The sequence below is a fragment of the Photorhabdus hainanensis genome, from assembly GCF_018448965.1.
GTDB lineage: Bacteria > Pseudomonadota > Gammaproteobacteria > Enterobacterales > Enterobacteriaceae > Photorhabdus > Photorhabdus akhurstii.
This window is the reverse complement of sequence record NZ_RCWD01000001.1, coordinates 1-230,686: the sequence shown is the minus strand read 5'-3', so window position 1 is coordinate 230,686 and position 230,686 is coordinate 1. Positions and strand designations below refer to the sequence as shown.

At 42.0% G+C, this 230,686-nt stretch carries 188 protein-coding genes, 5 tRNA genes, 10 pseudogenes and 3 CRISPR repeat arrays (1 of these 206 cut by a window edge); of the genes and pseudogenes, 92 read left to right on the top strand and 111 right to left on the bottom strand.

Going from position 1 to position 230,686, the window contains the following annotated elements:
* The 17 genes from EAE92_RS01000 to speD all read right to left on the bottom strand — a co-directional run.
* On the bottom strand, positions 1–402 hold the 5' portion of the coding sequence (locus EAE92_RS01000; RefSeq protein ID WP_214066719.1) for a helix-turn-helix domain-containing protein. 15 nt of this gene lie to the left of the window's left edge; only the first 402 of its 417 coding nucleotides appear in the window; it begins with the start codon at positions 400–402; its stop codon lies beyond the left edge, outside the window.
* Positions 399–710, bottom strand: coding sequence for a type II toxin-antitoxin system HigB family toxin (locus EAE92_RS00995; protein WP_214066805.1), 312 nt, complete (start codon positions 708–710; stop codon positions 399–401). Before EAE92_RS00995 ends, EAE92_RS01000 begins: the two co-directional genes overlap by 4 nt.
* A gap of 277 nt (positions 711–987) precedes the next feature.
* Positions 988–2,109 carry a hypothetical protein gene (locus EAE92_RS00990; protein WP_214066718.1) on the bottom strand — a complete coding sequence of 374 codons (1,122 nt, stop codon included), beginning with the start codon at positions 2,107–2,109 and terminating at the stop codon, positions 988–990.
* A gap of 68 nt (positions 2,110–2,177) precedes the next feature.
* Complete coding sequence (locus tag EAE92_RS00985; RefSeq protein WP_214066717.1) at positions 2,178–2,375, bottom strand: hypothetical protein; 198 nt, start codon at positions 2,373–2,375, stop codon at positions 2,178–2,180.
* A gap of 745 nt (positions 2,376–3,120) precedes the next feature.
* Entirely contained in the window at positions 3,121–4,626 is a 1,506-nt protein-coding gene (locus EAE92_RS00980; RefSeq protein WP_214066716.1) for a hypothetical protein, read from the bottom strand.
* A 65-nt stretch (positions 4,627–4,691) separates the two neighbouring features.
* On the bottom strand, positions 4,692–6,152 hold the full coding sequence (locus EAE92_RS00975) for a WD40 repeat domain-containing protein (RefSeq protein WP_214066804.1): 1,461 nt from the start codon (positions 6,150–6,152) through the stop codon (positions 4,692–4,694).
* A 57-nt stretch (positions 6,153–6,209) separates the two neighbouring features.
* Positions 6,210–7,715 (bottom strand): hypothetical protein, encoded by a 1,506-nt coding sequence (locus EAE92_RS00970; RefSeq protein WP_214066803.1) that lies wholly within the window; start codon positions 7,713–7,715, stop codon positions 6,210–6,212.
* On the bottom strand, positions 7,705–8,184 hold the full coding sequence (locus EAE92_RS00965) for a hypothetical protein (RefSeq protein ID WP_246544930.1): 480 nt from the start codon (positions 8,182–8,184) through the stop codon (positions 7,705–7,707). The genes EAE92_RS00970 and EAE92_RS00965 overlap by 11 nt, the downstream gene beginning before the upstream one ends.
* A gap of 18 nt (positions 8,185–8,202) precedes the next feature.
* The gene (locus tag EAE92_RS00960) at positions 8,203–9,774 is read right to left on the bottom strand and encodes a WD40 repeat domain-containing protein (RefSeq protein WP_214066715.1); all 1,572 of its coding nucleotides are present in this window, start codon (positions 9,772–9,774) and stop codon (positions 8,203–8,205) included.
* Between the two features lie 179 nt (positions 9,775–9,953).
* The gene (locus EAE92_RS00955) at positions 9,954–10,397 is read right to left on the bottom strand and encodes a hypothetical protein (protein WP_214066714.1); all 444 of its coding nucleotides are present in this window, start codon (positions 10,395–10,397) and stop codon (positions 9,954–9,956) included.
* Between the two features lie 816 nt (positions 10,398–11,213).
* Positions 11,214–11,633, bottom strand: a complete 420-nt coding sequence (locus EAE92_RS00950; protein WP_011146161.1) for a hypothetical protein — start codon at positions 11,631–11,633, stop codon at positions 11,214–11,216.
* A 668-nt stretch (positions 11,634–12,301) separates the two neighbouring features.
* On the bottom strand, positions 12,302–12,445 hold the full coding sequence (locus EAE92_RS00945) for a hypothetical protein (protein WP_214066713.1): 144 nt from the start codon (positions 12,443–12,445) through the stop codon (positions 12,302–12,304).
* Between the two features lie 48 nt (positions 12,446–12,493).
* Positions 12,494–13,549 carry a DNA polymerase IV gene (gene dinB, locus EAE92_RS00940; protein WP_214066712.1) on the bottom strand — a complete coding sequence of 352 codons (1,056 nt, stop codon included), beginning with the start codon at positions 13,547–13,549 and terminating at the stop codon, positions 12,494–12,496.
* A 269-nt stretch (positions 13,550–13,818) separates the two neighbouring features.
* A complete protein-coding gene (gene speC / locus EAE92_RS00935; RefSeq protein ID WP_214066802.1) occupies positions 13,819–16,002 on the bottom strand; it encodes an ornithine decarboxylase in 2,184 nt (727 codons plus the stop codon).
* Complete coding sequence (locus EAE92_RS00930) at positions 15,995–17,212, bottom strand: MFS transporter (protein ID WP_214066711.1); 1,218 nt, start codon at positions 17,210–17,212, stop codon at positions 15,995–15,997. Before EAE92_RS00930 ends, speC begins: the two co-directional genes overlap by 8 nt.
* Positions 17,213–17,221: 9 nt before the next feature.
* Entirely contained in the window at positions 17,222–18,634 is a 1,413-nt protein-coding gene (locus EAE92_RS00925) for a coproporphyrinogen-III oxidase family protein (protein ID WP_214066710.1), read from the bottom strand.
* 7 nt (positions 18,635–18,641) lie between these two features.
* Positions 18,642–19,019, bottom strand: a complete 378-nt coding sequence (gene speD / locus EAE92_RS00920) for an adenosylmethionine decarboxylase (RefSeq protein ID WP_214066709.1) — start codon at positions 19,017–19,019, stop codon at positions 18,642–18,644.
* A 1,116-nt stretch (positions 19,020–20,135) separates the two neighbouring features.
* Between speD and EAE92_RS24380 the strand changes: the two genes are divergently transcribed.
* Positions 20,136–20,312 carry a type II toxin-antitoxin system HicB family antitoxin gene (locus EAE92_RS24380; protein WP_339959339.1) on the top strand — a complete coding sequence of 59 codons (177 nt, stop codon included), beginning with the start codon at positions 20,136–20,138 and terminating at the stop codon, positions 20,310–20,312.
* A 264-nt stretch (positions 20,313–20,576) separates the two neighbouring features.
* Here EAE92_RS24380 and flhA read toward each other — a convergent pair whose 3' ends face one another.
* The gene (gene flhA, locus EAE92_RS00910) at positions 20,577–22,658 is read right to left on the bottom strand and encodes a flagellar biosynthesis protein FlhA (RefSeq protein WP_214066708.1); all 2,082 of its coding nucleotides are present in this window, start codon (positions 22,656–22,658) and stop codon (positions 20,577–20,579) included.
* Positions 22,651–23,802 carry a flagellar biosynthesis protein FlhB gene (flhB, locus tag EAE92_RS00905; protein WP_214066707.1) on the bottom strand — a complete coding sequence of 384 codons (1,152 nt, stop codon included), beginning with the start codon at positions 23,800–23,802 and terminating at the stop codon, positions 22,651–22,653. The genes flhA and flhB overlap by 8 nt, the downstream gene beginning before the upstream one ends.
* A 64-nt stretch (positions 23,803–23,866) precedes the next feature.
* Here flhB and EAE92_RS00900 point away from each other — a divergent pair, with 64 nt between their 5' ends.
* The 5 genes from EAE92_RS00900 to EAE92_RS00880 all read left to right on the top strand — a co-directional run bounded on the left by EAE92_RS00900 (position 23,867) and on the right by EAE92_RS00880 (position 27,441).
* Positions 23,867–24,037, top strand: coding sequence for a hypothetical protein (locus EAE92_RS00900; RefSeq protein ID WP_214066706.1), 171 nt, complete (start codon positions 23,867–23,869; stop codon positions 24,035–24,037).
* 131 nt (positions 24,038–24,168) lie between these two features.
* Positions 24,169–25,836 (top strand): S-type pyocin domain-containing protein, encoded by a 1,668-nt coding sequence (locus EAE92_RS00895; RefSeq protein ID WP_214066705.1) that lies wholly within the window; start codon positions 24,169–24,171, stop codon positions 25,834–25,836.
* On the top strand, positions 25,836–26,303 hold the full coding sequence (locus tag EAE92_RS00890) for a DUF6392 family protein (protein WP_214066704.1): 468 nt from the start codon (positions 25,836–25,838) through the stop codon (positions 26,301–26,303). Before EAE92_RS00895 ends, EAE92_RS00890 begins: the two co-directional genes overlap by 1 nt.
* A 108-nt stretch (positions 26,304–26,411) precedes the next feature.
* The gene (locus EAE92_RS00885; RefSeq protein ID WP_214066703.1) at positions 26,412–26,879 is read left to right on the top strand and encodes a DUF6392 family protein; all 468 of its coding nucleotides are present in this window, start codon (positions 26,412–26,414) and stop codon (positions 26,877–26,879) included.
* Between the two features lie 103 nt (positions 26,880–26,982).
* Positions 26,983–27,441: a DUF6392 family protein gene (locus EAE92_RS00880; RefSeq protein WP_036807369.1), complete on the top strand. Its 459-nt coding sequence runs from the start codon at positions 26,983–26,985 to the stop codon at positions 27,439–27,441.
* Between the two features lie 266 nt (positions 27,442–27,707).
* On the opposite strand, the gene EAE92_RS00875 is transcribed toward EAE92_RS00880, so the two are convergent.
* Both EAE92_RS00875 and EAE92_RS00870 read right to left on the bottom strand, forming a co-directional pair.
* Positions 27,708–27,959 carry a DUF2442 domain-containing protein gene (locus EAE92_RS00875; protein ID WP_214066702.1) on the bottom strand — a complete coding sequence of 84 codons (252 nt, stop codon included), beginning with the start codon at positions 27,957–27,959 and terminating at the stop codon, positions 27,708–27,710.
* Positions 27,960–27,964: 5 nt separating this feature from the next.
* Positions 27,965–28,132: pseudogene (locus EAE92_RS00870) on the bottom strand (DUF4160 domain-containing protein); the annotation flags it as partial.
* An 86-nt stretch (positions 28,133–28,218) separates the two neighbouring features.
* On the opposite strand from EAE92_RS00870, the pseudogene EAE92_RS24375 reads away from it, so the two are divergent.
* A pseudogene (locus EAE92_RS24375) lies at positions 28,219–28,390 on the top strand (IS982 family transposase); the annotation flags it as partial.
* Between the two features lie 389 nt (positions 28,391–28,779).
* Here EAE92_RS24375 and EAE92_RS00865 read toward each other — a convergent pair.
* From EAE92_RS00865 to EAE92_RS00850, 4 genes are all read right to left on the bottom strand, one after another.
* On the bottom strand, positions 28,780–29,202 hold the full coding sequence (locus tag EAE92_RS00865) for a cupin domain-containing protein (RefSeq protein ID WP_040152390.1): 423 nt from the start codon (positions 29,200–29,202) through the stop codon (positions 28,780–28,782).
* 680 nt (positions 29,203–29,882) lie between these two features.
* Positions 29,883–31,733, bottom strand: a complete 1,851-nt coding sequence (locus tag EAE92_RS00860; RefSeq protein WP_214066701.1) for a type I polyketide synthase — start codon at positions 31,731–31,733, stop codon at positions 29,883–29,885.
* Entirely contained in the window at positions 31,726–33,288 is a 1,563-nt protein-coding gene (locus tag EAE92_RS00855) for a biotin/lipoyl-containing protein (RefSeq protein ID WP_214066700.1), read from the bottom strand. The genes EAE92_RS00860 and EAE92_RS00855 overlap by 8 nt, the downstream gene beginning before the upstream one ends.
* A 9-nt stretch (positions 33,289–33,297) precedes the next feature.
* Positions 33,298–35,295, bottom strand: a complete 1,998-nt coding sequence (locus tag EAE92_RS00850; protein ID WP_214066699.1) for a dehydrogenase E1 component subunit alpha/beta — start codon at positions 35,293–35,295, stop codon at positions 33,298–33,300.
* A gap of 1,461 nt (positions 35,296–36,756) precedes the next feature.
* Between EAE92_RS00850 and EAE92_RS00845 the strand changes: the two genes are divergently transcribed.
* Both EAE92_RS00845 and EAE92_RS00840 read left to right on the top strand, forming a co-directional pair.
* Positions 36,757–38,163 (top strand): carbohydrate porin, encoded by a 1,407-nt coding sequence (locus EAE92_RS00845; RefSeq protein ID WP_214066698.1) that lies wholly within the window; start codon positions 36,757–36,759, stop codon positions 38,161–38,163.
* A gap of 92 nt (positions 38,164–38,255) precedes the next feature.
* Positions 38,256–38,555 (top strand): helix-turn-helix domain-containing protein, encoded by a 300-nt coding sequence (locus tag EAE92_RS00840; protein WP_214066697.1) that lies wholly within the window; start codon positions 38,256–38,258, stop codon positions 38,553–38,555.
* Here the strand turns inward: EAE92_RS00840 and EAE92_RS25345 are convergent.
* Positions 38,552–38,841: pseudogene (locus tag EAE92_RS25345) on the bottom strand (hypothetical protein); the annotation flags it as partial. The gene EAE92_RS00840 and the pseudogene EAE92_RS25345 overlap by 4 nt on opposite strands.
* A 1,234-nt stretch (positions 38,842–40,075) precedes the next feature.
* Between EAE92_RS25345 and EAE92_RS00835 the strand changes: the two are divergent.
* From EAE92_RS00835 to EAE92_RS00815, 5 genes are all read left to right on the top strand, one after another.
* On the top strand, positions 40,076–40,894 hold the full coding sequence (locus EAE92_RS00835) for a 2OG-Fe dioxygenase family protein (protein ID WP_214066696.1): 819 nt from the start codon (positions 40,076–40,078) through the stop codon (positions 40,892–40,894).
* Between the two features lie 93 nt (positions 40,895–40,987).
* Positions 40,988–53,449, top strand: coding sequence for a hybrid non-ribosomal peptide synthetase/type I polyketide synthase (locus EAE92_RS00830; RefSeq protein ID WP_339959336.1), 12,462 nt, complete (start codon positions 40,988–40,990; stop codon positions 53,447–53,449).
* Positions 53,446–54,711, top strand: a complete 1,266-nt coding sequence (locus EAE92_RS00825) for an MFS transporter (protein ID WP_214066695.1) — start codon at positions 53,446–53,448, stop codon at positions 54,709–54,711. The genes EAE92_RS00830 and EAE92_RS00825 overlap by 4 nt, the downstream gene beginning before the upstream one ends.
* 28 nt (positions 54,712–54,739) lie before the next feature.
* Entirely contained in the window at positions 54,740–57,940 is a 3,201-nt protein-coding gene (locus EAE92_RS00820) for a non-ribosomal peptide synthetase (protein WP_214066694.1), read from the top strand.
* Positions 57,941–57,980: 40 nt separating this feature from the next.
* The gene (locus tag EAE92_RS00815) at positions 57,981–58,343 is read left to right on the top strand and encodes a nuclear transport factor 2 family protein (protein WP_246544928.1); all 363 of its coding nucleotides are present in this window, start codon (positions 57,981–57,983) and stop codon (positions 58,341–58,343) included.
* Between the two features lie 134 nt (positions 58,344–58,477).
* Here the strand turns inward: EAE92_RS00815 and EAE92_RS00810 are convergent, their stop codons facing one another.
* From EAE92_RS00810 to cspE, 17 genes are all read right to left on the bottom strand, one after another.
* Positions 58,478–58,645, bottom strand: coding sequence for a hypothetical protein (locus EAE92_RS00810; protein ID WP_214066693.1), 168 nt, complete (start codon positions 58,643–58,645; stop codon positions 58,478–58,480).
* A gap of 55 nt (positions 58,646–58,700) precedes the next feature.
* Entirely contained in the window at positions 58,701–59,486 is a 786-nt protein-coding gene (locus EAE92_RS00805) for a class I SAM-dependent methyltransferase (protein ID WP_214066692.1), read from the bottom strand.
* A 475-nt stretch (positions 59,487–59,961) separates the two neighbouring features.
* A complete protein-coding gene (gene cheZ, locus EAE92_RS00800) occupies positions 59,962–60,612 on the bottom strand; it encodes a protein phosphatase CheZ (protein WP_036775773.1) in 651 nt (216 codons plus the stop codon).
* Positions 60,613–60,621: 9 nt separating this feature from the next.
* A complete protein-coding gene (gene cheY / locus EAE92_RS00795; protein WP_065390654.1) occupies positions 60,622–61,011 on the bottom strand; it encodes a chemotaxis response regulator CheY in 390 nt (129 codons plus the stop codon).
* A 193-nt stretch (positions 61,012–61,204) separates the two neighbouring features.
* On the bottom strand, positions 61,205–62,257 hold the full coding sequence (locus tag EAE92_RS00790) for a protein-glutamate methylesterase/protein-glutamine glutaminase (RefSeq protein WP_214066691.1): 1,053 nt from the start codon (positions 62,255–62,257) through the stop codon (positions 61,205–61,207).
* On the bottom strand, positions 62,250–63,140 hold the full coding sequence (gene cheR, locus EAE92_RS00785; RefSeq protein WP_214066690.1) for a protein-glutamate O-methyltransferase CheR: 891 nt from the start codon (positions 63,138–63,140) through the stop codon (positions 62,250–62,252). Before cheR ends, EAE92_RS00790 begins: the two co-directional genes overlap by 8 nt.
* A 6-nt stretch (positions 63,141–63,146) precedes the next feature.
* Complete coding sequence (locus EAE92_RS00780) at positions 63,147–64,781, bottom strand: methyl-accepting chemotaxis protein (protein WP_214066689.1); 1,635 nt, start codon at positions 64,779–64,781, stop codon at positions 63,147–63,149.
* Between the two features lie 53 nt (positions 64,782–64,834).
* The gene (locus EAE92_RS00775; RefSeq protein ID WP_214066688.1) at positions 64,835–66,529 is read right to left on the bottom strand and encodes a methyl-accepting chemotaxis protein; all 1,695 of its coding nucleotides are present in this window, start codon (positions 66,527–66,529) and stop codon (positions 64,835–64,837) included.
* 290 nt (positions 66,530–66,819) lie between these two features.
* Positions 66,820–67,317: a chemotaxis protein CheW gene (cheW, locus tag EAE92_RS00770; protein WP_015834820.1), complete on the bottom strand. Its 498-nt coding sequence runs from the start codon at positions 67,315–67,317 to the stop codon at positions 66,820–66,822.
* A 59-nt stretch (positions 67,318–67,376) separates the two neighbouring features.
* On the bottom strand, positions 67,377–69,419 hold the full coding sequence (gene cheA, locus EAE92_RS00765) for a chemotaxis protein CheA (protein ID WP_214066687.1): 2,043 nt from the start codon (positions 69,417–69,419) through the stop codon (positions 67,377–67,379).
* Between the two features lie 15 nt (positions 69,420–69,434).
* Positions 69,435–70,418 (bottom strand): flagellar motor protein MotB, encoded by a 984-nt coding sequence (motB, locus tag EAE92_RS00760; protein WP_214066686.1) that lies wholly within the window; start codon positions 70,416–70,418, stop codon positions 69,435–69,437.
* Positions 70,415–71,302 (bottom strand): flagellar motor stator protein MotA, encoded by an 888-nt coding sequence (gene motA, locus EAE92_RS00755; RefSeq protein ID WP_214066685.1) that lies wholly within the window; start codon positions 71,300–71,302, stop codon positions 70,415–70,417. Before motA ends, motB begins: the two co-directional genes overlap by 4 nt.
* A 136-nt stretch (positions 71,303–71,438) precedes the next feature.
* The gene (gene flhC, locus EAE92_RS00750) at positions 71,439–72,020 is read right to left on the bottom strand and encodes a flagellar transcriptional regulator FlhC (RefSeq protein WP_112877895.1); all 582 of its coding nucleotides are present in this window, start codon (positions 72,018–72,020) and stop codon (positions 71,439–71,441) included.
* Positions 72,021–72,023: 3 nt separating this feature from the next.
* Entirely contained in the window at positions 72,024–72,374 is a 351-nt protein-coding gene (gene flhD, locus EAE92_RS00745; protein ID WP_036775787.1) for a flagellar transcriptional regulator FlhD, read from the bottom strand.
* A gap of 3,192 nt (positions 72,375–75,566) precedes the next feature.
* On the bottom strand, positions 75,567–75,701 hold the full coding sequence (locus EAE92_RS24930) for a hypothetical protein (protein WP_281422740.1): 135 nt from the start codon (positions 75,699–75,701) through the stop codon (positions 75,567–75,569).
* 244 nt (positions 75,702–75,945) lie between these two features.
* Positions 75,946–76,644: an MgtC family protein gene (locus EAE92_RS00740; RefSeq protein ID WP_214066684.1), complete on the bottom strand. Its 699-nt coding sequence runs from the start codon at positions 76,642–76,644 to the stop codon at positions 75,946–75,948.
* Positions 76,645–77,096: 452 nt separating this feature from the next.
* Positions 77,097–77,309 carry a transcription antiterminator/RNA stability regulator CspE gene (cspE, locus tag EAE92_RS00735; RefSeq protein WP_010847246.1) on the bottom strand — a complete coding sequence of 71 codons (213 nt, stop codon included), beginning with the start codon at positions 77,307–77,309 and terminating at the stop codon, positions 77,097–77,099.
* A gap of 483 nt (positions 77,310–77,792) precedes the next feature.
* Between cspE and EAE92_RS00730 the strand changes: the two genes are divergently transcribed.
* Together EAE92_RS00730 and EAE92_RS00725 are read left to right on the top strand one after the other, a co-directional pair.
* Entirely contained in the window at positions 77,793–78,296 is a 504-nt protein-coding gene (locus tag EAE92_RS00730; RefSeq protein WP_214066683.1) for a YlaC family protein, read from the top strand.
* Between the two features lie 143 nt (positions 78,297–78,439).
* A tRNA-Asn gene (locus EAE92_RS00725) sits at positions 78,440–78,515 on the top strand.
* A 138-nt stretch (positions 78,516–78,653) separates the two neighbouring features.
* Here the strand turns inward: EAE92_RS00725 and EAE92_RS00720 are convergent.
* Positions 78,654–79,730, bottom strand: a complete 1,077-nt coding sequence (locus tag EAE92_RS00720; protein ID WP_214066682.1) for a hypothetical protein — start codon at positions 79,728–79,730, stop codon at positions 78,654–78,656.
* A 696-nt stretch (positions 79,731–80,426) separates the two neighbouring features.
* On the opposite strand from EAE92_RS00720, the gene EAE92_RS00715 reads away from it, so the two are divergent.
* From EAE92_RS00715 to EAE92_RS00690, 6 genes are all read left to right on the top strand, one after another.
* Positions 80,427–80,502: transfer RNA gene (locus tag EAE92_RS00715), tRNA-Asn, on the top strand.
* A gap of 243 nt (positions 80,503–80,745) precedes the next feature.
* Positions 80,746–80,821: transfer RNA gene (locus EAE92_RS00710), tRNA-Asn, on the top strand.
* 259 nt (positions 80,822–81,080) lie between these two features.
* A tRNA-Asn gene (locus EAE92_RS00705) sits at positions 81,081–81,156 on the top strand.
* 219 nt (positions 81,157–81,375) lie between these two features.
* Positions 81,376–82,428: a dihydroorotase gene (gene pyrC / locus EAE92_RS00700; RefSeq protein ID WP_214066681.1), complete on the top strand. Its 1,053-nt coding sequence runs from the start codon at positions 81,376–81,378 to the stop codon at positions 82,426–82,428.
* Between the two features lie 200 nt (positions 82,429–82,628).
* On the top strand, positions 82,629–82,883 hold the full coding sequence (bssS, locus tag EAE92_RS00695; RefSeq protein ID WP_036775794.1) for a biofilm formation regulator BssS: 255 nt from the start codon (positions 82,629–82,631) through the stop codon (positions 82,881–82,883).
* A gap of 203 nt (positions 82,884–83,086) precedes the next feature.
* Positions 83,087–83,689 carry a response regulator transcription factor gene (locus EAE92_RS00690; protein ID WP_036775796.1) on the top strand — a complete coding sequence of 201 codons (603 nt, stop codon included), beginning with the start codon at positions 83,087–83,089 and terminating at the stop codon, positions 83,687–83,689.
* 62 nt (positions 83,690–83,751) lie between these two features.
* Here the strand turns inward: EAE92_RS00690 and trhO are convergent, their stop codons facing one another.
* Positions 83,752–84,810, bottom strand: coding sequence for an oxygen-dependent tRNA uridine(34) hydroxylase TrhO (gene trhO / locus EAE92_RS00685; protein ID WP_214066680.1), 1,059 nt, complete (start codon positions 84,808–84,810; stop codon positions 83,752–83,754).
* Between the two features lie 250 nt (positions 84,811–85,060).
* Positions 85,061–85,300: a DinI family protein gene (locus EAE92_RS00680; RefSeq protein ID WP_214066799.1), complete on the bottom strand. Its 240-nt coding sequence runs from the start codon at positions 85,298–85,300 to the stop codon at positions 85,061–85,063.
* 283 nt (positions 85,301–85,583) lie between these two features.
* Between EAE92_RS00680 and EAE92_RS00675 the strand changes: the two genes are divergently transcribed.
* Entirely contained in the window at positions 85,584–86,525 is a 942-nt protein-coding gene (locus EAE92_RS00675) for a Kdo(2)-lipid IV(A) acyltransferase (protein ID WP_214066679.1), read from the top strand.
* 730 nt (positions 86,526–87,255) lie between these two features.
* Positions 87,256–88,794: a peptide MFS transporter gene (locus EAE92_RS00670; protein WP_036807289.1), complete on the top strand. Its 1,539-nt coding sequence runs from the start codon at positions 87,256–87,258 to the stop codon at positions 88,792–88,794.
* Between the two features lie 82 nt (positions 88,795–88,876).
* Here EAE92_RS00670 and EAE92_RS00665 read toward each other — a convergent pair whose 3' ends face one another.
* From EAE92_RS00665 to EAE92_RS00640, 6 genes are all read right to left on the bottom strand, one after another.
* Positions 88,877–89,203 carry a HigA family addiction module antitoxin gene (locus EAE92_RS00665; RefSeq protein ID WP_200868754.1) on the bottom strand — a complete coding sequence of 109 codons (327 nt, stop codon included), beginning with the start codon at positions 89,201–89,203 and terminating at the stop codon, positions 88,877–88,879.
* Positions 89,204–89,217: 14 nt separating this feature from the next.
* On the bottom strand, positions 89,218–89,505 hold the full coding sequence (locus EAE92_RS00660) for a type II toxin-antitoxin system RelE/ParE family toxin (RefSeq protein ID WP_040152350.1): 288 nt from the start codon (positions 89,503–89,505) through the stop codon (positions 89,218–89,220).
* 67 nt (positions 89,506–89,572) lie between these two features.
* On the bottom strand, positions 89,573–90,280 hold the full coding sequence (locus EAE92_RS00655; protein ID WP_214066678.1) for a helix-turn-helix domain-containing protein: 708 nt from the start codon (positions 90,278–90,280) through the stop codon (positions 89,573–89,575).
* Between the two features lie 56 nt (positions 90,281–90,336).
* Entirely contained in the window at positions 90,337–90,672 is a 336-nt protein-coding gene (locus tag EAE92_RS00650) for a tRNA-binding protein (RefSeq protein WP_040152347.1), read from the bottom strand.
* A 144-nt stretch (positions 90,673–90,816) separates the two neighbouring features.
* Entirely contained in the window at positions 90,817–91,173 is a 357-nt protein-coding gene (locus EAE92_RS00645) for a hypothetical protein (protein WP_036807279.1), read from the bottom strand.
* A gap of 336 nt (positions 91,174–91,509) precedes the next feature.
* Positions 91,510–92,343 carry a MurR/RpiR family transcriptional regulator gene (locus tag EAE92_RS00640; protein ID WP_036775810.1) on the bottom strand — a complete coding sequence of 278 codons (834 nt, stop codon included), beginning with the start codon at positions 92,341–92,343 and terminating at the stop codon, positions 91,510–91,512.
* 303 nt (positions 92,344–92,646) lie between these two features.
* Between EAE92_RS00640 and EAE92_RS00635 the strand changes: the two genes are divergently transcribed.
* The 8 genes from EAE92_RS00635 to iolB all read left to right on the top strand — a co-directional run bounded on the left by EAE92_RS00635 (position 92,647) and on the right by iolB (position 104,621).
* Positions 92,647–94,158 carry a CoA-acylating methylmalonate-semialdehyde dehydrogenase gene (locus tag EAE92_RS00635; protein WP_214066677.1) on the top strand — a complete coding sequence of 504 codons (1,512 nt, stop codon included), beginning with the start codon at positions 92,647–92,649 and terminating at the stop codon, positions 94,156–94,158.
* Between the two features lie 16 nt (positions 94,159–94,174).
* A complete protein-coding gene (iolD, locus tag EAE92_RS00630) occupies positions 94,175–96,109 on the top strand; it encodes a 3D-(3,5/4)-trihydroxycyclohexane-1,2-dione acylhydrolase (decyclizing) (RefSeq protein ID WP_246544926.1) in 1,935 nt (644 codons plus the stop codon).
* A 363-nt stretch (positions 96,110–96,472) separates the two neighbouring features.
* Positions 96,473–97,459 carry an inositol 2-dehydrogenase gene (gene iolG, locus EAE92_RS00625; RefSeq protein ID WP_214066675.1) on the top strand — a complete coding sequence of 329 codons (987 nt, stop codon included), beginning with the start codon at positions 96,473–96,475 and terminating at the stop codon, positions 97,457–97,459.
* A 125-nt stretch (positions 97,460–97,584) separates the two neighbouring features.
* On the top strand, positions 97,585–99,294 hold the full coding sequence (locus EAE92_RS00620) for a solute:sodium symporter family transporter (RefSeq protein ID WP_214066674.1): 1,710 nt from the start codon (positions 97,585–97,587) through the stop codon (positions 99,292–99,294).
* Between the two features lie 404 nt (positions 99,295–99,698).
* The gene (locus EAE92_RS00615; protein WP_214066673.1) at positions 99,699–100,832 is read left to right on the top strand and encodes a Gfo/Idh/MocA family protein; all 1,134 of its coding nucleotides are present in this window, start codon (positions 99,699–99,701) and stop codon (positions 100,830–100,832) included.
* 75 nt (positions 100,833–100,907) lie between these two features.
* The gene (locus EAE92_RS00610) at positions 100,908–102,812 is read left to right on the top strand and encodes a bifunctional 5-dehydro-2-deoxygluconokinase/5-dehydro-2-deoxyphosphogluconate aldolase (protein WP_214066672.1); all 1,905 of its coding nucleotides are present in this window, start codon (positions 100,908–100,910) and stop codon (positions 102,810–102,812) included.
* 43 nt (positions 102,813–102,855) lie between these two features.
* Positions 102,856–103,746: a myo-inosose-2 dehydratase gene (gene iolE / locus EAE92_RS00605; protein ID WP_214066671.1), complete on the top strand. Its 891-nt coding sequence runs from the start codon at positions 102,856–102,858 to the stop codon at positions 103,744–103,746.
* Between the two features lie 47 nt (positions 103,747–103,793).
* Complete coding sequence (gene iolB / locus EAE92_RS00600; protein WP_214066670.1) at positions 103,794–104,621, top strand: 5-deoxy-glucuronate isomerase; 828 nt, start codon at positions 103,794–103,796, stop codon at positions 104,619–104,621.
* Between the two features lie 40 nt (positions 104,622–104,661).
* Positions 104,662–105,289: direct repeats of the CRISPR family, unit length 28 nt; unit sequence TTTCTAAGCTGCCTGTGCGGCAGTGAAC.
* Between the two features lie 129 nt (positions 105,290–105,418).
* Here the strand turns inward: iolB and cas6f are convergent.
* From cas6f to EAE92_RS00495, 20 genes and pseudogenes are all read right to left on the bottom strand, one after another.
* Positions 105,419–105,973 (bottom strand): type I-F CRISPR-associated endoribonuclease Cas6/Csy4, encoded by a 555-nt coding sequence (cas6f, locus tag EAE92_RS00595; RefSeq protein WP_214066669.1) that lies wholly within the window; start codon positions 105,971–105,973, stop codon positions 105,419–105,421.
* A gap of 9 nt (positions 105,974–105,982) precedes the next feature.
* Positions 105,983–106,999, bottom strand: coding sequence for a type I-F CRISPR-associated protein Csy3 (gene csy3 / locus EAE92_RS00590; RefSeq protein ID WP_214066668.1), 1,017 nt, complete (start codon positions 106,997–106,999; stop codon positions 105,983–105,985).
* Positions 107,000–107,022: 23 nt separating this feature from the next.
* Positions 107,023–107,991: a type I-F CRISPR-associated protein Csy2 gene (gene csy2, locus EAE92_RS00585; protein WP_214066667.1), complete on the bottom strand. Its 969-nt coding sequence runs from the start codon at positions 107,989–107,991 to the stop codon at positions 107,023–107,025.
* Positions 107,988–109,337 (bottom strand): type I-F CRISPR-associated protein Csy1, encoded by a 1,350-nt coding sequence (csy1, locus tag EAE92_RS00580; RefSeq protein ID WP_214066666.1) that lies wholly within the window; start codon positions 109,335–109,337, stop codon positions 107,988–107,990. Before csy1 ends, csy2 begins: the two co-directional genes overlap by 4 nt.
* Before the next feature lie 881 nt (positions 109,338–110,218).
* A complete protein-coding gene (gene cas3f / locus EAE92_RS00575; RefSeq protein ID WP_214066665.1) occupies positions 110,219–113,500 on the bottom strand; it encodes a type I-F CRISPR-associated helicase Cas3f in 3,282 nt (1,093 codons plus the stop codon).
* A complete protein-coding gene (gene cas1f / locus EAE92_RS00570) occupies positions 113,497–114,477 on the bottom strand; it encodes a type I-F CRISPR-associated endonuclease Cas1f (RefSeq protein ID WP_214066664.1) in 981 nt (326 codons plus the stop codon). The genes cas3f and cas1f overlap by 4 nt, the downstream gene beginning before the upstream one ends.
* 209 nt (positions 114,478–114,686) lie before the next feature.
* A CRISPR array of direct repeats spans positions 114,687–115,973; the repeat unit is 28 nt; unit sequence TTTCTAAGCTGCCTGTACGGCAGTGCAC.
* A gap of 101 nt (positions 115,974–116,074) precedes the next feature.
* Positions 116,075–117,256 (bottom strand): transposase, encoded by a 1,182-nt coding sequence (locus EAE92_RS00565; RefSeq protein ID WP_214066663.1) that lies wholly within the window; start codon positions 117,254–117,256, stop codon positions 116,075–116,077.
* A 19-nt stretch (positions 117,257–117,275) separates the two neighbouring features.
* Positions 117,276–117,677: a transposase gene (locus EAE92_RS00560; RefSeq protein WP_214066662.1), complete on the bottom strand. Its 402-nt coding sequence runs from the start codon at positions 117,675–117,677 to the stop codon at positions 117,276–117,278.
* 90 nt (positions 117,678–117,767) lie between these two features.
* Positions 117,768–118,112, bottom strand: coding sequence for an RNA-guided endonuclease InsQ/TnpB family protein (locus EAE92_RS00555; protein WP_214066661.1), 345 nt, complete (start codon positions 118,110–118,112; stop codon positions 117,768–117,770).
* A 38-nt stretch (positions 118,113–118,150) separates the two neighbouring features.
* Positions 118,151–118,423 (bottom strand): annotated as a pseudogene (locus EAE92_RS00550) (helix-turn-helix domain-containing protein); the annotation flags it as partial.
* Between the two features lie 771 nt (positions 118,424–119,194).
* On the bottom strand, positions 119,195–119,626 hold the full coding sequence (locus EAE92_RS00545) for a hypothetical protein (protein ID WP_214066660.1): 432 nt from the start codon (positions 119,624–119,626) through the stop codon (positions 119,195–119,197).
* A gap of 1,379 nt (positions 119,627–121,005) precedes the next feature.
* Positions 121,006–121,902 carry a phage tail protein gene (locus EAE92_RS00540; protein ID WP_214066659.1) on the bottom strand — a complete coding sequence of 299 codons (897 nt, stop codon included), beginning with the start codon at positions 121,900–121,902 and terminating at the stop codon, positions 121,006–121,008.
* Between the two features lie 304 nt (positions 121,903–122,206).
* The gene (locus EAE92_RS00535) at positions 122,207–122,443 is read right to left on the bottom strand and encodes a tail fiber assembly protein (RefSeq protein ID WP_415186272.1); all 237 of its coding nucleotides are present in this window, start codon (positions 122,441–122,443) and stop codon (positions 122,207–122,209) included.
* Positions 122,444–122,661: 218 nt separating this feature from the next.
* Positions 122,662–123,147 (bottom strand): annotated as a pseudogene (locus EAE92_RS00530) (tail fiber assembly protein).
* Positions 123,148–123,418: 271 nt separating this feature from the next.
* Positions 123,419–124,112: pseudogene (locus EAE92_RS00520) on the bottom strand (transposase family protein); the annotation flags it as partial.
* The gene (locus tag EAE92_RS00515) at positions 124,096–124,569 is read right to left on the bottom strand and encodes a recombinase family protein (RefSeq protein WP_214066658.1); all 474 of its coding nucleotides are present in this window, start codon (positions 124,567–124,569) and stop codon (positions 124,096–124,098) included. The gene EAE92_RS00515 and the pseudogene EAE92_RS00520, both read right to left, overlap by 17 nt.
* 338 nt (positions 124,570–124,907) lie before the next feature.
* Positions 124,908–125,969 (bottom strand): DUF6528 family protein, encoded by a 1,062-nt coding sequence (locus tag EAE92_RS00510; RefSeq protein WP_214066657.1) that lies wholly within the window; start codon positions 125,967–125,969, stop codon positions 124,908–124,910.
* 60 nt (positions 125,970–126,029) lie between these two features.
* The gene (locus EAE92_RS00505) at positions 126,030–126,248 is read right to left on the bottom strand and encodes a glycoside hydrolase family protein (protein WP_214066656.1); all 219 of its coding nucleotides are present in this window, start codon (positions 126,246–126,248) and stop codon (positions 126,030–126,032) included.
* A gap of 44 nt (positions 126,249–126,292) precedes the next feature.
* Complete coding sequence (locus EAE92_RS00500; RefSeq protein ID WP_214066655.1) at positions 126,293–126,496, bottom strand: phage holin family protein; 204 nt, start codon at positions 126,494–126,496, stop codon at positions 126,293–126,295.
* A 227-nt stretch (positions 126,497–126,723) separates the two neighbouring features.
* Entirely contained in the window at positions 126,724–127,107 is a 384-nt protein-coding gene (locus EAE92_RS00495; protein ID WP_214066654.1) for a hypothetical protein, read from the bottom strand.
* A 132-nt stretch (positions 127,108–127,239) separates the two neighbouring features.
* Between EAE92_RS00495 and EAE92_RS00490 the strand changes: the two are divergent.
* From EAE92_RS00490 to EAE92_RS00480, 3 genes and pseudogenes are all read left to right on the top strand, one after another.
* Positions 127,240–127,365: pseudogene (locus tag EAE92_RS00490) on the top strand (RNA-guided endonuclease TnpB family protein); the annotation flags it as partial.
* A 326-nt stretch (positions 127,366–127,691) separates the two neighbouring features.
* Positions 127,692–127,952 carry a type II toxin-antitoxin system RelE family toxin gene (locus tag EAE92_RS00485; protein ID WP_036807218.1) on the top strand — a complete coding sequence of 87 codons (261 nt, stop codon included), beginning with the start codon at positions 127,692–127,694 and terminating at the stop codon, positions 127,950–127,952.
* Between the two features lie 68 nt (positions 127,953–128,020).
* Positions 128,021–128,380 (top strand): helix-turn-helix domain-containing protein, encoded by a 360-nt coding sequence (locus tag EAE92_RS00480; RefSeq protein WP_046396441.1) that lies wholly within the window; start codon positions 128,021–128,023, stop codon positions 128,378–128,380.
* A gap of 220 nt (positions 128,381–128,600) precedes the next feature.
* On the opposite strand, the gene EAE92_RS00475 is transcribed toward EAE92_RS00480, so the two are convergent.
* The 6 genes and pseudogenes from EAE92_RS00475 to EAE92_RS00450 all read right to left on the bottom strand — a co-directional run bounded on the left by EAE92_RS00475 (position 128,601) and on the right by EAE92_RS00450 (position 133,073).
* Complete coding sequence (locus EAE92_RS00475; protein ID WP_214066653.1) at positions 128,601–129,365, bottom strand: antitermination protein Q; 765 nt, start codon at positions 129,363–129,365, stop codon at positions 128,601–128,603.
* Complete coding sequence (locus EAE92_RS00470) at positions 129,365–130,339, bottom strand: DUF7146 domain-containing protein (RefSeq protein ID WP_214066652.1); 975 nt, start codon at positions 130,337–130,339, stop codon at positions 129,365–129,367. The genes EAE92_RS00475 and EAE92_RS00470 overlap by 1 nt, the downstream gene beginning before the upstream one ends.
* A pseudogene (locus EAE92_RS00465) lies at positions 130,339–131,484 on the bottom strand (DEAD/DEAH box helicase); the annotation flags it as partial. The pseudogene EAE92_RS00465 and the gene EAE92_RS00470, both read right to left, overlap by 1 nt.
* A gap of 14 nt (positions 131,485–131,498) precedes the next feature.
* The gene (locus EAE92_RS00460) at positions 131,499–132,332 is read right to left on the bottom strand and encodes a hypothetical protein (RefSeq protein ID WP_046396445.1); all 834 of its coding nucleotides are present in this window, start codon (positions 132,330–132,332) and stop codon (positions 131,499–131,501) included.
* Positions 132,333–132,528: 196 nt separating this feature from the next.
* Positions 132,529–132,768 carry a hypothetical protein gene (locus tag EAE92_RS00455; protein ID WP_246544922.1) on the bottom strand — a complete coding sequence of 80 codons (240 nt, stop codon included), beginning with the start codon at positions 132,766–132,768 and terminating at the stop codon, positions 132,529–132,531.
* A 77-nt stretch (positions 132,769–132,845) separates the two neighbouring features.
* The gene (locus tag EAE92_RS00450) at positions 132,846–133,073 is read right to left on the bottom strand and encodes a helix-turn-helix domain-containing protein (protein ID WP_036807203.1); all 228 of its coding nucleotides are present in this window, start codon (positions 133,071–133,073) and stop codon (positions 132,846–132,848) included.
* A gap of 126 nt (positions 133,074–133,199) precedes the next feature.
* On the opposite strand from EAE92_RS00450, the gene EAE92_RS00445 reads away from it, so the two are divergent.
* The 18 genes from EAE92_RS00445 to EAE92_RS00360 all read left to right on the top strand — a co-directional run bounded on the left by EAE92_RS00445 (position 133,200) and on the right by EAE92_RS00360 (position 140,144).
* A complete protein-coding gene (locus EAE92_RS00445; RefSeq protein ID WP_214066650.1) occupies positions 133,200–133,802 on the top strand; it encodes a helix-turn-helix domain-containing protein in 603 nt (200 codons plus the stop codon).
* Between the two features lie 399 nt (positions 133,803–134,201).
* Positions 134,202–134,405 carry a hypothetical protein gene (locus tag EAE92_RS00440; protein ID WP_036807197.1) on the top strand — a complete coding sequence of 68 codons (204 nt, stop codon included), beginning with the start codon at positions 134,202–134,204 and terminating at the stop codon, positions 134,403–134,405.
* Positions 134,406–134,487: 82 nt separating this feature from the next.
* Entirely contained in the window at positions 134,488–134,679 is a 192-nt protein-coding gene (locus EAE92_RS00435) for a hypothetical protein (RefSeq protein ID WP_214066649.1), read from the top strand.
* Positions 134,672–134,992 (top strand): hypothetical protein, encoded by a 321-nt coding sequence (locus EAE92_RS00430; protein ID WP_214066648.1) that lies wholly within the window; start codon positions 134,672–134,674, stop codon positions 134,990–134,992. Before EAE92_RS00435 ends, EAE92_RS00430 begins: the two co-directional genes overlap by 8 nt.
* Positions 134,985–135,395, top strand: coding sequence for a hypothetical protein (locus EAE92_RS00425; protein WP_214066647.1), 411 nt, complete (start codon positions 134,985–134,987; stop codon positions 135,393–135,395). The genes EAE92_RS00430 and EAE92_RS00425 overlap by 8 nt, the downstream gene beginning before the upstream one ends.
* Before the next feature lie 178 nt (positions 135,396–135,573).
* On the top strand, positions 135,574–135,831 hold the full coding sequence (locus EAE92_RS00420) for a hypothetical protein (RefSeq protein ID WP_214066646.1): 258 nt from the start codon (positions 135,574–135,576) through the stop codon (positions 135,829–135,831).
* A gap of 15 nt (positions 135,832–135,846) precedes the next feature.
* The gene (locus tag EAE92_RS00415; RefSeq protein ID WP_214066645.1) at positions 135,847–136,038 is read left to right on the top strand and encodes a hypothetical protein; all 192 of its coding nucleotides are present in this window, start codon (positions 135,847–135,849) and stop codon (positions 136,036–136,038) included.
* 19 nt (positions 136,039–136,057) lie between these two features.
* Positions 136,058–136,468 carry a hypothetical protein gene (locus EAE92_RS00410; protein WP_214066644.1) on the top strand — a complete coding sequence of 137 codons (411 nt, stop codon included), beginning with the start codon at positions 136,058–136,060 and terminating at the stop codon, positions 136,466–136,468.
* Positions 136,469–136,559: 91 nt separating this feature from the next.
* Positions 136,560–136,925 carry a hypothetical protein gene (locus EAE92_RS00405; RefSeq protein ID WP_214066643.1) on the top strand — a complete coding sequence of 122 codons (366 nt, stop codon included), beginning with the start codon at positions 136,560–136,562 and terminating at the stop codon, positions 136,923–136,925.
* A 13-nt stretch (positions 136,926–136,938) separates the two neighbouring features.
* On the top strand, positions 136,939–137,184 hold the full coding sequence (locus EAE92_RS00400) for an ANR family transcriptional regulator (RefSeq protein ID WP_036807182.1): 246 nt from the start codon (positions 136,939–136,941) through the stop codon (positions 137,182–137,184).
* Between the two features lie 39 nt (positions 137,185–137,223).
* Entirely contained in the window at positions 137,224–137,457 is a 234-nt protein-coding gene (locus tag EAE92_RS00395) for a hypothetical protein (protein WP_214066642.1), read from the top strand.
* Positions 137,454–138,206, top strand: coding sequence for an ORF6N domain-containing protein (locus tag EAE92_RS00390; RefSeq protein WP_214066641.1), 753 nt, complete (start codon positions 137,454–137,456; stop codon positions 138,204–138,206). Before EAE92_RS00395 ends, EAE92_RS00390 begins: the two co-directional genes overlap by 4 nt.
* On the top strand, positions 138,206–138,847 hold the full coding sequence (locus EAE92_RS00385; RefSeq protein ID WP_214066640.1) for a hypothetical protein: 642 nt from the start codon (positions 138,206–138,208) through the stop codon (positions 138,845–138,847). Before EAE92_RS00390 ends, EAE92_RS00385 begins: the two co-directional genes overlap by 1 nt.
* A gap of 67 nt (positions 138,848–138,914) precedes the next feature.
* A complete protein-coding gene (locus EAE92_RS00380; protein WP_036807767.1) occupies positions 138,915–139,136 on the top strand; it encodes a hypothetical protein in 222 nt (73 codons plus the stop codon).
* On the top strand, positions 139,133–139,444 hold the full coding sequence (locus EAE92_RS00375; protein WP_214066639.1) for a hypothetical protein: 312 nt from the start codon (positions 139,133–139,135) through the stop codon (positions 139,442–139,444). Before EAE92_RS00380 ends, EAE92_RS00375 begins: the two co-directional genes overlap by 4 nt.
* On the top strand, positions 139,434–139,616 hold the full coding sequence (locus EAE92_RS00370; protein WP_036807169.1) for a hypothetical protein: 183 nt from the start codon (positions 139,434–139,436) through the stop codon (positions 139,614–139,616). Before EAE92_RS00375 ends, EAE92_RS00370 begins: the two co-directional genes overlap by 11 nt.
* A complete protein-coding gene (locus EAE92_RS00365) occupies positions 139,613–139,948 on the top strand; it encodes a hypothetical protein (protein ID WP_036807166.1) in 336 nt (111 codons plus the stop codon). Before EAE92_RS00370 ends, EAE92_RS00365 begins: the two co-directional genes overlap by 4 nt.
* A complete protein-coding gene (locus EAE92_RS00360; protein WP_036807163.1) occupies positions 139,938–140,144 on the top strand; it encodes a helix-turn-helix transcriptional regulator in 207 nt (68 codons plus the stop codon). Before EAE92_RS00365 ends, EAE92_RS00360 begins: the two co-directional genes overlap by 11 nt.
* On the opposite strand, the gene EAE92_RS00355 is transcribed toward EAE92_RS00360, so the two are convergent.
* Both EAE92_RS00355 and EAE92_RS00350 read right to left on the bottom strand, forming a co-directional pair.
* Positions 140,145–141,356, bottom strand: a complete 1,212-nt coding sequence (locus EAE92_RS00355; protein WP_214066638.1) for a tyrosine-type recombinase/integrase — start codon at positions 141,354–141,356, stop codon at positions 140,145–140,147. It lies immediately after the preceding gene.
* 173 nt (positions 141,357–141,529) lie between these two features.
* Positions 141,530–141,617, bottom strand: a tRNA-Ser gene (locus tag EAE92_RS00350).
* Positions 141,618–141,801: 184 nt separating this feature from the next.
* Between EAE92_RS00350 and tusE the strand changes: the two genes are divergently transcribed.
* Positions 141,802–142,131 (top strand): sulfurtransferase TusE, encoded by a 330-nt coding sequence (tusE, locus tag EAE92_RS00345; RefSeq protein ID WP_214066637.1) that lies wholly within the window; start codon positions 141,802–141,804, stop codon positions 142,129–142,131.
* 13 nt (positions 142,132–142,144) lie between these two features.
* Here tusE and yccX read toward each other — a convergent pair whose 3' ends face one another.
* On the bottom strand, positions 142,145–142,423 hold the full coding sequence (gene yccX / locus EAE92_RS00340) for an acylphosphatase (protein WP_036807158.1): 279 nt from the start codon (positions 142,421–142,423) through the stop codon (positions 142,145–142,147).
* Positions 142,424–142,643: 220 nt separating this feature from the next.
* On the opposite strand from yccX, the gene hspQ reads away from it, so the two are divergent.
* On the top strand, positions 142,644–142,964 hold the full coding sequence (gene hspQ / locus EAE92_RS00335) for a heat shock protein HspQ (protein WP_036807155.1): 321 nt from the start codon (positions 142,644–142,646) through the stop codon (positions 142,962–142,964).
* A gap of 39 nt (positions 142,965–143,003) precedes the next feature.
* Positions 143,004–143,571: direct repeats of the CRISPR family, unit length 28 nt; unit sequence TTTCTAAGCTGCCTGTACGGCAGTGCAC.
* 421 nt (positions 143,572–143,992) lie between these two features.
* Here the strand turns inward: hspQ and EAE92_RS00330 are convergent.
* A complete protein-coding gene (locus EAE92_RS00330) occupies positions 143,993–144,406 on the bottom strand; it encodes a CoA-binding protein (protein WP_214066636.1) in 414 nt (137 codons plus the stop codon).
* A gap of 121 nt (positions 144,407–144,527) precedes the next feature.
* Here EAE92_RS00330 and mgsA point away from each other — a divergent pair, with 121 nt between their 5' ends.
* Positions 144,528–144,986 carry a methylglyoxal synthase gene (gene mgsA / locus EAE92_RS00325; RefSeq protein WP_214066635.1) on the top strand — a complete coding sequence of 153 codons (459 nt, stop codon included), beginning with the start codon at positions 144,528–144,530 and terminating at the stop codon, positions 144,984–144,986.
* Between the two features lie 123 nt (positions 144,987–145,109).
* On the opposite strand, the gene helD is transcribed toward mgsA, so the two are convergent.
* Positions 145,110–147,164 carry a DNA helicase IV gene (gene helD / locus EAE92_RS00320; protein ID WP_214066634.1) on the bottom strand — a complete coding sequence of 685 codons (2,055 nt, stop codon included), beginning with the start codon at positions 147,162–147,164 and terminating at the stop codon, positions 145,110–145,112.
* Between the two features lie 118 nt (positions 147,165–147,282).
* On the opposite strand from helD, the gene yccS reads away from it, so the two are divergent.
* Positions 147,283–149,409 (top strand): YccS family putative transporter, encoded by a 2,127-nt coding sequence (gene yccS / locus EAE92_RS00315; RefSeq protein ID WP_214066633.1) that lies wholly within the window; start codon positions 147,283–147,285, stop codon positions 149,407–149,409.
* Between the two features lie 74 nt (positions 149,410–149,483).
* On the opposite strand, the gene EAE92_RS00310 is transcribed toward yccS, so the two are convergent.
* Positions 149,484–150,086, bottom strand: coding sequence for a TfoX/Sxy family DNA transformation protein (locus EAE92_RS00310; protein WP_036778848.1), 603 nt, complete (start codon positions 150,084–150,086; stop codon positions 149,484–149,486).
* Positions 150,087–150,333: 247 nt separating this feature from the next.
* On the opposite strand from EAE92_RS00310, the gene sulA reads away from it, so the two are divergent.
* Positions 150,334–150,897, top strand: coding sequence for an SOS-induced cell division inhibitor SulA (gene sulA / locus EAE92_RS00305; RefSeq protein WP_214066632.1), 564 nt, complete (start codon positions 150,334–150,336; stop codon positions 150,895–150,897).
* A 562-nt stretch (positions 150,898–151,459) separates the two neighbouring features.
* On the top strand, positions 151,460–152,560 hold the full coding sequence (ompA, locus tag EAE92_RS00300) for a porin OmpA (protein WP_036778853.1): 1,101 nt from the start codon (positions 151,460–151,462) through the stop codon (positions 152,558–152,560).
* Positions 152,561–152,687: 127 nt separating this feature from the next.
* Here ompA and matP read toward each other — a convergent pair whose 3' ends face one another.
* A complete protein-coding gene (gene matP, locus EAE92_RS00295) occupies positions 152,688–153,143 on the bottom strand; it encodes a macrodomain Ter protein MatP (protein WP_036807148.1) in 456 nt (151 codons plus the stop codon).
* A gap of 206 nt (positions 153,144–153,349) precedes the next feature.
* Between matP and EAE92_RS00290 the strand changes: the two genes are divergently transcribed.
* Positions 153,350–155,080 carry an AAA family ATPase gene (locus EAE92_RS00290; protein ID WP_214066631.1) on the top strand — a complete coding sequence of 577 codons (1,731 nt, stop codon included), beginning with the start codon at positions 153,350–153,352 and terminating at the stop codon, positions 155,078–155,080.
* An 84-nt stretch (positions 155,081–155,164) separates the two neighbouring features.
* On the top strand, positions 155,165–155,683 hold the full coding sequence (fabA, locus tag EAE92_RS00285; RefSeq protein ID WP_046396455.1) for a bifunctional 3-hydroxydecanoyl-ACP dehydratase/trans-2-decenoyl-ACP isomerase: 519 nt from the start codon (positions 155,165–155,167) through the stop codon (positions 155,681–155,683).
* A gap of 1,117 nt (positions 155,684–156,800) precedes the next feature.
* Here the strand turns inward: fabA and rmf are convergent.
* The 6 genes from rmf to rlmKL form a co-directional block, all read right to left on the bottom strand.
* On the bottom strand, positions 156,801–156,968 hold the full coding sequence (gene rmf / locus EAE92_RS00280) for a ribosome modulation factor (RefSeq protein WP_071647033.1): 168 nt from the start codon (positions 156,966–156,968) through the stop codon (positions 156,801–156,803).
* 243 nt (positions 156,969–157,211) lie between these two features.
* Positions 157,212–157,784, bottom strand: coding sequence for a membrane integrity-associated transporter subunit PqiC (gene pqiC, locus EAE92_RS00275; RefSeq protein ID WP_214066630.1), 573 nt, complete (start codon positions 157,782–157,784; stop codon positions 157,212–157,214).
* On the bottom strand, positions 157,781–159,430 hold the full coding sequence (gene pqiB / locus EAE92_RS00270) for an intermembrane transport protein PqiB (RefSeq protein ID WP_214066629.1): 1,650 nt from the start codon (positions 159,428–159,430) through the stop codon (positions 157,781–157,783). Before pqiB ends, pqiC begins: the two co-directional genes overlap by 4 nt.
* A 20-nt stretch (positions 159,431–159,450) precedes the next feature.
* Positions 159,451–160,698 carry a membrane integrity-associated transporter subunit PqiA gene (gene pqiA, locus EAE92_RS00265; RefSeq protein ID WP_214066628.1) on the bottom strand — a complete coding sequence of 416 codons (1,248 nt, stop codon included), beginning with the start codon at positions 160,696–160,698 and terminating at the stop codon, positions 159,451–159,453.
* A gap of 85 nt (positions 160,699–160,783) precedes the next feature.
* Positions 160,784–162,697, bottom strand: coding sequence for an ABC transporter ATP-binding protein (locus EAE92_RS00260; RefSeq protein WP_214066627.1), 1,914 nt, complete (start codon positions 162,695–162,697; stop codon positions 160,784–160,786).
* Positions 162,698–162,702: 5 nt separating this feature from the next.
* Positions 162,703–164,820 (bottom strand): bifunctional 23S rRNA (guanine(2069)-N(7))-methyltransferase RlmK/23S rRNA (guanine(2445)-N(2))-methyltransferase RlmL, encoded by a 2,118-nt coding sequence (gene rlmKL, locus EAE92_RS00255; RefSeq protein WP_214066626.1) that lies wholly within the window; start codon positions 164,818–164,820, stop codon positions 162,703–162,705.
* A gap of 100 nt (positions 164,821–164,920) precedes the next feature.
* Here rlmKL and EAE92_RS00250 point away from each other — a divergent pair, with 100 nt between their 5' ends.
* From EAE92_RS00250 to EAE92_RS00240, 3 genes are all read left to right on the top strand, one after another.
* Complete coding sequence (locus tag EAE92_RS00250) at positions 164,921–166,036, top strand: YcbX family protein (protein ID WP_214066625.1); 1,116 nt, start codon at positions 164,921–164,923, stop codon at positions 166,034–166,036.
* A 345-nt stretch (positions 166,037–166,381) separates the two neighbouring features.
* Positions 166,382–167,665: a glycosyltransferase gene (locus EAE92_RS00245; protein WP_214066624.1), complete on the top strand. Its 1,284-nt coding sequence runs from the start codon at positions 166,382–166,384 to the stop codon at positions 167,663–167,665.
* A gap of 241 nt (positions 167,666–167,906) precedes the next feature.
* Positions 167,907–169,202 (top strand): nucleotide disphospho-sugar-binding domain-containing protein, encoded by a 1,296-nt coding sequence (locus tag EAE92_RS00240; RefSeq protein ID WP_214066623.1) that lies wholly within the window; start codon positions 167,907–167,909, stop codon positions 169,200–169,202.
* Positions 169,203–169,609: 407 nt separating this feature from the next.
* On the opposite strand, the gene EAE92_RS00235 is transcribed toward EAE92_RS00240, so the two are convergent.
* From EAE92_RS00235 to pepN, 4 genes are all read right to left on the bottom strand, one after another.
* The gene (locus EAE92_RS00235) at positions 169,610–170,155 is read right to left on the bottom strand and encodes a cell division protein ZapC (protein ID WP_214066622.1); all 546 of its coding nucleotides are present in this window, start codon (positions 170,153–170,155) and stop codon (positions 169,610–169,612) included.
* 191 nt (positions 170,156–170,346) lie between these two features.
* The gene (gene pyrD, locus EAE92_RS00230; RefSeq protein WP_214066621.1) at positions 170,347–171,357 is read right to left on the bottom strand and encodes a quinone-dependent dihydroorotate dehydrogenase; all 1,011 of its coding nucleotides are present in this window, start codon (positions 171,355–171,357) and stop codon (positions 170,347–170,349) included.
* A 368-nt stretch (positions 171,358–171,725) separates the two neighbouring features.
* Entirely contained in the window at positions 171,726–171,980 is a 255-nt protein-coding gene (locus EAE92_RS00225) for a CCDC90 family protein (protein WP_246544920.1), read from the bottom strand.
* 223 nt (positions 171,981–172,203) lie between these two features.
* The gene (gene pepN, locus EAE92_RS00220) at positions 172,204–174,816 is read right to left on the bottom strand and encodes an aminopeptidase N (RefSeq protein ID WP_214066620.1); all 2,613 of its coding nucleotides are present in this window, start codon (positions 174,814–174,816) and stop codon (positions 172,204–172,206) included.
* Between the two features lie 346 nt (positions 174,817–175,162).
* On the opposite strand from pepN, the gene pncB reads away from it, so the two are divergent.
* From pncB to EAE92_RS00195, 5 genes are all read left to right on the top strand, one after another.
* Positions 175,163–176,377 carry a nicotinate phosphoribosyltransferase gene (gene pncB, locus EAE92_RS00215; RefSeq protein WP_214066619.1) on the top strand — a complete coding sequence of 405 codons (1,215 nt, stop codon included), beginning with the start codon at positions 175,163–175,165 and terminating at the stop codon, positions 176,375–176,377.
* A gap of 208 nt (positions 176,378–176,585) precedes the next feature.
* Complete coding sequence (gene asnS, locus EAE92_RS00210; protein ID WP_214066618.1) at positions 176,586–177,986, top strand: asparagine--tRNA ligase; 1,401 nt, start codon at positions 176,586–176,588, stop codon at positions 177,984–177,986.
* Between the two features lie 336 nt (positions 177,987–178,322).
* The gene (locus tag EAE92_RS00205; protein ID WP_214066617.1) at positions 178,323–179,471 is read left to right on the top strand and encodes a porin; all 1,149 of its coding nucleotides are present in this window, start codon (positions 178,323–178,325) and stop codon (positions 179,469–179,471) included.
* Between the two features lie 505 nt (positions 179,472–179,976).
* Positions 179,977–181,125: a porin OmpC gene (ompC, locus tag EAE92_RS00200; RefSeq protein WP_281422739.1), complete on the top strand. Its 1,149-nt coding sequence runs from the start codon at positions 179,977–179,979 to the stop codon at positions 181,123–181,125.
* 221 nt (positions 181,126–181,346) lie between these two features.
* A complete protein-coding gene (locus tag EAE92_RS00195; RefSeq protein WP_214066616.1) occupies positions 181,347–182,537 on the top strand; it encodes an amino acid aminotransferase in 1,191 nt (396 codons plus the stop codon).
* A 133-nt stretch (positions 182,538–182,670) separates the two neighbouring features.
* Here EAE92_RS00195 and EAE92_RS00190 read toward each other — a convergent pair whose 3' ends face one another.
* From EAE92_RS00190 to EAE92_RS00175, 4 genes are all read right to left on the bottom strand, one after another.
* Positions 182,671–183,318 (bottom strand): MBL fold metallo-hydrolase, encoded by a 648-nt coding sequence (locus tag EAE92_RS00190; RefSeq protein WP_214066615.1) that lies wholly within the window; start codon positions 183,316–183,318, stop codon positions 182,671–182,673.
* Positions 183,319–183,363: 45 nt separating this feature from the next.
* Entirely contained in the window at positions 183,364–183,912 is a 549-nt protein-coding gene (gene mepK / locus EAE92_RS00185) for a peptidoglycan L,D-endopeptidase MepK (RefSeq protein WP_214066614.1), read from the bottom strand.
* Positions 183,913–184,004: 92 nt separating this feature from the next.
* Positions 184,005–185,747, bottom strand: coding sequence for a L,D-transpeptidase (gene ldtD, locus EAE92_RS00180; protein ID WP_214066613.1), 1,743 nt, complete (start codon positions 185,745–185,747; stop codon positions 184,005–184,007).
* Positions 185,748–186,066: 319 nt separating this feature from the next.
* Complete coding sequence (locus tag EAE92_RS00175; protein WP_214066612.1) at positions 186,067–186,741, bottom strand: TetR/AcrR family transcriptional regulator; 675 nt, start codon at positions 186,739–186,741, stop codon at positions 186,067–186,069.
* A gap of 161 nt (positions 186,742–186,902) precedes the next feature.
* On the opposite strand from EAE92_RS00175, the gene EAE92_RS00170 reads away from it, so the two are divergent.
* A complete protein-coding gene (locus EAE92_RS00170; RefSeq protein ID WP_214066611.1) occupies positions 186,903–188,216 on the top strand; it encodes an FAD-dependent oxidoreductase in 1,314 nt (437 codons plus the stop codon).
* Between the two features lie 681 nt (positions 188,217–188,897).
* Here the strand turns inward: EAE92_RS00170 and EAE92_RS00165 are convergent.
* The 11 genes from EAE92_RS00165 to EAE92_RS00115 all read right to left on the bottom strand — a co-directional run bounded on the left by EAE92_RS00165 (position 188,898) and on the right by EAE92_RS00115 (position 200,460).
* Positions 188,898–190,013 carry an ATPase, T2SS/T4P/T4SS family gene (locus tag EAE92_RS00165; RefSeq protein ID WP_214066610.1) on the bottom strand — a complete coding sequence of 372 codons (1,116 nt, stop codon included), beginning with the start codon at positions 190,011–190,013 and terminating at the stop codon, positions 188,898–188,900.
* A gap of 13 nt (positions 190,014–190,026) precedes the next feature.
* On the bottom strand, positions 190,027–191,124 hold the full coding sequence (locus EAE92_RS00160; protein WP_214066609.1) for a type II secretion system F family protein: 1,098 nt from the start codon (positions 191,122–191,124) through the stop codon (positions 190,027–190,029).
* A 6-nt stretch (positions 191,125–191,130) separates the two neighbouring features.
* Positions 191,131–192,687, bottom strand: coding sequence for a GspE/PulE family protein (locus EAE92_RS00155; RefSeq protein WP_110087479.1), 1,557 nt, complete (start codon positions 192,685–192,687; stop codon positions 191,131–191,133).
* 22 nt (positions 192,688–192,709) lie between these two features.
* Entirely contained in the window at positions 192,710–193,252 is a 543-nt protein-coding gene (gene pilP / locus EAE92_RS00150; protein ID WP_214066608.1) for a type IV pilus biogenesis protein PilP, read from the bottom strand.
* Positions 193,239–194,507: a type 4b pilus protein PilO2 gene (pilO2, locus tag EAE92_RS00145; protein WP_246544918.1), complete on the bottom strand. Its 1,269-nt coding sequence runs from the start codon at positions 194,505–194,507 to the stop codon at positions 193,239–193,241. The genes pilP and pilO2 overlap by 14 nt, the downstream gene beginning before the upstream one ends.
* A 51-nt stretch (positions 194,508–194,558) precedes the next feature.
* Positions 194,559–196,169, bottom strand: a complete 1,611-nt coding sequence (gene pilN / locus EAE92_RS00140; RefSeq protein ID WP_040152836.1) for a PilN family type IVB pilus formation outer membrane protein — start codon at positions 196,167–196,169, stop codon at positions 194,559–194,561.
* Positions 196,170–196,173: 4 nt separating this feature from the next.
* Positions 196,174–196,515 (bottom strand): toxin co-regulated pilus biosynthesis Q family protein, encoded by a 342-nt coding sequence (locus tag EAE92_RS00135; protein WP_036807081.1) that lies wholly within the window; start codon positions 196,513–196,515, stop codon positions 196,174–196,176.
* 119 nt (positions 196,516–196,634) lie between these two features.
* On the bottom strand, positions 196,635–197,159 hold the full coding sequence (locus tag EAE92_RS00130; RefSeq protein ID WP_105395977.1) for a hypothetical protein: 525 nt from the start codon (positions 197,157–197,159) through the stop codon (positions 196,635–196,637).
* A 67-nt stretch (positions 197,160–197,226) separates the two neighbouring features.
* Positions 197,227–198,813, bottom strand: a complete 1,587-nt coding sequence (locus tag EAE92_RS00125; protein ID WP_214066606.1) for a prepilin-type N-terminal cleavage/methylation domain-containing protein — start codon at positions 198,811–198,813, stop codon at positions 197,227–197,229.
* 108 nt (positions 198,814–198,921) lie between these two features.
* The gene (locus EAE92_RS00120; protein WP_214066605.1) at positions 198,922–199,719 is read right to left on the bottom strand and encodes a prepilin peptidase; all 798 of its coding nucleotides are present in this window, start codon (positions 199,717–199,719) and stop codon (positions 198,922–198,924) included.
* Positions 199,720–199,893: 174 nt separating this feature from the next.
* The gene (locus tag EAE92_RS00115) at positions 199,894–200,460 is read right to left on the bottom strand and encodes a type 4 pilus major pilin (protein ID WP_214066604.1); all 567 of its coding nucleotides are present in this window, start codon (positions 200,458–200,460) and stop codon (positions 199,894–199,896) included.
* Positions 200,461–201,239: 779 nt separating this feature from the next.
* Here EAE92_RS00115 and EAE92_RS25340 point away from each other — a divergent pair.
* The 4 genes and pseudogenes from EAE92_RS25340 to EAE92_RS00095 form a co-directional block, all read left to right on the top strand.
* Positions 201,240–201,659: pseudogene (locus EAE92_RS25340) on the top strand (IS30 family transposase); the annotation flags it as partial.
* Between the two features lie 343 nt (positions 201,660–202,002).
* On the top strand, positions 202,003–202,644 hold the full coding sequence (locus tag EAE92_RS00105; protein ID WP_246544916.1) for a tail fiber protein: 642 nt from the start codon (positions 202,003–202,005) through the stop codon (positions 202,642–202,644).
* Between the two features lie 377 nt (positions 202,645–203,021).
* Entirely contained in the window at positions 203,022–204,032 is a 1,011-nt protein-coding gene (locus EAE92_RS00100) for an Rpn family recombination-promoting nuclease/putative transposase (protein ID WP_214066602.1), read from the top strand.
* A 418-nt stretch (positions 204,033–204,450) separates the two neighbouring features.
* Entirely contained in the window at positions 204,451–204,843 is a 393-nt protein-coding gene (locus tag EAE92_RS00095; protein WP_113024982.1) for a hypothetical protein, read from the top strand.
* Positions 204,844–204,910: 67 nt separating this feature from the next.
* Here EAE92_RS00095 and EAE92_RS24925 read toward each other — a convergent pair.
* Positions 204,911–205,138 (bottom strand): annotated as a pseudogene (locus EAE92_RS24925) (colicin Z C-terminal domain-related protein); the annotation flags it as partial.
* 1,005 nt (positions 205,139–206,143) lie between these two features.
* Here EAE92_RS24925 and EAE92_RS00090 point away from each other — a divergent pair.
* The 18 genes from EAE92_RS00090 (at position 206,144) to EAE92_RS00005 (ending at position 230,225) form a co-directional block, all read left to right on the top strand.
* The gene (locus EAE92_RS00090) at positions 206,144–206,593 is read left to right on the top strand and encodes a phage tail protein (protein WP_110090354.1); all 450 of its coding nucleotides are present in this window, start codon (positions 206,144–206,146) and stop codon (positions 206,591–206,593) included.
* A gap of 53 nt (positions 206,594–206,646) precedes the next feature.
* Positions 206,647–207,726, top strand: coding sequence for a phage tail sheath family protein (locus EAE92_RS00085; protein ID WP_214066601.1), 1,080 nt, complete (start codon positions 206,647–206,649; stop codon positions 207,724–207,726).
* Between the two features lie 11 nt (positions 207,727–207,737).
* Positions 207,738–209,135 (top strand): phage tail sheath family protein, encoded by a 1,398-nt coding sequence (locus EAE92_RS00080; RefSeq protein WP_214066600.1) that lies wholly within the window; start codon positions 207,738–207,740, stop codon positions 209,133–209,135.
* 48 nt (positions 209,136–209,183) lie between these two features.
* A complete protein-coding gene (locus tag EAE92_RS00075; protein WP_214066599.1) occupies positions 209,184–210,389 on the top strand; it encodes a phage tail sheath family protein in 1,206 nt (401 codons plus the stop codon).
* Positions 210,390–210,402: 13 nt separating this feature from the next.
* A complete protein-coding gene (locus EAE92_RS00070; RefSeq protein WP_214066598.1) occupies positions 210,403–210,861 on the top strand; it encodes a phage tail protein in 459 nt (152 codons plus the stop codon).
* On the top strand, positions 210,858–211,037 hold the full coding sequence (locus EAE92_RS00065; protein WP_214066597.1) for a DUF5908 family protein: 180 nt from the start codon (positions 210,858–210,860) through the stop codon (positions 211,035–211,037). The genes EAE92_RS00070 and EAE92_RS00065 overlap by 4 nt, the downstream gene beginning before the upstream one ends.
* On the top strand, positions 211,024–211,707 hold the full coding sequence (locus EAE92_RS00060) for a CIS tube protein (protein WP_214066596.1): 684 nt from the start codon (positions 211,024–211,026) through the stop codon (positions 211,705–211,707). The genes EAE92_RS00065 and EAE92_RS00060 overlap by 14 nt, the downstream gene beginning before the upstream one ends.
* On the top strand, positions 211,704–213,305 hold the full coding sequence (locus EAE92_RS00055; RefSeq protein WP_214066595.1) for a phage baseplate assembly protein V: 1,602 nt from the start codon (positions 211,704–211,706) through the stop codon (positions 213,303–213,305). Before EAE92_RS00060 ends, EAE92_RS00055 begins: the two co-directional genes overlap by 4 nt.
* A 12-nt stretch (positions 213,306–213,317) precedes the next feature.
* Positions 213,318–213,854 (top strand): GPW/gp25 family protein, encoded by a 537-nt coding sequence (locus EAE92_RS00050; RefSeq protein WP_214066594.1) that lies wholly within the window; start codon positions 213,318–213,320, stop codon positions 213,852–213,854.
* Positions 213,851–214,267, top strand: coding sequence for a hypothetical protein (locus EAE92_RS00045; protein ID WP_214066593.1), 417 nt, complete (start codon positions 213,851–213,853; stop codon positions 214,265–214,267). The genes EAE92_RS00050 and EAE92_RS00045 overlap by 4 nt, the downstream gene beginning before the upstream one ends.
* A gap of 42 nt (positions 214,268–214,309) precedes the next feature.
* Positions 214,310–216,136, top strand: a complete 1,827-nt coding sequence (locus EAE92_RS00040) for a hypothetical protein (RefSeq protein ID WP_214066592.1) — start codon at positions 214,310–214,312, stop codon at positions 216,134–216,136.
* Positions 216,133–219,093, top strand: a complete 2,961-nt coding sequence (locus tag EAE92_RS00035) for a hypothetical protein (RefSeq protein ID WP_214066591.1) — start codon at positions 216,133–216,135, stop codon at positions 219,091–219,093. The genes EAE92_RS00040 and EAE92_RS00035 overlap by 4 nt, the downstream gene beginning before the upstream one ends.
* A gap of 145 nt (positions 219,094–219,238) precedes the next feature.
* Positions 219,239–220,486: a tail fiber protein gene (locus tag EAE92_RS00030; protein ID WP_214066590.1), complete on the top strand. Its 1,248-nt coding sequence runs from the start codon at positions 219,239–219,241 to the stop codon at positions 220,484–220,486.
* A 63-nt stretch (positions 220,487–220,549) separates the two neighbouring features.
* Positions 220,550–222,112 (top strand): contractile injection system tape measure protein, encoded by a 1,563-nt coding sequence (locus tag EAE92_RS00025; protein ID WP_214066589.1) that lies wholly within the window; start codon positions 220,550–220,552, stop codon positions 222,110–222,112.
* Between the two features lie 9 nt (positions 222,113–222,121).
* Positions 222,122–224,188, top strand: a complete 2,067-nt coding sequence (locus EAE92_RS00020; RefSeq protein ID WP_214066588.1) for an ATP-binding protein — start codon at positions 222,122–222,124, stop codon at positions 224,186–224,188.
* A gap of 24 nt (positions 224,189–224,212) precedes the next feature.
* Positions 224,213–225,115, top strand: coding sequence for a Pvc16 family protein (locus EAE92_RS00015; protein ID WP_214066587.1), 903 nt, complete (start codon positions 224,213–224,215; stop codon positions 225,113–225,115).
* Positions 225,116–225,178: 63 nt separating this feature from the next.
* Positions 225,179–226,135, top strand: coding sequence for a hypothetical protein (locus tag EAE92_RS00010; RefSeq protein WP_214066586.1), 957 nt, complete (start codon positions 225,179–225,181; stop codon positions 226,133–226,135).
* Between the two features lie 133 nt (positions 226,136–226,268).
* Positions 226,269–230,225, top strand: coding sequence for a putative adhesin (locus EAE92_RS00005; RefSeq protein ID WP_214066585.1), 3,957 nt, complete (start codon positions 226,269–226,271; stop codon positions 230,223–230,225).
* Positions 230,226–230,686 lie beyond the last annotated feature (461 nt).

Below are 230,686 nucleotides of genomic sequence, written 5' to 3'. Positions count from 1 at the left end.
GCTAACCGGTACACCAAAACGAACTGAGAGTTTACGCATAGCTTCAAGCGTTAACGAACGTTCACCTTTCAAAATACGGCTAACAAGAGAACGCTTCCCTATTTCGTTCTCAAAATCAGTTTGATTCAGACCGTACTGATCCATCAATGTACGTAGAATTGCTACACCGCTTTGTGTGCTAGCAATACGTTCATTGAACTCTGTAAACTCTGGCGCACTATTTTCGTAGGTGTCAATTTTAGCCATAAGCATATCAACCAGCGGACTATCTGGATTGTGCTCGATCAGATATTCTACCAGCTGCATAGCCTCATCATAATCTTTGCGGAAAGTGCTACCCCCTAAGAGAGGGACAATGCTTACCAAACTATTTGCGGCCTGAATTGCTTCGTTGATCATCATTCTTTATTCCTCCGGTAATAATCCATCAATTTGTCATATTCTGCATGGGTTGATATGTACTTGATAAAAATTTTCCCACGCTCAAAATCTGCAAAAAACATCACTCTTAAATTATTGCCGCCAACATCAACGACCCACCATTTTTCCCGATATTCCATCCGATCCAGACTAGGGAATACGCACTTCATTTCATCTGGAGAACTGAACTTTAAGCGCCGCAACGACTTATATAGATCATCAAGTGCAACGGAACTATTTGGGTAGCGGCGTGTAGCTAAATCAAACGGCTCCCTTGAAATAACATGCATTTCCATACCCTATCGTTTCCAATATGGAAACAGTATACCGCAGGTTTATTATGTTGACAATATGGAAACAAATTATGTTTCCGAAAAATATTTTCTTTAGGCCGAACAGCCTAACACATTAAAAAAAGCTTCCGGCACGAGCCAAATGCCAGACTTAAAACTCGCTTTCAATGAGTCAACGATATTGATTTCTTTATCAGTCACATATTTCCTCAAAAGCCGTATTAGACAGTCACCGTCATCTGTCTTCTGTTCTCTGTCTTCTGTCTTCTGTCTTCTATTTGACATTCTCAAAGATATAGACCGCACCCGCGCCAGACACAGAACCAACTTTGGTTAAACTCGCGCCAACTGCCAAATTCGTTCCCGCCTTATTCAAACTGATAGCCTTACCAAAATCATTTAAATTGTCTAAATTACCTGAAGGGTCCAAAATCTCGATAGGTTTTTCCATATTCCACTTACCATTCAGATAGGTATACACATATACCCGGGAAGCCGCCCCCACTACCAAACTGTTTCCCGCATCATTCAGTTTGATGGCATTGCCAAAATACGCTACGCCACTTGCAGGAGCCGAAAACTTAATGGGATTTTGCCTATCCCAGATCCCATTGGTACGCGTATACAGATAAACCTTCCCCTTGGTGGGTAAATAATAATCCGCCCCCACCGCCAGACGATCTCCCGCTGCATTCAGGCTAAAAACCCAGTTAAGAAGGGGTACGCCATCTTTAGTGGCAAGCTTAATGGGATTTTCTATATCCCAGATCCCATTCGTGCGTGTATACAGATAAACCGTATTTATTGAAGGATAAGAAGGATAAGAAACATCGGCGCCATGCACCGCCAGACAGTTTCCCGAAGTACTCAGGCAGACAGTCGGACTAACCCCTTCCGCCCCCGGAGGAACCAACTTAATGGGGTTTTCTCTATCCCAGATCCCATTCGTACGTGTATACATATAAAACGAATAGCGATCGCCCCCCACCACCAGACAGTCTCCTGCTCCGCTCAAGCTGACATTCACAACAAAATATTCTTCTGTACTTTCGATCGTAAACACCACGGGATTTTTTGTATCCCAGATGCCATTCGTGCGCGTATACACACAAGCTTCCGCGTTTTGAGAACCAATTTTGTATCCCAACGCCAGGCAATCTCCCGCCGCATTCAAACTGATATCCCATGAAGAACTACGATATCTATTTCCATCAGCCTCAAACACAACAGGAGTACTTGTATTCCACCCACTCTTCCCGCCTGTATACACACAGACTTTATCACCCACCCCAACCGCTAAACAGTCTCCCGCTGCGCTCATGCTAACAGAGGCGCCAAAGCGCTCATTCGCTTTAGGGGAAGGAGAAACAATACGTGTTATTTTTTTACCAGTCATAATATGTCCTCAAAAGCCGTATTAGGCAGTCACCGTCATCTGTTCTCTCTTTCACCATCATCTTTTCCTCATTTAGCTAGTCGTAAAGATAAACTTTCCCTTCTCCACTCTTCCAGCCCAGCTAAACGCCGATCCTCCGCCGCTATTTGTGCCAATTGAGTATAATTTTCACTTTTCGGCAGGGAATATAATTTAAACCAAGATTTAACCTCCTCTTTATTCAACAGATTATTCTCTCTGGATGTAGATATCTTATTATGAGCCATTGATTACCTCCAATGCAGAATGACAGATAAGTTAACGTTGCCACATACCGTTCTATTCTTTTATTTTCGGGATAAACAATATCCTGGCTTTATCCCTCTCTCTTAAAGTTAATTAGATTAAAATCAACCCATTAAAAAAATCACCAAAAAAGCACAAAATAATCAACAATATAACAAAACATCATTATTTAAATATAATCTTTTTATTATCATTCAGTAAATGTATTTCATTTTAATTTTCAAAGAAAACTTAGCACATATTCAAACAATATCAAAATCATAATTACCCATGTTAAATAACTCGCAATCGCAAATAAAACCAATATAAAGACAAGAATAATGGTTAATAAATAAATTTAAAACTCCTCATAAATACAATTACCACCAAATTGAAAATAATATAAAATCACCCGAGATGATAACATCATATCCTTTTACAATATGTCCCTGTTATGTTTATTAGTTTTTCTCAGATGTTATCATGTGCTTATTTTCCATCTTTGAAGGTAAAAAAACAAAATAATTGTTAGATACCCATATTCTATTATGTGCCACCAATAACTCTACAAAAACTGAATAAGAGAACAATTGAATTAATTAATCATGATGCTAACACACTTTTTTAGCGAAAAACGCCGTAAACCTTCATCTAATGCGAACGGGGATAATAAGGCGAAAAATCCGAAGGATTTTAAAGAGCAATCCGACATCTCCGAATTAATATCCAGTTTAGTGATTATAGTTATCATTTGACATTCTCAAAAACATAAACTGCACCGGCCTGGGGTTGAGAATCAACACTTTCTGACGTTGCCCCAACAACCAAACTCGTCCCCGTCTTATTTAGGCCGACAGGTCCACCAAAACCATTTAAATTGTCTGAATTGCCTGAAGGGTTCAAAATCTCCATAGGTGTTTCCATATTCCACTTATCATTCAGACAGGTATATACATACACCCGGGAATTCGCCCCCACTACTAGACGATCTCCCGCATCATTCAGTTCGAGAGAGCGTCCAAAATCTATTACGTCACTTGCAGGAACCGAAAACTTAATAGGATTTTCGCTATCCCAGATCCCATTTGTGCGTGTATACAGATAAACCGCCCTAACAATATCCGTGGATTTATAAAAACCCACCATCACTGCCAGACGATCTCCCTCTGCATTCAGGCTAAAAACCTTGCTGAAAACAGATGATTGACCTTCAAGGTGACTGAACTTAATGGGGTTTTCTCTATCCCAGATCCCATTCGTACGTGTATATATATAAATCGTGCTTATTGTAAAATCATCGTAACCATGCACCGCCAGACAGTTTCCTGCGGCACTCAGGACGACAGCCTTGCCAAACTCATAAGAACTCAAAGGGACCGGAAACTTAATGGGATTTTCTCTATCCCAGATCCCGTTCGTGCGTGTAAACATATGGAACGTAGAATGTAACGCAGATTTGAATTCGCACCCAGTCACCAGACAATCTCCCGCTGCGCTCAAGCTGACACCCAGGCCAAAGAATTCAATGCGGCTCGGAGCCGGAAACCAAACGGGCTTTCTTACATTCCAGACGCCATTTGCACGCATATGTACACCAACCCTCTGTCTGAACCTATTTGCCAACGCTAGGCAATCTCCCGCCGCATTCAGACTGACATCCCATGAAGATCTATGATATTCATCTTCAAAAGCCTCAAACACAATCGGCTTACTTATATTCCACTCACCACTCTTCCGGCGCGTATACACACAGACTTGATTATTCATCCCAACCGCTAAGCAGTCTCCCGCTGCGTTCAGGCTAACAGAAGTGCCAAAACGCTCATCTTCTTTAGGGAAGGAAGAAACAATGCGCGTTATCATGGTGCGTTTCAAACCCAACACCTGCGTGATCTCCATTCGCTCACGCCGCGATAAACTGAAAAAATCCGCAAATTGAACCTGCCGATCGGCATCCAATTTCAGATACCCTCCCCCATCAAAAGAGAGTCCCCCTTCTGGTTTCAGCGATAGGGCCAAAGCGCCTTGATTAAGGTTCAACCCTCCAGAATGGTGAATGTTGAGGGTCAGTTTTCCTTTGTCATCTCGTTTCAGTCCTGCGGTTGGGCCATCACCCTGAACGCCATCAATGATTTCATATGCTTTATATGCTTCATCAATCAAATGGGAAAAGGTTTCCGGCATGAGCCGCATACCAGACTTAAAACTCGCTTTCAAAGAATCAACAGTACTAATTTCTTTATCAGCCATCATATTTCCTCAAAAGCCACATCAGACAGTTCTCTGTTTTCTGTTCTCTGTCCTCTGTCTTCTGTCCTCTATTTGACATTTTCAAAGATATAGACTGCACCGGCTCCGGACTTAGAATCGACACTTTCTGACGTTGCCCCAACAACCAAACTCGTCCCCGCCTTATTCAGGCCGACAGGCCCACCAAAAAGATTTAAATTGTCTGAAGGGTTCAGAATCTCCATAGGTGTTTCCATATTCCACTTATTATTCAGACAGGTATACACATACACCCTGGCAGCCGCCCCCACCGCCAGACGATCCCCCGCATCATTCAGTTCGAGAGAGCGTCCAAAATCTGTTACGTCACTTGCAGGAGCCGAAAACTTAATAGGATTTTCGTTATCCCAAATCCCATTTGTGCGCGTATACAGATAAACCTTTCCATTAATAATGGGGGAATTCTCATCCGCCCCCACCGCCAAACGATCTCCCTCTGCATTCAGGCTAAAAACCGTGCCAAAACGGGATGAGCTATCTTTAGGCGCCTTGAGCTGAATGGGGTTTTCTCTATCCCAGATCCCATTCATGCGGGTATACACATAAATCGTGCCTCTTTCTCCAAACACCGCCAGACAGTTTCCCGCGGCACTCAGGCGGGCAACCCTGCCAAACTCAGAAGAATCCGAAAGGTTTGGAAACTTAATGGGATTTTTTGTATCCCAGATCCCGTTCGTACGTGTAAACAAATGGATCGTAGAGAGGTATCCGTTCGCAACCACCGCCATCAGACAGTCTCCTGCCGCGCTCAAGCTGACATTCTCACCAAGGTATTGACCAGCACCCGGAAACCAAATGGGATTTCTCGCATCCCAGACGCCATTCGTACGCATATATATACAAGCCATCCTGCTGCTTCCCAACGCCAGGCAATCTCCCATCGCATCCAGACTGACATTCAATGAATCGCTCACTACACTACCACCATGTTCAAACACAGTAGGCGTGCTTATATTCCATTCACCGCTCTTCCGGCGCATATACACATAGGCTTTATTCTGCATCCCAACCGCTAAGCAATCTCCCACCGCGTTCAAGCTAACAGAGCTACCAAAGGACTCCCACTTTTTGGGGAAGGGAGAAACAATTCGCGTTATCATAGTACGTTTCAAACCCAACACCTGCGTGATCTCCATCCGCTCACGCCGCGATAAACTGAAAAAATCCGCAAACTGAACCTGCTGATCGGCATCCAATTTCAGATACCCTCCTCCATCAAAAGAGAGTCCACCTTCTGGCTTCAAGGATAGCGCCAAAGCCCCTTGTTCAGGATTTAACCCGCCAGAATAATAAGTGTTGAGGGCCAGTTTTCCTTGACCATCCCGTTTCAGCCCCGCGGTCAGACCATCATCCTGAGCGCCATCAATGATTTCATATACCTTATATGCCTCATCAATCAAATGGGAAAATGCTTGAGGCATCAGCCGAACACCAGACTTAAAACTCGCTTTCAATGAGTCAACAGTACTAATTTCTTTATCAGTCATAATATGTCCTCAAAAGCCGTATTAGACAGTCACCGTCACCTATCTTCTGTCCTCTGTCTTCTATTTGACATTCTCAAAGATATAAACTGCACCGGCTTCAGGCGCAGAATCAACCTTGTTTGAAACTGCACCAACCGCCAAACTCGTTCCTAACTTATTCAAACTGACAGCCTTACCAAAACCATTTAAATTGTCTGAATTGCCTGAGGGGTCCGAAATCTCGATAGGTGTTTCCATATTCCACTTATCATTCAGACAGGTATACACATACACTCTGGAAGCCGCCCCCACTGCCAGACGGTTTCCCGCATCATTCAATTTGATAGCTCTGCCAAAATACGTTACATCACTTGCAGGAGCCGAAAACTTAATGGGATTTTCTGTATCCCAGGTCCCATTCGTGCGCGTATACAGATAAACCTTCCCATTCATAATGGGTAAATCATCATCCGCCCCCACCGCCAGACGATCTCCCTCTGCATTCAGGCTAAGAACCTTGCCAAAACCGGATGAACTATCTTCAGGGGGCTTGAACTTAATGGGACGTTCATCCCAAGTCCCATTCGTGCGGGTATACACATAAACCGTGTTTCTTTCAGGTTTATAAGAATCATCGACACTATGCACCGCCAGACAATTTCCCGAGGCACTCAGACAAATCGTGACCATCTCGTTACCAGAATTAAAAAAACCAAGCTTAATGGGATTTTTTGTATCCCAGATCCCATTCGTGCGGGTATACACATCGAACGTATAGGTGTTCCCCCCCACCGCCAGACAGTCTCCTGCGGCGCTCAAGCTGACATACACACCACCAAAGAATTTATGTTGATCTTCCATCGGAAACACAATAGGACTTTTTGTACCCCAGACGCCATTCGTGCGCGTATACACACAAACCTGCATTCGGTTAGTATTAGTGAAGTATCCCACTGCCAGATTATCTCCCTTCGCATCCAGACTAACATTCCATGCAGCACTACGATACTTACCTCCATCAGCCTCAAACACAATGGGCGTGCTTGTATTCCAATCCCCCCACTTCCGGTACATATACAAATAGAGCACTTTCCCCATCCCAACCACTAAGCAATCTCCCGCCGCGTTCAGGCTAACAGAAGTGCCAAAGTGTTCATTCTCTTTAGGGGAAGGAGAAACAATACGCGTCATCATGGTGCCACGTTTCAAATCCAACAACTGCGCGATCTCCATCCGCTCTCGCCGCGATAAACTGAAAAAATCCGCAAACTGAACCTGCCGATCGGCATCCAATTTTAGACGCCTCCCTCCATCAAAAGAGAATCCACCTTCTGGCTTCAGTGATAGGGCCAAAGCCCCTCGTTCAAGGTTCAACCCGCCAGAATAGTCAGTGTCGAGGGCCAGTTTTCCTTTGTCATCTCGTTTCAGCCCTGCGGTCGGACCATCCCGCTTATCACCATCAATGATTTCATATGCCTTATATGCCTCATCAATCAAATGAGAAAATGCTTCAGGCATGGGCGGAACACCGGACTTAAAACTCGCTTTCAATGAGTCAACAGTGCTAATTTCTTTATCAGTCATAATATGTCCTCAAAAGCCGTATTAGACAGTCACCGTCATCTATTCTCTGTCTTCTGTTCTCTGTCATCTGTTTTCTACCTCCTGTGCCCGCATTCAATAACAACTTGGCAATTTGTTTCTGCGTCTCCTCAGGAAGCAATTTAAAAGCTTGGGCCGAAACCGCTACAGTCCCATCCACCGACAGCACTCCGGATTTATCTAACATCAATCCCCCATCAAGCTGTAGCTTTAACGCAAGCCCTTTCGGTTCCAACGAGATACCATCACCAACCTTAACCGCCAAACGGTTATCGATAACCTGCAACCCAACTCCCGGATGATAAGTTTGATCACTATCCCGCCAACCAAAAAGCTGTCGCCACAACATGGCCCAATCAATCAGTGAATAAAATGCCGCCTCAGTCGGGATCTTGCCAGGGGCGAAGTGAGCACTAAGCTGGCTAACCGTTTCATCTGTTATCTCTTTTGCCATCGTTTTTTCCTCATTCAGCTAGTCGTAAAGGTAAACTTTCCCTTCTCCACTCTTCCAGCCACTGGCGCCAATCGCCAACGTATTGCCGTCACCGCTAAGACAAATGCCGGCGCCAAATTTATGGTTTAATTCCCCATCCACTGCCAGTAATCTGCCCTGCATAATCCATTGTTCATCCTGATAGCTAAACCACCATCCTGCACCGGTTTGCACACCTGTGTTATCTTTACCAACAGGTGTTGACACCACCAGTATCTGACCGTCACCACTTAAAGAGAGTTCGCTGCCAAACCTTTCCCCGGCAGTCACCGCTTCTCTCAGTATCCCCATAGCTTGCCATGCATTACGGTAACGCTGGTACAAATAGACCGCACCAACATCGCTCTTCTCTCCCGGACACCCCACCGCCAAAATATCGCCGCTATCGTTCAGGCTGAGACTGGCGCCAAAGCCGTCACTGCTGATGGTTAAAGGCGAAGTCAGCGAATTGAGTGGCGGTCGCGGCTGCCAATATTCCCCGTGACGATGAAATAGCGTCACTTCACCGTTATTACCATTACGCCCTGTTGCCGCCACTGCTAAGGTTGAACCATCGGCACTCAAGCTCAGTTTGACGCCAAACATATCGCCCTGTGCCGGAGAAGCTAAGGTCAGACGTTCACCAAGCTGTGACCATTTCTTCCCGTCATACTGATAAAGATATACTGCGCCGCAGTTAGTCAATACACCCGATCTCCAGCCATAAGAACCTACCGCTAATAGCGTGCCATCAGCGCTTAGTCCCACAACGCAACCGAAATGCTGCTGAACGTTCGCCTCACTCAGCCAAAGTTTGGCCGGTTTCTCCCACTCGCCATTTGACAATTTGCGATAAATAAACACTGAACCATGCCCGCCATCACTGTTGCGGTTATCAATGCCCACCGCGAGAACATTACCGTCTCTGCTCAGGCTGAGCGCTCTGCCGCCATAACCACTAACGTAATCAGCGAATTGCTGCCGCCAACCGTTATCGGTATAAGAAAATAGATATACAGGTTCCTTTCCTTCTGCCCCACTAAGCGCGATAGTTTTCCCATCGCCGCTGACACTGACAACAGCGCCAAGGTTTTTATTGTTACCGTTGGCCGGTAAGTCAAACGCGGGCAACTGCGCCTTACTCGCTGCCATCTCCTCAGCATGAATCAGCCAACGATAAAGTTCTCTTTGTTGTTCCTCCGTAAAACTCTCAAACAATTCCAGCGACAATTTAAAGTCGGGGCGTAACCCCAATTCGCCATTAATAAACTGTAAGCCGCTGTTCTTATCAATATTGACAGCAATTTCACGGTCTTCTCCGATACGCACCCCATCACCGGGATTCACTAAGAGTAAATTCACCTCATCCAGATCCCGGTTCAATCCTGCCCCTGGATTATTATCGATCTGACCTGGGTCCAGCCCAGCTAAACGCCGACCTTCCGCCGCTATTTGCACCAATTGAGTATAATTTTCACTTTTCGGCATGGAATATAATTTAAACCAAGATTTGACTTCCTCTTTATCCAACAAATTATTCTCGCTGGATGTAAATATCTTATTGTGAGTCATTAATACCTCCAATGCAGAATGACAAATAAATTAACGTTGTTACACGCCGTTCTATTCTTTTATTTTCGAGATAAACAATATTCTGGCTTTATCCCCCTCTTAATGTTTCTCTTCATTCTAATTGGCCGTTTTATCGGTAAATTTTGCCGAATCGTCGGGCGTGGCGATATGTTTCCCCCCTAACCGGGCATTCCTTCTCTGGGTACAAACAGCACCTCTGCGGCTTTTAGCTGTTCGTAGTCTTTCTTACTCCAGAAAAGTTCTTTATCAGCAAACTTCGCCAAATCATCGGGCGTGGCAACATGTTTAATCCCCACACCACGTATTTTTTCTGCTGGTATAAACAACACTCTCACAGCTTCCATCTGTTTGTAGGTCTTCTCATTCCAGTAACCTTCTTCATCGACAAACCTCGCCAAATTATCGGGCGTGGCGACATGTTTAATTCCCAGACCAGGTAGAGTTTCTCCCGCTGGCGTAAACAACACTTCGGCAGTTTTCATCTGTTCATAGGTTTTTTCATTCCAGAAAAGTGATTGATCGGCAAACTTCGCCAAATCACTGGGTGTGGCAACATGTATCACGACAATATCTTCTTGATGTAGCGGCGGTTCGGTGGACATAATGTTCCCCCTATTAATAATGTCAGACCTTGGTTATGTGTTATATACCCGTCATCTTTCAAGCTGCCTCTTTGTTGGCTGCACTCGCTCACCCCGGTCACATAGTTTGCTATGCTCCCGGGGATTCACTCCCTTGCCGTCGCGATGCAACTTGAAATCCATAGGGTATAACTGAAACTGCCCTCGGAAGACTCGCTCCCGATAACACTTATTTAATATTTAACCTGACTACGTTATTCGTTTTTCGTACGAAAAAATCATCTATATTTAAGCATTATAGAAAAGTGAATTTTTGCCAGCCATTTAATAAATTTTTAGTTGCTTTTTTTAAAAATCTCACATAAAAAGATATCGTTTAAACAATATTACACTGGTATCGCAACAACCATTAATTTAATTAGATTTAAACTAATCAACCAAGGATTTTATTAGAGAAAATATAATAATCAATGATGTTTATAAATGTTACATATTTATACCAAGACATCTCACTGCCACATAATAAAAACATTTGGCAAATCAGACTAAATACAACAATTAAAAATAACTTTTCCAACATGACTAATAATCCATTTAAATGAAGAAGTTTATTAGTTAATTGTAAGGAATTAAAAATATAGAGATTTAAAATTAAAAAAATAGAGTTATTTCGCCAGTTTTATCTATTTGATAATAAGATTGGTAGTATAGAGAATGAGAGTTACCTGACGTTTTATTTAAGATTTTAAATCTATACCAAAACCGGTAACTCTCAATTTTTCAAGGTGCTGTATCAGCTCAAGTGGCGCTTAATACACATTAAATTAACTTAATCGATCATTTTCCAAATATCTTGGTTTTGGCTGGTATTCCATCTGAGAATTTTGTACCACTCCAGTCTATCTGATTAGGCGGTATGCCGAACTTTTTCCATGTCAAATTAACGGGTACTCCAAGTATACATGCAGCAATAAATCGATGCTGACCATCCATGATATGGGTAAGCCCTGTCCGACTATTATGCCAGACAACAATTGATATTGGATTTCCCTTTGTTTTGAAGTTTGCTATTTTTTCGTCAACAACTTTTTGAAAAACTTCTGCTTGAGCGGGTAATGGCGCGGAATTCCCAATATCCCTTCTTCCTACAGGACTGCCTTTTAATATTGATGTGTCATATGTACCCTCATTTCCTTTTAGTTGAGGTCCGTTTGCTGTTTTTCTTAATGTTACGGGATTTAACATATTTTTATACATATTTAACTCTCATCCTTTTGAATTGTTTAGGGCATCCGATATTACTGAGTTTTCCTTTTTCGTCACCCAATTTTGTGTATTATTTTTTATCTTTCCTTTATCATTCTTTTATTCAACATTCGACAGTTTAGTCCGTTATTTATTATTGTCACTCCGTATGATTTGATCTGTTTTTGAGCTATTTAGACAATTTTTTAATATCAGCCAGGATATAAAATCATCATTTATTAATTTGAAGTAAAAGGCATATTGGAAATAAATAACATATAGATTATGTCCATTATTTATATTTATCCAAGATGGAAAAGTTAAAATAAATACATTTAAAGAAATATTATTATACAAGGGAATTAATTGATATAAATATACTATTTTCATTATTCACAATTTCAATATGAATACACAAGATTAATTCGACCATAAAATACAATTTTTCATCGACGGCAGAACAGGGCACAATTATTCGTCATGAACAAGCTGAATAATCCTCCTCGTAAAATATTATGATGCAAAGCATCCAGTGAATTATTTTCAAATAAAGAAAGTTCGTTTATCATGTGAATTCAATGAATTAAATTAATCAACCAATAATTTTATTAGGATATACATAATAATCAATGACATGTATAGATATTGCATATTTATACTCGGAGAAATAGCACTAATGTTTATTTCTTGCCCAACATATTAAACCATGCGGCTAATACCCTATCCAAATAACCAATATCCATACTGGCAACTCTTCGCTTTCGACAAATATCAGCATTTTTTGTCGTTTCTACCCGAAGCAGATTCAGGCTCAGATGGCGCATATACGCTGATGTTAGATAATATTCGTGATCTCATCCTGTATAAACTGATTACCACTCAAATACTAGCTGGCGCTCAAATTGTGGATCCAGTAATGTTACATGTATACCAACTAACCTAACTCCTCTCCCCTTACGCCGAGAATCCCACGTATTCCGAGCAATGAAGAGTAGATCACCTAAATCTAGAACGGGGTAAATATGTTCATGAGTCGTCAAATGAAAATCATCAAATTTAAACTTAACTCCCTGACGAGAAATTTTTAGCTCGGAGTTGTATTTTTCAAGTCTTCTTATCAACTCTGGATATAACTGTTCAATTATAGCCTCACACTCTTCCCATATGTGAATATCTTTTGGTAGCGTGATCTCAACACCAACGGATTTCCTTGGTAAGTCTACGCAAATAGAATTATCATCCAGTCCATGACAACGCTGCCAAATCATTAATCCAAATTTCCCTAATTCTTTAATAAAAGCCCCAAAATCGTATTGTCTTACATCTGCACAAATTTTTAATCCCATATCTGATAGACGGTTTTCTGTTTTGGGACCAACTCCTGGGATTTTTCTCAGTGGCAACGATAAAACAAATTGATCAACTTGTTCAGGAGTTATCACAAATTGCCCATTCGGCTTATTCATATCCGAGGCAATCTTAGCAAGAAATTTAACAGGAGCGATTCCTGCTGAAGCGGTTAGCTTTAACTCTTCAAATATGGATTGCCGTATCTTTTGAGCTATCAACGTAGCCGAGCCATGACAACTACGGCACTCCGTTACATCAAGATATGCTTCATCTAGAGAGAGAGGTTCAATCAGATCGGTATATCGAGAAAATATCTCATTTACTTGAAGAGAAACTTCCTCATATATATGCATGCGCGGTGGGATGACTTTCAATTGAGGACACAATTTAAGCGCCTTTGCTGTTGACATTGCACTGTGAATACCAAATTTCCTCGCGACATAATTAGCAGTACTAATTACCCCACGTTCTTCAATACTGCCGCCTATAGCTATTGGCTTTTCCTTCAAAAAAGGATCATCTCGCATTTCTATAGCAGCAAAAAAGCAATCCATGTCTATATGGATGAATTTACGCATATGCAAACCTATTTCGATGAATACATAACTATTTTAACTAATAGAATTGCTTACAGCCTCATTTGAATCAAAATATGCAATCTGTCTGTCCAAAAGCGATAAAATAAATGTCACAATTAATGGGTGAATTCAAGTTCGAAGTACAGCACTAGAGCACTTTTTTAATTCCTTGAATATCACTAAATATGACCTGTACCCCGAACACTCTTTTGGTCTATTGTTTGATCTATCCTGATAATTTAACCCTCAGTCAGCTCTTGATTATTCAATTAGTCGAGTCTGCCATGTGCCTGCTTTATTACGTACCCATAAATACGTTTTCTTCCATTTGTATCAGTATCTACGTACACCCCTTGCATCTCAGGAGCAAAACATGGCAGCTTGTTTATAAGCTCCTCTAACACTAAGAAATAATCTAAAACAGCGCCATCCCACATCTCACCAGGAGCTATAGATACAATTCCTGGAGGGTATGGTAAAGCTTCTTCTGCCGCTATCCTTCCTTTTGCTTGTGCAATAGGGATAAAATCCACATGCCCGCGGATTAATTGCACATTAGCAGCATGAGGAGTGACAACTATACGAGGGAAGTGACGCTCTTTAAATATTCTTTGTTGGAGATATTGTATATTATAGCTGGCGTAAATATCATGCATTTCCTGACAAAGCCGACCAATTGTATAACCTCGGTATTGGTTAATATTACTATTATATATAGCAGGCAAGACTTCAGATATCATGGAATCTTGTTCTATATGCTTTTCGAACTGAATTATTTTCGATATCAAATGCTGAATTTTCGCATTATTTACAGCAGGGGTTAGCAAAAAAACAATTGAGTTAAGTTCGGATTTTTCAGGTATAACACCATTTTCTCTTAAGTAGTTTGCTAAAAAGATTGCGGGCACTCCTGATTTTTCATATTGCCCAGTTTCAGAGTCTATACCAGGTGTCGTTAATAGTAATTTGCAAGGATCAAGTGAATATTGAGATTTTCCATAACCTTCAAATGTATGCCACTTCTCATCAGGATCAAAACTGAAAAAGCGTGAGTCACTAGCAATAGTATTTGTATCATAAGATTGCCATGGTTTATTATCAACGAAAGGTGGTACAAACGGTTTTACCAATTTACATGATGAAAATATAAGCTTACGTGCTTCAATTCCAATTCGTACGCATTCCCCCCACATTTTTTCACCATACCCATTTGAATGAATTTTGGCATTAATATCTAGAGCAGCAAAAAGAGGATAAAATGGGCTTGTAGATGCATGAAGCATAAACGCATGATTAAAGCGTCTGTGCTCGCAATATCTACTTTGCAGCTTTATGTGCTCATCTTTTTTGTGAATCTGTGATGTTTGCGAAAAACCAGCCTGCTGCTTATGCACTGACTGAGTGACTATGATTCCTGGAGAGTTTTCATTTAAATCTAATAACAAAGGGGAGCAATCTTTCATGAACGGAATAAATTGCTCATATCCCACCCATGCAGAATCAAACAAAATGTAATCACATAAGTGCCCTATTTTATCTACTACACTGCGTGCATTATACACGCTTCCATCATAAGTACCTGCTTGTATAATTGCTAATCGGAAAGGTCTTTTTATGCTTGCTTTATCTGAGGATACCCTGTTGATTAATTGCCGTAAGTAGTCTTCATCAAAACAATGTTCTGGTATACCTCCGATAAGCCCAAATGAATTTCTCGCAGCTTCTAAATAGATTGGAGTCGCACCTGCTTGTATTAATGCTCCATGATAACAAGATTTATGGTTATTTCTGTCAAATAACACAAGATCGCCTGGTGCAAGCAGAGCATTGGTTACTACTTTGTTAGCAGCTGAAGTACCATTTAAAACAAAATACGTCTTATCCGCATTAAATACTTTTGCTGCATGTTGCTGCGCTACACCAGGTGCTCCCTCATGAGTCAAAATAACTCCAAGAATGGGATCTGCATGAGGAACATCTGCTAAAAAAATGTTCTCCCCCAAGAAATCTATAAACTTTTTACCCGCAGGATGTTTGCAAAGAAAATCGATTCCCTGATGACCAGGGCAAGCAAGGGTTATATTACCTTTAGAAATATATTGTGTTAATGTCTTAAAAAATGGCGGAAACAACTCATCTTCGTATTTCTTAGCAAAGGCTTCCAATTGAGTGCTATAGGAAGATGCGCTTTTACTACATTCACTGAATACACCCGTTAAACTTGGCAATATAGATTCATCTATCTCATCATTATTTTTAACTACCGCAAATATAGGAATATCTAAGCCGCTTTTAACTATATCACTGACTCTTTGCATAGAAAGATCTTCATAAGACAAAACTATTGCAGCTATTTCACTAAAATCACGTATCTCATTGATACTTATTATTTCCCTATTAGTTTCAAATTGAATAGCTACATTTTCACTTATTGCTATTCTAAAATCATACATCATACTCATTATCCTTCCCCTTTAATCTAGAGATAATTAATCTAGCTGACATTGCAATAAAAAGAGCCATTATTGAAAACGAAAATCCGCCACTTATGACAGAGAACAATCCTGATACCACTCCAGAAACAGACTCACATGTATTAGCGATCGTGGAGTACAATCCATAATTTTTACCAACTTCATTTTCCTTTGATAGTGACTGTATATTAGTAATTATAGATATATCTACAATGGCCCCAGAGAATCCAAGAAATAATGCAAAAATAATTAAAAGCACAAAGCTGAATTTTATAACCAATGAAATAATCAGAAAGAAGAGTCCATATATCATCCAAGATTTCATTACCTGCACCGGGGTTGAATTTTTGATTATACGTGTATAAAAAACTCCACCTAATACAGTTCCCATAGCTATTATTGAAAATACATATCCAACAAGTTCTTCCTTTTTATAAATATCAATAATTGAGGCTGGCAAGACATACCTCAATAGTGCCGCTGTAAATAATACGCATGCAGAAGTTCCAATTATTACCATGAATAAATTTTGATTATTTCTCCTCATATCTATGATACTATCTCTGGTATCATAGATAATTCTCGAAACAGAAAATTCCTCTCTCCCATGAGGTTCATTTCTTTTTAAAGAAAATAAAAAAAGCACTGAAATAAAATATGTTATACTATCCATTAAAAGAACATATGATTTATTACCCATAGCAATTATTATGGAACAAGCCAATGGACCAATTATGGATGCTAGATCTTCGATCACTTGAAATAGACTATTACCTTTTGGTAAATTTTTCTTCTCTAGCATTTCAGGTAAATATGCTCTAAAACTAGGCTGAAAAAGGCTTCTCCCTATTGTCATGAACATAGAACAAACGATGAGAATGTATATATTTAACAAATCATTTAGGTAGGTTATGAATAATATAAACGTGATGACACAGCGTAATATATCACTAAGTATCATATTGTTCTTTTTCGGAAAAACATCCGCGAGCCATCCCCCCACAGGCCCAAAAAATAAATATGGAATAAACCTAAAGAAATATACTATCCCTATATACATAAAATTGAATGACAGCAACTCAATTGCGATAATTGCAAATACAACATCATGCGCAAAATCACCTATTTTTGATATTAAACTAGATAAAGATAGAGGTAGTATTCTTTTGTTAAAAATGACATTCTTCATGCTATACTCTTATACATTTAAACCAGCGGTATATATTATTTCTTTCTTCGACAAAAATTTCCCAGGAGTTTTTAATTCCTCGTGAACAATTTTCTTGAGTATAGCTTGCTCTGCCTCAGGCATAAGATAAAACATAATATTACTATACCAATACCAACCCAATTTTGTTAGCCGAAATGAATGTGTATCATCTACAATTAAGCCAGAGTCGATCAGTTCATTAAGCCTACCATATAGCCGATCGGGGACTAGATTCATTTTAATCTGTGACTTATCTGCATACCCATGATAAGGTAATCTCAATATCAGAGGCTTCATTTCATCTAATAATTCATCATGCTGGCTGATTTTACACAAGTAAATATTTTTATTCATTGAATCAATATATTTTTCCCTACCTGTAATATTAGTTATAACGTGCCCCCTCAGAGAAGATATGGCATTAATGCCAAAACCGAGAAAATCATGATCTCCATATCCATATACATGCTCATGATAAATAAAACTATAATTATCAGTGACCACTTGATCCGTAATACTCGATCTCACATAACCATGTCCATTATGAGGCATGAAACCTTTACTTCTCATGTGTAAATCAATTAATAATTTCATTGAGAATTTTCGTGTAGCAGATGTAATGTTATCTGTATAATCACGAACAGACTTATGAAGTTTAGATGATGTGACAACATTATTTATTGGATATATATCAACATTACTTAAACCCAGATCAATAGCTTTATCTAGGTCAGAAATAATAACCTCTTCATCCTCACCATGCATTCCATATATTATATCACATAAAACATAATCAAAATTCGAAACCAATAAATGTGAAGACTTTTCAATTGTATCTATCGACGCTGTGAGATTAAATAGTTCTCTCCACGTAGGATCCATTGTTTGCAAACCAAACCGAGTATGTGTAACACCTATTTCTTTTAAAGCATCAATTCCCTCCCCAGTGACACTATTTATGCTAAGCTCGAAAGAGAACTCTTGTAGAGAGGATAAGTCAAAATATTTCTTAATAGTTTCGCCTATATCGATAATATTTTCAGGCGATAATAATGACGGGGTTCCGCCTCCGAAAAATATTGCTCGTATAGGAATTGCCTTATAGTCAATAAATCTACTTTTATACTCTACTTCATTGATAAGTGCTTTTACATACCTGTCTATCACTTCATGGTTTTTGTATAGTCCTTTGGTGAAGGGGCAAAATGTACAGATAGATTCACAAAACGGAATATGGAAATAAAGAGCTCTCGAACTGACCTCAGAATTCGCATTTCCTAATATCCTTGATATGGAATTTTCATCTCCATTAAAGGAATTAAATGTTTGATTTGGGAAGAAAAAATTGTATATAGGGAATTGGTAATCGAACTTAATTATTCCATTATTAATTAATTTCATAAATAAATCACCCTGTTGTTAATGGATAGGTATCTAGACTACTTCCCCTTTGCAAACCACGAACAGTAAATCTTTTACTATTCTTGAAAAACTTTTCTATATCGTTATGTATACATGTATCTTGTTTTCCACAAGTGTAAACATCAATGCTTATGTAGTTTGTCTCGGGATATGTGTGAAATGATAGATGTGATTCAGAAAGAAGGAATAATCCAGTGACACCTTCTCCCCCATCAGTAAATTTATGACAGAGATGACCTATTATTCTGAAGCCAGATCTCTTTAGCGCTTCATAAAAAAAAGTGTTCAATGAATCCGCATCAGATAATATCTCATTATCATGCAAGACAATATCCCAGACATTGTGAAATCCACGATCGTCCAATTTGAGAGCCCCTGTTGATAATGAATAATAAGATAGACAAGTAAGGGAAGCACTAGCTTCCCTTACATTTTATTACCACATGCAGAGACCTTGCAGGTCACAATCATTAATATCTACTTCAAAAAGTTCCATTGCTGATTCCATGATACTTCTCCTCACAATAATTTGATTAGTGTACCACTTCATTATTAGCCCTAACACTTGAGCTGAATGAATCGTATGTTAGGAAATTGTCAATGTCAAAGAAGAAATATCATTTTTCAATTTATTTATTTTATTTTTCGATCCTAATCACGTCCAACTCATCAATCAGGGCAATAGCATGAGTATTTATTTCTTGCCCAACATATTAACTCCGGCATCTAATACCCTATCCAAATAGCCAATGTCCATGCTCGAAATTCTTCGTTTTCGGCAAATACTGGCTGTTTTGTCGTTTCTACCAGAAGCATATTCAGGCTTAGATGTCGCACGCACGTCAATATTTCAGAGGAATCTCCCTTGCAGGGGAGACAGAGATCTTCCTTCATGGAGACATCAAAACCCTGTGTAACCGTGCTTCTGTCCTCCAGTGGCCCGGAACAGCAGCCGCAAAGTCGGCGCGACTGTGTTCCGCTGAACTGATGTAGTAATGGTAGTCAAGTGACTCTTTTCCTGTTTTATCAATATGATAACTCATTGCTGCGTCAATGCTTTTTAAGCCTTCCCATTAAGGAAACTTATTGCCACATAATGAAAATATTTTATTTTAATTATTAAAAAAATATAGCATACATATTTATTTTTCGCGTAGATACACTATAAGCATCAATATATTCCCTGCCTATAACTCTATCATGTGCAATGGAAATTTCATTGCCGTCACATTTTACACCTGATGCTACAATGAAATAATAATTCCTTTTATTTTTTCTGAATTGAAGTTGTAGTCCCGGTATCTGAAACAGATTTTTTTATTAAAGTTCTACCTACACTCTGACTGATACCAAAAATTTCTCTCATCAGCTGTTAGCAATTCGGGCAGCATATGGATGTTTTAACCTAACAGGGCGGCTATGTCCCCAGCAACTCATCCGATTACATCGGTAATCCTCGTTTGTCTGGAAATGGGGAGCTATTACTCTTATTGAATCAGATCCAGAGAAACATGAGTCAAAGGTCATCAAATTCAATTTAACCATACTTGGCAATCTGTTAACTGCTATAGATCGTTGCATTGAGGAAAACAACCACCATAAAAATCGTTCTGCTTTTCTAGCTGAGTTAACTAGAAAAGAAATAGCTCATCACTAACGAATTAGGGTGGGAAACTGCTCTAAACATAAAAACCGCCACAACAGCATCTGATTTGATATTTGCTTATCGTTAATAAAATACTGTGATCACTGCTAGTCTTCGGTATATCCCGGCTGGAATAATTGCCATGCCGGTTTTGCAGGTTCCGCACAGAAATTAAAAATCAATTAATTTTGATGATTAAAAATGCCTATTACTGTCGAGAGATGATTATAACAGGCCATTTTGGAATAAATGGCCTGCTGTTTTCTATTGATACAGCTACCCGTTACCACCAATGGTCGCTGTCATACGAATTTGACGGTTATCGCTGATTTCAAGATTAGATAAAACCACTAATTGAGGCAAAGTTCTACGCAAGAAACGCGACAACAGCGGGCGTAATGCATGATTAACCAACAGTACCGGAGGCGCGCCCAGCATTTCCTGACGTTGTAGTGCTTCCGTCGCCTGCCGTTGTAAGTTATCCGCCAATCCTGGCTCCAGACCTCCGCCATTTTGCAATGCCTGAATTAACAAACGCTCAAGGCCCGCATCCAATCCGATTACCTGAATTTCCTGTGCGCCCGGGAACCACTGTTGAGCAATTGCTCGGCCAAGTGAGATTCTAACCAAAGACGTCAATTCATAGGGATCAGTTTGCCCTGGCGCATGTTCAGCCAAGGTTTCAATAATTGTCCGCATGTCTCGAATCGGCACTTGTTCGGACAACAGATTTTGCAGCACTTTATGCAAGGTTGTCAGATTAACAACATCAGGAATAAAGTCTTCCGTCAGTTTAGGCATCTCTTGGCTGACCCGCTCAAACAGTTGTTGCGCTTCCTGACGACCAAATAACTCATTCGCATATTGCGTCAACAAGTGATTCATATGGGTCGCAACCACCGTACTGGCGGCAACCACCGTGTATCCCTGAACCTGAGCTTGTTCTCTGAGGCTGTCATCAATCCAAACCGCAGACAGGCCAAAAGCGGGATCTTTCGTGATATCACCTTGCAATTCCCCTACGGCGCCACCGGGATTAATCGCCAGCCAGCGCCCCGGATGCGCTTCACCGCGACCAATTTCTACCCCTTTCATCAGAATACGGTAGCCCGCCGGAGCCAGTTCAAGGTTGTCTCGGATATGAACAACCGGCGGTAAGTATCCCATCTCTTGGGCAAATTTCTTACGAATGCCGCTGATTCGCCCCAATAACTCACCATTCTGCCGAAAATCAACCATCGGGATCAGGCGATATCCCACTTCCATACCCAAAGGATCTTCAAGCTGAACGTCAGACCATGAAGCCTCCGATGCCTGTTGTTGCTCTTCTATTTTTGGTTTTTCTGTGTTTATTACCGGCGCATCAGCGCGACGATATAGATACCAGCCAAGACCTGCCAACGCCACAGTAAATAACAGGAAAACAAAGTTCGGCATTCCCGGCACCATACCCAACAACCCGAGAACACCGGCACTCAACATCATCACTCTGGGATTATTGAACAGTTGAGTCACCATCTGCTGACCAACATCCTGATCCGTTGCCACACGGGTAACAATCACACCCGCCGCAGTCGAAATAATCAGCGCAGGCAACTGGGCAACCAGACCATCACCAATGGTTAACAGGGTATAAGTCTCTCCCGCATCCCCAAGACTCATACCGTGTTGTGCCACACCGACAATTAAACCGCCGACGACGTTGATAACCAAAATCATCAATCCGGCAATCGCGTCGCCGCGCACAAACTTACTGGCGCCATCCATCGAACCATAAAAATCCGATTCTTGAGTCACTTCCGCCCGGCGTTTCTTCGCTTCGTCTTCACCAATTAGTCCGGCATTCAAATCGGCGTCAATTGCCATCTGTTTACCTGGCATACCATCGAGCACAAAACGGGCGCCTACTTCGGCAATTCGCCCTGCGCCTTTAGTAATGACCATAAAGTTAATCAATACCAAAATGATAAATACCACAATCCCGATAGCGAAATTGCCGCCAACCAGAAAGTGACCAAATGCTTCTACAACACGCCCAGCCGCCGCAGAGCCAGTATGCCCTTCCAATAGAATGATACGGGTTGAAGCTACGTTAAGAGATAAGCGTAATAACGTGGAGAACAGCAAAATGGTCGGAAATGCGGCAAAATCTAGCGTACGCCGGGTAAACATCGCCACCAGCAACACCATGATTGATAGTGCTATGTTAAACGTAAATAGCAAATCAAGCATGAATGGCGGCAATGGCAATACCATCATCGACAAAATCAAGAGGATCAATACCGGCCCGGCAAGCATTTGCCATTGCGAGCCTTTCATATTGCCCGATAAACGAAGTATAGAGGCCAGATTAGCCATGACGATTATTTTCTCCAGCAAAATCCAGTGCTGGCGGCACTGGCAGATGTTCAGGTTTCTTCGGCTTCAAGCCGCCTTCCCGTTTCCAACGTTTCAATTGATAAACCCAGGCAATGACTTCCGCGACGGCTGCATAAAGTGTCGCGGGAATATGCCCGCCGACTTCACTGTGGCGATAAAGCGCTCTGGCAAGGGGCGGCGCCTCAAGTAATGGAATGCGGTTTTCTGTACCTATTTCCTTAATACGTAAAGCAATTAACCCCGCCCCTTTCGCCAATACTTTTGGCGCGCTCATCGCTTTTTCGTCATATTTCAACGCAACAGCATAGTGAGTTGGGTTGGTGATAATCACATCCGCTTTCGGTACATCCGCCATCATACGCTGACGGGCAGCCGCCCGTTGTTGCTGACGGATACGCGCTTTAACATGTGGGTCCCCCTCTTGTTCTTTAAATTCATCCTTTATTTCCTGCCGGGTCATTCTCAGTTTTTTCAAATGGCTGTAGATCTGGTAAACAACATCAAAAGCCACCATCGGTATCAACATGAAAACAACCACATAACCGGCGAAGATCAGCATTTGCATAGCATCATCCAGCGCCAACAGTGGCGGTTGAGCTATCAGCCGTAACATGTCGGGCCAATTCATCCAAAGAAACAGAGCGGCGCCAATGCCGACAAATCCCGCTTTAAGTAGTGCTTTGAATAATTCCGCTAACGCATTCATTGAGAAAATACGTTTCAGGCCAGAAATGGGATTTAATTTTTTCGCATCAAATTTGATGGATTTGGTACTGAACACTAAACCACCCAATAGCGCCGGGGCACTTAATGCAACTAACACTAATCCAGCAAAAACCGGCAACAAAGCCAAAACAGCCTGTTGCAGCAACCTGCCAATCTGTTGAACCATCTGTTTATCATTGCTGACCATACTGTGATCGAAGTTAAACCCTTCAAACACCATCAACGACAATTCATGCGTCATGGACTGACCACTCATCCAGAGCAAACTTAGGCCACTGGTCAACATCAATATAGAACTCAGCTCTCTGGAGCGGGCTATCTGCCCCTCTTTTCGAGCTTTTTCCCGCTTATGGGGCGTGGGTTCTTCTGTTTTCTCAAGATCGCTATCTTCGGCCACGGCTTTCCTTGTCAGATTCCTAAACGCTATCGCTCAGAAAATATGGAATCAAATAGCGGTTAGCATGACAAAAGAGAAAAAATCCGATGGCTGGAACAATGAGAAATTTGACCGGGTATTTGCGGGATCAAGTTCAATAACACCACGGGGTCAAGACATCAACTCATCAAACTCTTATCCACTTGGTATCAGAGTCGGAGACAAAAAACTCGAACTTATTTTTACTATTTTCTGAACTTTTCTATATCTTTTTAACTCAAATATTTTGCAGGATCGATCACTTATCATATTTAAGTGTCAATAACATAGTAATGATTCCAGTTAAACAGAAGTTTAATATGGTTGGTTGCAGGAGAAGCGAAGTAGATGGCAATAGGGTATTACCTGCTCGTTGGTGACAAAACCACCTGCGGCGGACAGATTATTACTGGTGATCACACCATGACATTTAACGGGCGAGCAACCGCGCGTGAAGGGGATAAAGTTACCTGTGGTAAACATCCCGGCACTTACACAATTGTCGGCGGCATATCCGACATGTTTGATATGGGGCAACGATTAGCCGGCACACTGGACAGCGTGAGTACCTGCCCTTGTCGGGCCAAGTTTATTAACTCGGTTATGGACAGCTACGAGAAGCAGGAACAGCCTCGTCAACAACCGGCTCATATGACAGCGCAGAACTTCTCGTCACCGGTGAAGGAAGCGACAACAGTTCAGCACACGCCTCCACCGGTGACACAGGCACCGCCTCCACCGATCCCGGTATTTGCCAAATCTCGTCAGCGAGGCAAAGGCTGTACCGATGCCGGTACAGAAACAGAACCGGCAAATAATTTCGGTAGGATGGCGATATATCAGGTTCAATCATCACCCGCGCCAGTCACGGAACCAAAGCCTGAACAGCCTCCGCAAGGCAAGAAACACCCACCAGAACCGGATAAGCCGCAGGATAAAAAGTTACCTTGGTATAAACGGTGGTTTAGCGACAGCAAAGATAAGGCCGAAGCCGCTGCGACTGCTGTAGCTGCAACGACTCGCAGCGCGGTGGCGGATGGCGAAACGCTGGTGATGCGTTACATTGGCGGTGGCACTAGCAGTGCCGGGCGCTGGCTGGCGGCGCCGAATCCATTGACAGTCGGACTAATGGGGCTGTTTTATTCATCGGGACTAAATGAAGGTGAGGAGGATTACTTAAACGAATATCATCTTAGTGAAATTGCCAGTCAGTATGGTAAAGCACCGACCCGTGTCCGTTTTCGCTGGATCAGAGATGAAGAAAGCGGCAGGATGACAGTTCAGGGGTATCATGTCAGCCCGGAAAGTGGTCTGGATAAAGTGCCGGTTCATATGATGAAACTGAATCCGGCCACCGGTAATTATGAGTTCTGGGAACCAGGAGAACACCGGCCAACGATTTTATGGACACCAAACGAGCAGGAATTCAAAGTTCCACCCCATACCGGGAATGAGGAACAGCCATTTATTCCGTCGCAGATAACCGTATTGCCGATCCCGGATAAAGTCGGCAGCGATATTGAATCGTTGCCAATGCCGGAAGAGAAGGATTTTCGGGATTATATTCTGATACTCCCCATCCCAAATATGCCACCGGTGTATGTGTATTTGAGTAAGCCGCCGGTGAAATTGTTAGACGTGGATTTATATAGTAATTTTGCGGGGAGACCAAGAAATGGAATGCATGCTGATCATATGCCTTCGGCTGCTGCGGTTCGGGCCTATTTTAAGAAAAAATACCCCGATGCAAAAGAAAACGAGTTAAGAGAAATGGCAAAAGATGCTGCGGCTCTTATCATCCCAGCAGAAGTTCACCAAAAGCTTAGCGCAACTTATGGAGGTAGGAATTCACCTGTTCAAATCGAGCAGGATTCAAAAGATTTACATGCCGCATTTGAGCGAAATTTTAATACGATAAAACCAGCATTGAAAGAATATGGTGTGACAGAAGAACAACTTGAGAATGCCAGAGCCAAAATGCACAAACTTAATCAGGAACAGGGGTTATACAAATAATGGCGACCAACATTGAAGCATTGATTAATTATCTGGGTAAGTCCTATCAGGAAATTTTTGATAAAGGATTAATCCCTTATAAAACGAAGCCAAGTGGTTTTCCTGGTGACGAGGTTATTTGCCTGGAAATGGCAAAAGAGGGAATATTTTTAGCATTTTATCGGGAAGGAAAGCGATTAAAAGAAATTACATTAACTTTGCTAAATGAAAAAAAACCGCTATATCAGTTTCCTAACGAATTACCATCTCCCTTGGTGCCACTAATGTCCCGGGAATGGATTCATAAACAGTTTGGTAAACCTGAAAAATCACTTCCTCCGAGGAAAAGATTAAAGAAAGATATTGGTTGGACCGAACTATATATTTGTCTAGGTTTTCATATGCCGATTAATATGCAAGTTGATTATGATCTATTAGAGCACGTTAAAGAAGTGACATTTCTACCCACCTCAGAAGTACGTTGGTAGTCAATAAAAGAGATGGTTTTTCTTGAAGAGCCAATTCATTAATCAACAGCTTAAAAGATTAAATTGAAAATGAATTGGCTTAATTGAGAAAGGGGGGTTATATAAATAATGGCGATCAATATTGAAGCTTTAATCAGTAGTTTAGGGAAAACGTATCAAGAAGTCTTTGATGCGGGACTCATTCCTTATAAAACCAAGCCAACAGAAAATTTTGGCACTGAATATATATCTCTAGATATGGTTAAAGAAGGTGTTTATCTTGCTTTTAAACGGAGTGATAAAATTTTATTTGATGTGACACTTACTCTACTAGATAGTGATAAACCATCATACACATTTCCAAATAAGTTACCATCACCGCTGATCTCACATATGTCACGTCAGTGGATACATGAACAATTCGGATTGCCTGAAAAGTCAAAAGAACCAAAAGTGATAATGAAAGAAGAGTTTGGATGGGTTGATTTGTACACGATACTAGATTTTCGTATACCAACTAACATGCAAGTTGATTATGATCTATTAGAGCGCGTTAAAGAAGTGACATTTCTACCCACCTCAGAAGTACGTTGGTAGTCAAAAAGAGGAGATTTTCTTGAGAGCCAATTCATTAATCAACAGCTTAAAAGGTTAAATTGAAGATGAATTGGCTTAATTGAGAAAAGAGGTTATATAAATAATGGCGGTTAATGTTGAAGCGTTAATTAATAGTTTAGGTAAAACTTATCAGGAAATTTATAGTGAAGGATTAATTCCTTATAAGAATAAGCCGAGTAGTTTTCCAGGTGATCCTGATATTCATATTGATATGGTGAGAGAGGGGATTTTCTTATCATTTGAACGGAGTAGTAAGATACTAAATGAAATTACATTAAGGCTACTTAGAGAAGATAAAACTTCTTTTATATTTCCAAGTGAATTACCATCACCATTAAAACCTTCTATGGATAGAAGGTGGATTGAAAAAAATTTAGGAGCTCCGATTAAATCAATACCACCAAGGGAAATTTTAAAGAGGCAATTTGGTTGGATAGATTTATATCGTTTTACAGACAAAATCAGTATGAGAATTTCTTATGATTTACGTGAGCAAGTCAAATCAGTGACATTCCTACCTACTTCAGAAGTGTGTTGGTAGTCAATATAAAGAGGAGATTTTTCTTAAGAGTCAATGCATTAATTAATAGTTTAAAAAATTAAACTGAAAGTGAATTTGAATTGACTCAATCAAAAATGGAATAAGCAATTAAATTTTGGGCAGAAAAAAAGCACCCTCCCCTCAAACTATGCTCGCCATTTTTCATCCGCAAATTGTATTTTAGTAAGTCCATCAATACCTTCTAGAAAATGAATAAAACGCTCGCTTTTACCAATATCCAAACGCAAGCAATGCAAACAGTTCAATCATATATTCTCCCTTAAGTGGGATTTAAGCTTTTTATAGAGTGCGTCGGGCGCCAGATCAGCATCATTCGGCCAGCACACTGCGCCACACTCATCAACACGCGCTTGGGCAAAGAATTTCTGCTCTTTCAGTGGCTCGAACATGGGTCCGAACAACCGATCTGCGATGCCCACTTCTCCATAGGTGCCATCATCGAACGTCACCGCCAAGGTGTATTCTGGCTTTATTTCCACTTTCGTTACTCTGCGCATGATAATCACTCCAGCGGTTCAATCTTGTTGAGAGGCTGATGCTGTTCAGCCAGTTGCCAGTCATTCAGCAGATCCTGCCTGTGCTCAACCGCCCATTCGATGACCATAGCCTTTGCTCGTTTGGGCAATGAGCCTTCCATGACCTCCAAAGTTTCAATTGAGATAATAGCCTCATATTCACCGTAGCACTGAGACTGACACTACTCAACTATTAAATACGGGATATAAATATCGAGAAAGGGAATCCTTTAGTTGGTTCATCAATCCCCAAATACGGATACCCAATATTTCTCAGATAGAACATTCACGACACTGTAGTGCGCAAGGATTAATGTTAAATGTGTTAGGGCGACAGATAACTTATTGTCACAAAGAGAACAAAATCACTGAATATTTCCTGCTTAGAAATGGATATGTTAGTAACAGCTTAACCATAGCTCAGGTTATTTAAGCTAATTTCCATTTCGAAACTCATTACTACTACTCATGGAAATTATTTTCCAATTTAAATATTAGATTAAAATAATTTCAATAGTCCTTTTCACCGTTATCATTACAACAAACATTATCTCTAATATATTTCTCCATTCTATTTTCAGTAAATTTCATATTCCATAGGCTAGTACCTGATCCCCTTCATGAGATGCTCATATATATTAATTGAAAAATCTTATATAATCCTTTTATCACTCAAATTACTTGTCCTGATCTATAATTATCTTCATGAATATAATCTTAGATACTTTATCTCTGGCAGAATATCATGGCATTCTCGCAACTCACCAAGCACTAGCATATGCTTAATTCAATTTATCCCTAATTAAACCTTTAATTCTTCTGGGGTTCCTTCTCTATATGGCACCAGCGTCGTCCTATCTTGCGAATCAACCGCACAATGATTATTACCGACAACAAGCATAACCAAATCGCTAGTTGCTTTAATCGCGTGATCTATTTGCCCATTCACAAAATAACAAACTCCAGGCTCTATTTCATGCTTTTCACCCGCATAAATAACATAACCCGTTCCTGAGAGTACAAATAAGATATGATGACCTAAGTGAGTATGATTCTGCATCCCTTCATCTTTGCTGAAACGAATTAGATCAGCACCAAAGCCATCAAACGAAACTAATCCCTCGCCCGTTCCCATGCTGTTTACCATTTTATGACTTCTAGCCATTGTATCGACAACGAGATGTTCACCGTTCCAGTGACAAAATCTATTTTTAATAAATTCCATATTACTTTCCTTTTATCTCTATAAATAAGATTTTATTTTAAAGTAACTATCATCTCTCTTTATTAATTGAAATAACACTATCTCTCCATCAAATAAATAATATTTCCCAGTAAAATTTCAATCATCACCAAATTATATCGATAAAGAAATTAACGGGTTATTTACAACATATCAAATAGTAATATGTAATTCCATAGTAGTATTTTACAAAAACTCACTTTGTGATAACAATCACTGAAAAACGCTGATTTTAAATATCTTTGTAGAAGATAACCTAAGTTTAAAATAATACCAACCAAAAGTTAGATTAAATACATTATTAAACCATAACAATAATAGCGTTAATTAAGTCAGCCTTAACTCTCACTAAAAACAACCATTTCAAATAGATATAAATACAAATTTTTTATTTCAGTTAATAACTATATAATTAATCCTGACACCACTCTCAATAAAAATCTTATTATGCTACAGCAACTAAAATATTCATTATAAAAATACCCTTTAACTGCTTGAGCATCGTTTTAATTAAATTAAATACTAATTTCTTAGCCAAATCCGCCGAGGCTCCTCTTTCAATGCAAATCGGAACATAAGACAAACAAAACAAACCCCACAACCTCTTTCGAGATTGTGGGGTTTCCACTATGTTCTCTGGTTTTTCTGTTCCGCTTCACTGCCTACTGTTTTGCAACCACAGTTTCATTGTGCGGTAACCAGTAATGCCGATGTTCAAAAGCATATTTGGGCAACCGAATACGCAACGGTTTCTGCCCGGAAGGCCAACAGGTACGCCAATCTACATCCTGACCTTGTAACCATAAGAATCGAGAGTCGTCCTCTGCCATATGAAGCCATTGATCTTCTTTAGTTGACGTAGACGAAGCAAAATCCCGTAGCTGCCTCAGCAGATCCTGTCGTGATGTGGCAACAAACAGCGCTCGATGGGGTAACGCTGCCCTGCCAAACTGTAATGTCCAACTAACCGCTGGCAGCTCAATGTTTTCATCGTTCTCAATAAAATCCCCTAGCATAGCCACCATTTTTTGTAACGATGCCTGGCTATTAGCCGAGATGGGATAATAATACCCCTCCAAATTGGCTTTAATCTGTTGCGGCGCTTGAGTTGGCGCCTCCTCCAGAATGACGTGGGAATTGCTGCCACCCAATCCGAATGAGCTGAGTCCAGCGAAACGCTTTTGCCCTGCCCCCACCCGCCAAGGATTTTCCTCTGTCGCCAGCTGTAAGCGCGAATCCACACTATCAATTTCAGGGTTCAAGCGCTGAAACGCGGCACAAGGCACAATGGATTTATGCTGCAACATTAATAGAACTTTCACGATACCCGCTAACCCCGCAGCACCTTCTAAATGCCCAATATTGGCTTTTACTGAGCCGATATAGCAAGGTTGTAACGCTTCTCTTGATTCATCGCGATTAAAAATCTCATTAAGCGCATTGAACTCTATGGGATCACCCAATGAGGTTCCCGTTCCATGTGCTTCAAGGTAACTGATTTGCTCCGCAGAAACTCCAGCCTGTTGCAAGCAATCCTTAACCAACGCAATTTGCTGTTCAGGGTTAGGTGAAGTCAGTGAATTAGCACGCCCGCCATGATTGACCGCCGATGCCCGAACGTATCCATAAATAGGATCTCGATCCTCTAATGCCTGTTTTTGCGTTTTCAAGAACAGACACACGGCCCCTTCACCACGGACAAAACCATTAGCATCTGCGTCAAAAACCCTGCAACAGCCATCTTTAGATAACATTCCCGCCCGGTAATAAGCAGCCATGTTGAATGTGTTGCTCAATAGGTTAACACTGCCAACTATCGCCTGTCGGCACTCCCCAGAACGCAATGAATTCACCGCGAGTGTCAGTGCTGTCAATCCACTTGAACACGCGGTGTCAATTTGTAAACTCGGACCAATAAAGTTGTAATAAAACGACAATCTGTTAGCCAGCAGGCAATTCAGTGTCCCGGGCGTTGCATAAGCATTTGCCATCGCCATATCGGCCGCAACAAGTTCACGATAATCATTACTGCACGAGCCAATAAAAACACCCGTCTTTGATCCTGAATAGCCAAGCGGATTAGCGCCACTATCTTCGATCGCCTGCCAAGTCAGCTCCAACAGCATTCTCTGTTGCGGGTCCATCATGGCCGCGACTCGCGGAGAAATGCCAAAGAATGGCGCGTCAAAACCATCAATACTCTCAAGCAACCCGGCTTTTAAGGCTTTTTTCGGCAATGGAATGACGTAAGGTTTTCCAGATGCAAACCGCTGCTCTGGAATCTCTTTTATTACACTGTGTCCGGCTCTTAAGATCTCCCACATTTGCTCTGGGGAATCTTCCGCCCCAGGAAGTCGGAAAGCCATGCCCACAATAGCAACAGGCATCTGTTTCGTATCACCCACACTACTTACCGAGGGAGTAATGGAACTTAAATGCTCCAACAAGGCAGATTTAGCTATCCGTTGTTCATCCGGGCTAAGCGAATGATATATGTGGTGCAGATTATCCATGCTTTCCTCCTTCTATGAGGCGCTGTAACCTTAATGCCGCTTCGCCGTCAAGACCTCGCATCGCATTAATAAAGTCATCCAAGGAATGTTTATTCTCAGTCAGTTCAGTTTTGGCCGTGTCAAGATATTCAATCAATCGATGCGGCGAGCTATAACGCCAGAACAGCGTTGGCGATAATTTTCGACGAAAATGCGCTGACATCCGCTCTGCAAGTTTGACTGCCTTAAGCGAATCAATACCTAAATCAGCCCAAGTACGCTGCATCATTGATTCCGTGAAATCTTCATCCCAATTCAGGAAATCCGCCAGCAGCGTACGTAACTGCCCAGCAACCGATTTAACCGGTTTAGCTTCTATCTGATGCGCAATCGATCGTGATCCAGACAGAGTACGAACCTGAGCAATAATCTCGGTCAGAAACTCAGACGCCTCGACCCCATTAAGCAGATAGTGATTAAACGCCAGAACGAGGTTCATCTCTTTGTTGTGAGGAGCGCCAATGAACAATGTTGACTGGGAAGGCGGCACAATAACCGGTACGGCAAAGGTGGCGCCATCGTTGCCGGTATATGAGACCATCATAGGAACATCAACATCGACAGGCAGTTTTTCCGCATCTGGATCAAGTACGCTATTTAGATGCTGTCTGAACTCAAAAAAGTCCATTGTCTGTGTTTTCGGTACTTTTAATGAACTCAAATCTCCTTTTTCATCCAGAAAAGCAATACCCAGGTTGATATCCGTATAAGTGTGATAGCGCTCTTGATCAAGCGGTCTTGAACGCAACATTGGGAATTTTTTCAACGCCTGAGAAATCGCATAAGTGATGACCTGAAATGGCGTTATCCACTCTTGCCGCCCGGAAGTCTCCGTTAAATGATGAATGGCGTTATCAACAAGTTCAATCGATAAGGGTTTAGCTGCCCAGCACGGCTGTACGGCAGCACTATTCAGCCGTATTGCACGATTAAGACGCTGCTGATCTCTTGACAGAAAACCGACATTGCTATCTTCCGCATGGCTTTTTTCTGATGGCCTGGTTTCTTCTGATATCTTAGTTTCGCGGCGCTGTTGAAGGTAATCATCTATATGGCTTGGCAATAATGTGCCATATTTTTCCGCCAGTTGATTAAGAATGCGCAGCTCAATTTGGCGTTCTTGTGCGTATTGACGGGTTTTTGGCGGAATACGCGCAGGAGGAGCAGATACCTCAGGAGCAACCTCTACTTGCTCTACTTTTTCTACTTCCTCCACTCTCTCCACTTTCTCCGGCGGAGGCGTTAACTCTTCACTGACCGGGGAAGGCTCTGCCGCCTCACCGACGGCCCTGATGACTGCAATAGGCGCTCCAACAGGGATAATATCATTTTCCGCAGCCAACCATTTTTCCAAGATCCCCTCAACATCAGACTCAATGGTAAAGGCGGCCTTATCCGTCTCCATTTCATAAACAGGCTCATCACGCTTGACATGATCTCCCACCTGCTTAAGTAACTGGATGACGACGACTTCCGTGGTTCCTTCTCCCATCGGGGGAATAAACAACTGTGCCATAAGTTCTCCTTAGCTCATTACCGCATAGACGGAAGCTAAAATGTCATCCGTGCCGGGTAAAACAGCTTTCTCTAAACAAGGATTAAAAGGAATATGAATATCTTCACGCGTCACCAGGCGCGGAGGGGCCAGTAAAGAGAAGAAATTGTCATTCTCATCCAAAAGATCAGCAATAATAGATGCCCCAACACTGGCCGTCCGGGTATCCTCTTGCACAACGATAAGCCGCCCGGTTTTGCGCAAAGATTCCGCAATCCGTTGTTTATCCCAAGGTACCAGACTACGCAATTCAATCACTTCAATGTCAATATTGTCTTTTTCCGCTTGAAGAGCCGCCATCGTCGCCAGCTGAATAGTATTTCCCCAAGCAACCAGTGTAATATCCTTTCCTGCCCTGACGATATTCGCCTGCCCAAGCGACACAGGCGTCACCAGCCGACGCTCATGGCGCTCTCTCATAAGGTGTTTAGGGATCAAAATCAGACTCGGCATGTCCAGACTTAACGCGGTACGGAACAATGCGACGGTATCAGCCGGTGTCGTTGGCACCATAACATTAATACCGGGAATATGCGCCAGGATACCGTCCGAGCTTTGGCTGTGCCATATACCGCCTCCTGGGAGATAAGCGCCATAAGGCGCATATATCACCACCGGACAGCGCCATTTTCCTACCGTTCTCCAACTTAACGTGCCAAGTTGCGACTGTAACTGATTGAGACCCAGCCCAACAAAGTCAATAAATTGCAGTTCGACAATTGGACGCCAACCGCAGGCGGATAACCCAACCGATGAGCCAATAATCGTGGCTTCTGAAAGTGGAGCATTCATAACGCGATCAGGATAGCGAGTGGATAAGCCACGGGTGAAACCAAAAACCCCCCCTTTAGGGTCTTCAATATCCTCACCAAATATCAGCACTTTCGGATTCTGGCTCAACGCCTCGTCCAAAACCTGATTCACCGCTTTAAACTGCGTCTCTTCGGCTTCCATCTCAGCATATACAACAGGAGCGCTTTCACGATTACACAAATAGGTACCGACACTTGCCGGATCAGGCTCTTCCTCGTGATAAACACGCTCAAATATTTCCGCGACATCAGCTTTAATGCGCTCTTTTTGTTCAGCCAGCGCTTGCTCAGTAATCGCCCCCTTTTCCTTCAAATAGGCGACATAATTTTCAATAGGGTCCTGTAGTGTTTCCAGTTCATCCGGGGTACGGTACAGTTTGTGAGAATCTGAGTTGGAATGAGAATCCAACCGATCCATACGACAAACCAATATGCAGGGAGTCCGCTCAAAGCGCGCCTTATTGAATACCTCTTGTGCGACAGGAAACAAAGTCTCCGGCTTGCGGGCATCAACACGGCGAATCCAACACTCGTTAAATATTCCCAATCGATACGGAGCCATCTTCTCCGTCGAGGTACTAATACCCAATTTATTATCGGAAACCACAAAAACGACTGGCAAACGCCTTTCAACCGCAAAGCTGACCGCTTCATAGAATTCTCCCTGCCGGGTCGCCGCATCGCCGACGCCGCACACGACAAGCCCGTTTTTATTGTCCAACGCGCTTGCCCAAGCGGCTCCAGCCGCAGGAATACATTGGGTTCCCGTCAGGCTGACTACCGAGAAGATATTATGCTCTTTAGAACAAAAATGATTCGACATGGTGCGGCCGGCTGAGTGAGAAGTGCCCTTTCCCATCAGTTCCCTAGTCATTTCAGTAATAGACATACCACGCGCTAATACTAATGCCCGATCACGATAGTAAGGAACCAGCACATCATTCTTTTCCATAAGCTGCGGCAGTACTGCCAGCCCTTCATGTCCAGCAGCCGATACATGGAACCAAGCTCGGCCTTGTCGTGTGACTATCGCACTACGATTATCAAATTCCCGTGACAGCAGCATGTCATAAAGTAACTTTTGTTCATCCAGACAGTTATCCATTGAAGGGCTGTGTTCCTTAAGAGGTACTTCATTGATCTGTACGTCTATCACTCTCTTTTTCCTCACAAATAGTTAACGTGGTAGTTGTCGTTATTGCGCTTAATGCTTGATAAAAAAGCGAACACGGGGTTAGTCCCGTTCATGATTACTTGAGAGACTATAGATCCCGATAAAGAAGCAAACGTAGGGTTATTGCCTACATGAATTGCAAAAGATAGAGGTATACGGTCACAATTTTTAATTACGTTTATACCCGTCATCTTTCAAGTCGCCTCTTTGTTGGCTGCATTCACTCACCCCGGTCACATAGTTTGCTATGCTCCCGGGGATTCGCTCCCTTGCCGTCGCGATGCATCTTGAAATCCATAGGGTATATACACCTAACATGGGGGGAAAAATGATCTCCATAACCATAAATGGTTTCGGCTGTCATGGTATTCCCTAAATTTTTAGCATTGTCCTGAACATAATGTGACACCATTTAAAAAACTCCAACCGATGAACAACAGCCATTTGTTAAGAGTAAGACCAACAAGCATCGGCATTTCCATGATTACAATACAGTTAATACAATACAACTAATACAATTAAAAAACAGGCTCTTACCAGTTCTTTAAAACCCTGTTTTTAAATCCTGCAATGATAAGACATAGGAATAATTCATTACTTTGCTAAATTATTTTAGTGATCAGATTTTTTCGACAAGCTCTTCATTAGGTATTTTTATGTTTAACCAAGACATAGCCTCAATAATAACATGTATTATATCAATCGAACTTGAGACTTTATGTTCACATTAGAATTCATTATGTTTTGTGATGAATATCAATAATGACCTCCTCATATCAAACAATAGATAAAGCTGAATTGACGAAATCATCCAGCATCAATCCTGATATTTTATTAAAATTTAGCTTATTATCTCCTATGTTTTATCATAAAAAAAATTGTAGTAATGCGGGAATGATCACAAAAAGGGCACCAAAAAATTTAACTATATGATTATTATGAATTTATCATCCCAAACAGCGCTGATATTATAATGCAATTAGTAGGATATCAACATATAAAAATATATTTCATAACTCTTTGAATATATTATCAATCATTCAAATAGTAAATTAAAAAAATGATAAAAATAAATATCATTTTCACACTTTGTAAAATGATTAATTCATGGGATTATTTCCACTCCAAAAACTCTTTCTCATTTTTAAATAACAACGGCTTTGACGCTCCTCTTGTTTAACATAGACAAACAGCTCCACCACTTTCACCATACCAATCATTCCTGTCTATCTTGCAAACTCAAACCAGAACCCACAGTGGTGAACATTCATCCCACCGTTACTTATCTTTCTACCGAATTTGCGTATTCGATCACAATAGCTTTATCTGGTTAGTAGACTTGATTGCGATCTGCTAACCAACTCAATTATCTTTTAATCTAGAAAACCAGCTTGATAATTTAACTACGATATAATAACCAATATCCTAAAAGAACAGAATATCATGAAAAATCTCCGCTATTTGATTGTCACACCAGGATTGATGTTTGCAACTTCTGCCCTTGCTTCACCTGCTAACAGCATCGAAGCACGCCTTGATGCGCTTGAGCAGCGACTACAACAAGCTGAACAACGAGCCTCCCAAGCGGAAGCACGAGCTACAATCGCAGAGCAACGCGCACAGCGACTGGAACAGCACGCTATAGAGACCAAACAACAGGCTACTCAAGTAGCACAAAGCACCACTGCGCTGGAAAATAAAGCTTCATCAACCCGCAACTTGAAACTGAATGATTTTGGCGATCTAAAATTGTACGGCGATGTGGAATTCAATCTCGACGGCGCCAGCCGCACCGGTCAGCTTACTTCACTTAAAACCAGCGATAATAAAGACTGGAAACCTGGCGATAAAGCGCGTTGGAATGTTAATGGCCGCATTTTGGTCGGGCTGGACGGCTACCGCCGCGATCAAAACAACAATTTCGCCGGCTTTCGAGTGCAACCGTTGGCAGACATGACCGGCAAAATGAATCTCGACGACGCCGCTTTCTTCTTCGGCAATGAGAAAAACTGGCAGGTAAAAATCGGGCGTTTCGAAGCTTACGATATGTTCCCTCTCAACCAAGACACTTTTATTCAGTATTCTGGTAATACCGCCAACGATTTGTATGCCGATGGTTTCGGCTATATTTACATGATGAAAGAAGGACGTGGCCGCAGTAACAGCGGCGGCAACTTGATGTTGAGCAAATATTCCGGCAATTGGTATTTCGAACTCAATACTTTACTTGAAGATGGCACTTCGCTATTTCGAGATAGCACTTACCACGGCAATACATTGGAAAATAAAAAAAATGTCGCCTATTTGCGCCCAGTAGCAGCCTGGAAAAAAGATCAATTTAGCGCCGCCATAGCAATGGAGAGTAATGTGGTCAATAACGCCTATGGCTATCAAAATAACCAAGGGCAATGGGTCGATCAATCCAGACGCAATGGTTACGGCCTGACACTCAGTTGGAACGGTCTGGAGACCAATCCTGACGATGGCATTGTCGCTAACCTGAATACCGCCTATCTGGATGCCTCAGATGAACACAATTTCACTACCGGAATTAATGTGATGTGGCATCGTTTCGAACTGGGTTATATCTATGCCCACAACAATATCGAAACGTTCAATACCGACAATATGACCGCGCGTATTAATCATCCATTCAGCGAACCGGGTAAATACGATATAAATACCATCCATATGTCATATCAGATTCCTAGTATTATGAATATGAAGAACTTTAATCTCTATCTTGGCGCCTATGTCTCCATGCTGGAGGCGAATGATAACAACAAAATCGCCAACAGTAATAATGATCGACGCTACGGCGCACGCGCCAGATTTAAATATTTCTTCTGACTTAATGATTATTATAATGCTCATCAAGAACCAAGTTGTTAGTTTTATCTTTCCGAGTACCATAAACATCTTGCGAAACTGGAGAAATAATCATGGCTACTTACAGAGAACTGTTGGCTAAAGAAAGTCCTGAAACGCAGGCGCGAGTCGCGGAACGGGTTGAAGAAGCCAGTATCCAGATCGCCCTTAACCAACTGCGTGATGAGCTAAAAATTTCACAAACAGAATTAGCCGCCGTTATGGAAGTCAAACAGCCTTCCGTTGCTCGGATGGAACAAGCTGACAATGATCCAAGGCTATCAACACTTAAGCGCTATGTGAAAGCATTGGGCGGTGAATTAAGCCTTGAGGTGACTCTTCCAACAGGTAAGCGCATAGCTTTCCGCCTTTAAGGAAGAAAGCTCGCTCTACGGACTTTCTTCAGTTTATTGACAAAGTGCTGGTTTTTTATCCGGCACTTTAGTTTAATTAATCTCGGTTTTTTAGGTTGGAATGTATAAGCAATTAATCCAGCGATGATTTCCAATAAAAAATCCAGAGAGATAACGCTTTTGCCTTCATATTACTACGGACATAAGTGATTAATGTTATTCCTTCTACTCTCAGCTTATCGCACAAGGCTTGTGAAAAATCCTTATTTCCTGAGGTCAACTTAACCGCCAAAAGTTCAACACAATCAAAAGACACATCAATAATATATTACATTCTTCACCTTGATTATATATTTTAGCATTGAATTTAATCTAAATAAAATAACATAGAAACATATTTTCCATTAATTAACTTATTGAAAAAATTAATAATTATAATATAAATATGTTTAAACTATATTATCTGTAATTAAAAATACAAATTTCAGTATTATTACTCATATGTCTTAAAACCCTATTTTGATCCATGCCGAGTACCAATATTAAGACTAAAACTCGTAAAACAGATAAATGGAAGATAAAATTTAACGAGTACAGTGCCGTTCCTACAAGAATAATCAGACAAATCTCGTATTAATAAAAGATTAGCACGAGAAATTAAATCCACGTTTTCTTTTGAAGATAGTAAGAACTGATGGATATTTAAAAAATTGGCAATCTATTTATATTCAAACAATATAAATGACAGAATTTTATTACTACCAACTAAACTGGCACTGGATAGTCCATTAATTTCTTGAGTTGATGATATACTAGATTTAAAATCAATTAAATTTAATATTCTAACACCTCTTTATATGTAAAATTTATTTGCCAAATAAAAAATAAAAACCCAAGTTGACATTGTATACTTTGCGATCTATTTTCTAATTAAATTTTAGTGAAAATATTTTTATTGTTAGACTGTTTATGTGATTGGCGGAAGCTACAGTGAAGGCGTTTTACCCACGAAAAAAGGGTTAAAATAATGATGTTTAATAATGGTTTAGAATTCGCGAGTCATGCAATGAGCAGTGAAGAACTTAGATACAAAAATTGACTTTGCCAATCCTTATGCGCTGCTGGCTATAGGGATGATAAAGGAAAGATTAATGTCAAAATATTGTCGGAGGATGCTATTGTTTCACCCGGCAAGAAAGACAATGCTATTGAGGTCATTAATTCACTCAAAAAACGGTTATTATAATATCGCAAGTTTGTCTAAGGGCCTATTTATTTAAAATTATCTCTCTCATTTATCTAGCAATATTCTTTACTATCTGATTTGTCAGAAATTGATTGATTGATTTTGTAGATCGAAAAAAAGCATGGCAATGTTGTTGCACTTAACTATGCGGAACTTCGATATTCTTATTTATAGGTGTTTTCTCAAATCATAAAATATAACTAAATAATTTTTTGATGTAACCAGTTCTTCCTAAGATATCGTAATTAATTCAATACGATGTCATTTTAGTTCACCCTAATAAAGAGATATTACAATGGGCTGGAATATATTTACTAACGCACCAGATAGTTACCATCTTACCGCCGCACATATCCGCAATAGCTTGCGCCAACAAGGTTTTGCCACTTTCAATGCCACTGATCTTGACCTTTCTGACAGTGAAAAAATCGATCTTATCTCTCTCTGTGAATTATCGAAGTCACTGCCGTTAGATCGATTTGGTGAAGGCGGTCGTCACCGCAGTTATTGTGAAGGAATATGGAGCTGGGAAACAGAAACTATTGATTGGAAAACAGGTTATCAGCAGCCCGATGGCAGCATAGAGATTGATTATCATCAAGGAAGTGAATATCAACCTGAATTTGGCGGTGTGGTACGCAAATTTCTGCGCATGCCTGATGAGATACTTAATAAAGGACTACTTAATAAACTCATTTGGCACGATCTGAGTCTAACCGGCATGGCGGAGCATTATTCTCGTTTGCTATGTGGTGTACATCTGATCCGAATGCAAGCGCTACCGGGTAAACCGGCAAAAATTACACCTAACTGTTTCCACCGTGACGGTCAGCCGTTCACCGCGGTACATTTGATTGAACGTTGCAATGTCGAAGGCGGCGCGACACATATCGCGCCCCCTTATTATGCTAATTGCCAGCTTGAAGCAGTACCTGCTCACAAGATAACTCGCTTTCTCCTTAATGATCCCCTTGATAGCTACATCATCGATGATGCAGCGATTTGTCACTACATCAATCCCGTAATTTGCGATGAAAACGCCAGTGTTGGAGTCCGTACTATCATTCTGATTGACTTCACTCCGCTAGAACAGAGTGACAGGTGTTCCCAATAGCGCTTTTGCTATAAGAATGATTGACAACCAGGAGTGATAGTTTTTACGGCAATCACTGAGCTGCAAGAATCTTTTTATCTTAGGAAAAATTTTGTGAGTAATTATTCAAACACTTTATCGAATGTTCCATGCTTATTACCAACACCAGCTCAACGCAGGCTATGGCTTATTAGCCAAGGAAATATGGATTCAGCATTATATAACGTGCCATTTTCGCTACGTTTACGTGGCACGTTAAATAGAGAAGCGCTTGAAAAAACTATTATTTTTATGATTGAGCGTCATCCGGTGTTGCGTTCACAATTTCATGTTCTCAATGGCGAATTGCAGATAGCATTGAATTCGCAGCGGCCTGAATTACGCATCAGTGATCTCAGCGATTATTCCCCAGAGGAGAGCGAAAGCAAAATACAATCAATCTACGATAATGAAGCAAGATACGGTTTTAATCTCAGTCGTGATTTACCTTTTCGTTGTTTATTGCTTCGTCGGCAAGAGAACGATCATCAGTTGATATTTACTCTTCACCATATTGTATTTGATGATTGGTCTACTCACGTTTTTCTTAATGATTTTAGCCATGCCTATAACCAATATAAAGTAGGTCAACATCCTAATTTAGCGACGATTACCTACCCGCATATCAGTGATTCTGTAACAGATATTCATATAAATAGCGCTCGCCGGCAGCGCTTACGCGACTATTGGGGAAAACAACTGGCGGAATTGCCTGAATTACATAAATTACCTACAGATCGGCCACGGCTATTGGAACAACGAGGACGTGGCGCGGTATATCAGAAGTCACTTCCTTTATCTCTCGTTGGACGTATTTCTAAAATCTGCCAACGTTATGGATTGACGCCTTATATGGTGGCGATTTCCGCTTTTGCAGTATTACTGAATCGTTATTCACACGATGAAGACATCGTTATTGGTAGTCCATTTGCGAATCGTCACAATATTGATGAACATGTCCGTCTTGGCTTTTTTATCAATTTATTACCGTTGCGTTTTCGCTTTAACGACGGGATAAGTTTCAGTGATCTATTGGTTCAAGCACGCGATATATTGCTTGATGCCTATGAAAATGCTGATTTGCCGTTTGATGAGATTGTTGATGTAATACAGCCCCTGCGTTCTCTAAGTCATGCCCCTGTTTTTCAGATTATGTTTGATTATTTGAAGAGTCCGGGACAAGCATTACAACTGGATGGGTTAGCAACAGAAGTACAATTTATCCATTCTGGCACTGCTAAATATGATTTGACGTTATCGATAGAAGAATCCCCAAATTCACTACTTTGTCTGGTTGAATTTGACACCGATTTGTTTGATAACCTCACCATTACTCGCATGGTGAATCACTATGAGAAATTGTTAGATTCCTTGTTAAGTGAACCTGAGCGTTCTGTCGCCAGATGTAGCATGTTGCCGCCAGAAGAGCTGGAGACATTGGCTCGCTTCTCCCGGCCGGCGGAACCTCTGCCTGTATTGGAATTTATTTCGGTAGCTGAACGCATCAAGTCACAGGTGCGTAATAATCCAGATGCGCCAGCTATTGTTTGGCGTGATCAACGTTTCACCTATGCTCAACTGGACGAGTACGCGCAATGCCTGCTCGCGAAGATGCGCCAGTGCGGCGTTGAACCGGGTAGCCGGGTTGCAGTATTTATGAGCTACCGACCAGAAATTGTCATCTCTTTTTACGCAATTCTCTCTGCCGGTGCGGTTTATGTGCCGTTATCCCCCTCTGATCCTCGCTTCGCCGATAAGATAAATGACGCACAGCCAGTACTGATCCTCACCAGTGAGCAAGATGCTGTTGGTTTGCTTGATTTTCGTGCCATCGTGCTGGAAGTTGACGGGCTGTTTCGTCAACCAGCGTCGCCGGATATACAGCCAATTTGGCCGGTTCAGGGGAGCGATTCCGCCTATGTTATCTACACTTCTGGTTCAACCGGTAATCCAAAAGGGGTAGAGGTAAGCCACGGAAGTCTGCATGCGTCGTACCATGCCTGGCGCCATGACTATCGTTTCACCCAACCCGGTGAGCCGGTATCGCTACAACTTGCCGCACCGATTTTCGATCTCAGTATAGGGGATTTCAGTCGTACTCTGGGCTGCGGTGGATGCTTGGTGATGTGTCCGCGTGAATGGTTGCTGGATGCCCCTGAAATGCACCGCTTGATAATGAGCGAAGGCGTGACCTTCGGTGATTTTCCTCCTGTGGTACTGCGTCAATTAATTCAATTCTGTCAGGATAATGGGAAACGTCTGGATGGATTATCAACATTGGTGTGTGGAGCTGATGTCTGGTTTAGTCATGAGCTGCATGCAGCGCAAGCGCTTTGCCGCCCCGATGCGCGTATTCTCGGTTCTTACGGTGTGACGGAAGCCGCCATTGACAGCACTGTTTTTGACCCGGAAACACATCCATTGGAAGCCGGGCGAGTGATTCCATTGGGTAGACCATTGGCTAGCTGTGAACTGTTCATTGTCGATGAACACCTGCAACAGGCGCCAATCGGCGTCAGTGGTGAATTGTTGATTGCTGGCGTCACCGTAGCAAAAGGATATCTCAATAATCCTCAACTCACGGCAGAGAAATTTATTACCGGCAAATTCGATAGCCAGGGCCGTTTTGTGGTAGATGCTAGTGGTACGCGTTTTTATCGCACCTCAGATGTTTGCTGTTTCCTGGCTGACGGCACTATTGATTTCATGGGTCGCAGTGATCATCAGGTTAAAATTCGCGGTTTTCGCGTCGAATTAGGCGAGGTGGAGAGCGCATTATTAGAACACGCAGATGTGCGCCAGTGTGCGGTTGTCGCCTGTGATGACAGCACCAATAATAAAGTATTGGTCGCCTATGTTGTGTCATCCGCTGATACTGACACGTTACGTGGTTATTTGTCCCTGCGGCTACCCGGCCATATGATGCCGCGTGCCTTCGTGTTTCTCGATAAATTACCAACCACCCCCAACGGGAAGGTTGATCGTAAGCGCTTGCAGGTTCCAGATTTTTCGCTGCCAGAAAATCAGGAATCTATGACAGAACCAGCTAACGCCCGCGAAGAACAATTGCTAGCATTATGGAGAACGGCATTAGGGGTTCAGGTCATCGGTACGGAAGATAATTTCTTCTATTGTGGCGGCAATTCATTAATTGCTGCCAATCTGATTACACAGATCAATAAGACATTTGATGTTCAGCTTAAGCTTTCCGCTATTTTTAATCATCCGACTATCGTCGGGTTGGCCTCGTTACTGGACAATGCTGAAAAAGACAGTATTGAAAAGAGCACAGAGAAACAGAGTATTACTGTGCAGCACGTTTCGCAGGTCAGTGATTTACTCTCATTCGGTCAGCGCAGTTTGTGGTTGATTGCGATGCAACGGCCGGATGATTGCAGTTACAACGTGCCTTTTACATTGCGCCTGCATGGCAATCTGCATTTTAGTGCGTTAACGCAGGCATTGAATGACGTAGTGCAACGTCATGATGTATTGCGTACCACATTCTCCAGTCAAGTCAGCAAAGTAAGCGGGCCGGATGGCACATCCAGTTTTGAACCCAATCATCAAGTTGCGTCTGAATTAACGTTAACCCTGCGCCAACAGAATATCTCCGGCGGTGATTCAGCGCTGGCATCGAAGTTACGAGAAGAAGTGATGGCAAGTTTCGATCTCGCCAATGGGCCACTCATCCGAGCGGTACTGTTTACGCTGTCCCCGCAAGAGCACGTGCTTTGTATTACTCTGCATCACATTATTTCCGATGGTCGTTCGCTGGCAATACTTTTCGATGAGTTACGGCACTGTTATCAGGCACGTCTGGCAAGTAAAGCCCCCACGCTGCCCGTATTAGAAGCAAACTATGGGCATTTCATTACCTGGCAGCGCACTCGACTGGCTGAACCGGCGGTACAGCAACAGCTTCATTTCTGGCGTCAACAATTGGCGGATGCGCCAGCGACTCTGATACTGAATGATATAGCCGCACCAACTGACGAGGCGGCGGCAATAAGTTGTGTTATTCCCCATGTGTATGTTGAAGGTGTCGAGAAACTGGCTCGCGAGCAAAACTGTACACCGTTTATGGTCTGGTTGAGTCTGTTTGCACTTCTGTTGCGTCAGCAAAGTGATGAGCGGGATCTTATAGTCGGAACACCGGTGTCGCTGCGCACCATACCTGCGTGGGATGCGCTGATTGGCTACTTTGCTAATACGTTGCCGGTACGTATCAATAGCCGTGAGTTGCAAACTTTTCAGCAACTGTTAATGCATACGCGACAGGTTAGTCTCGACATTCTTGAAAATCGTGATTTGCCGTTCGACTATTTGGTACAAACACTTAATTTGCCTCGTGTGGCGGGTAAGAATCCTGTTTTCCAAACTATTTTTTCCTGTGAATTGGATCAACCAAACGATGCAACACTGGGAGACATGAAAGTCTCAGATGTCGAGTTGGGGAATTATCGAGCTAAAATTGATTTGGAACTGGCTATTAACCGTATGAATGGTCAGGTTTACGCTCACTTTATGGCAATGCCGGGAGTGTTATCTGCCGTCACTCTGGGACGGATGAGTGAACATTTGCTAGCTATGTTGTCGCAAATCATTGAAAAACCAGATACGACATTGGCTGATTTGTTGACGGTTAATGCTGGCAGTAGCGCCCAATCAGAACTTGTTGTTGATAAGCCACAGGGACTGTTTCAGTTGTTCCAGCAAAGCCTATCCCAGTATGGCGGGCATGTGGCGCTGGAAAGTGATGAATTGAGTCTGAGTTATCAGCAGCTTGATATATTAACGGCATATGTGGCGCAGCAACTACAACAAGCAGGTGCAGGCCGTGGCGATCGAGTTGGCATTCTGATGGGACATCATCCACATAATGTCACGGCAATGCTGGCAATTAACCGGATTGGCGCGGTGTTTGTGCCGCTGGCTCCTGACAATGCCGAACCAGCAAATCGATATGTAATTGATAATGCAGAAATAAAAGCGATATTGTGCCGAAATGAAACAGCGCCTCTGTGCCAGCGTCTTGGTCTGGCGGCAATTAATATCGATGAGTTAGATATAGCCAATGCACCTTATATGACTATGGCGGCTATCTGCCAGCCGGATGATTGCGCTTACGTTATTTACACTTCGGGATCGACGGGTAAACCGAAAGGTGTTGCTGTCTCCCACCGCAGTGTCTGCCATAACATTCTGGCAATCCGCGATGAGCTGAGGCTTGAACCTTCTTCTCGCATAGTGCAGTACTCTTCTCCCGTGTTTGATGTGATGTTGGGAGAAATTTTTCCGGCGCTTGCAACAGGCGCTTGCGTGGTCTTCGGTAATAAACAGCAACTGTTGCCTGGCAGTGAGCTGACAGAATGGCTGGCGCATAAACAGATTACACATATGTGGATTGTGCCTTCCGCGTTGGCGATAGTGCCGTTAGTAGCTCTGCCTAATCTCCAGGCGCTTATCGTAACTGGTGAGCCTTGTATGCCCGAAGTCGCCCAGCGCTGGTCTGTAGGGCGCAGGCTGATGAATGGATACGGCCCTACTGAATGTGCGATTGTGGTATCCCTCACCGATTATCATGCCGCAGGACAAAATCTGGTGCTGCGTCCAATGGGCGATGTTCGCTTCTATCTGCTTGATGAACAAAGAAAGCCCGTGGCGCCGGGGGAATTGGGTGAGCTTTATTTAGCGGGAACCTGTGTTGCACAGGGCTATCTGGGTATGGATGAAAAAACCGCTGAGGTGTTTTTACCCGATAGTTTTGTACCACAATTAAAGGCTCGCATGTACCGTACCGGCGACATTGTGCGCCAACGCACGGATGGCGCGCTGGAGTTTGTTGGTCGAGTTGACCGTCAGGTAAAAATCCGTGGTCATCGAATTGAACTGAATGCTGTACGGGCCGCCCTAAGTGCGTTGCCGGGTGTACGTCAGGCCGAAGCGCTGGCGATCACCGATAGCCAAGGCAATAAAGAGTTGGCGGGATACATTGTTGGCGAAACCAGCCGTAGTGAGATCCTGAACGCATTACGCCGACAAGTTAGTGAAGTGATGGTGCCGACAGCGCTGTTCTTTCTTGATGCACTGCCTACCGGCATTACGGGAAAAGTCGATCTGAAAGCGTTGGCTGAAATGAAACTGACACGTGCCGGTCAACACCAATCTTCTCCTGTGCCAACCAAAGTTGTGTCATCACTTAGTCGCGTCGAGGCTATCTGGCGTGAACTGCTGGAGAGGGATGAGATCGATTATGACGAAAACTTTTTCGATGCCGGCGGCCACTCACTACGGGTTATGGCGCTATTCCAGCAATTGAATGAAGCGTTTGGCAGCGGCTTATCCGTAACCGATATTTTCGCTCATCCCACCATTCGACAACAAGCTCAACTACTGGACACGCTGTCGCAACAAAAAACACCTGTTGCAGTCACACCGCTGACAGTCACTGAAAAGACAACAACTCCAACGTTGGATGTTTCAACTCAGGATAGCAATGCTATTGCGATTATTGGTATGACTGGCCGTTTCCCACAAGCGCCGGATCTCGACACTTTTTGGCAGCGATTGCTGGCGGGTTACGATGCCAGTGTGGCGTTGTCTGACGAGGAATTGTTACAACGTGGTGTCGATCCAGCGCTGTTAAGTCACCCACAGTTTGTCAGACGCGCACGTTTGCTAGAAGGTTGTGCCGGGTTTGATGCACGCTTCTTTGGTTATTCATCACGTGAAGCGCAGGTGATGGACCCACAACAGCGGTTGTTTCTTGAGATGGTATGGGAAACGTTGGAATTATCCGGCTATGGCAATGATAGTACACCGCGTTCGGTGGGCGTCTTTGGTAGTAGTGGCTTCAACTATTACCTGCTGGAAAACGTCATGCCAAATAAAGACCGGATGCACCTCGATCCCGGTCAGTGGCAAATAGGTAATGACAAGGATTTTATCGCCACACGTGCTGCTTACAAGCTGAACCTTAGCGGACCGGCTGTCAGTATCGGCACCGCCTGTTCGTCATCACTCACCTCTATTCACTTTGCCTGCGAAAGCTTACGACGCAGTGAATGTGATATGGCGTTGGCAGGTGCTGTAGCACTCGATCCGCAACAGGTTGGCTTTGTCCATGTCAGTGGTGGAATTATGTCTCCAGACGGCCTTTGCCGGCCATTTGACGCTGCGGCCAACGGTACAGCCAGCGGCAGCGGCGGTGGGATGATATTACTAAAACGTTTGTCCGCTGCTTTAGAAGATGGCGATACCATCCATGCGGTAATTAAAGGTTCCGCTGTCAATAATGATGGCGCACAAAAGGTGAGTTACACAGCACCAAGTATTGACGGCCAATCCTCAGTGATCAAAGACGCGTTGCGTAATGCCGGCGTATCGCCCGCCAGCATCAGTTATATCGAAGCGCATGGTACGGCGACCTCCTTAGGCGATCCAATAGAAATACGTGCGCTGACTCAGGCTTTTCTGGAACAGTCTGATGGTGAAGTGTTGCCTGTAGGAAGTTGTGCAATAGGTTCTGTGAAAGGAAATATAGGACATATTGATGCGGCAGCCGGTATCGCGGGAGTCATCAAAACCGTGTTGGCACTGCGTCACCAGACTTTGCCGCCAAGTATTCACTATCATCAACCCAATCCTGCAATCCACTTCGAACAGACCCCATTTTCCGTGATCAATACCGCACGTCCGTGGCCGCAAACCAGTAAGCCGCGTCGTGCCGGTGTAAGTTCTTTCGGCATTGGCGGTACTAATGCGCATCTTATTCTGGAAGAAGCTCCGCGTCAGCAAGATGACCGTGTATTAGATGACGAACTCTGGCATCTGTTGCCGATTTCAGCGAAAACGCCGCAAGCGTTGCTTCAGCAAGGGGAACGTCTGGCAGTAACACTGACTACCGGTAATCAGCCATTGGCGGATATTGCCGGGACTTTGCAACAGGGACGCAGCGCCTTCAATGAGCGTGCTTTTGTTGTGGGAAAAGATCGGGAGCAATTAATCAATCAACTACGCCGGCTATCGCCGCAGACGGTTAGTCGCAAGCAACAACATCGGCCGGTGATTTTTATGTTTCCGGGACAAGGCAGTCAGTCTATTGAAATGGGCCAGTCGCTCTATCTGCGCGATGGTGTATTCCGCCAGCAATTTGATCGCTGCGCCGAACTGCTACAGCCACACATCAAACTGGATATCAGGCAGTTAATTTATCCGCAATCGGAACGTGACAATGCTATCAGTCGGTTAAATGCTACACGTTATACCCAGCCTGCCCTGTTCACTGTTGAGTATGCTCTGGCCTGCCAGCTACAGGCGTGGGGTATTACACCTCAAGCAATGATTGGTCATAGCCTCGGTGAACTGGTTGCTGCCTGTGTAGGAGGTATGCTCGAGCTGGAAGATACACTGGCACTGGTAGCAAATCGGGCTGCAATCATGCAGCGTCAGCCCACAGGGGCAATGCTGGCAGTACAGGCATCATCTGCACGCATGGTTTCACTGGCGCCAGAGTGTGAATTTGCAGCGATCAACGGACCTGAACAGTGCGTGATAACCGGCAGCCATGACAACATTGCTGCACTGGAAGAACAGTGCGACAAGGCGGGTATTTCTTACCGACGACTAACGACATCCCATGCATTTCATAGTTCATTGATGGATGCCGCCGCACAACAGATGCGAGAATTCAGCGCCGGCTTCACGCTGCAATCCGGCACCATTCCGATGATATCCAACATCAGCGGCCGTTGGTTCAGTGAACAGGATCACGACAATTCTGGTTATTGGGGAGATCATCTGCGTCGGCCAGTACGCTTTCATGATGGTATTCTTACGTTGCTGAACCGTTATGACAATCCAATCCTGCTTGAAGTAGGTCCGGGGAGTGCGCTGACCAGCATGCTGAAAGATCTACAGCAGACGGAGCAGGCTCAGATACTGACCACAATGCGCCGTACTCACCAGCAGAAATCGGATGAAGAGGTGCTGCTTAATACCATCGGGCAGTTGTGGCAGCAAGGAATCGCTATCGATTGGGCTGCATTTGGTCATTCACACAAATTACATCGGGTTATGCTGCCAGCGTACCCCTTCCAACGCCAACATCTCTGGTTGGAACATCCTGTCGCTACATCAGCCGCCGTCATAAATACACAACGGAGAAAATTACCGACTTTCACACAGTTATCGGATAAAGAGGGAGTCACACAGTTTACTTGTAAGCTAGATGATCATGTCTGGTTTATTGATGAACATCGCATCTTCGAAGGGCAAGGCGTATTACCGGGCACAGGTTGCCTGGAATTAGTGCGTCGTGCTTTTCACCAATTGCAACCCGGCGGCACGGCTACTTTCAGTGAAGTTTACTTCCCCTCGCCGTTGGTACTATCGTCAGGTGTTGAGCGTCAGATTCGCATCAGCTTGACCGCCATTGATAACGGCTTTGCCTTTACGCTGGAATCTCGCGGTGATGGTGATGACATGTGGCAACTTCACGCAAACGGCAATGTTACCGCCGTGTGCTCTCCACCGGCAGATATTGTTTCACCTTATGAGTTACGTCGGAATTTGCAGCTTGAAGAAGTTGCAGAAGCATCGGAGCGTTTCAATCAAGCATTTGCTGACTATGGACCGCGCTGGCAATGCATTGCAGGTGTGTGGATGGGTGATCGCTGTGCGTTGGCGCAGTTGCGACTCAATCCGGCATTTATCGATGATTTGCCTGATATTGCATTACATCCTGCTTTGCTCGACTTAGGCACGGTGTTCCTACATGCCTGTCTGTTGCCGGGCGATGCTTCAATACCGTTCCATTATGGTTCGCTGACGCTACATCAGCCATTATGCGCCGAATTTTACAGCCTGGCAGTTGAGACGGCACCTCGGACTTATGACATAACGCTATTTAGTTGGGATGAGAGTCAGAATTGCAAGCAGGTGCTGGTTGAAATTCACGGTTACAATTTACGCCAGTTCAATTCTTTACCACGCCAGCCAGCACGTGAGGCGAATGTAGCCCAGTGGTGTCGTCACCCTCAATGGCTGCCGAAGCCGCTGGGCGAAGCAAAGCAGAATCGTACTCCGTGGCTGATTTTTGGCGCCCAAGCCGCTGGACTGAGTGATTTATGGGAAACGGCGACGCCCGGTAGTATTGTTGTTGAAGATGCTGATCAATTTCTGCAACAGGATACTTACCGCTTTAGTTTGCGTAAGGATCAACCCGAAGATTATCAACGACTGATAGATTGCCTGATACAGCAACAAGTGCTGCCAGAACGTATTATCTGGTGCTGGACTGCGGCAGGGATTTCTCAACCAGAGGCCGCGTTTGAACAACTGGCGGCGGCGATTAAAGCGCTGACCGGTCATCACAGGGTTTTTAATATTACCCTGATTTCCCGTGGCCTACAGGCAGCCAGAGTGCTGGAAGCCTGTAATGCCGCACCCGCGCTTGGCTTGCTGGGAATATTGGCGGCAGAGTATCCCGGGTGTTCCGCACGTCATATCGATCTGGATGATGACACTTTTGCTACATATCAATCGCTGATTGCGGAACTGCATACGGATATCCAACCGGAAGAAGCAACAGAAGGAATACCGATTACCAGCATTACGCTTAAACAGGGTGAGCGTGAATTGCAGACATTTACTGAGCTTGATGAGATACCTCGCCGACAAATTCTGCGTGATGGCGGTGTTTATCTAATTACTGGCGGACTGGGGGGTATCGGTCAGTTACTAGCACGTCACATCAGCAATAAATGCAGCAAGGTTAAACTCGGTATTTTGAGCCGCCGGGAAACTCATGCGGCAAATGAAGCTTTACTCGATGTGTTACGGAAATCGGGTGCTGAAATCATGATATTACGCGCTGATGTTGCTGACGGTGTGGCATTAAATGAAGCATTGGCACAAATGCGGACACGTTTTGGCGCTATCAATGGTGTGATTCACTCAGCGGGTATTGAAGCCAGTGGATTGCTGGAACATGGCACGTCACAGGACTGGCGCCATGTAATGGCGGCAAAGGTAAGTGGTACCCAGCAACTGATGACAGCGATTAGTCAGGACCCTCTCGACTTTGTTCTGTTGTGCTCTTCACTTGCCTCATTGGTAGGTGGCATCGGTCAGGCAGACTACGCGGCGGCGAATCGTTATCTTGATGCCGTGGCGCACTACTGGCGACAACAGGCTATACCGGTAACGTCAGTTAACTGGGATACCTGGGCAGAAGTAGGGATGGCTGTGGATTATGCCGCCCGCCGTAAAGAAAGTGTAATTGGTCTCAGCAATCAAGAGGGCTGCGCTATTTTCGATCTGGCTATCGCCGGAATGGAAGCACAGATCGTTGTCAGTAAATTTACTACTGTTCAGTACGCGCAATTACAGAATTCATCGGCGATATCCGATTCCGCCAGCCCGGAGGAGGCGGTTCGTCAATTGTGGTATGAGCTACTGGGTGAAGAGACGATTAACCTGGAAGATGATTTCTTCGAACTGGGTGGTCATTCGCTGTTGGCAACACAGATGATCTCCCGTTTGCGTGACCATTTCCAACACTGTCTGACGCTGGCGGAGTTTCTCGAACAGCCGACAATGGCACGAGTCGTCCGTTCTCTATCTGACGATAAAAAGAGCCAGGCTCCTGAGAATGCCCATATCCGCTACTGTCTGGCGCCAATTAATCACGGCGGTAATGGTAATTACTCACCCTTCTTTTGTGTGCCGGGTATGGGCGGCAATGTTACCCAATTTATGCCTCTGGCCGCAGCGTTACCACGAGAACTGCCATTTATCGGTATGCAATACTTGGGACTTGATGGAAAAACTGCGCCTCACCAATCAGTGGAAGAGATAGCGACGCATTACATTGCCTGTTTGCGCTCGGTACAGAAGCAAGGGCCATATCATATCGGCGGTCATTCATTAGGCGGCAAGGTGGCTTATGAAATGGCCCGGCAGCTTCATGGTGAAGGAGAAAGCATCGGTTCTCTAATACTACTCGACTCTGCCGCACCACCCTATGCACCGGTTCCGTATCAGGAAGATGCTGATATCGCCAAAGTGATTCTTGGTATTTTTGCCTACTACACTGACCGACTGGAAATGATCGACAGCCTGGATGACGACGAAATGCGTGCATTACCACGTGAGTCGTTACTGAGCTATATCCAAGAGCAACTAAAACGTTTTTCGTTGATTCACGCACAGAATGATATGAGCTCGATTAACGGATTGTTCAATGTCTATCGGGCCGCGTCGGATATGTCCCCTAAATATCGTCCAATACCCGTACAGTCGCCAATTCCTATGCTGTTAATAAAAGCGGTGGAACCCTTACCGAAAGGGGTTGTTGTGCCGGAGATCCGGGAGACCAACGCCTGGGGTTGGGAGAAGTTCTCCAGCCTGCCCATTCGCATCGCAGAAGTGCCGGGAAATCATTATAGCTGTCTGATGGAAGAGCACGTGGCACATGTATCGCAGGCGATAATCCATCACTTTCCGTCAATCATAAAAGGGGGACAGGTATGAGTGACTCTTCCCCAACGGTTCACCTTCCTGAAAACCGACAGCATAAACGCCGATTGGCAGTCATCCTAATGACATTGGCTGTGGATGCTCTGGGTATCGGGATTGTCCTTCCCGTTTTACCCGATCTGTTGCGGGAGGTTGCCCCGCAGCCACCGGAAGCGGGTGTGCCGTTAATCGGGTTATTTGTCTCACTATATGCTTTTGCACAGTTCCTTTTCGCCCCGTTGTTAGGGACGCTTAGCGACGCTTGGGGACGGCGACCGGTACTGCTTGCAACACTGTTTGGAACGGCGTTGAGTTATACGCTGGTGGCGACAGCGCCGTCGCTGGGATGGTTGGTGATCGGTATATTTCTTTCAGGCGCCACCGCCGCCAGTACTTCCGCTGCATCGGCTTACGTAGCGGACGTTACGCCAGAAGCACAGCGAGCCGCGCGTTTCGGTCTGGTCAGTGGTGTTCTCGGCTTCGGCATGGTCGCCGGGCCTGCCTTTGGTGGGTTATTAGGCATGATTGCGCCACGCCTGCCGTTTGTAATTGCTGGCTCACTGGCCGCAGTGAACGCTATTGCCGCCATGTTTGTTCTGAACGAAAGTCTGACCAAAGAGAACCGGCGTTCGTTCGACTGGCGCCGAGCCAATCCTGTGGGCAGCTTGAAACTACTGGCGACGGATGGGGTACTGAGACGATTGGTTTATGCTTCAGCGCTTGGCATGGTGGTTTACGGTATTTTTCTGGCCTGTTTTGTCTTACTCAATGAAATACGTTTGGGCTGGGGACCACGTGAAAACGGTCTGGCTCTTACCGGACTCGGCATCGGGATTATCATAACGCAAACTTGGTTGCTAAAAATGTTCGTGACGCGCTGTAACGAATACCGCACAGCGATCATCGGTTACGGATTCTACATGCTGGCGTTTATCGCTTATAGCCTGGCCGTATCACCACTTATTGTTGCGGGGGCAATTGCTTTGCATGCACTGGCGTTGATCAGCGACTCAACACTTCGTGCTTTGATTTCATTACGTGCTGGCAATGAACGACAAGGGGAATATTTGGGAGCGCAGAACTGTATGTTGGGTCTGGCGATCACCGCTTCACCGCTGTTGGGTGCATTCTTGCTTCATTTCTCATCTCGTCAGGGGCAACCTCTCTATTTTCAAGGTCTTCCCTTTGTTATTGCTGTCGTTGTTTGCTTCTGCGCCATATTGATTTTGCTACGTGGTTCTCAAGCAGACATTAAATTACGCGGTTTGTATAAATAAAAAGAACACCAGCCTGTGAGGATTAATTATGAAACAACATCAAGGAACCTATTACCCCCTGACCGCAGCACAGCAGGAAATTTGGCTGGCGGAACAATTAAATGTAAGCTCAGGAATTTACAATACGGGTTGTTATATTGATATTTCAGGCGCTATCGATATTGAGACGCTTAACGCAGCATTGTCCCAGTTGATAGATGAAGCTGAATGTTTACGAGTAGTGGTTGTGCAACATCCACAAGGACCACAGCAACAGATCGTGACCAATCTGCAATGGAGCTGCCCACTTATTGATCTATCTAACCATGTGGATGCATTAGCAGAAGCTGAAATCTGGATGAAGGCTGAATTAGTGCGGCCGATGGAGTTAACACAGGGGCCGTTGTTTGGTTTTGCGCTGCTAAAAATCAGTGATGAACATTATCTTTTGTTTATCCGTGTCCATCATCTGGCTAGTGATGCTTTTGGCACTACGTTGCTGATTCAGCGGCTTGCTGAACTGTATACCCAGAAATTTACTGGCGCTGATGAGCTGGAAAATCCTTTCGGCCCCCTCAGCGATCTGTTGGCTTTCGATGGAGAATATCGCCGCTCGGAAAATTTTCAACATGACCGCCAGTGGTGGTCACAGTATATGGCAGGACGAAGTGAGCCACAGAGCCTTGCCGTGGGAGCGAAACCCGGTCAGTTCGCCGATTTAGGTTCGTTTAGTTGCACCCAGTGTGAAATCCCGGCAAAGGTCAACGATATTCTGCGTACTCTGAGTGAAAAGAGCGGAAGTAGTATGGCACAAATTATTATTGCTATCGTTGCTTCTTGGATTTCTCGTATGACCGATAAGCAGGATATTACTTTGGGTATGCCAGTCACTGCGCGTTCAGGGCGTGCGTTACGTAGTATTCCAGGTATGGTATCCAATGTATTACCTCTGCGTCTGACAATAGATCCTGCTCATTCCATAGGCGACATTAGTAAGCAGGTCAGCCAGGAAATCCGCCAGTTACTTAAACACCAGCAGTATCGTTCTGAAGATATCTATCGTGATTTACAGCGAAATGGTTCCGCCCCCCGCTTGTTTGCGCAGAATATTAATGTGATGCTGTTTAACAGCAATGTGAGCTTTGCCGGTAATTTTGGGCGTACCAAAAATTTGTCCAGCGGGCCGGTGGAAGACCTCTCTGTGACCATTTATTATCATGACGAAGGCGGCAATTTGCAGTTTACGCTCGATACCAATGATAACCTCTACACTCCCCACGATATTAACCTTCAAAAATCTCTTTTTCAGCACTTCATCACTGAATTGCTGGCAGATATATCACGCCCCATTGGTGAACTGATATTGCCAGGCTGGCACCTGGGAGAGAGCCTATTACCTGCACGGCGCACAGAATCAAATAATGAGGAAACACTGACCTCACGCTTTGAACAACAAGCAATTGCAACGCCGAATAATGTGGCGCTGACTTATCAACAGGAGAATGTGAACTATACGGTATTGAACCAACATGCTAACCAACTGGCACGCTATCTGGTATCCCGGCAAATAGGCCCGGAACAGCGTGTTATGGTCTGCTTACCACGTTCTATTGAGATGATGGTGACACTACTGGCTATCATCAAGGCGGGTGCTGCTTACGTGCCAGTGGAGGCGGATTATCCACAAAGTCGTCTTGATTTTATGATTGACGATGCTAAACCCGCTTGTGTGATCACCACCCGTGAAATTGCGCAACGACTGGCAACCAATACCCCCATGTTATCGCTAGATGATCCCGAGTTGATCGCCCATCTGGAAATGCAGAGTGTTGCTGATCTGTCTGATAAAGAGCGCTTGCAACCGCTGATTTCAGCGCATCCCGCTTATATCATTTACACCTCTGGCTCCACCGGTGTGCCCAAGGGCGTGGTAGTGACTCATCACAATGTGATGCGTTTGCTACAAAGTACTCAACGCTGGTTTAATTTCTCTGAAACTGATTGTTGGACAATGTTTCACTCTTATGCTTTCGATTTTGCTGTCTGGGAGTGTTGGGGAGCATTGTTGAATGGCGGAAGACTGGTAATTGTTCCCTGGGAAGTCAGCCGTTCACCTACAGATTTTTTGCAGCTTTTGGTTAGCGAAAAAGTAACGGTGTTAAACCAAACGCCCTCAGCGTTTCAAGCGTTGATCCATGCTGATCGCGAAGCGCCTAAGCTTGGGCAGAGTTTGGCGCTGCGCATGGTGATTTTTGGCGGAGAAGCGCTGAATGCCCATATCCTGGAGGAGTGGTATCAAAGACACGCTGATAACGCTCCTCAATTGATCAATATGTATGGTATTACTGAAACCACTGTACATGTGACCTATTTCCCTCTTTCACGTGAAGTTATTGCGCAACCTGCTTCAAGCCTTATTGGTGAACCTATCGACGATCTCAGTATTTATATTCTTGATGAGGCTCAGCGCCCGGTTCCGGTAGGTTTTGTGGGTGAGATATACGTGGGCGGCGCAGGAGTCTCGCGTGGTTATCTGAATCGTCCTGAACTCACCGCTGAACGCTTTATAGCTGATCCTTTTGTCGGCACAGATGCGCGCATGTACCGCACTGGCGACCTGGCAAGATTGCGTCGGGATGGGGTATTGGACTTCCTTGGCCGCACTGACGATCAGGTTAAAATCCGCGGATTCCGTATTGAATTGGGCGAAGTCGCGGCAGCGCTGAATGCACACCCTGATATCGTGCAGTCCGAGGTCATTGTGCGTGAAGATGAAGGTCAACAGAAGCGGTTGGTGGGCTATGTCATTGCTCATCAGGGTATTACGCTTGAACCACAGTTAATACGGTCCAATCTAGCCACACGCTTGCCCGAAGCGATGATTCCAGCGGCCATAGTGCAACTTGATCACTTCCCGTTGACCATTAATGGAAAGTTAGATCGTAAAGCGTTGCCGAAACCTATGTGGAACAGTGCAGTAGTCAATGAAAGTAAATCTTCCAGTCCACAGGAACTCGCGCTTTGTCATCTGTTTGCCGAGTTGTTGGGATTAGAAAATATCTCTCCAGAGGACAATTTCTTTGAGCTTGGCGGCGAATCTTTGGTTGCAATGCGGGTAATAGCAAGAGTGCGTAGTGACTTCGGCGTTGAAATCACGTTGCGCGATCTATTTAACGCCCCAAGGGTCAGCCAACTGGTGCAACGATTGAACGTTTTGCAGCAGGAAAATGAAGTAGTCAGCCAAGCCTAAATAACACGATTATGTCGGTAAATAAAACAGAGGACAAAACATGATGAACCGAATAAATGAATTAACCGCAGAACTTCTTATCTCAATGAATCAGTATGACCTTAAACGACTGGATAATATTTTTTCCGAAGATATTTCACTTTATTATCCGGGTATTCCTCCAATGGTAGGTAAAAAGATGTCGCTTATTTTTCTCAAAAAACTGTTCTCAAATTTTGAATATTTACATTTTACGAAAACTGGTTTTATTGCTAATAATAACCATGCTTGCGTTATTTGGGAAAATGAAGGGCGTCGTAAAAACAGTGATATTTATAGCAATATGGGCGTGACATTAATCGAAATTATGGACGATAAAATAACTCTCCTCAGCGATTACTTTAAATTTGAAGTACCTCATTAAGTAGGATATCGCTGTAATAAAAACTTGGCGCTCTCTGGATATTGTATTTGGCTTAGATATTATCGCTACGCTCTTATTTTATTAGTCTGGCTTCCAAGGAGAAGGTGAAACGGCGGCTATAAGCTGTTTCACCTTTAGTAATAGTTGCTACATGTAACGACATGGATGGCAACAATCTGATTATCATATTTAGCAATTTTCCAATAAATTAACTTCTCCATAATACTGACAGGCGTTTCATTCAGCGCTGCCGACATAAAATCAGCCACAAATGGCAGATAAACGTCTTGCAAGAGTGCCATATTTCCTTGATATCTTCCTCAGTTGGTATAGAGAAGCTGATCGCCATTTCTGATATTATTCGTTTCCAGAATTAACCTGCTTAACAACCATAAACAGTTGGCTTTCATATAAAATTGCCAATTTCCCCTCAAATTGATATTTATCCACCAGCATTTTTAATCTTTCGATAAATAACTCACCGTGGACAGCTAAAGCTCGTTGCACTTGAGTCGATGAACGACTCATCCCGATAAATGCTTCGCCGGGAATAGACATACTCCAGCAGGTATTGAATGTAATATGGAGGGCATTTTCATACAGAAATGCTGTTTTCAATTCCTGCGCATAATCAAAATCCCGATAGTGACGGATATAGTTAGGGCTTAATTCTTCCAGCAGATTTTCATACTCATTCAAAAATTCACTATGCCGGTAATCTCGGTTATTTTGCAGGATCGCTATGATGCCATTCTCTGCCAGACTGTTTCTGACCAGATTTAACACCGTTGCCCGATCCATCCATTGAAAAGATTGTGCTGCCATGATTAAGTCAGGATTACCCACATTGGCGAGATGCTGTTCAGCGCTGCCATGTAACCAATTGACCCACGGCAGTTTCTGTTTACCGGTGTCGATCATATCCTGCGAAATATCAATGGCAGTGTAGTGGTGTTGCTGACCAAGCAGATTTGCCAGCCCTTCGAGAGCAATGCCGGTTCCGGCACCAATATCGACAATAGACAATGCCCTGTCTTTAGGCAGCCAATGGCAAATTTCACGGAAAAGTACCTGCGGGTAACGAGGGCGGTAGCGATCATAACCTTTAGCCAAACCATCAAATTTTTCTTTATGCTGTGTCATATTATCCTCTGCTCCTTCTCTATTGGTAATGAGTTTTCTGGCAATTGATTAAAAATGTAATTGAGTCGTCCACCTGCATGGACAACAGCCAATATTTGTTCGGATGATGGATAAGAATCCGCTAATGACGTTTCAGTAATAAAACAGCTTTCGTTAAGCTGTCAATGTTATGAATAGAGGTGAAGCTATTCTCATCATCAAACAAAAATTTAACCTTGCTCAATCCAATCGATAATACGTTATTATTTATGATCCATTGGCTGCAAGAATTACCCATCGGGGGGAGAACGAAAACTCCCGCGGCCTGAAAAGGGAAGCAAAATTGCGGGTACATCTACGCACTTTTGGCAGCAAATATCGTTGGACACATAACCCACCGCTGACGATGAAAGTCATTTGACCTCTTTATATCGTGGTCAACAATTTCCAGAAAATCTTTAATCCTGAGTGGCAGGTTTACCCCTGCCACGTTTATTCAGAAACCTAAGCTATCCAGTAAATCATCAACTTGAGCCTGATTAGCGATAACGCCCACGCCATTTTGATTCACCTGCGGACCATTTAGTAAACTGTCAGTCTCTTTCTTGGTTTTTATCACCTGATCAGCCGGCATGTTTTCCATTAATACCATCACTAGCTGTTTTTCTATTTCCTGAATAACATCCATCATCCGCTTAATAACCTGGCCAGTAAGATCCTGAAAATCTTGCGCCATCATGATCTCTAGCAGTTGAGCGTTAGTGAATGCGGTATGTTCAGGTACCGTATTGAGGTAATTCCGGGTATCCATAACCAATGAACGTGCCACAGGCATCTCAACTGGGTTTTCAAACCACTCATCCCAACGTTTTTTCAGTGATATTGCCGATGACTCTAATTCGTTCTGACGAGGTTGCGCCGCTTCAACGCAATTAAGCGCCCTTTCCGCCGCCTGCGCTGTCATCTGTACAACATAGTCCAAACGTTCTCTCGCATCAGGTATTGCTTCAGCCGCCTGAGCAATAGTTTTATCCAATCCCAACTCACGTAAACTATCACGCAACATACGCGTAAGCTGGCCGATACGGCTGATAATTTCACTGGCGCTAATGGTCTCATCCCTTGGCATGACTGGATTTACACTCATTATCTCTCCTTAGAGGCCCAGTTTTTCAAATATTTTGTTGAGCTTTTCTTCCAGAGTAGCTGCGGTAAAAGGTTTAACAACATAACCACTGGCCCCGGCTTGTGCGGCGGCGATGATGTTTTCTTTCTTCGCTTCCGCTGTCACCATCAAAACCGGTATCTTAGCCAATTGGGCATCTTCACGAATGACTTTTAGCAACTCTAAACCATCCATATTGGGCATATTCCAATCAGAGATAATAAAGTCAAAGTGAGAGGAGCGGATTTTAGTCAGGGCTTCTGCCCCATCTTGAGCTTCTTCTACATTATTAAAGCCCAATTCTTTTAAAAGGTTACGAACAATGCGACGCATGGTTGAAAAATCATCAACCACCAAAAATTTCAGATCCTTATTCGCCATAAAAACTCCTTGAAATTATTTACCAGTTAGCACAGAGCCGCTAAAAATTTAAATTTATACCCATCATCTTTCAAGTCGCCTCTTTGTTGGCTGCACTCGCTCACCCCGGTCACATAGTTACCTATGCTCCCGGGGATTCACTCCCTTGCCGTCGCGATCCATCTTGAAATCCATAGGGTATATCCGACAACCGTTAAATACGGACAGCCTGCCCCAAGCTTATTTTTGCCAGCATTTTCTTACTTATTTTGTGTATGTCCATCACCTCATCCACCGCCCCCATCTGTATCGCGGCTCTTGGCATACCAAATACCACACAACTTGCCTCATCCTGCGCCAATGTGTACGCTCCGGCTTGTTTCATCTCCAGTAAACCTGCCGCGCCATCACTGCCCATGCCGGTCAGCAATACACCGACAGCATTTCTCCCGGCAAATTTAGCCACTGATCGAAATAACACATCTACAGACGGACGATGACGATTAACAGCCGGCGCATCGGTGATTAGAATCTGGTAATCAGCACCATTACGGCACAGTTCCATATGGCGATCCCCCGGAGCAATGTAGGCGTGCCCCGGCAAAATCCGTTCGCCATTTTCAGCCTCTTTTACGGTAACTTGGCTAAGTTTATTCAACCGTTCAGCAAAAGAACGGGTAAAACCAGGCGGCATGTGTTGAGTAATAAGCAGTGCCGGACTGGTGACAGGTAACGGTTGCAATAAATTCTTTATGGCTTCCGTCCCACCAGTAGAAGCACCGACTGCTATCAGTTTTTCACTGGACAACAGAGGCTTAAAACTTAAAGGCACAGAACTTATTGGCGTGGCTATTGGCACAGATAATTTAGCCTGTGCCGCTGTCCGTATTTTCTCCGCAATAAGCTCGCTGTAAGCCAACATGCCTTCACGAATACCCAATTGAGGCTTGGTTACAAAATCAACAGCGCCAAGTTCCAATGCCCTTAATGTGATTTCGGAACCTTTGGCTGTCAGAGAAGAGATCATAACCACAGGCATTGGCCGTAAGCGCATTAATTTTTCTAGAAAATCAATACCATCCATGCGTGGCATTTCAACATCCAGTGTGAGTACCTGTGGATTATGCTTCTTAATGAGATCACGTGCTACCAGTGGATCTGGCGCACAAGCCACTACCTCCATATCCGGGTGACTATTGATGATCTCTCGCATGATTTGACGCATAAGCGCTGAATCATCGACACAAAGAACAGTTATTTTATTCATGACCTCTCCTTGCCCGGCCTACACCGTAAACGGTCTGTCCTTGCAAGTAGAATTCCCGGCTTATTTGAGTGACATTTTCAGAATGCCCTGCAAAGAGCAATCCATCGGGTTTTAACAAAGCGACAAAATGGCGCAGTATCCGTTCCTGCGTCTTTTTATCAAAATAAATCATAACGTTACGGCAAAAAATGGCATCAAACTTCTCTTCAAACGGCCAATTGGGATCTAACAGGTTTAGACGCTGGAATGTCACCATGTCAGCAAGTTGGGGCCGGACACGAGCATAACCTTCATAAGATCCAACGCCTTTAAAAAAGTAACGCTTTCTCTGTTGATCGGTCAGTTGACGCAATTCATCCAATCGATAAACCCCTTTGCGGGCTTTTTCCAGTACATGGGTATCAATATCACTGGCAATAATCTTTACCCGCTGAAAACGCTCTCCCAACACATCGCTTAACGTCATTGCAATCGAATATGGCTCTTCTCCTGTCGATGCCGCAGCACTCCATACCCGGTACGATCCACTCTTCTTACTTGCATGTTTAGCTAACAGAGGAAAATGATGAGCTTCCCTGAAAAAAGCCGTCAGGTTAGTTGTCAACGCATTGATAAATTCCTGCCACTCTTCACTATTGATGTCGCTTTCAAGAATGAACAGGTATTGCCCAAAATCACGTATTCCAAGGGTACGCAAACGCCGAATTAAACGGTTGTAAACCATCTCCCGTTTATGTGCGGCCAGCACAATACCCGCACGTTGATATATAAGCTGGCAGATGCGCTCAAAATGCGCATCTGACATGGTATAACGCTGAATCATGTGATTCAGTGGCGAAGGTGGCAAACTACTTGTCGCTGAAGCAATTAAATTTGATTTCATCTGGCCTCAGCGAGTCTGACTGACTGCCCCTTCGCTATCCGCAGACCTCAGCGTCAGTGAAAGTTCATTTTCAAGCTTATTTTCTGAATTATCTGGTAACTCAAACTGTGCCACTATTTGCACCAAAATATCTGCCTGGTCTTCAAGTGCCGCCGCTGCCGCGGCTGACTGTTCAACCAATGCAGCATTCTGCTGAGTAACCTGATCCATCTGTGTAACAGCTTGTGCTACCTGATGAATACCCCGACTTTGTTCATCCGATGCCGCAGCAATTTCAGCCATCAGATCCGTGACCTGGTTGACAGAAACGACCAATTCATTCATGGTTTTTCCTGCATGGCTAACTAATTCAGAGCCTTGGCTGACCCGTTGAACGGATTCACTGATTAATGTTTTAATCTCTTTCGCTGCTTCGGCACTTCGTTGAGCAAGATCTCTCACTTCGCCGGCAACAACAGAGAAACCTCGGCCTTGTTCCCCTGCCCGTGCGGCTTCTACCGCCGCATTCAGCGCCAGAATGTTGGTCTGAAATGCAATGCCATCAATAACGCTGATAATAGCGCTGATTTTCTGTGAGCTATTGGCAATTGCATCCATTGTTTCCACAACATCAACGGTCAGTTCACCTCCCTTAGAGGCTGTTTTCGATGCAGATACCGCCAATTCACTGGCCTGGCGAGCATTTTCCGCATTCTGACGTACAGTTGCTGTCAGTTGTTCCATACTGGCGGCTGTTTCTTCCAGTGATGCAGCTTGCTCTTCAGTACGGGAAGAGAGATCGGTATTACCCTGAGTAATTTCCTGAATACCGCTATACATCAGGTTAGTATTCTCTTTCACCGAAGCAATGGAACTCACCAGTGAACGTTGCATTTCACGTAATTTAAAGAACACTTCACCAATTTCATCTTGAGTGAAAACAGAAACTTCTTTATTGAGTTTCCCTTCCGCAACATTCTGGAAGTGACTACGCATATTGGCAAAAGGTCTGAGAAGATTCTTTTTCAACCACCAATGAGCCGCCCAGGCAACAACCAATACCATTAAGATCGCACCTGCAAACATAGCGGTGGCAATCTGATAATAAAAGCGACCATCTTGAACAGCGGTCTTAATTTCCTCTCCGATATACTGCATATATTGGTTAAAATCAGACTCAAGTTGCTGCTGATACTTTTCTGTCGGCTGGTTTAAGAAGGCATCATAATTACCACTTTCTAAAAACGCCGAGAGTTCTCTAAGCGCTCTGATATATTCCTTATAACTGGTTTCCACCGAGGCCAATAATACGCTACTGCCGTCTTCTTCATTTAATTTAGGCAGCGCAATAAACTCGGCAAAATGCATCTCAGCCCTATCCAAGGTCTCCTTAACATTAGCGACCATACTCTCAATATGCGCTTCAGATTGTTGCAGCGTTTTCCCTACAGCGATTCGATTAAGTGTATTACGCGATTGCAGCAAAGCTGCCCAGCTCAATCCTAAGGTATCCCTCTTCTGTGTTCCCAGATCAATTCGTTCAATATAGGATTGATCTGCGTGAATGATTCCAAGTGATAAACCACTTGAGATTATCTGCATTACACAAAACATCATCAGTAACAGATATAAACTGGTTGATATACGAAGCCTGCCTAACATGTAATCACCTCTGTTAACGGCTGCATGTGCAGCCGTGGTTATCGCTTAGTGTTTTAAAATGTTTCCCAATTAGCTTGTTCTTCCACATTGTTGACTTTCTTCAACACCGGTGGATTCGATTTAGCAGGAGCAGTCTTAACCACAGGCAAATGCTCAGTTTTTGTTTCAGATTGAGGCTTATCGTCAAGACTCGGTAATTGGAATAGAGAAACCAATTTCTTCAATCCCCCCGCTTGATCTTCCAGCGCAGCCGCAGCCGCTGCGGATTGCTCAACTAAAGCCGCATTTTGTTGTGTGACACGATCCATTTCGGAGATAGCCAGACCAACCTGAGTTATTCCTCTGCTTTGTTCATCGGATGCAGATGCAATTTCACCCATAATGTCAGTGACACGGGTTACTGAACTGACAATGTTATTCATTGTTTCACCGGCGCTCTCAACCAACACAGAACCGGTATCCGCGCGGCTTACTGAATCTTCTATTAATGCTTTGATCTCTTTTGCCGCCTCAGCACTACGCTGTGCTAGATTTCGCACTTCGCCTGCCACAACAGCAAAACCTCGCCCATGTTCACCGGCACGTGCGGCTTCCACTGCGGCATTCAGCGCCAGGATGTTAGTCTGGAACGCAATAGCATCAATAACACTGGTAATATCGGAAATCTTCTGAGAGCTGCCGGCAATTTCACGCATTGTCTGTACAACATTCGCCACAACTTTCCCGCCCTGACGGGCAACGTCAGAAGCACTATCAGCCAGATTACTTGCCTGACGAGCATTTTCTGCATTTTGACGCACAGTTGCGGTCAATTCCTCCATACTGGCGGCGGTCTCTTCTAAAGAAGCAACCTGTTCCTCAGTACGCGAGGAGAGATCATTATTTCCAGCGGCAATTTCACTGGTTCCGTTATAAATACTTTCGCTGCTCTGACGAACACTGGTAACAGTAGTGATAAACTCTTTTTGCATATGTTTCAGGCCAACGGCTAACGTACTCATCTCATTCCTGCCTGAAACAATAATATTTTGGGTCAAATCACCGGTAGAAAGCGCCTTGATGTTCTCCAACAATTTATTTAGCGGATTTATCAAACTATGCTTGATGCTAACCCAACTGAAAATCATGGCTGAAACCAGAATCAGCATGATAATGCCCAACGTAATCATCGCATTTCTGTAGGAGATATTGGCATCAAAGACAACATCAGAATAGAGATGATCGTTTTGGGTCAAATAGAAGTTATATTCTTCTTCAAAAGCACTCTGATATTTGCTCGTTGGCTGGTTGAAAAATTCTACCGCTCGATCATGTTCAATCAGAACAATGAGTTCATGCAGTGCGGAAATATAAACATCATAGGTTTTTTTAAGACGATTAAGACTTTCTGATTCATGAATAGGCAATTTAGCGGTCTGTTCGTATTGCTCAAAACGCTGTTCCGCTATAGACAAGTTACTTCTGGCATCAGTCAGTAACTGCTCTAATGTGTAGTAATTATCGACACCCTCATCTTTTTTCATCATGTAGCGAATGCCAGCACGATTCAGACTGTTACGAGCTTGTAACAAATTAACCCAAGTGTCATTTAAAAATGTCTGCTGTTCACGCATTTTATCCAGTATTTCTAGATTTTCTTTGTTACTTTTCAACTCATGGAAGAAAAGCCCTCCGGATATAAATTGCAGAGCACCAAATAATATGATGACCGCCATCAGCCCGGTCACTATTTTCATTCGGTTAAACATGTTTTCCCTTTTTACAATAGATCAGCATGGCTCTGTTATCGGCATCACCAAAGGAAACTTTACTGATTGAATAAAAGAAATTTGAATATTTTTCTGATCTGGACTTAACGGAAATATATACCCGTCATCTTTCAAGTTGCCTCTTTGTTGGCTGCACTCGCTCACCCCAGTCACATAGTTCTCTATGCTCCCGGGGATTCACGCCTTTGCCGTCGCGATGCATCTTGAAATCCATAGGGTATAGACAAAATTGGCTGCCATCTGTCGATGATGGCAGTTACATTTTATGATTAGTTTTTAGCCACTGAATCTACTAACGCCATCTCTTCACTATTAAGCAGTTTTTCGATATCCACTAAAATCAGCATGCGATCATCAAGTGAACCCAGTCCTGTTAGATATTCGGTAGATAATGTTACTGCAAATTCAGGTGCCGGACAGATTTGCTCAGCTTTGAGCGATAAAACATCCGAAACACCATCAACCACAATACCAACCACCCGGTTTAACAGATTCAAAACAATAACAACGGTATTATCATTATAGGTAACTGTTTCCTGAGCAAATTTAATTCTCAGGTCAATAATAGGCACAATAACGCCCCGCAGATTGGTTATCCCTTTAATGAATGCCGGAGTATTTGCAATACGGGTAACCTGATCATAGCCCCGGATCTCCTGTACTTTCAGTATTTCGATACCATACTCTTCATCACCTAGGGTAAAAACCAAATATCCTTCCCCGGCAGTTTCTCCTGACAATTTATTAAACGCTTCTATGGCCGACATGATCTTACCTTTTACTGTGAGATTGACGATTTTCTTTGGGGATGCTCCCCATTCAGTGCTTATTTTTTAGCTTTGCTGAGCGCCAATTGGTCATGATTGAGCTGCTGCAAGGCAGAAACATCAATAATCAACGCCACACTGCCATCTCCCATAATCGTGGCAGCGGAGATCCCAGGGACTTTGCGATAGTTACTTTCGATATTTTTCACAACCACCTGATGCTGCCCAACTAATTGATCAACCAACAAGGCATAACGACGGCCGGCACTTTGTACAATCACAACAATCCCTTTCGTCGGATCTGTTTTCGCATCAGGAATATCAAAAACACGGTATAACTTAATCAGTGGTAAATATTCTCCTCTGACATGCAGTAATTTTTCATCACCAGCCAGTGGATAAATATCTTCTTCCTGCGGTTGAAGAGAACTGACTACCGCACTCAATGGCAAAATAAACACTTCGTCATTCACTTTCACTGACATACCATCGAGGATTGCCAGTGTCAGAGGCAACAAAATCCGCGTCACTGTCCCTTTACCGGCCTGGAAGTTAATCTGGATTTGACCACCCATTTCCTGAATATTTCGCTTAACCACATCCATTCCTACACCGCGGCCAGATACATCTGTTACAACCTCAGCAGTGGAAAAACCAGGCGCGAAAATCAACATGGCAACTTCTTCATTGCTCATGTTTTCACTAACTGATAGCCCTTGTGATATCGCTTTAGCCAGAATCTTTTCGCGATTTAGCCCTGCACCGTCATCCACCACTTCAATACAGATATTTCCTCCCTGATGTTCAGCAGAAAGTGTCAGATTGCCTGTTTCAGGTTTACCCACAGCAAGCCGAGCTTCTGGTTCTTCAATACCATGATCTAGACTGTTACGGACTAGATGAGTCAACGGATCAATAATCCGTTCGATTAAACTCTTATCCAACTCAGTGGAACTGCCAACCAAAGTGAGATCCACTTTTTTATTCAGCTTACTAGCCAGATCCCTGACTAAACGCGGGTAACGACTGAACACATATTCCATTGGCATCATACGGATAGACATCACAGATTCTTGCAAATCTCTGGAATTTCGCTGCAACTGAACCATGCAATTTAGCAAATCACCATGTGAAGTCGGGTCAAGAGCGTTACAGTGTTGGGCCAACATAGATTGGGTAATGACCAATTCACCAACCAGATTTATCAGCTGGTCAACTTTCTCAACCGCAACCCGAATACTGGAAGATTCTGCCCGTTGACGTGGCGATCCAGCCGGTGGTGTTGGTGCCGGACGCCCGACAGGAGGTGCGGAACCTTTTTCCGACGTGGTTGTTTTAACGACTTTAGCTGTATCTTGATTTTTAACTTTGTCTTTAGGTTCAGCGTCTTTAGGTTCAGCTACCGGCAAAAAAGTGATCTGTTCCGGTTCAATAACAAAACAGAGTACTGCGGTGATATCGTCCTCTGTGGCTGATGTCACCAATGATGCTTCAACGCTATCCCTAGTTTGTTCAGCATCATAAACCTCCCCCAGATTACTCAGCTCATCAAGCATCAGAGATACTTCACGCTCTTTTAGACCAGAAAGGTGAACCCGAACTCTACCTTGCTGGTTTTCAGTCGCAGCAGGCTCCGATTTTAATTCCAGCTCAGATTCAGGCACCTCCGGCGTTACCGCATCTATAACAGACTCAACCTCGCCTTCATTCTCTTCCTGTACTTCCAATGCAAGCTGGCGCAAAGTCTCACAGATGTAGGTAAACGCACTTTCATCCGGCTCCTGAGAACTTTTATAGGCATCCAACTGTTGCTGCATAATATCTTTCGCTTCTAAAAACAGGTTGATAATATCAGTTGTCAGACTCATCTCGTCTCGTCTGGCACTGTCTAACAAATTTTCCAGAACATGCGTAGTTTGCTGTAGTTTGATAAAACCAAAAGTCGCAGCGCCGCCTTTTATTGAGTGAGCACTACGAAAAATAGCATTCAATTGTTCTTGATCCGGCGCATCAGGATCGAGCCGCAATAAGTGCTGCTCCATATCCTCCAGCAATTCATCTGCTTCATCAAAAAAGGTCTGATAAAACGCGGTAATATCCATTGTTACTTTGTCACCTTAGTCGGTATCACGATTAGGTTCAGCATTTGGTGATGCTGGCTGAACTGATACTGTGATTTCATTGGACTGTTGTGTTGGCCTGCTTTCAGCCGAATCCTTTCCAATCACCTCGTGAATTTCCTGACTATCATTCATAATCAAGGAATCGCTGCCGGTGTTTTGCTGTTCAATCCGCTCTTCCGCTTGTTTATTGAGCACTAAAATACTGATGCGACGGTTAACCGGTGCGCTAGCGTCTTCTTGTTTCAAACGAACCGTTGAAGCCATGCCAACCACCCGCAATATCTTTCCTTCATCCAGCCCACCTATCAACAGCTCTCTCCTTGACGCATTCGCCCGATCTGCGGAGAGTTCCCAGTTACTGTAACCACGTTCGCCATTGGCATATTTCAAGTCGTCGGTATGACCTGATAGGCTGATTTTATTAGGAATATCGTTCAGGATTGGTGCAATAGCCCGTAGAATGTCACTCATGTAACTTTCAACTTTTGCACTGCCAACCATAAACATTGGCCGGTTTTCCCGGTCAATAATCTGGATACGTAACCCTTCATCCATCATGTCAATCAACAGATGTGGACGTAATGCTTTAAGGCGAGGATCAGTAATGATCAATTGATCAAGTTGCTCACGCAACCTATTTAATTTGCGGGCTTCATCATTGGCTTCAACGACTTCAAACTGACGCAGAATATCACCTTCCTGATGAAGCACATCTTCCCCTCCTCCCGGAATAGGATTGGAGCTATCACTGCTACGCTCCCCTTTATTGATTGCAACTTGTAACGGAGTACGGAAATATTCTGCAATTCGGGTCAGTTCTTGCGGGCTGGAAATTGCCAGCAGCCACATAACCAGAAAAAATGCCATCATGGCGGTCATAAAGTCAGCATAAGCAATCTTCCATGAACCACCATGATGTTTGATGCCATTTCTTTTACGTCTTTTTACCCTAATGACAGAGACGTTACGCGCCTTCATGCTTGTTCTTCAGTTTCTTGCTGGACAGGTGCTTTTACCCGGCGAACATGTTCTTCCAGCTCAGTGAAAGAAGGACGATCTGTGAGATATAGTGTTTTACGGCCAAATTCAACAGCAATTTGCGGAGCATAACCATTCAGACTGGATAACAATGTCACTTTAATACATTGCATCATTTTAATATGTTCTCCGCTGCGTTGACGTAACAATGTCGCCAGCGGAGAGATAAAACCATAGGCCAGCAAAATACCAAGGAATGTCCCAACCATTGCATGAGCAATCAGCACGCCAAGCTCTCCTGCCGGGCGATCTGCTGAACCCAGAGCGTTAACAACCCCCATAACAGCAGCGACAATACCAAAAGCAGGAAGAGAATCGCCAACCATCGTCAAACTGGTTGCCGGGATCTCGCTTTCCTGTTCATAAGTTTCAATTTCTTCATCCATCAAAGATTCAATTTCATGAGGATTCATATTGCCACTCACAATCAATCGCATGTAGTCAGTGATAAAATCCATCAAATGCTTATCCTTAAGCAAGCGCGGATACTGGGTGAAAATATCACTTTGCTGAGGATGTTCGATATCTCGCTCTAATGCTAAGACGCCATGCATGCGGGATTTTGCCAGCAACCGAAAAAGCAGCGCCATCAGATCCATATACATCACTTTGTTATATTTAGATCTGCGCATTACCTTTGGCAAAACACGCAATGTTGCCTTAATTGCTTTTCCGTTGTTACCTACAATAAAAGCACCGATACCAGCACCAGTGATAATTAAAAATTCAGCGGGTTGATAAAGTGCGCCTAAATGACCACCTACAATCAGGTAACCACCGATTACCGCACCAAAAACTACGATATATCCTAAAAATACTAACACGCGATATCCTTTAGCTAAGTTGGCGAGCGGATGGGAAGTTGAACAGTCTGAATCCAGAATGGTTGTGGTTTCAATACAGGTTACAGGAGAAAAAATACCAATCTGTAACCTGTAGGAATAATTTTCCCATTTAAATTCACACTGCGTGTTGAGCAAGTCCATCCAGCAGTTGTGAATTAGTATCGGCAGACTCAGAAGAAAGTTTACGTTTTTTTACTGCACGTGATGGCGGTTGGCAAAGGCTGCAAACAAAGCTATTCACAGGTTGATGAGCATGAGTAATAAAAGTTCCACCACAGGTACGGCACTGTGAAGGTTGCAACATGCCGCTGTCGACAAAACGAACCAGAGTCCAGGCACGAGTCAACGCCAAAACCGGGGCGTCTCCTTCAACAGGAGGACATTGTTCAAGATAGAGTCGATACGCTTTAACAACAGCTTCCACACCTTCACAATAACCACTCTTGAGTAAAAAACGGTAGGCATTATAGAACATCGATGAATGAATATTCTGTTCCCACGTCATAAACCAATCTGTTGAAAAAGGCAGCATCCCTTTGGGCGGGGGACTCCCCCTCAATTCTTTATAAAGCTTAATTAATCGCCCTCTGCTCAATTGCGTTTCACTTTCAAGCATCTGTAACCGCGCCCCCAAAGTGATGAGTTCCATCGCCAACTGTATATCCTTAGCTTCTTGAACTATACTTTTCTCGGCCATCTCTTATGCTCTTTTTTTCACTGACGTATCGTCTTTCGAAGATAACTTCTGAAACAAATGAGTAGATAACAAAATGCCTGTATGTATTTGTTGTAAATCATCCACACGAGATTCCCTAGTAAGCTGCTGAATAGTTTCACTGTCTTCGAACCGGAAATTACAGACTAATTGATTAGTCTCAGCGAGCTTGACCAACTGAGGTAATGTCAATTCAGACAACGTATCAGCCATAGAATCACTAATACCTAAACGGAACATCGCTGATGCTTTTTCATGGTTAATTAATCGCTGAGCTAAAAGCAAATACGATAAATTTATGTCATAAATATGTTTGAGCAATTCAACCGTACTCATTTCTCTATCCCGTCCGATTACATTAAAAAATCAGTTAAGTGTTCGAAAAACCACTCGTGACAAAATTCCTAAAATAGCTTAGGGATTAATAATCTCTTACATAACTAAAATATACAGGCTTAGTCAGAGCAGTAACCATCCTTTGTATTACTTTTGATTCATCCAACTTCAAAAATATTACGGTAGTGAGCTACAAAAGTATTATTGCGTTACCTGATATAACATTTTTCATTGGCGATTAAGAATATTCTTAATACGGAACAACTTTACTCCTGAATCATCAGCTTATACAACGGAAAGAGAGCGCAATTTTAAATACTATGTGACATAACTCACAAAAACAAGGGCTTTTAATATGCATTTAATCGATGAATTGCTCATTAACTATTCAAACAATTAAATAAAATCCGAATTCTCAATTTTAATAAGTTAAATTATCTAAATAAAAATATTAGATATATTTTTTGATTTTATACGATCTATTAAACTTATAAATTTAAAATAACGATAAAAAATCCTATCCTTAGTCAAACTAGCACCAAAAAAGACAATTTTATCCTTGAGTAACAAGTGTAAACAATAATCTTATTCTGAGATCCGGCATCTCCATTTGCACGATAAAACAGATTAATTTTATGTAAAATTTGGTTGCAAAAAAGATACTGGTATGATCACTTTTCGTTTAGATTTGTACTTTTTTTAACCCAAAGGCTTAACTAAAAATGTATACCACCACGTTCAGATAACACTAACCATACAAAAATAGCATAAAATACAGTAAGATAATGAATAAAAAAACAACTATAACAACATTTTATTGATTGCATAACAATCAATATCCAGCATAGAGATGACCAGAAAAATCGGTCTATTTCGACTCCTGACAACCAAAATGGCGACAAAAAACATTAGAAAAATTTATTAAAAATCATTCCTCATAATATAACAATACGCAAAATCTTTCGATTGATTACTTTATCTTTTTCATCTTGAATCTTCATACTTCAAATTAACCATTAATTAAATTTACACATTATCAATATATATATTTTAAAAACATTAGGCATTTTAAACTGATTAAATGTGATTTATTACCCTTAAAACCTACTTTAAAGTTCCATAAGAGATACAATTCCAGCAATAAAATTTTCTAATCACAAAAATATATAACTTTACTAAATATCCATCATAAATTACCACCATTTATATAATACAAGAAATGGATAGTTTACAGATTAATATTTAAATAAAACACACACCATTTCCGAACTCACATACTCCTATAATACAAACCAAATGAAATATTAAAAGTTATTTTTTCATCTTTCATTATTTCATGTGGAATTTACGATCACCATCCCAAAAACATTATTTTCACATATAAAAACCTAACTAATGACGTCATTAATGTATATCACAAACATCATTTTATTGTGTGATAAGGATATATTAAATAATTAACTGCATAGAGAAAAAAATAATTAATTGATATTTATTGTAAAAATAATTAATAGAAATAAAAATCAATATCATTTCCAACCAAAATAATGAAATTAATAACTATTGGTAACAGAAATACCCTGATATTTCATGAAAAAATGGAAACAGTAGGATTTTGATAAGGAATTTACTTACCCATATAAATAGTAGTGATAACTTTACAAGTAATTATTCATCAAACATGACAATTAATGCAACAAACGATTACAACCTAACCTAATCACAGAAAATACTCTCAGAGTAAAAACGCTAAACCCAATAGTTCATCAAACAAAAATGGAATATAGCGATCGAGAATCATTATCAATTATGTAATCAGCAACACTGGAAATGCCCCTGTTTTTTGGACAAAACACATCCTTTATACGAGCAATATATGAACAAAAAATATTTCAGAAGGTAACAATTCAATACACTAATCTGGCAGAAATAAAACTCTACAATCAGAATTATTAACTAAAAAAACAATAAATTACACTATATATATCTATGCAACCAAAAATGACACAAGCTAGCTCCTCCAACACTATATAATATCCAATATTTTTAATACCTCATTTATAATGTTCTCCTCCGGAACTGTTTAATCCATTTTATCCCGATATAAAAAAACTAAGAAATATCACTACTCAGATCTTGTACTAGTAAACGAATATTTTGCGCCGGAAAGAATGGAATAAAAGCTCTGCTAATCAACATTGAAAAAACATTACCAAAGTTCAAACTTGCCGTTATATTCAAGCGCTTTATAATACTCCCTCTCGCTCTCTTCTCTTAGCTACCCCTCATTTAACCCCCTTAAGTTCTTACCAAGGCTGGTAATATCTATCACTTTTTTTGCACTATCTGTACCTTTGCTAACAAAAACTCCTACATCAGCGGATCTCAATACCATAACATCATTAATGTTATCATCAAGAAACCAACCGTATACCCGTTCTTTTCAACACAAGATTTTTACGATGCGCAGTTTAAATACCAATTTGATTTCATTTCTCAAGATTTCAGTAGCCATCAGCTCTGTTTGTTAGAATGCTAAAATAACTTTGAATTCTCACCCTACGCCACGACAAATCCTGACACTAATAGCAGTGTTACCCTTGGTAAGAACTCTTGCTACCGCTCCACTCTCTCTTAATACAGAAATAACAGAGATTACACTCATCTCTACTGGCTCAAGGAAAGTTAGTAACTCCTGTAATATCATTACTCTTTTATCACCATAAAGATAACCCGCGTTTTTACTTTATCATCGGATAAATATCGAACTGTTAAATTAATGCCCTAAAATCTTGTCTGATGGTAACCATTGGCTGCTGCCATTATTTTTTCACAGCATTCTCCATCAAGCAGAATTATTATCTATTTTACTCTTATATAAGAACAAACTTAGATCATTTCTTCTACTTAGCCATCGAAAATAATTGATATTTTCACTGAAAATTCTGAGCAATAACGAGCAACTGATGGCAAACCAAATTAAATATCAACTCATCAATTTTTCTGTACCCGCGAATGATACCTATATCAGGTTTGCCACGACTAAATTCTGACACGAGGATAACAATATTAACAATCAATCCAGCAACAGTGACCAAGGCTAAAAATACCGCATCGAACGACTTTTACTTAGTTCAGCCACTAACTAACAATATCATCCAAAGCTATTACTGGTATAAAGCAAATTTGTAATCAACCTGGCTTACGACCAAACGCAATCTGAAATCTACAGTCAACGATAGATTTAATGGTAACAATAGTCACTGTTTGACCAGTACCAAGATCGGCAAAACTACAACTCGGTACTGTCACCACCATTCTCATCACAAGCTTCACTGCCTTGTTTATAATTTATACCTACTAAAATTACCAACGTATCAATAAAAGCATCACAGGCGAAATATTCACCTTAATTATTCGAAAAATAACACTAAATGGTTTCTTAATTACACGTTGCCTAACCGAGAAAACATAGCGTAGGCAACGCTTTATTTGTTTCTTATGACGAACCACCATTCGTCAATGGTGATTCTTTACCGAACTAGTGATTTCTGTTTTATGCAAAAGATTTTCAGATCGGTGGTTCAGAAGCAATTTTCCAGTTTATTGAGCTAACGCTCTTTTCCAGACTTATGCGACAAACAATGGCCTCTATCTCTTTTTGCTCTGCTAGTGTTGCTAGCACTTCAGCACGTACTTCAAATTTTCCGGGTTGGACCCTATCAGCGAAACTCAGTGATTGTAACCTCACAGCTACGCCATTGAGAGCCTGTAGTACCAAAGTTCTCACCAGAATTTCGTCATCACTGTCACACACTATATGAATTTTATAACACTGTACCGGATCAATGGCTTGCTGCCTGGGCTGTAAATTAATACGTTGTGCTGCTTCACGTAACAATATATTTGCGCAAAGAATAATCGCAGTTGCTATCGCGGCTAGCCAATATTGCCCAAGACCGCACAGCACACCAATTCCAGCCGAGCACCATAGGGTTGCTGCGGTATTTAATCCACGAATATTCATGCCTTCCCGCATAATGACGCCAGCCCCAAGGAAACCAATGCCTGAAACAACTTGCGCAGCAATACGACCGGCACTATCGGGTGAAGTTGTTATTGAACTGAGGATAAAAACTGCTGCGCCAGTCGCAACTAATGCATTAGTTCTTAAACCTGCCATACGTTGGCGCCATTGGCGTTCAGCGCCAATTAATGCACCAAAACACATAGCCGATAATAAATGAAAGACAAAAGGAGTTATTAACATGACATTCTCCATACAACCAAATGGATAAATAATCATGTGCATTTATTTTGCACACAGAAATGTATGCTGAATGTTTAATTCAGCCCTATTTTCTGTCCATACCAGGAGGTAACAAAGCGTAAATATATAACAGCATAATAAAAACCCAATATACTATCTTGGTTACTTAACTAAGTACCAGACAACGCTATTTTTTGAGTAAGTACAGCTCAGATATTTTGAGTAGCACTGCCCGCTTTATTTGGCAAGCAGCAAATCGGAAGGGATAAACAGCTTGCCGTTTTATTGTCTATTTAACTGAAAACTTTGACTGTCCAATGGTTATCTCTCCAATAAAATTTGCACGAAGTATAATCAGGAGTAATTAATAAGTAAAGAAAGATATGACTCTAACCAACAAAAAGCCCACCGCCATAGAAAATAGCGACGGGCTTAAAAAATCATCCAAGCAATCAGATAGCTGTTACGTTTGCTGCCGCTGGACCTTTCGCACCATTTTCAATGGTGAATTCTACGTTCTGGCCTTCTGCCAAAGTTTTGAAACCGTTACCCTGAATGGCAGAGAAGTGAACGAATACGTCTTTGCTACCGTCAGCTGGGGTGATGAAACCGAAGCCTTTAGACTCGTTGAACCACTTCACTTGACCTTTCATTTTGTCAGACATTGTGACTTTCCTATATATCAAAAGAATTTTGCCACCATTGGGCATGTATTGGCCAGTTATATCAGCTATTACTTATGGAGGCACTAAGAAGGAAACGCGTCAACAAAGGCTATCTGAGGATAACACTTACACATAACTCATTAACTCAAGATGTCGTACATAAAGTAGGTCTGTTTATCAGGCCGGCTGCATTAACTCATGATAGAAAAGGAATAGCAACCTTTTTATGCATTGGTGTTTTAAAAAAAATATTTATGCTCATTATTAGAACAACAATTTAACAAATAGAGTTACTCGTTATAAATTTTTTTGATTTATTCAACCATTATCTTAATGAAAGCATTAACGTTAATCTCAGTCAATAACAGTTGGCAGATTAAAATAAGACAACTGATCTACGTAAGATTACCTGTCCCATGCTAACCTTAAGGATAAATAGTGATGAAAATATTTCATTTTTCCTTTGCTTAATCAGGTCAATATATGAATATCATTAAACAGATACTGATTCAGGATCTTGAACGAATCAACATAGAAGAACAGCGTGATGGTAAACCTCGTTTTAACAGCCAGTTTATCCGTAACCATCCTTATCTTTGCCTGGCTATGCTTGTATCCTACCTGCTTCTCGCAGCACTTATCTGGTACGTCCCATATTTTAGTTTACTTTCACTGCTAGCTTTTACAGTACTCTTCATTATTATGTCAGTAGTTTTATTATTCGAGATCAAACCAGTGTATCGGTTTGACGATATCGGCGTACTTGATCTACGGGTATGTTATAACGGCGAATGGTTCGTCAGCGAAAAAATCTCAGATTGCACAATCAAAGAGCTTTGTTCCCATCCCGATGTTCCATTAGCAATAAAAGATGAAATCAAACGTATTATACAAATGAAAGGTGAAATTCATTTTTATGATGTTTATATCATGACGTTTCCTGAACAATCACATATAGCAACATCGTTACTCATAGATAGCCGATAATGAACAAAGGTACTCAATTTCAGTAAAGTAGTACAGTTATAAGGCAATACGCTCATATGACAAGCAAGTAACAAAATAGTAAGCTTTTTGCGTTGACAGTGTTTCAATTGATCGCTAGTATTCGCCCCGTTCCCAAGAACGATTCCTCCATAGTTCAGTCGGTAGAACGGCGGACTGTTAATCCGTATGTCACTGGTTCAAGTCCAGTTGGAGGAGCCAAATTTAAGCCTAGAGATGCTAAAGAGAATCTCTAGTGTGCATGAAATAGCTAGAAAAAATAGTTAACATGTGAAAAGCCCAATGTGAATTGGGCTTTTTTCTATATAAACAACCACACATTCGTGAGCACCAAGCCAGTTAGTCCAAAACTACCTTATAAGTTTTCTCTTTAGATTTATGCAATATATTCGCTTCGCCAATAAATGATATTTCGTAATGAATTTTCACCAGGCCATTACCTATATAATTAAAGAAATCAATTCCACCCGGTTGACCATCGGCATTTTTTTCAGGATTAATTACAGCCAATTTGAAAACATTATCTTCACTACCTTGTAAAGAATCTATCTTTAATACCAACTGCCCTGCATCCCGATCGTCAGCAGAATATCCTCTTATATGTACTGTACCTTTTTTCAATTGCTTGTCTTTAAGTTTAACATCGCTAACCGAAATATTGATGTCATACTCAATAATACTTTCACCAATTGGTCGGCCCCTATTTTCATCATACTCTTCAATGTAAGGTACTTCCAAATCGCGATGGACCTGAACCGTCTCAGAACCCTCATCAAGTTCTACAAGTACACGTTGAACAACCGAAAATCTAGCAGTACCGCTTTCACTAATAGTATAATAAAGGCTATCATGCTTACCTTCAGTAAGGAGAGCATTTTTTACAGGCAAACTACGAATATCACCGCTATTTTGTACACCAGGAACAACTTCAACATTGTTATTATCAAAAACAAATTTCAGTTCATGTTTATCTAAGATATTGGAATCAGTGAAAAGTACTTTAACTCCTGCTTTTATATCATCACCACTAATGACATTATCATAATGCGCGGGATATACAGGTGCTGCCAATCCTACTGATTTCAATTTAAATCGATTCAGAACCGCTTTCGCTACCACTCCACCACTCGCATCCGTGACTTCAGCCTCAAAACCAATTGTAGCGTTAACCTTCTGATCTGTTTTAATTTTTACTAATATTTCAAATGCTCTACTAACAGGATTGAAGGCGTTATCGCTACTTACAACTTCATATTCGCCCTCATTCAAGCCATTCACTACAATTTTACTTTTGTAAGTATCTAATGGTACAGAACCGTCATCATCCTGTAGAACAACATATAATCGCAATGGAACGTTAAACCAATCTTTATGCGAAACCCAGTTAGCGACATCAGTATTAATTAAAAACTTCATGACTTTTCCTCATCTGTTTTATATAAATCACCAGAAAATTAGCCACTCTTTTCGGGGAGAATATTATTTGCTTATTTTATATTTAAAACTAATTTCACCTCCTCACCAACTATTTAATTTAAGATGTTTTCTGAAATAGTTTTTATTCATTTCATTTATATGTACATACAAATATATTATTAAATTGATAATATTTTAGTGCACTAGAAGTAAATGAAATTTCATTATCAATGGCAAACCATTTGATATTCGATCTGGCGTGGATTAAATCATGATTGCCAAATCAGAGCTTAGATAACAAATTACTTTTTCAGTTAATAAGTATAAACGATAAAATCCGATAATAAATATCAAAATACAATAAGCGATCTGTTAAAACAGATAAAATAGGAAAATTACCATTAAATATAAAAAAACCATAAATAACCCAAAAATAAAATTATCTGATATATATTTTATTATATTTTCAATGCTCATGACTAATTATTTTATAAATAGAAAATATAGATGATATTTTCACCATATAATTATCATAGACAAACATCAGTTAATTCTCATACTTCTTGAACTGAAAAATTCAATCGACTAAAAAATATCACCTTGAACACCGGTTAACCAATCAAACTCAATTTTCACTTTTCCCCTTTGACAAGCCCAAAATACCCAGATATTATTCGCCTCGTTGTCAAGGACAATTCCTCCATAGTTCAGTCGGTAGAACGGCGGACTGTTAATCCGTATGTCACTGGTTCGAGTCCAGTTGGAGGAGCCAAATTCATAAGAAGCCCGCCCAGTGCGGGCTTTTTGCATTCCTAAATTCCACCATTTTCTTACAACATAATATAATAATTCTGATCAACCTGCTTCCTATAGCATACATCTCCAGCAAATACCCCTTATTCGGCATAAAAACAGATCAATAAGTTTAGTTTGTCGGCAAACAAACCATTTTTGTTATTTTCCGCTTTGACAAAGCAAAAACATACCGTTAATATGCACCCCGTTGTTAAGGAGTTCCTCCATAGTTCAGTCGGTAGAACGGCGGACTGTTAATCCGTATGTCACTGGTTCAAGTCCAGTTGGAGGAGCCAAATTATGAGAATCCCGCTTAATGCGGGATTTTTGCTATTCTGATCTCTCTACTTAATTCTCCACTACTATTTACTCACAACATAAGCAAAATAATTCTATTCAACTCACGTTTTCAGAATAAAATTCCATCAATCATCAATTTATTAGCATAAAAACACAACAAAAAGTGTATTTTGACAGCAAACAAGCTATTTTTATTATTTTCTACTTTGACAAAGCCGAAACATATCACTAATATACGCCTCGTTGTGAAGGAGTTCCTCCATAGTTCAGTCGGTAGAACGGCGGACTGTTAATCCGTATGCCACTGGTTCGAGTCCAGTTGGAGGAGCCAACTTCATTTCTTTTTTTACCCTCATATTTTATTTTTCCCTTTGTTATAAGAAAATCCACCTCTGATTACCCTAACCTAATTGATTTAGCTGGTAATTTTGCTAAAAATTATATTCATTAATAGCTATTCGACCATTTTAGCTTTATCATCCATTCCCGGCCTGAATATGCTGAACTCAGCATCTTTCGTTCCTATCATATATACTGGAGCCGGTTTCTCATGACCACTGAATCATACACAATAAAAATCCGCCGCCCTGATGACTGGCACATTCATTTCCGCGATGGTGAAATGCTAAAAACTGTCGTTCCCTATACCAGTCATTACTTTGGCCGAGCTATCGTCATGCCTAATCTGCTTTCGCCGATTACAGAAGTGGTCAGTGCCAAAGCCTATAGGGATAGAATATTGGCAGCCATTCCCGAAGGACATAACTTCCAACCTCTTATGACCTGTTATCTTACTGACACTACTGAAAGTTCTCAGATAGAAATAGGTTATAAAGAAGGCATTTTTACCGCCTGTAAGCTCTACCCTGCCAATGCTACAACCAATTCAAGTCACGGCGTCTCTGATATAAAGAATATTTATCCACTATTAGCAGTGATGGAAAAATTGGGGATGCCTCTGCTCGTTCACGGTGAGGTTACTGCTTCTCATATTGATATTTTTGATCGAGAAGCCCGTTTTATTGAACAAGTTATGGAACCACTACGTAACCAGTTTCCAGCATTGAAAGTTGTGTTTGAGCACATAACGACCAAAGAAGCTGCACAATATGTGCTGGAAAGCGATGACAATCTGGCAGCGACATTAACTCCACAGCATCTCATGTTCAATCGCAACCATATGCTGGTTGGCGGGATTCGTCCACATCTGTACTGTCTGCCTGTGCTGAAACGCAACGTGCATCAAGAGGCTTTGCGGGCAGCTATCGCCAGTGGCTGTGATCGCTTCTTTCTGGGCACAGACTCGGCGCCACATGCACAACATAGAAAGGAGTCCTCCTGTGGCTGTGCCGGCGTCTTTAACGCGCCATCAGCGTTACCTGCTTATGCAACCGTGTTTGAAGAGATAAATGCATTACAGCATTTTGAAGCCTTCTGTTCACTTAATGGCCCTAAATTTTACGGGCTGCCTGTCAATGAAGGCTTTATCGAACTGACTCGCAAACCTTTTCCCATCATTGAACACATCGATTGCAATGAAGAAAGGCTTATTCCATTTTTAGCTGGCGAAGATGCCCGTTGGGATGTGAAAGTAGTAGATTGATACAACATGGGGATAGTCATTATCCCCATTAATTTACATAGTTATCAATACACCAACAAATTGACTCATAATTCCTAACAAAAAACCTTCTTACTTTCATTAAAAAGCATATACTAACTAATGACTCATTCGAGAATGAGGTAGTTTGCTCTTAGTCAATGATATTAATAAATAATGCAGTGATCTGATTAGGAGGTTTTATGGGCAGTAAAGATGAGGTTATTCAAACGCATCCTGTTGTAGGTTGGGATGTGAGTACCGTTGATACATATGATGCAATGATGCTACGCCTTCACTATTTGTCCTCCCAAGATCAAACACCAGAACATGTCATGGTAGATCGAACCTTATGGTTGACAACTGACATTGCAAAGCAATTGATATACATCCTCCAGGCAGGAATAGAAAAGATCGAATCTTCAGAATACAGCGATCTAAACCATACGAAACATTAATAATCTTAAACCCGGACACCCGTATAAATGGGTGTCCGGCTAGGAGACACATCAATTCATCTCAAAGATTTTGTCTGGAATACCATATCACTATATAATAATTTCGGATTAAGTTAACTTAACCATCACAATTGCCGAGTTGACTACTAATATATGGGGCGTTTATTGTGAGTTTGGCCAAACAGGAACAGGGATGTACAATAATGAAAATCTTAGTTGTTGAAGAGTGCTATTATACCCGTTCAGGTATCAGCGAATTTTTAAAGCAGAGCGATAATGCTGAAAATCTTGAAATCGTTGACTCGCCTTCAATCAACGAGGCTATAGATATTGTAACTCATTTTTCTCCTGATATCGTTCTGGCTAATTTGACACACTATTGCCATCATGCCAGTTACTGTTCCGATTTACAGAAATTTATTACTCTTATAGATAACACGCGTATATATATATACCTTAATAGCGCTTATCCTTATTGTGACAATCATATTGCATTGAAGGATAATGCTTTTATTCTGGCAAAGAAAAATCTTACCTATCTGCTTAATAAAATTAGCAAAACTACATTGCAGGAAATTCAGAGACATAAAGCGACAGTCGATCAATGTTGTTCTATTTTCAGTCCTCAAGAGCATAAAGTTATCGATTACTGGATGAAAGAAACGCCTAATTACAAGATATCACAAAAGTTAAAGATCAGTAGTAGCACAGTCTATTCCCATAAAAGACACATTACTGAAAAGATGAATGTGCGTAATAGAATTGAACTCTGCTTTATTTACAATGTATTTAAATATCTCTATTAAAGTCTCCTTTAACTAAATCGAATAAGCTGGCACATTGCTCTCTGTGCCAGCGATTAATCACATTATTCAACAGACTGTATTGAAGTACCGCTCAATCCATCCTGTAGGCGATGCCGGGATTTATTAAATATTTTAGCTCCATTTTCACGACCGGCACGGCGAGAACGCTGTTCGGTTTCCGGTAACCTTATTTCTTCTCTGCACGCTTCGCTACAACAGCCTTCAAATTTAGTCGCACACTCTTGGCACTGAATAAACAACAAGTGGCAACCCTCATTCTTACAATTAGTATGACTATCGCAAGACGCACCACATTGATGGCAATGAGCAATCACCTCATCTGAGATACGCTCTCCCATCCGCTCATCAAAGACAAAGTTTTTACCAATAAAACGTACCGGTAATCCCTGTTCTCTCGCTTTACGAGCATATTCGATAATACCGCCCTCTACGTGATAGACGTTTTTAAAGCCATTGTGCAACATATAAGCACTGGCTTTTTCACAACGAATACCACCGGTGCAGTACATTACAATATTTTTATCCTTATTATCCTGCAACATTTCCACCGCCATTGGCAGTTGTTCACGGAACGTATCAGAAGGAATTTCAATTGCATTTTCAAAATGCCCGACTTCATATTCATAGTGATTGCGCATATCGACAAATAGCGTATCAGGATTATCCAGCATCTGGTTGACCTGCTCTGCTTTAAGGTACTCGCCGGTTCTTGATGGATCAAAAGTTTCATCTTCAATCCCATCAGCCACTACGCGGTCACGTACTTTCATACGCAGAACCCAGAAAGATTTCCCATCATCATCCAGAGCAATATTCAGCCTCAAATTATTCAATGCAGGATCAACGCTATACAATAACGCCTTGAATGCTTCCAAATTATGAGTTGGCAGACTTATCTGAGCATTGATCCCTTCTTTCGCAATATAAACCCGGCCAAATACTGAGAGGTCGGTAAATTGTTGATACAAGCTGTTACGAAAAGCCAGAGGATCTAAGATATTAAAATATTTGTAAAAAGAGATGGTAGTACGAGGCTGGGTCTCCGCCAACATACGTTCTTTCAGCTCTTTATTAGAAATGCGGTTGTGTAACACTGGCATGGTGTACTTTCCTGAATTTCAAGTCATAAAATAGGGATGTATAAATGATAGCCTCCGCTATCAAGCGTAATATGATAACGAAAATGATTTTCAACGAGTAGTCATTTGTAACGCAGCGATAGGAAATCAGTAGTAAAACGGGAGGCCCTCCTCCCATTAGTTGAGCATGCAGCTTTTTACACACAAGCAACTAGGATAGATAAGTCAAACAGCCGACAACCCGCAGGTTTAACTGGCAGTAACTTAATCCTTAGCAGAGCTGGAACCAATCATCAGCGCTTTCCCATGTCTCCTGTAGAATCTCTTCAACGGCTTTCCTATCATCAGGATTGCCGCCACGAACAGATAGCCCATCATGACTTGCCAGCTTTACATTGGTTTTAATATCAGGCCATCGACGTCTAAGACGCTTATCCAGTTCTTCTGCAAGCGCAGGGACAGCGCCTTTTGGCAGTTTTTTAGACTTATCGATAGTGACTTCTACATGCATCATTTTTCCCTCCACAAACAACACTGTTTATATAAACAGTAATATTATCTACATGAATTGTAAATAGCTCTGTAAAACTATTTTAATTTTTATTTATCAGTAAATTATGAACTATCATTCTTCCACCAATGGCAAAACGGGATAATAAATAAGCACACCACCATCGACTAAAATTGAGATCATAAACATTTCACATTTGAAAACTTCGATATCCCGTTAAAAAATGTCACAATAGAGGAACTATTTTTTCCATCTTATTGGAACTATAAAAACCCGAGAATCCATGATACAAGCACCTTCTTTTCAACGTTCACTACTTCATCCCCGTTATTGGCCTACCTGGTTTGGTATCTGTCTGCTTTACTTACTGGTTCTGCTCCCCTATCCCGTTATTTACTGGATAGGCACTCGTCTGGGCAGGTTTTCTATGCGCTTTCTGAAAAAACGAGCCAAAGTTGCCGAAAGAAATCTTGAGCTATGTTTTCCTGATATGTCACAGGAGAAACGCAATGCGTTATTAATAAGAAACTTCGAATCCGTCGGAATGGGGATATTTGAAACAGGTATGGCCTGGTTTTGGCCTGACTGGCGGATAGAACGCTGGTTTAAAGTGACTGGGCGAGAAAATATTCAGAAAATTCAAACTACCAGGCAAGGAATTATTGTTATTGGTATCCACTTCCTGACGTTAGAACTCGGCGCCCGTATTCTCGGTTTGCTCAATCCAGGCATTGGCGTCTACCGCCCGAACGATAATCCGGTTATGGATTGGTTACAAACATGGGGACGACTACGCTCCAACAAATACATGTTGGATAGAAAAGATGTCAAGGGCATGATCCGCTGCCTAAAAAACGGCGAAATTGTCTGGTACGCTCCCGATCATGATTACGGCCCGCGAAAAAGTGTATTTGCACCGTTATTTGCTGTTGAACATGCTGCAACAACCACCGGCACTTCAATACTTGTACGTCTCGCTGATCCGGCAATGATCCCATTTACCCCTCGTCGTCTGCCTGACGGAAAAGGTTATGAACTGATTATTCAACCAGCAGTAGCAGGATTTCCAAAAGACGATGAAGTGAAAGCGGCTGCCTTCATGAACAAAGTCGTGGAACAGGAAATTTTACAAGCACCTGATCAATACATGTGGTTACACCGTCGTTTTAAAACCCGGCCCAAGGGTATGCCTTCTCTGTACGGGCAAGCTGATAAAGTCCATTAAATTCATTAACGGCTGCTTCTTCACCCAAGAAGCAGCCATAATCGCTTTCTCATACCATACAACCCAATAATTGACTATACCCGTCATCTTTCAAGTTGCCTCTTTGTTGGCTGCACTCACTCACCCCGGTCACATAGTTTTCTATGCTCCCGGGGATTCGCTCCCTTGCCGTCGCGATTCATCTTGAAATCCATAGGGTATATCTCATTTCAACGCTGAGGTTATACTTTTTAATTTAATTTATTTCCAATTTTTATATAAAAAAACAAGGAGTAATCTAATATTTCCGAATAAATACTAAGTTGATAATCAAATCAATTTACTTTTCTTCCCTTTTACTATTACCGTTAATATCTAGCCCTTAAAAAGATGTCTTATATATTATAGTTATTACTTAATTTATTATTTTAAAATATTTTTTCCATAAAAATACATTGAATATAAATAGAAGTAAGTCAATAGGCTTCATCCTCATTTTAACCTATCAATTATGAGAAATGAGATTTATGTCGGATTTTACTCTGAAAAGTGGAATATAAGTAAGAGATATCCTACTTGTTAATAAAATTGACCGGAAAATATGTTAAAAATATATTAACAAGACATGACATCATTTAATAAAAACGTGGCTTTTTTGTTTGCTCTAAACCTAAATTTGAAAGAGCTTTTTAAAAGCTTTATTTGTCACACACACCGCACTCCTGGAGTGTAGTCTTATAGGAAAACTTAGATGCAATCTTCCATTGACAATACAAAAACCAGAACTTTTTTTGGGCATCCTTACCCATTGAGTTCTTTGTTCTTCACAGAAATGTGGGAACGTTTCTCTTACTACGGCATTCGTCCACTGTTGATCTTATTCATGGCTGCAACCATCTATGATGGTGGTATGGGTATTCCCCGTGAACAGGCCGCGGCTATTGTCGGTATCTTTGCAGGTAGTGTTTATCTGACCGCACTACCCGGTGGTTGGCTGGCGGATAACTGGTTAGGCCAACGTCAAGCAGTCTGGTATGGCTCAATCATTATTGCACTAGGGCACCTGTCTATCGCTCTCTCCGGCTTTTTAAGTCATTATTTGTTCTTTATTGGCTTATTACTGATCGTATTAGGTACAGGACTGTTTAAAACCTGTGTCACCGTCATGGTCGGCACGCTGTATAAAAAAGATGATCCACGTCGTGATGGTGGTTTTTCCCTATTTTATATGGGAATTAATATCGGTTCCTTCATCGCTCCTCTGGCTACAGGCTTGCTGGTTCGTGACTATGGCTGGCACTGGGGTTTTGGTATCGGAGGGTTGGGGATGCTGGTCGCCCTATTGATATTCCGTTTCTACACGATCCCTTTGATGCGCCAATATGATAAAGAAGGTGGTTTGGATTCAAGCTGGGACCACCCTACAGTGAAGCGTGAAAACGTCGGCAAATGGGTCTTTACCACTGTTATCGCTATCATTGCTATTATTGCTCTGCTAATCCTTGGTGTAATTCCATTCAATCCGGTAGCCGTAGCCAGCGCAATGGTCTATGTGATCTCATCCTGTGTAACACTTTACTTCGCCTATTTGTTCCTGTTTGCCGGTTTAAGCAGTAGTGACCGTTCGCGCCTGCTGGTCTGTTTTATCCTGCTGGTATCTGCTGCATTCTTTTGGTCTGCATTCGAGCAAACGCCAACGTCATTCAACCTGTTCGCCAATGATTATACTAACCGTATAGTGATGGGGTTTGAGATCCCGACAGTATGGTTCCAATCAATTAATGCACTGTTTATTATCCTGCTGGCCCCCGTATTCAGTTGGTTCTGGCCCAAACTGGCCAAAAACAACATCAACCCGAGCAGTATGAGTAAATTCATTATTGGTCTTCTGTTCGCTGCCGGTGGTTTTGGCGTGATGATTCTGGCTGCGCAAAATGTGCTGGCAACAGGTGAAACCGTTTCTCCTTTCTGGCTGATATCAAGTTCTCTGTTTCTGACACTCGGTGAGCTGTGCCTTAGCCCAATTGGACTCGCGACGGTGACGCTACTGGCCCCGTCGCGAATGCGTGGTCAAATCATGGGCTTGTGGTTTTGTGCAAATGCTTTGGGTAATTTAGCTGCCGGCTTGATTGGTGGACACGTGCGCGCTGACCAACTGGACAATCTACCTGATCTGTTCTCCCGTGTATCTTTGGCTCTGGTTATTTGTGCAGTGGTATTGATGGCGTTAATTGTCCCTATTCGCCGCCTGCTTAATAGTGCTGATAAATCAGAAGCGAAAATTCAATAATACTTATCACTCACGTAAAGCCATCTCATCATAAGATGGCTTTACGTACTTCAACGCATTCGTGCTCTTGAAAACAAACACATTAGTGCATTGCCGTTGCAACTGATGGCTCAACTATCTGTTTTACATTCAGTAGTTCCGCTTGATATGCATGATTACGCACATCCCATAGTTCAACGGCATGCTGAATATTAAGCCAAAACTCTGCGGTGTTCCCCAAAGCCGCTGCCAATTTGATCGCCATAGGAACGGTCAGCGAACCTTTATCATGCACAATCCTGCTTAATGTATTACGGTGAACACCCATAGCTTCCGCAAGCACATTAATTTCGATATTCAAAGGCGCCAGAAACTCACTCACCAATATTTCACCCACTGTTGCAGGGCGACGTTTTGTATTCCTCATCATTTATTTCCCTCAGTTTAATAGTTATGAGGATCCAGATATGTATCAACTGCAATACCATCAATCCATTGAAAAATAAGCCTGTATTGCCTGTTTACTCTTATTGAGCACCATCCCCTCAAATAGCCATTCAAGTATTCAAAATGGTTTCCCGGAGGGATTCTTAAATCAGCCTCTTTAACCGAAGCATCCAAAATTTGTAGTTTTCTGTATAACGCACGCTGTAAAGATGCAGGTATGCATTTGTGCGGTAAATCCTGTTCGTAAAATCTTTCTAGCCATCTATCCTTGAATTCAACAGCCATAACATCCTCGTTGTTTGTATATTACGCACAATCATATTGTGCATCAAGTCATAAAATGCTGAAAATATCATTTGGCTTTACGCAACCTGGCTGGAGTACAACCATAATGTTGACTAAATGCAAAGGTAAAAGCTGACTGGGAGGCATAGCCAGACAGAAAAGCAATGTCAGCCAAAGATCTATCACTGTAAGCCAACAGATTGTAGGCAAATTCCATTCGGCACATTTTTAAATAAGCCATTGGACTCATCCCTGTTGCAATAAACAGTTTACGACGCAAGGTACTGGCAGATACTGAGCAAATATCAGCCATATCAATCACCGTCACTTTCTCATGCAGACGCCCAACAAGCCCCTGATGCAGTTTGACTATCAACGTTGAAGACGAGCCTACTTGTGGTAGTTGAGCAAGCAGCAAACGGGCAGCATCAGCGTGATTAGCGGGTGGCTGAGGGTAATCATGCAACCACTTAATAAGAGCAAGGGCAGAATCAGGTAATGGTTGCCAGAAAGAATCACTATGTAATTGATTAAACAGTGCCGAAGGCAACTCCAGCACCAGTTGCTGATTTTCACCACTGGCGAAAAAGCTGTGTTTCGCATCCGGTGGGATCATAACAACATTTCCAAAATTAACGGTACTTTGTTGTCCTTCTACGTTTAACTCAAGTTGTCCGTTATAGCCAAAAACGAACTGCCATAACCCTTGGTGGCTATGGCTAATTGTTTCAGAAGAATACTGGCGTAAATGTAATGAAGGTAATTGAACAACCATATTTATTGTCGCTGGTTAAAATACACTCCATTTATTCGACAACAAAATAGCGTGGTTTACAATAACTTATGACCATTCGGGACAGGAAGAGTAAATTCTGCGATCACCACCGCACCATTTTCATCCATACTGCCAGTTAACAACACCTCTGATTTAACACCAGCAATCCGTTTTGGTGGAAAATTGCATACACAAAGCACCTGACGGCCAATTAATTGTTCAGGTATGTAATGCACAGTTATCTGGGCGCTTGAGCTTTTAACGCCCAACTCGCCAAGATCAATTTGTAATTTATAGGCAGGTTTGCTGGCTTTAGGATTCAATTCTACTGAAATAATTGTGCCAACCCGCATATCGACTTTCTCAAAGTCAGCCCACTCGATTTGTTCCATATATTTTTCTCCTTTAGTGCGAAGTCATTATACTCACATGCTATTGGAGAAAATTCTTTCGAAAGAGCGTCAATAATTGTCGACAAACTGCCTATTTCTTCCGACAGGTCATTCACTTCACTATCGAGTTGCTTTAAGTCACGGTTATTCCCGATCAAAAAAGTTATCTCTGGTCATACCGTTATTCTCTTTAATACGCGCAGCACGTTCAATATCCTGACGGATTTTCTCATTGACACGATCATTAAACTCTCGACTCTTCCGATTAGATTCATCTTCTCGTAACTGCCTTGCCAGTTCCCGTTTCTCCGCCGCTTGATTATCTGCAATGAGTTCGTTCACATCCCAATACTCGGATTTAAGATTTTCCCTTTTTTTTAAATACTCCTCAGATGGCTTATTATCAACTGGAATATCGCTTTTATAATCAAAATTTGAGGCAAATGCCTGGAAAGAAATTGCAGATAAAACAGCAAAAACGTAACGCGATCCTTTAATCATCCTGTTGTCCCTCTTCAAAACCATAACTTCGCACAACCATTAAATAATTATTGCCAATAGGAATCAATAGCATTTAGACACAACATAGAGGATTATCCACATCAGGTTTATATTTTATTGAAATTGAGCTTCTAGCAGCCCGTTAAAATTAACCCGCCAAAATATGCGGGCTATTAGTCATTAATAAAATTAATCCAGAAATATACCCGTCATCTTTCAAGCTGCCTCTTTGTTGGCTGCACTCACTCACCCCAGTCACATAGTTTGCTATGCTCCCGGGGATTCGCTCCCTTGCCGTCGCAATGCAACTTGAAATCCATAGGGTATACAAGATAATTAAATCGGGTTTCCTTGCCGATAAGCCAGAGCAACCGCCAAAGATTGCACTAAACACAACGTAGCAGACTGAGAACGGAATGCATCCACCTGTGCTTCTTTAACCACAAAACAAACATCACTAAAACTAGCAAGCGGGCTAATCTGGCTATCGGTAATCACAATCTGTTTTGCCCCGGCTTTCGCCGCACGTTCACTGACCATCAGGGTTTCTTCTGCATAAGGGGTAAAACTGATTGAAACGACAACATCTTTTTCCCCAATTAAATTAATCTGCTCCCTGAACATTCCTCCCAAACCATCCACGAGTAAAGGGCGACATTCCAAGTGGTTCAATGCATAAGAAAGATAAGCCGCCACACTAAAAGAACGGCGCAGCCCAATAATGTAAATATTCTTAGCCTGAGCCAATAAGTCTACGGCGTTCCTTAAATCTTCAGGGGCCGTTCTGGCAGCGAGCTGTTGCATAGCCTGCACATTTGAACGGGCAAATTCCTGCAAAATATGTTGAGGGTCTTCCGGTGGCTCCTGTTCGCCATCCAATTCCCGAAATAACCTGGCCCGGTCTGCATAACTGGCGGTTTCTTCCACCATATGCATGCGGAATAGCTGTTTCATTTCATTAAAACCACTGAAATCAAACGCATTAGCGAAACGAATTAATGTTGATGGAGGAACATCAGCTTCTTTGGCAATCACAGCAACAGTATCAAAAGCGACACTATTGGTATTATCCAGCACATATCGAGCTACTTGTTGCAGGCGTTTACTCAATTCACTATAGCGTGAACGGACTTGTTCTTGAAACTCATTCAGATTCGATGCGACAGACATAAATCCCCCATAAAATTTATCGCCAGCAATTGTAATCGTTTTGCAGTATAAGCTGAATCATATTTCATTTTTATAGTTAAAAATGAAACACATAATCCATTCATTGTAATGATTTATTATTATCACTATATTGATTAACATCTAATTAGTCACCTAATTATCGGTAATTCATAAAAACTTTACTCTGATCACACTAATTGCCTTTTATTCCAAATCACATTGAAAATAAAATAAATATTTCATATACCTATTATCAAAGTTTCTGATTCAGTACTAACATCAAATCCGCAAAAGAGGCTCAGAATGGAACAAGTACAGAATTACGTTAATGGGCAACTCATTCCTAGTCATAGCACCCGCTTTTCTCCAGTTTTTAATCCAGCGACGGGAAAACAGATACGCCAGGTAACATTAAGCACAGCTCATGAAGTTGAACAAGCAATTGAAGCCGCTCATCAGGCTTACAGTGAATGGTCTAAAGTTTCACCTCTCAAACGTGCTCGTGTCATGTTCCAGTTCAAAGCATTGCTGGAAACCAATATCGACAAACTAGCGCGATTGATTTCAGAAGAACATGGGAAAATCTATTCAGATGCCATCGGTGAATTAACTCGCGGTCTGGAAGTGGTTGAGTTTGCCTGTGGCATCCCTCATCTACAAAAAGGTGAACATTCCGCTAATACCGGCACAGGTATAGACAGCCATTCATTAATGCAGCCTTTAGGCGTTTGTGCCGGCATTACCCCTTTCAACTTCCCGGCAATGGTTCCTATGTGGATGTTTCCTATCGCATTAGCGACAGGGAATACTTTCATATTGAAGCCTTCCGAAAAAGATCCTTCTCTCGCGATTGAACTAGCATTACTACTTAAACAATCCGGTTTACCCAATGGCGTATTTAATGTTGTCAACGGCGATAAAGAAGCCGTCGATGTACTACTAACAGATCCACGCGTACAAGCCGTCAGCTTTGTTGGTTCGACTCCTGTCGCTGAATATATCTACACTACCGCCTCAACTCACGGGAAACGCTGTCAGGCTCTCGGTGGTGCAAAAAATCACTGTATTCTGATGCCGGATGCCGACCTTGATATGGCCAGCAATGCTATTACAGGCGCGGCCTTTGGCGCAGCCGGCGAACGTTGCATGGCACTGTCTGTTGTATTAGCGGTTGGAGATGAAACGGCGGATGCGTTAATTGAAAAATTACGTCAACAGATCAGCAAAATATCTGTCGGTCCCGGTATTGTCGCAACGAAAGAGAACGATATGGGACCCGTTATCTCCGCCCAACACCAAGCTAAAATCTGTGATTACATCGATAGTGGCGAAAAACAGGGGGCTAGTCTGTTAATTGATGGCCGTCAACTCAAGGTTTCGGGTTATGAAAATGGCTATTTTATTGGCCCGACGCTGTTTGATAACGTCACGCCAGAGATGAAAATCTATCAAGAAGAGATCTTCGGCCCCGTTCTATCAATTGTCCGTGTACCCGATTATGCCACCGCATTAACATTAATTAATGTCCATCAATATGGTAATGGTACCGCGATATTCACCCGCGACGGAGAAACTGCTCGCCAGTTTAGCGAAGATGTACAAGCAGGTATGGTAGGCGTCAATATCCCCATTCCGGTACCAATGGCCTTCCACAGCTTCGGTGGCTGGAAACGCTCAATTTTTGGTCCGCTTAACGTTCATGGTAATGATGGCGTTCGCTTCTACACTCGCATGAAAACCGTTACCAGTCGCTGGCCGGCAAGTATCAGGTTAGAACATCATTCCAGCAGTTTTGTGATGCCGACAATGGAATAAAATGGAGTTCTGTAATATGAGCAAATCAACAATGACAACGGCTCAAGCATTGGTGAAATTCCTGAACCAGCAATATGTGGAAGCAGACGGAGAACAATATCCATTCATCAGAGGAATTTTTACCATTTTTGGTCACGGTAATGTGGTTGGATTAGGGCAAGCGCTGGAGCAAGATCCCGGTCACTTAACCGTTTATCAAGGATGCAATGAGCAAGGTATGGCCCATATCGCCACAGGTTTTGCTAAACAGAAAAAACGCAAACAGATTTTTGCCGTAACGTCATCTGTTGGCCCTGGCTCCGCCAATATGATAACCGCCGCGGCAACTGCCACAGCCAATCGCATTCCTCTGCTGTTATTCCCCGGTGATCTCTTTGCCTGTCGCCAACCTGATCCAGTCTTACAACAGGTTGAACAGTTCCATGATTATACTATCAGCACCAATGACTGTTTCCGCCCGGTTTCTCGTTACTGGGATCGTATCTCCAGACCAGAACAGCTAATGAGCGCTATGATTCATGCGATGCGAGTTCTAACCGATCCCGCTGATACCGGCGCAGTCACAATCTGTTTGCCACAAGATGTTCAAGGCGAGATTTGGGATTTTCCTGACTATTTCTTTCAAAAACGAATTCACCGCATCGAACGCCGCCCTGCTTCTATCGCCATGATTAACGATGCTGTGGCGCTCATAAGCCGCAAGAAAAAACCCTTGCTTATCTGCGGTGGCGGAGTGCGCTATTCAGAAGCACATAACGCTTTTCGTCAGTTCGCAGAACGCTTCAATATTCCTTTTGCTGAAACACAGGCAGGTAAAAGCGCCGTAATTGCCGACCATCCCCTTAATTGTGGCGGTTTAGGCACAACCGGCTGTCTTGCTGCCAACCTGATAGCCAAAGAAGCCGATTTGATTATTGGCGTTGGCACCCGGTTTAGTGATTTCACCACTGCATCCAAATCGCTATTTCAACATCCAGAAGTTGAATTTCTTACTATCAACGTAGCGGAATTCGACGCCTGTAAACTGGATGCAACCCCTGTTGTATCAGACGCCCAAGCAGGGTTAAACGCTATCGCAGAGCAGCTTACTCAATTGCATTATCACAGTGGTTATCAAGATGAGATTCACCAGGCGCGAGAGGCATGGCGCAAAGAGTTAAATCGTCTGTTCGCAATTGAGTATCAGGAGGATTTCACACCAGAAATTCCCGGTCATCTTGATGATAAACTGGAAGAGTACAGCCAGACATTACAAACCCGCCTGACACAAACCAGAGTATTGGGATTATTAGACAAATATCTTGAGCCAGAAGCGATTATTGTTGGCGCATCAGGTTCCCTTCCTGGCGATTTACAGCGATTATGGCAACCCCAACAACCGGATACCTATCATCTTGAGTATGGCTATTCCTGTATGGGCTATGAGATAGCCGCTGCCATTGGCGCTAAACTTGCCTGCCCCAGCCAACCGGTTTACGCCATAGTCGGTGATGGCGCTTATATGATGCTTCATTCAGAGCTGCAAACCGCAGTACAGGAAAATATCAAAATCATCGTGTTGCTGTTTGATAACGCGGGATTCGGCTGTATCAATAATCTACAAATGAGCCAAGGGATGGGTAGTTTCGGAACAGAAAATCGTTACCGGAACCCAGAAAGCGGCAACATGGATGGCAAACTGATTAAAGTCGACTTCGCCAAAAATGCAGAAAGCTACGGCTGCAAAAGTTACCGAGTCCACGATGAGCGACAACTGCTTGACGCATTACAGAAAGCCCAAAAACAGACCGTACCGGTACTCATAGATATCAAAGTGCTGCCTAAAACGATGACGCATGATTATGAATCATGGTGGCGAATAGGCACAGCACAAGTAGCGAAAAATCCAGCTATAGAATCTGCCGCAAAGAAAATAAAGGAGATGGTTGCAACCAAAGTACGCCAATATTAAAAAGTGATGGCCTGTAAGACAGCAGGCCATTTTCCCTTTTCTAATCATTTTAATGCTATTTTTGAAATTTTTATTCCAAAAACGAATGACTTTTTCTCTTCCCTCAACCTCTATGACCAAACGTAGCAACCACCTAGCCTGATGCATATTATATTTTGTTTTTAAAAGATAAATATCCCAACTTATCCAGCATGAATCTTACTTTACGTGATCTAATTAACATAAATTTAATATTGTTATTAACAAAATGCCACACCGCACTCAAAAATATAATTTCCAAATACTTTAAAATTGAAATAAATGTTTTATTTGATATATTTTAAAGTATCTCATAAGCAGATACCTAGGTATCAAGGAGCATCCATGTTCAACATTGCATTATTTGGCGCCGGACGAATTGGACAAGTACACGCAGTGAATATCACTCATCATAAAGAAACTTCTCTTTACTCCGTTGTCGATCCACATCAGAAAAGTGCTGAACTTTTAGTACAGAAATATCAAACAAAAAGACAAACTATTGAACAGGCAATGTCCGACCCTGAAATAGATGGCGTTCTTATCGCCTCGGCAACAGATACACATGCAGACCTGATCGAACTCGCAGCAAAACATCATAAAAAAATCTTCTGTGAAAAACCGGTTCATCTTGATATTGAACGTGTTCGTCATTGCCTTGAAACCGTTAAACAATATCAGGTTCCCTTATTTGTTGGCTTTAACCGTCGTTACGATCCGCAATTCCGCCGAGTAAAAACACTATTTGACGCTGGTGCGATAGGAAAGGCCGAATCTCTGCTGATTATTTCCCGTGATCCCTCCCCTCCTTCCGCTGAATATGTCAAAGTTTCTGGTGGTATGTTCCGGGATATGACAATACATGACTTCGATATGGCACGTTTTATTATCGGTGAGGAACCCTGTTCGATCTACGCTCAAGGCAGCAATCTAGTTGATCCAGCTATTGGGCAAGCGGGTGATATCGATACCGCCTTTATCGTTATGAAATTCCCATCAGGGGCAATGGCAACCATTACCAATAGCCGCCGTTCCGGGTATGGCTATGACCAACGGATTGAATTACATGGTGAAAAAGGGCTGCTTAGCGCAGGTAATATTAAAGAAAACAGCGTTGAACTCTGGGAAAACAGTGGTTGTTTAACAGCCAAGCCAGAGCATTTCTTCCTGCAACGTTACCGGGAAGCCTACATTGCTGAATGGGACCATTTTGTCGATGTCATGGCTGGTCGCGCCACGCCAGAATGTAGTGGCGCTGATGGCGAACAAGCGCTTTATCTGTCTGATAAAGCGCTCGAATCTCTGCAATTAGGGAAAGAAATCAAATTATAAAACAGCCCTACATCTCTAACTAAAACTAACTGACTTACATTTATTTTCATCATAAAAACGGGAAAGGCCGCTTTCCCGTCAGCATATTGCTGCCTGAAAACAGTCAATCAGGCTTGGAGGATAGTATGTTAGCTTTTCTCTCATTTATTGGTTTTACCCTATTAGTGGCTGGCTTCGCTTATTACAAAACCCATAATGCTCGTCTGACAGAATCTACTGAAGGCTATTTTCTTGGCGGGCGATCTCTCACAGGTGTTTATATTGGTAGCTCTATGTTATTGATGAACCTGTCCACAGAGCATTTAATCGGTTTGAATGGATTAGCATTCCGAACCGGATTTATCGTTATGGCTTGGGAAGTGATAGCTGCTATAACAATCGTTCTATTTGCTATTTATTTCCTGCCTAAATATCTGAAACTCGGTATTTCAACCATCCCGGAATATCTTGAACGCCGATTTGATAAAAATACGCTGCTTATTACCTCAATTCTTTTCCTGGCTATGTATATCATTTCACTACTCCCCATTGTGCTGTATACCGGCGCAATTGCATTGGAAAGTCTATTCCAAGTTTCTAATGTATTCAGTATTGATAAAACTACGGCATTATGGATTATGGTTTGGGGCGTTGGTGGATTAGGTGCGGTTTATGCCATCTTTGGTGGTATTAAAGCCATTGCCGCCGCAGATACCATTAATGGTATTGGCTTAATTGTTGGCGGATTAATGGTGACTATTTTTGCCCTACTCTATGTCGGCAATGGCAATGCCTGGCAAGGATTAGTCGAAGTTTATCAATCTAATCCTGATAAATTTAACTCCATCGGCAGTGAAGATTCTCTAGTTCCTTTCTCCACGCTATTTACCGGCCTAATTGTTTCCAATATGTTTTTTTGGTGTACCAACCAATCCATTGTTCAGAAAGCCCTTGGTGCAAAAAATCTAGCGGAAGGACAAAAAGGCGTGATGTTGTGTGCTTTACTTAAACTCATCATGCCGTCTATTATTATTCTACCAGGCATTATTGCTTTCCATATTTTCAAAGGACAGATAGATAATCCAGATAACGCTTATCCAGAATTAGTACATTTAATTCTACCGGAAGTATTGGTTGGTTTCTTTGCCGCTGTGGTTGTTGGTGCGGTATTTTCCACATTCAGCGGAGGACTTAATTCATCTGTGACACTGTTTGTCGTCAATATTTACAAACAGCGAATCAACCAAAATGCCACCGAAACTCAAACAGTCGCTATGAGTAAATATCTGGGAATCGGGTTAGCGTTAATCACGATGATCGTCGCACCGTTAGTCGCTAATGCACCTGATGGTCTGTTCTATCTCATACAACAATTACAGGGGATCTTTAACGCGCCAATTCTCAGCGTGGTATTAGTCGGTTTGATGACTAAACGAGTACCGCCTATTGCCGCTAAACTTGGACTATTATTCGGTATGTCAGCCTATATTATCTGTAATTTCATTTTGAAAATTAACCTGCATTTTTTTCATCTGGTTGGCATTTTATTTGTTCTTAATGTTATTTTCATGTTGGCTATTGGCTACTTTTTCCCAGCTAAACCATTTGAAGATATTTATACCGAACAGGTCAATATTACACCGTGGTCTATGGTGAAACCGGTTGCATGGTTAATTACACTCTGTTCAATCTCTATATACGTATTTCTCGCACATAATGTTCCCAAGGCAATCATGGTTATTTATTATTTGTTCGCTGCATTAATACTATCTTATGCGCTATACCAGATAGGCAAAACACTATTCAGGAAACTTGTGATAAATAATACGCCCCAAAAACCGAATAAAGATAATTAGCTAACTTTATGACTCTAACATTATTATCAAAATAACTCATTACCAGGATTTCCCTTTACCCCATATTCGCAAGAGGAAATCCTGGGGGTATAGTGATTCTTTTTGCTAACTAATTCCATATATACCAAGCCATAAATGGAACAAAAATTCTAACATTCTATTTTTTCAGCTCTTACCTCTGAATGGTACCTAATTAATCAGAAAATTAACCCTATATAACGCGACGTTAGCTAAAAAATCCTTATCAGATCACAACTTGAAATTAATATTTTCATTTTTGTTGAAAATGAAATAAATGTTTCCTATAACAGATGTACGACAACAACCAAAGCTAACTGGCAAACACTAAAAAATTGACTGCAACAACAAACGACCTATCCGCTTCTATTTGGAGAAACAGCTATATGGAAGAGATTCGTATCGGCCTAATCGGTACTGGTTACATCGGACGCACCCATGCCATTGCTTACGCACAAGCACCTACTGTTTTCCCTCTGGCAGGCAAACTAGTTTGTGAAATGGTAGCGGAAGTTTCTTCTGAACTCGCCGCAAAACGGTCTGAACAATTAGGTTTCCGGCGCTTTACTGACAATTGGCGCAAATTAGTATCAGATCCCGATATTCATGTTGTTGATATCTGCTCACCAAATTTCCTTCATAAAGAGATGGCTCTCGAAGCAATCAAACATGGCAAGCATGTTTATTGTGAAAAACCACTGGCACTAAACTCAACTGATGCACAATTAATGGCCGAAGCCGCCAAAAAAGCCGGCGTGAAAACATTAGTCGGTTTTAACTACATGAAAAACCCCACCGCACAACTGGCTAAAGAGATCATTTCAAATGGTGAAATTGGTGAAGTCATTCACTTCTACGGCACTCATAACGAAGATTATATGGCTGATCCATTCACCCCTATTCATTGGCACTGTTTCAAAGATAAAGCTGGATTAGGTGCATTAGGGGATCTTGCTGCTCATATCATCAATATGGCGCAGTACCTGATTGGTGATATCGAAACTGTTTGCGCAGACATGGCCACTGTCATCAAACAACGCCCGGAAAAAACCGGCTCTAGCATTATGGTTGCGGTAGAAAACGAAGATCAAGCACATGCTATGGTACGTTTCAACAGCGGGGCAATGGGTATTATTGAAACCTCCCGTATTGCCTGCGGCCGCAAAATGGGTTTGAGCTACACCATTACAGGAACAAAAGGTGCTTTGAGCTTCACACAAGAAAGAATGGCCGAACTAAAACTTTACCGTCACGATGAACCGGCAAACCGCCAAGGCTTTAAAACCATTCTTATTGGACCGGAACATCCTGACTATGCGCCATTCTGTCACGGCGCTGGTCACGGCATCGGCTTCAATGATCAAAAAACAGTGGAAATCAGAGATTTGATCAATGGCATCGCCAGCAATAAAGAGATATGGCCAGATTTCACCGAAGGATGGAAAGTCTCACGTATTCTGGATGCCATTGCTCGTTCTTATCAAGAGCAACGTTGGGTGAATGTCACTGAAATTAATTAACTCTTCTTATCAACACTCCACTGTCGGAGCTAATCATAGCAACACTTGATGTTGTACTTAATAAGGAATGGTTCAATGGAGCAGCAAAAAAAATTTGATGTTATTTGCATGGGACGAATCGCCGTTGACCTTTACGGCCAACAAATCGGAGCACGTCTGGAAGACATGGGAAGTTTTGCAAAATATCTTGGCGGTTCTTCCGGTAATGTTGCCTATGGCGCCGCTCGCCAGGGGCTTAAATCCTCCATGCTAGCCAGAGTCGGTGATGAGCATATGGGACGTTTCCTTAGGGAAGAGTTACAAAGTGTTGGCTGTGATACCAGCCATCTAACTATTGATAAAGAACGCCTTACGGCACTGGTGCTGCTAGGAATCAAAGATAAAACAACGTTTCCCTTGATCTTCTATCGTGATAACTGCGCTGATATGGCAATTACCCGTGACGATTTCAGTGAAGAATACATTGCATCAGCCCGTTGTCTGGCAATCACCGGAACACATCTTTCTCATCCTAACACTCGCGATGCGGTGCTGACGGCCCTCAACTACGCCCGCCGCAACCGTGTGAAAACAGTCATGGATATTGATTATCGCCCGGTACTTTGGGGATTAACTTCTCTGGGAGACGGTGAAACACGTTATATCGCATCGGAACAGGTAACAGCTCAGTTACAGGAAGTATTATCGCTATTTGATCTCATTGTCGGCACAGAAGAAGAGTTCCATATTGCCGGTGGTTCCACAAATACCATCGAAGCACTACGCAACATTCGTAAACTCACGTCTGCTGCATTGGTTTGCAAACGAGGATCACTGGGATGCTCTGTTTTTACCGCTGAAATCCCTGATAATTTGGATGATGGCATTACCATACAGGGTGTTCGTGTCGATGTGCTTAACATACTCGGTGCAGGGGATGCTTTTATGTCCGGCTTATTACGCGGCTATCTTAATAACGAAGGTTGGGAAAAAGCCTGTACTTACGCTAATGCTTGTGGCGCATTAGTTGTTTCTCGTCATGGGTGCGCCCCGGCAATGCCAGATAAAACAGAGCTTGATAACTATCTATCACGCGCCAATCAAATCCTACGCCCTGATTTGGATGAAACACTTAACCACCTCCACCGTATCAGCGCCCGTAAAAATCAATGGGACGAACTGTGCGTAATGGCCTTTGATCATCGTATTCAATTTATCGAATTAGCCCGACAAGCGAATGCCAGTATCAAGCGTATTTCATCATTAAAACAACTTCTATTGCGCGCCAGCCGAGAAGTTGCCACAGAAGCAGGATTACAAGGAAAAATAGGCCTGTTATGTGACAGCACTTTTGGTCAGGATGTTTTAAACGAAATTACCGGTCAAGGTTGGTGGATAGGCCGCCCAATTGAGCTACCTGGCTCTCGCCCGCTTTGTCTGGAACATGGCAACATCGGTTCCCAACTTATTGACTGGCCGCTTGAACACATCGTCAAATGTCTGGTGTTTTTCCATCCAGAAGACGCTCACCCACTCCGTCTGGAACAAGAGAAAAAAGTTCGGGAAATTTATGCCGCATGTTGTAAATCTGGTCACGAACTTTTACTGGAAGTGATTCTACCTGCGGAAATGAAACACTCAGATGAGTTCTATATTCGCGCACTTAGACGCTTTTATAACCTTGGCGTTAAACCGGATTGGTGGAAACTCCCACCTCTCAGTTCTGAAAGTTGGGACAACATTAACTATCTCATCCAGCAACGAGACCCCTATTGCCGTGGCGTCGTTATTCTTGGTCTTGACGCTTCACAAGAAGAGCTGGAAATGGGTTTTAATGCCGCAGCCGGCAAATCTATCGTCAAAGGTTTTGCTGTCGGAAGAACCCTATTTGGTCAACCATCCCTAAAATGGCTAAAAAATGAAATTGATGATAACCGCTTGATCCAGAAAATAAAAACCAACTATCACAACCTGATTAGCCTATGGCGTCAGCGCGGATAGCAACATAATAAAATTATTTTATTCAATTAGTAGGAGCACCATCATGGCTGTTCAACTTGGTATCAACCCTCTGACCTGGACTAATGATGACTTACCCACTCTCGGCGCGGACACACCACTAGAAACCTGCTTAACAGAAGGCCGACAGGCAGGTTTTACTGGTTTTGAATTGGGCAATAAATTCCCTCGTCAGGCCAACGTATTAGGTCCCATTCTTGCCGCCCACGATCTCATGCTGGTATCCGGCTGGTACTCTGGCGAATTACTCACCCGTTCAGTAGCGGAAGAGATTAAAGCGGTACAATCTCACCTGACCCTGCTACGCGAACTGGGAGCTAATGTCATAGTCTTTGCGGAAGTGACAAACTGCATTCACGGCGATCAAAATAAACCAGTCCATCTTCGCCCTCAATTTCCAGCTAACCGCTGGCAAGAATATGGTGAAAAATTGACTGAATTTGCCCGCTACACCCAAAAACAAGGTGTTCAGATTGCTTATCACCACCATATGGGAACTGTCATCGAAACTGAGAAAGATGTTGATCATCTAATGGAAAATACCGGAGATGAAGTTGGATTGTTGCTGGATACCGGTCATTTAACCTTTTCTGGCGCTGATCCACTAGCTATCGCAGAACGCTGGGCAAAACGCATTAATCATGTTCACTGTAAAGACATCCGCCCTGATGTACTTAACGATGTGAAAAACCGTAAAACCAGCTTCCTTGATGCGGTGCTGAGCGGTGTATTCACAGTACCGGGAGATGGTTGCGTTGATTATCCGGCAATTTTCCAAGTGTTGAAAAAACAGAATTATCAAGGCTGGCTGGTAGTTGAAGCAGAACAAGATCCCGCTATTGCTCACCCATTCACCTACGCAACGATGGGTTATAACAATTTACGCAAATTTGCCAGAGATGCCGGATTGTTTTAATTAATCACAACCTGATTCATGCAAAAATAGTACTGAGGGTAGATAATATGTCAAAATTATTATCAAAATATCATCCACCGGATCAAAACAAACGAACTCAACATATCACGCCGGAATCAGCAAACTGGAAGTATGTCCACTTCGATGTTTATGAATTGGCTTCGGGTGAAAAAATCACCTTACCCGCATCAGAAAATGAAACCTGTCTGGTTTTGGTGGCAGGCAAAGCCACAGTGACTACGCCACATCAACGGTTTGAGCATATTGGCGATCGCATGCAGCCATTTGAACGCAAAAAACCTTATGCCGTTTACATCACTGCGGGGGAATCTGTTGAAATTATTGCCGATACCGCTCTTGAACTTGCGGTATGCCAAGCGCCGGGTAAAGGAAGCTACCCGACTCGACTGATTACGCCACAGGATATTGACGCAGAACAACGTGGCAATGGCTACAACCGACGCTATGTTCACAACATCCTACCGGATAATAAACCTGCTAATAGCTTGTTGGTGGTTGAAGTCTTTACCAGTGAAGGCTGTACCAGCTCCTACCCTAGCCATAAACACGATACCGACAATGCGCCACAGGAAACCTATTTGGAAGAAACCTATTACCATCGTTTGAACCCATCTCAAGGGTTCTGCATGCAACGCGTCTATACCGATGACCGTGAACTAGATGAATCAATGGCTGTTTACAACAAGGATGTGGTCATGGTGCCCAAAGGCTACCACCCAGTGGCAACCATTGCCGGTTACGACAACTATTATCTCAACGTAATGGCCGGACCAACCCGCAAGTGGCTATTTACCTGGGAAAAAGACCACCAATGGGTTAATAGTGAAGAATATGCTCAGAAGCATAAGAATTAAGGAATGTAAGAATATCACCTTTTTTAGCGCACTTAACTGAGTGCGCTGCTGCCTGTGCGGCAGTGAACGAAGTCCTGTTGTTAAACTCAGTACAGCATATTTTCTAAGCTGCCTGTACGGCAGTGAACTTTCCATAGCAATAGACAATAGAGTTTCATCTTTTCTAAGCTGCCTGTGCGGCAGTGAACATGTTAGTTATTATACTGAGCATTTTGACGAGTTTCTAAGCTGCCTGTGCGGCAGTGAACGTTGCTCCTGCCCAAACGATATTAATTAAAGTTTTCTAAGCTGCCTGTGCGGCAGTGAACCACGGAACGAGATGATGCGCTTGAATGTGATTTTTCTAAGCTGCCTGTGCGGCAGTGAACGAGGACTACTTCGAGTATCAAGAAGTAGCCAATTTCTAAGCTGCCTGTGCGGCAGTGAACATCGTTCAAGCAAGAAAAACATTACTGGGGATTTTCTAAGCTGCCTGTGCGGCAGTGAACCAGCCGATTCAATAAAAATGATCACAGTTAATTTTCTAAGCTGCCTGTGCGGCAGTGAACAAATGAATCAGTCAGAATTTGCAAAATTACACTTTCTAAGCTGCCTGTGCGGCAGTGAACCCAATGTACCTATTGGTGTCGGTTTTGCTGGTTTTCTAAGCTGCCTGTGCGGCAGTGAACTGTTAGATACTACCTTTAATTTACTGATTATTAAAGAACATAATGATAAAAAGCAGAAAAACCCTTTTTATTAGCAGCGGCTAATATCTTAAATAAATCAATAAGTTATAATTAGCCGCTAAAAAAGGGTCAAAACCAAGGGATGGTAGCTGATGAACTTAATCCATACGAACTAAAAACTCCCGGAGTTGGTTTGTCTTGTATTGGCCCTTGTTTGATAAACAACAGAAAACTTTGTCCTGATGACAAGCTCTTAAGGTACAGAAACGGTAAATGAGTACGTTGTTCCTTGCTGATAGAAATGCGTTGTAAGGCTTGTTCCTCCGTTAACCACCCTTTTTTAATTGAACGACGACGAAGCCGCTCCACGCTGCTTTTAACCTGCACTCGGCTGACACAACAGTACTTAGTTTCTTGGGGAATTGGCTGAATATCAGTCATTTCAGTGTAGTCCCGAAGTCCTTTTAACCAAGATAAAGACTGCAAGTCATTCAATGCTTCGCTTAAACCGTGAATTCTCAGCGTATCCCCCAGTGTTTTTCTCGCACACGGAAAACTGACTCCAATACGTCCGTTACCTACTTGCCCTAATGCCCGATGCAGTTTAGCAAATAACGCTTCCATCAGACTTTGCTGGCTAAATTCAGGATCGGGAAGAACGCGGATTTCAAAGTAATAATCCATTGTGTCCCCTTATTCACCTTTTTCACCAAAAACACCGCCACGAATTAGCGTCGCCATAACATAGTGTTGTTGCTCTACTTCTGGCGCTTTTCCTTTCGTGACCCAGTTATCTAACAAAGTATAAAAATCCATTTTTACTTTAGGCTGACGATAAGCCTTACCACGACTGGTGACAGAACCATAGGGTTCAACCGCTATTGGGCCAAGACCCAATTCCGTAGCGTCTGGGTACCACGTGTCAATAGTGCGGAGCGCATTACCCACTTTTTGCGAATGAAGTGCAGCGATCTCATTGACTTGATACAACACTTTGCTTTTTTTACTGTTACTATCGAGAACCAACTCTTGAGAAGGGAAAATTTCCTGCCCATGACCTAAACGAACAAAAGCCTCAACATTGAATAATGTTGATCTATCGCCTGCCAATCCTTCTTCAATTTCGGCAGCAAGTTCAGCTAAATCACCGTCTACCTTACCAAATTCACGTAAGCTGAAATTTTCGCAGTCAAACTCCCACCATTTGCCACTCTTACCACTTACGCGAACCTTAATTTCTTCTGCTCCAACTCGGTTACGCCACAAAAACCGTCCATTAGCCAAGTTTTCTGCATAACGTGCTGCAAGTGTTTTGAAACCATGTTCAGAGATATAACCGTTGATCACGTTTGCCAATTCAGCTTGATAATCCTGATCATTACATACTGATGGTATTGAAAGATTGCCTAAGACCCGTAATGTAAAACTAACTTTTAAGGTATCAGCATCAAAAGGCAATGCGGCAACATCGACACGTTGCAGGTTTGCTTTTTGAATCTCCGCATCCAATTTAGCTGGATCGCTGGTTAATGCGTTTTTCAAGCGGTTGGAAATCGTCCCCCGGACAGCTTTTTCCTGAATAGCAATAGGTTGCCACTCTTCCGCTTTCTCCCAATGCTCCCAATTTCCAGCAAACATTAAAGCATCAGAGTTAGAAAGTTTACGTTCAAATGCCAGTACAGAAGCTGTTTTAATAGTTGATTTAGACATGTAGATATCCTTCTTTAAATTAATCAGTCGATTATTCTTACTTTCTTATTGGGTTTGGATTGACGGGAAACAGACTGTTGATTACAACACCTGTATATACCCTCTCCCTCTTGATAGTCATAACACCAGAGTAACTGGCGAATATCATCAATACGGTGCGGGCTTTTCCATTCACCTACCCCATAGATTGCTTCAACAAAACGAAATGGAGTATTAGGATCACGAGTTTTATCTACTTTCCCGGCGGAATATAATGGTGATATCGCTTGATAACCCGTCATCAAGGGGACTAAATATCCCGAAGCAGGTTTGGGGATATATTCCCAATATGCAGGATCACCAATTTCAGGTTGCTTATCATCCTGAGTAGGAATTGCCCGCATTTTAATAGTAGAAAAATCAAGCCAGGCGTCAATCATCTCTGCTTGAGGATTATCTTGTTTTAATTCTTCGTAGTGTTTAGCTAACAATTCAGAGCGATCTAGCAAGGCAAAACCCGGTAATAAACGCCGCATTAACTTACGGGTTGCCAGTTTTTCCTGAGGAAAAGCAATAACATTGACTTTAGTAATTTCAGTGATTGTACCACCCGCTAGTCGCTGAGTTGGACATATCTCCAGTAAATATTGTTCCAATTCGTTAGCTTCTGTATCGCCAGCAATTTCACCAGAACATTCTATTAATAAAGAAACTGTCATATGCATACGACCTTCTTCATTAAAAGAAGCTGTCTTTTCTTCTCTGGTTAATGGATTACGAGTTAAAGCAAAGACTTTATCCCTAATCGGATCAGACTGATGAGCGTGCAATTGGTGGTTATGACAAATAACGCCACAATTTTCCAATATTAAATTGTGACTTTGTTGTAACTTACGTGAAAGCGCATGAGTAAAGCCAAGAAAATGGGTAATTGCCGGAAAACCATAGGTTAAACCTGCAACTGCATTCGCATTTTCTACTTTAATATGGCGCAAAACAATCAAATAACTCATAACGGTACCTCTGGCAATTCATCCTCAAATTCACGTAACCGTTTTTTAAATAAATATTCCCATTCACGACGTTCAGCAAATCCCATTTTCAACCACTTATGACTTAGTTCCTGATTTAACCAGTAACTAAAATCTCCGGCGACCTCTTTTTTCCAACCACCACTTTCGCGTTCAAATCGGAATTCTTTATCCAGTTGGCAACGATAAGGATCAAGCCAAAGCTGTTGAGCACGTCTTAACTCACAATCATTACTGGCACTCCAGCCTTTGAGCTCAACCTGATCCTGTACGTTAGCAACATAGTTAAATAAAATATCAATAATTTCATCGAAATATTCCTGACGCCGCTGCGAAATCTTTAGCGCCTTTTCATATTTCCGTACACTCAACAAATATCGTTGCATATTTCGAACAACATTACGGGCTAATAAAACAAACTGACTAGCTTGATCAAAAATAGACCTGCACTGCTTCGGGAGCTTAATGATACCTTTCCATTCAGGAGCAGAGCAAGGCAGCAGCCAAACACGTCCTCCCCATACACTATTAAGGTAAGAAATATTTTGAGGTTTAGTACCACCCATATTTTGTATGGCAGTATTAGGATAGCTCACACTAGTCTCAGAATGCCAATACTTCTCTCTTCTTGCCTTATTAATTTCTTTAGACGACTTACCAAAACGGACTTCGGTAATACGCTGATGCACAACATTTGCCAACGATGAAGAAAAGAGCGGGCTTAATAAATGATACTCACTGGGATTGACGGGAAAATAAAGCTGTTTTGCCAACTTATGTGAAGAAAGTGTTTCATCTGATAAAGCTTGTCGAAATCCATTAATCCATCGCTCAAGCTGTTGTTCGTTTTCAGCCAATTCAGCGAATACTGAATAATCTCCCCTATTCAAAGATGCTGCTAATGAATCACCTTGGCACTCTGTCTGTAATAATTTCGCAACGTCGAGTGATGCGGCGTTTCCCGATGCATCAGTTACAAATTTATTCAACGTGGTAGTAGAAAGATATTCAATATTTTCTTTTCCACTTACTAATTCTGCAAAAATATTACTGCCTTTTGCGTCACTATGCGTAAATTTCAGGACATGTGTTACCAGATTGATTTGCTTTGCTCGATTTGCAGCATCATCCAGCCAATTTCTAACTTCATAACGCTCTTCCAATTCCTTGAGTTGTTCAGAAATCTCTCGTTGGGCAACTACGATATCCTCTTCTGAGGTTAGCTTTGCAAGTTTTCTTTCGGCCTCTTTATTAAAAACCTCAAACTTTAGCTGCTTACGGCTGTTAATATAACCGATAATAAATCGATTTAATCCACTTTCATTCATAGACTGTTATCCACTTTATCAAAACGACTATTTGGGTGCTCTCTCCTCAAGTCCATGCACTAACTCGGACAGAAGCAGTTATTATGGCCTTAATTGAACATACTATTTTCTGTCTTATATTCAATAAATAAAATAATCACAACCTATATTTGGCCTGTAAGGTTCTATTCTATAAGCACAAGGTAATTATGTGTTTTTCTGGACTCTATCAGTTTCTGGTTTTTTGTAGAAGTTAGCTATACATAATAAAACAAGAATATCAAAATAATGCAATGATAATCTCAGAGATTATAACATTAATAAAATTAATTATATATTACATCTAAATAGGATAATGAATGTGTAACAACATTCGCTATAAAGTATGACCTGTTATTTTATGTAGAGTTTAATCTCTTAACCGTTTATTATATCAACACTGCCGTACAGGCAGCTTAGAAATATTTTGATGTCCCTTAAAGGAAATAAAATCTAACTGCCGCACAGGCAGCAGCACCACCTAGGTGGTGCTATCACTCTCTACTCTATAAATCGTCAACAATCTTACAAGCCTTCCCTTCGTAGCGACAAAATATACACACTTTTTGACTTCTCATCATACTCAAACCGCTGTGAGAGATATTTGCACAATTTAGCCAAGCAACGAACACAACACATACCAAAATTTTTACTACCTTATCTCTGCTCATCGTTATGTCCCCACACGAACAATTGAATAAGAAATGATCACCACTGTTAATTACATAATCCTATAGATAAGTCAATAATTTTGTTAAAAAATAAATTTTTAAAGGAACATATAAATAGGATATTAAAAAACAAAATCATTTAGCAAAATTCATGCCAATTAATAACATAGGACATAACCTACAATAATGCACTTAACTAAGTACACTAAACACTCCTAAAAACGGGTGATAACACCACGCATCTCCGTCATTTTTTGTCCTGAGACAAATTTCACCAAAATGCTGACTAATGTCCTTTAACTCCATTTCATAAGTATCAGCCAAGTTCTGGTAAATTGTCTCAGTATCAAGTTCAATCCAGATACTTACTCTCGATGCAAACTCCAATTCGAGTACATAGTCAAACGCCCCACTTTCTTTGATCCCTGCCAAGCCACTGTCTGGTGCCATAAACTTCACTTTTTCACCCTCTTCTTCAAGCCACAGATAATGTAATTCATCGGGCTCAGACTGGCGAAACGGCTTACGGCGCTGCAATTCCGCACACCATGAAGCCTGTTTGCGCCACCAAAAAGCAGCACAGTAACGGTATTCATTTTCAGGATCACCTTGAAGCTCCTCCCACAAACGTTGATGTTCAAGATCAACCAAATTTCTAAAAGGTGAACTATCCTCAGCTTGATCACGTTCCTTTATTCTTGGCAAAGCACTGACTAGCTCATATTGATAAGGCTCTAGTAACTCATGTAAATCATGGCTGGCAAGGCGATAATTTGTTGACTCAAACCCCGGACGACAATAAGCCGGATTTCTCAGTTTACTATCTCTAAGAGCTTTATAGTTTTTCGCCAAAATATGTAGATTTGGTAAGAGTGGTGTTTTTTGCCTATGACGTTGAATACGACCGGCAAGTTGTATCAGAGAACGCATTGAACTGGGTTCAGCAATGGACCAGTCGTAATCATGATCCCTTCCTACTTCAGCTACAGAGGTTGCTATTGCCACAAAAATATGATGCCTTTCCGGTGTCTCTTCTAATGCTTTGCGAATTTCCTCCACCTGCCACAACGATTCTTCATCGTATCGTGTTAACGTTGAATCCAGCCGATGTTCAAGATGAGAGCGTATCGCCAAAGGATGCTGACTGTGATAGACACAATAATGGATGCGCACATTTTCAGGAGATGGTATCTGCAATAACTGCTGTGCGACGGCAACTAGTGGATTGATGTTTGCCATACGGATTAAACCAATAGAAACAGTCTTACCCGATGAATGAATTTGGTGATGGTTCTCATGCAGTTTCTGCATGGATTTATGCATAGTTTCTGCCAAAGCCGTAAGCACATATTCAATTTGATGGCTTTTGAGCTCAACCGGTACCAACTCTGCTTTACGCAAGGGGACCATATTTTCTAGCCGGACAAAGCGCTTATCAACAAAAGCTATATGCTGATCCCGGAATTGCTGCGCGTTAGTAACATCCAGTTGCGCCACATTATATTCATCAAACCAAGCACAACAGATATTCACCGGGGCACCTGGTTGACCACATGCTAATTGATAATCTTGACGTCCAGCCCGATAAGCATTGAACAATGTCTGAATCAACGCAGGAGGTAATGTGGCCGATGAAAACAATACCCGCGAACCTAATAACCCTGCCCAGTTCACTAACCTACATAAAGCAGGCAAGTCGTTAATATCAAAATCATCCGGCTCATCCAACACCAAATCAGAAGTGAGTAACCTCAGCATGGGTGCAATTTGCTTTCCACCACGAATACCCTCAGTGGCGGGAATTAAATGGTCGATGGTTGTCACCAGCACAGGTGCGCTAAGCAATTGATTAAGTTTATTATCTTTACGTAACCAATGACTCAGACGCCCATCATCTAAGCTACCGTCATAACTAACATACTGGTGTTCAGCAAATAACTCTTCCGCGGATATACTACCCACATCAGGCCCAAGCGCCTTTTGGCGGAGTTGATGTAATTCTTTCACTGCCTGAGAACCAATAAGCACCGCCAGATCGTCTTCTTCCAAATGCAACCTTTTACGTAATGCATCACCGGTTTGTAACGTTAACGTTCTTAACCCCAAAGCAATGGAGAAACGGCATCCTTGTTTTTCATCAGCTAATCCATACAGGATGCGTGCATTAGCAAAAGTTTTACCACAACCAGTAGAAGCCATATTAATGCCAAAAAAACCCTGTTCTACTGAACGTTCACGTAAAGCACATGCAACATCGAACGCCTGATCCTGCCAACGGTATTTTTCATCTTTACTACGTTGTTTAAATCCTTTGTGGCGAGTAATCGCAGGTAGCGTTTTGCGGATATGCGGCAAACTTCTCCCTAGTAGTAAAGCATTCTGCCCAACACCAATATTGTGTTCATCTAATCGCTGCTTGCACTTACCAGTGGTTCTATCAGTATTGGCAAACACATCATAGTTGACATCCTGCCAACCCAAAGTTGCAGGCAACGATGAATAATGATGATCGGCCAGCATTAAAACCAGTCGAGACATATGACTGGTGAAACGCTGATTCAGATTGCCATATTGCGATAATGACGTTGATTGCAGCGCTCTTCGCGCAAATTTTTGTGCTTTCTGACGCCAAGTCTGACTGCGGATAGGTGTACCATTTGGGAATGTCCAGACATCACGTTTATCCTGATTACTCCAGTCCTTATTATCCATGTTGACTGAGTTCCATGACGGTTCTAACTGCTTCGTCAACCAATTATCAATATATTCCAGTTGTGGCTCGTTTGAATAATTACGGTGATAGGAAGGATAAATAGGAAGACGATGATGAGAGAGGATTAGCCAAGCAACAGTGGTTGCCAATGGCGGTAAATCAGTAAAAGGGTTCGTATATTTTTTAGCAATACCATCCTTAACCAAACAGGAAAGAATCTTATCCTCATCACTAGGCTCAATCTGACTTAACGAAGTCAACCACTCCTTATCATTTTGATTATCAACAAATGCCCGAAATAACCGCAGAGATACCCATTCATGTCGATATGGTTGAAACCGCCCATCTCCTCGTAAACCTTGCTGGAACAACGCATTAGCTTTACCAAAATCATGAAATAACCCAGCAACCGCCGCCAATAAGCTTATAGCTTCTACACTATGCCAGTGATTTTCATCCTGACTTTTCAACACATCACGTTGTGTTGTATTTGTAGGTACAACTCCCCGAGAGTTAAAGCGTCGCAAATTCCCGACTATCCATAACAGCTCAGTTTGGCCGCCACTTTTTATCCAATGGCAAGCAACCGCCGTATTACGACGTGCCGTTTTACGCAATAGCTTACGCAAAGTATTTAAACCTTCCAGTGTGATAGCCGTTTGCCAAGTTCTATCACCTTTACGTTCAGCAAATTGATCTAAAATTCGGCGGGTTTCTGTTAGCGCGCGTTTGTTGCATTGAGAGACTAAAAGAATATTCATCGTGCCACCTGACTCAGTTGTTGAGCCGTTGTTTGCAAGGCATCAATCATAGTGTCCAATGCCTCAGCTTTTTGAAACCCACTAATACAGCGTTGGCGAAATTCCTGTTCATCTTCTCCAGCCATTGCGGCAATAAATGCTTGTGGCAATACCAACGCATCTTTAATCAGATCAGCAACATCAAAAACCAAACCACCACGACGGGTTTTACCATGCAACACCGCCAGACCATGTGGTAAACCAATGACCCAAGTTGCAACAGCGGCTAATCCATAAGCCAGATAATTACCATGATCAAGAAAACGGTTTGCTAAATCGACACCACCGCCGCGTTTTGCCCGAACAAAGTCGCCGTAACTCACTGCATTTGCCGCCAGTTTGTATAACGCTTTAGTCATCACAGCTTCTTGAGCCAATAAATCTTTATTATCACGACAATTTGCAAGATTCTGCTCATAACGTGTGAGTAATGACAATAAACTCTCACGATTAAGCATAAAAGAGTTATCTCGCAACATCCGACTACTTAGCCAATGTTCACGAATTTGTGCAATACGAATTTTTTGAAAAGCAATCGCTGCCGCTAATCGTTTTTCGTCATCAAACCAGAAACTCACCCAATCTTGTAAATACTCCGTAGGGCGATATTCACTTTGTGGCGTCAGCCAAGATACATCAACTTCAACCTCATTAGCCGCAAATAGCGGTGTACCTCCACCACCACAAAAACCAACTAAAACACCCGCCTTAGCGAATTCACGCATTGCTGCCTGAGTAATAGAAGTACCCGTTCCCAACATGATAACGGTAGTATTTGCAATTGGGATATTCCAATACAGGGACTGCTTTCCTTCATCAGTGACATACTCAACACGGCCACCATTCACTAATACTCGACAATATTGCAGGTAATAAATATTCGAGCGTTTGGAATGCAAAATAGTTTTAAGGTCACTAGGAGAAAAGTTGTTATCCATAATGTAGAATTACCTAACTAATTAATTTCATTTATGGTAAATATTATGCATAAATTTTACACAAGTAAAACATCACAGAGGTAAATCAAAAAAATTTACAATTCTTTACTAATTCACAGCATAGTACCTTCCCTAAACAGGAATGATTATGCTCTAAGCTATTTGTGTAGCAGCACACTCGATAGTTTAAAGAAGAAGAAAACTTTCTATTTTTAAGCTGCCTGTACGGCAGTGCACATGGGCCATTTGCTAAAAAGATGGGGGCTATTTTTCTAAGCTGCCTGTACGGCAGTGCACGACTCTGCTAACCACGCCCCAAAAATCACTTTTTTCTAAGCTGCCTGTACGGCAGTGCACCCAATTTTTTGCATGCAAAACCTCACTCATAATTTCTAAGCTGCCTGTACGGCAGTGCACAGCGAGCGTACTGATATTATTACTGTCCCCTTTTTCTAAGCTGCCTGTACGGCAGTGCACCGCTTGATACTGAGGGGGTTGGGCTAGATGAATTTCTAAGCTGCCTGTACGGCAGTGCACGTAGCGACGGCGATTCAAATAGATATTGAACTTTTCTAAGCTGCCTGTACGGCAGTGCACAAAATATAAGAATACTTTATCAAATCGCCTCATTTCTAAGCTGCCTGTACGGCAGTGCACATAAAACAGTTTTAGGCGATTTATTTGTGGTTTTTCTAAGCTGCCTGTACGGCAGTGCACGAGCAAATTCAACGGTTCTTCCCGAACATGGATTTCTAAGCTGCCTGTACGGCAGTGCACTTCCTTGTATGACAACATTTCCGATTATTTCATTTCTAAGCTGCCTGTACGGCAGTGCACATGGTTCTTTGCCAACTGGAGCCGCGACGGCATTTCTAAGCTGCCTGTACGGCAGTGCACGGATAATATTTGTTAATAGCCGGTGTAATTCATTTCTAAGCTGCCTGTACGGCAGTGCACTTGAGGGCAACTTGTCATACTCAATTTCATCATTTCTAAGCTGCCTGTACGGCAGTGCACATTGAATACGCTCTTCCCAATCGAGCGCTAATTTTCTAAGCTGCCTGTACGGCAGTGCACAATGAGAGATTATCTTGCGTGCTATGCATTATTTTCTAAGCTGCCTGTACGGCAGTGCACGCTGTTAGTAAATGGCCCTCTTTGGTGTTTCCTTTCTAAGCTGCCTGTACGGCAGTGCACACCAGGGTAAAGGCATTTCAGCGTCGCTGTGTTTTCTAAGCTGCCTGTACGGCAGTGCACCACAAAGTCCCATTCCAGTCCCTTGCACCGATTTCTAAGCTGCCTGTACGGCAGTGCACATAAAAGAATTGGTGTTCATTCTAGTCGTCAATTTCTAAGCTGCCTGTACGGCAGTGCACGGTCAGAGGAGCACTCTCTCGATGAGGAACCGTTTCTAAGCTGCCTGTACGGCAGTGCACAGTTCCTTGCCTTGTTCGTAGTTTTTGGAGTTTTTCTAAGCTGCCTGTACGGCAGTGCACTGTTACATATTAACTTTAACATGCTGATTTTCAAAGAGCATAACTACTAAAAAGTGAAAAACCCTTTTTATAAGAGATAATTAATTTACCCATAAAATCAATCAATTACAACTCCCTTCAAAAAAAGGGTAAAAATAAGGTAGCAGCAAAAATATAATCACATACTTAAGTCGTCTGTCGTGACTGCTCCCCGCCGTAAAGAGGGTGTCGCAAAAGGTTAAGGTCACTTTTTCAAGCATCAAGTTAAATTCAATCACTGACTTTGGGCAGCCTGTTATTTGTATGGATAACAGGCTAAAAATAATCCCTAATATCAGAGCCACCGCTCTTGATAAGTTATAGGCCATTGCATGCAGGGAAAACTCCAGCTTTACCGCTGACAATCCCTTACGCCGAAAGCGTTCCAGTCTCTGAATTCCCCGTAATGCCGAAAATACCGGTTCTACCAGGCTTTTCCGTTGACTCAATATCTGTTTTGACTCGGGTCGGGCCATATGCAAACGAAGCGCCTCCCTCCCTTCATCTTCCGGATAACGTTTTATTTTTCTTCCTCCTTTAGCCTTTGTGCAGCCCGCTTTCTGCGGGCATCCGGCACAATTGTCAGCGCTATAAACCCGATAGGGCCGCGTTTTTTCAGTGGCTTTCACTGTACTTTGCAGGGACAATTGGTGATGCACAGGACAAATATAGCAATCTTGCTCAGCATCATAAGTAAATAATGATTTAGGATAGATTTTTCGTGCGCGCTGTCGGTCTGAATTTTCTGCACAAAACAGCAAGATCTGATGTTTCTTCGCCTCAGCAATCACATCGTCATGGAAATAACCGGCATCCAATATCAATTTTTCCGGGTGACCGCCCGAGATAGTGAGATTCTGCGCCAATAACGCGGCCATCACTTGGGTTTCACTGGAGGGATCGACCGTGTGAGCGACGATAAGACGTCTGTTGTTGACTAAAACAGACGGTTTATAGGAAGTTGAAAATCCCCTTCCCCGCTTAAGTTTCTGGACGACGGCTTCGGGTTCTGTTGGATTGATACGCAGTTGGCTGGCATCCTTCCCTTTTTTTTCGCGATTTTCTTGTCGGCGCCGTAATACGCTGGCTCCCTGTTCCAATTGCTTTATGCGTTTTTCTGTCTGCGCTGTGGCAGGGGTGGCCGTGAGAGTATTTTTTTCACGTGAAATCACTTCCTGAGTTAAAAGGTGGTAATGAGAACAGGCCGCCTCTATCACTGTCCCGTCACCGGCCAGGCACGAGCCGTCCGAATGACTACGGTGCAAAATGGATAAGGTCAGTGCCTTAAAAAAACGAGCCCGTCAGGACGGATTGGTGCTGATAAATAAAACGCCCAAGACTGGCATGATCGGGCGTAATTCCCTGACTGACAAAAATACAGCCTAAATCTAAACGCGCAAGTCGTTCAAGTTCTCTGAGCGAGCAGTGTCCTTTCATGATCCCATAAAGCAGGATCCCTATCATGGAGCGTGGAGAATAAGGGGCTCTCCCTGTCGAAGCATAATGGCGTTCAAAAGGGCCCCAATCTTGCTCATCAAGAATGTCAGTAACAATAAATGCGCTACGCTCCCCCATTTGCCTGAGATAATCAGAAAGGGAGCCATCCAATACAGGTAAGTGCTGAGCTTTGACAAACTGACGTCCGGTATGAAGGGAAGGTTCCCGTTTTCGAATGAATAAGGTCATAAAAGATCTGCGCTTAAAAGAAGTACGTAGATCTTAACGGATAATACACGCCTTTTGCGACACCCTCTAAACGGCGAGGCTTCCCACTTCTCAGGCCGCCACCGTCGATGCAACGGATTTACGCTGGCCTCCGTGGGCAGAAACGACGAGTCCCGCCGCCTGTAATTCCTGTATGCCCTTGCGCTCGATGTTGAGCGCTGCGTTGATATCACGATCATGTTCGACACCACAGCAAGGACATGGCCAGCTCCGCTTATGCAGCGGCAGTTCTGGCATTTTGTGACCGCAACAGTGACAGGTTTTCGAACTGGCGAACCACTGATCCAGCTTCACCAGATGAACCCCTTTCTCTGCGGCTTTGTATTCCAGTTTCTTGATGAAGCCATGCCAGCCCGCATCGCCGATAGCGCGAGCCAGCCTGGGATTCTTCATCATGTTGGCCGATTTCAGCGTCTCAACAATGATCGCTTGGAGTTGGAAAACGCCATATCGAGGTTAATCACCGCCTGCTGCAAGGCGATGGCGTCATACGCTTTGAGCCAGGCATACCGGCGGGATTTTTTCGCCACTGACAGTAAGGGCTTGAGGTCTTTACGCGGGCTGAGGTTCACCCCGTGGCGTTGATAAGCGTGCTTCTTGATGTGGAGCGCCTTGTTGTACGCGAAACGAACCGCACCGAACTGAGCATTGAGATAATCAGCCTGTTCGGGTGTCGGGTAAATGCGGACTTTGGTGGCTCTTAACATCATCAGCGCTCATCGGGATAGTTGATGTATTTTAACCGCTTTTTTTTGGCCGTGTCCCCCCGGGCTGCCAATGAGCGTGAGGGTTAATAACCTGAAAGCCCTACGGGCTTTTCGCCTTATATCACCGCCCGCATTGGGCGAGGGTTTACGGCGGATTTTGCTAAGATCTGTGTAGTAAGTGAGAATCGTTGCCTATAAAGCGTTCAATGATGATGAAGCCAATTCACTGAATTCGATTATCAAAAAAAATCAGTACCTCTTAATCTCGCAGCCCCTTTTCAATAGTGACATCATCCAATACGCCAACAGTTGTATTAATTTCACCATGAATTTAAATATTGAAAAACTCAATATTACCCAATTTACCAAGTCTACAATTTATATTTTCAGCAACATAATTATCTTGACTAAAGATATAATCTATATTACATGTTATTATGAAACCAAATATAAAAATTACAGGTAAAAAGTGATTATTTACTGCCACTATTTAAATTAAATCCCTCTACTCATGAATTATTTTATTTTCATTCACCTATTTTATTAGCTAATGAACCTATAATGACTCATTTCCAGAATATACCACCACTATATCAATATCTTATATAAACCATTTTCAGCAATCACTCCCATCATTAAATAAAAATATCAGGTTGTTTTCTCATATATCTAATATTCCATTCCATCTGAACAAGGGTGGATTATCTCTATAATTAAGGAAATGCCCTGAAAATATCAGAGCATTTTTTAAGTTAAACGCATCGCTTACTATTAGCGCCGTAGTATGGTGTAAGAAAATATCATGTTACGAAGATAATCGTTGTCAACTTTATTATCAATGATTTCACCAGTCTCAAGAATCAATCGATGAGTTGGTTCTTTTGAGCAAAGAATCATGAGCCGCATTTTATCTTTTATAAGCCAACTATCATTGCTCGCAGGACTAAGCCAGTGAGATTTGAGCAAGATATTACCCTGACTATCGCAAGGCATTTCATTAAATTTTACCGTCCAGTTAGCATCAACTTCCGTTTTTTTATTGATAGGCCCGTTCTCACCTTGAATATCAACAGAACCATAAAATAGGAATTCACCATCAATAAGGTGAACTTTACCGGCACTCCATCTTGAATATCCTAACCCAATGTTTTTAGGGATATTTACCAACGTTTGATATTGAACACCTTTAACTGAATACATCATGTTTCAATCCCCTTTGGTATAGTTACTGTGCGAAAATAGAATTTCACCACTCCAGATTTAACCAACAAATGCAATATTATTACTCTATGAATAAATAATTTCATATCCCTTTAAATCAATCATTAACTTTTCCATTCCATATTTTTTATAGCCAATTATTTAACCCCATTATAAATAAATTTACCCATCAACAAGAAACTTTATTAAATCCTAATGTTTTAAAAAGACAACTTTAAATCACTCATACTATTGCAAATAAAAACCATTTAAACAAATTGATTTTTCATATAAACCAAATTAATCCTTTGCATTAAAAAACCTATAAACCATTATTTTTAATTCTAAAAAACCACATGCATTTCAATTAGAATCAATTATAAAAAATCATTTGGAATTTGTCTAATATAAAGATTAATAAAATAAACCGTTATCAAGCATCAATTTGTAGTCATTATCATCAGAAAATAAAGACAAATTCACATCCATGTGATTTTATATTGTTTCACTGAACTACTTAAAATATCAGAGTTTATTAAAAAACAATTTATTTCCAAGGGGTTTTTATTAACCATTTTGAGATTTCGATACATATAACCAATAAGTATATTTCTCATGAAATTCTTTCCTGAGTTGTTTGGGTAGTCTCTTAGCCAACTTTTCTATTTCTATGCGGTAATAGCTTTCAATCTCATTAACCGTTTTTTCTGGATTGGATTTAATTAATCGTTCCGCTAATTCTTTAATCTTATCTTCAACCAGCTCGTTACCGTCTCTTCCCTACCGATAAAATGAAAAAGGAGCAAGTTCTGATGGAGTGAAACTTTTAAGTTTCTCTAAATAAGACTCTAAAATAGTGCTACATCTTATACTACTCATAATTCCATATATAACAATAGGTTGAATAAGGCCATGTGTAGCAAAATTATGAAACGCTATTTAGATCCATTTTCTCTTTTTTTAGTTCCATTTATTCTTTAATCTCAGACTCACAATGTTTACATTTAATAACGATTGGGTTAATTTTTTCAGCACAAAACGGGCAGTTTACGTAATTCTCTTGATTATCCTTTTTTCTGCTACCGAATAAAGTCATTATTAAGCCACCAAATATTATATTAGTAAGCTAATGAGTATATTTTACATCCAATTATATTTACCACACCACCTTTGCGTTATTAATAAATTCAAAAAACCAACCACTCAGAAATAAATATTAACTTTACAGATAAAACTGTTTGTAATATATCTCACCAAATAACTGCAATGATAAAAATATCATTATTAAATTACGACTATCTGAAATAAAGAAGAGGAATTATTGAATAATGGGAAAGTAAGCTGCTATCACTGTGAACAATAAGGGCCAAATGGCCCTATCATTATGCAGCCTTTACAATATAGTTAAATGCGATATTGCGAGGACGATTCTCTGAGGCTACAGGAACAACCCTTGACGCCAGGAATCCAAAGCCATATGGGGTATCCGTGTCAGAGACATTTAATGATTTGAAACTGCCATCTGAGGCTATTCCAAGAACTTGACTAGCATAAATAGCCCCTCTTGTTGCCAAATGATAGTTTGGCGCTATCATGCCGGCGAATGAACCCTCAATATTTCTGATGGCATCCCCCTGAGAAGTTAAAATTCTACGGCCACTATCAACACCGCGTTTATCATCCCAACCTCGAATAAATTCACCTCTTAAATCGGGCAATTTACCCTCAGGATAAGCTTCTGCTAACTTTGGGTACTGTAATTTATCAAAAGCTGAACCGTTACAAGTGAAATAACCAACAGGTGGATTCGGCAATGGCCAGGGAATAGGAGAACCAACAGGAACTTCACTGATTGTTTCAATTCGATTATCTGTATATTCACGTAATGAATTTACTATTTCCTGAGCAAGCTTTTGTGTGACTCCCAATGTATCACTATTACCAATCACATTTGTAAGCTGAACAACACCTTTTTGTGTTAATGAAGCGTCGGGAATGTCTGTTGCAATTTTTTGTTCTAATGCTTGATTTAATTGTGCAGTAAGCTTGGCTATATCCCCATTATCCAAAACCTCAGCGCCAGATTGTTCCGCAATAAAATTAGCTACAACAGATGATATTATTGAGGATTGGCGTAATACCTTATTTAACACATGAGTAGAAACATTCTCTGGTGGAAACCCCGTCTGTAGACTCTGACTTTCTTCATATTTTTCTTGATTCACTACATTAGCGTCATCACTAATAGAAAAGGCTTTAAAATCATTTCTTTGGTTCATATACCTTCCTTAAATTAAATAACATTATTTCATAATCAATATATTCAGATCATTGTAAAAAAATCCCCTTGAAACTCATGCCAATCAAAGTCTAGTTTAGAAAAATAATAAAGTGTTGTTCTTATTCCTTATAAGGTTAACTAATTTTGTATAATTGATTACAATAAACAATTCAATATCAAGAAGTTACTAATCTCTCCCTTCTTTCATTTCTTACTACAATTTTTCTATTTCAAGTTATAGGCTGAATCTCTTTCAATATCCTAACTAAAACATCAACAAAACCATTATATGAACGACCTGTTTATTCAAGCCATCGATTGTTCCGGCTACTGAACATCAGACGCTTGCAGAACGTCAACACGAATAAATTTTTCCATTCGAATAGAGAGGCTTTCACTGTTGCTGTGGAGACGTCTAAATCAACAGAGTGCTGTAGCAATGAGAGTGTTTCATTTGCTTGTTGTAACAATGCTGCTTGCTGTTGTTTTGCATCGTTGATTTGATGAAATTTTAAGAGGTCTTTATCTTGAGGTTTTATTGTTTCAACTTATCGAGCGGAGGAGAGATTCAAATAACAACACTAATATATTGATAAATAACAATTAAATTAATAATAAAAATAAAACTATACATATTACTATACACAAAAAATCTCATTACTAAATATGACTATCTGAAAGAGAAGAGAGAAATTATCGAACAATGGGAAAGTAAGCTGTTATCGCTATGAATAATAAGGGCTTCACGGCCCTGTTTTCACTTCGGCACTTCCGGCCACTGCACATCAGGCGCTTGATTCACATCTACACGAATCAGCAACACTCTGTACTTTTTCCATGTCAGTAAAGCGGATTTTTCTGCTTCGGTAGCGATATCTAAATCAACAGCATCTTACAGTAATTCAATGGATTCATTCGCGTGTCGTAACAGAGCTACACGCCGCTGCTCCGCTTGTTCAATCTGATTTGCTTCCAGAGCAACATTATCAGTGACCCATTTTGTACCATCCCATTTATCAAAATTGGTGGCCGGTTGCTCGAAAGTCAGAGTTTCAGGTAATTCACCCAGTTCAGTGATTTCCCGTTGAGTACGTGTTAATGTGTCGTAAGTGATTTTTCCGCGATAATCCGGGACGATTTCCCAACGGCGTTTATCTACACTGCGGCAAACAGCTTCGCCGTCAGACTTCGGTAACTCAGGAGCATCAGGATAAGCTCCTGCTGATAGACTAACTCCAAGCATGACGTATTCAATATCTGAAGCGATAAATTCTCGAAAGCACGGACTCAACCAGCTTGGCGGTGATCGGTTTTTCACCTGTCTGGTATCCTGCTTCCATCACCAGCTTCAGATGCAATTGCACCTGCAATGGAGTCCGGAGTTTCATCGCCAGCAGGTCGACAGCCTCAGTGGTCAGGATATATTCCAGCTTACCCTTACCGGTGCTGGTTTTCAGCAGCCACTGAATGTATTCACGCTGGCTGCCGGTGATCCCGTCCAGCGTAAAAATATCGGTACGATAACCAATGTCCCTGCCTGCCGGTGTATGCGTCAGCCAGTCAACCTTCAGGGACTGCATCATATTCTGGAATACATGGCTTTTGGCCACCGGACCGTTATCGAGATACAGCATTTTCGGGCGGCCCTGGAAAGGAAAACTAGGTCTGACTTTTAGCGCCGTGGCATTAAAGAGAAAGCGCAGCGCTGACTCCGCATCTTCACCGTACACACCGGTATTCCTGGTAAGCGACACCGCTCTGGTCATCCACCACGCTGAACAGCATCAGTGTGGGTTCGCCCCGGGCAGGGTCTACCTAGTCAGGCCGCTCAATATGTTTGAGGTCGGACGGTGACATATCAAACTGCCAGCAGTCATTACTGTTTTCAGCCTGAAATCTTACCGCCGGAGGCTCCCGTAACAGGCGGGGCTGCTCCAGACGCCAGCGGGAAAGCCAGCGATTGACTGTCTGTTTTCGAAGTAAACCTTTGGGACTTCTGATCAATCCCTGAACAGTCTCCACACCATGCTCTTCCAGCAACTGTATTGCCCGTTCGGTCGACAGATGGCGGCCAGATTTGTTAGTAGTACGTAATTTCAGTGCGGTAATCTGAGTGGCGCGTTCGGGGCTTTTTGGCGGCAGGCGATCAAGCCGTTGCCGCAGTTGCAACAGGGAGTCAACCGGGATAGTGCTACACCAGCTGCTCATAATTTTCCAGAGTCCGGTAGACTGACGCCCGCCCAATCCCGAGCTGGCGGGCAATTGCCGTAGCGCCCATCTTCTCAGTGGTGTACAGGCGATATACCTCAGCAGGATCTATTGAGGGCTTTCTTCCGCGATATACGCCACGGGCTTTCGCCGCTGCCGTTTGCGTGTCTACAGGCTGTTCCGTTGCCCTGAGTGTTACGCCCTGCTGATTAAGGGCATACACGATATCCTGCAGGTCCTTAATGCTGCGAGCCAAGCGATCCACGCGGGTCACCATCAACGTATCGCCGGGGCGCAGGAATTCCAGTAACAGCTGCAACTTACTCCTTCCGGTTCGGCTGCTTCCACTGGCTTTTTCTGAACGAATGATTTCACAACCAGCAGCACGGAGTGTTTGTGTTTGCAGGGTGAGATCCTGGTCGCTGGTTGAAACGCGGGCATAACCGTAAAGAGCCATAACTGAGAACTGTCTCGTTTAACTCTAGATGATGAAAACGTCACACCAGGATGAGACAAAAACAACCCAAATGAGACAGAAAAACTGTCTCACTGAGCTGTGCGTTTTGGGTGTACCTGTAAAATACAATTTAGCCAGTTCACAGGGCTAAGATATTTCAAATGCATCCTCACAGAATTTCTATCTGAGCCGTTACAATCCCCCCCTTATGTGTTTTAATTTCTGAGAGGGAAGATGCACTTCCATTAGTCTCACTATCTTCCTTCAGGAAGACAATATGTATTAACAGGATTATTTTTTCGGAGGAATGTCACTAAAATAATTCAGTGCGCCAGTATCTACAGATCGGGCATCCAGTTTTTGTCAAGCAAGCGTGCCTTATAGAAAGATACTGCTGAAGATGGGGAGAAATTTATTTTATTTTTGCCCGTAATGTCAAAGTCGATGATATCGTCCACTTTTGTTGAAAAAATAAGATGAGTTCCCTCATGAAAATAGTTATCGTCAGTGGTAAACCATGGTGCTGCATGCGCAATAGTTAAAAAATTCTCCTGATCAATAAAACCAGAGACGGCTTTTATTCCACCTTTCTTCAGAATAACTTTTTTTTCTTTCGCGGTTTTTTCGAGTCCCTGAGATATTTTACTGTCAATTTCATAGAATGGCTTGAACTCATCAAGTGTGATTTTTCCGCTAGGAACATTATCTAACTTAGTGGAATCAAATAAAAAGCACCTTTCCCCTGTCGATAAGAAGTACATTCCCGATTTTTCACCATAAACCTGATATATATCATGAACTCCATCTTCCCAGTCGGCATTCTCGCTGCACTTGTTATAAACTTTACATCTTAAGTAGTAGTCACTTATATCATAGCTGGCCTCTTCAGTTAGTACAGGTTTTTTATCTTTCACCTGATAAGTGTATTTCTTGATAGTTGTGTAGCCACCTGCATAAAGTTTATGAGCATTTTCATCATAAGTGAGAGCATGAGCATGAGCTAATTTGTACCACGGGACCTGCTCTTGTGGGATTTCAACATTGTTTCCCCCAGCGGGTAAGATGCCCAGCCATCCATATGAGTCCGCTATCACAACATTTCCATCAGGGAGTGAGTGTGCTGAATGTATGTTTGTTTGATAGCCTGTTATTTCCTTGTGAAATAACACTCTCTTCTCCTTTGAAAGTTCGAATATAATTACACCATTACTTGTCGTGGATAATATTGATTTTTTTCCGTTGTATAAGATGGGTTTTATTTCCGTCATATACTGAACGTTGGGTGACTCCCATACAACATCCTTATCAGTAAGCGTTAACTTTTCTCCACAAATATTGAGTTTATATATTTGTATTTTGTTTTTTTTCCTGTTCCCAACAAGAAGCGACATGTTATCCATATATTCTCCTAACCTCAGGTTTATTTCAGATAAACAATGGTATAAATCATACCATTCAGACTATTGACAAAGTGCTGGTCTTTTTATCCGGCACTTTGTTTTAATTAAGTTCCGTTCACTAAACGGAGTATGTGTGGCGGTTAATTTCATTCCTTTTTTGACGGGTTGACCATCAATGTGGGTTATGCCATGACAAATTGTCCAGATACCACCAGCATCTTGATATACTGATAGCCAATTGCCTTCTTTCCCGTCTAAGAACTGTGACAATATAGCCATAGCACTCGCCCCGGAGAGCGCAAGACCAATAACGGCAACTTAATTTAATCTTGGTCTTTATTATTTCTACTCTCCCGCTTTAGCTGGAATTCTTTTCGCTTGTAATGCCAATTAATTGAAAAGGTTCCAACAGTACAGATAATGCCGATAATAAGTGCCCAGTCGTTCAATGACAGCGCTCCAAGCGTAGCCGTTAGCATCCCCCAACAATAAGCTGACGGACTTGTGTATTTGTCCATGAGTTTCATATTTCCACCCCCGTTGGGGATTAAGACCCCGTTAAACGGGCGTGAAAAGAAAAAGGCCGCGAATAATCGCAGCCTAGAATGAGTTATTCGAAAAAACTGGAGTACTAAATTTGAACTATATAAATCACCGGATTTAGACTATGAGTCGATAGCGTGAGTACTACAAGGTCAAGTTGGGTAATTATATAGGGGTTAAATATTCTTCAAAACTAACCGAAATCTCCACCCTATATCACCCAGCATAAATACCGATGATAAGAACACCCACAAACATAAGCACTAACATATAAAAATTGTTGTGGTGATATCACTGTCCAGCAACTGATAACAAGAGAAAGTGAATACCATATTGACACCATAAAGATCTTCTCTAGCAAAACACGGTAATGCCCTGAGGCTTGCATTTTTTTCAACAACCTATTGCCAGACACGGATGCAAGTATCGATAAGCCTGTGATTAAAAATCCTAATAGTGTTGCAGATACTTGCGCAGCAACGGTTGCGGCTGAACGAATAGTAGCGTCATCAAGACCTATAAACCAACCTTTGTACCACGTAGTAATAGTGAGGGTAAATGCGATAAATATACATATTTTTATATAATATTTCATATCTCCCCTCCACGTTAGCAAAAACCGCCGTAAACCCTTACCCAGTGCGGGCGGGGATATCAGGCGAAAAGCCCAGAGGGCCTTAGGGCTAGCGACTCCGACGTCTCCTGACTGAATGGATATCTGCCGATAAACCGCGATATCAATGCGGCGCTCAACATCCAGCGCAAGGGCATAACAGAATTACAGGCGGCGGGACTCGTCGTTTCTGCCCACGGAGGCCAGCGCAAATCCGTCATAAAGACGGTGGCGGCCTGAGAAGTGGGAAGCCTCGCCGTTTTTTACGGCGGGGAGCAGTCACTGAGTTATATCAAAGTTCCTTAAAGTAATTCTTGATACTAAAAAGAGAGAAGCAAAAACAATCATAAAAATGCTACTGCCTTGAACACCACAACTGTATATAAATACAGCATCACCTATAGAGCAGACTGAAAAGAAGATTTTACCTATCAATAAGAAAGGCCACGCAATGCGCGACCTGAAAACAATATCGCATTTTAATCGCATTTTATTGACGCAATACGATTAAAATCGTATTATCTAATCATCCCAAGCGGATAGGCTCTTTAACAAATGAGGAAACGATGGTTACGGTTCAATGGACGAGGAAGGCACGAAAACAGTTGCTTTCAATCGATACCAGATACCGGAAAGCTATCAATGAGAAGGTTAACCAGCTTGAAACTTTCCCCGCAGTGACGTTGGACATCAAGAAGCTTCATGACCTTGATAACCAATACAGACTACGGGTTGGTGAATACAGGATAATCTTCGAAATCACTGACGGCGAGCCGGTTATCTGCTCGATAATGGCAGTCAAACGGAGAACATCGACAACGTACTAGGCGGGGTAATAACCCGCCATTTCCTCATTATTAAATTCACCGCGACTCTTGGCCACCCGGATGAATACATGAAAATGCAATATATAAATGATGAAGCAGGAAAACCTCAATATGTTGTCCTGCCAGTAGCTGAATACGAAAAACTTCTCAGCACAAAGGAAGATTGGGAGGATGTGCCATACACTCCGTCAAAATATGATGATGTGACCGTGCCTAACGGCGTCGTGTCCATTATGGTTGATCAGGATGTTTCTATTCTGGCGGCCTGGCGCATCTATCGTGGGCTGTCTCAGCATGAGGTAGCTGAAAAACTCAACACAGCTCAATCAACCGTGTCTCAATGGGAGGCTTCGGATCGACCACAGAAGCGCACACGAGAAAAACTGGCTGCATTATACAACTGTACTCCAGAACAACTAATTCCGTAACCCAACGGCCCCGCTCAGGGGTCGTTTACTTTGGCTGAAAGACAAAAAGCCATGCTATGCACAGCCATCTAGTTGTAAACCTTGAGTTTGCTACTGGTAGAAATAAAAAAACCCGCTCATCGGCGGGCCTGAATGTTCGTTAGTGAGCATAGCTACAATTTCCCACTGTTTATAGACAATAAACCAATTGCGGACAAAATGCAAACTGTCTATATGTTTTTTATTGTGTCACTTTACTGAATTCGGATGCTGCTCTACTCTCCTCAATATCGCATTTCGCCACCAGCTTTTCATAGAATGGCTTCCAGTTCCTTCTCCATGTCCTTTCGTTTAAATCGGGCAGGAGAGCCTTAATTGCTGTATATGCCACTGAGGACGGTACGCGGCTATAACCGCGACCAGAACAACGCTCACAGATTTTAATTACTGGCGCGCCCGTCGCTTTCGTCGCTTCGTGATCAACGACTTTCCCGGTACCGTTACAACGACAACGGCTGGATACAATCCCTTTGCCATTACAAGGAGAGCAAAGTTCATCTACACGCTCAGTTTCTACCCGTTGCTCTATCACGTCCTTATACCCTGCGTACTTAATCACATCACGCTGAACTGATATCAGCCCGCGTCCATTGCAATGTGTGCATGTGCTGGTTGTAGCGGCTGACCGGGAATATTCCTCAAAAGCCATTTTTGCCAAGATCACCAGGCATTTTCCTAACTGGCGCCCACCCGCTTTGGTAATAAGTTTGGGTACCTGACGTCTGGCATACAAAGTCAGTTGCTCAACGGTCCGTATGGTATCTTCATTGCTGACGCCGTGTTTACCCAAGAACGCCGCCATTCCAAATGCAGCCTTAGATTCGGCCATGCCTAATGCCGCCATCACATCAGTACCGGTGATCCGGTCTGTTGATGTACATTTCGGTGAACTATTGACGACCAGTCCTTTCGGGCTGAAATGTTTTAATGCTGATTCGAGTTTCATTATTCCACCCACTTCTTAAAAGATAGCTCACGTACTTCATCACCGTTAACAAGTACGTCATTGAAATCACCATAATCAGGCCAGCGAATACTGACCGTTTCTACATCGTTTTTGGCAACGAGATTACCCCTGGCACACTCAAACGCGGCCGCGTGCCCAGTCGCTGAATGCAGGTCCATATCAGCGAAAATAATTAAGTGCTTAACCCCGCTCGGTACCCGGAACTTCCCCATGAATCCCGCGTTCATAGTTGGCCAGGTGTTGCAACCGTATATCTGTTTACATGACAAAGCCGTTTCTATGCCTTCAGTGATCCCTAATGTTGATGAAACTGGAAACATGCGGATAGCAACAGAGCCTGTGTGCTTTAAATAATCATCAGACTGGAGGGAATAGGTCTGTTTGGCGAGATCCATATTGGCTTTTTTGTCACCCTCTAATAACGTCCTGTGCAAGTAACAAAGCGCGCCTTTATCGTCCGTAGCCAGAGAATACATGGCCTGAAAAGCTTTCGTTCCCACGGGCTGATGATTGCAATACCTGATTTGCTCGACGGGTAAACAGTTAATCCCCCGGTTGCGTAAATAGCTTTCGGCTGACGTTCCGCGCAGGTTCACCAGTGTGGAATACTTCCTAATCACCTTGTCACGAAATAATGACCGGTCATCTTTATTGACAGAAGATTGAGCGCTTTCAGGCTGACGGAGATACGTATTGCCAATAATTTCATCAACTTCTTTTGCCTGCGTTTTAAAATCTTTCTTCTGAGTTAGCCGAAGCAGCGCCCAACCATCACCCCTGTTACAGACACAAATAAAGGTTCCCCGACCGTCTTTATCATCACAACGATATTTGCCCTTCCGCTCACAGATAGGACACTTCCCTTTGTAGTGCTTTTTCCCTGTAATGGGCGGTAAGCTGTAATACTCAAAAACTTTCGACCAATTGCCGATCACTGCATCCGTTGTTTTCATCAGTTATCTCCCTGCATGGCTGAACTGAGTTGTTTTTTCTCCTGGCTTTTTATCCACGAAATCAGTTTCCATTTGATAAAATTATTGATTTCCGGGGTGATTTCGACCGGATGGTCATTTAAACCATTGGGGTACTCACTGAATTTGTCTCTAAAGGTATGCTTACACCAGCCATCAAAGATAGGCTTGCCTTGGTTAGCTCGCTGGCGCTGGTAATACTTGATTTGTGACCACCAGCTTTGTTTTTCTTTCTTACTGTAAATACGGTCCTTGCCGTTGAGCTTTTTCAGCCCGCGAGAACGATCCACTTCCACATCTTCACCACTCAGAGGCTTAAAACCACACTTAGGGCAAACATAAACACCTACCAGCTTCATAAAGTGTTTAGAGGGCAATGCATCATACTCAATATCATCGGGATAGCCGAGTCGGTGAACACTTCCACTGTGATCGAATATCATGCAGGTTTCTTTGCCGGGAGCGGTACGTAATCCGCGGCCAAGACATTGCACCCATCGGATTTCTGACTTGGTAGGCCGGGCATAGATGATGCACCGGACATCACTGTCAAACCCCGCAATCAGCGTACCGACACTCACTAATATTTTTGTTACACCCTGCTCAAACCGATGGATGATGATCTGCCTTTCTTCCGGGGGTGTTTCAGCAATGATGACCTCAGCATTGACACCCGCTTTATTAAATTCGACCGTGATAAAATTGGCGTGGGCCACGTTGACACAAAAACAAATCGTCGGTTCATCGTTGCCGTTCTCCAGCCAGTTCCTGACGATATCGCCCACCAGCGTTGAATCCCCCATAATCTCGGCTAGCTGGTCCTCTTTGTAATCCTGCCCAAAATCATCACTGGCGGTCAGCTTTACGCCTTTCAGGTCCGGTTTGGTGGGGGCATAAAATTCATAGGTGCTTAGTTCGCCTTTAGCAATAAACTCTTTCATCGTGGTGGGTTTCAAGAACTGTTGATAGTAGTTTCCCAGAAACGAAGAAACTGTATTCGCCCTTCGTAATATACTTTCCGCTTCAAGATTTCGGCCTTCCTTTATCCGCGTGATAGCGACATCAACAAGTTGGTGAGTACCACATAAGGTTGCGAATAAGTCGGTATTAGTGACATAATCTCTTTGAGATGGAATGTTCATTATTTCATCTCCTTTGCAAGAACCGAATCAAACATGCTCGCCAAAGTATCGCTGTTCGGTTTCTTGCCCCCTTTGATTTTCAGTTCTTTTTTCCACTCATTGATAATCCGCTTACTGTCCTCAGTGTGTTCACACGCAGGCATCTCGTTGTATTGACGCTCATAGTTAATTTTGTGGAAATAGGGATTAATGATTACAGGCGCAACGATGCCCACCGCGTGTTTGACATCTTCGTCAGTCGGTACACGGTCGAGGTATTTTTTAAAGATTAATTCTCCTGTATCCACCAGGTGGTCAGTGATTTTTTTCAGTTGCTTAACTGCGCGAAAAACCCCCTTCACGCTGTCGTTATTCGCTGACGGCATGGCTTCACCCTCGATCATCTCCCCGTCAATGAACAACGGAATGCTGTCGATGAATGCCCCACGACTGAGGAATTTATTCACCTCGGCTGTCGTGATAATCGGATAGGCTTTAACTAACCCGAACAGCGTCACCGCCATTGGCTCGTCATGCCATGAACTTTTGCCTTTTCCGTTTCGGATGGCGGCAATCAATGCGTCCTGATGCTTGAGGCTCAACAGATCATAATCACCAACTACGATGTAGTGGGTGCTCAGTGCTTCCAGATCCACCGGTTTTGCATGGCTGTTGTGGGGTTTGTGAGGTTTGTGTGTTTTCCGGGCTGGCGCGTTGGCCTTAACCATAGCAGCGGCCTCAGATTCTGACATGCCAGCAGCGACTAATTCAGCAACAGCTCGCGCAGGCTTCCGGCTCACGAGAGCACAATGTTTTTTGATAATCTTTTCTGCTTTTTCGTTTTTGATAATCATTCTCATTTGTCCTAAAAAAATAAGGGGGTACTTATTTAATACTTTTCCGTGCCTGCCACTTTTTTTGGCTTTTTACCCACTTTGATAATCATTCTCATTTGACTATTTTTCTCATGTTTAGCCCTAGTGATCCCCTAACCACCGATCCCACAGCCAGAAGACACAACCTTTTCCGTACTGCCTGATACCACTGCGATCATCCTGCCGCCTCAGATTGGGGCTGGTTCTCTGGCAGTGCTTTAAGCGGCTTCTCGGTATAACCCTGACTCACTCTTGCATATTTCCTGACAAACTCCCTTAACCAGATATTCGCATGACGCCGTGCCGTGTTATCTTTCCGATATGAAATTGGTTCCTCATCCCAAGCCGCTTGATAAACCTCGGCATACTTCACCGTGATTTTTGCCCGTGCAGCCGGATCAAGACTCAGTAACATCTCCTGTATTCACTTGCCGTCATCAAGAAAATATTGAGATGGCATTGATACTTGAGAGTAGGAATTAGGGAACATGGTTAATAATTTCCAGGTGGTGGGAATACCTTTGGCAGATCTGGGCGTAATTCGTGAGGCTGAACTTCGCCTTTTGTAAGGTCCACAATGTCAGGAACAGATGAGACAGAAACACGCTTCTTCCCATGCAACCAAGCGCTAACTAATGACTGTCTACACCCTAATGCATTGGCAAGTATCGTTTGATTACCCACAATTTTTATAGCCTTTTCTACCGCAAGATTTTTCATACTCCATCCTCTTATTAACTCCATAGTGATATTAATATCACCAAAAAGATAAATCAATCACTATAGTGTTTTTGCAAAGATATCACTTTAGAGATAGAATTAACAAAACTTATTGAAGAGGTGGGTATGACATTCGCGAAAAGACTAAAAGAGGCAATGAGAAAGAAAGACTTCACACAGTCTTCTCTTGCCAAAGAAGTAGACATGGCTCAGTCCATGATATGGAAGTTAACCACAGGAAAAGCGCAAAGCACTACTAAAGTTGTTGAGTTGGCCAGAGTTCTCGGTGTGCGCCCAGAATGGCTTAGTGATGGCAGTGGTCCCATGCACCCAGATAACTCACCCACCTCAGTTGTGGTAAAGTGCACTAAATCGTTTCCTGTAAAAATCTATGATGCCGATAGTGATACAGGGGATACAATTATGATTCCGGGATTCTTTGAATCATCTGACGCGTACAGAGCGTATAGAATCACCCAAAATACTGGCTGCTCAGAAGCTCCAGAAGGTTCTTTAGTTGTAATCGATAGATCAGAAAAAGCAGCTAACAATGATTTGGTATATGCGCGCATAGGAGAAAACTACTCTGTATATCGTTTTGTACAAGGTGGTGCTTTCGGATTTCTATCGGTTGATGATGCTAGGGTACCATTAACTCCTATCAGTCCTGACGTTGAATTAGTGGGTGTTATTGTATACCTGTTCCGCGATATGAAACGAAGACGATAATAACCCCGTTCAATTTCGATTGTTGTAGCATAAATCCCTGGGTGCGTTCGCAATAGGTCTGGCATTCCTTCCCCTTAAGATACTGTTTAGACGCACAGTATCTTGATTTTTAACTAAATCATTACAATTATCAAGATAAAAAAACATTTTTTGTTTTTTTAAAAATTCCTTTTATTTCAATATCATAAAATAAAAAATAACTTTTTATTACTATAGGTCTAGAATAACTAGAACTATAGTGATAGATTAAATACCACCAAGGTGATAGATTTAATCACCAGAAGAAACAGAAGTAGTTGAATGAGCAGGAACGACAATAAACACACCGAGGTATGATTATTATGTTCAAGAAGACTTTTATTTTTTCAGCAATAAAACGCTACAACATGGAGGTAGATCATGCGTAAACCAATTACTTTAGACGATGCAAAATACCGCTCAGGTTTGGCTTGTTCACTTTATGAAGTCATTACGAGTATGGCTGACAAAGAAAAATGTTCAGGCGAGTTGTGCGAACTAATTGCTCTTGTGTGTGATATTAACTATGAAGTCAATTGCTCCCTTGAATCCGCACTGGGAACAGACAAGCTTAATTTGGACTGAACTGATTTAAAGACGGCTCTGGCACCGACACCAATCAAATACCAGAGCCTGAACAGAATAAACACTTTGAGGCATGATTACTATGTTCAAAACAGATAATACCACAAAGACTTTTATTTTTGCAGTCACAAAACACGCAGATACTGAACAGCTCATTGTTAAAGTTAAATATGTGGCTGAAAGTTATCAGCAAGCCAAATATGCGTTATCTGAAATGCTATCAGGGTATTTCATTGTCTGGATGGGGCAAGTAAATAAGGTGAAACATGCTTAATACAATATTATCTTCACCACAGACTACCAATATAACTCCAGCTAAAATTATCTGGGAAAGCTACATTGCACTCCATGATCAATTTGTAGCCGTGGTTAATAGCCAGCCAAATCTTGCTGATAATGATAATTTCTTTAATGAATTAGTTAAGCTTAAAAATATTTACGATAAATTTGATGCCTCATCGAAAAACAAAGGCAGACCGGACTGTCTTTTGCTCTTAGAAGTAATTAAACAGCTTGCCAGTTTAATTGACATTGCGAATATAGCTGTAATAAATGAATCAACGAAAAAAAGAGGCTATTATGTTTGATTTAGAGACCTCTTTCTCAGGCGTGGAGATAAAAACAAAACAGATAGAAGTACTTCTCCAAATATGGCAAGAATCATATGGAAAAGAATGTGATGAATCTTATGCCATCGGTGCATTACAAGATCTGGTTTTTGGGCTACTAAAAGAAACAGAAACGATGGAGACGCAGATAAAAACGATTAAAGGTCAAAATAAACCTAAAATAGAAAATAATGAAATCAATATCAGTAAAATAAAACTTAAAGATTTATTAGATAAATCTGAATATCTTGAGGTATTAATGATACCTGTTAGTAAAGCTGTTACTGATGAGGCCAATACAGACACCGCAACATTAACAAATCTCGCTTCCAGTCTGGCAAGCGATATTGCACAAGAAATAAGAATACTGGGAGGAGCTTAAATGATGAAATTAGAAAAATCGATTATTCCCGCTTTGATGACGATGAGCTTATTCATGATGGCGGTATTGATAATGCATTCAGCATACATACATTACACCTGTCTATGCTGTTAGCCGTCATGGCCGTTCTTACAAGCGCCCTAGCCGTAGTAATGCCATTAATAAATTGGCGCATATTATGACGGAAAAAGTATTTAGCCGGGCCGGACGCGAAACTAATTATCCAGCCCAACTAATAATTGGTGAAAACAATATAGTGAACTGGACAATAGGAGAATTACTACCTGAGTATATTTCATGCCAAAAAAGAGCAGTACAGCGAATAAGATTACTGCTTAAGCGTAGGAAAGAAATAGATGTACTACGCAAAAAATATATTAACGCTTTCTGTGAATATGAGCGATTAAGAAAAGAGTTTATTAATGCTACCAAGTAGCTAATGAGATTAACCATGTTTAAGATAATCATCACAACCAAAAACTATCGCACAGGACGAATAACAAAAGAAACCTTCCGCAACAAATATAAAACATATCGAGGAGCTGAAAAAGCTGCTCAAGAGATACGTCGGGTTTGTATGCCAGATAGTAAAACTATTATTGAAACAGTTGATGCTGAGGTCGTGGAAGTTAAACGTACTTAATTACATAGAGGGCTAAATAATGTCAGAAAATAAAAAACACGTACACGCTGAATTAATGTTTCAATATGCACAAGATGCTTTGAGAACAGATAAGCCGTATGAGCTTTGGGAAATTTTTGATGCCGCAGATGGAACGTGGGAAGATATTTTTCATCATCCGCATTGGCATCCAGATTTTAAATATCGCCGCAAGCCTGAGATGATAACAGTCGGCAAAGTCAACTTTCCTAAACCTGTTGATTATGAGTTAAAGGAAGGTGACAAATATTATACAGCGACAACTTCAGAAAGCGGTGATATAAATTGGTTCACATGGTGTTCTGATAATATTGATTATTATTACTTAAATTCACGTCTTATTCACTTAACAGAAGAATCTGCTAAACAACATTGTGACGCATTAATTAAAATAAACAGGGAGGAGTTTTAAATGTAAAATATTGCCAATTATATAAGTTAGTTAAATTTTAACTACAGCTTGATTGCTGAGGACTCCTACACCCTATAAAAGGAGTAGATCTATGAGTAATCAAACATTAATTGAACGATACAGAAATCGTTTAATAGCAGCAAAACTCGATGCAATGTTAAAGAAAACCAATAGCTATTGTATCGCTGTTAGTCTTCATGATGGCTCTATGTGCACTGTTGAATTGTCGGAAGAGATATTAAAGAAAACTTTGCATGTATTTTTCGAATTTCCTGCTTATAACGAATATACACGATGTAAAGCGGATAATTATATTTTAAATAGTTACAGTGATTGTTTATCAAAACATGGTGATAGATTAACGGGTGAATGGAATGATTTTATGCGTACTCTTATTAAATTAATTTCAGAAAGAGCTAAACACGGCGGACTTTCACCAGAATATACCTTTCAGTAAATAAGGACTCCTAGTGAATATTACCCATTTTAATTTCTCACAAAGAGCTATTCAAAGTGAGCGTGAAGAAAAATATGAAACAGCGGCTATTTTTTGGAACAAAGTCGCTGAACACGCCAAACACCAAGTTAACCGTGAATGGGCTGAATATCGTGTTGAACTAAATTTAAAACGTCATTCATTACAAGGGCGCTATGAACAATGGCAGGAAGATTATAAGCAGCGTCGCAAAAGAGAGAGAAGCGAAACAACTCGCTGATGCTCTAAAGGTCCACATTGATAAAGCGGAGGGGATGCAATGGCGAAAAGGAGAAGGAGAAGGAGAAGAAGTAAAACACAGCAAGGATTTGAAGGCATGACAATACCTCAGCTCCTTCAAATAAAAGAAGGGTCCACAGATGGGTATGTCAATTCCCAAAAGTTCATTGAATCTTATTCGACGCATAACGGAGACATATTAATGCCACTTAATCGCTCCATGCGCCGCCATGCCAAGAAAATGAAAATTGAAATTAAGGAAGTGAAACAATGAAAGAATTAATCACCATCAATAAAACCCAAATGCCTGTCGTGGAATATCAAGGTCAGCGCATTGTGACGTTCTCAATGATTGATCAGGTTCACGAGCGACCAGATGGAACAGCTAAAGCCGCATTCAACAGAAACAATCAGCGCTTTGTGTGTGGAGTGGATTATCAAATCTTAGGTCAGGACGATATACGTACCAACCTCCCTGACGGGTTATTTTCCAAGTTCGCCCCCAACGGCATTGTGCTTTTTGAGTCTGGTTATCTGATGTTAACCAAACCATTCAATGATGATATTGCGTGGCAGGTTCAACGTGAACTGGTCAACAACTATTTCCGTAAACCGCAAACGGTACTGAGCGAGACTGAAATGATTGCCAGGATCGCCAGTCATGCCGCCCAACAACAGCGCCAGATTAACCGCATTGATGAGAAGGTTGAACAGGTTCATGAAACCATTGAGCAAATCAAACACGGAGCTATTCCCGTAGGCTGGATTGGGTTCTCTCTGGCTGCGACTGAATCAGGATTAACCAATGCCAAGTGCCGTACCTTGGCCGAACAGTACAACGTACCAACGGACAGCATCATCATCATGACACCAGACGGACAACCTCGCCCGATGAAAATCATATTTAAAGAGGACTTTATGAGCGCATTCCGTCTGATGATGGATGAAGCTGAACAACGTAAATCCAAATGGTATCACCCAAAAATGGGGCTGTTCCAAGTTATCGGTTGGGAGGGTAAGTAATGAGCAAACATCACACTAAGCCAGCAGGGGTAATCATGGGTGCAATAAAGCAACACACTGAAACAGCATTTGATTACGGCAAGTATGGCGTCATTGTCATTACTGAGGCCGCGAACACCAAAGTCATGAGTTATGCGGAGGCATTGGTATCGTTGGACGCGGGTCAATATGACAATGATTTATTACTGGGCTTTGAATTGATAGTGGCTATTCTTCATGGCTGGAAAGCGGGCTTCTATGTACCAACCAGTGAACAGCGGTTAATGTTGTGGCGTTGGGTTGTGTCAGCCTCGTTTGTGCAAGAGCAAATAGACGGAAACAGCACTTGTGAAGTTGGTAACGGCAAGGGAGGCACTGATACCGCAGCCATCTACGATAATGGTACAGCGGCAATCACGATATACCCATTAGCAGAGCGCATGATGTTAGCAACCCATATTGAGGGGATCGCCTTTGAGAAGTCCGGTAGCGAAGACGGGGCGGATATGGCGGTCAGAATGTACATGACTTTTATCAATATACAACCAGAGATCGGCAATCGGCTATCTGATAAAGGGCGCGAAGGGCTTTCTATCTTGCACGATGAATTAATCAAAGCGGCAGAGGCTGGCGAGTTTAACACCATGCCGATTATTCATTGACAGGAGGCTCAGATGATAACGAAAAACTTTCATCTTAATGCGCTGGCAAACAATAGGAGTCATTGCGATGAAAATCGAATACTTAGACAAGGGTAACATTGCACAGATCGTCGTTGCCAGTTTCATCACTGAACGCCGCAAGCATAACCGTTGTGTCGATGCCGCCCTGTTAATGGTACCTGTTCGTGCTTCGTCTGTCGGTTTCCTATTAAGGAAAACTACTATCACTGGCAAAACAACGCACGTATTGCGGGCCTACAAAATCATTTGCAGGGAGAGCGAACAGTGACGGAAGAGTACAACCAGATAGCAGATACCGATGATGAACTGATCAGGACGACATTCCATATCGACGATGGCAGGGACTATACACAGCAGATCATCCACCGCATGAAACGTAATTTTTATATCCACGAGGGCAAATGCCCTCCTCTGACACCAGCGCCACAGGTAGTAAATGGAGAGCCGGGTACTGATATCGTTCAGTTACATTCTGGTGAATTTGTCGGCACTGGCGTTATGGTGAATTACTGCCCTTTTTGCGGACAAGATATAGATACCATCAGTCACCAGAGGAAAAGTAATCATGAGCAATAATAAAATCACAATGGGAATAGATGAGCTTCTTGAAAATGAACAAGTATTAAATATCGTTTCCAAAAGCCTTGGATATTCAAAAGAGCAATTTATTAAAGAATTACACAAAGCTCAAGCCGATGGTCTCGACTATATCAAATTCGAGGCCGATAACACCGAGGAAAAAGCATGATCAATAACTCATTCCACTTAACCCAAGTAATAGCCTCGGCATGGGGTGATCCATCTGATATCACCGATGCTGTTTGGGATGCCGGTTACAGAAAAGCCGATAGAGCATCGGAAGAGATGGTATTACTGACACTTAAGGTCATCAAGAACTCTCATTACAGCGATATTGCATATGAGTATTGGCCCAAAGATTTAGAATCCGTACTTGCTGCTGAACTGAACTTCCTGATTGATGATCTTACCTGGAGCGATAAAACAACTCCGGCAACAGTGGCAAGGATAATTTTGGAGAACGGTTATATTAGAAAAGGGAGTGATGTATATGTCAAATAAGCTAATTAGATTAAATGAGGTTTTAAATAGAACGGGTTATAGCAAGTCATGGACTTATAAATTAATAGATAAAGGGGAGTTCCCTAAACCAGTTAAAATTGGTCCTCGTTCAATTGCCTTTATAGAGTGTGAAATCAATGAATGGATTGCGCAGCGTATTAATAAATCCCGCTGCTCAATTGAAGATAATGCGTAGTTAGTCATTTTTAAAGCGACTATTAATAATATCTTTCCCGTATTCTAGGGAATTCATAAAATCAGCGTACCATTGAAGCATCTCTCTGCGTCCATCCAGATAAAGGGCATGGTTATACGTGCCCCTGATGCTATTTTTATCAACATGAGCAAGCTGCAATTCTATCCATTCAGATGGGAAGCTATGCTCATGTAATATGGTGCTCATTGTGTGACGGAATCCATGTCCCGTAGCTCTGCCGCCATACCCCATGCGTTTCATCATAACATTTATAGCCATTTCACTAATTGGCTTTTTATAATCCGTTCGGCTAGGGAATACATGTTGATAGCCACCACTAATTGGGTGCAACTGCTGGAACAAAGTCACTACTTGATCAGATAAAGGAATACAGTGCGGCCTGCGCATTTTCATTCTTTCGGCAGAAATTTCTACCATTCGCTTTTCTAAGTCCACTTCGCTCCATTCCAGATTTCTTAATTCACCAGGGCGCAATCCAGTAAGAATCAAAATTCTCAATGCATGCCTAACTACTTGGCTGCTCATATGCTTATCAATGGACCTTAAAAATTCTGGGAGTTCATCGATTTTTAAGTGAGGATAATGCTCTCTTTTATGGGGGATAAACGCACTGGCAAGATCGGGGGCTGGATTATATTCAGCTCTACCTGTAATAACGGCGTATTTCCATACCTCACCACAACGCTGACGGACTTTTTTTAACTTCTCAGTTGCCCCGCGCTTTTCCATTCTTGAAAGAACATCCAATAACTCCAGTGGTTTTATGTCTGCTATTGGCCTGTCTCCAATATAAGGAAAGACATCATTTTCAAATGCGCTCATCATGTCAGAGCGATACCCTGCCGACCATCTATCTTTGCGTTTTTCGTACCACTCGCGAGTGATTTTCTCAAAAGTATTTTCTGACGTGATGATATTTTCTCGTTTTTGCCGCTTTCTGGCTTCGGAAGGATTAATGCCACCAGCAACCATTGAGCGGCATTCTGCCGTTCTTCTTCTGGCTTCCGTTAAAGGTACCTCCGGGTAAGTACCTAAAGAGATCATCTTCTGCTTATCATCAAAACGATAGCGGAATCGCCATCCTTTAGAGCCGTTCGGTTCTACCAATAGTGAAAGCCCGTTTCCATCAGACAACGTGTAAGGCTTTTCTTCCGGTTTGGCTTTCTTGATAGCCATGTCTGTTAGCTTCATCATCTCACCAATGTGTATAGGAAAATTTGTACAGGAAAAACTATACACAAAACTATACACAAATTCTTGTTGATTTTAAGAGACGCCAAGAGCCTTTAAGATACTTGTTTTTCCTATACTCTTTGATTTTATTGAAGAAAATAGACTTTAAGATATGTTAGTAGAAGTGTAATTGGCGGAGGAGGAGAGATTCGAACTCTCGGATGGTTTCCCATCGGCGGTTTTCAAGACCGCTGCCTTAAGCCGCTCGGCCACCCCTCCGCAATGGCGTGCACTATAAACAGCACCGAGAAAGATGTAAAGTCTCCTTCTGTTCGATTGCCGTAAATTTACTCTTTTTCATGGTCGTTGGCTTATTTTATCCGCATGTGTGCATCCTATCCTTGGGTACGGAAGTGATTTTTGCTAAATTACGGCTACTTTTCTTTGATGGTTATTAATGATTATGTTGGTATTCGAAGGTCAAGAAATCGAAACCGATGCGCAAGGTTATCTGAAAAACAGTAGTGACTGGCAGGAAGCAATAGCTTTACTCCTCGCCGAACAAGAAGAAATCACTTTGACTGAACAGCATTGGGAAGTCATTCGTTTTATCCGGGGGTTTTACAAGGAGTTTAATACGTCCCCGGCTATCCGTATGTTAGTAAAAGCAATCGCACAAAAGTATGGCGAAGAAAAAGGCAACAGTCGCTATCTTTACCGCTTGTTTCCCAAAGGGCCGGCAAAGCAGGCAACTAAAATTGCCGGGCTGCCGAAACCGGTAAAATGTATCTAATCAATAATCTAGCTCAGTGGCGGACGCTAAAATCTGCAACATCCTCCACTGCGCAGGTGTGAAAGGAAAGGTTATCTATTCGTGCTCCCGGTGGACCACCCTGCTCCAACCAATGGGTTAATTTATTTAGTTGTTCACTGTCACCATAAGCTACGATTTTGACACTGCCGTCATGCAAATTACAGACATAACCTGTCAGCCTATTAAATTTCGCCCAACGAAAAGTTTGATAGCGAAACCCAACTCCCTGAACCCGGCCATAAACATAAATTGTTATTCCAGATTTAATCATAATTACCCCTATCAACCCAATCACCTTGCGGTATCGCTCACATATATAGTTAAGCACACGACTGTTGGTTGTGTTTTATATTTACTACAGCTAACCTGAAATAGATGAAGTCACACTCACAATTAAAGCAAAAAAAGGCTTCAACCACCGGGTATGCTCTTGTAATTCACCTTACTGCCCTTATATCAATGTCAATGCAAGATCTTCTTTGGAGGTGACTATGATTATCGCCAGCAAATTCGGTATCGGCCAACAAGTACGTCACAAGCTTCTTGGTTATTTAGGAGTCATCGTGGATATTGATGTGGAATACTCTCTGGAACAACCCCAAGAGGATGACATTGCATCCAATGCTACCTTGCGTTCCGCTCCTTGGTATCACGTTGTGATGGAAGATGACAACGGTCAACCTGTACATACTTATTTGGCTGAAGCGCAATTAGCCTATGAAACATCTGATGAACATCCAGAGCAACCTTCTCTAGATGAACTAGCAGAATCTATCCGCAATCAGCTACTGGCCCCAAGGCTGCGCAATTAATCTCCCATTTATACCTAAACAACCTAAGGCAGTTATCGTGTTTTAAGCTGCCTGTACGGCAGTGCACTTTTATTAAAGATCGCATTGAAACTACTTATCTTTCTAAGCTGCCTGTACGGCAGTGCACTGTAATGCTTGAACAAACTCCGTATCATTAGTTTTCTAAGCTGCCTGTACGGCAGCGCACAGTCCCGCATATGCCGCACTGATGAAGCATATTTTCTAAGCTGCCTGTACGGCAGTGCACTACCGCTTATAAAGTAGGGTTTTCCACCGAACTTTCTAAGCTGCCTGTACGGCAGTGCACCTCCGAACCAGCACAAAGATCGCCACGGCTCATTTCTAAGCTGCCTGTACGGCAGTGCACGTCGAGCTGCATGGCGTGCTACCCGTTTTTTATTTCTAAGCTGCCTGTACGGCAGTGCACCTGCAAGATCATAAGCTGCTTTTACGGCTTTTTTTCTAAGCTGCCTGTACGGCAGTGCACGATATTACACCGCCTGCGCATTGATCAGTCACTTTCTAAGCTGCCTGTACGGCAGTGCACTGACCTATGCCGGGCCAATTGCCGCTAACTTATTTCTAAGCTGCCTGTACGGCAGTGCACTGTTACATATTAACCTTAAGTTGCTGACTGTTAAAGAATATAATGATAAAAAATGAAAAAACCCTTTTTTTAGGCGATATTTAATTTTTCTTTTAAATCAATAGGTTATTTTTTAATGATAAAAAAGGGTTAAAACTGGGGTACAGCAAAAACACCTATCTTATAGCAATAAAAGTGTAGATTCTGGCAAAACTTAGCAACCATAAAAACAACTAAAATTGCCTTAAGATATTGTAATAACTGTAAAAATAGACTTTATAAGATGTCTAGAACAGTAAACTCAATATTCAACTTAAACATTATTTGAACACTTGGAACCCGGGCACCGCCTCTCATCCAACGCTTTAGTTTGTATTAGATATTGGCGCCAGGCTCCCTTCATCCGCCGATTGGAAACCAAATAATTACAAACTGATAAAGATTATTTTTCGAGTCCCAATCTTGGAATTTCAATTTTTGGGCAGCGATCCATAACAACTTCCAGACCAGCTTCTTCTGCCAACACTTTTGCTTGTTCGTTAATAACACCAAGTTGCAACCAGAGCACTTTTGCTTTGATATCTATAGCTTCTTGCGCAATGTCATATGCAGCTTCCGCATTACGAAATACATCAACTATATCAACAGGTTGTGGAATATCTTCCAGTTGTGCATACACTCGTTGCCCAAGCAATGTTTGTCCGGCAAGCTTCGGGCTGACAGGGATCACCTGATAGCCTTGTTCCAGTAAATAAGCCATAACTTTATAACTTGGACGCGTAGTTTTTTCACTTGCTCCTACCAGAGCAATAACTTTTACTCGTTTTAGTATGTCTGCAATTTGCTGGTCACTCATTTACTCTTCCTCAAAATTCGGTGTTTTACTTTGTTTATTTATTACAATGTATATGATAAACATTGTTATCAATTGGACTAACTACGTTCGAAAACACAATAACGATTACTAAAGGCATCTCATGGAATTGACAACTCGCACAATGGCAATCACTAAAAATATAGCGCTTATTGCACATGACCACTGTAAAATTTCGCTATTAACCTGGTCCAAAAAACATAAGAATTTACTCAAGAAACACCATTTATACGCTACCGGCACAACCGGTAATCTGATTCAGAACGAAACCGGATTACCCGTTACCAATATGCTTAGTGGCCCAATGGGTGGAGATCAACAAATTGGTTCTCTAATCTCAGAAGGGAAAATTGATGTGTTGATATTTTTCTGGGACCCGCTTAATTCCGTACCTCATGATCCTGATGTAAAAGCACTGCTACGCCTTGCTACAGTATGGAATATCCCCGTAGCAACCAATCTGGCGTCTGCGGATTTTATTGTTAGTTCTTCTCTGTTTTCTGAATCAGTAAGTATTCAAGTGCCTGATTATCAAAATTATTTAAATGAACGTCTGAAATAAGTCTTTGCAACATATACCTACAACTACACGTTTTCTCCAAGTCAGATACTAGGAAAAAACAAGAGTGAGATTTCCAGCAAAGGTATCCCATGATAGCCCCGAATATTTCAGCCAGGCAAAACCTCAAGGTTTACGTTGAACAGGCACATTTAGTCGCTCTAATTGATACACAAACACCGATGGATTCTTCTTATCCTGCATCAACCACACCTGCTTCTTCGCCCGTGTTAATGCAACATACAAAAGGCGACGCTCTTCCGCATCCGGAAAATCTTCCGGCGGCGGCAATAAAACCCGCTCCATCACAGATTCCCTTGCCGGTGCAGGAAAACCATCTTGCCCCTGATGCAAGCCAAGAATAATGACATAATCCGCTTGTCGTCCTTTGGAAGCATGAATAGTCATAAACTCTATTTTCAATTTAGGCCAGCGAGTTGCTGCTTTTTTCAGTAATTCAGGTTTCAAATAGTGATAACGTGCTAGTAATAAAATCGTTTCCTGCTCAGTGACATAGCCACTCATTTTATTCAATAAAGATTCAAGCTGATCTTCTGGCAGAATGACAATTGATTTTTTATTACCCTTAATCAAACTATTTAGTGGCTTACTTAATTGATTTGGGTTTTGTTGCACAAACTCGTTTGCAACCTCACCAATCCTATCATTAAACCGATAAGAGATATCCAATACACATTCAGCATCTTTACCAAAATAATCAGCAAATACGGTAGTCAACATCGGTTCCGCACCACTGAAACGATATATTGCTTGCCAATCATCCCCTACGGCAAACAGGCAGCTTTGGCTGTTTTGCGCTCGCAATGCAGTGAGCAATTTGGCCCCCAATGGTGAAATATCCTGAAACTCATCCACCAGAATATGCTTCCACTGGCTGATAAACCGCCCTTTATCCAGAATATTCACTGCCTGATGGATTAACCCTGGGTAATCAACAGCACCTTCTGTTTTTAATTCAGATTTCCACGCTTTTAATAAAGGCCCCATCAAGCGAATACATTTTTGAAACCGATCCAGATACTCTTCCTGAGCTTGTTCTATCATCGCCTTCTGACTACCACCATGTATACGCATCAAACCCAACCAACGCTCAAGCCGGTCCGATAAACGGTTAACAAGCTGTTCATCGTGCCAAAATTCACCTTCCGGCACTTCCCATTTCAACTCTTCCGTCAGACATTCTCGCCAACCTTTGGCTTGCGCTTTCTTTTCACTGCATTGTTGTTGCCAGTGTTTAATCAAAAAATCTCTTCTTTTTTGCTCATCAGTTTCCAGCTCGCTGATTTTGGGTACTTTATTACTTCCTTGCTGAATGATATGCAACGCCAGATCATGAAACGTTTTTACTTTAATATCATTCACACCAAGACGGATATGAATCCGTTCATTCATCTCACTTACAGCCTGATTATCAAACGCTAACAATAATATCTGTTCGGGAATCACCTGTTGGCGAAGTAATAACCAACCCGCTCTCGCAACTAACACCGATGTTTTTCCACTCCCTGCGCCAGCAAGAACCAGAATTGAATTTTCACCGTTAACAACAGACAAACTCTGAGAAAGATTTAACGGAGATGTTTCTACCCGCTGAAAAAAGTCACGATGTTGCTCCAACATACGTTCTGTCCATTGCAGATTCATCTTTTCAACAAGCTTCTCGCCATTCTCAAGCCAGCTCAAACATGTTTGATACCCTTCCCTGCAATTATCAAATTGTTCCAGACGTTGTAACGGCAATGGTAAAGCCTGAAACTCTGCCTGAATCCGCTGTTGCAACTGGAATAAATCCGTTTTTTTAAACCAGCGATTCTGTTGGTCAATTCTGTTGATTTCACTAACCTGAGTTGCCAGCACATTAGCGCTAATATCACTCATTTCCTGGCTCCATTTCTGCCATTCACCAAGCAGATAATGGTAAAAACGCTGAGTTTGCTGCCATTCAGTGCCATGAAGGCGAACCGCTTGTCTATCGGGCAATTCAAACTCTAATTCACCCCAGACAATACCTCGTTTACACTGAATATTAATTAGCTGGTTAAATGGGATAAGGTATTGATGCTTTTCACCACTGACTTCAATACCCGCATTCAGCAAACGCACCCGATTATAAGGATGCCGAGCAAGACGTTGACCAATTTGTGTTGCTTTTAGTTCCATTATCGAGCGCCATACCTAAAAAATAGTTGAATTATGTCTTATAAGAGTTTTTTATCACTAATAAACCTTTTATCATAATAGTTATTTATGACCGTTATTATTACCTCAGGGGTATTTTGTGCTAACTGTTTTCTCCGGTCCGCGCCGTTTTCTTTATAACAGTCATCTTCTCTATTATAACCGTATTCTAATAGCCTTGGCTGGAACAACACTAGTGCCTTGGTTTCTGGATAAAGATCCTAAAATAACTATCTCATTGACCTTGGGCGTTGTTGCCGCCGCACTCGCTGATCTTGATGATCGTCTGACTGGTCGTTTACGTAATCTGGTGATCACACTGATTTCTTTCTTTATCGCTTCAGTCTCTATTGAATTACTGTTTCCCTATCCTTGGCTTTTTACCATTGGGCTGGCGTTATCCACTTGTAGTTTTATCTTACTGGGAGCCATCGGGCAGCGTTATGCCACTATTGCATTTGGTGCGTTGCTGATCGCAATTTATACCATGCTTGGTTCATCTATTTTTCCATTATGGTATCAGCAGCCCCTATTATTGCTGACAGGTGCAATCTGGTATAACCTGCTAACCCTAACTGGTCATTTACTGTTCCCTATCCGTCCGTTACAAGACAATCTGGCGCGTTGTTACCAACAACTTGCAGTTTACCTTGATGCTAAAGCTAACCTGTTTGATCCCGATATAATAGAAGAAGGATATCAGCAATCCGTCGTTAATGTCGCAATGGCAAACAGTGTCTTAGTTAACACGCTAAATCAAGCCAAAACCTCTCTACTGACCCGTCTGAAAGGCGATAGCGGCCAACGTGGAACCCACCACACTCTGCATTATTACTTTGTTGCACAAGACATTCACGAACGAGTAAGTTCCTCCCATGTGCAATATCAGAGCTTACTGCATACTTTTCGTTACAGCGATATTCTGTTTCGCTTTCAACGTTTTCTCTCTATGCAAGCCCGTGTATGTGAACAAATTGCTCAATCGATACTTTGGCACAAACCACACCAACACAATCCGCGTATCGAACGTGCGTTTAACTATTTGGAAAGTTCCCTACAACAACTCAATAAACAACAGAAACACAACCGCAAGATTACCGCCTTATATAATTTGCTGAAAAATCTGCGCGCGATTGACGCGCAATTAGCAAGCATGAGTTCTGGACGATACAATTTTTCTAGAGACAGAAAAGATGAAACTCAACTATCTGACGAAACGTTGACTGGCTGGCGTGATATCTGTTTAAGGCTCAACCGTCACCTAACCCCACAATCAGCCCTGTTCCGCCATGCAATCCGCATGTCTGTTCTGCTATGTAGCGGCTACACTATGATCCAGTTGTTGGATTTACAACATGGGTATTGGATTTTACTAACCAGTCTGTTTGTTTGCCAACCCAACTACAGCGCCACTCGCCGCCGTTTGACACTAAGAATAATAGGCACCGTCGCCGGCGTATTGATAGGCTTGCCAATCCTTTACTTTGTGCCATCTATTGAGGGGCAACTGGTGCTAATTGTTATTTCCGGTGTATTGTTCTTCGCCTTCCGTAATACCCAGTATGCACATGCAACCCTATTTATCACGTTATTGGTATTACTATGCTTCAATTTGTTAGGTGAAGGCTTTGAAGTCGCACTACCAAGAATTATTGACACATTAATTGGTTGTGGTAACGCCTGGTTAGCCGTAAATTTCATCTGGCCCGATTGGAAATTCCGCCAGTTATCACAAGTGATAAATCGGACGATGAACACCAATTGTCGCTATCTTGATGCTATTTTGGCTCAATATTATCAGGGAAAAGATAATGGATTGAACTATCGAATCGCCCGCCGTGATGCCCATAATAGCGACGCAGAACTGGTATCCGTTATTTCAAACATGTCTGCCGAGCCGAAAAGTGACCAGACTTCTCAAGAAAAAGCATTCCGGCTATTGTGCCTAAATCACACCATGCTAAGTTACATCTCCGCGCTGGGAGCACACCGAGATAAATTGGATGATAAAGTTATTCTGGACATTCTTAATGATACTGTTTGTTATGTCAATACAGCATTAAAACCGGCATTAATAGATGATGATAGAATTAAGCAAATACCCGTCAATATAGTGAAAAGAATTGAGCAAGCTCCGGCTGAAAGAAATAGTAAAGAGCAACTGGTATTGCAACAAACTGGTTTATTAATAGGATTGTTACCTGAAATTGTTAATATCATTAAATAAATTAATCAATTATAACCAGATTGATATACTGGGGCAGTTGACTGCCCCTTTCATTAGCTATTCTCGATAAAGATCTAACAAGCCAGTTCCTTGTGCCAGCGTAATAAATCATTACGGATCTGTACCGGTAAAACGGCTGAATGACACCCTTCAATTGCACCAGCCAAAGCAAGCAATAAATTAATATTAGATTTTCTTTTATATTGATGCAATTTTAAATAACTGGCTTTCGCACCTAACAATCGTAAATCTTCAACTTTACATATTCCAACTTTCCATAACTGGCGTTCCAAAGACATTCCAAGATTAGGCAAATCCTTCAAGCGCTCCGGCATTTTCTTTTTACCCGCCATTTCAATAAATGAGTAGTGATAAGCCAAATACGCATATTGAGATAACAACTCTTGATCTTGCCAAAGTGATTCAACCACCTGGTAATAACGCAAAGTTACAGGCACTCCCTTTTTCGAGTAAATATAGTTTTTCATTCCTCTGGCTTTAAATAATACTTCAGCATGTCCATTTCCTCGTAAATATAATTCTCCATCAGCAATAATAGCGAACATAATCCCATCAGATAACAGGCTGTAACCGCCAAACTGTGGCTTCCTTGTCAATGTTCCAAACGACGAAAAACCATTTTTAAGTTGAGTAAAACGCACCTCAGACAAAAACATACAGATCACTCCATGAGTTTTGTACAAATAAATCTCTTATCCATAGATTTGTCCCAGTTATTAGTAAAATAAATAACAGGAACAAGCAATTAAAAACATACGCAATTCAATTTTCTCTGCCAATGGTTAAATGAGTTTACAACCATTTACAGTCAATATTTGCGAAGCTCTTTGAAAAAATAGACTTGATCTTAGCCTGACATGAAGATACTGTATATTAATACAGTTAATCGTGGCGAGGTTCATTATGGGCATTCAATCATCCTGGGTTTACCCTTCTAAACATCAGTCAACCAAAAAGCGGCTATCACTCTCTTCGCCTGCACAAGATAATTCAGCCAAAAGAGAGGGGGTAGTGAAAGAGGGTAAAGAAGGTATAGTGAGTGAATTGATTTATAGTGATAACCAATATAGCGATAACCAAGCTATCATTAATCGTATATTACTACCTTTGTTGCGCCAATCAGGAAATGAGGCTCGCTGGTTGCTATGGGTTAGTCCACATAAGAAACTAAGCCGCCAGTGGTTAATTAACTCTGGATTACCTTTAGATAAGATTGTCCAATTAAATCGCATCAGCTCCATTACAACGGTAGAAGCAATGGAAAGAGCATTAGCGAGTGGTAATTACAGCGTGGTACTTGGCTGGTTACCAAAGTTATCAGAAAAAGATACCGTAAAATTACAGGCTGCGGCACAAAAAGGTAATGCACTAGGCTTTATTATGCGCCCACAAGATGTAAATAAAGAAACCAACTGTGCTGAATCGCGAGCAGATTTACTAAAAATCCATTCCATTTACTATCATTGACCAAAACTAGGAATTATCGCAATATTTATAACACAAAATAACCAATCCAGACCGAAAATCACTAATCACAATTAAAATCAATTAATTAAGGCAAGATTAGTTGTAAAGAATAGTAAATTTTTTAAAAAAATTATACATTACCTTTTAAATTTTTTACTCTATTAATCAAGGGGCACTTGTAACTTTTTAACTTCGTTGTAGACTTTACACCATTAAAGGTTACTGCACTTAGTACCCTTGTATTGTTTAGTCTATCGGTTTTATGAAAAAGTGCAGCATTCCTCTAACTGAGTTTTTAATCAATATGGCTCGACAGCCTATCTTAGTAGATATTAAAAGATGCTAAAATTAGTGCAAGCCATTCTTATGGATGAATAGTGAACATAGAAACGCGCAAAATTCAAAGTGTACACACAATAATGGTACCGGAGAATTTGAGCACAATTCAGTGCTCGCTTTTATTACAAAGAATGGCAAATGAAAGCCTAATGGGATAGGCAGTAAGCAAAAAGGCTTCCAAAGCCAATTGCCTATTGGGTGATGATAATAACGAGGCGTTAAAATGAAAAAGACAGCTATCGCGATAGCAGTGGCAGTGGCCGCTTTCACAACTGCGACGCAAGCAGCTCCAAAAGACAACACTTGGTATACCGGTGGTAAGTTGGGTTGGTCCCAATACCATGACGTAAACTTCTACGGCAACGGTTATACCAGTGCAATCGGTAATGGCCCTACTCATAAAAACCAATTGGGTGCGGGTGCTTTCTTAGGTTATCAAGCCAATCCATACCTGGGTTTTGAAATAGGTTATGACTGGTTAGGACGTATGTCTTACAAAGGCAGCGTCAATAATGGCGCCTTCAAAGCCCACGGTTTCCAATTGGCAACCAAACTGAGCTATCCAATTATGGATGACTTGGATATCTATACTCGCTTAGGCGGTATGGTTTGGCGGGCAGATTCCAAAGCAAATTACGGCGCAACCAATACTCATCTGAAAAATCATGACACCGGTGTTTCTCCATTGGCGGCTATTGGCGTTGAGTATGCGATAACTAAAGACTGGGCTACTCGTCTGGACTACCAGTGGGTTAACAATATCGGTGACGCAGGCTCAGTAGGCGCACGTCCTGATAACGGTCTGTTAAGCGTTGGTGTTTCTTACCGTTTCGGCCAAGATGAAGCAGCAGCCCCAGTTGTCGCTCCAGCTCCGGTTGTTGCTCCAACTCCAGCTCCAGCACCCGTTGTTGAAAATAAGCGTTTTACCCTGCGTTCTGACGTGCTGTTCGAATTTGCAAGTTCTGAGCTGAAAACCGAAGGTAAACATACTTTGGATCAACTCTATACTGAGCTAGCAAACATCGACCCAAATCAAGGCAAGGTACTGGTTTTAGGCTACACCGACCGTATCGGTAAGGACGTGTACAATCAGAAACTGTCTCAAAAACGTGCTCAAAGCGTAGTTGACTATCTGGTATCTAAAGGTATCCCTACCGGCAGCATCAGCGCAGAAGGCCACGGTAAAGCAAATCCAGTCACCGGTTCTACCTGTGATAAGGTTCGTAAACCTAACCTAATCAACTGCCTGGCGCCAGATCGTCGCGTAGAGATCGAAATTCAGGGCATTAAAGAAGTTGTTACTCAAGCAAAATCCGCTCAATAATAGCCTTTCTTGGTTATAATTAATCATCAAAAGCGCAGAAAACCTCATTGCCAAATGGGGTTTTCTTTTACTTACGGTGAATCTACTTTAAGGAGCTTATTGCGATATCAATCTATAACAACTGAAATTACTCTTTCTTACCCAGAATAGCTTCCAAGTCGTGTTTCAAGCTAGACATCTGATTGGCATATTTTTCTTTCCGTTCAGCATCTTCAATTAACTGGATGATAGTTTCTGACAGTGTATTACCCCGTCGCTGAGAAAGCGCAGATAAGCGATTCCACACGGGAAAATCTAAATCGATGGATTTCTTACGAGTATGCTGATGTTCCGCATTAAAATGCCGTTTACGCCGAGCGCGGATAGTTTGTTTCATTCGGTTGGATAAATCAGGATTCATATGTTGCTCAATCCATTTCAGCACCCTTACCGGCTCACTCTCAAGTTCAATGAGTTTATCAACTGCTGCATGAGCTGCACTGTTCTCAATATATTTAGTAATTAGCTCGCCTTCTTGATGTTTTTTCATCAGATAAGCCCATTTCCAGCCACATTCCAAATTTTCCAGTTGTTGATATTTCATCTTACTTTCTCAGTGACAGCGTAACTAAAAATAAGCATAACAACTATTTTAGTAAATTGCTTATAGCCAAACTGATTAATCTCTGCTTTTTGATCAAATTATGTTTTACATAAAGTGTCTACGATAGCAAACATTCAAGCATGTTGGTTTATATCTTAATCTTGTATAATCGGCACTTTCCTACTTTACAATATATAGCGATCATTTTGACCACTAACAAACTAGACTGGCAGGCATTACTGCCGAATTGCGCGCCTTATGATGCGCTCTTTCATTCTGCTTCCCAACAGGCACCTGCCAGTATGGAAGCCGTTCAATCACGGCTACATAGTGGTTTACAGCTTTTTTGCCGGATGGATTCCCGCCAGCCTTTTATGCTATTGAAAGCTGAAGAATGTGATACTTATTTGTCAGCATTAGCTGAGTCTATCCATCCATTACTCACGAAAGAACTTCCCCAAATTGGTGGCAATTATCACATCCAGCAACAAAAAATTAGCTGGCAACCATCAACAGAAGGCCATTTCACACCTGAGTTACGCGTGGCCTATCGTGAATGGATAGAAGCAGAGCAATTATTTGGCTGCTTCCACTCTCACAACGGAGAAATTCACTTACAACCCGGTCTAATTCATCAGGTAAATGGCGGTGTACTTATTCTGCCATTACGTACCCTACTTTCTCAGCCATTAATGTGGGTTCGCCTGAAACAGATGATTATTCAGCAACGCTTTGAATGGTTGTCTCCGGATAGCAACAAATCGCTACCATTACCTATCCCCTCGATGCCATTAAAGCTACGTCTGATTCTGGTTGGAGATCGTCTAAACCTTGAAGAGTTTCAGGCAACAGAACCTGAATTAGCCAAAAGCGCTCTGTATGGTGAATTTGATCTGGATATGCCATTTCATAATGAGCAGGATTTAAGCCTGTGGTGCAATTATATCAATGGGCTTATTCAACAATGGCAATTGCCTCCGTTGAATCATAATGCCTGGCCTGAGCTTGTCCAACAAGCAACTCGTTATGTAGAAGATCAATACCACCTGCCTTTGGATATTCTTTGGCTACAGCGGCAACTCACCACCGCCGCACTCTATCAGCAAGAAAATCAGATTACAGCTCAATCTATTAAACAAGCAGAGGAGAATCGCCGCTGGCGTCACAACTATCTGCCAGAACGCGGTTTAGAGGAAATTCATCAAGGCCAGATTCTTATCCGTACCCAAGGCATGGTCATTGGCCAAATTAATGGATTATCTGTGCTGGAGTACCCCGGCCACCCTGATTCAGTAGGAGAACCATCTCGCATCACTTGCGTGGCTCATATAGGAGATGGGGAATTTATTGATGTTGAACGCAAAGTCGAGTTAGGTGGCAATATCCATGCGAAAGGCATGATGATTATGCAAGCCTTTTTGATTTCCGAGCTAAAGTTAGATCAACCGCAGCCTTTCTCCGCATCTATTGCATTTGAGCAATCTTATAGTGAAGTTGACGGCGACAGCGCTTCTCTTGCTGAATTATGCGCACTGATAAGTGCTCTTTCCCTGCAACCCATTGATCAACAACTGGCGGTCACAGGTGCAGTAGATCAATTTGGTTACGTTCAACCTATCGGTGGTATTAACGAAAAAATCGAAGGTTTCTTTGAAGTATGCCATCGCAGAGGACTAACTGGTCAACAGGGAGTTATCCTACCAGCGACGAACATCCGTCATTTATGTCTCAATCAAGCCGTTGTAAATGCGGTAAAAGAGCAAAAATTCCATTTATGGTCAGTAAAACATGTTTCTGAAGCGCTGCCTTTATTAACAGGTATCCCTTATTATGATCAACAAGAAACACACTTGTTAGCTATGATACAAGAACGTATAACACAGGCGAATAATCAGGAGCGGCCTAAATTCCCGTGGTTTCTTCGCTGGTTGGGTTAATTCAGAATGTCTGATCGGAGTTGTTCAGCGTACAAGTGTACTCTATTATTTACCTTACACTAAATATAAGGCTATCTGATAATTATGGTTGATAAACGTAAATCCTACACAAAAGAAGATCTTATCGCATCTGGGCGGAGTGAGTTATTTGGAGAAAATGGACCTCCATTACCATCTGGTAATATGCTAATGATGGATCGCATCATTGAAATGACAGAAAACGGTGGTACCTACGATAAAGGTTACATAGAAGCCGAACTGGATATTACCCCTGATTTATGGTTTTTCGACTGCCATTTTATTAATGACCCGGTAATGCCCGGCTGCCTTGGCCTTGATGCCATGTGGCAATTGGTTGGGTTCTTCCTTGGCTGGTTAGGTGGCGAAGGCAAAGGCCGTGCCCTTGGCGTTGGCGAAGTTAAGTTCACCGGTCAGGTATTACCAACGGCGAAAAAAGTCACTTACCGTATCAACTTTAAACGCGTTATTAACCGTAAATTGATTATGGGGCTGGCTGACGGTGAAGTGTTAGTAGATGGTAAAGTTATCTATACGGCAACGGATTTGAAAGTGGGCTTGTTTAAAGATACCAGCGCTTTCTAATCAGTAACATATCGAAAAGGAAGGTGACTGGCTAATTGCTTTTCACCTTTTTCGCTAAAAGCGCACCACCAAGCAAACAGCACATTATTTGAAAAAAATATTTGCTTGAAAAATACTTGGTATTGTTTTTGCTCTTCAAAGGCAATTCCAGTTATATCTTAGAATATGAGATTCAAAATCTAGCTCCAACCTACCTCGGCTAAGAATAGCACAAAACCACATCTCAATAACCTGCAATATAAGCATCTAGTTTATTGCTGGCTAATTAGCATGCAATTGACAAATTGTGCTATGATCAAATTGACCTGATATATCAAATAAGCTCAAAAAGCATATTAGTAACAGGCAAAAACATCAATAAAATTTATTATTATTAACAAACACAACCAAGGGTAATTTATATGAACATCAGAAAAATACTGCTCATAATCGTAGCATTAACTATTACACCAACTGCCACAGCAATAAATAAAATCGAAGGCACCATCGAAATGATAGAAGCATCTAACAGTAATGGAGATTGCTATGGAAAAATAGTCACTCCTACTCGCGCCCGAGGATTTCGGTGGGTATGTACTTATAGTGCCGGGTCGATACTTTTATCATTGCTTCAAACAGCCTATTCAAGTCATGAGAATGTAGCCATAGCAGTCGGGGAAGATGTGCAATATAGCCCTCTCTATAGGGTTCAAATACGTCATAAATGTTTATCAAACCCTGCTTACTGCAATTATCCCTCTCATTAGTAGATAAATTACTGAATGGCCGCAATATCAGCCATATTGGAGGTTAAATAGGATGTATGAGCTGGCGGCCATGAATTCTATTTCATCAAATTTCGCAAACGGAATCCCAAAAAGAACAATACAAAGAAATAGGAAACCAACACATTATTCACATTAATTGCTATACATACCCTATTTACTACACTCAGTGCATCAGCATATCCATCATATGATGTTCTATTAAATAGGTTAAATAAATTTACCAACAGGATTCAATCTGACAGATATCTGTAATAAGCAATCAGTCACTGTCAGATTAAATTTGGGATATATACACGTCGATTAAGAAATGGTGGTTTTTTCTCACCTAACCTATACATCAGTTTGGCAGACTAAGCCATCATCGCCCTGTCTTCCATAGCCTGGCGCCATCCTCCTAACCAATGAGAACGGGCATCTAATGAATAATAGGGACAATGTTCCCTTGAGCGTCCCAAAATACCTGCATGGTACCCTCTCGATAACGCACGTGCTAAACGATCTCGTTTCTGTCTCTTCATGCTCTTAATTTACCTCATAAGCTAGATCAAAAGAAAACAGTGGTCATCATTCATCCAACCACAATTTAGAAATACCCCTATAAATTTTGAAAATCAAGTCAAGAAATTCATATTAATGTAATATTTGTTATATTAGTACAGAGAAAATCAGTAAGATATTAATAATAAAGAGAAATTTTTACCCCGCTGATATACCAATTTTCTCCGAACGTAAAGGTCTTACACCCGGAGAATGGCAGAGGGTTACAATTGGGAAGTGAATTGATTGGCAATAGCTTGCGCCACTTGACTCCATCCTTTTGCCAATGTACGAACTAAATCATCATAACCATCTTCTTCTTGTTTTAGCTCTATATTAAAGGGCTGTTTAATGACACTCGCTTCACTCCCCTGACAAGTTAATGTCCAGTAACCTTGCAAAATCACCTTACCATCATAACGACCATGAAAACTGGTTACTGTTACATCCAAAGTATCTGGTTTATTAACCAATGGTTGATCAGATACTAAACGCTGTGGCAGCGCTACGGTTAATTCCGCTACCAACACTTGCTGTAACTGCTGTTCAAGTGGACTTGCCCACAAGTGATTCGCCGCACCGATATAACTAACATCACTACTTTGATATACCACACCGGAAGATGACAGATAATCGGACAACATAACCCGTTGTACCCATAATTGACGATCATGTTGCACAGTAACACTCTTTTGTGATGCTATTGTGACTACCGGCAATTGATAATAAATTTTTTCTGGCGGACTGCTACAAGCAGAAATAAAAATCACTAAAATTAATGCCACTCTTCTCATCATTTTTTAGCCTTTTTCGGTTCTGGATCTTCAATTGGATTAGCCTCAAAAACCAACGCATTGCTCTTATTATTCAGCGTTCTCAGCACAGGCCGCAGTTCACTCAACACTTGATCTAATCGCTGCATATTATCCAACATCTTGTTATAAGCCGGTGAACCAGGCTGGAAACCTTGCATACTGCGGTTAAACTCCTGCAATGTTTTCTGTATATCTTTTGGCAGATCTTTGGTTTCAGGATTTGCCAACACTTTATTCAATTCATCAAGAGTCCGCTGTGCTTTTCTGATAGCTTTCTGACTCTCTTCCAAAGTGCGAATAGCCTGATTAAACATTGGCTCAATCGGCATATTATTAATTTTGTCTAACGCTGCAATAACCTTATGTTGAATTTGAGCAAGGCCACCACTGATTGTCGGCAATAGCGGATAGCCTGCAATTTCATACGGGCCAATCCACCCTTTTTCATTCGGATAAAAATCCAAATCAATAAACAGTGCCCCCGTTAACAAATTACCTGATTTGAGAGAGGCTCGCAGACCGCGTTTGGTTATGCTATTCAGCTCTTTCTCAACATCAAACCCTTCCCCCAACTCCTTCTCAAATCGCTCCGGCTCAATGGAGATAAGTACTGGAATACGAAAATCGTTATCCAGCCGCTGTCTCATTCCCTCGGAATAGAACGGTACCTTCGCCACAGTTCCCATTCGGATACCACGGAACTCCACCGGCGCGCCCGGTTGTAATCCTCGAACAGAATCAGAGAAGAGCAACAGATAATCTTTATGTTCGGTATATAAAGAATCTTGAATGCTTCTTTGGTTATCAAAAAGTTTGTAAGTGGCTTTTTCTTTAATTGGCTCCCCCAATTCCCAACCCTTAGGTACATCAAAACTGACACCACCACCAAACAGCGTTGATAAAGAAGCCATTTCAACACGCACCCCTTGAGAAGACATATCAAGGGTAATACCACTCTCTTTCCAAAAACGGACATTGGTTGTCAGCAAACCATCATAAGGCGCATTAACAAATAGCTGATATCTCATCAGATGCGATTTCGGTTCAAATTCGTTGGTTTCAACAGAACCAACCCGATAACCACGAAACAACACCGGATCGCCCGGATTAAGCTGACCGGCTTTATCACTGATTAGGATGACACGGATACCTTTTGCATCAGGCGAGGCCAATGGAGGTGAGTCCAACAAATTAAATTTATCTTCTTCATCACCATTCGTTCCCGGCTGAAGTTCAATAAAAGCCCCGGACAGAAGAGTACCAAGGCCAGATATTCCATCACGACCAATCTGTGGTTTCACGACCCAAAAAGCACTATCACTACGTAATAGATTTTCCATGCCATCATTCAACCGGGCCTTAATAATAACTTGACTAAGATTATCACTCAGCATGACCTTCTCAACCACGCCGACATCCACACTACGGCTTTTAATTTTAGTTTTTCCGGCTTCAATGCCTTCCGCGTTAGAAGTAATCAACGTTACTTCCGGCCCTTGGTGGCTGAAATGGTAAAACAGTATCCAGGCACCAATAAGCACAGTGACAATCGGTACAATCCAGACTGGCGACCAACTTTTAATTTTATCGATTTTAGCCTGACTCTGGTCTTCGACTTTATCCGTCACCTTAACACTCCTTCATTGCCTTATAACGAATGTTTAACGTTGGTTCTATCCCAAATTAAGCGCGGATCAAATGTTATTGCCGCAAACATGGTCAGGATCACAACTGAAGCAAAAATAACTGCCCCCATTGCGGGGTAGACACTCATCAATTTCCCCATACGCACCAATGATGACAATATTGCGATAACAAATACATCAATCATTGACCAACGGCCAACAAATTCAACAACTTCATAAATAAAATGCATTCGGGCGGAATCTCGTTTACCGCGACCTTTGGCATCCCAACATAACCAACCAATTGCCAGCATTTTCAGTGATGGCACCATAATACTGGCAATAAAAATGACTAAAGCCACCGGATATGAACCTACGCTCCACAGTAGTATCACTCCAGCCATAATGGTGGAATCACTCTGATTACCTAATGATTCAGTCACCATCATCGGCATGACATTAGCAGGAATATAAAGCATTAAAGCCGTCGCTATCAGAGCCATTGTCCATTGCAGACTGTTACGACGGCGGGCATGTCCACGAGTATGACAACGTGAACAGACTAACTGGTCTGCCGGTAAAATAGCTGTACAGCACTGACATAATCGAACCCCCTGCACTAATCCCGCTTTTCCTGCCTGTAACGGTATATTCACCTTAGGTGCGGGCGCTATCTGATTCCATAACCAGTGGCGATCCAAACATTGAAATGCTCTCACCTGGAGAAGACAGAACAGGCAATATGGCAAAAAACTTAAACCTAACCCAATATCACCATAAGCCATTAATTTAACGAAGCTGACTAATACCCCTGCCAGAAAGATTTCAACCATACACCAGCTTTTCATCTGAAATAAGACCTTGGCTAACCAAGCTTTTATCTTCTGAGAAGTAACAACACCCTGGCACAAGAGAATAATCGCTACCATACAAAACGCAGGCACCAGCTGAACACAGAGCAAAAAGAATGTTCCCACACTGACGTAATTTTCATTAAACATCACCTGAGGGATTTGAGATAAGGTAATTTCACTGCCAATTCCCGCCACACTCATGCTAACAAACGGAAACAAGCAAGCCATTAACAGCATAAATAATGCACTGACTGCATAACCTGTTGGCTGATGTTTAGGTTCTTTCCACCATGTGACTAATGTCGTCTTACAACGAGGACAAACCGCCTTCGTTCCCTGAACCTCTTCTGGCAATGTCACCAGCAAATCACATTGAGGGCACAATACCATTTCATGATGATGGCTACTGGAACACAAGGTTTTTCTCCTGTAAGGAAATTGGGAATATCCACAGAATCATACTCGGAAAAATTCCGCAGTATGATTCTGCTAATTATGTTAACTATTGGTTATTTTTCAATGTTTCCAATTCATGCCAACGATCAAAAGCAGCTTCTAATGCTCGCTCTTTGTCAGACAACTCAGTCAGTATTTTTTGGGTTACTACATGAGGCTGACTAAAAAAGTCAGGATCACTCACTTGAGACTGTAACTGATCAAGCTCTTCTTCCAATTTCTCCAGCAATGATGGTAATCGCTCTAACTCTCGTAATAAATGGTGGCTCATTTTGTTACGAGAATTTTTTGGCGGTTCCTTAATCTTTTCTACTTTAACTTCCGTTTGCAGTTTTTTCCCATTTTGCTGGCGCAACGATACAACCTGTTCGCGCTGTTGCTGAGCATCGTAATAACCACCAACATAATTATTGATCACACCATTACCTTCAAAAATCCAACATTCGGTCACAGAGTTATCAACAAATTGACGATCATGACTCACCAGCAATACAGTACCTGTATAATTGTCTACCAGCTCTTCCAGCAACTCTAATGTTTCCACATCCAGATCGTTGGTTGGCTCATCAAGCACCAACAAATTACTGGGTTTCAGGAACAGACGCGCCAGTAACAACCGGTTCCTTTCACCACCAGAAAGTGCTTTAACCGGTGTCATTGCCCGCTTTGGATGAAACAGAAAATCCTGCAAATAACCCAAAACATGACGAGGACGACCATTTACCATCACTTCCTGTTTACCTTCTGCCAGGTTATCCATTACGGTTCTTTCCGGATCAAGTGCTATCCGATGTTGATCAAAATAAGCAATTTCTAGTTTAGTACCACAATGAACACGGCCGCTATCAGATTGCAGTTCACCTAACATCAGTTTCAGTAAAGTTGTTTTGCCACAACCATTTGGTCCCACCAGTGCAATTTTATCCCCACGCTGGATTTGCGCACTGAAATTATTGACCAGTTTCTTTTCACCAATTTGATAGTTAACATTTTCCAGCTCAAAGACAATTTTGCCGGAACGACTCGCTTCTTCCATCTGTATTTTAGCGGTTCCCATTACTTCACGGCGTTGGGAACGTTCAACACGTAATGCTTTCAATGCCCTGACACGTCCTTCATTACGAGTACGACGCGCTTTAATTCCCTGACGAATCCACACTTCTTCCTGAGCCAATTTACGATCAAATTCAGCGTTCTGCATCTCTTCCACGCGCAACGCATCTTCTTTGCCTTCAAGAAACTTATCGTAATTACCCGGCCACGACACTAACTTGCCGCGATCTAAATCGACAATACGGGTTGCCATATTGCGAATAAATGAACGGTCATGGGAAATGAAAACAAGGCTACCCTGAAAATCTTTCAGGAAGTTCTCTAGCCATTCAATCGTATCAATATCCAGGTGGTTAGTAGGTTCATCAAGCAGTAAGACTTGTGGTGAACTGACCAACGCCCTCCCTAATGCCGCCTTACGCAGCCAACCACCTGAAAGTGAAGAGAGCTTTGCCTCCGCAGGTAAAGAGAGCTGTTTCAATACGTCATTAATACGGCTGTCCAGTGACCATAGCCCACGAATATCCAGCACCTCCTGCAATTCCGCCAAGCGGTTGAGGTTTTTCTGATTCGGTTCTTGCTCCACCAGACGGGAAATCTGATGAAAAGATTTAATATATTCGGCCTGCTCCTGAACACCTTCGGCAATAAAATCAAAAACCGTCCCCTCCACATCACGGGGAGGGTCCTGTTGTAAACGGGAAACAACCAGATCCTGTTCGTAAATAACCTGACCATCATCCAACGTCTGCTCTTTTGCTAATACCCGTAACAAAGTCGACTTTCCAGCACCATTACGACCAACCAGACAAACTCTTTCATTTTCTTCTATATGCAATTCTGCATTATCAAGTAATGGCGCATCACTGAACGACAACCACGCACCAGATAAATTGATCAACGACATAGTAATTATTTTTCCTCGCCAGCATGGCGTAATAGCCAGCAGTTGTGAATCTGACGGTTACGGGCAAAATCCTGCGACTGGGTTTTACTGGTGATCTCTTCCGCCACCAAGCCAACTCTTTCCAGCTCAGCAAAATCCATTTTAAAACCTCGTTTATTATTGGAGAACATCAGCGTTCCCCCACGACGCAACAAGCGCTTAAGCTGTCTCATCAACATGATATGGTCGCGTTGTACATCAAATGCATCTTCCATTCGTTTAGAATTGGAGAACGTCGGCGGATCAATAAAAATCAAATCAAACTGTTCACTGGCCTGAGATAACCAAGCGAGGCAATCTGCCTGAATCAACCGATGCTGACGCCCTGTTAATCCATTAGCCTGTAGGTTCCGTTCAGCCCATTCAAGGTAAGTGCGAGACATATCAACCGTCGTTGTTGAACGCGCGCCTCCCAATCCAGCATGTACTGTCGCAGATCCGGTATAAGCAAACAGATTCAGAAAATCTTTCCCTTCACTCATTTCACCTAGCATTTTCCGGGCAATCCGGTGATCAAGGAACAAGCCAGTGTCCAAATAGTCAGTTAAATTAACCCAGAATTTTGCGTCATACTCATTTACCAGAAAGAATTCCCGTTTTTCTGCCATTCTTTCATACTGGCTTTTACCTTTCTGACGCTGACGAGTTTTAAGTACTAATTGATTTGATGAAAGCCCAAGAACTTGCATCGTTGCACTGATAGCATCGAATAAACGCTGACGCGCTTTATTGGTATCAACACTTTTCGGTGGAGCATATTCCTGAATCACTACTTTATCCGCATAACGGTCAACAGCCACATTGTATTCTGGCAAATCAGCATCATATAGACGGTAACAATCAATCCCTTGCTGTTTCGCCCAATGAGTTAATTTCTTTTCATTTTTGCGCAGGCGGTTGGCATAATCTTCCGCCACATTCATCTCTGATGAGTGTGGTTTATCTGACAACTGATAATTTTTCTGTACGCAATCCAATGGACCATTTTTAGCTTTAAACTCACGTTCAGCCCGTAATTGCAAGCAGCTTAACAACTCAGGCGATGCACTGAACAGAGACAAACGCCAGCCGGGGAAACGGCTTTTCATTATCCGCCCAAATAAACTGTGTAGTGCAACCAATGCAGGTTCACTTTCCAAGCGCTCACCATAAGGTGGATTACTTAACACTGTTCCGGCAGAGCCTTCTGATAACGGATTTTCCAGACGACTGGCATCACCTTGCTGGAAAGTTATCAACTGTGCAACCCCGGCTCTACGAGCATTTGACCGAGCCATATCCAACACTCTGCGATCAATATCAGAACCAACAAAACGGGAAGCTGTCTCCTGAAGACCTTTACGAAAGCGGATCTGTGCTTCTGTAGTCACCTCACGCCAAATTTCTTCATCATGTTGCAACCAGGCAATAAATCCCCAGTGGTTACGATGCAGACCAGGAGCACGATCAGCCGCCATCATTGCTGCTTCAATCAATAATGTGCCGGAACCACACATAGGATCGACCATCGGAGTACCAATCTGCCAGCCTGAACGTAGAATAATCGCCGCAGCCAGATTTTCTTTCAGCGGAGCCTGGCCAGCAAGATCGCGATAACCTCGGATATGCAAACCATCACCACTCAAATCCAATGCAACACTAGCCCTCTCTTTATTCAAAAAAACATTAATGCGAATGTCCGGCTGTTGCTTTGCCACATTGGGGCGTTGATCTAACTTACGAATAAAGCTATCGACAATGGCGTCTTTAACCTTGAGTGCGCCATATTGCGTATTCCGTATCTCTTCATTTGTGCCACTGAAATGCACAGAGAAAGTACTATCTATAGAGAAAATCTGGCTCCAATCAATAGACTGAACGCCAAGATAGAGATCTAAATCGCTATAGACATTAAATTCGTTTAGCGGTAGCAAAATACGTGATGCCAGCCTGCTCCACATCAGGCTTTTATACATCACTCTGTCATCACCTTGAAAATGAACTCCGCCTTGCACAATTTTGCATGATTGCGCCCCCAGCATTTCCAGTTCGTTCTTCAATAATTCTTCTAATCCACGCGCCGTGCTGGCAAACAGAGAGTTCATGTTACATATCACCAAAAAGAAAATTGTTACGCATTATAGCTAATCCAAGTGACATGTCATAAAGTTGCGTGTGTAAAAAACGTTTCATGGAGATTAACGGATGATCACTCTGTCTCGCCTGTATACCCACCCGGTAAAGTCTATGCGTGGTTTGCAACTTTCCCATGCATTAGTCAGTGAAAGCGGCCTTATATTTGATCGCAATTTTATGATCACAACGACAGACGGGACTTTTATTACCGCCCGTAAATATCCGCAAATGTTGCTATTTACTCCGGCTATGTTAAATAACGGTATTTATCTGCGTGCGCCCAACGGAGAAAATGCCACCGTACTTTACAATGATTTCCTACCTGAACAGCAGCCCACGGAAGTATGGGGCAACCATTTTACGGCCCTAATTGCACCAGAAACAATTAATCAATGGTTAAGTCGTTTCTTTGATATTCCAGTGCAATTACGCTGGTTAAGCCATGAATTAAGCCGCAGGGTAAAAAAACACCCTGAAATTCCATTATCATTTGCTGATGGTTATCCATTTCTACTCATTAATGAAGCTTCATTTCACTTATTACAACAGCGTTGTCCGGCCAGTATTAAATTAGAGCAATTTCGCCCCAATATTGTTATTACCGGTGCGGAAGCATTTGCAGAAGACAGTTGGCAATCAATTCAGATTGGCGATGTTATTTTTGATTTGCCCAAACCCTGTAGCCGCTGTATTCTGACAACCGTCAGTATTAATAAAGGTATTAAAAATCCCAACGGAGAGCCATTAGCGACATTGCAATCATTCCGTACAGCAGAAAATGGCGATGTCGATTTTGGTCAGAATCTCACTGCCCGTTCGAGTGGTATTATTAGGATCGGAGATAATGTCACTATATTAGCTAAAAAAAATCCGCGTAAATATGGCAGTGGCGAAAAAGCTGAAGATATTGATTTACCAAAAATAAATGAGCAATCTGTCACTATTGAATATAATGGGAAAAAATTTACAGGTAATAATCAACAAATCATTTTAGAACAACTGGAACAACAAGGAATTAAAGTACCCTACTCATGTCGGGCGGGAATATGTGGATGTTGTAAGATTTCTTTAGTTAAGGGAGAAGTTTCTCCTTTAAAAGCCACAGCGATTAAAAACGATGGACATATTCTAGCTTGCTGTTGTATCCCAAAGAATAACCTTATTCTTAATAATAGCAAAGAATAGGTCTTTAAGTTAGAGTTAAACTAACGTGCCATAAATTGGCACGTTGATTTCCCGGAGATCTCATTAATTCTTTTTTAGTTTTTAGTAATAATCCCCCTTTATTATGAGCTATGTAATTGCTCTCTAGTTCAAACTAAACTCTAACTCCTCTATCCTCCCTCCCCTTTTGGCAATAACACCGCCTAAAAGGGAAGGAAATCAATCACAATGGTGATTGTCATAACGGATTTATTATTACAATAATGAATTAATTATTACCATAATGAATTTATAACTACTGTCATAAAATGATTACACTCTAACAGGAGCTTAAGTAACCCAGACAAAATACCAAAGGAGTAAGTCATGGCACGTATTGTCATTGCAGCGGTCGCAACCCCTGGACATGTCTATCCAATGTTAAAGATCGCTCAATCACTAATAGCACAAGGACATCAGGTAACCGTGTTTACCGGTTCATTATTTCGCCAACAGGTAGAAGCTTCAAGCGCACAATTTGCCCCTTTTGATGAACAGATAGACTTTGATTATCGTCATTTAGAACAGCATTTCCCTGACCGTGCTCAACTTCCTCCGGGAAATGTGCAAATGGCACTGGCATTCAAAAATTTCTTCTCAGCTCCAATCCCAGTTCTTGACCGCCAATTACGGCAAATTATCCGCGAACAACAAGCAGATCTGCTTATAGCCGAGAACTGCTTTTATGGCATATTACCCCTGCTGCAAGAAGAAAAAACCCATCGTCTTCCAGTGATAGTCATTGGCATAACACCTCTGGCTTACTCTTCGAAAGATTCAATTTTCTGGGGGCCACGTATCCCACCCGCAGTATTACCACCAGAATTGACACATGAACAACTCGTAGATGAAACCAACCAGCAACTCATAGCCGAAGTACAGGATAGCTTCAATAACGCATTAATTCAGTCAGGAAGTTCTGCATTAACCAGACCTTTCAACGATGAAGTGATTTTCAGTGCTGATCGCTTTTTGCAACTCTCAACTCTGGCATTTGAATATCCACGAGAAGGATTGCCTGATACAGTCCATTTTATCGGCCCCCTCCCTAATCCTGCACCGACAACAACATCACCGCAATTATGGGAAGAAGATGATCCACGTCCGTTGGTTATAGTTACTCAAGGTACTATCTCCAATACCGATTTGAATCAGTTAATTCTCCCCACATTACGTGCACTGGCAACATTACCGATACGTATATTGGCAACCACCGGTGGCAGATCGGTAGAAACACTGAGTAAAGATCTACCGGAAAATGCGCGCATTGAAGAATTTATTTCGTTTGAGCACTGGCTGCCAAAAGCTTCATTGCTAATATCCAACGGAGGTTATGGAACCATCAATTATGCTCTCAGCCACGGGACTCCGTTACTCATTGCAGATGCAGGAGAAGGCAAACAGGAAGCAGCTTTTCGTGTTGTATGGGCTGGATGCGGTACTAATCTGGATACAGCACACCCCACTGAATCTCAACTTAAGCAAACAGTGGAAAATATGCTGAGTACAGACTTGTTTAAACAACGTGCGCAAATTGTCCAAAAAGATTACGCAAGACATGATGCATTAGCAGCAATATCCCGTCACGTAGAACAATTAATTCTTGAATAAAGCCGCAGTAACCAAACCCTAGATACCTTCGTCTTTCCTCTCCATTTTAGTGCTAACACAGACTAAGAGGGGGAGGAAATCGGCATATGTCATAACTTCATAAAAAATAAATTACAGTGATTATTGTCATGATAAATTATTATTACTACAATGAATTTGTAACAGTAATCATGAAATGATCACACCCTGAGTCAGGAGCTAACTAGCGTAATTAAATCAAAACAGTACAAAGGAGTAAGTTATGGCACGAATTGTCATTGCAGCGGTCGCAACGCCCGGGCATGTCTATCCGATGTTAAAAGTAACTCAATCACTGATAGCACAAGGACATCAGGTAACTGTATTCACCGGCGCATTATTTCGCCAACAGGTAGAAGATTTAAATGCAACATTTATCCCCTTCGATGAGCAGATAGACTTTGATTACCGCCACTTAAAACAACGTTTTCCTGATCGAGCGCACCTTCCTCCAGGAAATCTGCAAATGGCGCTAGCGTTTAAAGATTTCTTCTGTACCCCAATCCCATTCCTAGACCGCCAATTACAACGAATCATCCATGAACAGCAAGCAGAACTCCTTATAGCCGAGAACTGTTTCTATGGCATATTGCCACTGCTGCAAAAAGAAAAAACTCATCGCCTTCCAGTGATCATAATTGGCATAACGCCTCTGGCTTACTCTTCGAAAGATTCAATTTTCTGGGGACCACGTATTCCTCCCGCATTACTACCATCAGAGTTGACACATGAACAGCTCGTGGATGAGGAGACACGGAAACTAATAACCGAAGTACAGGACAGCTTCAATGACGCATTAGCTCAGTCAGGATGCACTACATTAACCCGATTTTTCAATGATGAAGTCATTTTGGGTTCTGACCGCTTTTTGCAACTTTCAACCTTGGCATTCGAGTACCCACGAGAGGGTTTACCTGATACAGTCCATTTTATTGGCCCCCTCCCAAACCCTGCTCCAGTAACAGAATCACCTCAATTATGGGAAGAAGATGATCCACGCCCATTGGTTATAGTCACTCAGGGCACCATGTCTAATACTGATCTAAACCAGTTAATTTTCCCCACATTGAGCGCACTGGCTACATTACCTGTGCGTGTATTAGCAACCACCGGTGGTAGCTCAATAGAAATACGGCCAGAGAACATACCTGACAACGCATGTATCGAAGAATTTATCTCATTTGAGCACTGGCTGCCAAAAGCTTCATTGCTAATATCCAACGGGGGTTATGGAACTATTAATTACGCCCTCAACCACGGTACACCAGTACTCATTGCCGATACAGGAGAAGGTAAGCAGGAAACAGCGTTTCGCGTCGTATGGGCTGGATGCGGTATTAATCTGGATACAGCGCAACCGACGGAATCTCAGCTTAAGCAGACAGTGGAAAATATGCTGCGCACAAATTTATTTAAACAGCGGGCACAAATCGTCCAAGATGATTACGCCAGTCACGACGCATTAGCAGCAATATCCCATCACGCAGAACAATTAATCTTCGAAAATCGTGCTAATTAACTTCATTATATCTCCTCCCCATCTCAAAGCTAATGCTATCCAGAGGGGAGGGAATTATTAAAATACTTCTTATCTATTTTTCACGCCAACTTCAAACGAGTAAGCTATAGCTATTACTATAACGGATAAGTTTCTGTGATAATAACCAACAGGAAACAGGAAACAGGAAACAGGAAACAGGAAACAGGAAACAGGAAACAGGAAACAGGAAACAGGAAACAGGAAACAGGAAAAGAATAACTTACTCATAATCAGATGGGAAGATGTGAATGCGGTAAAATTTCCTCAGATGATAAAGAACAATTTTCTCAATTAAAAACAGTGATTATCTTCTAGCTTGCCGTTCTATTTTCAAAAAATGGTTTTACTCTTTGGAAATCACGGAACAATGGGATCTTAAACCTAAATCAAACCGCAGTGCCATAAATTGGCATACAAACAGGTTCCACAAACGGCATCAATCGATCATTCATAATCTTAATTGGATCGCAAAAACTCATTGCCCGATCGGATAACGTTAATTGTGGTTGAGCTAACAGACAAAGGCTTGCGCTATCCCCAGCTTCTACGACCAAGAATACAGCATCTGTCCCGCAATCCTGGAGCCGTACCTGAATTAGCTCGCCTTGTACCGGCTTTTCTATCATGGCAAAACGGGAAAAATACCAGCTTCTTGGCATCTGCGGCTTAATAAAGCGGAAAGCCACTAACGCATTAAGAATTAATTCAGCCCTGGATTCATCTGAAATATTAATTTGGCGTGTCTGTTCTTCAAAACAATAATAAAGCGTCGCATCTTCTACAGAAAACGAAGTTTCTCCCATTGCATAGGGTGTCAGCATCTTCGCAGGAAAACAGGAACGAAAAACCATACCATTAGACAGGTCGAGCATTACACGGTCATGGTCAGTATCAAAATACCAGCGCCATTGGTCATCAGGTTTAATGTTCATGAGTTATCCTTTTATGCCAGAAAAACTTACGTCGTCAAACAGATTGTAAATAACTTTCCCGCTATTCAGTGAAATAAGCCCTGCCATAATTAAAAGACACGCGAAGATACAGATAAAATTTAGGTGTTCAGAGCAAATATAGATGAGTTGGGGGCAAAAATAAACCCCCAATGATAAATTAACAGCAAGATTTAGATATGATTGACGATATCTTTGATTAATTTTGGACCATGATAGATAAATCCAGAGAAAATCTGTATTAAAGAAGCCCCCGCCGCTATTTTTTCTCTGGCAGAGACAAGTGAATCTATTCCACCAACACCGATAATGGGAATTTTACCTCTTAATTCCTGAGAGAGATGACGAATAATCTCTGTACTATGCAACTGGACCGGGCGACCACTTAACCCACCAGCTTGTTGGCAATAGTTAAGTCCTTCAACTAATCTCTTGTCTAACGTTGTATTAGTTGCAATAGCGCCATCGATATTATGACGAATTAAACTATCTGCAATTTGAATCAACTCTTCTTGAGAAAGATCTGGCGCAATTTTTACCGCAACAGGGACATATTTCTGGTATTTTTGTTGAAGTTCACTCTGTTTATTTTTAATCGCCGATAATAGATCATCCAACGCTTCGCCGTATTGAAGCGTTCTTAAGCCAGGTGTGTTAGGTGAAGAGATATTAATTGTGATATAGCCAGCATGAGGATAAACTTTATCCATACAGATTAAATAATCATCTTTCCCATGCTCTACTGGCGTATCTTTATTTTTGCCAATATTGATCCCAATAACGCCGCCATATTTTGCCTTTTTGACATTCTCTACCAGGTTATCAACACCAAGATTATTGAAGCCCATACGGTTAATTAACCCTTCTGCTTCAACGATACGGAATAATCTCGGCTTATCATTTCCTGCCTGAGCGCGTGGGGTTACGGTGCCAATTTCAATAAAACCAAATCCCATTGCACCAAATGCATCAATACAATCGCCATCTTTATCAAGGCCCGCGGCCAGACCGAGGGGATTTTTAAACGATAGACCCATACAAGTAACAGGCTTCGTCGCGACTGACTGGCGGATCAGAAACTCGAAAGGACTACCGGTAATACGCTTAAGTTGGCGGAAGGTTAGTTCGTGCGCCCGTTCCGGATCAAGTTGGAACAACGCTTTCCTGACTAGTGGGTAGCACATAATTCTGAACCTATTAATTAATTTATAAACATTAAATTATAAAAGTAAAACTATACACATTCATGTGCCACTTAGAAATTTTTGAGCTAAAAAACGCTCATTTTTAATCCTAAAAATATTTCGGCAGGTAGAGTAACCGAATAATATGGGATGAATCTACAGAAATATGCTAATTAGGCGCAAATCTCTCCTAGATGTTGAGCGTGAAAGTCGGGAAAATGCATTGATATAACAAGAATACACTGGTGACTACAATCGTTGACTTTTTTGCCCAAGATACTTTACTTCTCTCGAACAACTCAAAGGGGGGTAAACCAATGGATGCTCTTTAATATCTTGAGCAAATTTCATACTACAAGTATCAAGCATCAACCAATAAAAATGTATTTCAATGCCGCAATAACAACAGCAATACCAACTGCTAATGTCAGTTTCTTAATCCAATCTAAATCTGTTTTTATAGTACCAATATCGGTTTTAACGCTCTCAGTAGCAACTGTTAGATCTGCTTTGGCGACAACACTTATGTTTTGCAGTTCTGTAATAACTTCAACGATTTTTTCAGACTGCTCATCGTTAAAACCAGACGCTTTGAGCGCCTTAACTGCTGTATGTATATCCATTGTAAGTAAAGCTATTCTTTTATCCTCTAAAGTTACTGGTTGACCGCCCTTAAATTAACAATAATACCAGAGAGACATAAAAATTAACCACATATCAGTTTTACCATGAGATACTGACCACCGCATTTTACTTCCAACCCAATGCTGGCAAGAAGAAATTTATTATCCAGAAGATAAATCGGGCTAATAACCATTAGCCCGATAACCTGATAAAAAATAGCTATCAGCTTTCTAATGCCTTGGTAATTTTTTCAAACAGATCACCAGACAGATTTTCCAATGCTTTCAACTGTTCCAACGCACTACGCATCATGTTTTGACGTTTTTCATCATAACGTTTCAGGCGAATCAGCGGTTCAATCAAACGGGAAGCAACCTGTGGGTTACGGCTGTTTAGATCAGTCAAAATTTCCACCAAGAATTGATAACCGCTGCCATCTTCAGCATGGAATGCAACTGGATTATTAACAAATGTTCCAATCAGAGCACGCACCCGGTTTGGGTTACTGATACTAAATGAACGATGATTCAGAAGATTACGCACATTAGCCAGCACATCTGCCGCCGGGCTACTTGCCTGTAAGCTAAACCATTTATCCATCACCAAACCATCCTGATGCCATCGATCATCAAATTCCGCCATGAGTTGATCACAGCAAGGCAACTCTGCCAGCACCGAGCCAGATAATGCCGCCAGTGCATCAGTCATATTGTCAGATTGATGATATTGATTTGATACCACTTTATCGGCCTGCTCTTGATGACCAAAAGCCAGATAATATAGACAAATATTACGCAGAGAGCGCTGAGCAATATCCTGATGAGCGACACGGTATGCACCGATATTGATAGCGTTATAAACCACCGCAAACTCATCAGCCATTTCCTGAGCCAAAGTACGAGTGATTGCATCCAGAACTTCATGAATCGCTTTAGGATCGATAATCGCAAACAGCTCCGCCATCTCACTTTCTGATGGTAACGTCAGAATATGAGCCGCCAGAGCCGGATCAATTTCTTCATCCAATAATACCGCTCGGAAAGCATCCACCACATGCATTGGCAATTCGATCGGCTGCTTCTGCTGATAACGGATAACGTTCAATTTGATATAGTTTGCCATCAGCGATTGAGCCGCATCCCAACGTGAAAACGCATTGCGAGCGTGTTTCATCAGGAATGCCAATTGCTGATCACTGAATGTGTAATCCAGTTTCACCGGCGCTGAGAATTCCCGTAATAAAGAGGGAACCGGCAGTGACGGTACATCATCAAATACAAACGTCTGCTCTGCATTGGTCACATTCAATACATGGTGAACCGGTTGACCATCATAACGTAGCGGAATCACATGACCTTTACTGTCATATAACTCAATATCCAGAGGAATATGCAGAGGCTGTTTCTCTTTTTGATCGTCAGTAGGCGGCGTCATCTGACTGACATGCAACTTATATTGCTGCTTTTCTGCATCATATTCGTCGCGAACTGTCAGTACGGGAGTACCAGACTGGCTATACCAACGACGGAAAAGTGACAAATCCACATTTGACGCATCTTCCATTGCCTGAACAAAATCATCACATGTTGCAGCACTGCCATCATGGCGATGAATATAAAGCTGCATCCCTGCCTGGAATCGCTCTTCACCTAGCAAGGTATGAATCATACGAATAACTTCCGCGCCCTTCTCATACACAGTCATGGTATAGAAGTTATTCATCTCAATGACTTTATCCGGGCGAATTGGATGGGCCATTGGGCTGGCGTCTTCCGCAAACTGCGCCGAACGCATAACACGCACATTATTAATACGATTAACAGAACGAGAGCCAAGATCAGAGCTAAATTCCTGATCACGGAATACCGTCAACCCCTCTTTTAAGCTCAATTGGAACCAATCGCGGCAAGTAATGCGATTCCCGGTCCAGTTATGGAAATATTCGTGGCCGATCACAGCTTCTATATTAAGGTAATCTCTATCAGTCGCAGTTTCAGACTTCGCCAGCACATATTTGGAGTTAAAGACATTCAACCCTTTATTCTCCATAGCGCCCATATTAAAGAAATCCACCGCGACAATCATATAAATATCGAGGTCATACTCAAGGCCAAAACGGGTTTCATCCCACTTCATAGAATTTTTCAGGGAAGTCATTGCCCAATCAGCCCGATCGAGATTGCCACGATCAACAAACAGCTCCAATGCAACTTCACGGCCGCTACGCGTCGTAAAACTATCGCGCAACACATCAAAATCACCCGCGACCAGAGCAAACAGATAACATGGTTTCGGGAATGGATCTTGCCATTTCACCCAATGACGCCCTTCATCGGTTTCTCCCTGCTCAACCCGATTACCGTTTGAAAGCAGATACGGATACTTGGCTTTATCGGCTGTGATACGCGTTGTAAAACGAGCCAATACATCAGGACGATCGAGATAGTAAGTAATGTGGCGGAACCCTTCCGATTCACACTGGGTACAAAGCGCATCGCCAGAAACATACAGACCTTCCAGCGCCGTATTGTTCGATGGATGGATCTCATTAACAATCTTCAAAGTGAACTGAGCCGGCAACTGCTCAATGACTAGCGTCCCCTCCTGCTCACGGTAATGCGCCCACAGTTGACCATTCACATGAAGACTTTTCAGTGTCAAATCTTCACCATCCAACACTAATGGCGTTATTTCGTGGCTCAGACGTTTTATCTGGCTGATTGCGGTGATTTCCGTGTTATCGGCATCAAGATTAAAATCGAGTTCAATATCAGAAATTGTATAGTCGGGAGCGCGATAATCCCGGCGGTACTTAGCTTGTCGCTGTTGTGTCATAAGAAACCTTTTTGTTTCATGCCTGATGGAATTAATTCAATACCAAGCCTTACGCTGCCATAGAAAGAGGTTGAATTTCAAGAGTGAATAACGCACCTTCTGACGTTAAACATTCATTAAGAACGAGTATGATGTTGTGTAAGGAATATGTTTATTCTTTGGTGCTTGTCATCACCTAATGATCAAATAACATGATAACATTTGACCAAAGGCCCTGTTTAGCTTCGATATTTTGGTGAACTATATGATGTTATGCGACTTCAATAACAAAATAATCCCGGTATACTCTTCCCACTTTATCGATTTAGCTAATACGAATACGCTCCGTGAGGATGCATAACGCGCTATGACACTAGACGCTACCCCAATTATAAAATCACTGCTTGATACTGACGCTTATAAACTTCATATGCAACAAGCAGTGTATCACCGCTACAACAACATGCCTGTTGTTGCAGAGTTTCGCTGCCGCGGCGATGAACTGCTAGGTGAATATGCCACAGAATTACGCTATCAAGTTAATACGATGGCTGATTTGGCATTAACCGATGCTGAATTTAATTACCTTTCCAGTTTGCCTTTTTTCAAAGCTGATTATCTGGATTGGTTAAAAACTTTTCGTTTTAACCCACAACAAGTCAATATTTCTGTTACAGATGGCGGCCAATTAGCTATCCGTATTTCAGGATTATGGCATGAAGTCATTATGTGGGAAGTTCCACTACTGGCGCTAATTAGTGAATTAGTTCATCGCTATCGCTCACCAGATAATGCAGTGGAAAACGCAGTTAATCAGCTACGCAAGTTGATCAAACTGTTCTATCAAAATGCTGAAAATGAAGGAGTCGATCTCTCCAATTTCAAACTGATGGATTTCGGTACACGCCGCCGTTTCTCACACTGTGTTCAACACGCTATCGTCAGTGAGCTGCAACAGCATTTCCCTTATTTGATTGGCACTAGCAATTATCAACTTGCACAACAGCTTGGACTCCCTCCGGTTGGTACGCAGGCTCATGAGTGGTTTCAGGCTCATCAGCAAATCAGCCCGGATCTGGCTAACAGTCAACGAGAAGCATTACAAAGTTGGCTGAAAGAATATCCTAACCAGTTAGGTATTGCCTTGACCGACTGTATTACAATGGACGCTTTCCTGCGGGACTTTGATGCCCAGTTTGCCAAAAGTTATCAAGGCTTACGCCATGATTCGGGCGATCCCGTTCAATGGGGTGAGAAAGCGATCGCCCACTATCAAAAACTGGGTATCGACCCAATGACGAAAACGCTGGTGTTCTCTGACAGCTTGGATTTCCAAAAAGCGCTAGCGCTCTATCGTCATTTCCACAACAGAATAAACCTGATTTTCGGTATCGGTACGCAACTCACCTGTAATATTCCAGGGGTTAAGCCACTGAATATCGTCATCAAACTTGTTGAATGTAATGGCAAACCAGTCGCAAAGCTTTCAGATAGCCCCGGCAAAACCATTTGTGAAGATAATGAGTTTGTTAACAGGCTACGTGCAGCTTTTGATATACCTCAGGTTAAACAAGCTTGTTAAACCAAGTTTCATGCCAAAATACCACTGTGCTGCTGGCAAATAACGCAGCAGCACATCTGAAAAGCGCCTTTCCCCTCTATTTCACCGTTTAAATTGATGATTTCCTCTTGTTTCCTGAAACAGGGCAAGTAACATAGAACAAGTTGCCCCTTGTCGGGGATATTCAATTTCACAAACCTGAACTGATATATAAAGAAGAGAGAAATCTATGAGCGTAGCGCCTGTAGTCGACGTACTGCAAGGCCGGGTTGCGGTTGATAGTGAAGTCACCGTTCGCGGCTGGATACGTACAAGGAGAGATTCTAAAGCTGGCATCTCTTTCCTCGCCGTCTATGACGGTTCCTGCTTTAATCCATTACAGGCCGTCGTTAATAATAATTTGCCTAATTATCAGGATGAAATTCTGCATTTAACTACCGGCTGTTCTGTCGAAGTGACAGGGACAGTCGTTGCTTCCCCTGGCCAAGGGCAGAGTTTTGAACTACAAGCGACCCAAGTCGTGGTGATCGGCATGGTTGAAGATCCTGATACCTACCCAATGGCCGCGAAACGCCACAGTATTGAATACCTGCGTGATGTCGCTCACCTGCGCCCACGCACCAACCTAATTGGCGCCGTTGCTCGTATGCGCCATACTCTTGCTCAAGCATTACACCGTTTCTTCCATGAAAATGGTTACTTCTGGGTTTCCACCCCGTTGATTACGGCTGCTGATACAGAAGGCGCCGGCGAAATGTTCCGCGTCTCTACGCTGGATCTGCAAAATCTGCCGTTAACTGACAAAGGTGAAGTGGATTTCAACCAAGATTTTTTTGGCCGTGAAGCTTTTCTGACCGTATCCGGGCAATTGAACGGTGAAGCATATGCTTGTGCATTAAGCAAAATTTACACATTCGGTCCGACCTTCCGTGCTGAAAACTCTAATACCAGCCGCCATCTGGCGGAATTCTGGATGCTTGAACCGGAAATCGCCTTCGCCAACCTCAACGATGCCGCTTCACTGGCTGAAAATATGCTGAAATATGTTTTCAAAGCCGCATTAGCAGAGCGCGCTGATGATCTACAATTCTTCGCTGAACGCATAGATAAAGATGTCATCACCCGCTTGGAAAAATTTGTCAATTCTGACTTTGCTCAAATTGATTACACCGATGCTATTGAAATTCTGCAAAACTGCGGCCAGAAATTTGAAAACCCGGTCTTCTGGGGAGTTGACCTCTCTTCAGAACATGAGCGTTATCTGGCCGAGAAACATTTCCAAGCTCCGGTTGTCGTGAAAAACTATCCAAAAGATATTAAAGCCTTCTATATGCGAATGAACGACGACGGTAAGACTGTCGCGGCAATGGATGTACTTGCTCCGGGCATTGGTGAAATTATCGGCGGCTCACAGCGTGAAGAGCGTCTGGATATGCTGGATAAACGTATGGAAGAGATGGGGCTTAATAAAGAAGATTACTGGTGGTACCGTGATCTGCGCCGTTATGGCACCGTACCTCACTCAGGGTTTGGACTGGGCTTTGAACGCCTGGTTGCTTACGTGACTGGTGTGCCAAATGTACGTGATGTCATCCCATTCCCACGCACGCCAAGAAGCGCAAACTTCTAATGATTGCGTAAAACAAACATAAGAAATTATTATGTATAAAGCCAGCAAAAGCTGGCTTTTTTTATTCTTCAAATTCAAGATACGATCAAAAATCCTATTCCATTTACATTTTGCAATATATTGTTTTCACTTTATTACAAAAATCGTCACTTTGTATCAATTAAATGATAGATAAAGTCCACGGCTAATGAAAAACTGTGCCCCGACTCGGACATCACGGTATTTTCATAAATAATTTCAACGAGTTTCTTAAAGGAATTATTTCTGTCAGTAACAGATGTCCGAATAACACCAATGACGGTAATTAACGATAGTAATTAAATGAAGGTAACAATAATGAAGGGTAGTATCTTTTCCGTGGTCATCCCAGCACTGTTGACTGCTGGTGTAGCAAATGCCGCTGAAATTTATAATAAAAATGGTAATAAACTGGATATCTATGGCAAAGTTGATGCGCGTCATCAATTCTCTAAAATTACCCAAAGCTCAGATAAATCCCCTATCTATAGTGAAGATGGTGATGCAAGCTACATTCGTTTGGGCTTCAGAGGTGAAACTCAAATCAATGACCAACTAACGGGTTATGGCCGTTGGGAATACAATATTCAGGCTAACAAAGCTGAGGAAAACAATTCCGAAGGCAATCAAACCCGTCTGGGCTTCGCTGGTCTGAAATTGGCTAAATACGGTTCCCTAGACTACGGTCGTAATTATGGTGTTCTCTATGACGTCAATGCCTGGACTGACGTACTGCCAGTATTCGGCGCTGATTCCATGTCGCAGGCTGACACCTACATGACTAATCGTGCTACCGGCGTCTTGACTTATCGCAATACAGATTTCTTTGGCTTGGTTGATGGGCTGAACTTCGCCCTGCAATACCAAGGTAAGAACGACGAAGAAAGCAACAACCGCCGCAATTCGATCCGTAAGCACAGTGGTGAACGCAGTAAGCCCAATGGTGGTAGTAACGGCGACGGCTTCGGCCTCTCTGTTACCTACGATATAGGCAATGGTATCAGCGTAGGGGGAGCCTACTCCAATGCTGACCGCCCTATTACACATGAAAGGCTCGTTACTTCTGTCGCTCGCGGTGAAAGAGCTGAGGCATGGAACGTCGGCGCCAAATATGATGCAAATAACCTATATCTGGCCGCCATGTATGGTGAAACTCACAATATGACCTCTTTCGGCTACCAAGATTTCGTCTCCGCAAAAACCCGTAATATTGAATTAACGGCCCAATATCAGTTTGATTCTGGCCTGCGTCCATCTCTGGCATATGTTCAATCCAAAGGAACAACTTCTTTCACTCATCAGGACTGGGTAAAATATATCTCTATTGGTTCTTATTATAACTTTAACAAAAATTTATCCACTTATGTTGATTATAAAATCAACTTGGTACATGACAACTTCTACACCAAACATCTCGATGTCAACACAAATAACGCGGTAGGTGTAGGTTTGGTATATCAATTCTAACAGTCTGATATAAATTAGGCCGGTTAACAGGAGATCCAATTAACATGTTATGGTGCTCGCTTAAAGTGAGCACTATATTTTTTCAAGAATAATCACTATTAGGTATCTGTTAAAAAATAGCATATAACACATCGACAAGCATATCAGTAAGTTACATATAAGAGATATTATTGATGAAATAAACATCATATTTTACTCTTTTTATTAAAATAAACAGGTAATCTTCTTCCGCCACTGACTGCTCTCCATTTTTCTCTTTTTTGATTAACTGGACCGACCAGAGTTCAAAAAACAATCTTCCATTTACATTTTGAAACACTTTGTTTCACATTTTTACTAAATTTTCTGTTTTATCGCATTTTGTGAGTGGATAAAAATAACAACCAATGAAACACTTGACAGTGAAACAGACGACACTAAACTCTCACAAATAGTTCCGTAAATTTTTAAAGAATTATTTTTGGCAGTGGCAGGTGTCCGAATAACACCAATGAGGGTAATAATAATGATGAAACGCAATGTTCTTGCAGTAGTAATCCCAGCTCTGTTAGCTGCTGGCGCAGCAAATGCAGCTGAAATTTATAACAAAGACGGCAACAAACTGGATCTGTATGGTAAAGTTGAAGTCCAGCACAAATTCGCTAACAACAAAAGCGGCGAAGATGGCGATAACTCCTTTGCTCGTCTGGGTATCAAAGGCGAAACTCAAGTTAATGACCAACTGACCGGTTTTGGCCGTTGGGAATACAATATCAAAGGCAACCGTGCAGAAGGTGATGACGAAACTAAGACTCGTCTGGCTTTCGCTGGTTTGAAACTGTCCGACTACGGTTCTCTGAACTATGGCCGTAACTACGGTGCAGTTTATGAAGTCAACGCTTGGACCGACGTGTTGCCAGTATTCGGTGGCGACTCAATGGCGCAGACTGATAACTTCATGACTGGCCGTTCTACTGGTCTGTTAACTTACCGTAATACCGATTTCTTCGGTCTGGTCGATGGCCTGAATTTTGCTCTGCAATATCAGGGTGAAAATAGCGAAAATACTGCTAATGGCCGCAAAGACCGTAAGGACAACGGTGATGGTTACGGTTTCGCTACAACCTATGACGTAGGTTACGGTATCAGCGTCGGTGGTGCATACTCTAATTCTGCCCGTACTTCTGAACAAAAAGGGATTGATTCTTCTGCTGCCTTAGGTGATCGCGCTGAAGCATGGAACATTGGTGCTAAGTATGATGCTAACAACATCTACTTGGCGGCCATGTACGGTGAAACCCGTAACATGACCCGCTTTGGTGGAAAAAATGTTGTTGGCGATAACATGGAAAATGTTGCTAACAAAACCCAGAACATCGAATTGACCGCTCAATATCAGTTCGATTTCGGTTTACGTCCATCCATAGCTTACGTTCAATCTAAAGGTAAGAGCCTGAACGACGATGCTGGTTATCACTATGCATCAGGCAAGAAAGCATCTAGCAGTAATGATCTAGTTAAATATATCTCTGTTGGTAGTTACTACTACTTCAACAAAAACTTGACTACCTATGTTGATTACAAAATCAACCTGCTGGATAGCAATGAATTCACCAAAGAGATGGGTATCAGCACTGACAACGTTGTTGGCGTAGGTATGATTTACCAATTCTAATTACCGTTGGTAAATAGATTTAGCTGAACAAGTTAAACATCATTAAGAGAAAGCAGCGCTTATGTGCTGCTTTTTTAGTCTTATGTTTTCCTTCTTTTTCTCACTCCGCAAACTGCCTCACAAGATTATCTTCTTTTTGCGACAAATAGTTGGCAAACTGTTTTAGCGGCGTTAACCTGACTACCCTTTTGAGCTTAACTCTGAGCTTTGGAATTACAAACATGTTTGAGAAAATCACAGCAGCGCCTGCTGACCCTATTCTTGGCTTAGCCGATAGTTTCCGTTCTGATCCTCGTACAAATAAAATCAACCTTGGTATCGGTATCTATAAAGATGAAACAGGAAAAACCCCTGTTCTGACCAGTGTTAAAAAAGCTGAACAATATTTACTGGAAAATGAAACAACAAAGAATTATCTGCCAATTAGCGGTTTAGCCGAATTTGGCCGCGTAACTCAAGAATTACTGTTTGGCAAAGATCACCCAGTCGTCACAGATAAACGCGCCCGCACAGCACAAAGCCCTGGCGGTACAGGTGCTTTACGTATTGCTGCGGATTTCATTGCCAAACAGACTAATGCTAAACGAGTTTGGATCAGCAATCCAACCTGGCCAAACCATAAAAACGTCTTTTCCGCCGCTGGCCTGGAAGTTTGTGAATATAAATACTATGACGCTGAAAAACACGCGCTGAATTTCGAAGGCATGCTAACAAGCCTGTCTGAAGTTCAGGCAGGTGATGTTGTTTTGTTCCACGGTTGCTGCCACAATCCGACGGGCATCGATCCAACCCCGGCACAATGGGCTAAACTGGCAGAAATGTCTGCGGAGAAAGGCTGGTTGCCTATTTTTGATTTCGCTTATCAAGGATTTGCCAAGGGCCTGAATGAAGATGCAGAGGGCCTACGCATTTTTGCGAAAAATCACAATGAACTGATCGTTGCCAGCTCCTATTCAAAAAACTTTGGTCTGTACAATGAACGTGTCGGCGCCTGTACCATTGTTGCTAGTGACAGCGATACAGCCGAAAGAGCGTTCAGTCAGGCTAAAGCGATTATTCGAGCGAACTATTCCAACCCACCTGCTCATGGCGCATCTGTTGTCACCACCATTTTGTCAAATGAAGATCTGAAAGCGGCTTGGGAACAAGAACTGACCACCATGCGCGAACGTATTCAGCGTATGCGTCAACTGTTTGTCAATACCTTGCAGGAAAAAGGGGCAAAACAGGATTTCAGCTTTATTAGTAGCCAAAATGGTATGTTCTCATTCAGTGGCCTGACAAAAGAACAAGTAGAACGCCTACGTGAGGAATTTGGTATATACGCGGTCAGTTCCGGTCGTATTAACGTCGCTGGTTTGACGTTGGAAAACATGGTTCCACTGTGTGAAGCCATTGTTGCGGTACTCTAAGTTAACATTTGCCTTACTATGAAAAAGTCGCTGAATTTCAGCGGCTTTTATCATTCAGAAGATTCGACACTCGACACAATTGCGATATTAATCTCATTGAGTACATCAAAATGAAAATAGAACGGGTTGATCATCACCAACCTGGTACTTCATCCTGTAAAAACGGATTAGTCTGCCGCTCATAACCTAACGTCGACATTGGCCCGTGCCCTGGAATAAATTCATAATCATCACCAAGTGGCAGAAGTTTATCTTTAATTGAGTTAATTAACTGCTGGTGATTACCGCGTGGGAAGTCACTACGCCCAACTCCCCCTTTAAACAGAACATCTCCCATATAAATCAGTTTATCCGCATGATTTACAAACACAACATGCCCTGGTGTATGCCCTGGACAGTGCAATACAGATAAATCAACGCCCCCTACTCGTAGTTCATCACCTTCATTTAACCAGCGATCAGGTTCAAATGATGGGCATTCTTCAATGCCAAACATCCGACTTTGAGCTTGCAATCCTTCGATCCAGAAAGCATCTTCCTGATGAGGCCCATAGATCGGCACATTAAAATATTTAGCGACTTCCACGGTTGCGCCAACATGGTCAAAATGACCATGAGTCAATAAAATCTGAGTCAATTTCAAACCACGGCGTTCTATCTCGGCGATCAGCTTTTCTGCTTCTCCCCCCGGATCAACAATTGCCGCTTCCTTACTCTCTTCATTCCAAATAAGGGTACAATTCTGCATAAAAGCAGTAACAGGAATAATTTGGTATTTCATTATTTCATTTACTCCATAGTCAAAACAAAATAGTTACTCACCAGATTACCATGTCCTGACGGGACCTGTATCAATATGAACGAAATTACTGTGTGGATAGTATCCTACCCCTCCCGCTTTCATTTTCAGAGCCGCCTTGCAGATACTGCTAAGCTCAATACCTTCAATATGAAAATCCATCGCCCGCCCGCGAGTATGGTAACTCTGTCTAGCCACGCCTTTACTTTGCTTGCGCAACTGATTGTTGGTTATCAGTGAACGGTAACCAGAAATAAGTTGTACAGGTTTATTAATCCCCATCATCATTTGCAGCAAATAAATCTGATCAAATAATTTAGGATCGATAGTCTTAACTCTATTTTGACGATAATCTCGAAACAGATGATCCAAGCGGGCCAGCTCTTCTTTGTTGTAACGATAGCCGTCAAAAAATTCGGCTTTAATCGTTTCCCCCGTATGTAAGTTGTCAAAACGTAAAATCCGTGGGCGTGGAGTTGCCAGAGTCGCAAAAACATGCCCCGGCAAAAAACTCAAACCTAAAGCAGCAGCCCCCACACAAAGCCACTTACGGCGATTATGATCAATTATATCCATGAAGAAACATCTACTCAGATTATGGAAAAAATAAACCACCAGGCAACTGGTCACTGGTCTATGAGACAACTAATAACAAAAATTAGTTGCATTTAGTTTTGTAAAGGTAACAACTTTGACAAAAACTGGGAACCTTGTCTCACACTATTATCGTAATCATAAATATCGGTACGGTACTGAGGAATCCCCTGTTCATCTACCCAAGCAGTTAAATAATACAAATAAACAGGAATACGCTGTGGAATGTTAACATAAACGGTATTGCCCTGTTTCACGGTATTCGCCACCTTGTTTTGAGTCCACCCCACATCTCCCAATAACATATTCGCTAATTCTGAAGCCTTGTTAATTCGTACACAACCAGAGCTAATAGCTCGGATGTCTTTGTTAAACAGGTTATGGTTCGGCGTATCATGCAAATAGATAGCCTCCGAGTTTGGCATATTAAATTTATAGCGGCCTAATGAGTTAGTCGGTCCCGGAGCTTGCCATATTCGATAAGGAAAGTTAGCAGGCGTAATCACGCTCCAATCAATCGTGTAAGGGTCGATGACACTGGCATCAGCACGCCAATTGGAAAAGATAACGTACCCTCCCCGTTGAAAATATCCGGGATCATCAAGCCCTCGTGGCGCGATATCTTTTCTTGCCAGGCTAGTTGGCACACTCCAGGGAGGATTAATCACCACATTATTCAGCACGCTACTCATAATGGGTGTTTTACGGCTTGGACGACCAACGATCACTTTCGAGTCCAACACTTCTTGATCATTAAGATAATAATGCAATGAATAATCTGGAATATTGACCATAATTCCTGTAGACACACGGCTTGGGATAATACGCAAACGCTGGATATTAAGCGCTATCAAACCCGCTCTAGTTTGAGGTGAAGTATTTAACCAATCTCTTGTGCGTTTACCAATTACGCCATCCGGCGCCAACCCTTGCCAATGCTGAAAATTTTTTACCGCAGTCACCAGTTCAGGATCGTAGATATGATCTGATTGAGTTGTCAGTTCGCTCAACATCCCAAGACGAATAAGTATTTCTCTCAACACAGCGACATCAGAACTACTCTGTCCCGGTTTTAACGCACTTTTATCAGAAAGCTGTGGCCACGGTTTACTATCAGCCAGTTGTTTCATCATCTCCTTGCGCATATTTTCATATTGAGGATGTTGTGGCGCCAATGCTGCAACATAAGCGGCCACATTGTGATCGATAATAGCTTGCTGCCACTGATCCACAACTTCTGATGAAGGTAATACAATTTTGTATGCTGTAATGCTTTTGTACGGTGTAGTGCTGTTATATAACATAGTGCGATAGAGCCAGCTTTGGCCCTGATGACCGACATCTGAGACAAATTGTAAATAACCTAGCATAGCATCCGATAAGATGAGATCACGTCCCATCTGACTCAATTGAGCATCATTGAGTTCAGTCAACCATTGACCAAATTGCGGCTGAAACCCTGCCAATGCAAGTTCTGAAAGTTGTTGTTCAAAACGTTGAACCGCAGTTTTATCTTGCCACAAAGGTTGCATCTGATTGGCAGAATACAAACGAACCAATTGGTCAAAGAAAACAGGCTTAACTTGCGCTGGTATCCAGCTTCGCAGCATTTTACGACGCTCTGTTTCTGAAATCACAGCAGTTTGCGCTTGTTCGAGTGTTATTGCCTCAGATATCTTTTCAGTCTCTATTTTTGATAGATTCTGCGTATCACCTTCAATCAGCCTATTCTGATGATTAGCTAAAGCATATCCAGCTACCATGAATGTACTGCAAATAACCGAAACGCGCAGTGGCTTTATCACTCTTTTTACCATATCAACATACCCATCTTCGGAACATCTTCACAAATTAATTTTAATTATGACAAATTCAGACTCTAATCAAAGAAAAACAACAAGTTATTTACATTGTAAACTATTTATCTACAAAGGAAATATAATATGCCATCGCCAGCCAACCCAACACACAAGAGCGAAAAAGACGCCAAAGCGTCTCGTCTATAATTCAAGGTATGCAAACTACTTTCTTAATTCAGCAGAGAGACCTGCCTGATAACAGGCAGGTCCTCAATTCAACACCATTCCTACGATAATTTCTGGTTGACTACATCCATTTACTACAACAACACGACTATCATGATAAAGAAGTGCTATCACATGAGACAGCACCATATGCAGCGAGAAATGACTGAACAGAGATGGCAATTCTCTGAGATTTCTCCTCTGGAGTCGGTAAACCAATACCCAAAGTAGCCTTAAGCCTTGGTGTTCCAATGATGCCGTCGATAAACACCTCTGCGGAGATTTTCGGGTCTATTATGTTCAATTTTCCCTCCTTCATCTTTCGTTCCAGATATTCGACAAGAAAATCTACGATCTTTTTGACCCCCTTTTCATAATAGATCTTACCCAATTGCGGAAAACGCTGAGACTCCAACGTCACCACCCGGTAGTTTGCGATCATTGTCTCAGAGAGAATTGCCGTGAGAACTTCCTCTGCAAAAATGGTTAACGCTTTCCCAATATCTGGTTCGCGGTTCATCGTCTTGTCCAAACCGACTTCAACTTCTTCTATTCTTTGCCTGACGACAGCGACTAGCAGCTCTTCTTTAGAAGGGAATCGGCTATAATAGGTTCCCTTCGAAGCATTAGCACGTTTCGCCATCTCATTGATACTGGCACCATCAAAACCCCGTTCTGCAAATACCTGAGCAGCAATCTTTAACAGCTCGTTAACTCGTTCTCCTGAAATTCTAGAGTACGAACGGGTTCTTTTGTGATCTGTTTGGGCTTTAGGTGTACTTGTCATGTAAAAAAACCTAAATTTTTATTGGTACCGAACGGTACGGTATACTATTATTAAGACTATAGCAGCAACACAACCGATGGCTGTGATCAAATGGCCCTGGCCAGCTACAGTCACCATGATTCTTTCAGAATCACATCGTACTACTTATGGAGAAAAAAGAAATGAACGTTGGAATAATTGGTTCAGGGATTGGTGGAGCATGCCTGGCACATGGCTTGCGCAAAAACGGAATAAAGGTGAAAGTCTATGAACGAGGCTCGGCTACATCATCCATACTTCCCGGTTATGGCATTTACGTCGATACGTTTGGCCAGCAGGCTATGCAGGAATGCCTACCGGAAACCAACTGGCTAACCTTTAAAAAGATTTCAAAGCCTGTTGGTGGACAGACAAGATTTTATGATGAGCATCTGCGCCTTCTTCTCGCAGCTCAGAGAGATATTCACCAAGAGGATGGGGAAATCATTACCGAAGATCGGATGTCAATCAGCAGATCTGAACTTATAGAAGTACTCAACGAGGGACTCTCAGATACCGTTCAATGGAACAAAACGTTCGAGCGTTATGAACACATGCAAAACGGTAAAGTCAGGCTTTTTTTCACAGATAAAAGTCATGAGGATGTTGATGTTCTTATCGGTGCAGATGGAAGCAATTCAAGAGTACGCAAACAGTACCTCCCTGCGATAAAAAGGCTTGACATTGGCGTCACGCTCACCGTTGGACGTGTGCGCCTTACCCAAGCTCTTGCTGACTCATTACCTCCATATTTGCTGGATGGGTCGCCCAACAATATCGTGCCTAAAAGCTCTGGTGGATTGTTTGTCTCTCTATGGCGTGCTCCAATCAATACCCAAGTAAAGGCCACATCGACAGAAATTGGCGATTTCGTCATGTGGGCCTACGCAGCAGCAACGAATAGCTATCCGGATACGATTACCGATTTTCCCGCGGAATCTCTGTGTGATCTGATCTGTACCCGTATTGCTGGATGGGACCCAAACCTGCATACCTTGATTAAGCAAAGTGATATGGAAAACATCTCTGTGATTCCGTTACGCAGTATGGATCATCTCTTACCCTGGCGTTCCAGCTCTGTCACACTCCTTGGCGACGCTATTCACAACATGACGCCAATGGTAGGAATGGGGGCAAACACAGCGCTTCGAGACGCACTTTTGCTCACACAGACGCTGACTCAGGTAGCATCCGGTCATGAAGATTTAATCAAAGCGATTTCAGATTATGAACAACAAATGCGAACATATGCTAATGAGGCCGTTGAAATTTCGTTACGTACCGCGTTAAATGCAGCCGATCGTTCGATGATCAAGCGAATACTGTTTCGAACTGTACTTCGGGTTGCACAAACTTTACCGCCAATAAAGCGAGTGCTATTCCCGATAACAAAATCTGCGCAACACCAGGGAAAAATAAAATTAGGTACTACACACTCTTTGAGTAGTACGCAATAAGAGGCTTTCACTTTACCTCCAGATAACTTGAATAAACGATTAGCAAAGAATTTTCAGTAATATTGCGTCGGCTCAAGAATAGAATCTGGTTTTGGTAAACCAGTGAGGACTTCTTTTTGAAAAATAAAGACTTGATAAGGCAGAATCGATTATTTACTATCGTGTCGGCCAGAATATCTTTGTCTAAAAAATATAATAAAAATCCATGCCCGGATTATTTGGTAGGTTTTTGCCAAATTTACAATGGCTTAAGTCTATATTTTCCGGGCTACAAAAAATTAAAGAAGTTATGTATTTTTAAATCTATTAATTTTGTCATTTATAATATCTAGATAATTCATTAGCAATTAATGAAAATAATTTAAAGTTAATATGATATTTTAAATCAATTAGTTAACTCAGTAAAACAGAACAAAAAACCTTATTCACTTCATATCATTACATTCAATTATCCGAGAGTCTGTACATAATTCATAGTATTTTTACATTTAAAATTCAATTACCATCCTTAATCACAAACATTAATATTCAGCAGCATTTAATTATTTAACCTGTAATATCATTACTTTAAAAACAACAAACATTTAATTAATAGAAGAAAATAATAAATTATAGATAAATTTGTTATTATTATTTTTATATTCTCATCATCATTTCCAGAATTATTTGTAACATCACTCTCTAAATACGTGGCTTGAATTCACAATATCCATTACTTTGTAAGCACAAAACATTCATATTGTAGCGATCATTCATAAACCCGGAAACTTCACAAATTTCTGACACCATTCTTCCCGGTTCCATTGCGATCTTTTCTATTACCACCACCAAATTCACACTTTTGGCAATCATCCAACCGATAGTATCAGGCGTAAAACCCTGCGCCGCTTCATTTTCATAAATGTAATGCGCCAGTTTCTGTAACCCCTCTTCAGATGAGTTAGCATGCATGGTTGCTACTCCTCCAGGATGGCCGGAATTCCAACTCTTGAGCAAAGTATAAGCTTCACCGCCGCGAATCTCCCCCACTACAATCCGGTCTGGACGCAAACGCATTGTCGTTCGCAGCAAGCGACGCATATCCACATCCTTACTAGTGCGTAACAGCGCCCGGTTAGCATTATTAAGCTGTAATTCCATCGTATCCTCAATCGCCACAATACGGTCACTCGGGCATTGCAGGCTGATTTCGTACAAAATAGTATTAGCCAGCGTCGTTTTCCCACTGCCGGTACCCCCAACGATTAGAATATTCTTGCGCATCATCACAGCTTCACGAATTGCCTCAATTGGGTGTTCAAAACTGCGTTTATAACTCGCTATTCCAGATGCCAACCGCATGGCAGCAGCGCCTATCGGCTTAATAATGCCGCTTTTGCGGTAATCAGACAGCGATAATACCACCGGAGAGTGTTTACGAATGGCAATAGTCGGCGCATTTGCCAGCGGAGGCAAAACACCGGCAATCCGAGCGCTCCCCAATGGGAATTCACCTTCAATCAAACCTACATCAACGCCAACATCTAACTTTTGCAACGAAGCTGAAATCAGTAAAATCCGCTCTGCCGCATCCGCCGGAAAATGAGATTGCGCTTCATTCATGCCTTGGTTATGCAATTCAATCCACAGTTTTCCATCAGGATTAATGATGATTTCCACCACGTCTTTGTCATCAAGCGCTCGGAGGATAATCGGCCCGCAAGCTTCTCTCAGCTCATTCAACGCCTTCTCACGACATACACCGCCTGTTCCTTGAATTTCACTGGTTCCAGCTTCAATATTCTGCCTGATTTTCATGGTTAATCTCGAATTAAACAGATGGCATAGATAACGACTGTTCAATGGCGTTTTCAATGCCCGATACCGCCGTCACCACCAGCATCAACATGCCGCCAATCATAAGAATTGAAGCCAACAGAAAGCCACGCGTCACTATCTGAACCTTAACTATCGTTTCATCCAACCAGTGCCGTGCAAACTTCGCCATTGATTGATCAAAACCCTGCAATCGTGACAATAACCTCAGATAACTGATCGCCTCGTCATCCGGGAAACGGTAACCGGTATCGCGCAATGCCTCACCAAAACCAGCCCCCATTGAAATATGTTCGAGCGTAGCCGCGATACGCACATACAGCCAGCGGGAACCCGCCTGTTCCAACAGCAATTCCAGCGCCGATTGCAACATCATCCCTGAACGGATCAGCAACGACACATTCAATATGAACATACTGCCATGAATGGTTCTGTACAGCGACCACGGCGGAAACCGGTCAAGCACCGTTCGCAGTCGCCCCCCCAGAAAAGATAGCGATAACAACAATAAAATGATCAATATCACCAGCAATATCAGCGAATAAAATCCATAATCATTGACAAATATTCCCATCAAATAAAGGGTATAAGCCGCACCATCCCAGGTTTCCGGCTTAGAAACAGCGGCCAGTTTGGGCACCAAACTCCCAGCCACAATATGCAGCAATACACATATCATCCCGATGAGTATAAGTGGATAAATAGATGTGCCAATAACGGCACTGCGGATCTTGCTACCCGCTTCGATCATGGCGATCGCATCCATAAAAGCGCTACGTATGTCGCCGGAACGCTCACCCGCAGCAATCACCGCGACTTCATTGGGACCAATCCATCGCTGTAAACTCTCCGCCAAGGTACTGCCCTGACTGACCGATTCATAGCAACTACTTAACACCAACGCACAACCATTGTTGGGTTTATGGCCTTCGTTGCTGGCGATATTATACATTTCACGTAATGCATCAATCAGCATGATGCGATTTTCCAGCATCATGATTAGATGCCCGTAAAAACGAATCCGTGCTTTATTACCAAACTGGATCTTCGCAAATCGATAGTTCAGTCTTTCAACAAAATCGGTCATGGACATAGCGTTTCACTCTATTTGATGGATCGCGGGAATAATCGGCCCCATCACACGTTCTGCGGCACGGGGATCGATTATCCCGTCATTTATTTTGCGAATAAGCGCGTCGATCTTGCTTAATCCCGCCATCTCCGAGATCCAATATCGAGTCGCTTCGTGATGATGACCCATTCGATAAGCTTGCATTAAGCCGGGGGAGGTGCGTATCACTTCAGCGACTACTGTTCGGCCCAAGGTGCCGCACTGTTTGCAATAGTCACAACCTTCCCCCTGTAGACAAACCGATTCCGGCTGACAATAAAGATTGAGTCGTTTCAACAGACGCTCGGAGACTTCTTGCTCATGCCCTTGCAGGGGAACTTTACAATGAGGACATAACACCTGAATCAGCGCCTGGCTGACTAAACCAATCACCAGACGCGAATCCATTAATAGCGACTCCATCACAGCTTCATCCTGCAAGCGGGGCAAGATCGCTAAAGCATCGTTTGCATGTATCGTGGTCCAAATAAGATGGCCGGTCATTGCGGCACGAAATGCCATCTTTGCCGTCACTGCGTCGCGTATCTCACCGACCATAATCACATCAGGATCGAGCCGCATTGCATCAGCAATTGCCATCGCCCATTCCTGTTCGACAATAATGCTATCACCTCGATCTCCGGTTATAGGAGATTGATTAGCGCCTTCAATTTCATATTCGGGTGGATCTTCAAGCGTAAGCAGATGGATGCCGGCTTGCTCGGTTATCATCTTCTGCATCACAACTTTCAAAGTGGTGCTCTTTCCACTACCGGTCGCACCAGACAAAAGAACCACGCCAGCCCGATGCTCCATAAGTTCTTCCAGTATCTGACACTGTTCCGGCAAATAGCCGAGATCACTTAAAGTGCACACCGTACCGGGGCTGTCCGCATACAACAATCGCAGCACCATCAACATGCCGCGATCAAGCGGGCGGGTATTAATACGCGCCCCGGAAAGTCCGCACTCGGCCAGAAACTCATCTTTCATTCGTGCGCGCTGCGCCTGCATCGGTTTAAACGTCGGCTCTGCCACGTCACACATACTTTGATAGATAGTCGCGCATAATCGCAACCCTTCTTCCGGCCGCAGTTGGCCTATTGAGCGCAAATAACCATCGATACGGCAACGAATTTCACAATAATTACGGCGAGCAACGATATGCAAATCTGACGCCCGTTCCTCAGTCGCTTCACCGATTAAGCGAATGATATAACGCTGAACATCCGATTCACTCCCTCCCAGTCCATGACTCTCGCTCTTACTGAGACGGTACAATTCCAATATGCTCCCCATGCCACAAGTGACAGTCTGATAGATAAGGCCATGTCTTTTAACCGTCTCTTCATAGGCCAGCACATGGGGATCAAGCCGGTGGGAGGCAGACACGGCAAGTACGCATTGCCCCTTCTGCTGAGGTAACTCAACAAGACATATCAAACTGCGGTTAGCTAACTCTATTTCAAGTACGCCGCTCAAGGCAGATAAAACTTTTGCGCCCTGCCTGACCATACACAACAGATCGGAGCATGTTATTTCCATAAATATCGCCACCCATCAGTAACTAACGGCTTAACGGCAGCGGCGGCGCAACCATCAAGTCAAGGCTATCCAGCAACGATGCATCATTAGTAGCCGTAAGACCTACCTCATAGAATCTCCCCTGTTTGGAGAAAGTCACTCCCCCGGTATCAATGCGGACCACTTTATAACCATTCGGCAACTGTTCACCTGCTTTCACATCCATGATGCCGCCTGAACGAAGCCGGAGCGTAGCGGTCAGAGCCCCATTGCGCCCGAAGATTGACTTAACCAGAGGCAGGCCATTATTAACGGCATCTCTTTTATTCACCATTCTGGAAATTTTATCGAATTCAGCCTGAGCATTTGCCCTTGCGGTTTCAGCTTTAAGTAACATCAAATCCGTCTGTAACTTTTCCAGTCGCGCAGCAACGCTATCAGCCGTTGCCTCTGGCAATGCAGGCTTCTGTGCAACATGGCGCTTCGCCTGAGCTGCCGGTAACTCAGTAGGTGATGCTCGCGCATATGTCAGGGAAAATACCAACGCCACAAATAGACTGATTATAAGCTGGCTAATTTTTTGCATAGAAAACTCCACTCAGCTTCCACTCAGGAAAACCATCAGATAACACAATTCTGGCGCTGGTCACTCTCAATCCGGGGAGCGGCTTACCTGAAAACAGTGCATCTGGCGCTAATTGAGAAGTCAGTGTCCAGTTATAAGTCTGCCAATCAGGATTGGCCCACACGCGGGTTTCGCCTTCCGGCAAAGGGGGCGGAGGGGGAGGTAAAATGGAAGCTTCCTCAGTCAACGTTGGCGGCGGCAAACCTAGCGCCTGAAAATAAGACATCAGCTCAACCAGCGCCTGATCTGACGACTGCAACACATCATCGTTGTTTTCCTGATCATGACTCTGCGACTGCTCAAACGGTATCAATACCTGTGCCTGCTCCCCACCATTGGAAATCACCGGGCCAGCCCGGAAAATATTGATAGCAGCAACCTGGAAAACATTGATCGGCATCCCATCATGGCGCTGATAACTCACAGAAACCGCATTAGCATCCAACATAATGACTTCAATCTGCCAACCCGCGAGCGATAAGGGAACCTTGGCTAAAGCTTTATTCCATGCAGAAAACTGAGACGCCATTGTCGGTTGCGCAAGCCACGGATGCGGCGGTGGAACTTCCACCACCTCATTGGATAAATCCGGTACCCTTATTTCTGTATTCTGCTTATAGATGTGCCACATCCACCAACCGCCAACCAACAAGAACGCAGTACCTGCGGTCATGGCAAAGACCTTAATTTGGTACTTCGACATTTCGCCGGTTAAACTCTCAAGCTGACCAACAGATTTTCTCAATGCGGACTGCGGCAACAGTTGCGCCAAAGGTACCTCCAACCACGGCGACTCAAACTCCTTCGGCGCATAAATCGCATTCCACACCCCATTGGCGCCCTCTACCAACTGCACCGTATCGCGCAATTTCGCTTCGATCTCTTCACGAGTGCCGATCAAATCACGTCCAGCCATTATCGCGCCCTGATGTACCGCTACCAATGCATAATGTCCATCAGGCAAATGAAACGCACCTATCCAGTTAGGTTTATCCACCGCTTTAGCAAGAACGGCCGCCAATGAATAACAACCCGGTACTCCTGACTCCTTTGGTACATACCCGACCTGTATACTTCGTCCAACACGATGCCGGACAGCCAAGGTAAACCCTGCGGCAATCCCATTTCTGCGTATGTGAGAACGTGTTAACACAGTGACAGGCGGTCGCCAGATAATGCCTGCGACCAACGTCTTACCATATAGTTTGATTTGCATAGCGCGCCCCGCGCCCGTTTCAGTCTGGGTCATTTTTCAATCTACCACCATTCAATCTACCACTATAGGAGTAATCATGACTACGATCACATTATGGTTTCTTTTGCCCTGACGGCTCCCACCCAAGAATTGATTATCCGGGCTGCCCAAACCACTACGATCACTGGTATCTGACTGCTGTTCAAATCCTGATAGCACCAGTGTTTCACCTGAATGTAATCTCACCTTCTGACTGAATGCGCGTAAATCTATTGTCGGCAACTGCACCTGACCGGTCGCTTTCTCGCCAAACTTCTCCAGCCTCTTTAAATCGCTCAAACTAATGTTGTACTGCAACAATATTTGCTTGTCGGCCATTGCATAAGGCAGCATCAACATATTAAAACCCGTCGTCACTGTCGCTGGCTCGATCCCTACTGAAATGCCAACTTGTGGCGTTGAAGTACTAGAAGTTGATGAAACATAACCGGTCTGGGTTGCAACCTGCATCGGTACCGCTTGCAAATTCAGTGTAGTCACCGAAGGTTGAGTCACTATAGAGACTTTACCTTGGGTCGATAATGCCTTGATCAGTAAATTACTGTCACTAAATGGCCCCTTAAGAATATGAATATTGGTACTGATATCCCCCCCCTCGGTAACACCGCTGCCCGCGCCACCCACTCCGATATGAGCGTCTTTATAGGCCAGTGACCAATCAACGCCATACTGATCAGCCCGATCGAACGTCAGGTTAAGGATCTTGACATTAAGCACCACCTGCGTTGTCAATAATTTGTTCTGCTGATCAATATAATCCTTAATTCTATCAAGTACTTCGGGTGAATCAGTTACCACCAATGATGCCGTCGCCATCGACAAAGTTAACTTACCTTCGCCAGGCGTTAGCATATTTGCCACTGCTTTTTGGATCTCATCCATAACCGAACGGGTCAAAGAAGTCGCGAGAGTTTGGGAACTACCGCTGTTGCCGTTACCGCTATCACTTCCATTTAAGCCCCCGCCGAACGTGGCATTGGTCGTCGCTGTCACGCTGGAAGATAATGCATCCGTACCGGGCAATGCATATATTTGAAACACTCGCGTCTCTGTTTTGAAAATATGCACTGCTCCATTGTGTACTTTCCAATGCAATCCTGATGACAAAATGACCGAATCAAGCAAACCTGCCAAGGAGCCATGCCAATGCACGTTTATTTTCATCTCTTCTGGTTGACCGCCCTCAGATATTGACTGCGCGTTCGAATTGACAACAACCTCCTCCTGGCCACTTTCTTTCACCTCCGATGCCGAACTGGGAGGAGACACTGTAAACCGTGCATCAGCACTGATCAGCACCGGCACGCCACAGATACGCTTGATCTTTTCCGCAAACTGACTCAACGTCATCGGCTCCGCTTCCTCCAGCGTCAACGTGCAAGAAACAGTTTCACCCTCCTTCTTTGATGGAATCTCCTTAGTTGATACCCAATAACCATGCTCGTGAACATGCACAGCCGTCATGGCGGCAGTATTGCGTAACTCCTTAATAATACTGTTAGCATTTGCCATCTCAGCATCTGCCTGCCGATCAACATTAGAGATTGCTGCACAACTTGCCAGACCAGTCGCTATACAGGGCAACAATATCAATCTGGAAAACGTCAAAAACTGGATATGCATGTTATTACCCCTGAGCCTGTACATGAACAAGCCGCTGTTCCTGATAAATATCGACAACGAAAGGACGATTCGCCATCGCATAGGCTTCGAACAGCTCGCTTACCGCATGGATAAACGTGCCGTTAAAACGCAGACCCGCTCGGATAGGGAAATCATAGGAAGCATCCCATACCACTTGGTAGCCAGACCTACTCGCCCATTCTTGTGTAACATCGCGCAGAGTTTGCCCCGGAGTTGCTGTCCACACCGTCGCCACAGGAACGGGTGTACGCATCGGTGCTGCATAAACGGCGACACTTGACATACAGACAAGTACCGTAAAAACATATGTGATTATTTTGTTCATCGATCTTTCCAAAAAGAAAAAAAGTAATCCAAACAACCTGTTAACCAAGACTAGCGACCCAAAGAAAGCCCGCTTGCGAAACAACAACGAGTATTTCCAACAACTAATATTTCCAACAACTACAGTATTTCCACCAGCGCACCGTCAGATACAAACTTCCGAACATCATCCGGTAATCGTCTGGCAAGCAGACTCTCTACCCGTTTTCCTCTACCGTCGATGAGTCTGGAACCCTGCTTAAAACCAATCTGATCGGGTTCAGCGCTCCATTTAAGTAATTCTCCGAAAGCGCCATGCAACAACCCATTGTCCCCGGAGAGGATATTTTTGCGGAAAATATAGACATGAGTCCCTGAAATAAATCCCCCCCAGAGACACTGACTGGCAACGTTGTCACACCAGGCATCGGTATTCACCCACGTCATATGTAGAGTGGTCAATGCCTGCTGCATCTTGCGACTCTTGATTACGCCAACGGAATGATGATTAAGCAATTGCACACCGGCTGAAGCATAGCTCCGAAACAGCGCGGCTACATCAGTCTTGGCACGCACTGACTGCACACGCACTTCATACAACAACTCACCAAAAATCAGTTGCATGATAAATACAACGGCAATCCCAACAATCGCTAATGGCCACATTTATGTTCTCCTATTACTCTAGATTGGTTAACGCCAAATCATCAGATGCACAAGATGCTGCTACTCATCAGTTATGACTTCTCAAAATATGGGAACTGTTTTTGGAAGAATGGAACACGCTGGCAATGTTATATTTGCGATGTGGCCCAGCAATGAATGACACTATGCAAGTTATTGTATTCTTTAGATTTACCTTGGAATTCTCTTCGGGATAATCCCCCAGTCCAGATCGTTGAAAAACAAGCGGTAAATCAGATTTTTGGCTGTTGCCATTTTTATCCGCTTCATACACAGCCAACACGCAACGCATACGATGGTTATTAGCAATCGGAGGTGTAGAGACGGTGACTAACACAGGGACATTTGAATTGTTAAAAAAAGGCTGACGCCGACTGTTTACTTTGCCGTCACCGCTAACATAATAGGCATCTCTCTTACTTGTTATTCCTGACGACATTCCCGACGCAAGCCAATAACCACTGCTGATTACCGCTTGATTTGCCAATAACCGCCTGCCTCCACTAGCATCTCTCCATTCCAAATCTGACTTATCAACATTAATCCCCTGACACACCAACAGTTCTCCCTGTTTACTCATGGAGAGGTTACCTAACGCAGGACACTTGCCACCGACAAGATTTCCAGTTTGAGTGTTGATCACTAAATTATTGCCAACAACGACGTTATTATCTGCATGAATATCACCGGCAGCCAAAGTCCCTTTATTACCGGGATTAGCATTACCATCAAGGATAAACAACGTGCCATGTTCTGGATTGACAACCACTTCACCGTCGCTATTTTGTTCAATATAGGAGGGGTTTCCCTGAGAGCGGGCAGAAAAGGCGATCTTATTCACACCATTAACCATACCGGGGCCTTGCATCGACAGCGTATTCACCTGCTCAAGACTATGACCGCCCATGTTGATGCTGGTTTCCATCCTATTCCACTCTGGATGCCCGCCTATTTTTTGTCGATGAAGCAAGTCGCCCGCCAATGTTCCCGGGCCATAGATTGACGCATCCCGCATGAACGGAGCATAAAAAATACGGCCAATCTCCTTGGGTTGATCATTGAAAAAACCAGAAAAAGATCCAGGCGCATTGACTTGACCATAACTATTCCAATAAGTGGCCGGATTACGATGATCCCGATTTTTATAATCCAAATACAGGCCGCCAACCCCAATCAACTGCGCAATCTTCATCGAATGTTTAGCAACATCGGGCTGTTTTCCATTAGCCATTGCTGGAACGGTATAAATCAACGGATCAATGCGTTTTTTGCCATTAGGCAACATGACAACGCGTAATACGCCATCATACTTCTGACCAAGCGGATTGACCGTATTCTGGTCAAGCCCCGGAGGTAAATAGGAGGGCAACTCTGCCCAATTAATTGGTGCTGGAGTGGGTCCACGACTTAGAGCGACATAATTATCATTAACATAATCCACCACCGCATCGCCAAGATGTTGGATCTGCCCGGCGACAACCTGATTCACCAGCATGTCACTCTGTCTGTTGAGATAAACCACACCAACCACCATCATTGATGCCAGTACTATCAGTGCAACAGTCACTTCCAGCAAAGTGAAACCTGCATCATGGCGGCTTATCATTAATATAGATACAGACTCATCATCATGCATAAATAGTCCTTCTTAATAGTAAGTAAGAAAATCAACTCCATCCGATAAACTATTTACCCCAAAAGCGATCCCGCCAAGGGAACGACACTGCGGCCCACTTATGCCGGGCTACCTATTGAAAAGCGCCATAATCAATCCCGCGACTGCCAGACCCGGGCCGAAAGGTATCTGTGGCGCCGTTTTCATGCTGCATAATCGCCAAATCGTTAGATAACTTATTAGTGTGAAACTTGCTGCCAGCAAAATCATGAATGGAAGCGCTTCCACCCCCAACCAGGCGCCAAGCGCCGCCAGAAATTTAGCATCTCCCATTCCCAACGCATCACGCTGGACCCATTGCCGGGCAATCCACGCCACCAGCCTGAAAAACAGATATCCACAAACCGCGCCACTGACGGCCAAAGGTAATGCCACAAATCCGGCAGAATGCAGATTGAACAACAACCCTAGCCACAGCAAAGAAAGCGTCAGTTGATCGGGCAGCAGCATATGTTCAAAATCAATGATCGCCAGTGCGATCAACATCGAACTCAACACCAACAACCCTAACAACCCGTAACTCCACCCCAGATCCAAAGCCAGTAAAGAAAAAAGTAACGCTACCGCGCCTTCAACCAGTGGATAGCGTATAGAAATCGTACCGTTACAGTATCGACAAAGCCCTTTCTGGTACAAATAGCTCAACAGGGGAATATTATCGCGGGCCGCTAACACGTGGCTGCAACGTGGACAATGGGAACGGGGAAAACAGAGATTAAAGTCGGCAGCCTTGCTATTGATTTCGGAGAAAATCATCATCGGCAAGCGGCAGATCACCACATTAAGAAAACTTCCGACACACAACCCTAGCAACCCGGATGCCAGAACCAAGCACCCGGTAGAAGATTGCAACCACCCTATCATCATGATGATCTCCCGGCAGATTCAGCACACAACGAACCGCATTGGATAAGAGAACAACAACAAAACCAGCGAAACCGGCTTGTTTCCATTACTAAGAAAATGCAGCTTGAGAAGCCTTCACCAAGCCTGCCAAGCCACATATCACATCAAAACAATCCATGTCTTAAAATCAATGTCCTAACTGGCAGAAACAAGCGTCACGGTATTTGCATCATTGGCACTACATGCCGATTCAATTTGCGCCAAAGTCGAATCTGGTTTAATTTCTATGCCAGATTGTTGTCCTTTCCCACTCCCAACGGTCATTTTCGACCAACCTGCAACCCGCAATTTCAGCGAAAGTTGCTGGCAAGCCTCATCAGGCACATTTTGATACTCAATCTTAAAAGTCTGAGCGGTGGCATCGCCCGAAGAAATGGTTACCTTGCCATTCCAACTATTAAAAATAATCCCGGTCTTACCATCCTGAGTCATATTGGCGGGAACGACTTTGTAATTAATGGCGATCTTATTATCCAAACTGTCATAGCCTTTGGCGCCATTTTTAATTGACTTCAAATTTGCGGCCATCTGAGTAATATTCGACGATTCAGTTGAGATTTCCGAAGCCCGGAACAACTTACCAATCCCGGCTGCTGCTGCGGCCAATATCACAATGCCGACAATCATCACAACCAATGCTTCAATCAGCGTAAAACCTGATTGGCGCCAAGCGCCACGTAGTACATTGACTTTCTTATTCATGCTAATCACTCCAAAATCAAAATAAGAGACGCATTACCACTCACATACTCACCAAATGAAACAAAATATTAACGCAATAATAACACACATAAAAACATTTAAAACACTTTAGTGTTTCATATTGAAATTAATCCTATAGATTACAATTTGAAAAATAAAATTGTTTAAAACGTTCAAAAATCACACAAACGATCGTCAAAAACTATCAAATATTTTAATTTCAATCGTGAATATCGATTAAAATTGATGATATAGCCTATTAAAAAATCAATGAATTTTATTCAGTCAATTAGCTGCAAACAATAAAATATAAATATTTTTCATATATAAAATTAATTTGTTGTTAAGACTTCCTGTTGTACCGGGCCTGTCACAGATCACATTTTTGTAAAAATGGGACATACAACAGTGTTCAACACTGAGTGCTCTTTGTTAAAGAAAAAAGCCTTTAATTAACCAAGGTTTTTTAAATGCAGATAGCGAATTTTTGCTCGCTATTTATTGCTAGAAGAATCGGTAAAAAAGGAATAGGGAATTTACTACTCAATTAAAGCACAATAATACCAATCTCATGTTTTAAATAACAGAACGAAATACATATTATGATCATAAGTTGATCAGATAAAAATATAAAATTAAGTCATTAATCCAGATAAATAGAAAATAACTCTATTAATTACCTTGTCTGAATTACAAGAACAATATAAATATGTAGATATGTAACATCGTTAATAAATTCATCTTGCATCCCATATCAATTAATGATAACTATAAAATAAAAAAGTGCCTTATTAACCTTGGTTGACCACAAGACGTTGTATACAATTATTATTAAACTTGATAACAGGCAGGCATTAGAAGCATCTAAAACGGCAGTAAAAGTATTATACCTATTAAAACAACGGGTTAAGATCATAAAATTCGATAATAGTTTGGAATTCACAAATCATGAAATCATTGGTAAAAAATTAGCAACCAAAATATACTTTTCCATCCTTACTCGCCTTGGAAAAGAGGGATCTATGAGAATATCAATGGGTTAATTAGGCAATACTTTCCAAAGGGAACCGATTTTAATAAGTCCTCTACTATGGAAATAAATTTTGTGGCAAACCGATTAAATAATATCCCCGAAAAACACAGAAGAAACACCGAATGAATTATTTAAGGGAGTACGAACATATTTACTTATGGATTAACGATATTGCACTTATTATGTGAATCCAAGTGATAATTTAATTTCAACATAAAATCCTTATGCATATTAGACTAATAAGTTAAACTTTTTCAGCAAATTATAAAAAAATGAAAAGATCATTATATGCACTGATAGTTATCTCAAAAAAATATTTTTTTAATAATAATTAAGAAACACGAATTAATGATATTCAACTGCAATCCATAAATGACAAATATAGAGGAAAGATTATCTATAAACAACTGGCGGATTAATATATTATAAAAGTTAATAAACACTTACCTCATTATTAAATTAACCATAAGTTATTATATAATAACTCAATACTATATATGGTGATAAATATGAAAAGAAAACATAACCAATCCGATATAGAAGACACTAATATTAAACCAGAAAATATTTTAACAGATACAAACAATGTCAATATTGACCCCAACAAAATATTTCCCAGAGGAATAATTGTGATGTTCTCTGGTGATAGCGCTCCTTCTGGATGGGCTTTTTGTGATGGTAATAATGGAACACCAGATTTAAGAAGCCGTTTTGTAATGTGCGGGGATAGTTTTTATGATAAAGGATATAGTAGTAAAGCCAGTGGCAGCTTCGATGAAAAAACCTTTTTCAAAAGCACAACACCAATTACAGTTTCAGTCAATGTCATGGTACAAGACACAGTATTAACAGAGTCACAAATACCTAGTCACAAACATATTGGCGGTATGTCTTATTGGAACTCGTATGGAATGAATTATGGTAACGCCAGTGATACCAAAACCAAATATCAAATAAATAATCCCTACGATATCTCAGATAGTCCAATATGGAAGAATCCTTCACAAGGACTTAATTATTATGCCTACACATCATATACAGGAGGAGGACAGGGGCATAATCACCAAGCAACAGTATCATCTCCTGAACATTATCATAACATTGATGTAATTCCACCTTATTATTTATTGGCCTTTATTATGAAGCTTTAACTCTATTCCACAAATATAGATTTAAATCATCTATTAATTAACAACCAGAGAGGAGCTTGCCTCCTCTAAATCTTCATAACCATACCTCTTTAACGGAAATATAAGTAATCGATATTTTGATGAGGAGGAATTATTATTATGCGAATGCAAGTTAAAAACTGATTTAAATGAATGGCTTTCATAAAGTAGTTGTTGTAAATATAATATTTTCTCTCGTTTTTCATTTTCTGATATTTTATTCTTTAGGCTCTTCTATTAATGCATTCGGTAAAGATTTGCCTGAGGAAATCTGAGACAATGTTTTTTGTAACTTGGTAGAAACACTATACCTTGGCAATGAGTGGTAATGACTACCTGATAAGACAGAGAAACAGATTGTGGCAAAGAAAGAAAAACGACCTCACCATGACGCGTTATTCAAGCATTTTTTAACGCAGCCCGAAACGGCCAGGGAATTTCTATCCCTTTATCTGCCCGAAGAGATCCAGTTGTTGTGTGATTTAGCCACATTGAAACTGGAACCCGGCAGTTTTGTGGACCGGCATTTACGTCAACTGCACAGTGATGTGCTCTACTCGGTTGAAACAGCTAGGGGACAGGGCTATATCTATTGTCTGATTGAACATCAGTCCACTCCTGACCCGCTGATGGCCTGGCGGCTGATGTATTATGCCATGTTAGCAATGGCGGCCCACCTGAAAAAAGGCCATACTGAACTCCCTTTGGTGGCGCCGCTGCTGTTTTATCATGGGGAGGTTCGGCCGTATCCTTACACAAACCGGTGGCTGGATTGTTTTACGCTCCCCGAACAGGCTGCCCGCTTATACCGTCAGGCGTTTCCGTTGGTGGACGTCAGTGTGCTCAGCGATGAAGAGATCCTGACGCATAAAGGGGTTGCCCTGATGGAGCTGGTGCAAAAACACATCCGCTGCCGGGACATGCTGGAATGGGTCCCCCAATTGGTGGAACTCTTGAATAGAGGGTATAATACAACCGAGCAGCGCAATGTGGTGTTACGCTATATTTTACTGAATGGGCATACGCTGGATCTCTCCCAATTTGTCCATCAACTGATTGAACAATCTCCGGAGCATGAAACGATGTTGATGACTATTGCAGAACAGCTTGAACAAAAAGGGCTTGAGCGTGGTATTGAACTAGGCCGAGAAGAAGGTATTGAGCTAGGCCGAGAGAAAGGTATTGAGCTAGGTCGAGAGGAAGGTATTGAACTAGGCCGAGAGAAAGGTATTGAACTAGGCCGAGAGAAAGGTCGAGAGGAAGGTAAAGTGGAAACGGCTCGTTCCTTATTACGGCATGGCGTGAGTTTAGACATTATTGTCACCAGTACCGGACTGAGCCGGGATAAAATTGAAGCGTTAAAGCATTAAATTCATCTTCTCTTTTACAGTAAAATGCCGATATTCAAGATCGGCATTTTTGTTCTTATTTATAGGGAGAGAAATGACACCTTAAGAGCACGGGGAATGCGATTAGGTGAGCTGTTTGCGGAAACAAAATAACTTGTTCTGTTTCGTCAAAACCTTGATGTTCATGCGCCTGATGTAACCGTTTATTATTGATTTTGGCATCCGAACAGAGTTCATATACACAATGGATTTCAAGATGGATCGCGACGGCAAGGGAGCGAATACGCCATTAATTAATAACCAAAGAGGAACTAGCCTCCTATAAACTTACCTGCACCTAATTAATCAAACTGGCGAAGGACAAAAATAATTTGCATAAAATAACCTCTTTTGGTAGCTATAATTGAGAACACTAATGTCAATAATGAGGGCAAACTGAATGACTAAATTAATTCTTACACTGTCTATTATCCTTGGTCTTACAGGGTGTGTTTCGCAGAAACAACCACTTTCTCTTGATTACATCGCAGGTAATGAAACATTTCATTTATCCAAACCTTGTGTAGAACAAGCTCTTTCTGCAAAAGAAATCGGTGATGATTTACCTGTGAATGCCAATAACATTTTTATTAAGGTTAAGAAAGGGCTGAATTGTAGTGACCGATTCAAACTTTTTTTAGCAAGAAACTTAGGGAAAGAGCTGTTTATTCACTTTGATGGTAAACCAGTTATCAAAACCAGACTTGGTTCGATGATTCATCTAGAAGAAGGCTTCCATCAAGCAGTAAAATCGAAATCATTGTCAGATGAAATTCTTAGAGCCTTGAATTAATGAAGAGCCTATGGTTGCTCCCTTTGTGTTTCATTTATTCATAAAAAAGCAAACTATAGGTTCAACTTTAAGCGTTGTAGATAATCCTAATAACCTGACCTATAGAGTAACTTTTAAACCTAATACGATCCGTACCAGCACCATTATTATCCGTAATTTGATGTGATCCAGGTCCCGTTGTACTTATCCGTTTCATTCCATTCGATACGGGATATTCAATTTCAACACCAAAAGCTGATGGAGCCAATGAGTCGGTATCAAAACTTATAGTGTATACCGAAATTCCTGAATGAGTCCGAAGATCAACTCACGGTCCCCATGTCAATGGTGGCGCCCAACCTTGTCTTATAGCCATAACAACCTCCTTCCCAATCAAACCATAATTATGAATGGTCTTTATAAGATAGACCATCACAGCATATATGCACATTTTTTTATGTACTTTTTTAATATAAATCACATCTTTGTGTGATTTATATAAATTAATTAAAAAACTACCGTTTTTATTATAAAATAAAATCACAGTTTATAAAAAAACCAAAAATTATAATCTTATAATAAACCAATTACTGCCTTAATGAACAAATATCAATTTTAACTATTTACTGAACTTCGTAGAAAATCGGTTAAATCGAATTAATACTAAATCTCATAATCAATAAGCAATCAAAAAAGCACCAATCCCTGAACATAATTAATATTTATTTAAAATCTCAAACTATAATAGATGTATTATCTGTCACCCTAAAGAAATAATCCAACTTCAAACATGATTTCATTTTATTTATTACCACCGTAAAAAATCTATTTTATTAGCACCGCAATAAAACTATCTTTTCCTTCTCTAATCGGAAGAGATACTTTTCCTCTTATACCACCAAGATTATTTTCTCCTATAACGATTTGTATAATCATACTTACCTATCGATTTTTTGATCATAAATTAATCGAAAAAACAGAAAATAATTCTCCATTCATAATTTCCTTACCCCTAAAGCCAAATAAAACCGCACCAATACCCAAAATGGGTACCCTTTGCCATACCAATTAATAATTACCACGCACTATTAATTAATATTCCCTCTAAAGATTCATTACTTATAATCATGCCGCTTTATTAAATTCGAACTAAATAATCTCGAAGTAAATTTTTTCAGCATAAATAATAACCGCCACAAGGCAGGTTGCTGCGGTAGCTATAGCCATAGCTCAGTGCTAATCAAAACCTCAGTGTTAATAAAAACAAAGCAACAACGCTCTATTTATCTTTTAAACGTAAATAACTCATTAAGGAAAAATTATGCCTACAACTTCTGAACAAATTGCTGTTGAATATCCTATTCCTACTTACCGTTTTGTTGTTTCAATCGGTGATGAAAAAGTCGCCTTTAATAACGTTTCCGGGCTAGATATTTCTCATGACGTCATCGAATATAAAGATGGTACAGGCAATTATTATAAAATGCCCGGCCAACGTCAGGCGATCAATATTACCCTGCGTAAAGGCGTCTTCTCCGGTGATACTAAACTTTTTGATTGGATTAATTCTATTCAACTTAATCAGGTCGAGAAAAAAGATATTTCAATTAGTTTAACCAACGAAGCCGGTACTGAAATTTTGATGACCTGGAGCGTGGTAAATGCTTTCCCAACCTCATTAACCGCCCCCTCTTTTGATGCCGCCAGCAACGAAGTCGCCGTGCAGGAAATTACCTTGACCGCAGATCGAGTCGCCATTCAGGCAGCTTAAGACTCATTTATAAAGCTGTTTACTCAGAATATTACATAATAATTGGAGGCTACATGCCAACGGTACCAACCTATCCCGGCGTTTATATTGAAGAGGACGCCTCACCCGCACTCTCCGTTCGTTCCAGTGCAACGGCAGTGCCGGTCTTCGCTGTTGCAAATAACAATTTATTAAGATCAGATAAACCCTATATTCGTGTTAGTAGTTGGATGGACTATTTGACACGAAAAGGTGAATCATTTAATCCCAAGAATATCCTTGACGTTTCACTACGTGCCTATTTTATTAACGGCGGTGGATATTGCTATCTCGTCAAAACCGAAGACTTAGAAAAACAAGTGCCAGAACTTGACGATGTAACATTGCTGATTGCTGCCGGAGAAGAAATTAAAGATGCAGTAAGTACACTTTGTCAGCCGGGCAAAGGGTTATTTGCCATTTTTGACGGCCCACAAAGTGATACCGATATAAAAGAACCAGAAAAAGTCCTCAAGCCTTATTCCCCTACCGCTTATGGCGCAGTTTATTACCCCTGGCTAACCACTGAATGGGGAGAAAATAAAACCGCCGTTGATATTCCGCCCAGTGCGGTTATGGCCGGTATTTATGCCAGCGTCGATAACAGCCGAGGGGTCTGGAAAGCACCTGCTAACGTTCCTATTCAAGGGGGATTACAACCTAAATACCCAGTAACCGATGACCTGCAAACGCAATATAACCAAGGCAAGGCACTGAATATGATTCGTACCTTTCCTAAAAGCGGTACGCTGGTTTGGGGCGCTCGTACACTTGATGACAGCGATAACTGGCGTTATATCCCGGTTCGTCGTCTATTTAACAGCGCGGAGCGGGATATTAAAAACGCCATGAGTTTCGCCGTCTTCGAACCCAACAGCCAACCTACGTGGAAAGCGGTCCACCGCGCTATCGATAACTATCTCCATACCCTGTGGCAGCAAGGCGGACTAATGGGCAATAAAGCCGAACAAGCTTACTTCGTCCAGATCGGCAAAGGTCTCACCATGACCGATGACGATATCAAGCAAGGCAAAATGATTGTCAAAGTGGGTCTGGCGGCAGTTCGGCCAGCCGAGTTTATTATCTTGCAATTTACGCAGAATATCGCTCAATAATCGGAGGCAATATGTCAACAATACCAACTTATCCCGGCGTCTATATTGAAGAAGATGCCTCACTGGCTCTCTCCGTTAGCCAAGGGAACACGGCAATCCCGGTTTTTATCGGTCGTTTCTCACCGAAAAAAATCAGCGCAACGCCACAAGTGACGCGCGTGAGTAGCTGGTTGGATTTTACTAATCAGTTTCATGTGGGCTGTATTACGTCGGTAGCAGTCAAATTAACGAAACCTACTCCACCACCTGCTCCTTCCCATCCTGAGAAAAACGAAGGCAATGCAAAAGCCAAAGATAATGTAAAAAATTTTGCCGCCCAAAATATTACGCTTGATACAAACGATAAAAATAACAGTGACTCTTACGATGTAACTACCGTCACCTACACAACAAGCAGTGATGCTTTAAAACTTTATTTCCAAAATGGCGGCGGACCTTGTTATATCCTGCCAATTCCTGATTCAGAAGATTCTCACACGCTGGCATTAATTCCTGAGTTAATTAAGCAGGCTTTAGAAATTACCTTAATCGTCTGCCCTGAACAAGATTCTAATTACCAGAGCAAAATATATAACAGTCTGACATCTTCATTATTAAATGAGGGCTATTTCCTTATCGCTGATAATCAGGATAAAGAAACCACACCCAATGTGAGCCTGCAATCACAAACCGCGACTTATTATCCCGCAGTTAAAGTCTCACAACTTATTCAGGTAGAGGAGAATAGCATCGCGATTTCAGGTTATCAGGATGAAAAAGTTACCCATCTGGCGGAACTCAAAAAGCAAAACCCAAAACTCTACAAGCAAGTTATCGAGGCAATAAAACAAAAAATTGCAGATAACAAAAAACTCATTCCCGCCAGTGCAGTGATGGCCGGTGTCTATTGTGCTACCGATGCCCGTCGGGGCGTCTGGAAAGCACCTGCTAACGTTGTTCTCAGCGGAATTAGCGATGTCGCGGATCGACTCAGCGACAATGAACAAAGCACTATGAATCAAAAAGGCATCAATGCTATCCGTTATTTCAGCAACAAAGGATTTGTCGTCTGGGGCGCGCGTACTCTGCAAGATGATGACAACTGGCGCTACATCCCGGTTCGGCGTCTCTTTAATGCGGCAGAACGGGATATCAAACAAGCAATGCGATTTGCCGTTTTTGAACCCAACAGTCAGCCCACTTGGAAACGGGTTCGGTCAGCTATTGACAACTATCTCCATCAACTCTGGCAACAAGGAGCGCTGGCCGGTAATAGCCCGCAGGAAGCCTATTTTGTCCAAATTGGTCAAGGTCTCACCATGTCCGATGACGATATTAAACAAGGCAAAATGGTGGTTAAGGTTGGCATGGCGGCGGTTCGTCCGGCTGAATTTATCATCCTGCAATTTTCGCAAAATGTAACACAGTAACCGTACTGAGGCGCGGTTCCCCGCGCCTGTTCTATTGAGGAACCGAGAATGGAAATAACACAGCCCGGCGTCGCCATCACGGAGAACCTGATATCCCAGCAACAAGACGAGGCATTTGTCGGTATCCCGGTTTTTATCGGCTATACTCAACCGACTGAAAATAGCCATGTCAGTGATAAAACCGCCGCCAAGTTAAATAGTCTGGCCGATTTTACTCGGTCATTTAAAAAAACAGGATTAATGTACTACTCCGTGCGCCACTTTTTTGACAACGGAGGCCAGCAAGCTTATGTACTGTCGCTAGGTTCTGATAAACCACAAGACAATTTTCAATCATTGACCACCACCCTACAGCAAGATTGGGTTAAACAAGCGATTTCGGCACAAAGTGCTATCACGCTGATTGCGGTCCCCGATATTGTCTATCTGAACCAGATGGATGCTCCCGATTCAGAAATCGACCAATACGACAAGATTCAGCTCTGGCTACAATTTTGGCAATCAGTACTTAACCTCTGCCGGTGCCGACGCGGAATCATGGGATTGCTGGATGCCCCCGATGATCCCGCACTGGCCGCTGAATGTTTAACGCAGCTCTCTTCCAGTGATCGGCAATGGGGCGCGGTATACTGGCCGCGACTAAAAAGCGCCTATCAGGAACAAGGTCAACCGATTGTACTTTCACCGACCGCCGCAGTGGCCGCCGTTATCCAGCGTAACGATAACCACATGGCTGTCTGGCACGCACCCGCGAACGTCGCGTTAGCCAAAGTAATAAGCCCAATACGCTCTCATATTGAAGCCGATGACCTGTTTAATCAGAACGGTACTTCGTTGAATCTGGTTCGCAGCTTCCCCGGCAAAGGGATAAAGATCTGGGGATGCCGCACGCTGGACTGTACCCCCGACTCCCCTTGGCGCTATATCCAGACTCGCCGTCTGGTTTCCTATATCGAAGCCCATATGACTCAACTGGGCCGGGCCTTTGTCTTTGAACCGAATAACGCCATCACTTGGATGAAGTTTAAAGGTCAGGCTTACAACTGGTTACGCCAGTTATGGCTAAATGGAGGACTGCGAGGTACTCAGGAAGATCAAGCTTTCGAGGCATTACTGGGAGTTGACGAATCGATGAACGAAGCGGATCTGCGAGCCGGGAAAATGATCATCAAGATCAAACTAGCGCTGCTCATTCCAGCGGAATTTATCGAGTTGAATCTGACATTTGATACCCGTACCGGACTCACCCATTAAGCAGGGGCAAAATATGAACAATTTACCCACCCCGTCGGTGTCACACCGTTTTATCGCCAGTTTTCTGTTTAACAATATCCCTAGCCCACTCGACATTGCTTTCCAACGTATATCGGGACTTAGCCGTGAATTGCAAACCACTCAACACAGTCAGGGCGGAGAAAATGCCAGAAACGTTTGGCTAGCGGAGAAGATCCAGCACGGCAATTTGGTTCTAGAACGTGGCGTTATGACCGTCACGCCGCTGACTTGGGTGTTTGATCGCGTCCTGCGCGGCGAGAAAGCCGTGTATGCCGATGTGGTCATCATGCTACTGAATGAACATTCAATTCCCGTAGCGAGCTGGACATTAAGTAATGCCCTGCCGGTTCGTTGGTCCACCGGCGACCTTGATGCCAATAGCAATACGGTTTTAGTGAATGCGCTGGAGTTACGTTATCAAGATATGCGCTGGTTAGGAGTGAAAGCATGACCGTCGAAATTAAAGAGCTGATTATTCAGGCCAAAGTGACCGATTCAGCCAGTCACTCGCTAGCTCCGCGCACACTAGCGCAGGAAACGCTAGATAATGCCCGTCTGATTGAGATAGTGAAACGGGAAGTATTAGACGCATTACGTGAAGCAGGAGGTCATTATGAGCTTAATTGAACGCAGCCTGTCCAAACTCACTCTCACCGCTTTCAAGGATCGGGAAGGGAAAATCTCGGTAGGCAGTTTACAGGCAATGTATAACCCCGATGCCATCCAGCTTGATTATCAAACCCGTTATCAACAAGATGAAAGCATTAACAGTACCAGCCAAAGCTGCCGCTATGTGTTATCCCAACCGGCTGGCCTGTCATTAGTTCTGTTATTTGATGCCGCCATGCCCGGCAACAACACCCCGATAGAAACCCAACTGGCAACTTTGAAAACCTTGTGTGCCGTGGATGCCAGTACTCACGTTCCCCACTTCCTGAAAATCAAATGGGGCAAAATGCGTTGGGAGAACAAAGGCTATTTTGCTTGCCGCGCTAGCGGCCTTAGCATCAGTTACACCCTATTTGACCGGGACGCCACGCCATTGCGGGCCAGCGCTACCCTATCTCTGGCGGCAGATGAAAGCTTTGTGATTCAAGCTACCGAGCAGCAATTAAAATCACCCCCGGCTACTGCGGTTAACGTAACGGATATGCTCTCCCTGCCGTTGATCGCCTTAGGCGCCGGAGCTTCTCTGGCAGGCGGGATTGATTATCTCTCGCTGGCTTGGCAAAACGGACTGGATAATCTTGACGATTTCACCCCCGGACAAACCCTGCAAGCCAAGGGGGATGCATGAAGATACCCGCGATAACGCTCGAGATAGGCGGTAAAACGCTTAACCACTTTACGGTTATCAGCCTGACAGTAAACCATCATATTAATGGCATCCCCTCGGCCAACATCACGCTGGGGATCGCCGGTGATGCCAGTCATATCTTTGATGCCAAAGCGCAAGCTGAACTGGCAAGTTGCCGCCCCAATCATCAACTTAGCGTGCAGATAGAAAAAACTGTAGTGTTTAAGGGGATCATCGTTCGGCAAACATTAGGGCTGAAAGGTCAGGACAGCATTATTACTCTGATCGCCAAGCATCCATTGCAAAAATTAACTCACAACTTCCACTCGCAACTGTTCAACAAACAAAATGATGAGGCGATTATCAAGAAGTTGTTCAGCCAAGCGGGTATTCCTGTCACCATAAAACCAGCGCCTCAGCTTAAAACGGTGCATGAGCAAATGGTACAGTTTCGCTGTAATGACTGGGCTTTTCTAAAAAATCGGCTATTCGCGACTCATATCTGGCTGCTGCCCGGCAACGACAGCGTGACGCTAGTCGTCCCGGAATCACTGAATCGGTCAACTATACATACCATCCACCAGCGAGCCAACCATCAGGATATCGTGTTATTTGAGGCTAATCTGCAATGGGATAACCAACGCAGCCCCAAAACCGTGAGTGTGCAATCTTGGGATGTCGCTCAACAAAAACTGTCTCCAGCCCATCAGGTAAAAAACAGCGGCCTTGGTCACAATCAACTCGCCATAGACAACCTGACATCATTAACCAGCCAAGAATGGCAATGGGTTTTCAGCTACCCGTTGGACAATGAACAAGCCAAACAGCTTGCTCAAGGCATTCTGAATAACCGCCGCAGTCATAACGTCTCTGGGAATTTTGAGGTCGAAGGCGATAACCGTTATCAAGCCGGTGATGTTCTGGCGTTAAGCGGCTTTGGTCAAGGGATGGATGGTCAAGCGATTATCACCGGCGTCAGTCACGCCATCAATCAACGGCACGGCTGGCGCACTCGGCTAACTCTGGGGCTATTACCGGAAACCGAGCAAGCTATACCACCTGCGAAAGAGCTACACGTCGGGATCGTGGAAAAATATCAGCGAGATAGCCAGTCACTAGGCCGTATTCCGGTCAACATACCGGCGTTAAACTTAACCAACGGCACTCTGTTTGCCCGTTTGGGTAAACCTTACGCCAGTCATGAAAGCGGCTTCTGCTTTTACCCGGAACCAGGAGATGAGGTGATTATCGGCTTCTTTGAATGTGATCCTCGCTTCCCGGTGATATTAGGCTCGATGCATAACCCGAAAAACAAAGCACCATTAGAACCGAGTGAAAAAAATCAAATGAAAACCTTAGTGATTAAACAAGGGGAAAATCAACAGGCATTAATCTTCGATAATAAAGAGAATACCCTCGCATTAAATAGCGGAAAAAATACCTTATCTTTGCAACAGGATAAAGATATCACGCTTAATTCTGCTAAGAATCTTATTACCCATGCTCAAGAAATTAAAATAGCGGCCGAAAAATCGCTATCCGCTTCCGGGAAATCTGGGGTTGATATTAAAGGCGCGAAGATTAACTTAACCCAATAGTAAGGTAATGAGATGACAAACAAAGCATTAGCCAATAAAGCATTAACCGAAACAGCATTAACCGAAAAAGTATTAGCCGACATTTATGGTCGGGGTTGGGCCTTCCCGCTGCAATTTTCTATTAAAGATTTTTCTATTAAAGATCGTACGTATAAATATAGTACGTATAAATATAGCGCGCACCCTGAAATAGCAACCGGCGTCACAATGGCGGAAGGAGCAGAAAACGTTCGCCAAAATATGAAAATTCTTTTTCTTACCGAACCCGGCGAACGGATTATGCGTGAAAATTATGGTTGCGGCCTGAGTGATTATCTGTTCGCCAATATCCGTGACGAAATAATGGCAGAAATTCAGACTCGGATTGAAGAACGGGTATTACGTTATGAACCCCGCGCCGATATCAACGAGATCCAAGTAAACCAAAGAACAGACGTGCCTAACACCCTGCATATTCAGGTCACTTACACCCTGCGAGGCAGCGAAATCAGCCAGCAGATTGAAGGCGCCCTTGAAGTTAATGAAGGCCGAGTACAGGTGAGTCTATGAGCAAGCAACTGGTGGTGGATGGCGACACTTTGCTGTTCGAACCCTTATTTGGCAATCGGCAAGCCACCATTTTGGGGCCAGCGACCATCCGCGGTAGCGGACACGCGCAAATCCAAGGCAAAAAAATCGTCATAGTAGGTGATGAAAAAAAGGTCCAGTTTCAGGCGCAATATATTACCCCGAGCCACCCGGTCCCCGGCATGGGAATGGTCACTATTGCTCAATTGGATGCCAGCCAGCTGGTAAACTTCTGCCGTAGCCCTGCCACGGTAATTGTGGTCGGGCAACAATTTATCGCCCGTTTTACCCCGTCACAACCGGCCAATAATCCATCGAGCGGCCCGGATGTGACAGCCCCCAGTATGGGCAAAGGCCGTTTTATTGCCAGCCAATATGTGGTCACTGCCGGATAAATAACCTCTTCAACTTTATTCTAAATAACAGGTAATAAAAATATGGGACAAGCCGAATTAGAAAATAAACTCTCTGCTATCGTGCCGGATACTGCATTTAAACTTGATGAAAGAAGTACGCTGGATATATTAAATTGGCTTAAAGATTACGCAAAAGAAATCCCTTTCGATCAAGAGAAAAAACAGTTCTGGGATAGTTTTTACTTTATTCAAGAAAATAATCCGCAACAATTGGCGAATATTTACCAAAATGCAAATAAAGCAGATGGCCTTTTACCGGCACATCAAGCATTTATCTTGGCTTTTTTAAAGCTATTAGAAACAACTAATCGATTATTAAATACCTTTCCGGCCCGGCATCGCAATCTTTATTACCGGGAATTATTGGGACTAAAACCCAAAAAAGCGCAAGCGGATAAAGTTGCTATCGAAATTACTCTGAATACTGACAACCCAGAATTTCTGGTAGCCAAGGGAACACTGTTTGATGCGGGGCAAGACAATACCGGTAATCCGTTACACTATGCATCTGATACGGATTTATTGGCGAATCAGGGAAAGTTAACCGATCTGCGTTGGTATCGGAAAGTTGATAATGTCTGGAAATCAGCAATACTATTAAGCGACTCAGACAACATTGAATTCCCCAAAAACGGTATTCAACTTTTTAGCGAGACATCCAATGATCTTGAAGTTCAATCTGACCACCTAAATTGGGGCGAAGCAAATATATCGTCATTAACCCATGACACATTCTACTTAGGCTTTACCAATGTATTACCGGGACAAACTTTATCTTTATACTGGCAGTCAGAAGGTGTTAAAGCACTTAATTTATCTTGGTCTTATCTAAACCAGAAAAATATCTGGCAGCCAATCAATCAACTGGTTCACGATCAAACTCATAACTTGTCTGACCGGGGTATCTGGCGCACCTTATTGCCAAAGGATGCTGCAAATCAGGCGGCTTTGATGCCGACGGGACGTTACTGGCTGAAAGCCGAGATAACTCATCAGACCGATCCTCAAGATTATCCACGTATTAAGGGCTTGTTGTATAACGCCGCCACGGCGACATTAGTCAACGCAGACACCGTTGAACAGGATCACTTTATCAACGGATTAGCCGCCGACAGCATTAAACAACCGGTCAATGCATCCCCTGCAATCAGTGGCGTCACTCAACCTTGGGCCTCTTGGAATGGTCAGCCGAAAGAAACAGAACAAGCCTTCCTGACACGGCTCCCGGCTCGGTTATCTCACCGTAACCGAGCGCTGAGTTGGGGCAACATTGTCACCTTATTAAAAGAGCAATTTGTCAGCCTGTTTGATGTCAAATACCCGTCTGCCGGTGAATTAACCAAAATCCCGGCGCCGGAAAAACAACAACTGATTGTGATCCCTGACAGCCGTTACAAAGATAACGATGATGCGCTGCGTCCAACGTTAAACCCCGCTCGGCTGGCGGAGATGGTCGAATGGATCAAACAACTCAGCAGCCCTTGGGCAACGATTGAAATCAACAATCCCACCTACATTGACGTTAATGTGAACTACCAAGTGACCTTTATCGCAGGCGTTAACCCTGACTACGGATATCACCAGCTACAACAGCAATTAAGCCGAAAATATATGCCGTGGGGAGAAAATGCCGCTATCGGCGTGACAGTCGGTAATCGCATTGATTACTACCAGTTGTTAGCCACCATCCAGCAATCTCCTCTGGTGGAACGCGTCACCGATTTAAGCCTAACCATCGCTAACCGAGTCGCGGGCGCCGTGGGTAAAAGTATCGAGGCTGCCGATAATGAAGTGCTGATTTTAGTCTGGTCAGAACAGCGTCCCTCAAACCAAGGAGTTAACCAATGAGTCATCAGGATGCCCTGTTTCCCATCGTCAAAGACGATATTACCTTCGATGCCCTACTTGCTCAGGCCAAAACGGTGATTGAGCAACAATCCGGCCAATGCTGGAGCAATACCAGTGAAAACGATCCCGGCATCACCTTATTGGAAGCCTGTTGTTATGGCGCTTCCGATCTGGCCTATCGCCACACATTACCGCTGAGAGACCTTCTAACGCCAAGACCAGAGGACCAAACACCCGGCGACGGTATTTTTCCCCAAGAATTTGGCCCACAACAAACGCTAACCTGCGGCCCGATCACTGCGGAAGATTATCGCCGGGCTTTATTAGATTTACATAGCAGCGACACGGTTAATGAAACAAACGAAAGTTATTTTTTCTTTAATGATGTCCAATTAATTCGTGAACCTGAAAACGAACGCTATGAATATTGGTATAACAAAGAAAAACGTGAATATAGCTTTAAAAACTCCGGATCAGATAGCCAATTAGCTCTGAGAGGAAATTATTGGCTCTATTTACTGCCTGGTCGGGAAACTGAAACTAATAAAACACTGGCTGAGGAGAGGCTGAAAACTTTCCTAAAAGATAACCGTAATCTGGGGGAATTCATCAGCAATATTATCTGGCTGCAACCTACCGATCTCCCCTTGCAGATTGATATTGAACTTGAAGATAACGTCATTGATCTTCCTGATATCTTCGCCCAAGTTTATATGACGGCGGAACAGATGGTGCTGGCAAAACCCAAACGTTATACCACTCAGGCCATGAAAGATCAGGGTTACAATCATGAAGAGATATTTTCCGGCCCTTATTTACATCACGGTTGGATACCGACCTTGCCTCAAGCCAAAAATTACACCAGCGCTACGGTATTAAATCTAAGTCGTCTGGTTAACCGATTATTGGCTATTAAAGGTGTGCAAAGTATAACCCGGTTGGCATTAGCTCATCACGACAAAACTATTACGCCATTGTCGGATGATAATTGGTCCTGGAGAATCGCCCAAGGATATTACCCCAGATTATGGGGTAGCGATCCATTGGCATTAATTACCTCAACAAACAGCCCGCTTACCATTACCGCCAAAGGGGGCGTTAAAATTGGCGTTACCAGATATGATGTAGAGAAGCAGCTTATTGCAGAACCACTGATTAATACACAACCTGAATTACTGCATTGGGGTAAATATCGTAAAGTTCTGGATTACTATCCGGTAAGCAATAAATTACCCGCTTGCTATGGATTGCAGACCTATGCCAGCAACCAACAGCAAATACAGTTGCACCAATTTATGCTCCCTTTTGAACAAATGCTGGCTAACGGCTGTGCCGAACTCGCCCTTTTACCAAAACTATTAGCCTTTAAACAACGGGGAGAAACAGTACACGGTGTGCAATGGCCTTTTAAAACGGGTACAGTCAGCCATCGTGTTCACCAACAAGTCATTCCTGATTTAACCGCAAAACTAAGCCTCGATTCACAAATCTATATTGATAACCATATTCAGAAGCCAAACTATATAAAAGAGGCGACAATTCTGAATTATCTGTTGGGCTATTTTGGTGCTCAACTTGCCGCCAGACCACTTACATCAAACTCACTACTGGGTTTCAAAGACTTTTTGTCTACTCAGCGCGGCTATCTGGCTCAACAACCGGAACTGACCTATCAACGTAATAATATTCGGATTGATCAAGTGTCGGCGCTACAAAAAAGAATTGCCGCCCGCTTGGGTTTAGGTGGGGAATGTTTCAGTAAAACACCTAATCTGGATGGCCTGCCTTTTTATTTAATTGAACACCGTCAACTTTTGCCGATAAGACCCGATACCAAATTCGACGATAAACAAAAACCTGACGATCTAAAGATAATTGAAGAGAATTCAGGCTCTAAAAATCATCAACTCATCATCACACAGCAAGGTATTGCAGGTCAGTTATTACAAGGTCAGGTAATTAATCTGATTATTATTGAAGATGATAGAGAATTTATATTACGGAGCCAAATGATCACCGAAGTAACAGGAGATACCTTTTCCCTTAGTACACGTAACAGCAGCGATTTGGAACGCAATCTGGACAGAATAAGACAGAAATTTAATGATGGTAATCTGCGCTGGCAAAATAGCCCAGTATGGCTGGAAGATATGGATTATCAATTGGTTTATGCCGATGAGACATATAAAAATGCTACCGAAGATCAACGTTGGATTACTTCCAGTGCTCAAAGCCCCTTCCCTGCTATGATTGAAGAAAATGATGAAATCACCCTGAAATATGTGATTACCCCATCTGGGCCAGCCTCAAAAATATCAGCTCGTACCGTTCTCACTGAACCACCCGAATATGAACTCAAAGCACGGGTAGTTAAATTTAATCGTATTCAAGGTAAGATATTAATTAAACGCAACCAAGACTCACGGAATAAAAACTTTCCAAAAGAGGCCGAAGCATGGCGTTATCGTTGGTATTTCTCCAGCGAAAAATATGCTTTGGCCGATCGCTTTTCATTTGTAGTTAGCGTGGTAGTAAATCGTCAGTTAATTGAAAATGACAAAGTTGATCCTTATAAGTTGGAATCTTGGGTGAAAACAGAAATATTAGCTGAATTCCCCGCACATATTTCAATGATTATTCACTGGTTATCACCGGAACATTTTAAAGATTTTGCCAGCACCTATAAACGCTGGCAAAACAATGACGCCCCTTTAGGAGACGAGGCATACCATATTTTAGAGACCTTAACCTTGGGACGCCTGCCTTCTGATGCAACCGGTATTGGCAATATGCGAATTGCCACTAAACAGCAGCGTACCGAGGTCATTGGTGAGTCTGGAGATAAATGGAATGAATCAGTCATAAAAAGTGATCAATTATTATATGTTCCTTATACCGGAGGCATGGCTAAACTTAATGCAATTATTATTAAAGATAATAGCAAAAATAGAAATTAATTTATCCAATATAAAAACAAATTAATATAGCACAACAAAAAACTTACTTTAAGATTAAATATCTTTTCCTGTTTAATTATACAGAAAAATCTACAAAATATTTAAATGTCAATAATTTAATACCATACAATATAGGATGATAAAGATGGAAAAAAAATCTAATATGGAAAATATCAAATCAAATGGCCCATCAGCAGATGATTTAAAAAGACGCTTTAAAGAAGGCAGTATTCCATTACAAACCGATTATGCCGATCTGATTAATATTGCTGATATGGGTCGTCGAGCTGTTGGCAAAGCACCCGGTCAGATGGATAATCCAAATTCAGCGCTGAAACTGGATAATGACGGCGCACTAGCGGTAAAACTTAACGACAACGGCGGTTTAAAGACAGATAAAGATGGATTAAGTGTAAAAATCAAGAATAAAAGCCTGTCAGTTGATAATAACGGATTAGCAGTCAATACCGGCAGAGGATTGAGAATTAACAACGACAAGCTTGAAGTCGATAATCATCACGGTATTGAAATAGTTAATGAAGGGGTAAAAGTTAAAGCTGGTGAAGGTATTAAGGTAGACGATAAAGGTGTCAGTTTAAAAATGGGAAAACCTATCAACAATGCCTATTCTCCATTAATATTAGAACCAAAAAATGATGTTTTATCTGTAAATATGGGTAATGGCCTGATTGACAGAGACAATGGAATATCAATTTGCCATGGTAATGGCATTGATGTAGGTTACAATTATGTGGCTGTCAAGGCTAGTAATGGTATTACTGTTGATGGTAGTGGTGTTTCAGTTAAAGCTGGCAATGGTATTACAGTTAATTCAAACGGTGTCAGTATTGATCCCACTAAAATACTCCCCAGAGGAATGATTGTAATGTTTTCTGGTGATAGTGCTCCTACTGGATGGGCTTTTTGTGATGGTAATAACGGAACGCCAAATTTAAAAAATCGTTTTGTGATGTGTGGAGATGGTTTTTCTGATAAAGGAAATAGCTATCATTCAGCTAAGGGATACGGTAATGAAAAATCATATGACAAAGATACACAACAAACTCAAATTTCTGTCACTGTTAATGTGCAAAATACAAGATTAACAGAATCACAAATACCTAGTCATAATCATATTGGAGGTATGGCTTATCGGTATGGTACTGGAATAAGATATACTTATTCAACAGGGAACGGAGAAACAGACGAAATAAGGAATCATATTGATTCTGAAGTAATGACTAAAGATAGTAGCCCGTATTACGCATACACATCAGAAACAGGCGGAGGACAAGGACATAACCACCAAGCAACAGCCTCATCCCCTTCACATGATCATAGAGTTGATGTAATTCCGCCTTATTACTTATTAGCCTTTATTATGAAACTTTAATTATATTCTACAAATACAAAATTAAATTACCTATTATCTGCTAATTACCAAGGAAATATCAATATGACTTCGGAGCCAAATCTGTTAAATCGGATTACCATTACTATTGCAGCTAATAATCAACAGGTAGCTAAAAAAGTATTGCATGGCTCCATGCTTAATCAGGCCAGCATAAATAAACTACTCAACTCATACTTTGATGAATATAACATTCATCAGGATATCTCTTTAGAGACATTAACCCTTAATCTTGGTGAGATAAATTTCCATGATTTTAATTTATTATTCCCTGCTCGCCTCAAGGTTGATTTGAATAAAGCACTTAGCCAATATCAGATAAATAACCATCAGGAAGAAATTCTACTGAACAAGCCAACATTTAATGAATTCACCGATAACTCTTCCGCATTCTACGATAATAATTTAATTGACGCGGAGAATTTCATTCACTCTTTATATCAACAAGATTCCCAACCCAATACAATGGAGATAATAACGCACAATAAAGACATTCAGATTAATAAACTTATTCATCAATTAACACAGATAGAGAGAAAATGGATATTGCTATTGGCAAAAAGCTGCTTATCTGAACACGGCATACAACGACTTTTGGCTATCAAACAACCCGCTTTATTAATTGCCATTAATCGTAGATTATCCGAAAAAGTAAACAAACCACAATATCAGGAGGAGCTTGTCTCCTCCGCACAACTGATACTCAATGCACTGGAATATCTACAGCGGCATAATATTCAGGAAATAGCTAAACCCGATGCTAAAATCATTTCACGGATTACCACTGAACTTAATAACGGTGTATTTAATGCCACATCTGTTATTAAATTATTTCGCCAGGTTATTAATCAAAATACTCCATTAAATAATTGGCTAAAACAACTCTGGCAAACCGTTTCTGTTTCACGGCTTTGCCAAAAATATCTGTCGGTTGAAGAATATCAATATTTATTGGAATGCTTTATGCCAAATCATATAGATAAAAATACACCCGGTAAAAAATCAACCACAAATAACATTAATTTTTCAGATATTCAGCAACATCAACCTCTGGTAAATCAGAAGGTGATCACAGAAAATCAAAAAATACTATCAGCATCAAACTCTCCACGCCAAGTCAATAATGCCGGGATATTAATACTATGGCCGATGCTACCCGCATTATTTAATCAACTTGGCCTACTTGAAGGGAAAAAATTTATCCATCGCCAAGACCAATTTAGCGCTGTTAATTTCCTTGACTATCTGATTTGGGGAACCGAAGAAACACCGACAAAACGTAAGAGATTCAATAACGTTCTGTGCGGATTAACGGCTGATGAAAACAGTGAATCAATCTCACTTAAACCAGAGAAACAATTAATAACAGAGCAATGGTTGGATACCGTTATTGCTCAACTTCCCGGCTGGAAAAAATTAAGCCGTAATGATGTCCGCCAACTATTTTTACAACGACCGGGAGAATTGCTGACAAACGAGCAAGAAATCAAAATCACCATCCAGCAACAGCCATTTGATGCATTGCTGGCTGACTGGCCGTGGCCATTAAATATCGCCAAACTTCCCTGGTTGGATCGCTCTTTATTAATCGACTGGCAAAATATTTAACAGGTTTATATGAACTCTCTACTCAAAAACAACCATTACATGGCAACAGAGTTACACTGGATTTACCCTCATCTGGAACGCATTGATCTGCGATTACAACATTACTATTACCAAAATGGAGAAAAATACGATTATTTACCGGAGAGTTTTCTCCTTACCGAAGATGAATTAAACCAGCGTCTGACAAAGCCACAAGGCATTCCTCATTGGATCACTAAACAAGATGATATTATTAATTTCCCTGAAATCGAAGAAAACCCCAATGCATTATCACAATTAGTTGAACGTTTTGAGCTTACTGAATTTGAACGGGATGTTTTATTATTAGGTTTATTACCCCATTTCGATAGTCGTTATCATGCATTATTTGCTGCTCTGCACGGTAACAGTAAAAAACAGTGGCCGAGCTTTACCTTAGCAATTGAATTATTTAGCCAACGCCAAAGTGATCGGCAATTACTCCAAAATAGCCTTCTGCCGCAAACACCGTTAATCAGTCATCAACTATTACGGCTTAATAGCCACGAAGAGCCTATTTGGTTACAAACTCAATTTCTAACTCACAGCACTATTTGGTATTTCTTATCAGGCCAACGGGTTATTTTATCCCCCTTGACAACTTGTGCTTATTGGCATTCTTCTGCCTCACACGGTTGGTATCCACAACCCCTTTACCGTTCACTTGGAAAAATATTATTAAATAAAACCGATGAACTACGCCCGCTGGTAATACTCAGAGGAAAACAAGATAGCGCCAGAGAATTAGCGGTAAGCAATATTATGGCATTTCATAATATCAATACCTTAACTCTAGACTTAGCTCAACTGCCGGAGGAAAGTAATCCTAACTTGCTGATAGATGCAGTACGGGAAACACGATTACATGATGCCTGTTTATTAATTCGCAATTTTTCTTTGCTCAAAGATGAAAAGAAAATATTACATAGCGAATTATCCGATTTATTAAATCAGCCAAAATTACGTGTAGTTTGTCTGGCAGAACCACAAGATTCATTAGTGTGGATTAAACACCTGCCAATAGTGCAAATTAATATGCCGGTACTGACTCTGGCGGATAAAAAAACCATGCTGGAAGCAAGTTTATCGGATAATATCGCTCAGAAAATAAATATTACTGAGCTATGCCAACGTTTTTCATTCACCGCAGAAACATTACCGCAAATCCTTATAGAAGCGAATCAATACCAAATACTCCGACAACCGGAAGGTCAATTGGAAGAAACCGATCTGCGTAAGGCATTAAGTTTCCGTGCTCAACAGAATTTCGGTAAATTAGCGCAACGAATAACCCCCAAACGCAGCCTTAATGATTTAGTCATTTCAGATGCATTAACCCAACAATTAAAAGAGATTATTGCCGCCATTCATTACCGCGACCAAATTCTGGCTACCGGCTTTCAGGAAAAAATCGGTTATGGCACCGGTATTAGTGCGCTATTTTATGGAGAATCCGGGACTGGCAAAACGATGGCTGCCGAAGTGATCGCCGGTCATCTTGGCGTTGATCTAATTAAAGTGGATCTCTCTACCGTGGTGAATAAGTATATTGGCGAAACGGAAAAAAACATCTCCCGGATTTTCGATCTGGCCGAAGCGGATTCCGGCGTGCTATTTTTCGACGAAGCGGATGCTTTATTTGGCAAACGCAGTGAAACCAAAGATGCTCAAGACAGACATGCTAATATTGAAGTTTCCTACTTATTACAAAGATTGGAAAGTTATCCGGGATTAGTAATTTTAGCCACCAATAATCGCAGCCATTTAGACAGTGCTTTTAATCGCCGTTTTACCTTTATTACCCGTTTTGCTTATCCCGATGAAATATTACGTAAGAAAATGTGGCAAGTCATTTGGCCGGAACAAATTAAATTATCCGATACCATTGATTTTACCCATCTGGCTAAACGAGCTGATTTAACCGGGGCTAATATCAGAAATATTGCGCTATTAGCCTCAATGTTAGCGAAAAATGACCACTGTGACCAAATCGAAAATAAACATATAAATCGAGCCGTTACACTCGAACTAAATAAAACTGGCCGACTGGTTTTCTAAAAATTCAACAAAATTGGAATAAATATGACAACCCTAATTGCTTCTGACAATGCGATTATTGAAGTAAATAACGCATTAAATACTGTTTTATCCCAGTATCTAAATATCAATGGTAATAAAATTGATATCCGTTTTGATCTACCTGAAATTAATTCTATTCAATCGGAACCGACAGTCAGTGTATTTCTTTATGACATCAATGAAGATTTACAATTACGCGCTGCCGAACCAAGACGTTATAACCCAATAACCAACACATTATTACCGGGATGGGTCAATATCAATTGTAACTATTTAATTACTTACTGGGATGCCAGTAAACCATCAAACGACAGTTCAAGTCCGGATAGCCAACCCAATAATCAAGCGGCGCAAGTGATGACTCGTGTTCTGAACGCATTAATTAACAACCGTCAATTAACCGGCATTCCCGGCGCCTATACCCGAATTATTCCCCAACAGGAAAATTTAAATAGCTTGGGTAATTTCTGGCAGGCTCTCGGTAATCGCCCCCGCCTCTCTCTAATGTATTCAATTACCGTACCAATGAAACTGCAAGATATTAAAGACAACATTACACCCATTAGCCAGATTTCTGCTTCTGTGGATCAGAAACCAAGCCTAAATAATTCACAAATCAACCAAGCTCTGACTGATAAACTGTACGCCGATTTAGGTGGCACAGAAGATATTTATCTTGCCCTGGATAAAGTCAATCTGATTACTGAATTCGCTACAATCGATAATGAAAATCAGGAAAATAGAAGTATAATCCTTAATATTTCAGGCATTACTCATTCAAATTATTTACCGAAAATAAAGGACATTATTTCAAAATGGCAAAATAGCCAGAGTGCTGTTATTAAAATAAATGGTGTCGGCATTATTATTTCCAAAGCAAATTCTGACAAATTAACTGGAGTTTAACTTTATTTCTATTCAATCATATGATAATAAAATAAGCCCCTCACCAAAAAAACAGGTAATAATATGCCAAACAACAAATACAGTGAAAAAGTTAACCACTCAGGAAATAGAACGGAAAAGCCCTCAATATATTCTGACGAACATAACACTATGAATAATTGTTCATTGGGATTAGGATTGGGTTTACAATTAAATAAAAAATTAAGAACAGGGAATGAAAGAAATATAGAAGGCGCACAACCTTTTACTCCTTCCCCCTTAAAACAAAAACAATATAGCACCAGCCCCATAACAATGTCTGATATATTAGATGAAAGCGCACTGACTTCACAACCGATTATTACCGATTTAATTAACCCGCAAAAGATAAAAATGTCAGACGGCGTAAAAAATATTTTAAATAACAAAGAAGGAGGCGGAGATCTGGTGTTCAAGGCACTACAAATTAAACCATCAGATGAAACTCTGCCATTCAATGCATTAAAAATTGTCGATACCTGGCAAAATGAAATACCCGATAAAGACATGTCTATTCTAGCGTATTGGGCGCCACAAGGAGGATATGTTGATATCCCGGCACAACCCGATATCAGTCGCAATCCACAATATGTATTTACCCCAAGCTTCAGTGGATGTTCATTTGTGGTCGATAAAATGAATAAAGATACTCTCCGGGTTCGACACGTACAAGGTGGTCAAGAAGACGTTGAATATAATAACCAGAATATTGATCACGGAATGGGTATGATTACGGCAATGGAATACCGCGATTATGGATATCACGAGGCTGATGGCAAAGTTATAGAAAATACCTATGGTTTTGCATTCTTAAAATTTAACCAAGAGGAAAAACAATGGCAACTTCACTATCAGACAATAGCCGCAGCCCCTAATATTAAAAATATAAAAACTAAATCTAGTTGGTTGCCATTCAATAAGCCTTCAATTGAAGCCGACACCATTACTTCCGAAAATATGAAAGTCTTTGGATATAATAGGAAAAACATCAATGATAATTAATCTATATATTATTTACCCCTAATATATTTTCCATTATAAAATTAATAGATGGAAATATTAAAAACAAAAAACACAATAAAAACACTCATCATGCAAAAAACACCATCAATAAAACAATAGAGAGACCAATAAAATGAAATTTAATTATCAAATAAGTGAACTATTCTATAGCGGTTATCATTCAGATATTCCTGTCGCGATTTTCTCTGAACAAGACTTTACCAAAGCTTATGAAATATACCACGATAAAGATTTTAATTATCATAGATTAAGAGTAGAACAAGAGCCTTATGCAAGCTATTTCAGGGCCTTTCATCATACGGATATTCATCAACAAACTTATTCAATATTTGAGTTAGAAAATAGATATGAGGAGATGATCTATCTTAATAAAAATCGGCAATTTGAACCTGATGCTGACTCTATTACTGTCATGTCCAATCATATTCCTTATAATTATGATTTTTATGGCTATACTTCGTTGCAATATTTAAAGACCAAACATTCAGAAGAATTGAATCATTATCATGAATCTAATTTTAACAATGAAGAGCTTAATGACATAGTTCTGATTGATTACTTTGAAGGGTGGCGTCAGGAACATAATCTTACTTCTGAGATTGATATAGAAACTTGCCTTGCCATTGAAGATAGTATTGCCAGAGTTTCGATTCTGGGATTACTGAAAGGTAATATATCAGATGATATTAAACAAAAAGTTATTTTCCCTGAAGGGATAACATTTGAAATGCAGCAAGATCTGCTTGATAATGATTTAGGTAATAAAATAGGTGAATTTAATCAGAACATTATTGCAAAACTTCAAAGATTAGCAAAAGCGGAAGATACGGTTTCAAAAATATTATCACCTTATCAGTATATTGAATATAGAGTTAAAGAGATTTCTGGTAATCGTGTTCGTTTAGATCAACGAGTTACTGTTATTGTTTCAAAGAGAATGCTTGATAAATGCAAGCCTAAGATTAATAGAAAATTTGATGTATGTAAAAACCAACCAAAACCGATAACTAAATATTTCACAGTTTATGATTTAATTAGAAACATCAATCACAAAGAGTTTAATAAAGTTGAATATAGTGGAAAAGATATAAAATATCTATTAAATAGCGACATTGAAAATATTTTAATTAAATTGCACGATGTTACCGGTGATTATGAAAGATATATCAATAAATTTAGAAACAATGAAGATGTGAAATATTATATCAATGAAGGAATTAATAAACTTTCTGGTTCCACAGGAACAACAGTAGACGAATTTCTTGATAAATATATAGAACATATGGATGAGATAAGCTATACGGAAAGTGAAATTATAGCTGATTATTATCTTAATATAATCAGACAGCTTTTCGAGGCTATCTCAATGACTCTCCCTATCAGCCCGATCAAAGGTTATTTAGCCACTATTACGGCCAATACCATCATACCACTTATTCAATCAGCGATTGTGAACACTAATGAGGAGAGTCACGCATTACAACAAGAGGCTTGGGTTAATTTTGCTGTTTCATCCGCTTTCCATGCAATTTTCAGTAATCGTGCAATCAGTGGAAAAATTGCTAAAGGCGCAAAGTTAATTGAAAATAGCGGTGGATACATTACTAATAAATTCAATATCAAAAAAATAAACATTAATTATAGAGGAAATTCTCAATTAGCCAGAGAGAGTGTCAAGAAAATTCCCGGTTCAAACACTAATCCGTGGAGATTAGAAAACATTCGCAATAGATATAAATGGTTTTTTGATCGAAAATATTGGTCAAGATTTAATACTGAGAAAAAGACAGAAGTTTTACAATCACATCTGATGAAAACGCAAGAGGCCAAAGAGTTAGCTGAAATTGTTGGCTGGGAAAAACTTAATAAGATGATAAAGGATTCAGTCACATTAGATTATGAAGGAAATCCAATTAATAAAATATCATTCAGGAAGCTTGAAGATGAAGTGACAATAAGAAGCTATGCTTTCAAAAATGACAGAAAAAGAATTAATGACATAGCAAATTTCCTTGATGATAAATTAACCCTTTCAGAACAGCCAGGAAAAATAATTAATGTTGAAGATATTTCAGGAAGCAGTCATTTAGATCAAGCAGCCAATTGGATTGTCAGTAAAAGTACATCAAACGCTAATAACGTTCAACATGTCACAAGAGTACTATCCAAATATATTAACAAAGATATCAGTGATTTTAATGTATTAATACAATTGCACAGTGAACTCTATCGCTTAAAACCGGGTACTAATTTAAGATATTATCGTGGTTTCGGTGATCAAATATTTCCACATATGGAATCATCTAAAACGATTCTCCCTTATTATCTGACCAGAACAAAAAGCGTTAACGGCGTTGATCCTTTCCTCATCTATTCAACTTTAATTGAAATTCATCCATTTGGTGACGGAAATGGCAGAGTCGCCAGATCAGCTTATGCTCTGGCTTATATTAATAAGCATAGAAAATTTCAAGCATTAACAAATTCATCAGAAAAGATTTTGACCGAGAATGCCAATCGACCTAAAACATCTTTTAGATCGCCAACCAGGAATACTCGTCAGGATGCGTTTTATCTACTAAGAGATAAAGGAGAAGTCGGTAAATTTAAAATATTAGATAACAGTGATTCAAATTATACTGTGGGAGTTGATGAATCCAACTCTAAATTCAATATCTATACCGCTTGGGATAAGAACGAAAGTCCTGCTACCAGTAAAACCGCTATTTTTTCCGCTCATGGTGGTCGTGAAAATTCAGCCAGACCAATTATATTTCCAAAAAATAAGAATCTTATATTTTGGGCGCCAGATGAATACCGATTAGATGATCCACTCATTGAACGATTTGTTAATGAGTTTAATAAATTAAATCCTCATTCAGCGGTTGGCGGAAATTATGAAAAATTCTGGGCAGCATTCCCTAACAGATATAAAGATTATGATTTATTAAAATCGCTATTTACTGAAAAGAAACTTGAGCAGTTAAAGAACATTGGTAATATTATAGAAAAACATACAAATTTAAGGGCAGAAGATGCAACAGGTATTAGCGCCTCAAAATTAAAAAATAGTTCAGTGCCAAAAGTCGCAGAATATCAATTTTCATGGTATGAAAAAGATAAAGAAAAAGAATATGTTCTGGCATTAATCGAAAACAGAAAAACAGTAATAAGGGTAAATGATGGCACACCGGCAGTTGACTTAATAAGCATTAGCCCAAATGTTCCTATTGATAAGAAAGTCAGTATTAAAGATCTTATTGAATTCATTAAAGAGAAAAATTATGAAAATATTCATGTATTAGCGTGTAGAGAAATTTGGGATAACGGCAAACCCAGAAGTACAACTCGTTCTTATGCAGTCACTCGCGGCTATCGCAACGAACATGAAAAGTATTGGGAAAATAAGCAGTTGAAAACGCTGCCACAATCTAAAGCTGCGGATTCAAACAGAACTAAACGAGGGATTTCCACTATTAATATAAATGAATATCTTAATAAACCACGGGATATAAAATACCTTTTGACATCGATGTTATTTACCAATAGTAATAACACTCTCAGTTATAGCGAATATATGGTTGGCGTGGTAACAACAGATGATAAAATTATTACTTTTGCTGATTCTTTAGAACAAGAAAACTATGATATCTTTTTACCCGGCAGAGAAGAAGATAGCCCTGAACTAATGCAAACACAAACAGTACTGGATAATCATTCTCTATCCAACTTCAATGTATATAGCAATAACTTGCTTGATTTCAGTGAAATAACAGTAGGCAAACACCTACATTTTAAAAGCGGAGAGAAATCAGATGGAAATGTCATTTTAGAAATAAACGATTCAGAAGGTTTCCGTTCATTGGCAATAAAGGTTATAAATCTAAACATGATAGGAATCTATCTGGCAAATATTATTAATAGCAATTCCCAAGATTTTAAAGCCGGAAGAGAAGAAAATGGGAAACTTGAAACAAGTATTCTAAATGTTAATAATTTATATCTAAAGCGTGAAAGTGAAAACAGTTATTACATCAAAGTGAAATTTAGTATTATAGACGTTAAATAATATACCTAATCTATATGTAAAACCCGGGGGCTATATTTAATAATATAGCCCTCGTTATTTCCAATGATAATTAATTTTTCAAGTCCATACATTTTGTTATTTTTCTGATTAATCAGATAATTATTGCACCAAAACGTTGATAATAAAAACAAGACAAATCTGAAAATAGATCTCAATTAAATACCCATTATTCAACTTTATGATTAAATACATATAGTTAAATAACAAAACAAAAACGGATAACATTATGCTGTAAACTAAAACTATTGCACTAAAGAAATACCTATGAGAGTTTGTTTCTCAATCGAAAATAGATGCATTATTTAAATATTTACCTGATTATCACTTAAATTCAGCTCCCATAGGCGTATACTTAAAATAAGTCTGTGTGGAGGTAAATGAAAATGGCTAAAAATCAGATTCAATTCCAAAAAGGCATTTCTATTCATGAGTTTATTTCA

Bases quoted from the DNA above. Each gene is read 5' to 3' on its own strand.
- EAE92_RS00995 (WP_214066805.1), bottom strand. From the start codon at position 710: ATGCATGTTATTTCAAGGGAGCCGTTTGATTTAGCTACACGCCGCTAC.
- EAE92_RS00990 (WP_214066718.1), bottom strand. From the start codon at position 2,109: ATGACTGGTAAAAAAATAACACGTATTGTTTCTCCTTCCCCTAAAGCG.
- EAE92_RS00985 (WP_214066717.1), bottom strand. From the start codon at position 2,375: ATGGCTCATAATAAGATATCTACATCCAGAGAGAATAATCTGTTGAAT.
- EAE92_RS00980 (WP_214066716.1), bottom strand. From the start codon at position 4,626: ATGATGGCTGATAAAGAAATTAGTACTGTTGATTCTTTGAAAGCGAGT.
- EAE92_RS00965 (WP_246544930.1), bottom strand. From the start codon at position 8,184: ATGGCAAAAGAGATAACAGATGAAACGGTTAGCCAGCTTAGTGCTCAC.
- EAE92_RS00960 (WP_214066715.1), bottom strand. From the start codon at position 9,774: ATGACTCACAATAAGATATTTACATCCAGCGAGAATAATTTGTTGGAT.
- EAE92_RS00955 (WP_214066714.1), bottom strand. From the start codon at position 10,397: ATGTCCACCGAACCGCCGCTACATCAAGAAGATATTGTCGTGATACAT.
- EAE92_RS00950 (WP_011146161.1), bottom strand. From the start codon at position 11,633: ATGTATAAAAATATGTTAAATCCCGTAACATTAAGAAAAACAGCAAAC.
- EAE92_RS00945 (WP_214066713.1), bottom strand. From the start codon at position 12,445: ATGCGCCATCTGAGCCTGAATCTGCTTCGGGTAGAAACGACAAAAAAT.
- dinB (WP_214066712.1), bottom strand. From the start codon at position 13,549: ATGCGTAAATTCATCCATATAGACATGGATTGCTTTTTTGCTGCTATA.
- speC (WP_214066802.1), bottom strand. From the start codon at position 16,002: ATGTATGATTTTAGAATAGCAATAAGTGAAAATGTAGCTATTCAATTT.
- EAE92_RS00930 (WP_214066711.1), bottom strand. From the start codon at position 17,212: ATGAAGAATGTCATTTTTAACAAAAGAATACTACCTCTATCTTTATCT.
- EAE92_RS00925 (WP_214066710.1), bottom strand. From the start codon at position 18,634: ATGAAATTAATTAATAATGGAATAATTAAGTTCGATTACCAATTCCCT.
- flhA (WP_214066708.1), bottom strand. From the start codon at position 22,658: ATGGCTAATCTGGCCTCTATACTTCGTTTATCGGGCAATATGAAAGGC.
- EAE92_RS00900 (WP_214066706.1), top strand. From the start codon at position 23,867: ATGACAAAAGAGAAAAAATCCGATGGCTGGAACAATGAGAAATTTGAC.
- EAE92_RS00895 (WP_214066705.1), top strand. From the start codon at position 24,169: ATGGCAATAGGGTATTACCTGCTCGTTGGTGACAAAACCACCTGCGGC.
- EAE92_RS00890 (WP_214066704.1), top strand. From the start codon at position 25,836: ATGGCGACCAACATTGAAGCATTGATTAATTATCTGGGTAAGTCCTAT.
- EAE92_RS00885 (WP_214066703.1), top strand. From the start codon at position 26,412: ATGGCGATCAATATTGAAGCTTTAATCAGTAGTTTAGGGAAAACGTAT.
- EAE92_RS00880 (WP_036807369.1), top strand. From the start codon at position 26,983: ATGGCGGTTAATGTTGAAGCGTTAATTAATAGTTTAGGTAAAACTTAT.
- EAE92_RS00875 (WP_214066702.1), bottom strand. From the start codon at position 27,959: ATGCGCAGAGTAACGAAAGTGGAAATAAAGCCAGAATACACCTTGGCG.
- EAE92_RS00865 (WP_040152390.1), bottom strand. From the start codon at position 29,202: ATGGAATTTATTAAAAATAGATTTTGTCACTGGAACGGTGAACATCTC.
- EAE92_RS00860 (WP_214066701.1), bottom strand. From the start codon at position 31,733: ATGGATAATCTGCACCACATATATCATTCGCTTAGCCCGGATGAACAA.
- EAE92_RS00855 (WP_214066700.1), bottom strand. From the start codon at position 33,288: ATGGCACAGTTGTTTATTCCCCCGATGGGAGAAGGAACCACGGAAGTC.
- EAE92_RS00845 (WP_214066698.1), top strand. From the start codon at position 36,757: ATGAAAAATCTCCGCTATTTGATTGTCACACCAGGATTGATGTTTGCA.
- EAE92_RS00840 (WP_214066697.1), top strand. From the start codon at position 38,256: ATGGCTACTTACAGAGAACTGTTGGCTAAAGAAAGTCCTGAAACGCAG.
- EAE92_RS00835 (WP_214066696.1), top strand. From the start codon at position 40,076: ATGGGCTGGAATATATTTACTAACGCACCAGATAGTTACCATCTTACC.
- EAE92_RS00825 (WP_214066695.1), top strand. From the start codon at position 53,446: ATGAGTGACTCTTCCCCAACGGTTCACCTTCCTGAAAACCGACAGCAT.
- EAE92_RS00820 (WP_214066694.1), top strand. From the start codon at position 54,740: ATGAAACAACATCAAGGAACCTATTACCCCCTGACCGCAGCACAGCAG.
- EAE92_RS00815 (WP_246544928.1), top strand. From the start codon at position 57,981: ATGATGAACCGAATAAATGAATTAACCGCAGAACTTCTTATCTCAATG.
- EAE92_RS00810 (WP_214066693.1), bottom strand. From the start codon at position 58,645: ATGGCACTCTTGCAAGACGTTTATCTGCCATTTGTGGCTGATTTTATG.
- EAE92_RS00805 (WP_214066692.1), bottom strand. From the start codon at position 59,486: ATGACACAGCATAAAGAAAAATTTGATGGTTTGGCTAAAGGTTATGAT.
- cheZ (WP_036775773.1), bottom strand. From the start codon at position 60,612: ATGAGTGTAAATCCAGTCATGCCAAGGGATGAGACCATTAGCGCCAGT.
- cheY (WP_065390654.1), bottom strand. From the start codon at position 61,011: ATGGCGAATAAGGATCTGAAATTTTTGGTGGTTGATGATTTTTCAACC.
- EAE92_RS00790 (WP_214066691.1), bottom strand. From the start codon at position 62,257: ATGAATAAAATAACTGTTCTTTGTGTCGATGATTCAGCGCTTATGCGT.
- cheR (WP_214066690.1), bottom strand. From the start codon at position 63,140: ATGAAATCAAATTTAATTGCTTCAGCGACAAGTAGTTTGCCACCTTCG.
- EAE92_RS00780 (WP_214066689.1), bottom strand. From the start codon at position 64,781: ATGTTAGGCAGGCTTCGTATATCAACCAGTTTATATCTGTTACTGATG.
- EAE92_RS00775 (WP_214066688.1), bottom strand. From the start codon at position 66,529: ATGTTTAACCGAATGAAAATAGTGACCGGGCTGATGGCGGTCATCATA.
- cheW (WP_015834820.1), bottom strand. From the start codon at position 67,317: ATGTCGGCCATAGAAGCGTTTAATAAATTGTCAGGAGAAACTGCCGGG.
- cheA (WP_214066687.1), bottom strand. From the start codon at position 69,419: ATGGATATTACCGCGTTTTATCAGACCTTTTTTGATGAAGCAGATGAA.
- motB (WP_214066686.1), bottom strand. From the start codon at position 70,418: ATGAAGGCGCGTAACGTCTCTGTCATTAGGGTAAAAAGACGTAAAAGA.
- flhC (WP_112877895.1), bottom strand. From the start codon at position 72,020: ATGGCCGAGAAAAGTATAGTTCAAGAAGCTAAGGATATACAGTTGGCG.
- flhD (WP_036775787.1), bottom strand. From the start codon at position 72,374: ATGAGTACGGTTGAATTGCTCAAACATATTTATGACATAAATTTATCG.
- EAE92_RS00740 (WP_214066684.1), bottom strand. From the start codon at position 76,644: ATGTTAATAACTCCTTTTGTCTTTCATTTATTATCGGCTATGTGTTTT.
- cspE (WP_010847246.1), bottom strand. From the start codon at position 77,309: ATGTCTGACAAAATGAAAGGTCAAGTGAAGTGGTTCAACGAGTCTAAA.
- EAE92_RS00730 (WP_214066683.1), top strand. From the start codon at position 77,793: ATGAATATCATTAAACAGATACTGATTCAGGATCTTGAACGAATCAAC.
- EAE92_RS00720 (WP_214066682.1), bottom strand. From the start codon at position 79,730: ATGAAGTTTTTAATTAATACTGATGTCGCTAACTGGGTTTCGCATAAA.
- pyrC (WP_214066681.1), top strand. From the start codon at position 81,376: ATGACCACTGAATCATACACAATAAAAATCCGCCGCCCTGATGACTGG.
- bssS (WP_036775794.1), top strand. From the start codon at position 82,629: ATGGGCAGTAAAGATGAGGTTATTCAAACGCATCCTGTTGTAGGTTGG.
- EAE92_RS00690 (WP_036775796.1), top strand. From the start codon at position 83,087: ATGAAAATCTTAGTTGTTGAAGAGTGCTATTATACCCGTTCAGGTATC.
- trhO (WP_214066680.1), bottom strand. From the start codon at position 84,810: ATGCCAGTGTTACACAACCGCATTTCTAATAAAGAGCTGAAAGAACGT.
- EAE92_RS00680 (WP_214066799.1), bottom strand. From the start codon at position 85,300: ATGCATGTAGAAGTCACTATCGATAAGTCTAAAAAACTGCCAAAAGGC.
- EAE92_RS00675 (WP_214066679.1), top strand. From the start codon at position 85,584: ATGATACAAGCACCTTCTTTTCAACGTTCACTACTTCATCCCCGTTAT.
- EAE92_RS00670 (WP_036807289.1), top strand. From the start codon at position 87,256: ATGCAATCTTCCATTGACAATACAAAAACCAGAACTTTTTTTGGGCAT.
- EAE92_RS00665 (WP_200868754.1), bottom strand. From the start codon at position 89,203: ATGATGAGGAATACAAAACGTCGCCCTGCAACAGTGGGTGAAATATTG.
- EAE92_RS00660 (WP_040152350.1), bottom strand. From the start codon at position 89,505: ATGGCTGTTGAATTCAAGGATAGATGGCTAGAAAGATTTTACGAACAG.
- EAE92_RS00655 (WP_214066678.1), bottom strand. From the start codon at position 90,280: ATGGTTGTTCAATTACCTTCATTACATTTACGCCAGTATTCTTCTGAA.
- EAE92_RS00650 (WP_040152347.1), bottom strand. From the start codon at position 90,672: ATGGAACAAATCGAGTGGGCTGACTTTGAGAAAGTCGATATGCGGGTT.
- EAE92_RS00645 (WP_036807279.1), bottom strand. From the start codon at position 91,173: ATGATTAAAGGATCGCGTTACGTTTTTGCTGTTTTATCTGCAATTTCT.
- EAE92_RS00640 (WP_036775810.1), bottom strand. From the start codon at position 92,343: ATGTCTGTCGCATCGAATCTGAATGAGTTTCAAGAACAAGTCCGTTCA.
- EAE92_RS00635 (WP_214066677.1), top strand. From the start codon at position 92,647: ATGGAACAAGTACAGAATTACGTTAATGGGCAACTCATTCCTAGTCAT.
- iolD (WP_246544926.1), top strand. From the start codon at position 94,175: ATGAGCAAATCAACAATGACAACGGCTCAAGCATTGGTGAAATTCCTG.
- iolG (WP_214066675.1), top strand. From the start codon at position 96,473: ATGTTCAACATTGCATTATTTGGCGCCGGACGAATTGGACAAGTACAC.
- EAE92_RS00620 (WP_214066674.1), top strand. From the start codon at position 97,585: ATGTTAGCTTTTCTCTCATTTATTGGTTTTACCCTATTAGTGGCTGGC.
- EAE92_RS00615 (WP_214066673.1), top strand. From the start codon at position 99,699: ATGGAAGAGATTCGTATCGGCCTAATCGGTACTGGTTACATCGGACGC.
- EAE92_RS00610 (WP_214066672.1), top strand. From the start codon at position 100,908: ATGGAGCAGCAAAAAAAATTTGATGTTATTTGCATGGGACGAATCGCC.
- iolE (WP_214066671.1), top strand. From the start codon at position 102,856: ATGGCTGTTCAACTTGGTATCAACCCTCTGACCTGGACTAATGATGAC.
- iolB (WP_214066670.1), top strand. From the start codon at position 103,794: ATGTCAAAATTATTATCAAAATATCATCCACCGGATCAAAACAAACGA.
- cas6f (WP_214066669.1), bottom strand. From the start codon at position 105,973: ATGGATTATTACTTTGAAATCCGCGTTCTTCCCGATCCTGAATTTAGC.
- csy3 (WP_214066668.1), bottom strand. From the start codon at position 106,999: ATGTCTAAATCAACTATTAAAACAGCTTCTGTACTGGCATTTGAACGT.
- csy2 (WP_214066667.1), bottom strand. From the start codon at position 107,991: ATGAGTTATTTGATTGTTTTGCGCCATATTAAAGTAGAAAATGCGAAT.
- csy1 (WP_214066666.1), bottom strand. From the start codon at position 109,337: ATGAATGAAAGTGGATTAAATCGATTTATTATCGGTTATATTAACAGC.
- cas3f (WP_214066665.1), bottom strand. From the start codon at position 113,500: ATGAATATTCTTTTAGTCTCTCAATGCAACAAACGCGCGCTAACAGAA.
- cas1f (WP_214066664.1), bottom strand. From the start codon at position 114,477: ATGGATAACAACTTTTCTCCTAGTGACCTTAAAACTATTTTGCATTCC.
- EAE92_RS00560 (WP_214066662.1), bottom strand. From the start codon at position 117,677: ATGACCTTATTCATTCGAAAACGGGAACCTTCCCTTCATACCGGACGT.
- EAE92_RS00555 (WP_214066661.1), bottom strand. From the start codon at position 118,112: ATGATGAAGAATCCCAGGCTGGCTCGCGCTATCGGCGATGCGGGCTGG.
- EAE92_RS00545 (WP_214066660.1), bottom strand. From the start codon at position 119,626: ATGATGTATTCAGTTAAAGGTGTTCAATATCAAACGTTGGTAAATATC.
- EAE92_RS00540 (WP_214066659.1), bottom strand. From the start codon at position 121,902: ATGAACCAAAGAAATGATTTTAAAGCCTTTTCTATTAGTGATGACGCT.
- EAE92_RS00515 (WP_214066658.1), bottom strand. From the start codon at position 124,569: ATGGCTCTTTACGGTTATGCCCGCGTTTCAACCAGCGACCAGGATCTC.
- EAE92_RS00510 (WP_214066657.1), bottom strand. From the start codon at position 125,969: ATGGATAACATGTCGCTTCTTGTTGGGAACAGGAAAAAAAACAAAATA.
- EAE92_RS00505 (WP_214066656.1), bottom strand. From the start codon at position 126,248: ATGGCTATATTGTCACAGTTCTTAGACGGGAAAGAAGGCAATTGGCTA.
- EAE92_RS00500 (WP_214066655.1), bottom strand. From the start codon at position 126,496: ATGAAACTCATGGACAAATACACAAGTCCGTCAGCTTATTGTTGGGGG.
- EAE92_RS00495 (WP_214066654.1), bottom strand. From the start codon at position 127,107: ATGAAATATTATATAAAAATATGTATATTTATCGCATTTACCCTCACT.
- EAE92_RS00485 (WP_036807218.1), top strand. From the start codon at position 127,692: ATGGTTACGGTTCAATGGACGAGGAAGGCACGAAAACAGTTGCTTTCA.
- EAE92_RS00480 (WP_046396441.1), top strand. From the start codon at position 128,021: ATGAAAATGCAATATATAAATGATGAAGCAGGAAAACCTCAATATGTT.
- EAE92_RS00475 (WP_214066653.1), bottom strand. From the start codon at position 129,365: ATGAAACTCGAATCAGCATTAAAACATTTCAGCCCGAAAGGACTGGTC.
- EAE92_RS00470 (WP_214066652.1), bottom strand. From the start codon at position 130,339: ATGAAAACAACGGATGCAGTGATCGGCAATTGGTCGAAAGTTTTTGAG.
- EAE92_RS00460 (WP_046396445.1), bottom strand. From the start codon at position 132,332: ATGATTATCAAAAACGAAAAAGCAGAAAAGATTATCAAAAAACATTGT.
- EAE92_RS00455 (WP_246544922.1), bottom strand. From the start codon at position 132,768: ATGTTACTGAGTCTTGATCCGGCTGCACGGGCAAAAATCACGGTGAAG.
- EAE92_RS00450 (WP_036807203.1), bottom strand. From the start codon at position 133,073: ATGAAAAATCTTGCGGTAGAAAAGGCTATAAAAATTGTGGGTAATCAA.
- EAE92_RS00445 (WP_214066650.1), top strand. From the start codon at position 133,200: ATGACATTCGCGAAAAGACTAAAAGAGGCAATGAGAAAGAAAGACTTC.
- EAE92_RS00440 (WP_036807197.1), top strand. From the start codon at position 134,202: ATGCGTAAACCAATTACTTTAGACGATGCAAAATACCGCTCAGGTTTG.
- EAE92_RS00435 (WP_214066649.1), top strand. From the start codon at position 134,488: ATGTTCAAAACAGATAATACCACAAAGACTTTTATTTTTGCAGTCACA.
- EAE92_RS00430 (WP_214066648.1), top strand. From the start codon at position 134,672: ATGCTTAATACAATATTATCTTCACCACAGACTACCAATATAACTCCA.
- EAE92_RS00425 (WP_214066647.1), top strand. From the start codon at position 134,985: ATGTTTGATTTAGAGACCTCTTTCTCAGGCGTGGAGATAAAAACAAAA.
- EAE92_RS00420 (WP_214066646.1), top strand. From the start codon at position 135,574: ATGACGGAAAAAGTATTTAGCCGGGCCGGACGCGAAACTAATTATCCA.
- EAE92_RS00415 (WP_214066645.1), top strand. From the start codon at position 135,847: ATGTTTAAGATAATCATCACAACCAAAAACTATCGCACAGGACGAATA.
- EAE92_RS00410 (WP_214066644.1), top strand. From the start codon at position 136,058: ATGTCAGAAAATAAAAAACACGTACACGCTGAATTAATGTTTCAATAT.
- EAE92_RS00405 (WP_214066643.1), top strand. From the start codon at position 136,560: ATGAGTAATCAAACATTAATTGAACGATACAGAAATCGTTTAATAGCA.
- EAE92_RS00395 (WP_214066642.1), top strand. From the start codon at position 137,224: ATGGCGAAAAGGAGAAGGAGAAGGAGAAGAAGTAAAACACAGCAAGGA.
- EAE92_RS00390 (WP_214066641.1), top strand. From the start codon at position 137,454: ATGAAAGAATTAATCACCATCAATAAAACCCAAATGCCTGTCGTGGAA.
- EAE92_RS00385 (WP_214066640.1), top strand. From the start codon at position 138,206: ATGAGCAAACATCACACTAAGCCAGCAGGGGTAATCATGGGTGCAATA.
- EAE92_RS00380 (WP_036807767.1), top strand. From the start codon at position 138,915: ATGAAAATCGAATACTTAGACAAGGGTAACATTGCACAGATCGTCGTT.
- EAE92_RS00370 (WP_036807169.1), top strand. From the start codon at position 139,434: ATGAGCAATAATAAAATCACAATGGGAATAGATGAGCTTCTTGAAAAT.
- EAE92_RS00365 (WP_036807166.1), top strand. From the start codon at position 139,613: ATGATCAATAACTCATTCCACTTAACCCAAGTAATAGCCTCGGCATGG.
- EAE92_RS00360 (WP_036807163.1), top strand. From the start codon at position 139,938: ATGTCAAATAAGCTAATTAGATTAAATGAGGTTTTAAATAGAACGGGT.
- EAE92_RS00355 (WP_214066638.1), bottom strand. From the start codon at position 141,356: ATGAAGCTAACAGACATGGCTATCAAGAAAGCCAAACCGGAAGAAAAG.
- tusE (WP_214066637.1), top strand. From the start codon at position 141,802: ATGTTGGTATTCGAAGGTCAAGAAATCGAAACCGATGCGCAAGGTTAT.
- yccX (WP_036807158.1), bottom strand. From the start codon at position 142,423: ATGATTAAATCTGGAATAACAATTTATGTTTATGGCCGGGTTCAGGGA.
- hspQ (WP_036807155.1), top strand. From the start codon at position 142,644: ATGATTATCGCCAGCAAATTCGGTATCGGCCAACAAGTACGTCACAAG.
- EAE92_RS00330 (WP_214066636.1), bottom strand. From the start codon at position 144,406: ATGAGTGACCAGCAAATTGCAGACATACTAAAACGAGTAAAAGTTATT.
- mgsA (WP_214066635.1), top strand. From the start codon at position 144,528: ATGGAATTGACAACTCGCACAATGGCAATCACTAAAAATATAGCGCTT.
- helD (WP_214066634.1), bottom strand. From the start codon at position 147,164: ATGGAACTAAAAGCAACACAAATTGGTCAACGTCTTGCTCGGCATCCT.
- EAE92_RS00310 (WP_036778848.1), bottom strand. From the start codon at position 150,086: ATGTTTTTGTCTGAGGTGCGTTTTACTCAACTTAAAAATGGTTTTTCG.
- sulA (WP_214066632.1), top strand. From the start codon at position 150,334: ATGGGCATTCAATCATCCTGGGTTTACCCTTCTAAACATCAGTCAACC.
- ompA (WP_036778853.1), top strand. From the start codon at position 151,460: ATGAAAAAGACAGCTATCGCGATAGCAGTGGCAGTGGCCGCTTTCACA.
- matP (WP_036807148.1), bottom strand. From the start codon at position 153,143: ATGAAATATCAACAACTGGAAAATTTGGAATGTGGCTGGAAATGGGCT.
- fabA (WP_046396455.1), top strand. From the start codon at position 155,165: ATGGTTGATAAACGTAAATCCTACACAAAAGAAGATCTTATCGCATCT.
- rmf (WP_071647033.1), bottom strand. From the start codon at position 156,968: ATGAAGAGACAGAAACGAGATCGTTTAGCACGTGCGTTATCGAGAGGG.
- pqiC (WP_214066630.1), bottom strand. From the start codon at position 157,784: ATGATGAGAAGAGTGGCATTAATTTTAGTGATTTTTATTTCTGCTTGT.
- EAE92_RS00260 (WP_214066627.1), bottom strand. From the start codon at position 162,697: ATGTCGTTGATCAATTTATCTGGTGCGTGGTTGTCGTTCAGTGATGCG.
- rlmKL (WP_214066626.1), bottom strand. From the start codon at position 164,820: ATGAACTCTCTGTTTGCCAGCACGGCGCGTGGATTAGAAGAATTATTG.
- EAE92_RS00250 (WP_214066625.1), top strand. From the start codon at position 164,921: ATGATCACTCTGTCTCGCCTGTATACCCACCCGGTAAAGTCTATGCGT.
- EAE92_RS00245 (WP_214066624.1), top strand. From the start codon at position 166,382: ATGGCACGTATTGTCATTGCAGCGGTCGCAACCCCTGGACATGTCTAT.
- EAE92_RS00240 (WP_214066623.1), top strand. From the start codon at position 167,907: ATGGCACGAATTGTCATTGCAGCGGTCGCAACGCCCGGGCATGTCTAT.
- EAE92_RS00235 (WP_214066622.1), bottom strand. From the start codon at position 170,155: ATGAACATTAAACCTGATGACCAATGGCGCTGGTATTTTGATACTGAC.
- pyrD (WP_214066621.1), bottom strand. From the start codon at position 171,357: ATGTGCTACCCACTAGTCAGGAAAGCGTTGTTCCAACTTGATCCGGAA.
- EAE92_RS00225 (WP_246544920.1), bottom strand. From the start codon at position 171,980: ATGGATATACATACAGCAGTTAAGGCGCTCAAAGCGTCTGGTTTTAAC.
- pepN (WP_214066620.1), bottom strand. From the start codon at position 174,816: ATGACACAACAGCGACAAGCTAAGTACCGCCGGGATTATCGCGCTCCC.
- pncB (WP_214066619.1), top strand. From the start codon at position 175,163: ATGACACTAGACGCTACCCCAATTATAAAATCACTGCTTGATACTGAC.
- asnS (WP_214066618.1), top strand. From the start codon at position 176,586: ATGAGCGTAGCGCCTGTAGTCGACGTACTGCAAGGCCGGGTTGCGGTT.
- EAE92_RS00205 (WP_214066617.1), top strand. From the start codon at position 178,323: ATGAAGGGTAGTATCTTTTCCGTGGTCATCCCAGCACTGTTGACTGCT.
- ompC (WP_281422739.1), top strand. From the start codon at position 179,977: ATGATGAAACGCAATGTTCTTGCAGTAGTAATCCCAGCTCTGTTAGCT.
- EAE92_RS00195 (WP_214066616.1), top strand. From the start codon at position 181,347: ATGTTTGAGAAAATCACAGCAGCGCCTGCTGACCCTATTCTTGGCTTA.
- EAE92_RS00190 (WP_214066615.1), bottom strand. From the start codon at position 183,318: ATGAAATACCAAATTATTCCTGTTACTGCTTTTATGCAGAATTGTACC.
- mepK (WP_214066614.1), bottom strand. From the start codon at position 183,912: ATGGATATAATTGATCATAATCGCCGTAAGTGGCTTTGTGTGGGGGCT.
- ldtD (WP_214066613.1), bottom strand. From the start codon at position 185,747: ATGGTAAAAAGAGTGATAAAGCCACTGCGCGTTTCGGTTATTTGCAGT.
- EAE92_RS00175 (WP_214066612.1), bottom strand. From the start codon at position 186,741: ATGACAAGTACACCTAAAGCCCAAACAGATCACAAAAGAACCCGTTCG.
- EAE92_RS00170 (WP_214066611.1), top strand. From the start codon at position 186,903: ATGAACGTTGGAATAATTGGTTCAGGGATTGGTGGAGCATGCCTGGCA.
- EAE92_RS00165 (WP_214066610.1), bottom strand. From the start codon at position 190,013: ATGAAAATCAGGCAGAATATTGAAGCTGGAACCAGTGAAATTCAAGGA.
- EAE92_RS00160 (WP_214066609.1), bottom strand. From the start codon at position 191,124: ATGTCCATGACCGATTTTGTTGAAAGACTGAACTATCGATTTGCGAAG.
- EAE92_RS00155 (WP_110087479.1), bottom strand. From the start codon at position 192,687: ATGGAAATAACATGCTCCGATCTGTTGTGTATGGTCAGGCAGGGCGCA.
- pilP (WP_214066608.1), bottom strand. From the start codon at position 193,252: ATGCAAAAAATTAGCCAGCTTATAATCAGTCTATTTGTGGCGTTGGTA.
- pilO2 (WP_246544918.1), bottom strand. From the start codon at position 194,507: ATGCAAATCAAACTATATGGTAAGACGTTGGTCGCAGGCATTATCTGG.
- pilN (WP_040152836.1), bottom strand. From the start codon at position 196,169: ATGCATATCCAGTTTTTGACGTTTTCCAGATTGATATTGTTGCCCTGT.
- EAE92_RS00135 (WP_036807081.1), bottom strand. From the start codon at position 196,515: ATGAACAAAATAATCACATATGTTTTTACGGTACTTGTCTGTATGTCA.
- EAE92_RS00130 (WP_105395977.1), bottom strand. From the start codon at position 197,159: ATGTGGCCATTAGCGATTGTTGGGATTGCCGTTGTATTTATCATGCAA.
- EAE92_RS00125 (WP_214066606.1), bottom strand. From the start codon at position 198,813: ATGCATGATGATGAGTCTGTATCTATATTAATGATAAGCCGCCATGAT.
- EAE92_RS00120 (WP_214066605.1), bottom strand. From the start codon at position 199,719: ATGATGATAGGGTGGTTGCAATCTTCTACCGGGTGCTTGGTTCTGGCA.
- EAE92_RS00115 (WP_214066604.1), bottom strand. From the start codon at position 200,460: ATGAATAAGAAAGTCAATGTACTACGTGGCGCTTGGCGCCAATCAGGT.
- EAE92_RS00105 (WP_246544916.1), top strand. From the start codon at position 202,003: ATGAAAAGAAAACATAACCAATCCGATATAGAAGACACTAATATTAAA.
- EAE92_RS00095 (WP_113024982.1), top strand. From the start codon at position 204,451: ATGACTAAATTAATTCTTACACTGTCTATTATCCTTGGTCTTACAGGG.
- EAE92_RS00090 (WP_110090354.1), top strand. From the start codon at position 206,144: ATGCCTACAACTTCTGAACAAATTGCTGTTGAATATCCTATTCCTACT.
- EAE92_RS00085 (WP_214066601.1), top strand. From the start codon at position 206,647: ATGCCAACGGTACCAACCTATCCCGGCGTTTATATTGAAGAGGACGCC.
- EAE92_RS00080 (WP_214066600.1), top strand. From the start codon at position 207,738: ATGTCAACAATACCAACTTATCCCGGCGTCTATATTGAAGAAGATGCC.
- EAE92_RS00075 (WP_214066599.1), top strand. From the start codon at position 209,184: ATGGAAATAACACAGCCCGGCGTCGCCATCACGGAGAACCTGATATCC.
- EAE92_RS00070 (WP_214066598.1), top strand. From the start codon at position 210,403: ATGAACAATTTACCCACCCCGTCGGTGTCACACCGTTTTATCGCCAGT.
- EAE92_RS00065 (WP_214066597.1), top strand. From the start codon at position 210,858: ATGACCGTCGAAATTAAAGAGCTGATTATTCAGGCCAAAGTGACCGAT.
- EAE92_RS00060 (WP_214066596.1), top strand. From the start codon at position 211,024: ATGAGCTTAATTGAACGCAGCCTGTCCAAACTCACTCTCACCGCTTTC.
- EAE92_RS00055 (WP_214066595.1), top strand. From the start codon at position 211,704: ATGAAGATACCCGCGATAACGCTCGAGATAGGCGGTAAAACGCTTAAC.
- EAE92_RS00050 (WP_214066594.1), top strand. From the start codon at position 213,318: ATGACAAACAAAGCATTAGCCAATAAAGCATTAACCGAAACAGCATTA.
- EAE92_RS00045 (WP_214066593.1), top strand. From the start codon at position 213,851: ATGAGCAAGCAACTGGTGGTGGATGGCGACACTTTGCTGTTCGAACCC.
- EAE92_RS00040 (WP_214066592.1), top strand. From the start codon at position 214,310: ATGGGACAAGCCGAATTAGAAAATAAACTCTCTGCTATCGTGCCGGAT.
- EAE92_RS00035 (WP_214066591.1), top strand. From the start codon at position 216,133: ATGAGTCATCAGGATGCCCTGTTTCCCATCGTCAAAGACGATATTACC.
- EAE92_RS00030 (WP_214066590.1), top strand. From the start codon at position 219,239: ATGGAAAAAAAATCTAATATGGAAAATATCAAATCAAATGGCCCATCA.
- EAE92_RS00025 (WP_214066589.1), top strand. From the start codon at position 220,550: ATGACTTCGGAGCCAAATCTGTTAAATCGGATTACCATTACTATTGCA.
- EAE92_RS00020 (WP_214066588.1), top strand. From the start codon at position 222,122: ATGAACTCTCTACTCAAAAACAACCATTACATGGCAACAGAGTTACAC.
- EAE92_RS00015 (WP_214066587.1), top strand. From the start codon at position 224,213: ATGACAACCCTAATTGCTTCTGACAATGCGATTATTGAAGTAAATAAC.
- EAE92_RS00010 (WP_214066586.1), top strand. From the start codon at position 225,179: ATGCCAAACAACAAATACAGTGAAAAAGTTAACCACTCAGGAAATAGA.
- EAE92_RS00005 (WP_214066585.1), top strand. From the start codon at position 226,269: ATGAAATTTAATTATCAAATAAGTGAACTATTCTATAGCGGTTATCAT.